This window comes from Marinobacter sp. UBA2688, assembly GCF_002352785.1.
Classification (GTDB): domain Bacteria; phylum Pseudomonadota; class Gammaproteobacteria; order Pseudomonadales; family Oleiphilaceae; genus Marinobacter; species Marinobacter salarius.
Map to the genome: position 1 here is coordinate 244,246 of NZ_DELU01000010.1, position 230,686 is coordinate 474,931.

Annotated in this window: 210 protein-coding genes, 8 tRNA genes and 1 pseudogene (1 of these 219 cut by a window edge); 75 read left to right on the forward strand and 144 right to left on the reverse strand. The window is 56.8% G+C overall.

Annotation, left to right across the window (positions count from 1 at the left end):
• The 7 genes and pseudogenes from lpdA to sdhC form a co-directional block, all read right to left on the reverse strand.
• A pseudogene (gene lpdA / locus B3M52_RS05840) lies at positions 1–1,145 on the reverse strand (dihydrolipoyl dehydrogenase); the annotation flags it as partial.
• Positions 1,146–1,180: 35 nt separating this feature from the next.
• Positions 1,181–2,431, reverse strand: a complete 1,251-nt coding sequence (gene odhB / locus B3M52_RS05845) for a 2-oxoglutarate dehydrogenase complex dihydrolipoyllysine-residue succinyltransferase (RefSeq protein WP_075196837.1) — start codon at positions 2,429–2,431, stop codon at positions 1,181–1,183.
• 25 nt (positions 2,432–2,456) lie between these two features.
• Positions 2,457–5,294: a 2-oxoglutarate dehydrogenase E1 component gene (locus B3M52_RS05850; protein ID WP_075196930.1), complete on the reverse strand. Its 2,838-nt coding sequence runs from the start codon at positions 5,292–5,294 to the stop codon at positions 2,457–2,459.
• A gap of 307 nt (positions 5,295–5,601) precedes the next feature.
• Positions 5,602–6,306 carry a succinate dehydrogenase iron-sulfur subunit gene (locus tag B3M52_RS05855; RefSeq protein WP_036208067.1) on the reverse strand — a complete coding sequence of 235 codons (705 nt, stop codon included), beginning with the start codon at positions 6,304–6,306 and terminating at the stop codon, positions 5,602–5,604.
• 13 nt (positions 6,307–6,319) lie between these two features.
• Positions 6,320–8,092 carry a succinate dehydrogenase flavoprotein subunit gene (sdhA, locus tag B3M52_RS05860; RefSeq protein ID WP_075196838.1) on the reverse strand — a complete coding sequence of 591 codons (1,773 nt, stop codon included), beginning with the start codon at positions 8,090–8,092 and terminating at the stop codon, positions 6,320–6,322.
• A 3-nt stretch (positions 8,093–8,095) separates the two neighbouring features.
• Positions 8,096–8,440 carry a succinate dehydrogenase, hydrophobic membrane anchor protein gene (gene sdhD, locus B3M52_RS05865; protein WP_036208073.1) on the reverse strand — a complete coding sequence of 115 codons (345 nt, stop codon included), beginning with the start codon at positions 8,438–8,440 and terminating at the stop codon, positions 8,096–8,098.
• Positions 8,434–8,808 carry a succinate dehydrogenase, cytochrome b556 subunit gene (sdhC, locus tag B3M52_RS05870; RefSeq protein ID WP_036208076.1) on the reverse strand — a complete coding sequence of 125 codons (375 nt, stop codon included), beginning with the start codon at positions 8,806–8,808 and terminating at the stop codon, positions 8,434–8,436. The genes sdhD and sdhC overlap by 7 nt, the downstream gene beginning before the upstream one ends.
• Positions 8,809–9,266: 458 nt before the next feature.
• Here sdhC and gltA point away from each other — a divergent pair, with 458 nt between their 5' ends.
• Together gltA and B3M52_RS05880 are read left to right on the forward strand one after the other, a co-directional pair.
• On the forward strand, positions 9,267–10,541 hold the full coding sequence (gltA, locus tag B3M52_RS05875) for a citrate synthase (protein WP_036208079.1): 1,275 nt from the start codon (positions 9,267–9,269) through the stop codon (positions 10,539–10,541).
• A gap of 66 nt (positions 10,542–10,607) precedes the next feature.
• A complete protein-coding gene (locus B3M52_RS05880) occupies positions 10,608–11,534 on the forward strand; it encodes an NAD(P)-dependent oxidoreductase (protein ID WP_323808218.1) in 927 nt (308 codons plus the stop codon).
• A 61-nt stretch (positions 11,535–11,595) separates the two neighbouring features.
• Here B3M52_RS05880 and topA read toward each other — a convergent pair whose 3' ends face one another.
• From topA to fadB, 3 genes are all read right to left on the reverse strand, one after another.
• The gene (gene topA, locus B3M52_RS05885) at positions 11,596–14,232 is read right to left on the reverse strand and encodes a type I DNA topoisomerase (protein ID WP_075196840.1); all 2,637 of its coding nucleotides are present in this window, start codon (positions 14,230–14,232) and stop codon (positions 11,596–11,598) included.
• Between the two features lie 247 nt (positions 14,233–14,479).
• Positions 14,480–15,655, reverse strand: a complete 1,176-nt coding sequence (gene fadA, locus B3M52_RS05890; protein ID WP_036208088.1) for an acetyl-CoA C-acyltransferase FadA — start codon at positions 15,653–15,655, stop codon at positions 14,480–14,482.
• A gap of 33 nt (positions 15,656–15,688) precedes the next feature.
• The gene (gene fadB / locus B3M52_RS05895; RefSeq protein WP_075196841.1) at positions 15,689–17,836 is read right to left on the reverse strand and encodes a fatty acid oxidation complex subunit alpha FadB; all 2,148 of its coding nucleotides are present in this window, start codon (positions 17,834–17,836) and stop codon (positions 15,689–15,691) included.
• Positions 17,837–18,283: 447 nt separating this feature from the next.
• Between fadB and B3M52_RS05900 the strand changes: the two genes are divergently transcribed.
• Entirely contained in the window at positions 18,284–19,099 is an 816-nt protein-coding gene (locus B3M52_RS05900; protein ID WP_075196842.1) for a hypothetical protein, read from the forward strand.
• Positions 19,100–19,258: 159 nt separating this feature from the next.
• Positions 19,259–19,690 carry a universal stress protein gene (locus tag B3M52_RS05905; protein ID WP_041333209.1) on the forward strand — a complete coding sequence of 144 codons (432 nt, stop codon included), beginning with the start codon at positions 19,259–19,261 and terminating at the stop codon, positions 19,688–19,690.
• Positions 19,691–19,711: 21 nt separating this feature from the next.
• Here the strand turns inward: B3M52_RS05905 and B3M52_RS05910 are convergent, their stop codons facing one another.
• The 6 genes from B3M52_RS05910 to B3M52_RS05935 all read right to left on the reverse strand — a co-directional run bounded on the left by B3M52_RS05910 (position 19,712) and on the right by B3M52_RS05935 (position 24,920).
• Positions 19,712–20,383 (reverse strand): DUF6901 family protein, encoded by a 672-nt coding sequence (locus tag B3M52_RS05910; RefSeq protein ID WP_075196843.1) that lies wholly within the window; start codon positions 20,381–20,383, stop codon positions 19,712–19,714.
• Positions 20,380–22,308 carry an ATP-binding cassette domain-containing protein gene (locus tag B3M52_RS05915; protein WP_075196844.1) on the reverse strand — a complete coding sequence of 643 codons (1,929 nt, stop codon included), beginning with the start codon at positions 22,306–22,308 and terminating at the stop codon, positions 20,380–20,382. Before B3M52_RS05915 ends, B3M52_RS05910 begins: the two co-directional genes overlap by 4 nt.
• Position 22,309: 1 nt before the next feature.
• Complete coding sequence (locus B3M52_RS05920) at positions 22,310–23,119, reverse strand: MOSC domain-containing protein (RefSeq protein WP_036208108.1); 810 nt, start codon at positions 23,117–23,119, stop codon at positions 22,310–22,312.
• A 140-nt stretch (positions 23,120–23,259) separates the two neighbouring features.
• Positions 23,260–23,335 (reverse strand) — tRNA-Gly (locus tag B3M52_RS05925).
• 77 nt (positions 23,336–23,412) lie between these two features.
• Positions 23,413–24,156, reverse strand: coding sequence for a TetR/AcrR family transcriptional regulator (locus tag B3M52_RS05930; protein WP_083637279.1), 744 nt, complete (start codon positions 24,154–24,156; stop codon positions 23,413–23,415).
• 161 nt (positions 24,157–24,317) lie between these two features.
• Positions 24,318–24,920, reverse strand: coding sequence for a DUF924 family protein (locus B3M52_RS05935; RefSeq protein WP_075196845.1), 603 nt, complete (start codon positions 24,918–24,920; stop codon positions 24,318–24,320).
• Positions 24,921–25,016: 96 nt separating this feature from the next.
• Here B3M52_RS05935 and B3M52_RS05940 point away from each other — a divergent pair, with 96 nt between their 5' ends.
• The 4 genes from B3M52_RS05940 to B3M52_RS05955 all read left to right on the forward strand — a co-directional run bounded on the left by B3M52_RS05940 (position 25,017) and on the right by B3M52_RS05955 (position 29,251).
• Entirely contained in the window at positions 25,017–25,403 is a 387-nt protein-coding gene (locus B3M52_RS05940; protein ID WP_036208116.1) for a sirohydrochlorin chelatase, read from the forward strand.
• Between the two features lie 56 nt (positions 25,404–25,459).
• Positions 25,460–26,365, forward strand: a complete 906-nt coding sequence (locus tag B3M52_RS05945) for a TIGR01777 family oxidoreductase (protein WP_075196846.1) — start codon at positions 25,460–25,462, stop codon at positions 26,363–26,365.
• Between the two features lie 149 nt (positions 26,366–26,514).
• Positions 26,515–26,590 (forward strand) — tRNA-Glu (locus B3M52_RS05950).
• A 246-nt stretch (positions 26,591–26,836) separates the two neighbouring features.
• A complete protein-coding gene (locus B3M52_RS05955; RefSeq protein ID WP_036208121.1) occupies positions 26,837–29,251 on the forward strand; it encodes a bifunctional diguanylate cyclase/phosphodiesterase in 2,415 nt (804 codons plus the stop codon).
• Between the two features lie 43 nt (positions 29,252–29,294).
• Here B3M52_RS05955 and der read toward each other — a convergent pair whose 3' ends face one another.
• The 13 genes from der to trmJ form a co-directional block, all read right to left on the reverse strand.
• On the reverse strand, positions 29,295–30,719 hold the full coding sequence (gene der, locus B3M52_RS05960; RefSeq protein WP_036208124.1) for a ribosome biogenesis GTPase Der: 1,425 nt from the start codon (positions 30,717–30,719) through the stop codon (positions 29,295–29,297).
• Positions 30,720–30,781: 62 nt separating this feature from the next.
• Positions 30,782–31,954, reverse strand: coding sequence for an outer membrane protein assembly factor BamB (bamB, locus tag B3M52_RS05965; protein ID WP_075196847.1), 1,173 nt, complete (start codon positions 31,952–31,954; stop codon positions 30,782–30,784).
• A complete protein-coding gene (locus B3M52_RS05970) occupies positions 31,954–32,610 on the reverse strand; it encodes a YfgM family protein (protein ID WP_036208138.1) in 657 nt (218 codons plus the stop codon). Before B3M52_RS05970 ends, bamB begins: the two co-directional genes overlap by 1 nt.
• A 50-nt stretch (positions 32,611–32,660) precedes the next feature.
• The gene (gene hisS / locus B3M52_RS05975; protein ID WP_075196848.1) at positions 32,661–33,941 is read right to left on the reverse strand and encodes a histidine--tRNA ligase; all 1,281 of its coding nucleotides are present in this window, start codon (positions 33,939–33,941) and stop codon (positions 32,661–32,663) included.
• Positions 33,942–33,981: 40 nt separating this feature from the next.
• Positions 33,982–35,100 (reverse strand): flavodoxin-dependent (E)-4-hydroxy-3-methylbut-2-enyl-diphosphate synthase, encoded by a 1,119-nt coding sequence (gene ispG / locus B3M52_RS05980; RefSeq protein WP_036208144.1) that lies wholly within the window; start codon positions 35,098–35,100, stop codon positions 33,982–33,984.
• Between the two features lie 35 nt (positions 35,101–35,135).
• Positions 35,136–36,194 (reverse strand): RodZ domain-containing protein, encoded by a 1,059-nt coding sequence (locus tag B3M52_RS05985; protein ID WP_075196849.1) that lies wholly within the window; start codon positions 36,192–36,194, stop codon positions 35,136–35,138.
• Positions 36,184–36,966, reverse strand: a complete 783-nt coding sequence (gene pilW, locus B3M52_RS05990) for a type IV pilus biogenesis/stability protein PilW (protein ID WP_036208149.1) — start codon at positions 36,964–36,966, stop codon at positions 36,184–36,186. The genes B3M52_RS05985 and pilW overlap by 11 nt, the downstream gene beginning before the upstream one ends.
• Before the next feature lie 70 nt (positions 36,967–37,036).
• On the reverse strand, positions 37,037–38,149 hold the full coding sequence (gene rlmN / locus B3M52_RS05995) for a 23S rRNA (adenine(2503)-C(2))-methyltransferase RlmN (protein ID WP_036208154.1): 1,113 nt from the start codon (positions 38,147–38,149) through the stop codon (positions 37,037–37,039).
• Positions 38,150–38,211: 62 nt separating this feature from the next.
• The gene (ndk, locus tag B3M52_RS06000) at positions 38,212–38,640 is read right to left on the reverse strand and encodes a nucleoside-diphosphate kinase (RefSeq protein WP_007152369.1); all 429 of its coding nucleotides are present in this window, start codon (positions 38,638–38,640) and stop codon (positions 38,212–38,214) included.
• A 67-nt stretch (positions 38,641–38,707) separates the two neighbouring features.
• On the reverse strand, positions 38,708–39,856 hold the full coding sequence (locus B3M52_RS06005; RefSeq protein WP_075196850.1) for an IscS subfamily cysteine desulfurase: 1,149 nt from the start codon (positions 39,854–39,856) through the stop codon (positions 38,708–38,710).
• Between the two features lie 20 nt (positions 39,857–39,876).
• Positions 39,877–40,374 (reverse strand): Fe-S cluster assembly transcriptional regulator IscR, encoded by a 498-nt coding sequence (gene iscR, locus B3M52_RS06010; RefSeq protein WP_036208160.1) that lies wholly within the window; start codon positions 40,372–40,374, stop codon positions 39,877–39,879.
• 77 nt (positions 40,375–40,451) lie between these two features.
• Positions 40,452–41,225 carry a serine O-acetyltransferase gene (cysE, locus tag B3M52_RS06015; protein ID WP_041333191.1) on the reverse strand — a complete coding sequence of 258 codons (774 nt, stop codon included), beginning with the start codon at positions 41,223–41,225 and terminating at the stop codon, positions 40,452–40,454.
• A gap of 4 nt (positions 41,226–41,229) precedes the next feature.
• Complete coding sequence (gene trmJ / locus B3M52_RS06020) at positions 41,230–42,084, reverse strand: tRNA (cytosine(32)/uridine(32)-2'-O)-methyltransferase TrmJ (RefSeq protein ID WP_075196851.1); 855 nt, start codon at positions 42,082–42,084, stop codon at positions 41,230–41,232.
• Positions 42,085–42,268: 184 nt separating this feature from the next.
• Here trmJ and B3M52_RS06025 point away from each other — a divergent pair, with 184 nt between their 5' ends.
• The gene (locus B3M52_RS06025; RefSeq protein ID WP_075196852.1) at positions 42,269–43,066 is read left to right on the forward strand and encodes an inositol monophosphatase family protein; all 798 of its coding nucleotides are present in this window, start codon (positions 42,269–42,271) and stop codon (positions 43,064–43,066) included.
• 76 nt (positions 43,067–43,142) lie between these two features.
• Here the strand turns inward: B3M52_RS06025 and secF are convergent, their stop codons facing one another.
• The 18 genes from secF to B3M52_RS06115 all read right to left on the reverse strand — a co-directional run bounded on the left by secF (position 43,143) and on the right by B3M52_RS06115 (position 60,993).
• The gene (secF, locus tag B3M52_RS06030) at positions 43,143–44,099 is read right to left on the reverse strand and encodes a protein translocase subunit SecF (RefSeq protein WP_041333189.1); all 957 of its coding nucleotides are present in this window, start codon (positions 44,097–44,099) and stop codon (positions 43,143–43,145) included.
• Complete coding sequence (gene secD, locus B3M52_RS06035) at positions 44,092–45,966, reverse strand: protein translocase subunit SecD (protein WP_075196853.1); 1,875 nt, start codon at positions 45,964–45,966, stop codon at positions 44,092–44,094. Before secD ends, secF begins: the two co-directional genes overlap by 8 nt.
• Before the next feature lie 80 nt (positions 45,967–46,046).
• On the reverse strand, positions 46,047–46,409 hold the full coding sequence (gene yajC, locus B3M52_RS06040; protein WP_036208174.1) for a preprotein translocase subunit YajC: 363 nt from the start codon (positions 46,407–46,409) through the stop codon (positions 46,047–46,049).
• A gap of 60 nt (positions 46,410–46,469) precedes the next feature.
• On the reverse strand, positions 46,470–47,588 hold the full coding sequence (gene tgt, locus B3M52_RS06045; RefSeq protein WP_041336522.1) for a tRNA guanosine(34) transglycosylase Tgt: 1,119 nt from the start codon (positions 47,586–47,588) through the stop codon (positions 46,470–46,472).
• Between the two features lie 10 nt (positions 47,589–47,598).
• Positions 47,599–48,693 carry a tRNA preQ1(34) S-adenosylmethionine ribosyltransferase-isomerase QueA gene (queA, locus tag B3M52_RS06050; RefSeq protein WP_286749125.1) on the reverse strand — a complete coding sequence of 365 codons (1,095 nt, stop codon included), beginning with the start codon at positions 48,691–48,693 and terminating at the stop codon, positions 47,599–47,601.
• Positions 48,694–48,731: 38 nt separating this feature from the next.
• Positions 48,732–48,818: transfer RNA gene (locus tag B3M52_RS06055), tRNA-Leu, on the reverse strand.
• An 81-nt stretch (positions 48,819–48,899) separates the two neighbouring features.
• Positions 48,900–50,111: a flagellar hook-associated protein FlgL gene (gene flgL, locus B3M52_RS06060; protein ID WP_286749126.1), complete on the reverse strand. Its 1,212-nt coding sequence runs from the start codon at positions 50,109–50,111 to the stop codon at positions 48,900–48,902.
• Positions 50,112–50,130: 19 nt separating this feature from the next.
• Complete coding sequence (gene flgK / locus B3M52_RS06065; protein ID WP_286749127.1) at positions 50,131–52,188, reverse strand: flagellar hook-associated protein FlgK; 2,058 nt, start codon at positions 52,186–52,188, stop codon at positions 50,131–50,133.
• Positions 52,189–52,193: 5 nt separating this feature from the next.
• A complete protein-coding gene (flgJ, locus tag B3M52_RS06070) occupies positions 52,194–53,183 on the reverse strand; it encodes a flagellar assembly peptidoglycan hydrolase FlgJ (protein WP_041333184.1) in 990 nt (329 codons plus the stop codon).
• An 8-nt stretch (positions 53,184–53,191) separates the two neighbouring features.
• On the reverse strand, positions 53,192–54,289 hold the full coding sequence (locus tag B3M52_RS06075; protein WP_041333180.1) for a flagellar basal body P-ring protein FlgI: 1,098 nt from the start codon (positions 54,287–54,289) through the stop codon (positions 53,192–53,194).
• Entirely contained in the window at positions 54,286–54,936 is a 651-nt protein-coding gene (gene flgH, locus B3M52_RS06080) for a flagellar basal body L-ring protein FlgH (RefSeq protein ID WP_374700689.1), read from the reverse strand. The genes B3M52_RS06075 and flgH overlap by 4 nt, the downstream gene beginning before the upstream one ends.
• 81 nt (positions 54,937–55,017) lie before the next feature.
• Positions 55,018–55,806 (reverse strand): flagellar basal-body rod protein FlgG, encoded by a 789-nt coding sequence (gene flgG / locus B3M52_RS06085; RefSeq protein WP_091642022.1) that lies wholly within the window; start codon positions 55,804–55,806, stop codon positions 55,018–55,020.
• Between the two features lie 85 nt (positions 55,807–55,891).
• On the reverse strand, positions 55,892–56,644 hold the full coding sequence (locus tag B3M52_RS06090; protein WP_091642020.1) for a flagellar basal body rod protein FlgF: 753 nt from the start codon (positions 56,642–56,644) through the stop codon (positions 55,892–55,894).
• A gap of 82 nt (positions 56,645–56,726) precedes the next feature.
• Entirely contained in the window at positions 56,727–58,625 is a 1,899-nt protein-coding gene (locus B3M52_RS06095; protein WP_075196860.1) for a flagellar hook protein FlgE, read from the reverse strand.
• Between the two features lie 27 nt (positions 58,626–58,652).
• Positions 58,653–59,330: a flagellar hook assembly protein FlgD gene (locus B3M52_RS06100; protein WP_036208198.1), complete on the reverse strand. Its 678-nt coding sequence runs from the start codon at positions 59,328–59,330 to the stop codon at positions 58,653–58,655.
• Positions 59,331–59,348: 18 nt separating this feature from the next.
• Entirely contained in the window at positions 59,349–59,798 is a 450-nt protein-coding gene (gene flgC / locus B3M52_RS06105) for a flagellar basal body rod protein FlgC (protein WP_036208201.1), read from the reverse strand.
• A 34-nt stretch (positions 59,799–59,832) separates the two neighbouring features.
• On the reverse strand, positions 59,833–60,231 hold the full coding sequence (gene flgB, locus B3M52_RS06110; RefSeq protein ID WP_036208203.1) for a flagellar basal body rod protein FlgB: 399 nt from the start codon (positions 60,229–60,231) through the stop codon (positions 59,833–59,835).
• A 204-nt stretch (positions 60,232–60,435) separates the two neighbouring features.
• Positions 60,436–60,993 carry a nitroreductase family protein gene (locus B3M52_RS06115; protein WP_075196861.1) on the reverse strand — a complete coding sequence of 186 codons (558 nt, stop codon included), beginning with the start codon at positions 60,991–60,993 and terminating at the stop codon, positions 60,436–60,438.
• A 158-nt stretch (positions 60,994–61,151) separates the two neighbouring features.
• Here B3M52_RS06115 and B3M52_RS06120 point away from each other — a divergent pair, with 158 nt between their 5' ends.
• Positions 61,152–61,463, forward strand: coding sequence for a DUF962 domain-containing protein (locus B3M52_RS06120; RefSeq protein ID WP_036208209.1), 312 nt, complete (start codon positions 61,152–61,154; stop codon positions 61,461–61,463).
• Entirely contained in the window at positions 61,464–62,900 is a 1,437-nt protein-coding gene (locus B3M52_RS06125; RefSeq protein ID WP_075196862.1) for an adenylate/guanylate cyclase domain-containing protein, read from the forward strand. It abuts the gene before it with no gap.
• A gap of 18 nt (positions 62,901–62,918) precedes the next feature.
• On the opposite strand, the gene queF is transcribed toward B3M52_RS06125, so the two are convergent.
• From queF to B3M52_RS06140, 3 genes are read right to left on the reverse strand one after another with little or no spacing between them, the layout of a single operon-like run.
• The gene (gene queF, locus B3M52_RS06130; protein WP_036208215.1) at positions 62,919–63,737 is read right to left on the reverse strand and encodes an NADPH-dependent 7-cyano-7-deazaguanine reductase QueF; all 819 of its coding nucleotides are present in this window, start codon (positions 63,735–63,737) and stop codon (positions 62,919–62,921) included.
• A 22-nt stretch (positions 63,738–63,759) separates the two neighbouring features.
• Positions 63,760–64,533, reverse strand: a complete 774-nt coding sequence (locus B3M52_RS06135; protein ID WP_036208218.1) for an ABC transporter permease — start codon at positions 64,531–64,533, stop codon at positions 63,760–63,762.
• Positions 64,530–65,477, reverse strand: coding sequence for an ABC transporter ATP-binding protein (locus tag B3M52_RS06140; protein ID WP_036208221.1), 948 nt, complete (start codon positions 65,475–65,477; stop codon positions 64,530–64,532). Before B3M52_RS06140 ends, B3M52_RS06135 begins: the two co-directional genes overlap by 4 nt.
• 257 nt (positions 65,478–65,734) lie before the next feature.
• Between B3M52_RS06140 and B3M52_RS06145 the strand changes: the two genes are divergently transcribed.
• On the forward strand, positions 65,735–66,871 hold the full coding sequence (locus B3M52_RS06145; protein WP_228712235.1) for an organic solvent ABC transporter permease: 1,137 nt from the start codon (positions 65,735–65,737) through the stop codon (positions 66,869–66,871).
• A gap of 22 nt (positions 66,872–66,893) precedes the next feature.
• On the opposite strand, the gene B3M52_RS06150 is transcribed toward B3M52_RS06145, so the two are convergent.
• From B3M52_RS06150 to B3M52_RS06160, 3 genes are all read right to left on the reverse strand, one after another.
• Entirely contained in the window at positions 66,894–68,201 is a 1,308-nt protein-coding gene (locus tag B3M52_RS06150) for an HD-GYP domain-containing protein (protein ID WP_041333177.1), read from the reverse strand.
• Between the two features lie 181 nt (positions 68,202–68,382).
• Complete coding sequence (locus tag B3M52_RS06155) at positions 68,383–68,982, reverse strand: hypothetical protein (RefSeq protein WP_036208231.1); 600 nt, start codon at positions 68,980–68,982, stop codon at positions 68,383–68,385.
• Between the two features lie 15 nt (positions 68,983–68,997).
• Positions 68,998–69,270: a PilZ domain-containing protein gene (locus tag B3M52_RS06160; RefSeq protein WP_036208246.1), complete on the reverse strand. Its 273-nt coding sequence runs from the start codon at positions 69,268–69,270 to the stop codon at positions 68,998–69,000.
• 196 nt (positions 69,271–69,466) lie between these two features.
• On the opposite strand from B3M52_RS06160, the gene B3M52_RS06165 reads away from it, so the two are divergent.
• Positions 69,467–70,480 carry a Fe(3+) ABC transporter substrate-binding protein gene (locus B3M52_RS06165; RefSeq protein WP_036208249.1) on the forward strand — a complete coding sequence of 338 codons (1,014 nt, stop codon included), beginning with the start codon at positions 69,467–69,469 and terminating at the stop codon, positions 70,478–70,480.
• 88 nt (positions 70,481–70,568) lie between these two features.
• Positions 70,569–72,251 (forward strand): ABC transporter permease, encoded by a 1,683-nt coding sequence (locus B3M52_RS06170; protein WP_091642017.1) that lies wholly within the window; start codon positions 70,569–70,571, stop codon positions 72,249–72,251.
• A gap of 36 nt (positions 72,252–72,287) precedes the next feature.
• Here B3M52_RS06170 and B3M52_RS06175 read toward each other — a convergent pair whose 3' ends face one another.
• Complete coding sequence (locus tag B3M52_RS06175; RefSeq protein ID WP_036208256.1) at positions 72,288–72,773, reverse strand: thioesterase domain-containing protein; 486 nt, start codon at positions 72,771–72,773, stop codon at positions 72,288–72,290.
• A 72-nt stretch (positions 72,774–72,845) separates the two neighbouring features.
• Positions 72,846–74,513: an AMP-binding protein gene (locus B3M52_RS06180; protein ID WP_036208260.1), complete on the reverse strand. Its 1,668-nt coding sequence runs from the start codon at positions 74,511–74,513 to the stop codon at positions 72,846–72,848.
• A gap of 300 nt (positions 74,514–74,813) precedes the next feature.
• Here B3M52_RS06180 and B3M52_RS06185 point away from each other — a divergent pair, with 300 nt between their 5' ends.
• The 3 genes from B3M52_RS06185 to B3M52_RS06195 all read left to right on the forward strand — a co-directional run bounded on the left by B3M52_RS06185 (position 74,814) and on the right by B3M52_RS06195 (position 77,568).
• Positions 74,814–75,800, forward strand: a complete 987-nt coding sequence (locus B3M52_RS06185) for an ABC transporter substrate-binding protein (RefSeq protein WP_286749132.1) — start codon at positions 74,814–74,816, stop codon at positions 75,798–75,800.
• Between the two features lie 61 nt (positions 75,801–75,861).
• Complete coding sequence (locus tag B3M52_RS06190; protein ID WP_286749134.1) at positions 75,862–76,764, forward strand: ABC transporter permease; 903 nt, start codon at positions 75,862–75,864, stop codon at positions 76,762–76,764.
• Positions 76,765–76,773: 9 nt separating this feature from the next.
• Positions 76,774–77,568, forward strand: a complete 795-nt coding sequence (locus B3M52_RS06195) for an ABC transporter ATP-binding protein (protein WP_007152408.1) — start codon at positions 76,774–76,776, stop codon at positions 77,566–77,568.
• 61 nt (positions 77,569–77,629) lie between these two features.
• Here B3M52_RS06195 and B3M52_RS06200 read toward each other — a convergent pair whose 3' ends face one another.
• Positions 77,630–78,439 carry a DUF6160 family protein gene (locus B3M52_RS06200; protein ID WP_075196871.1) on the reverse strand — a complete coding sequence of 270 codons (810 nt, stop codon included), beginning with the start codon at positions 78,437–78,439 and terminating at the stop codon, positions 77,630–77,632.
• A 586-nt stretch (positions 78,440–79,025) separates the two neighbouring features.
• Between B3M52_RS06200 and B3M52_RS06205 the strand changes: the two genes are divergently transcribed.
• From B3M52_RS06205 to B3M52_RS06220, 4 genes are all read left to right on the forward strand, one after another.
• Positions 79,026–81,164: an adenosylcobalamin-dependent ribonucleoside-diphosphate reductase gene (locus B3M52_RS06205; protein WP_075196872.1), complete on the forward strand. Its 2,139-nt coding sequence runs from the start codon at positions 79,026–79,028 to the stop codon at positions 81,162–81,164.
• A 28-nt stretch (positions 81,165–81,192) separates the two neighbouring features.
• Positions 81,193–81,882, forward strand: coding sequence for an NrdJb (locus B3M52_RS06210; RefSeq protein WP_075196873.1), 690 nt, complete (start codon positions 81,193–81,195; stop codon positions 81,880–81,882).
• A 316-nt stretch (positions 81,883–82,198) separates the two neighbouring features.
• The gene (locus tag B3M52_RS06215) at positions 82,199–82,591 is read left to right on the forward strand and encodes an HNH endonuclease (protein WP_075196874.1); all 393 of its coding nucleotides are present in this window, start codon (positions 82,199–82,201) and stop codon (positions 82,589–82,591) included.
• 97 nt (positions 82,592–82,688) lie between these two features.
• Positions 82,689–83,171 carry a GNAT family N-acetyltransferase gene (locus B3M52_RS06220; RefSeq protein WP_075196875.1) on the forward strand — a complete coding sequence of 161 codons (483 nt, stop codon included), beginning with the start codon at positions 82,689–82,691 and terminating at the stop codon, positions 83,169–83,171.
• A gap of 322 nt (positions 83,172–83,493) precedes the next feature.
• Here B3M52_RS06220 and B3M52_RS06225 read toward each other — a convergent pair whose 3' ends face one another.
• On the reverse strand, positions 83,494–84,003 hold the full coding sequence (locus tag B3M52_RS06225; protein ID WP_075196876.1) for a hypothetical protein: 510 nt from the start codon (positions 84,001–84,003) through the stop codon (positions 83,494–83,496).
• Between the two features lie 131 nt (positions 84,004–84,134).
• On the opposite strand from B3M52_RS06225, the gene B3M52_RS06230 reads away from it, so the two are divergent.
• The 8 genes from B3M52_RS06230 (at position 84,135) to B3M52_RS06265 (ending at position 88,738) form a co-directional block, all read left to right on the forward strand.
• The gene (locus B3M52_RS06230; RefSeq protein WP_075196877.1) at positions 84,135–84,764 is read left to right on the forward strand and encodes a LysE family translocator; all 630 of its coding nucleotides are present in this window, start codon (positions 84,135–84,137) and stop codon (positions 84,762–84,764) included.
• A 10-nt stretch (positions 84,765–84,774) separates the two neighbouring features.
• A complete protein-coding gene (locus B3M52_RS06235; RefSeq protein ID WP_075196878.1) occupies positions 84,775–85,128 on the forward strand; it encodes a TfoX/Sxy family protein in 354 nt (117 codons plus the stop codon).
• A gap of 80 nt (positions 85,129–85,208) precedes the next feature.
• Positions 85,209–85,949, forward strand: coding sequence for a substrate-binding periplasmic protein (locus B3M52_RS06240; protein WP_075196879.1), 741 nt, complete (start codon positions 85,209–85,211; stop codon positions 85,947–85,949).
• Positions 85,950–85,963: 14 nt separating this feature from the next.
• Complete coding sequence (locus B3M52_RS06245) at positions 85,964–87,067, forward strand: DNA glycosylase AlkZ-like family protein (RefSeq protein ID WP_075196880.1); 1,104 nt, start codon at positions 85,964–85,966, stop codon at positions 87,065–87,067.
• A 70-nt stretch (positions 87,068–87,137) separates the two neighbouring features.
• Positions 87,138–87,680, forward strand: coding sequence for a DinB family protein (locus B3M52_RS06250; protein ID WP_075196881.1), 543 nt, complete (start codon positions 87,138–87,140; stop codon positions 87,678–87,680).
• 78 nt (positions 87,681–87,758) lie between these two features.
• Positions 87,759–88,211, forward strand: a complete 453-nt coding sequence (locus tag B3M52_RS06255; protein ID WP_075196882.1) for a GNAT family N-acetyltransferase — start codon at positions 87,759–87,761, stop codon at positions 88,209–88,211.
• The gene (locus tag B3M52_RS06260) at positions 88,208–88,504 is read left to right on the forward strand and encodes a hypothetical protein (RefSeq protein ID WP_075196883.1); all 297 of its coding nucleotides are present in this window, start codon (positions 88,208–88,210) and stop codon (positions 88,502–88,504) included. Before B3M52_RS06255 ends, B3M52_RS06260 begins: the two co-directional genes overlap by 4 nt.
• Before the next feature lie 3 nt (positions 88,505–88,507).
• On the forward strand, positions 88,508–88,738 hold the full coding sequence (locus B3M52_RS06265; RefSeq protein ID WP_036208309.1) for a DUF2798 domain-containing protein: 231 nt from the start codon (positions 88,508–88,510) through the stop codon (positions 88,736–88,738).
• Positions 88,739–88,753: 15 nt separating this feature from the next.
• On the opposite strand, the gene B3M52_RS06270 is transcribed toward B3M52_RS06265, so the two are convergent.
• Positions 88,754–89,929 carry a DUF418 domain-containing protein gene (locus B3M52_RS06270; RefSeq protein WP_075196884.1) on the reverse strand — a complete coding sequence of 392 codons (1,176 nt, stop codon included), beginning with the start codon at positions 89,927–89,929 and terminating at the stop codon, positions 88,754–88,756.
• 193 nt (positions 89,930–90,122) lie between these two features.
• Here B3M52_RS06270 and B3M52_RS06275 point away from each other — a divergent pair, with 193 nt between their 5' ends.
• Positions 90,123–91,184: a serine hydrolase gene (locus B3M52_RS06275; protein WP_075196885.1), complete on the forward strand. Its 1,062-nt coding sequence runs from the start codon at positions 90,123–90,125 to the stop codon at positions 91,182–91,184.
• A 78-nt stretch (positions 91,185–91,262) separates the two neighbouring features.
• Positions 91,263–92,009 (forward strand): SDR family oxidoreductase, encoded by a 747-nt coding sequence (locus B3M52_RS06280; protein WP_075196886.1) that lies wholly within the window; start codon positions 91,263–91,265, stop codon positions 92,007–92,009.
• A gap of 8 nt (positions 92,010–92,017) precedes the next feature.
• On the opposite strand, the gene B3M52_RS06285 is transcribed toward B3M52_RS06280, so the two are convergent.
• Both B3M52_RS06285 and B3M52_RS06290 read right to left on the reverse strand, forming a co-directional pair.
• A complete protein-coding gene (locus tag B3M52_RS06285) occupies positions 92,018–94,585 on the reverse strand; it encodes an ABC transporter permease (protein ID WP_075196933.1) in 2,568 nt (855 codons plus the stop codon).
• Entirely contained in the window at positions 94,575–95,246 is a 672-nt protein-coding gene (locus tag B3M52_RS06290; RefSeq protein ID WP_256713647.1) for an ABC transporter ATP-binding protein, read from the reverse strand. Before B3M52_RS06290 ends, B3M52_RS06285 begins: the two co-directional genes overlap by 11 nt.
• Positions 95,247–95,444: 198 nt before the next feature.
• On the opposite strand from B3M52_RS06290, the gene B3M52_RS06295 reads away from it, so the two are divergent.
• Positions 95,445–95,711, forward strand: a complete 267-nt coding sequence (locus tag B3M52_RS06295; protein ID WP_075196887.1) for a DksA/TraR family C4-type zinc finger protein — start codon at positions 95,445–95,447, stop codon at positions 95,709–95,711.
• Positions 95,712–95,825: 114 nt separating this feature from the next.
• On the opposite strand, the gene B3M52_RS06300 is transcribed toward B3M52_RS06295, so the two are convergent.
• Together B3M52_RS06300 and B3M52_RS06305 are read right to left on the reverse strand one after the other, a co-directional pair.
• Entirely contained in the window at positions 95,826–97,004 is a 1,179-nt protein-coding gene (locus B3M52_RS06300; protein WP_075196888.1) for a magnesium transporter, read from the reverse strand.
• An 88-nt stretch (positions 97,005–97,092) separates the two neighbouring features.
• Positions 97,093–97,323 (reverse strand): hypothetical protein, encoded by a 231-nt coding sequence (locus tag B3M52_RS06305; RefSeq protein ID WP_007154336.1) that lies wholly within the window; start codon positions 97,321–97,323, stop codon positions 97,093–97,095.
• Between the two features lie 118 nt (positions 97,324–97,441).
• Between B3M52_RS06305 and B3M52_RS06310 the strand changes: the two genes are divergently transcribed.
• The 4 genes from B3M52_RS06310 to B3M52_RS06325 are packed head-to-tail and all read left to right on the forward strand — an operon-like array spanning position 97,442 to position 100,544.
• A complete protein-coding gene (locus tag B3M52_RS06310; RefSeq protein ID WP_075196889.1) occupies positions 97,442–98,398 on the forward strand; it encodes a LysR family transcriptional regulator in 957 nt (318 codons plus the stop codon).
• Positions 98,399–98,444: 46 nt separating this feature from the next.
• Positions 98,445–99,269: a haloacid dehalogenase-like hydrolase gene (locus B3M52_RS06315; RefSeq protein WP_075196890.1), complete on the forward strand. Its 825-nt coding sequence runs from the start codon at positions 98,445–98,447 to the stop codon at positions 99,267–99,269.
• A gap of 51 nt (positions 99,270–99,320) precedes the next feature.
• Positions 99,321–99,653 carry a YnfA family protein gene (locus B3M52_RS06320; RefSeq protein WP_036208334.1) on the forward strand — a complete coding sequence of 111 codons (333 nt, stop codon included), beginning with the start codon at positions 99,321–99,323 and terminating at the stop codon, positions 99,651–99,653.
• A 24-nt stretch (positions 99,654–99,677) separates the two neighbouring features.
• On the forward strand, positions 99,678–100,544 hold the full coding sequence (locus B3M52_RS06325; protein WP_075196934.1) for an AraC family transcriptional regulator: 867 nt from the start codon (positions 99,678–99,680) through the stop codon (positions 100,542–100,544).
• On the opposite strand, the gene B3M52_RS06330 is transcribed toward B3M52_RS06325, so the two are convergent.
• The 4 genes from B3M52_RS06330 to B3M52_RS06345 form a co-directional block, all read right to left on the reverse strand.
• Positions 100,503–101,096 carry a LysE family translocator gene (locus B3M52_RS06330; protein ID WP_075196891.1) on the reverse strand — a complete coding sequence of 198 codons (594 nt, stop codon included), beginning with the start codon at positions 101,094–101,096 and terminating at the stop codon, positions 100,503–100,505. The two genes, B3M52_RS06325 and B3M52_RS06330, sit on opposite strands and share 42 nt — an antisense overlap.
• Before the next feature lie 125 nt (positions 101,097–101,221).
• Positions 101,222–102,295, reverse strand: a complete 1,074-nt coding sequence (locus tag B3M52_RS06335; RefSeq protein WP_041333128.1) for a class I SAM-dependent methyltransferase — start codon at positions 102,293–102,295, stop codon at positions 101,222–101,224.
• 153 nt (positions 102,296–102,448) lie between these two features.
• Complete coding sequence (locus B3M52_RS06340) at positions 102,449–103,480, reverse strand: AraC family transcriptional regulator (protein WP_075196892.1); 1,032 nt, start codon at positions 103,478–103,480, stop codon at positions 102,449–102,451.
• A 92-nt stretch (positions 103,481–103,572) separates the two neighbouring features.
• Positions 103,573–104,487 (reverse strand): pirin family protein, encoded by a 915-nt coding sequence (locus B3M52_RS06345; protein ID WP_075196893.1) that lies wholly within the window; start codon positions 104,485–104,487, stop codon positions 103,573–103,575.
• A gap of 134 nt (positions 104,488–104,621) precedes the next feature.
• Here B3M52_RS06345 and B3M52_RS06350 point away from each other — a divergent pair, with 134 nt between their 5' ends.
• Positions 104,622–105,317 carry an aspartate/glutamate racemase family protein gene (locus B3M52_RS06350; RefSeq protein ID WP_041333123.1) on the forward strand — a complete coding sequence of 232 codons (696 nt, stop codon included), beginning with the start codon at positions 104,622–104,624 and terminating at the stop codon, positions 105,315–105,317.
• Between the two features lie 17 nt (positions 105,318–105,334).
• Here the strand turns inward: B3M52_RS06350 and B3M52_RS06355 are convergent, their stop codons facing one another.
• Positions 105,335–106,480 carry an arylamine N-acetyltransferase family protein gene (locus B3M52_RS06355; RefSeq protein WP_083637282.1) on the reverse strand — a complete coding sequence of 382 codons (1,146 nt, stop codon included), beginning with the start codon at positions 106,478–106,480 and terminating at the stop codon, positions 105,335–105,337.
• 310 nt (positions 106,481–106,790) lie between these two features.
• Between B3M52_RS06355 and B3M52_RS06360 the strand changes: the two genes are divergently transcribed.
• Positions 106,791–108,083 (forward strand): cation:proton antiporter, encoded by a 1,293-nt coding sequence (locus B3M52_RS06360; protein WP_075196894.1) that lies wholly within the window; start codon positions 106,791–106,793, stop codon positions 108,081–108,083.
• 30 nt (positions 108,084–108,113) lie between these two features.
• Here B3M52_RS06360 and B3M52_RS06365 read toward each other — a convergent pair whose 3' ends face one another.
• Together B3M52_RS06365 and B3M52_RS06370 are read right to left on the reverse strand one after the other, a co-directional pair.
• On the reverse strand, positions 108,114–108,992 hold the full coding sequence (locus B3M52_RS06365) for an alpha/beta fold hydrolase (protein ID WP_036208352.1): 879 nt from the start codon (positions 108,990–108,992) through the stop codon (positions 108,114–108,116).
• Positions 108,993–109,032: 40 nt separating this feature from the next.
• Positions 109,033–109,446, reverse strand: coding sequence for a MarR family winged helix-turn-helix transcriptional regulator (locus B3M52_RS06370; RefSeq protein ID WP_036208355.1), 414 nt, complete (start codon positions 109,444–109,446; stop codon positions 109,033–109,035).
• Between the two features lie 137 nt (positions 109,447–109,583).
• Between B3M52_RS06370 and B3M52_RS06375 the strand changes: the two genes are divergently transcribed.
• The gene (locus B3M52_RS06375) at positions 109,584–110,549 is read left to right on the forward strand and encodes a zinc-binding metallopeptidase family protein (RefSeq protein ID WP_075196895.1); all 966 of its coding nucleotides are present in this window, start codon (positions 109,584–109,586) and stop codon (positions 110,547–110,549) included.
• Between the two features lie 92 nt (positions 110,550–110,641).
• Here the strand turns inward: B3M52_RS06375 and katG are convergent, their stop codons facing one another.
• A complete protein-coding gene (gene katG / locus B3M52_RS06380) occupies positions 110,642–112,855 on the reverse strand; it encodes a catalase/peroxidase HPI (RefSeq protein WP_075196896.1) in 2,214 nt (737 codons plus the stop codon).
• Positions 112,856–113,139: 284 nt separating this feature from the next.
• On the opposite strand from katG, the gene B3M52_RS06385 reads away from it, so the two are divergent.
• Entirely contained in the window at positions 113,140–114,156 is a 1,017-nt protein-coding gene (locus tag B3M52_RS06385; RefSeq protein ID WP_075196897.1) for a class I fructose-bisphosphate aldolase, read from the forward strand.
• A gap of 21 nt (positions 114,157–114,177) precedes the next feature.
• On the opposite strand, the gene B3M52_RS06390 is transcribed toward B3M52_RS06385, so the two are convergent.
• The 7 genes from B3M52_RS06390 to B3M52_RS06420 form a co-directional block, all read right to left on the reverse strand.
• Positions 114,178–115,143 carry an MBL fold metallo-hydrolase gene (locus tag B3M52_RS06390; RefSeq protein WP_036208364.1) on the reverse strand — a complete coding sequence of 322 codons (966 nt, stop codon included), beginning with the start codon at positions 115,141–115,143 and terminating at the stop codon, positions 114,178–114,180.
• 109 nt (positions 115,144–115,252) lie between these two features.
• A complete protein-coding gene (locus tag B3M52_RS06395) occupies positions 115,253–116,218 on the reverse strand; it encodes a tRNA dihydrouridine synthase (protein ID WP_036208366.1) in 966 nt (321 codons plus the stop codon).
• A 76-nt stretch (positions 116,219–116,294) separates the two neighbouring features.
• Positions 116,295–116,513: a DUF2835 domain-containing protein gene (locus tag B3M52_RS06400; RefSeq protein ID WP_036208369.1), complete on the reverse strand. Its 219-nt coding sequence runs from the start codon at positions 116,511–116,513 to the stop codon at positions 116,295–116,297.
• Positions 116,514–116,522: 9 nt separating this feature from the next.
• Positions 116,523–118,415 carry a molecular chaperone HtpG gene (htpG, locus tag B3M52_RS06405; RefSeq protein WP_075196898.1) on the reverse strand — a complete coding sequence of 631 codons (1,893 nt, stop codon included), beginning with the start codon at positions 118,413–118,415 and terminating at the stop codon, positions 116,523–116,525.
• A 374-nt stretch (positions 118,416–118,789) separates the two neighbouring features.
• Entirely contained in the window at positions 118,790–119,224 is a 435-nt protein-coding gene (locus tag B3M52_RS06410) for a PaaI family thioesterase (RefSeq protein WP_007154356.1), read from the reverse strand.
• Positions 119,221–119,691 (reverse strand): PaaI family thioesterase, encoded by a 471-nt coding sequence (locus tag B3M52_RS06415; RefSeq protein ID WP_041333114.1) that lies wholly within the window; start codon positions 119,689–119,691, stop codon positions 119,221–119,223. Before B3M52_RS06415 ends, B3M52_RS06410 begins: the two co-directional genes overlap by 4 nt.
• A gap of 24 nt (positions 119,692–119,715) precedes the next feature.
• On the reverse strand, positions 119,716–120,471 hold the full coding sequence (locus B3M52_RS06420) for a DUF599 domain-containing protein (RefSeq protein WP_075196899.1): 756 nt from the start codon (positions 120,469–120,471) through the stop codon (positions 119,716–119,718).
• A 201-nt stretch (positions 120,472–120,672) separates the two neighbouring features.
• Here B3M52_RS06420 and B3M52_RS06425 point away from each other — a divergent pair, with 201 nt between their 5' ends.
• The 4 genes from B3M52_RS06425 to B3M52_RS06440 all read left to right on the forward strand — a co-directional run bounded on the left by B3M52_RS06425 (position 120,673) and on the right by B3M52_RS06440 (position 124,747).
• Complete coding sequence (locus B3M52_RS06425) at positions 120,673–121,953, forward strand: M48 family metalloprotease (protein WP_075196936.1); 1,281 nt, start codon at positions 120,673–120,675, stop codon at positions 121,951–121,953.
• A gap of 75 nt (positions 121,954–122,028) precedes the next feature.
• Positions 122,029–122,574: a hypothetical protein gene (locus B3M52_RS06430; protein ID WP_075196900.1), complete on the forward strand. Its 546-nt coding sequence runs from the start codon at positions 122,029–122,031 to the stop codon at positions 122,572–122,574.
• Positions 122,574–123,761, forward strand: coding sequence for an iron-containing alcohol dehydrogenase (locus B3M52_RS06435; protein WP_041333110.1), 1,188 nt, complete (start codon positions 122,574–122,576; stop codon positions 123,759–123,761). Before B3M52_RS06430 ends, B3M52_RS06435 begins: the two co-directional genes overlap by 1 nt.
• A gap of 191 nt (positions 123,762–123,952) precedes the next feature.
• Positions 123,953–124,747, forward strand: coding sequence for a substrate-binding periplasmic protein (locus B3M52_RS06440; protein ID WP_075196901.1), 795 nt, complete (start codon positions 123,953–123,955; stop codon positions 124,745–124,747).
• Positions 124,748–124,764: 17 nt separating this feature from the next.
• Here B3M52_RS06440 and B3M52_RS06445 read toward each other — a convergent pair whose 3' ends face one another.
• Together B3M52_RS06445 and B3M52_RS06450 are read right to left on the reverse strand one after the other, a co-directional pair.
• The gene (locus B3M52_RS06445) at positions 124,765–127,251 is read right to left on the reverse strand and encodes an ABC transporter permease (RefSeq protein ID WP_075196902.1); all 2,487 of its coding nucleotides are present in this window, start codon (positions 127,249–127,251) and stop codon (positions 124,765–124,767) included.
• The gene (locus B3M52_RS06450) at positions 127,251–127,943 is read right to left on the reverse strand and encodes an ABC transporter ATP-binding protein (protein WP_082040509.1); all 693 of its coding nucleotides are present in this window, start codon (positions 127,941–127,943) and stop codon (positions 127,251–127,253) included. Before B3M52_RS06450 ends, B3M52_RS06445 begins: the two co-directional genes overlap by 1 nt.
• A gap of 80 nt (positions 127,944–128,023) precedes the next feature.
• Here B3M52_RS06450 and B3M52_RS06455 point away from each other — a divergent pair, with 80 nt between their 5' ends.
• Complete coding sequence (locus tag B3M52_RS06455) at positions 128,024–128,656, forward strand: arylesterase (protein WP_041333102.1); 633 nt, start codon at positions 128,024–128,026, stop codon at positions 128,654–128,656.
• Positions 128,657–128,663: 7 nt separating this feature from the next.
• Here B3M52_RS06455 and B3M52_RS06460 read toward each other — a convergent pair whose 3' ends face one another.
• Entirely contained in the window at positions 128,664–129,629 is a 966-nt protein-coding gene (locus B3M52_RS06460) for a YheT family hydrolase (RefSeq protein WP_075196903.1), read from the reverse strand.
• A gap of 73 nt (positions 129,630–129,702) precedes the next feature.
• Here B3M52_RS06460 and B3M52_RS06465 point away from each other — a divergent pair.
• Positions 129,703–129,778: transfer RNA gene (locus tag B3M52_RS06465), tRNA-Asn, on the forward strand.
• Position 129,779: 1 nt separating this feature from the next.
• Here the strand turns inward: B3M52_RS06465 and B3M52_RS06470 are convergent.
• The gene (locus tag B3M52_RS06470) at positions 129,780–131,072 is read right to left on the reverse strand and encodes a M18 family aminopeptidase (RefSeq protein ID WP_075196937.1); all 1,293 of its coding nucleotides are present in this window, start codon (positions 131,070–131,072) and stop codon (positions 129,780–129,782) included.
• Positions 131,073–131,182: 110 nt separating this feature from the next.
• On the opposite strand from B3M52_RS06470, the gene B3M52_RS06475 reads away from it, so the two are divergent.
• Positions 131,183–131,662: a hypothetical protein gene (locus tag B3M52_RS06475; RefSeq protein ID WP_036208396.1), complete on the forward strand. Its 480-nt coding sequence runs from the start codon at positions 131,183–131,185 to the stop codon at positions 131,660–131,662.
• A 113-nt stretch (positions 131,663–131,775) separates the two neighbouring features.
• Positions 131,776–132,402, forward strand: a complete 627-nt coding sequence (locus B3M52_RS06480; RefSeq protein ID WP_075196904.1) for an outer membrane beta-barrel protein — start codon at positions 131,776–131,778, stop codon at positions 132,400–132,402.
• On the opposite strand, the gene rlmKL is transcribed toward B3M52_RS06480, so the two are convergent.
• On the reverse strand, positions 132,386–134,569 hold the full coding sequence (gene rlmKL / locus B3M52_RS06485; protein ID WP_075196905.1) for a bifunctional 23S rRNA (guanine(2069)-N(7))-methyltransferase RlmK/23S rRNA (guanine(2445)-N(2))-methyltransferase RlmL: 2,184 nt from the start codon (positions 134,567–134,569) through the stop codon (positions 132,386–132,388). The genes B3M52_RS06480 and rlmKL overlap by 17 nt on opposite strands.
• A gap of 322 nt (positions 134,570–134,891) precedes the next feature.
• Between rlmKL and rmf the strand changes: the two genes are divergently transcribed.
• Positions 134,892–135,101, forward strand: a complete 210-nt coding sequence (rmf, locus tag B3M52_RS06490; protein WP_040474610.1) for a ribosome modulation factor — start codon at positions 134,892–134,894, stop codon at positions 135,099–135,101.
• Between the two features lie 214 nt (positions 135,102–135,315).
• Here rmf and B3M52_RS06495 read toward each other — a convergent pair whose 3' ends face one another.
• On the reverse strand, positions 135,316–136,335 hold the full coding sequence (locus B3M52_RS06495; protein ID WP_075196906.1) for a quinone-dependent dihydroorotate dehydrogenase: 1,020 nt from the start codon (positions 136,333–136,335) through the stop codon (positions 135,316–135,318).
• Between the two features lie 372 nt (positions 136,336–136,707).
• On the opposite strand from B3M52_RS06495, the gene B3M52_RS06500 reads away from it, so the two are divergent.
• Entirely contained in the window at positions 136,708–137,874 is a 1,167-nt protein-coding gene (locus tag B3M52_RS06500; RefSeq protein ID WP_075196907.1) for a cation diffusion facilitator family transporter, read from the forward strand.
• A gap of 8 nt (positions 137,875–137,882) precedes the next feature.
• Here B3M52_RS06500 and B3M52_RS06505 read toward each other — a convergent pair whose 3' ends face one another.
• Entirely contained in the window at positions 137,883–139,382 is a 1,500-nt protein-coding gene (locus B3M52_RS06505; RefSeq protein ID WP_041333093.1) for a RimK family protein, read from the reverse strand.
• A gap of 241 nt (positions 139,383–139,623) precedes the next feature.
• Between B3M52_RS06505 and B3M52_RS06510 the strand changes: the two genes are divergently transcribed.
• On the forward strand, positions 139,624–140,736 hold the full coding sequence (locus B3M52_RS06510; RefSeq protein WP_075196908.1) for a GNAT family N-acetyltransferase/peptidase C39 family protein: 1,113 nt from the start codon (positions 139,624–139,626) through the stop codon (positions 140,734–140,736).
• Here the strand turns inward: B3M52_RS06510 and uvrB are convergent.
• Positions 140,733–142,769 (reverse strand): excinuclease ABC subunit UvrB, encoded by a 2,037-nt coding sequence (gene uvrB, locus B3M52_RS06515; RefSeq protein ID WP_227517948.1) that lies wholly within the window; start codon positions 142,767–142,769, stop codon positions 140,733–140,735. The two genes, B3M52_RS06510 and uvrB, sit on opposite strands and share 4 nt — an antisense overlap.
• A 233-nt stretch (positions 142,770–143,002) precedes the next feature.
• Between uvrB and B3M52_RS06520 the strand changes: the two genes are divergently transcribed.
• Positions 143,003–144,187 carry a pyridoxal phosphate-dependent aminotransferase gene (locus tag B3M52_RS06520; protein ID WP_075196909.1) on the forward strand — a complete coding sequence of 395 codons (1,185 nt, stop codon included), beginning with the start codon at positions 143,003–143,005 and terminating at the stop codon, positions 144,185–144,187.
• A gap of 69 nt (positions 144,188–144,256) precedes the next feature.
• Positions 144,257–144,332: transfer RNA gene (locus B3M52_RS06525), tRNA-Asn, on the forward strand.
• A 512-nt stretch (positions 144,333–144,844) separates the two neighbouring features.
• On the opposite strand, the gene pyrF is transcribed toward B3M52_RS06525, so the two are convergent.
• The 12 genes from pyrF to purU all read right to left on the reverse strand — a co-directional run bounded on the left by pyrF (position 144,845) and on the right by purU (position 159,182).
• Positions 144,845–145,555 (reverse strand): orotidine-5'-phosphate decarboxylase, encoded by a 711-nt coding sequence (pyrF, locus tag B3M52_RS06530; protein WP_075196910.1) that lies wholly within the window; start codon positions 145,553–145,555, stop codon positions 144,845–144,847.
• Positions 145,556–145,588: 33 nt separating this feature from the next.
• A complete protein-coding gene (gene lapB / locus B3M52_RS06535) occupies positions 145,589–146,758 on the reverse strand; it encodes a lipopolysaccharide assembly protein LapB (RefSeq protein ID WP_036208447.1) in 1,170 nt (389 codons plus the stop codon).
• A complete protein-coding gene (locus B3M52_RS06540; protein WP_007154690.1) occupies positions 146,758–147,060 on the reverse strand; it encodes a LapA family protein in 303 nt (100 codons plus the stop codon). The genes lapB and B3M52_RS06540 overlap by 1 nt, the downstream gene beginning before the upstream one ends.
• A 71-nt stretch (positions 147,061–147,131) precedes the next feature.
• On the reverse strand, positions 147,132–147,428 hold the full coding sequence (locus tag B3M52_RS06545) for an integration host factor subunit beta (RefSeq protein WP_007154691.1): 297 nt from the start codon (positions 147,426–147,428) through the stop codon (positions 147,132–147,134).
• A 132-nt stretch (positions 147,429–147,560) separates the two neighbouring features.
• Positions 147,561–149,255: a 30S ribosomal protein S1 gene (rpsA, locus tag B3M52_RS06550; protein WP_007154692.1), complete on the reverse strand. Its 1,695-nt coding sequence runs from the start codon at positions 149,253–149,255 to the stop codon at positions 147,561–147,563.
• Positions 149,256–149,386: 131 nt separating this feature from the next.
• Positions 149,387–150,067: a (d)CMP kinase gene (gene cmk / locus B3M52_RS06555; RefSeq protein WP_075196911.1), complete on the reverse strand. Its 681-nt coding sequence runs from the start codon at positions 150,065–150,067 to the stop codon at positions 149,387–149,389.
• Positions 150,067–152,295, reverse strand: a complete 2,229-nt coding sequence (locus B3M52_RS06560; RefSeq protein ID WP_075196912.1) for a bifunctional prephenate dehydrogenase/3-phosphoshikimate 1-carboxyvinyltransferase — start codon at positions 152,293–152,295, stop codon at positions 150,067–150,069. The genes cmk and B3M52_RS06560 overlap by 1 nt, the downstream gene beginning before the upstream one ends.
• Before the next feature lies 1 nt (position 152,296).
• Entirely contained in the window at positions 152,297–153,424 is a 1,128-nt protein-coding gene (hisC, locus tag B3M52_RS06565; RefSeq protein WP_075196913.1) for a histidinol-phosphate transaminase, read from the reverse strand.
• A 30-nt stretch (positions 153,425–153,454) separates the two neighbouring features.
• Positions 153,455–154,552 carry a prephenate dehydratase gene (gene pheA / locus B3M52_RS06570; protein ID WP_075196914.1) on the reverse strand — a complete coding sequence of 366 codons (1,098 nt, stop codon included), beginning with the start codon at positions 154,550–154,552 and terminating at the stop codon, positions 153,455–153,457.
• Between the two features lie 2 nt (positions 154,553–154,554).
• A complete protein-coding gene (gene serC, locus B3M52_RS06575; protein ID WP_075196915.1) occupies positions 154,555–155,637 on the reverse strand; it encodes a 3-phosphoserine/phosphohydroxythreonine transaminase in 1,083 nt (360 codons plus the stop codon).
• Complete coding sequence (gyrA, locus tag B3M52_RS06580; protein ID WP_075196916.1) at positions 155,621–158,200, reverse strand: DNA gyrase subunit A; 2,580 nt, start codon at positions 158,198–158,200, stop codon at positions 155,621–155,623. The genes serC and gyrA overlap by 17 nt, the downstream gene beginning before the upstream one ends.
• A gap of 127 nt (positions 158,201–158,327) precedes the next feature.
• Positions 158,328–159,182, reverse strand: a complete 855-nt coding sequence (gene purU, locus B3M52_RS06585) for a formyltetrahydrofolate deformylase (RefSeq protein WP_075196917.1) — start codon at positions 159,180–159,182, stop codon at positions 158,328–158,330.
• A gap of 174 nt (positions 159,183–159,356) precedes the next feature.
• Between purU and ggt the strand changes: the two genes are divergently transcribed.
• The gene (gene ggt, locus B3M52_RS06590; RefSeq protein WP_178380818.1) at positions 159,357–161,054 is read left to right on the forward strand and encodes a gamma-glutamyltransferase; all 1,698 of its coding nucleotides are present in this window, start codon (positions 159,357–159,359) and stop codon (positions 161,052–161,054) included.
• Positions 161,055–161,079: 25 nt separating this feature from the next.
• Complete coding sequence (locus B3M52_RS06595; protein ID WP_036206861.1) at positions 161,080–161,328, forward strand: thiamine-binding protein; 249 nt, start codon at positions 161,080–161,082, stop codon at positions 161,326–161,328.
• Between the two features lie 31 nt (positions 161,329–161,359).
• Here the strand turns inward: B3M52_RS06595 and B3M52_RS06600 are convergent, their stop codons facing one another.
• From B3M52_RS06600 to B3M52_RS06615, 4 genes are all read right to left on the reverse strand, one after another.
• Entirely contained in the window at positions 161,360–162,943 is a 1,584-nt protein-coding gene (locus B3M52_RS06600; protein ID WP_075196918.1) for a PQQ-dependent sugar dehydrogenase, read from the reverse strand.
• Positions 162,943–163,821 (reverse strand): glutathione-dependent disulfide-bond oxidoreductase, encoded by an 879-nt coding sequence (gene yghU / locus B3M52_RS06605; RefSeq protein WP_075196919.1) that lies wholly within the window; start codon positions 163,819–163,821, stop codon positions 162,943–162,945. The genes B3M52_RS06600 and yghU overlap by 1 nt, the downstream gene beginning before the upstream one ends.
• A 41-nt stretch (positions 163,822–163,862) precedes the next feature.
• Positions 163,863–165,824 carry an aconitate hydratase gene (locus B3M52_RS06610; RefSeq protein ID WP_075196920.1) on the reverse strand — a complete coding sequence of 654 codons (1,962 nt, stop codon included), beginning with the start codon at positions 165,822–165,824 and terminating at the stop codon, positions 163,863–163,865.
• A 74-nt stretch (positions 165,825–165,898) separates the two neighbouring features.
• Positions 165,899–166,228: a hypothetical protein gene (locus tag B3M52_RS06615; protein ID WP_075196921.1), complete on the reverse strand. Its 330-nt coding sequence runs from the start codon at positions 166,226–166,228 to the stop codon at positions 165,899–165,901.
• Positions 166,229–166,440: 212 nt separating this feature from the next.
• On the opposite strand from B3M52_RS06615, the gene B3M52_RS06620 reads away from it, so the two are divergent.
• The gene (locus B3M52_RS06620; protein ID WP_075196922.1) at positions 166,441–167,112 is read left to right on the forward strand and encodes a hypothetical protein; all 672 of its coding nucleotides are present in this window, start codon (positions 166,441–166,443) and stop codon (positions 167,110–167,112) included.
• Positions 167,113–167,170: 58 nt separating this feature from the next.
• Here B3M52_RS06620 and B3M52_RS06625 read toward each other — a convergent pair whose 3' ends face one another.
• Positions 167,171–168,574: a pectin acetylesterase-family hydrolase gene (locus B3M52_RS06625; RefSeq protein WP_075196923.1), complete on the reverse strand. Its 1,404-nt coding sequence runs from the start codon at positions 168,572–168,574 to the stop codon at positions 167,171–167,173.
• Positions 168,575–168,951: 377 nt separating this feature from the next.
• Between B3M52_RS06625 and B3M52_RS06630 the strand changes: the two genes are divergently transcribed.
• Positions 168,952–171,033, forward strand: coding sequence for a putative bifunctional diguanylate cyclase/phosphodiesterase (locus tag B3M52_RS06630; protein WP_075196924.1), 2,082 nt, complete (start codon positions 168,952–168,954; stop codon positions 171,031–171,033).
• A gap of 145 nt (positions 171,034–171,178) precedes the next feature.
• Here B3M52_RS06630 and B3M52_RS06635 read toward each other — a convergent pair whose 3' ends face one another.
• The 5 genes from B3M52_RS06635 to B3M52_RS06655 all read right to left on the reverse strand — a co-directional run bounded on the left by B3M52_RS06635 (position 171,179) and on the right by B3M52_RS06655 (position 174,455).
• Positions 171,179–171,505 (reverse strand): DUF2834 domain-containing protein, encoded by a 327-nt coding sequence (locus B3M52_RS06635; protein ID WP_075196925.1) that lies wholly within the window; start codon positions 171,503–171,505, stop codon positions 171,179–171,181.
• 92 nt (positions 171,506–171,597) lie between these two features.
• Entirely contained in the window at positions 171,598–171,891 is a 294-nt protein-coding gene (locus tag B3M52_RS06640) for a HigA family addiction module antitoxin (protein WP_068436756.1), read from the reverse strand.
• On the reverse strand, positions 171,891–172,034 hold the full coding sequence (locus tag B3M52_RS06645) for a type II toxin-antitoxin system RelE/ParE family toxin (RefSeq protein WP_075196939.1): 144 nt from the start codon (positions 172,032–172,034) through the stop codon (positions 171,891–171,893). The genes B3M52_RS06640 and B3M52_RS06645 overlap by 1 nt, the downstream gene beginning before the upstream one ends.
• 288 nt (positions 172,035–172,322) lie before the next feature.
• Positions 172,323–173,930, reverse strand: a complete 1,608-nt coding sequence (locus tag B3M52_RS06650; protein WP_075196926.1) for a hypothetical protein — start codon at positions 173,928–173,930, stop codon at positions 172,323–172,325.
• 321 nt (positions 173,931–174,251) lie between these two features.
• Positions 174,252–174,455, reverse strand: coding sequence for a hypothetical protein (locus tag B3M52_RS06655; protein WP_143743922.1), 204 nt, complete (start codon positions 174,453–174,455; stop codon positions 174,252–174,254).
• Positions 174,456–174,758: 303 nt separating this feature from the next.
• Here B3M52_RS06655 and B3M52_RS06660 point away from each other — a divergent pair, with 303 nt between their 5' ends.
• On the forward strand, positions 174,759–175,802 hold the full coding sequence (locus B3M52_RS06660; RefSeq protein WP_286749153.1) for an IS110 family transposase: 1,044 nt from the start codon (positions 174,759–174,761) through the stop codon (positions 175,800–175,802).
• A gap of 477 nt (positions 175,803–176,279) precedes the next feature.
• Here the strand turns inward: B3M52_RS06660 and B3M52_RS06665 are convergent, their stop codons facing one another.
• From B3M52_RS06665 to B3M52_RS06720, 12 genes are all read right to left on the reverse strand, one after another.
• Positions 176,280–176,492, reverse strand: coding sequence for a hypothetical protein (locus B3M52_RS06665; RefSeq protein WP_143743848.1), 213 nt, complete (start codon positions 176,490–176,492; stop codon positions 176,280–176,282).
• Positions 176,493–176,601: 109 nt separating this feature from the next.
• Complete coding sequence (locus B3M52_RS06670; RefSeq protein WP_075196061.1) at positions 176,602–176,961, reverse strand: helix-turn-helix domain-containing protein; 360 nt, start codon at positions 176,959–176,961, stop codon at positions 176,602–176,604.
• 104 nt (positions 176,962–177,065) lie between these two features.
• On the reverse strand, positions 177,066–177,719 hold the full coding sequence (locus B3M52_RS06675; RefSeq protein ID WP_075196062.1) for a hypothetical protein: 654 nt from the start codon (positions 177,717–177,719) through the stop codon (positions 177,066–177,068).
• 121 nt (positions 177,720–177,840) lie between these two features.
• The gene (locus B3M52_RS06680; RefSeq protein WP_075196063.1) at positions 177,841–178,188 is read right to left on the reverse strand and encodes a DUF3024 domain-containing protein; all 348 of its coding nucleotides are present in this window, start codon (positions 178,186–178,188) and stop codon (positions 177,841–177,843) included.
• 119 nt (positions 178,189–178,307) lie between these two features.
• Positions 178,308–179,024, reverse strand: coding sequence for a hypothetical protein (locus B3M52_RS06685; RefSeq protein ID WP_143743850.1), 717 nt, complete (start codon positions 179,022–179,024; stop codon positions 178,308–178,310).
• Positions 179,025–179,149: 125 nt separating this feature from the next.
• Entirely contained in the window at positions 179,150–179,437 is a 288-nt protein-coding gene (locus B3M52_RS06690; protein ID WP_075196065.1) for a hypothetical protein, read from the reverse strand.
• A gap of 101 nt (positions 179,438–179,538) precedes the next feature.
• The gene (locus tag B3M52_RS06695) at positions 179,539–179,847 is read right to left on the reverse strand and encodes a hypothetical protein (RefSeq protein ID WP_075196066.1); all 309 of its coding nucleotides are present in this window, start codon (positions 179,845–179,847) and stop codon (positions 179,539–179,541) included.
• Positions 179,848–179,913: 66 nt separating this feature from the next.
• Positions 179,914–180,369: a GNAT family N-acetyltransferase gene (locus B3M52_RS06700; RefSeq protein WP_075196067.1), complete on the reverse strand. Its 456-nt coding sequence runs from the start codon at positions 180,367–180,369 to the stop codon at positions 179,914–179,916.
• A gap of 65 nt (positions 180,370–180,434) precedes the next feature.
• A complete protein-coding gene (locus tag B3M52_RS06705) occupies positions 180,435–181,316 on the reverse strand; it encodes a hypothetical protein (RefSeq protein WP_143743852.1) in 882 nt (293 codons plus the stop codon).
• 272 nt (positions 181,317–181,588) lie between these two features.
• Positions 181,589–182,113, reverse strand: a complete 525-nt coding sequence (locus B3M52_RS06710; protein ID WP_075196069.1) for a hypothetical protein — start codon at positions 182,111–182,113, stop codon at positions 181,589–181,591.
• A gap of 513 nt (positions 182,114–182,626) precedes the next feature.
• The gene (locus tag B3M52_RS06715; RefSeq protein WP_075196070.1) at positions 182,627–182,902 is read right to left on the reverse strand and encodes a YrhK family protein; all 276 of its coding nucleotides are present in this window, start codon (positions 182,900–182,902) and stop codon (positions 182,627–182,629) included.
• Positions 182,903–182,933: 31 nt separating this feature from the next.
• Positions 182,934–183,281: a 4a-hydroxytetrahydrobiopterin dehydratase gene (locus B3M52_RS06720; protein ID WP_040474671.1), complete on the reverse strand. Its 348-nt coding sequence runs from the start codon at positions 183,279–183,281 to the stop codon at positions 182,934–182,936.
• 127 nt (positions 183,282–183,408) lie between these two features.
• On the opposite strand from B3M52_RS06720, the gene imuA reads away from it, so the two are divergent.
• From imuA to B3M52_RS06735, 3 genes are read left to right on the forward strand one after another with little or no spacing between them, the layout of a single operon-like run.
• Entirely contained in the window at positions 183,409–184,098 is a 690-nt protein-coding gene (imuA, locus tag B3M52_RS06725) for a translesion DNA synthesis-associated protein ImuA (RefSeq protein WP_075196071.1), read from the forward strand.
• Positions 184,099–184,106: 8 nt separating this feature from the next.
• The gene (locus tag B3M52_RS06730) at positions 184,107–185,525 is read left to right on the forward strand and encodes a Y-family DNA polymerase (protein WP_286749162.1); all 1,419 of its coding nucleotides are present in this window, start codon (positions 184,107–184,109) and stop codon (positions 185,523–185,525) included.
• Positions 185,525–188,644, forward strand: coding sequence for an error-prone DNA polymerase (locus B3M52_RS06735; RefSeq protein ID WP_151981887.1), 3,120 nt, complete (start codon positions 185,525–185,527; stop codon positions 188,642–188,644). The genes B3M52_RS06730 and B3M52_RS06735 overlap by 1 nt, the downstream gene beginning before the upstream one ends.
• Before the next feature lie 80 nt (positions 188,645–188,724).
• Here the strand turns inward: B3M52_RS06735 and B3M52_RS06740 are convergent, their stop codons facing one another.
• The 4 genes from B3M52_RS06740 to dbpA form a co-directional block, all read right to left on the reverse strand.
• Complete coding sequence (locus B3M52_RS06740; RefSeq protein ID WP_369810904.1) at positions 188,725–190,059, reverse strand: sodium ion-translocating decarboxylase subunit beta; 1,335 nt, start codon at positions 190,057–190,059, stop codon at positions 188,725–188,727.
• A 13-nt stretch (positions 190,060–190,072) separates the two neighbouring features.
• Positions 190,073–191,863: a sodium-extruding oxaloacetate decarboxylase subunit alpha gene (gene oadA / locus B3M52_RS06745; RefSeq protein WP_075195257.1), complete on the reverse strand. Its 1,791-nt coding sequence runs from the start codon at positions 191,861–191,863 to the stop codon at positions 190,073–190,075.
• Between the two features lie 42 nt (positions 191,864–191,905).
• Positions 191,906–192,157, reverse strand: coding sequence for an OadG family protein (locus B3M52_RS06750; protein WP_036206745.1), 252 nt, complete (start codon positions 192,155–192,157; stop codon positions 191,906–191,908).
• A gap of 223 nt (positions 192,158–192,380) precedes the next feature.
• Positions 192,381–193,754 carry an ATP-dependent RNA helicase DbpA gene (gene dbpA / locus B3M52_RS06755; protein ID WP_151981885.1) on the reverse strand — a complete coding sequence of 458 codons (1,374 nt, stop codon included), beginning with the start codon at positions 193,752–193,754 and terminating at the stop codon, positions 192,381–192,383.
• Between the two features lie 115 nt (positions 193,755–193,869).
• On the opposite strand from dbpA, the gene B3M52_RS06760 reads away from it, so the two are divergent.
• Positions 193,870–194,406, forward strand: coding sequence for a DUF2058 domain-containing protein (locus B3M52_RS06760; RefSeq protein ID WP_151981883.1), 537 nt, complete (start codon positions 193,870–193,872; stop codon positions 194,404–194,406).
• Positions 194,407–194,449: 43 nt separating this feature from the next.
• Here the strand turns inward: B3M52_RS06760 and B3M52_RS06765 are convergent.
• From B3M52_RS06765 to alaS, 6 genes are all read right to left on the reverse strand, one after another.
• A tRNA-Arg gene (locus B3M52_RS06765) sits at positions 194,450–194,526 on the reverse strand.
• Positions 194,527–194,566: 40 nt separating this feature from the next.
• Positions 194,567–194,643 (reverse strand) — tRNA-Arg (locus B3M52_RS06770).
• A gap of 51 nt (positions 194,644–194,694) precedes the next feature.
• A tRNA-Ser gene (locus tag B3M52_RS06775) sits at positions 194,695–194,785 on the reverse strand.
• 149 nt (positions 194,786–194,934) lie between these two features.
• Positions 194,935–195,132 (reverse strand): carbon storage regulator CsrA, encoded by a 198-nt coding sequence (csrA, locus tag B3M52_RS06780; protein WP_007155535.1) that lies wholly within the window; start codon positions 195,130–195,132, stop codon positions 194,935–194,937.
• Between the two features lie 184 nt (positions 195,133–195,316).
• The gene (locus B3M52_RS06785) at positions 195,317–196,552 is read right to left on the reverse strand and encodes an aspartate kinase (RefSeq protein WP_075195259.1); all 1,236 of its coding nucleotides are present in this window, start codon (positions 196,550–196,552) and stop codon (positions 195,317–195,319) included.
• Between the two features lie 103 nt (positions 196,553–196,655).
• On the reverse strand, positions 196,656–199,286 hold the full coding sequence (alaS, locus tag B3M52_RS06790; protein ID WP_286749174.1) for an alanine--tRNA ligase: 2,631 nt from the start codon (positions 199,284–199,286) through the stop codon (positions 196,656–196,658).
• A 130-nt stretch (positions 199,287–199,416) separates the two neighbouring features.
• Here alaS and B3M52_RS06795 point away from each other — a divergent pair, with 130 nt between their 5' ends.
• Positions 199,417–199,956: an RDD family protein gene (locus tag B3M52_RS06795; RefSeq protein WP_286749176.1), complete on the forward strand. Its 540-nt coding sequence runs from the start codon at positions 199,417–199,419 to the stop codon at positions 199,954–199,956.
• Here B3M52_RS06795 and lptG read toward each other — a convergent pair whose 3' ends face one another.
• Both lptG and lptF read right to left on the reverse strand, forming a co-directional pair.
• Positions 199,957–201,018 carry an LPS export ABC transporter permease LptG gene (gene lptG / locus B3M52_RS06800; RefSeq protein ID WP_286749178.1) on the reverse strand — a complete coding sequence of 354 codons (1,062 nt, stop codon included), beginning with the start codon at positions 201,016–201,018 and terminating at the stop codon, positions 199,957–199,959.
• Positions 201,011–202,114, reverse strand: a complete 1,104-nt coding sequence (gene lptF / locus B3M52_RS06805) for an LPS export ABC transporter permease LptF (RefSeq protein ID WP_286749180.1) — start codon at positions 202,112–202,114, stop codon at positions 201,011–201,013. The genes lptG and lptF overlap by 8 nt, the downstream gene beginning before the upstream one ends.
• 210 nt (positions 202,115–202,324) lie before the next feature.
• Between lptF and B3M52_RS06810 the strand changes: the two genes are divergently transcribed.
• From B3M52_RS06810 to B3M52_RS06825, 4 genes are all read left to right on the forward strand, one after another.
• Entirely contained in the window at positions 202,325–203,818 is a 1,494-nt protein-coding gene (locus B3M52_RS06810; protein ID WP_286749182.1) for a leucyl aminopeptidase, read from the forward strand.
• Positions 203,805–204,278, forward strand: a complete 474-nt coding sequence (locus tag B3M52_RS06815) for a DNA polymerase III subunit chi (RefSeq protein ID WP_286749184.1) — start codon at positions 203,805–203,807, stop codon at positions 204,276–204,278. The genes B3M52_RS06810 and B3M52_RS06815 overlap by 14 nt, the downstream gene beginning before the upstream one ends.
• Before the next feature lie 261 nt (positions 204,279–204,539).
• A complete protein-coding gene (locus tag B3M52_RS06820; RefSeq protein WP_286749185.1) occupies positions 204,540–207,410 on the forward strand; it encodes a valine--tRNA ligase in 2,871 nt (956 codons plus the stop codon).
• A 3-nt stretch (positions 207,411–207,413) separates the two neighbouring features.
• The gene (locus tag B3M52_RS06825; RefSeq protein WP_286749187.1) at positions 207,414–208,358 is read left to right on the forward strand and encodes a ketopantoate reductase family protein; all 945 of its coding nucleotides are present in this window, start codon (positions 207,414–207,416) and stop codon (positions 208,356–208,358) included.
• A gap of 32 nt (positions 208,359–208,390) precedes the next feature.
• On the opposite strand, the gene B3M52_RS06830 is transcribed toward B3M52_RS06825, so the two are convergent.
• From B3M52_RS06830 to B3M52_RS06845, 4 genes are all read right to left on the reverse strand, one after another.
• Positions 208,391–210,442, reverse strand: a complete 2,052-nt coding sequence (locus tag B3M52_RS06830; protein ID WP_414673596.1) for a methyl-accepting chemotaxis protein — start codon at positions 210,440–210,442, stop codon at positions 208,391–208,393.
• Positions 210,443–210,546: 104 nt separating this feature from the next.
• Positions 210,547–211,434 carry a regulatory signaling modulator protein AmpE gene (locus B3M52_RS06835; RefSeq protein ID WP_075195266.1) on the reverse strand — a complete coding sequence of 296 codons (888 nt, stop codon included), beginning with the start codon at positions 211,432–211,434 and terminating at the stop codon, positions 210,547–210,549.
• Positions 211,434–212,060 carry a 1,6-anhydro-N-acetylmuramyl-L-alanine amidase AmpD gene (gene ampD, locus B3M52_RS06840; protein ID WP_083637184.1) on the reverse strand — a complete coding sequence of 209 codons (627 nt, stop codon included), beginning with the start codon at positions 212,058–212,060 and terminating at the stop codon, positions 211,434–211,436. The genes B3M52_RS06835 and ampD overlap by 1 nt, the downstream gene beginning before the upstream one ends.
• Positions 212,061–212,166: 106 nt before the next feature.
• A complete protein-coding gene (locus B3M52_RS06845) occupies positions 212,167–214,533 on the reverse strand; it encodes a DUF1631 domain-containing protein (RefSeq protein ID WP_286749192.1) in 2,367 nt (788 codons plus the stop codon).
• Positions 214,534–214,756: 223 nt separating this feature from the next.
• On the opposite strand from B3M52_RS06845, the gene nadC reads away from it, so the two are divergent.
• Complete coding sequence (nadC, locus tag B3M52_RS06850; RefSeq protein ID WP_286749194.1) at positions 214,757–215,605, forward strand: carboxylating nicotinate-nucleotide diphosphorylase; 849 nt, start codon at positions 214,757–214,759, stop codon at positions 215,603–215,605.
• 26 nt (positions 215,606–215,631) lie between these two features.
• On the opposite strand, the gene B3M52_RS06855 is transcribed toward nadC, so the two are convergent.
• Genes B3M52_RS06855 through B3M52_RS06875 form a run of 5 tightly spaced genes read right to left on the reverse strand, consistent with a single transcriptional unit; the run spans position 215,632 to position 219,405 of the window.
• Positions 215,632–215,970, reverse strand: coding sequence for a YqcC family protein (locus tag B3M52_RS06855; protein ID WP_286749196.1), 339 nt, complete (start codon positions 215,968–215,970; stop codon positions 215,632–215,634).
• Positions 215,971–215,984: 14 nt separating this feature from the next.
• Positions 215,985–216,782, reverse strand: a complete 798-nt coding sequence (locus tag B3M52_RS06860; RefSeq protein WP_286749198.1) for a ParA family protein — start codon at positions 216,780–216,782, stop codon at positions 215,985–215,987.
• 38 nt (positions 216,783–216,820) lie between these two features.
• Positions 216,821–217,537, reverse strand: a complete 717-nt coding sequence (gene hda / locus B3M52_RS06865; RefSeq protein WP_286749200.1) for a DnaA regulatory inactivator Hda — start codon at positions 217,535–217,537, stop codon at positions 216,821–216,823.
• Positions 217,516–218,073 carry a CDP-alcohol phosphatidyltransferase family protein gene (locus B3M52_RS06870; RefSeq protein WP_286749202.1) on the reverse strand — a complete coding sequence of 186 codons (558 nt, stop codon included), beginning with the start codon at positions 218,071–218,073 and terminating at the stop codon, positions 217,516–217,518. Before B3M52_RS06870 ends, hda begins: the two co-directional genes overlap by 22 nt.
• Before the next feature lie 33 nt (positions 218,074–218,106).
• Positions 218,107–219,405, reverse strand: a complete 1,299-nt coding sequence (locus B3M52_RS06875; protein ID WP_286749204.1) for a DUF2066 domain-containing protein — start codon at positions 219,403–219,405, stop codon at positions 218,107–218,109.
• 222 nt (positions 219,406–219,627) lie between these two features.
• Between B3M52_RS06875 and purM the strand changes: the two genes are divergently transcribed.
• The 3 genes from purM to B3M52_RS06890 all read left to right on the forward strand — a co-directional run bounded on the left by purM (position 219,628) and on the right by B3M52_RS06890 (position 222,193).
• Positions 219,628–220,692, forward strand: coding sequence for a phosphoribosylformylglycinamidine cyclo-ligase (purM, locus tag B3M52_RS06880; RefSeq protein ID WP_286749206.1), 1,065 nt, complete (start codon positions 219,628–219,630; stop codon positions 220,690–220,692).
• The gene (purN, locus tag B3M52_RS06885; RefSeq protein WP_036206689.1) at positions 220,689–221,354 is read left to right on the forward strand and encodes a phosphoribosylglycinamide formyltransferase; all 666 of its coding nucleotides are present in this window, start codon (positions 220,689–220,691) and stop codon (positions 221,352–221,354) included. Before purM ends, purN begins: the two co-directional genes overlap by 4 nt.
• 98 nt (positions 221,355–221,452) lie before the next feature.
• The gene (locus B3M52_RS06890) at positions 221,453–222,193 is read left to right on the forward strand and encodes a DUF3108 domain-containing protein (RefSeq protein WP_286749208.1); all 741 of its coding nucleotides are present in this window, start codon (positions 221,453–221,455) and stop codon (positions 222,191–222,193) included.
• A 9-nt stretch (positions 222,194–222,202) separates the two neighbouring features.
• Here the strand turns inward: B3M52_RS06890 and B3M52_RS06895 are convergent, their stop codons facing one another.
• From B3M52_RS06895 to apbC, 4 genes are all read right to left on the reverse strand, one after another.
• Complete coding sequence (locus B3M52_RS06895; protein ID WP_286749210.1) at positions 222,203–223,474, reverse strand: valine--pyruvate transaminase; 1,272 nt, start codon at positions 223,472–223,474, stop codon at positions 222,203–222,205.
• Positions 223,475–223,543: 69 nt separating this feature from the next.
• Positions 223,544–224,143, reverse strand: a complete 600-nt coding sequence (locus B3M52_RS06900; protein ID WP_036206680.1) for a YjaG family protein — start codon at positions 224,141–224,143, stop codon at positions 223,544–223,546.
• Positions 224,144–224,198: 55 nt separating this feature from the next.
• Positions 224,199–224,765: a dCTP deaminase gene (gene dcd, locus B3M52_RS06905; protein ID WP_036206677.1), complete on the reverse strand. Its 567-nt coding sequence runs from the start codon at positions 224,763–224,765 to the stop codon at positions 224,199–224,201.
• A gap of 267 nt (positions 224,766–225,032) precedes the next feature.
• A complete protein-coding gene (apbC, locus tag B3M52_RS06910) occupies positions 225,033–226,133 on the reverse strand; it encodes an iron-sulfur cluster carrier protein ApbC (RefSeq protein WP_075195275.1) in 1,101 nt (366 codons plus the stop codon).
• A gap of 180 nt (positions 226,134–226,313) precedes the next feature.
• Between apbC and metG the strand changes: the two genes are divergently transcribed.
• The 4 genes in view from metG to rsxC are tightly spaced (at most 15 nt apart) and all read left to right on the forward strand, a layout consistent with a single transcriptional unit that may run on beyond the window.
• Positions 226,314–228,347, forward strand: coding sequence for a methionine--tRNA ligase (gene metG, locus B3M52_RS06915; RefSeq protein ID WP_286749213.1), 2,034 nt, complete (start codon positions 226,314–226,316; stop codon positions 228,345–228,347).
• Positions 228,348–228,359: 12 nt separating this feature from the next.
• Positions 228,360–228,941 (forward strand): electron transport complex subunit RsxA, encoded by a 582-nt coding sequence (gene rsxA, locus B3M52_RS06920; RefSeq protein WP_007155451.1) that lies wholly within the window; start codon positions 228,360–228,362, stop codon positions 228,939–228,941.
• A gap of 15 nt (positions 228,942–228,956) precedes the next feature.
• Positions 228,957–229,535, forward strand: a complete 579-nt coding sequence (rsxB, locus tag B3M52_RS06925; protein WP_036206670.1) for an electron transport complex subunit RsxB — start codon at positions 228,957–228,959, stop codon at positions 229,533–229,535.
• Positions 229,535–230,686 carry the 5' portion of an electron transport complex subunit RsxC gene (rsxC, locus tag B3M52_RS06930; protein ID WP_286749216.1) on the forward strand. Its footprint extends 687 nt past the window's final position, so only the first 1,152 of its 1,839 coding nucleotides appear in the window; the start codon lies at positions 229,535–229,537; its stop codon lies off the right edge, out of view. The genes rsxB and rsxC overlap by 1 nt, the downstream gene beginning before the upstream one ends.

The following is a 230,686-nucleotide window of genomic DNA, read 5'->3' on the forward strand; positions in this document are numbered from 1 at the left end:
CTCCTCACCTTCCGCTTTCATCTCCTGCTCGGTCTTCCCGACCCAGGCAACTTCCGGCGACGTGTAGATCACGTTCGGGATGCAGTCGTAGTTAACCTGCGGCTTGTGCCCGGCAATACGCTCAGCAACCATAGNNCCATAACGCCTTCTTCGGACGCCTTGTGGGCCAGCATCGGACCACGAACCACGTCACCAACCGCCCAGACACCGGGCGCTTCGGTTTTACAGTTGTCATCCACGAAGATGAAACCGCGTTCGTCCAACTTAACACCGGAGTCTTCAGACAGCAGGTTATCGGTATATGGGCGACGGCCAACGGCGACGATCAGCTTGTCAAACTTGGCTTCCTGCTTACCCTTCGAATCTTCATAGGTCACATTAACCAGTTTGCGCTTGACTTCCGCACCGGTCATACGTGCGCCCAGCACAACGTTAAGCCCCTGCTTCTGGAACTGTTTCAGTGCATCCTTGGCAACCTGCTGGTCAACGACTGGCAGGAAGGTGTCAACCGCTTCAAGTACTGTTACCTCTGCCCCCAGGCGAGCCCATACGCTGCCCAGTTCGAGACCGATAACACCTGCCCCGATAACGCCGAGACGCTTGGGAACCTCAGTGAATTCCAGAGCGCCCTCAGAGTCCACGATGTGCGTGCCATCGAACGGCGCAGGTGGAATCTGGATGGGACGTGAACCCGTGGCGATAATCACGTTCTCCGCCTCGTAGGTTTTTTTCTTGCCATCCTTGTCGGTCACTTCCACGTTACGGTTGGCCAACAGTTTCCCGTGGCCATAGATCGGTGTAACGCCGTTAGACTTGAACAGGCCGCCGATGCCACCGGTCAACTGGTCCACGATGCCTTCTTTGCGCTTCATCATCTTGGCGATGTCGAAGCCGACTTCCTTGGCGATAATGCCCTGCTCGGCAAAATCGTGGCTGGCTTCCTCATATTTATGGGAAATCTCCAGCAACGCCTTGGATGGAATGCAGCCCACATTCAGGCAGGTACCGCCTAGACGGTTCTTGCCTTCTTTATCGGTCCAGGACTCGATGCACGCGGTTTTCAGGCCCAGCTGAGCCGCTTTGATGGCGGCAACATAGCCGCCCGGGCCAGCGCCAATGACGATTACGTCGTACTTGTCAGACATGTTTTATCCCGTTTTCCAATTCGTTAAGTGTCAGCTCAGACGTCCAGCAGAATGCGCGCTGGGTCTTCAAGCATTTCCTTGATAGCCACCAGGAACTGCACTGCTTCCTTGCCATCGATCATGCGGTGGTCGTAGGAAAGCGCCAGATACATCATCGGCTGAATCTCGACCTTGCCGTTCACTGCCATCGGACGCTCCTGGATCTTGTGCATACCCAGAATGGCCGTCTGTGGCGGGTTGAGGATCGGCGTGGAGATCAGTGAACCGAAGATACCACCGTTGGTGATGGTAAAGGTGCCACCGGTCATATCCTCGATACCGAGCTTGCCGTCTTTGGCCTTGGTTCCGTACTCGACGATCTTCTTCTCAATGTCGGCCAGGCCGAGCGCGTCGGTGTCACGAACCACAGGCACAACGAGGCCGCGATCACTTGACACAGCGATACCGATATCCTGGTAACCATGGTAAACCATGTCGTTACCGTCGATGGAGGCGTTAACCGCAGGGAAGCGTTTCAGCGCTTCGGTCGCTGCCTTGGTAAAGAAGGACATGAAACCGAGCTTGACCCCATGACGCTTCTCGAAGCTTTCCTTGTATTGCTTGCGCAGCTCCATGACCGGCCCCATGTTCACTTCGTTGAACGTGGTGAGCATGGCCGCGGTCTGCTGAGCATTGACCAGTCGTTTCGCGATACTGGCACGCAGACGCGTCATGGGAACCCGCTTCTCCGGACGCTCGCCGGAACCAACATCCACCTGCGGCATATCGCCCGCCGGCTTCGACGCAGGAGTTGAGGAAGACCCTGAAGATTTACCAGCATCTATATGATTCTGAACATCTTCTTTTGTTACGCGACCGTCTTTCCCGGTACCTTCGACGGCGTCTGGATCAACACTATTCTCTTCCGCCAGCTTCCGCGCTGCCGGGCTGAGGATGGCTTCGCCAGATGACTTGGCTGGTGCTTCGGAGGACTTTTCCGAAGTCGCGTCGGGCTTACTTTCTTCTTTCTTGCTGTCATCTTTGGCTGCAGGCTTGGAATCACCAGCCGCGCCTTCCTTGAACTTACCGACGACTTCACCACTTTCTACGGTGTCGCCTTCGCCCTTGAGTACTTCCTCGATAACACCATCCGCCGGAGCTACCACCTCGAGTACGACCTTGTCGGTTTCAATATCGACAATCAGTTCGTCACGTGAACAGGCTTCGCCAGGCTGCTTATGCCAGGTCGCGACTGTCCCTTCTGCGACCGACTCTGGGAATACGGGGGCTTTTATTTCAGTTGACATCTCGGATCCTTAGTTCGGTAGCTCGTCAGATTTCAAACGCGTCGTTAACCAGTTTTTTCTGCTCTTCAATGTGAACCGACATATGGCCACAAGCCGGAGCAGCGGAGGCGTCACGACCGGCATACTGAAGATACAGCTTGGGATTATGACGATGCAGCGCATTACGCATATGATGCTGGCTGCAATACCAGGCCCCCTGGTTCATGGGCTCTTCCTGGCACCAGACCACGTGCTTGAGCTTGCTGTGCTGGCTCAGGAGCTCGTCCAGATCGTCACCCGGGAATGGGTATAGCTGTTCGATACGAACAATAGCAACGTCATCCCGCTCGTCCGCTTTCTTGCGCTCCAACAGGTCGAAGTAGACCTTACCGCTGCACAGAATCAGACGAGTGACCCTTTTCGGGTCGGAGGGTTCTTTCTCCGGCAGTACCGTCTTGAAGGTACCCGATGTCAGGTCGTCCAGTTCCGAGGTAGCTTCCTTATGACGCAACAGGCTCTTTGGCGTAATCGCAACCAAAGGTTTACGCAGCGGACGTTTGACCTGACGACGCAGCATGTGGAACACCTGGGATGGCGTGGTTGGCACGCAAACCTGGATGTTGTGTTCCGCGGACAACTGCAGGAAACGCTCCAGCCTTGCCGAACTGTGCTCCGGACCCTGGCCTTCATAGCCATGTGGCAACAGCAGCGTGAGGCCGCACAGACGCCCCCACTTGTGCTCACCACTGGTCAGGAACTGGTCAATCACCACCTGGGCGCCATTGGCGAAGTCACCAAACTGGGCTTCCCAGACCACAAGACCATTGGGTGCCGTGGTGGAATAACCATACTCGAACGCCATCACCGCCTCTTCTGAGAGCAGTGAGTCGTAGATTTCAAACTTCGGCTGGTTCTCGGCAATGTGCTCCAGCGCAATATGGTGGGCACCGTCCTTCTGGTTGTGCAGTACCGCATGGCGGTGAGAGAAGGTGCCGCGACCAACGTCCTGGCCGGTAATCCGGATGGGATGCCCTTCGTTCAGAAGCGTGGCGTAGGCCATCACTTCACCGTAGCCCCAGTTGATCGGTAGCGCGCCGGCGGTCATTTTTTCCCGGTCGCTGACAATCTTGGACACCTGGCGTTGAACACTGAAGCCTTCCGGCACGTGAGTCAGTTTCTTACCCAGTTTCTGGATCGTCTTGAGGGCGACACTGGATTTGCACTTGGCAGTCCACTCATGCCCCAGGTACGGCGTCCAGTCGACATACAGATCCTTGTTGGGCTCCTTGACCAGGGACTTGACCACGTGGTCGCCCTTATCCAACTCGTCCCGGTAGTCCAGTTCGATCTGTTTGGCTTCGTCCTCAGTGATCACACCGTCAGCAATTAGTTTTTCCGCATAGAGGTTGCGGGTGGTTGTCAGCTTGCGAATCTTTTCGTACATCACCGGCTGTGTTGCGGCCGGCTCATCTGCCTCATTGTGTCCGCGGCGGCGATAGCACACCAGATCGATCACCACATCGTTCTTGAACTCGTGGCGGTAATCCATGGCCATCTGGGTCACGAACATGACCGCCTCGGGATCGTCCGCGTTCACGTGCAGGATCGGGGCTTGAATCATCTTGGCCACATCGGTGCAGTATTCCGTGGAACGGGCATCTTCCTGCTTGCTGGTGGTAAAACCGACCTGGTTGTTGATGACGATATGAATAGTACCGCCAACACCATAGCCCCGGGTCTGGGACATCTGGAAGGTTTCCATAACCACACCCTGCCCGGCGAACGCTGCGTCACCGTGCATGATGATGGGCACACACTGGGTGCCGTTAGGGTCGTTGCGCCGGGTCTGGCGGGCACGGACTGAGCCTTCAACCACCGGAGACACGATCTCAAGGTGCGACGGGTTAAACGCCAGGGCAAGGTGGATTTCGCCACCTTCGGTCATCACGTTGGAAGAGAAACCCTGGTGGTATTTAACGTCACCAGAACCGGAGTCAGCGAGTTTCTTGCCTTCAAACTCGTCAAACAGTTCTTTCGGGTTCTTGCCGAGTGTATTAACCAGAACATTCAACCTGCCCCGGTGGGCCATGCCCAACACGATTTCCTTCGCGCCGTAGCTGCCTGCCCGCTGGATCAGCTCATCCAGACAGGGAATCAGGCTCTCGCCACCTTCAAGCCCAAACCGTTTTACGCCCGGATAGCGGGAACCCAGATACTTTTCGAGGCCTTCCGCTGCGGTTAACCGTTCCAGCAAATGCTTACGGGTTCCAGACTCGTAGTTGGGACGCGAGCGTACCGGCTCCATGCGTTGCTGGAACCAGCGCTTGATACGAGTGTCCACAACGTGCATATATTCCGCACCGATGCTTTCACAGTACGTCTGCCGAAGACCACCAACGATGTCCCGAAGCTTCATTGTCTCGGAGCCAAAGTTCAGCGAGCCGGTCTGAAACTCGAGGTCGTAGTCCGCTTCCGATAGTTCGTGAAAGGATGGATCGAGATCTTCAACCTGTGGACGGTTCCATACACCGAGGGGATCCAGCTTTGCTTCCTGGTGGCCACGAAAACGGAAGGCATTGATCAACTGGAGGACACGGATCTGCTTTTTGTCGGCATCAACCGTTGCACTGGCAGGCACGCCGCTGCTGGCTAGAAAGCGCTGGTTACGGGATATGTGTTCAAACTGCTGGCGGATGGACGAATGATCTATATCACGGCCTTTGTAGCCATCCACACTGGGAAGTTTATCGAAATAGCTGCGCCATTCTTCGGGAACGGCATTGGGGTCTGTCAGGTAGGTTTCGAAAAGCTGTTCAACATAGGCGAGATTCCCTCCTTGTAGGTGGGAAGTCTGCCACAACTGCTCCATTATGCTTTCGTGCATTTTGAATAGCTCACCTTGGGCTGGTGCGGGGAGCTGGCTATGGTCGGCCAGGGGTATATCTGAGTCAATACGGGTTTTTACGGGATCGACTTTGGCCACCACATCCAACAAGGATGTTTTCCGTTCCCCGGTGGTTATTATACTCAGCAATCCGTCAGGAACCTTTTAAGCTCCCGTGACGGCCTGCGTAGTGTGCACCCTGCTAAGACTTTTGACTATAAGCCTTTGGTTGAAGGGCCCGCGTCGTTGCGGGCCCTTCCGGGTGCGAGCCTTGTCAGCACAGTATAGCGTTTGTTTCAGATTCTGCTTACGTCGCCCGCTGAAGCAGAAGGTTCCGAATGTGGCCGATCGCCCGTGTTGGGTTAAGGCCTTTCGGACAAACGCTGACACAGTTCATGATGCCCCGACAGCGGAATACGCTGAACGGATCATCCAGATTGGCAAGACGCTCCTCCTGTGCAGTATCCCGGCTGTCGGCCAGGAACCGGTAGGCTTGCAGCAATCCGGCCGGGCCAACGAACTTGTCCGGATTCCACCAGAATGAGGGGCAAGCCGTGGAACAGCAGGCACAGAGAATACACTCGTACAGGCCGTCCAGCTTTTCCCGGTCTTCCGGTGACTGGTAACGCTCAATGGCGGGCGCCGGATTGTCGTTGACCAGGTACGGCATAACCTTCTCGTACTGCTTGTAGAACAGGCTCATGTCCACAACCAGGTCACGAATCACCGGCAGGCCCGGAAGTGGGCGAACAACCAGCTTGTTGTTCTTGAGCACTTCCGACAGCGGCGTGATGCAGGCAAGACCGTTCTTGCCATTCATGTTCATACCATCGGACCCACAGACGCCTTCCCGACAGGAACGGCGATAGGCCATTGAGGGGTCTTGCTCCTTGACCAGGTTAAGGACATCCAGAACCATCAGGTCCTTTCCTTCCGGTATATCCAGCTCTACGTCCTGCATATAGGGCGCATTGTCGGTTTCCGGGTTGTAGCGGTACAGGCTTACTAACATTGCACAATCCCCCTTAGTAAGTCCGGATCTTCGGCTGGAATGTATCCACCGTTTTCGGAGCGAAGTTTACATCACGCTTTCCAACACGCTTGTCCAGCGGGAAGTACAGCGAATGCTTCAGCCAGTTTTCATCATCACGCTCGGTAAAGTCGTTACGGGCATGAGCACCGCGACTTTCCTTGCGCTCGTAGGCTGAAACAGCCGTTGCAAGTGCAACTTCATAAAGGTTATCAAGCTCAAGGGCTTCGATACGCGCGGTGTTGAAGGCATTGCTGGTATCCGCGAGCCTGGTATTGCGTACGCGCTTACCAATCGCTTCCAGCTTCTCAAGACCTTCTTCCATGCTCTTGCCGTCACGGAACACACCGAAGTAAAGCTGCATGCAGTTCTGCAGATCCTTGCGCACTTCGGCAACGCTCTCGCCTTCCGAGGCGCTGTTCAGGCGATCAAGGCGCGCCATCGCGTTCTTGATGTCTTCCTCACTGGCGCCGTCCACCTCAAAGCCGCCGCGAAGCTGCTCTTCAATGTGCAAGCCAGCGGCACGGCCGAAGACGACCAGATCCAGCAGGGAGTTACCGCCAAGACGGTTGGCACCATGAACGGACACACAAGCTGCTTCACCGCAGGCAAACAACCCGGGAATGGGCGTGTCGTTACCGCTCTCATCCTGAGTCAGGGCCTGACCACCTACGTTGGTGGGAATCCCGCCCATCATGTAGTGACAGGTTGGCACAACCGGCACCGGCTCTTTAACCGGGTCCACGTGCGCAAAGGTGCGTGAAAGCTCACAAATACCCGGCAGGCGCAGGTTCAGTGTTTCTTCACCAAGGTGGTCCAGCTTCAATAGAACGTGATCCTTGTCCGGACCGCATCCACGGCCTTCCAGGATCTCAATCACCATGGAGCGGGCAACCACGTCGCGACCAGCCAGGTCTTTGGCGTTCGGAGCGTAACGCTCCATGAAACGTTCACCCTCGGAATTGATCAGGTAACCGCCCTCACCTCGACAACCTTCTGTTACCAGAGTACCGGCGCCATGAATGCCCGTGGGGTGGAACTGCCACATCTCCATGTCCTGCATCGGGAAACCGGCACGGAGCGCCATACCAATACCGTCGCCGGTATTGATCAGGGCGTTGGTGGTGGAGGCGTAGATACGACCTGCACCGCCAGTGGCAAGAACGGTTGCCTTGGACTTGATGTAAGCCACTTCGCCAGTCTCGATTTCGATGGCGACGACACCAACCACTTCGTTTTTACTGTTCTTCACCAGATCAACGGCGTACCACTCGTTCAGGAAGGTGGTTCCGCCCTTGAGGTTCGCCTGATAGAGCGTGTGCAGGAGCGCGTGACCGGTACGGTCCGCAGCAGCACAGGTACGCGCTGCCTGGGCAGGATTGTCCGGCCCCTTGGACTGACCACCAAACGGACGCTGATAAATACGGCCCTGCTCGGTACGGGAGAACGGCAGCCCCATGTGTTCCAGCTCGAACACAGCCTGCGGGCCCACGGAACACATGTACTCAATCGCGTCCTGGTCACCGATATAGTCGGAACCCTTGACGGTGTCGTACATGTGCCAGCGCCAGTCATCATTGGGGTCGGCACTGGCGATGGCGCAGGTAATACCGCCCTGGGCAGATACAGTGTGGGAACGGGTCGGAAATACCTTGGTGATACATGCGGTATTGACGCCGGATTCTGTCAGCTGAAGGGCGGCACGCATACCGGCACCGCCGCCACCGATAACAATCGCGTCATAAGACATGGTCTTGATATTAGCCATTAATTAAAGCCCCCAAAGAATCTGAATGCCCCAGACCAAATACACGAACATGGCCAGACCGCAAAGTGCCTGTACCAGGAAGCGCGGCAGGGTCGCCTTGATGTAATCCGTTGTCACTGTCCAGAGCCCAACCCAGGCGTGCGCGCCGATTGAGAGCAGTGCAAGCAGGGTGAAGATGCGGAACCAGGTCTGGTCGAAAAGCGCCGACCAGCTGTCGTAATTAACGTCAGTGGTCAGAATGAACCCGAAAAGAAAAACTGTATACAGAGCAAGCACGTAGGCGGTAACTCGCTGGATCATCCAGTCGAAAACACCGCTACGTCCGAGATTCGTGACGCTGTTTACCATACCCAGACTCCTGCCAGAAGGATGAGAATAACGGAGATGACGACTGTGGCTTTCGCCGCGAGCCGGCCACTTTCCAGCTCTTCGCCGATGCCCATATCCATCAGCAGGTGCTTAATACCCGCAACCAGGTGGTACAGCAAGGCAGACAGAATGCCCCAGGTAATCAGCTTCGCAAGGAAGCTGTCCAGCAAGCCACTAACCCGACTGAAGCCTTCTTCCCCGGAAAGGGAAAGCTGAAGCCCGTACAACATGAAAGCAACACCCACAAAAATGATGATGCCACTGACGCGATGCAGTATGGACGTGATGGCTGGCAGCGGAAAATGAAACTTGCCGAGATCGAGATTTACTGGTCGTTTGCTATTCACAGCGCTCTCACACTCTCTCTTGGTTCCGCGGGGCCGGAAAAAACCGGATGCGGATGGTTGGTATGTAAGGATCGGTATGCTGAACGGATCCGGCACACGATATGTTCAGGAGGGAGAAAAACCGGCATGCGCTCTTTTGATATCTGACGCTGCGGCCTGTTATATCCCCGATTCCGGGCTACGGATTATAAGGAGTACCCTTTTCAATTACAAACGCGCAACTCTGTCAGGGCCCGTTAAATCAGGCCCTGGGACTCGCTATAAAGAGGATTGACAAAATCAATTAAACCTCGAAAGCAGCCGTATTCCGGATTTCCCTGATTTACAGCAGGCGTCAAATAATGGGTTTTATTGCCTCTTCCATTGACAAAAAAAGCCAACGCCCTATATTTTGCCGCCAGTTTTGCGATAATACGCGCCTTCTAGCGCTTCCAAATGCTGATAAATAGGAGAGCACCATGACCGACAGGAAAGCCACGCTTTCGGTGGGTGACAAGTCCATTGAGCTACCGGTTTACTCAGGCACCGTCGGCCCTGACGTCATTGACGTGAGAAGCCTCGTCCAGGAAGGCGTCTTTACGTACGACCCTGGATTTGTATCCACCGCAGCCTGCGAATCCCAGATCACCTACATCGACGGAGCCAAGGGCGTTCTCCTGCACCGAGGCTACCCAATCGAGGAATTGGCAGAAAACTCCGACTACTTGGAAGTCTGCTACCTCCTGCTTAACGGCGAGCTTCCGACAGCGGAAGAGAACAAGCGCTTCCATGACACCATCAAAAACCACACGATGTTGCACGACCAGATGCGCAACTTCTTCCAGGGTTTCCGCCGTGATGCGCATCCGATGGCCATTATGTGCGGCGTCGTTGGAGCCCTGTCGGCGTTCTATCACGACCAGATGGATGTCACCAACGTCGAGCAGCGTGAAATCACTGCTCACCGACTGATCGCTAAAATGCCGACCATTGCGGCCTGGTGTTACAAGTACAGCATTGGTCAGCCGTTCATGTATCCCCGCAACGACCTGACCTATTCTGAGAATTTCCTGCAGATGATGTTTGGTGTTCCCTGCGAGGAATACAAGCCAAACCCGATCCTCGCCAAGGCGATGGACAAGATTTTCATCCTGCATGCCGATCACGAACAGAACGCGTCCACCTCAACCGTTCGCCTGGCCGGCTCAACCGGCGCCAACCCCTACGCGTGTATTGCCTCCGGTATTGCAGCGCTGTGGGGCCCTGCACACGGCGGTGCCAACGAAGCAGTTCTGGACATGCTCGCGGAAATCGGGGACGAGTCCAACATCGAGAAATTCATCGCCAAGGCGAAGGACAAGGACGACCCATTCCGCCTGATGGGCTTTGGTCACCGGGTCTACAAGAACTTTGACCCGCGCGCCAAGGTAATGGCCGAAACTGCGCATGAAGTTCTGACTGAGCTCGGCCTGGAAAACGACCCTCTCCTGAAGATCGCACAGCGTCTCGAGAAGATTGCCCTTGAAGACGAGTATTTCGTCCAGCGCAAACTCTACCCGAACGTGGACTTCTACTCCGGCCTGATCCTCAAGGCGATCGGCATTCCGACGTCCATGTTTACGGTTATATTCGCCCTTTCGCGGACCATTGGCTGGTTCTCACACTGGAACGAAATGGTCAGCGGCGACTACCGCATTGGCCGGCCGAGACAGCTCTACACAGGCTCCGAAGCAAGAAGCTACCCCAAGAAGTAGCTCCCGGATAGCCGAAATCGAAAGGCCGCTGCATCAGCGGCCTTTTTTGTGCCCTCACATTCTGCAATGATTGATGCCTACTTCGCGCTAACACCAACCACGTCTGGAGAAACAGTGATGAACGTAACTGCCGCATTTATCGGTCTCGGCGTAATGGGCTATCCAATGGCCGGCCACCTGGCAAACGCCGGCCTTACAGTCCAGGTATGGAACCGCACTCACGCCAAAGCAGAGAGCTGGGCGAGCCAGTATAAAGGCAAGGCCTGCGACTCTATCGCCGCCGCCGTTGCTGACGCAGACTTCGTATTTACCTGTGTGGGTGCCGATGTAGATCTGGAAAAAGTCTATGAAGGCCCTGAGGGCATCATTGCCAACGCCAAGCCCGGCGCCGTGCTGGTCGACCATACAACCGCTTCGGCAGGCATTGCAGAGCAACTGGGCCAGCTTGCCAGCGCCCGCAACCTTGAGTTCATTGACGCCCCGGTATCCGGTGGTCAGCAGGGTGCGGAAAACGGCCAGCTTACCATTATGTGTGGCGGGGAGGCCGACCCTTTTTCGCAAGCGAAACCGCTGATGGAGCATTACGCCAAAGCCCTGAACCACATGGGACCGATCGGCAGCGGCCAGAAGACGAAGATGGTCAACCAGATCGCCATCGCCGGACTGGTTCAGGGCCTCTCGGAAGCCCTTCACTTTGCCGAACAGGCGGAACTGGATGTCCGCAAGGTCGTCGACGTGATCTCAAAAGGAGCAGCTCAATCGTGGCAGATGGAAAATCGCTCAGGCACCATGATTGATGGGGAGTTCGAGCACGGCTTCGCTGTCAACTGGATGCGCAAGGATCTGGCAATCTGCCTCGAAGAGGCACGAAAAAACGGCTCAAGGATTCCGGTCGCCGCACTCGTTGACCAGTTCTATGGAGATGTTCAGCAGATGGGGGGAAGCCGCTGGGATACGTCTTCACTGATACAACGGCTGCGCAAGAAACCCTGAGGTTCGCTTTCAAACAACTGGCAGGATAGGTGTCGAGCCCAACCTGCCAGTCATCTTATAGTCACTTCTCTTTCGGCTGCCATTTGCCGTTCACAAACCACGCAGACCAGCCTGTCGCTTTGCCGTCCTTTTCCGACATCACATACTGCTCCTTGCTCTTCCGGCTGTAACGGATGACCGTCGGATTACCTTCCGGGTCACGCTCCGGAGCATCCATCAAGTAACCGTACTTGGGATCAATTTCCTTGCGGTGAGGTTTGATCTCCATAACCAGTGGCGGACGCGTCTCCCGATTCTTGGGAAACTTGCTGGCAGCCAGGAACAATCCGGAAGCGCCATCACGCAGCACATAGGTGTCTTCAACCTTCTGGCACTGCAACTCAGGCATCGGCACCGGATCCATCTTGGGAGGCGCAGGCTCGCCGCTTTTCAGCAGCTTGCGTGTGTTCTTGCATCCGGTGTTGGTACAGCCGAAGTATTTCCCAAAACGCCCGGTTTTAAGCTGCATTTCGGAGCCGCACTTGTCGCACTCCAGGGTTGGACCTTCATAACCCTTGATTCGGAACGTACCCTTCTCCACTTCGTAGCCGGAACAATCCGGATTGTTACCGCACACATGGAGCTTGCGACCTTCGTCCACCAGGTAACTGTCCATGGCCGTTCCGCATTTCGGGCAACGCCGCTTCTTGCGGAGCAGACGGGTTTCACCTTCGCCATCGACATCTTCGTCCGCGCTGACAACCTCGTCACCGGACACCAGGTTGATGGTCGTTTTGCACCGTTCTTTAGGCGGCAGGGAGTACCCTGAGCATCCCAGGAAAACGCCGGTACTGGCCACGCGAATCTGCATGGGGCGACTGCAGGTTGGGCACGGAATGTCAGTCTCGGTCGGGGTATTCGCCCGCATGCTTCCGTCTTCGCCACTCTCGGCGGTTTCCAGTTGCTGACGGAAACGACCGTAGAAATCATTGAGCACCTTTTTCCAGTCCACCTCGCCACCGGCGATGTCATCCAGCTCACCTTCCATTTTGGCGGTGAAGTCAAAGTCCATCAGGTTCGGAAAGGATTCCGACAACCGTTCGGTGACGATCTCGCCCATTTTTTCAGCGTAGAAACGGCGATTCTGCAAACGGACGTAGCCGCGATCCTGAATGGTGGAGATAATCGATGCGTAGGTGGATGGCCGCCCAATGCCCTGCTTCTCCAGCTCCTTGACCAGGCTTGCCTCGGTATAACGCGGCGACGGCTTGGTGAAATGCTGGCTGGGATCGAGCTTCTTCAGTGTCAGGGTTTCGTCAACCTTGATGTCAGGAAGCGCGATATCTTCATCTTTCTTGGCCGACTGGGGCGCCACTTTGAGGAAACCCTCAAACTTGATGATCCGCCCCCGCGTACGAAGCTCGTAATCACCGTTGGCAACCACAATGGACGTGCTCAGGAATTCAGCATCAGCCATCTGGCAGGCAATAAACTGGCGCCAGATCAAGTCGTAGAGCTTCTCAGCATCTTTCTCCAGGCCGCTTATATCGGCCGGCCTACGACTCACATCGGTCGGACGGATGGCCTCGTGGGCCTCCTGGGCGCCCTCTTTGCTACCGTAAACCCTTGGTTTCTCCGGCAGGAATTTATCACCGAACTGCTTTTTGACAAATTCGCGGCAACCGCTCACGGCGTCCTGGCTCAGGTTGGTCGAGTCGGTACGCATGTAGGTAATGAAGCCGGCTTCATAGAGGCGCTGGGCCAGCATCATGGTTTTCTTGACGCTGAACCCCATCCGGTTGCTGGCCGCCTGCTGCAGCGTGGACGTAATAAAGGGGGCGGAGGGACGTGAGCGTGTCGGCTTGTCCTCTCGTTTGGCCACCTTGAACGTGCCATCTTTCAGGCGGTCAACATGTTCGACACTCTGTTTCTCACTGACTGGACGATAGGCTTTATCGTCGTATCGGGTCACTTCAAAACGAACGGGCTGCTCGGCCTGCTTCGAAGCCAGGTCAGCATGCAACTGCCAAAACTCTTCGGGAATGAACTTGCGGATTTCCCTTTCGCGTTCGACGATAAGCCGGACTGCAACCGACTGAACCCGACCGGCCGAAAGGCCGCGTGCTATCTTGGCCCACAGCAATGGCGATACCATATAGCCGACGACCCGGTCGAGGAATCGACGCGCCTGCTGCGCGTTAACGCGGTTGTTATCGAGATTCCCCGGATCCTTGAAGGCCTCCTGGATGGCACGCTTGGTTATCTCATTGAACACCACGCGGCGATATTTTTCGGGTTCGCCCCCAATGGTCTGCTGGAGGTGCCAGGCGATCGCCTCCCCCTCACGGTCCAAATCCGTCGCGAGATAGATATGATCGGCGGACTTTGCCAACCGCTTGAGTTCGCTGACAACCTTTTCCTTGCCGGGCAGTATCTCGTATCGGGCGCTCCAGTCCTGGTCAGGATCTACCCCCATGCGGGCAACCAGTTGCTCCCTGGACTTCCGTTTCTTGTGAACCACCTTCTCTTCCGGGCTCATCTTGCGGGTCAACGCGGCCTGCCTGGCACGTTCTTTCGGATCTGACGTTGAGCCGCTACCGCTGACCGGAAGGTCGCGAATGTGCCCGACGCTGGACTTCACAATGAAGTCGGACCCCAGGTATTTGTTGATGGTCTTCGCTTTCGCTGGCGACTCGACAATAACGAGGCTTTTACCCATATCGGAGATCTGTGTCCTTGGCGATAATCGGTTAAAAAATCAGCAAACCGGAAACTCGCTGTAAAATCAGTCGGCTAGAAAACAGTCCATAGCCGCCACAAGTGTATAGGTGCATTGTTTTACAGGGTCAAGAAAAGCAAGACAACCCATTCTTTTATTTCCAGGCGCCTTTTTCTCCAGTCAGAGACAGGAAAGCCCGGCGTTTGCCGGGCCTCCTGAGACAGCGTTACTGATTCTGCTCAATGAATCAGAGACGCTCCCATACCGTTGCAATGCCCTGCCCCAGGCCGATACACATGGTGGAAACACCAAGCTTACCGCCTTTGGCCTGCATGACATTCAGCAGGGTTGTAGAGATACGTGCACCGGAACAACCCAGCGGATGCCCAAGGGCAATCGCGCCACCATTCAGGTTTACTTTCTCTTCCATTACACCCAACAGCTTCAGGTCTTTCAGGACCGGCAGGGACTGACCCGCAAAGGCTTCGTTCAGTTCCCAGAAGTCGATATCTTCGACTTTCAGGCCTGCGCGCTTCAACGCCTTCTTGGTGGCCGGAACCGGGCCGTAACCCATGATCGCGGGATCACAACCGGCAACAGCCATGCTGCGAATCCTGGCAACCGGCTTCAGGCCCAGAGCTTCAGCACGCTCTGCGGACATCAGCACCATGGCTGCGGCACCGTCAGTCAGCTGCGAGGACGTACCTGCAGTCACTGTACCGTTTTTCGGATCGAACGCCGGCTTCAGCTGACCCAGCGATTCAGCGGTGGTTTCGGGACGAATGGTCTCGTCTTCCTCGATCAGCACTTTAAAGCCGTTCTCATCATGGCCTTCAATCGGAACGATTTCGTTCTTGAAGCGGCCTTCCTGAGTGGCTTCATGCGCCAGGCGATGTGAACGTGCGCCAAACTCGTCCTGCTGCTCACGGGTGATGCCGTGCATCTTGGCGAGCATTTCTGCGGTCAGGCCCATCATATTGGACGCTTTGGCAGAGTACTTGGACGCAGCCGGGTTGTGGTCAAAACCGTCGGTCATGGGAATGTGACCCATGTGCTCAACACCACCCACGAAGAACACATCGCCGTTGCCAGTCTGGATCGCCTGGGCGGCGGTGTGGATCGCGCTCATGGCAGAACCACACAGACGGTTCACGGTTTGCGCAGCAGACTCATGAGGGATGCGGGTCAGCAATGAAATCTGACGCGCCACGTTGAAGCCCTGCTCTTTGGTCTGATTTACACAGCCCCAGATCACATCTTCAACTTCTTTCGGGTCGAGCTTCGGGTTGCGCTCAAACAGTGCTTCGATAAGCGCAGCCGACAGGGTCTCCGCACGAACATTGCGGAAGCAGCCGTTTTTGGCACGCCCCATCGGAGTCCGCACGCAATCGACGACGACAACGTCTCTCGGATTAAGGCTCATAGATCTTTCTCCGTTCGGAAATCTCGTTCAGGGTTAGCCAAAGAACTTTTCGCCAGTCTTGGCCATTTCACGCAGCTTCTCGGTCGGATGGTACAGGGGACCAAGATCTGCAAACTTGTCTGCCAGTTCGACGAACTTGTCGACACCCATGTCGTCGATATAACGCAGGGCACCACCACGGAACGGCGGGAAGCCGATACCGAAAATCAGGCCCATATCGGCGTCTGCCGGGTCTTCAACAATGCCGTCTTCCAGGCAGCGAACGGTTTCGAGGCACAGAGGCAGCATCATACGTGCGATGATGTCCTCGTCGCTGAAATCGTTCTTACCCTGAACAACCGGCTCAAGCAGCTTGTAGGTTTCTTCGTCGACAACCTTCTTCTGCTTGCCCTTGCGGTCCAGTTCGTACTTATAGAAGCCCTTGTCGTTCTTCTGTCCGTAACGGTTGTTATCGAACATCACGTCAATGGCGGTAGTACCTTCGTGCTTCATGCGGTCCGGGAAGCCGTCAGCCATGACTTCGCCAGCGTGCTTGCCGGTGTCCATGCCAACCACGTCCAGCAGATAGGCAGGGCCCATCGGCCAACCGAACTTCTCCATGACCTTGTCGACGTACTGGAAATCCGCGCCGTCACGTACCAGGTTCACAAAACCACCGAAGTACGGGAACAGCACACGGTTGACCAGGAAGCCTGGGCAATCGTTGACCACAATCGGGGTCTTACCCATGGCCTTGGCGTAGGCCACTGTGGTGGCAATAGCCTTGTCACTGGTCTTCTCACCACGGATAACCTCAACCAGGGGCATCATGTGCACCGGGTTAAAGAAGTGCATGCCGCAGAAGTTTTCCGGACGCTTCAGGTTCTTGGCCAGAAGATCGATGGAAATGGTGGAGGTATTGGACGTCAGGATCGCGTCTTCACGAACATTGTCTTCGGTCTCACGCAGAACAGCGTCTTTAACCTTCGGGTTCTCAACAACGGCCTCAACAACCAGATCGACGTTCTTGAAGTCGCCGTAGTTGAGTGTCGGCGTGATGCTGTTCAGAACGTCAGCCATCTTGCTGGCGTCCATTTTACCCTTGTCAACGCGCTTGGAAAGAAGCTTCTTGGCCTCTTTAAGACCCAGAGCGATACCTTCCTGGGCGATGTCCTTCATGATGATGGGCGTACCCTTCAATGCGGACTGGTAAGCCACACCGCCACCCATGATGCCAGCGCCCAGAACGGCCGCCAGTTTCACGTCATTGGCTTCCTTTTCCCAGGCCTTGGCCTTTTTCTTCAGCTCCTGGTCGTTCAGGAACAGGCCAACCAGGCAGGCTGCCACGTTGGTTTTGGCCATCTTGGCGAAGCCTTTAGCCTCAACCTCGATCGCTTTGTCACGGGTAAGGCCGGCATGCTTCTGCATGACCTTGATCGCCTCGACCGGTGCCGGATAGTTCTTGCCAGCCTGGCCGGCAACGTACGCCTTGGAGATCTCGAAAGCCATCATGCTTTCCATGGCGTTCAGCTTGATCTTGCCCTTCTTCTCTTCACGACGTGCCTGGTAATCCAGCTTGCCGTCGTTGCACTGGTTGATAATGCTGATGGCCGCATCTACCAGCTTCTCACCCTCAAGTACGGCATCAACTGCACCGACTTTAAGGGCTTTGTCGGCACGGTTCTCAGTGCCGCCGCAGATCCATTCAACCGCGTAGTCAACACCGACCAGACGGGACAGACGCACAGTGCCACCGAAACCTGGGAAAATGCCCAGCTTTACTTCCGGAAGACCTACTTTGGCCTTCTTGTCCATCACCCGGTAGTCCGTGGCAAGACACATTTCAAAGCCGCCACCCAACGCCATACCGTTGATCGCCGTTACGGTGGGGAAAGGCAGATCTTCAATCGCGCTGAATACTTCATTGGCCTTGAGGTTGTTGGCAACGAGGTCTTCTTCCGGCCCGGCAAACAGGTCGGTGAATTCCGTAATGTCGGCGCCAACAATAAAGCTGTCCTTGGAACTGGTCACAACCAGGCCTTTCAGGCCCTTCTGCGCTTCCAGTTTGTCAGTCGCGGCGCGGAGCTCTTCAATCGTGAGACGGTTGAACTTGTTCACTGACTCGCCCTGCAAGTCAAAGTTCAACTGAGCGATCCCGCCTTCGATCTCTTTAACCGTGATGGCTTTACCTTCGTAAATCATCAACTGATCTCCAGTCTGTGTTTGGAACTGCTGAAACAGCCGCACAAGCGCTTCGCAAGACGACCGCTGATGCAGCGAGATTTCGGTCACTGTTTTCAATCAATACCCGATCAAGCGATCCAAAAATTCATACAGTCGTTTGAATCGTGGTGTGACACGATGAAAAAAAACGGCTCGTTTGTCAATTTGTTTCTGGAAGAATCAACCCGACCAGCCTCGAAATGGACAGCCGAACGGCATCAGGAGGCGAATGGAATTGTTGTTTATCAAGTATGTAGTTCAAGGTATTGATGCGAAACGGTAGGTTTATCACGTAAATTTTAAATTTGTTTACATTTACTCCCGTAGCGCCCCCCAAAACAACTTGATTGGTCGGCGGAGTTACTTTACCTTCAGCCTAAGACTTTAGTCCACAATAATAAAACAGCCTTAACGGAGACCCATCCGATGAAAGACGCTCGCTTGCGGGTACGTTCCCTGGTAACGGCGCTCGTGCTGTTACTGATCACCTCCTTTACGGTCCGCGCCCAGGAAGGCGACGGCTTTCTTTCGGACCTGCATAACTTCCGGGTCAATAACTACATGGCACTCGACGCCTACTATCGGTTCAGCGCAAGCGGCGATACCGAAACCCTGAACGAGATTGTCGCCAGTATCAATGCCGCCAACGAATCCATGAATTCGGTCGCCGACAGCACCGCCGGCGTACTGTCCGGAGAACAGGTTGAAAGCCTCAACGTGGAGTTCGACAAATTCAAGGATCTGATGCGGAGCAACATCAACGACGTGCGCAACACCGGTTATCCCGACCTGCGCCTGGTGTCCGATATGGCGAACCAGGCGTTATCGATGAACCAGGTGGCTTCAGAGATGTACGCGGTTGCCCGGGAAAGCGCCGAAGTCGCAACTGCCCAGAGAGTTGAAGCCGCACGCTCGGCGGCAGTCACTATGGCACAGATGATGGCCAAGTACTCCGCCCGCACCCATTCCTCGGTATCGCAAACCTTCCAGGGCTCCTCCAACGACATCCCTCTTGACGAGCAGGCAACGCAGTTTGACGCCTTCCTGTCACAGATCACCAAAGGCGGTGCCCAGGGCCCACTAAAAGCCGCTCTGGACGACCTGACCTCCAAGTGGGAGTTCATTCGGGGCTCCTATATTAACTATAACGACAACAACGTTGCGTTTGTGATCGACCGCTATTCCAAAGGCATTCTCCGGGGCCTGGAAACAACCATTGGCCTGTTGCGCGAAAACGCCTGACGTCCACTCCGGCTGGGGCAGATTGTAGCCCCAGCCAACTCTCCTTTTGTCACCTTTCCAGTCAGTCATTGATACCTGTCAGTGTTGGTTTACACTTATGGGACAAGGTACTGCTTTGGCACACCAAGAGTTTGACCCCATCCGCGAAGGAGCGATGCGATGTCGATCTATAAGAAGATACTGGTGGCAATCGATCTGACCGAAGAGGCCCCCCAGGTACTCAATAAGGCCGTCGAAATAAGCAAAGCCCATAGTGCTGAGTTGATGCTTGTGCACGTAGTGGAGCCTGTTGGCTACGCCTATGGGGGCGACATTCCGATGGACCTGACGGAACTTCAGGATCAACTGGACAAGGCGGCAAAGGAACAGCTTGCCGGGTACGGTGAAAAGTACAATGTTGGCAAAGACAATCAGATAGTGACGGTGGGGCGCCCTGAATCCGAAATCCATCGGCTGTCTGAAGAGCAGAGTGTGGACCTGGTCATCGTGGGAAGCCACGGCCGCAAAGGATTCCAGTTGCTTCTAGGATCAACCGCCAACGGTGTGTTGCATGGCACCGTCTGCGATGTCCTTGCGATCCGCATCCAGTAGCCGGACGATGGCCGCGGCGCCCTAGTCGGCGCCGTCGCCCTTCATTTTTGCTTCCAGTTTTCGAAGCTGACTTTCCAGGGAAAAACTCACACTGGAGGCCATTGAGAAGAAGTTCAGCAATGCCTTCAGGTTACTGTCCCCCTCGCACACCGAATGGATCCGCTGCCATAACGCCTGGTTGACCAACTGCAGGCGTTGATTTCTCTCCACCAGCCCTTTCAGTTCCCAGTCTGGCTCCTTGTGGTTACGTTTCGCCAGGTACTGCTGCAAAAGGTAGTGAGACACACTCCTCATGATGAATTCATCGTTGCTGGCAAACGGCAAGTGATGCACGGCCATCGACTTCAGTTCGGACAACACCGGACACCCGCTTGTCGCCATTTTCAGCCCCAGCAATGACCTCAGGGACTCCTCAAGCGTGGTGTCCTTGGAATAACGCCTGCGGTCGTCTGTAACCTCCACAGTCACCTTCTGGTAGGCGTCCTCTGCCTGAAAGGCGTTCACAACCGGAAGCATTTCAACGGCGGCGGGACATCGTGGCGACTCCGATGCTTTCAGCGGGCAGTTGGCGCATTGGCAGTGCTCCAACCTTGTCCAGCTCGGCAGGTTGCCCACCGGCTCAGCTGGCCGGTCCGTTACTTTAAACGTCTCGGAACGCTTGTCTTCAAATTTGAAGTGGTACGTTACATTCATTGATTCGCCTGTTCTTCCAGCTCCATCCAGCGCTCGATGACCTTCTCCAGGTGGGCTTCCTTGTCCCCGAGGTCCGCCAGGGTCGTGGAGACGCTCTCAGCGGGCCCGGAGTAGAATTCCGGATCGGAAATCTGTGCCCGAAGCTTTTCCAGTTCCGCCTCCAGCTCTTCAATCTGGCCCGGAAGTTTTTCCAGTTCAAGCTTCAGTTTGTAGCTGAGTTTTACGGGTTTTGTTTTTTTGGTGTCTGCCACTGCGGGCGCTTCCGGCTTCTTTTCCGGCACTGGGCTCTGGTTCTTTGGCGGCTTGGTGGCCTTTCGGCTTACCCCCTCAGAAGGGAACCGGCCACCCTGCCTCCGCCAATCGGTATACCCACCGACAAACTCCGCGACTCTGCCAGAGCCGTCCAGGAACACCGTATCAGTAGCGACGTTATCGAGGAACTCGCGGTCGTGGCTGATAACGATCACAGTACCGGCAAATTCCACCAGCCGGGATTCAAGTAACTCCAGGGTCTCCACGTCCAGATCATTGGTCGGCTCATCCAGCACCAGGATATTGGCCGGCTTGCTGAAGAGCTTGGCAAGAAGAAGACGCGCACGCTCACCCCCGGAAAAGACACGCACAGGGGACCTCGCCCGTTCCGGGCTGAACAAAAATTCCTGCAGATATCCCAGTACGTGCTTGCTCTGGCCGTTAATTTCGATGAACTCCCGCCCCTCGGACAGGTTATCCAGCGCATTGCGTTCAAGGTCGAGCTCACCCCGGAGCTGGTCGAAGTAAGCGATCTGCAAATTGGTGCCGAGGCGAATTCGGCCATCTGTGGGCTTCAGGTCTCCCAGCATTAGCCGGACCAGGGTGGTCTTACCGGTACCATTTTCACCAACGAGGCCAATCTTATCGCCCCTGAGGACCGTCATGTTCATGTCGCGAATGACCGCGGTACCATCAGGATAGGCAAATCCGGCATCACTGGCTTCCACCACCAGTTTCCCGGAACGGGCGGCGTCTTCCACGGAAAAGCTCGCAGTTCCCCCGCGTTCGCGACGTTGCTGGCGTTCTTCACGCATGGCCTTTAGCGCCCTCACCCGGCCCATATTGCGGGTCCTACGAGCCTTAATCCCCTGGCGTATCCACGCCTCTTCCTGTTTTAGCCGCTTGTCGAACAACGCATTCTGGCGATCTTCCTCCTCCAGAGCCTTTTCCTTTAGGTCCAGATAGCGGTCGTACGTAGCGGCAAAACTCACCAGATGCCCGCGGTCCAGTTCCACGATGCGCGTGGCCATGCGGCGTATAAACGCGCGGTCGTGGCTGACAAACAGAATCGCGCCACGGAATTGACCAAGGGCCTCTTCCAGCCAGGCAATGGCGGGCACATCCAGGTGGTTGGTAGGCTCATCCAGTAACAGGATATCCGGCTCGGTCACCAGGGCACGCGCCAACAGGACGCGTCGCTGCCAACCGCCGGAGAGCGTGTTCAGACGCTGCTCCGGGTCGATGCCGTATTGCTCGAGGATGGCGCCGACTTTCTGGTCCAGACGCCAACCATCCAGCGCCTCAAGGCGCTCCTGTACTTTCATCAGTCGGTCCAGGCTGGCTTCATCCGCAGTCTGGGACAACCGATGAAATTCCGCGAGCAATTCCCCGGTCTCCGGGAAAGCACCGGAAACGGCCTCATACGCGGTTCGAGTATCATTGACGGGGAGATTCTGGGGCAGCACTGACAACACCGCACCGTCGTCCAGCCGGACAACACCGCCGTCCGCCGTTACCTCACCGCTGACGATCTTCAGTAGTGTGGATTTTCCCTCGCCATTCCTGCCAAGAAGACACACACGTTCACCTGCCTCGATGGTCATAGAGGCTTGGTCGAGCAATGGCTGCATGCCAAAAGCAAGGGATACGGCATCCAGCGTTAACAATGGCACGTTACTGATTCTCCGTTGTGGCAGTCGTTTGCAGAGTAATCGGATCACCGACCCGGATGGTCCCGTCCGATTCATGAATGGCGTTCATTCCGAAAATGACGCCGTCAGAGGTTCGCCGATAGGTTCCAAGCATCCTTAAAGGCTGCAGATCTACGGACTTTACGCCTTGGTCCGGATCCACGGTGGTCATAACACAGCGGGAACAGGGCTTTACCAGCGTGAATGCCGTTTCCCCGATGCGTGCAGATGTCCAGTTGTCCTCATCCCAGGCCCCCGCGCCCTCAACAACAATGTTCGGCCGGAACCTTCGCATATCGATGGCCGAATCAAGGCGCGTGTTCAGCTCTTCAAGGGACGCAAGGTTGGTGATCAGGAATGGAAAACCATCGGCAAAGCTGACCCGACGATACTCGGTAACCCGGCTCGCATCAACGCGGCGGAAGGTTTCCTCGGGCATATACACAAAGCGAAATGTCTGGCCACAGTAGCGGGACAGCGCAGCAGATGCCTTGTCCTCTCCGTACACCGCTTTCGCCCAGTCCCGCCAGACCCTGACACGACACTCCTCAGTGTCCGGCAACAATGGAAACTCGCCCTCCCCCGGTATATCGACAAAGACCTGACCTGAGTCCAACCGGGTTTTGATCATGGCGAGTTCCGGATTGCTTCGCTGGGTAACGAACTCGCGCTCGGAATCAACGATCATCCAGCGACGGTCATCGGCCGGACCGAACTCGTCCAGAAGGAATGAAGAAACCTGGATTCCGGCCAGGGATTTGACCGGATAGACATACAACGAATGTACCTGCATGGGCGCTCCCGAAACACTGACGACAAGGCATCCAATATGACCTGGCAGTATAACCGAGAACAGGGTGTGAAGACTGTGGCTTGCAGGCTAAAAATGAAAAACCCGGCCTTTCCTTTCGAAAAGACCGGGTTTTTGGAATCTGGAGCGGGAAACGAGATTCGAACTCGCGACCCCAACCTTGGCAAGGTTGTGCTCTACCAACTGAGCTATTCCCGCTTGATCAACGGACGCGTATTCTACGGATTCATCCTGGTTCGTCAACTCTTTTTTCAGGACCTTTTTCATCCCCATATTCAGACCGGTACGATCTCCTGTTCGCCTAACGCCAACCCGATCACGCGCGCAACGGTCTCAGACAGTGCAGCGTAATCCACACGCTGATCGTTGAGTAAAGAATCGTATCCCATACCCAGAGTGACATTCACCAGCAGCGTTGCGTCTCTCTCCGGTGATGGCGAATCCAGCCGCTTCAGTATCTGCCGCAGGCCTGCGGTCCAGGCTTCACGATAGCTTCTTGCCAGGCCCGCAAGACGGTCATCCCTTAACGCTTCCATAAGGAACACCTGCTCCGCCAGCATCTGCTGCCTTCGCTTTGTAAACTGCTCATGGAGGTAGGCCGTCGATATTACCGACAAACGCGCAGCCAATTCTTTGCGTTGGGGACCATTGCGCCGAAGGGTTTCTGCAGGGGTGGCATCCAGCACCAGATTGATGGTGTCATAAAAGCCATCAAGATTGTCCCGGGCTTTTTCAGCGAAAAGCATGAATGAGTCACTGATCAATTCATGAATATCGCGAAAGTAATAGGTGGTGGCGGCCAGAGGCACTTTCGCTTCCCTCGCAACAGCTCGATGCTTGATGCCTCGCAAACCGTCACGAGCTGCAATACGAAGGGTCGCCTCCAGGATTTTAAGACGCCGTAGCTCGCTTTTTACACGTAAGGTCTTGCGCCCCCTGTAGCGAATCGACTGCCGAAGTAATCGGTTCTCCGGCAGTTCACTGTTCGCCTGGAGTGCGGGGTTCTGTAACTGCCCCATGGCTGGTTTTCCTTGTTTCGATCGCCGGCCGCCTGCAATGGCCCTGAGACCTGTGCAGCGAAGCCTGATTCTTGTTAGTTTTTGTAAATTCTGCCGCATAAGGCGCCATGAAACCTTGATGGGCTTGGCAGTTCCGGCCTGTTGAACGGATTTGAAGGCATTTATTGGCCGAAGCGCTTACCGTTGGTCAGGTAGGCTTGCTCCTCCGGGCTTGAGGAGCGTTTCAATGCCTGGTTGCGGTGTGGAAAACGGCCAAATTGGTGGATGATATCCCGATGGTCACGGGCGGATTGCAGAAAACTCTCCATAAAATCTCCGACAATGCCATCGGTGGCGGCGGCCAATTGCGAGTAACACTCCACAGACAGATCCTGATCCTCACGTTGTTCCGAGTGCTGCAGCGGCATATAGAGGAAGCCCCGCTTTACCGGGGGCAATTCCATGTCCTGTCCATCACGCATCGCTGCCTTACAGAGCTTTACAGACAACCGGTCATTGGAAAACGCCAGCGCTCCGCCCCGATGAATATTCCGTGTGAACTGATCCAGCAGGATGATCTCTGCAAGAGCCCCACCGGCCGTCTTGCGCCAGTGCCGCAGACCGTCCTCTGACGCAAAAAGGACCATCGACAGGAAGCGTCGCCGGATTTCCTGGTCGAAGGCACGCGTGGAACGGAACCAGCGATTCCTGTGAAAGCTGTCCGGCAGGCCGTGCTCATCAAGTTCACCAAACCAGAAATCCAGAATCTCTTTCCAATCGAACATATACCCATCCTATCGTCATCGAGCAGCACAGTGGCAGGCCTGCGGCTGCTACACTTTAGATTACTATCCCAGCTTTTATTCATACCAGGAGATACTATGAACGGAGAAGCTCCCCGAATAATCCTACTTGCCCATGGAAGCAGCGATGAGCGCTGGTGCCGGACGTTCGAAGCATTGGCAACCCCGACACTTGAATCTGTACCCGGGTCCCGCATTGCCTATATGGAACTGGCAGAGCCCTCCCTGGATACGGTTATCAGCGAGGGAGCAAGTGAAGGCGTCCGACAGTATACCGTCGTGCCGCTATTCCTGGCGGCGGGCCGTCATCTCAGAAAAGACGTTCCCGCGATGATCGAGGGGCTACAAAGCCAACACGAGGTCAGCATTACGCTTGCACCACCCATCGGTGAGAATCCCGAACTGGGGAAAGCCATTCGTGACGTTGTGATCCACGAACTCGACAGCCACAAACAGCCGGCATAACCCATCACCGACAACTATCAATAGCCGACCATTAACCGACCCAGGAGCGAGCAGCAATGGATAATCGGATTCTGATCACCGGAGGCACCGGATTCATCGGCCAATCATTGTGCCAACAACTGATCAGCAAAGGCTACGCCCCAACCGTCTTCAGCAGACAGTCCACGGCAAACGTTCAGGCTCTTTGTGGACGTGTAGAGGCGTTGGGAGATCTCGAGCTGCTACGAGGCCACCCGGGGTTCGGTGCGGTTATCAACCTGGCTGGCGAAGGCATCGCCGATAAACGGTGGTCCGATCGCCGCAAACAGGAACTGCGGGACAGCCGTATCGGCCTTACTAGCCTCCTGGCGACCGTGATAAGGAGCTGGGAATCACTCCCGCGCGTGCTGGTGTCCGGTTCTGCGGTGGGTTTCTACGGCGACCAGAGCCGTGAACGCGTGACTGAGCAAACGTTGCCCCATGACGAATTCACTCATCGCATGTGCCGTGACTGGGAACAGGAAGCTCTGAGCCTGGAGGCTGACGGCGTTCGCGTATGCCTGTCGCGGACGGGGATTGTTGCCGGCCCCGGTGGCGGTTTCCTGCAGCGCATGCTTCTACCCTTCCGCCTGGGTCTTGGGGGACGACTTGGCGACGGCGAACAGTTCATGCCATGGGTTCACCGGGACGACGTGGTCGCAGCGCTTGTCTGGATGCTCGAATCCGACAAGGCCAACGGCCCCTACAACGTCGTGAGCCCCAACCCGGTCACCAACCGGCAGTTTACAAAGTGTCTTGCCGGCGTTTTGGGCCGGCCGGCCATTTTCCCGGCACCAAGTCCGGTCCTTAAGTTGGCGCTGGGCGAAATGTCCCGGTTGTTACTGACCGGCCAAATGGCCATACCCGAAAGACTCGAAGCCGAAGGGTTCCATTTCCAGTATCCTGAATTGGGCCCAGCCCTGGCGGATTCGGTAAGGTACTGAGGCGGTCCTCGGAAAGGCTCAGGGCAGCTTCCTCGACCAACCTGCTGTGCTCGCGAAAGCTATTATTTTTTTTAAAAACCGTTTGACAGCTCGTATCGCCTTACTTAATATACGCGCCACCTCGACGAGGCAAGCTTTTGAAGCGATGCGTCCCCTTCGTCTAGTGGCCTAGGACTCCGCCCTTTCACGGCGGCAACAGGGGTTCGAACCCCCTAGGGGACGCCATTTTTTCAGCTTCTTTTTCTTTGCAGGTCCACTCTGCACTCCCAATCGATCAGCCCTGCATGCGCAGGCGTCCAACACCCCCGATCACCGCCCGCTCCCAAGACATTAACAAATCCTGAACAGTGACACATTTCTCCCGATTTTTCCTGTATTTGCGAGGCATTTGCAAGAAACTGCTGCTATAGTCCTGAGAACACCGTCTGACCATGCTCATTGAAACCTGCCAGGGTGGCCGAAGTATAGGACATGCAAAAACTGTTGACTCGCCTGCAACGATTTCGAACCGGGTCTCCCCTGTCCTTCAGGCTGCTCGCATACATCCTGTTGTTCAGCTCGTTGTTCACGCTCATCTCTTCAGCTATCCAGATATACTCGGATTACCGGAAGGACCTGTCGCAGATCGACAGGCGCATGATGGTTGTCGAAACTGGCTATACCTCCAGTCTGGCCCGCAGCCTATGGGCGCTGGATCAGAAACTCCTACAGACCCAGCTCGAAGGCATACTCAGCCTGCCAGACATCGTTCACCTACGCCTCAAAATTGAACCGGATTCCGAACTGGTCATGGGCGAAATCCCTCGCAACGCCCAGACAATCAGCCATACGTTCAAGCTCACCCACCAGGGTGATGAAATGTTCAGTTTGGGTCAGTTGACCATCACCGCCGATCTGAAGCGGGTGTTCTCGGACATGCGCCAAAAAGTCGTAGTGGTGCTGACCACCCAGTTCCTGAAGACCTTTTTCGTTTCGATCCTGATCATCTGGATTTTCCAGCACTTCATTGCGCGGCACCTGACCACCATGGCCAACTACGCCCGCAATTTCTCACTCAACAACCTGTCAGACCCGCTTGAACTGGACCGACCGGACACCCAACTGAATCGAAATGACGAACTGGCCCAGGTCACCGTTGCCATCAACCAGATGCGGGAACGTCTCAACGATGACCTCGAGCGACAGGAGCGCGATGCCCAGGAAATCCGAAAATTCTCCAAGGCGATTGAGCAAAGCCCGTCATCGGTGCTGATTTGTGATCGCCAGTGGCGTATCGAATACGCCAACCAGAAATTCAGCCAGCTCACCGGCTACGACGCTGCCACCATCGCCGGAAAACACCCGGGCGTGCTATCCGAGGATGCACAGGCCCATCGAGAAAACCGCCAACTGTGGCAATCCATCCGACTTCAGGTCCAACGCGTGGGGGTCTGGCAGGGGGAAATCAACAGCGTTCGCAAGAACGGTGAGCGCTTCTGGGAACAACTGATCGTAACCCCCATCAAGAATTCCAAGGGCGAAGCCACCGGCTACCTGATTCTTGGCGAAGATATCAGCATTCGCAAGCGCTACGAGCAACAACTGCTCAGACAGGCTAACTACGACATCCTGACCGGGCTTCCCAACCGGATGCTCGCCCTGGATCGCCTGAAACTGGCCCTGGCCCAGGCAAGACGCGAAAGCTCCCTGGTTGGCGTGATGTTTCTCGACCTGGACAACTTCAAGCACATTAACGATACCCTTGGGCACGACGCCGGTGACAACCTCCTGATAGAGGCCGCACGACGGATTTCCAGCTGCCTTCGGGGTACCAGCACCGTCGCCAGGCTTGGTGGTGATGAGTTTCTGGTAATATTGCCCGGCCTGACGGGCCCCGAGGCGACGTCACAGGTGGCAGAGCGTATCCTCAAGACCTTTGCCCCTCCTTACCTGCTGAATGGCCAGGAAGTGTTCGTAACCACCAGTATCGGTATCTCCGTTTTCCCGAACGACTCCGATAACAGCGGCACCCTGCTTCAACACGCCGATGCCGCCATGTACCAGGCCAAACACAAGGGTAAAAGTGCCTATGCTCTCTTTGCTCCGGAAATGACGGAAGTCTCCCATGAACGGCTGCAGATGGAATCGCTGATGCGCCGGGCCCTGGAGCAAAAAGAGTTTGAGCTCTACTACCAGCCCATTGTTCGCACTGAGTCCGGACAACTGTGCTCTGCCGAAGCCCTGCTGCGCTGGAATAACCCCGGTATGGGTATGGTCATGCCCGACCGGTTTATACCCCTGGCGGAAGAAACCGGCCTGATAACGCCGATTGGTGAATGGGTGTTACGGGAAGCCTGCCTGGCGGCCATACGCTGGAAAGAGTCCACTGGTACGGACATCGGCATTTCAGTCAACGTATCTCCCAGGCAATTCAGGGATCCGGGCTTTGTCGACACGGTCATGAATGCTCTCAAAGCCAGCGGCTTGCCCCCCCAGCAACTGGAACTGGAAATCACTGAGCGACTGATCCTTGATAACACCATAGAAACCGCCGATATCCTGCGGCAACTCGATCAATCCGGCATTCGCCTGTCAGTTGATGACTTCGGTACCGGCTATTCGGCGCTCAGCTACCTCAAGAGCTACCCTTTCGATACCCTGAAAATCGACAAATCCTTTGTCCAGGACGTGATGAAGGAGCGGGAGGACGCCTCGCTGGTGAAGGCCATTATCAACATGGCCCACAGTCTTGGCTTGAGTGTAATTGCAGAAGGCGTGGAAGAAGAAGCCCAGACACACTTCCTGCAACAGGAAGGCTGTGACTATTCACAAGGCTATTTCTACAGCAGGCCGATGCCCGAAAACGAGTTTCAGGAGTGGCTAAAGACCAACCATCGCGCCCTTTGATGCAGCACCGACTGCCTGGCGCTGCCCCGACGGTCGGATCGTTTCAGCGTTTCTTGCTCTTCATTCGCGCTTTCTTCCGCACCGGCCGCCCTTTCTTCAGGTCATTGTCCTGTTTGACCTTCTGACGCGGCGTCAGCCGGCTAACCTTATTAGCGAACGGGTTTTCACTGGAACGGAACTCGAAGCGAATGGGAGAACCATTGACCTTCAGCACTTTACGGAAGGTATTCTCCAGATAGCGTTTGTAAGCCCCTGGCAACGCGTCAGTCTGATTGCCATGCACCACAATCACTGGAGGGTTGGACCCACCCTGGTGGGCGTACCGCAGCTTTATTCGACGCCCCTGCACAAGCGGCGGCTGGTGTTGGGCGGTAGCATCCTGGAGGATGGCCGTCAGGCGATTGGTCGGCCACTTGGCCATCGCTGACTCATAGCAGGCGTGAACCGAATCGTACATGACGCCCACACCGGAGCCGTGAAGGGCAGATATGTAGTGCTTGTCAGCATAATCAAGAAAGTCCAGGCGGCGCTGAACCTGCTCTTTTACCTTGGCCCGGTCGTCCGGGTCCATGCCGTCCCATTTGTTGACCGCAATCACCAGGGAACGGCCGGCATCCAGAACAAAGCCAATCAGATGAAGATCCTGGTCCACCAGACCTTCCCGGGCGTCGATAACCAGGATGACCACATGGGCGTCATCGATAGCCTGGAGGGTCTTGATGATGGAAAACTTCTCCACCACCTCACTGACATTCTTACGCCGGCGCACACCGGCCGTATCGATCAGTGTGTACTGGTTATCCATGCGTTCAAACGGGATGTAAACGCTATCCCGGGTGGTGCCGGGCATGTCATAGACGATCACCCGGTCCTCTCCGAGCATGCGGTTGACCAATGTTGACTTGCCCACGTTCGGCCGCCCGACAATACCAATGCGTATGCCCGGATAACGATCGGCACGGTCCTGTCCTTCGCGCTCTTCCTCGGACGGCAGCAACTCTTCCAGCATGGAGCGAATGCCCCGGTTGTGAGAGGCGGCAATCAGATAGGTGGACTCGAAGCCCAGGCCATAGAAATCGGAAGCGGCGATATCGGGGTCCTGGCCATCAGTCTTGTTGACCACCAGATGCGCCCGCTTGCCGGTTTTCCGAAGATGGGCAGCAATCAGTTCGTCGCCGCCATTGAGGCCGGCCTTGCCATCTACCAGAAACAGGACAATGTCAGCTTCCTCGACAGCCTGCATGGACTGGCGAGCCATTTCAGCGTCCAGGCCTTCCTCACCCCCGGTCAGGCCACCGGTATCAATCACGATAAAGCGCTGCCCTTCGTAATTGCCCTCACCGTATTTACGATCACGGGTTAAGCCGGGGAAATCCGCTACAAGCGCATCCCGGGACCGCGTCATTTGATTAAACAGTGTCGATTTGCCCACGTTGGGGCGCCCGACAAGAGCAATTACAGGGGTCATAGTCTTTCGCTACACATTAAACAGGGCCCGCGCTTCACAGCGATAGGGCCGGAAAGGAGCACTCAGTCGAGCGTCCGGAGTTTCAATACCGACAGTTTACCGCTATTGCCATACACAAGAAGGTTACCGTTCTGCAGGCGCTGGAAAGGCACCCGCAGGCCCTCGTCGTCAAATTCAAGCTGACCCACCAGGCTGCCGTCTTCCAACGACAACATATGAATATACCCCTCGAAATCACCAATCAACAGGTAATCCTCATAGACAACCGGCTGCGTTGGCTGCCGCCAGGATAACCGGTCCTGAACCCACAGCTCGCGACGGTCGGAACCGCGGTAGGCCGTGATATCGCCGTTGGCACCCGCGACAAAAATATTACCGTTGCCGATCATTGGTGACTGCAGGCTGGAGGCGGGACGACTCCAGATTTCCTGTCCGGTTTGCAGGTCAACCAGCGCAAGCTTGCCCTGATAGCCCACAATCATCGCTGCGCTCTCTAGAATCAGCGGCTCACCGGCCACATCAACAAGCCGTTCAAGCTCGGTACGGCCCTGCGGCTGGCCGACTTCATACTGCCAAACGGGCTGGCCGGTCTCAGTGGAGATCGCCATGAGCTTCCCGTTGGCCAGTGAAGCCAGCACAAGGTCTGCCCCGACAAGCGGCGACGCCGCTGCACGTATTGACAGGACCGGGACATCACTGTCGTATTGCCATGCCTGCTCCCCGGAGGCGGTATCAAACGCCAGCACCTTGCCATCAATGGTCTGTGTCACCACCAGGCGTCCGTTGGACTGGGGGGACGCCAACACTTCGTTGGGCAAAGGCTGCCGCCAAAGCTCAGAACCATCTTCGCGCGACAGTGCCATCAGCTCAGCATCACGGGTGACCAGGTACAGGTTTCCCTGATCGCCACCAACGCCGGCACTGATTTCCTCGTCAAGATCCCGGAACCAGAATACCTCGCCGTTTTCGGAGCCGACGGCATAAACCTCGCCATCGGCTGATGCCGCATACAAACGGTCTCCGGTGTTCAGAGGGGCGAGGTACAGGAAGTTGTCATCATGCCCGTCCCCAACACCCATACTCCAGACAGGCTCAAGCCCGACACTGGATGAAATCTCCGGAACCGGTGCAGGTTGCTCAAAGGTGTCACTGGTACTACATCCTGCAAGGACAGCCAGTATCAGCATACCCGCAAGCGAAAGGAGTCTGGTATGCCCGTTAACCAACCAGGGCATCAGGCTCCCTCCTCAACACCAAGGTCGGATAGCTTGAGCTCAAGAATGCCGCTACGACCCTGCTGGTTCATTTCACGGGCCGCCAGATACGCTTCACGAGCCCCCTCACGATTACCCTGGGCTAGCAGGATATCGCCTTTAAGCTCGGTGAAAATAGCGCCGAAACTGCCGGTATTGTCCGTACCCTCAATGGTTGCCAAAGCCTCTTCGTACTGCTCCGCCGCGAACTGGGCGCGGGCCAGGCGGTTGCGAATAACCATTGCCAACGCTCCGCTTTCGCCGGCTTTTTCCTGCGCCCAGGTCAGGGACTCGATCGCCCCTTCCGGATCGCCCTGGTCCATAACCTGCTGGCGAGCAAGCATCAACATGCCATAAACAGCGAAGGCGCTGTCGCTGTATTCTTCTCGCAGGTTCTCGGCCACGTAGGCAACGGTATCTGCGCGATTTTCATCTGTCTCATCGCTATAGGCATTGATCAGCTCGGCAAACTGGGAAGCCGCTTCCGTACGCTGCTGCATTTGATGGTTCTGCCAGGCCTGCCACCCGAAAACAATCGCCAGCGCCGCACCGACGCCAATCAGGAGCGAGCTGCCATTCTTCTTCCACCAGTCCTTGATTGCCTGGACCGTTTCTTCCTCAGTACGCATTTCAGCCATGATGACTCCTGCAATAGATGATTATTATGCTGTAACTCGTCGGCGCGCCATCAGCGGCCAAGCAATTCTTCAAGCGTCGCGGCCAGATCACCCTGAGCAACGTCTAGTTGCCCCTCGTCTGACCGTAACGGCTTAAGGCCGACCGTCCCGTTGGCAACCTCATTCTCACCCAGAATGACCGCGTAACGGGCGCCACTGCGATCAGCCTTTTTCATCTGACTCTTGAAACTGCCGCCGCCACAGTGCCCCATAACCGTTACGCCCGGCAAAGCGTCACGAAGGGATTCACCCAGCGCCAATGCGGGTGCCACGGTGGATTCACCCATAGCCGCAACATACACATCGACATTGCCATTGGCACTGTCTGGCACAAGGTTAAGCGTTTCCAGCAGGAGGATCAGTCGTTCGAGCCCCATGGCGAAACCGACCGCAACCGTGGGCTTGCCTCCCAATTGCTCCACCAGCCCATCATAGCGACCACCGGCGCATATCGTCCCCTGGGCACCCAGGCTGTCGGTAATCCACTCGAATACAGTTTTGCCATAATAGTCGAGCCCGCGAACCAGCTTTGGATTCACCGTATACTCAATGCCAGCCGCGTCCAGCAACGAGCGCAGTTGCCGAAAATGATCCCGAGACTCGTCGTCGAGGTAATCATCCAGACGAGGCGCGTCCACCAGAAGTCTCTGGGTATCCGGGTTCTTGCTGTCCAGAATGCGTAGCGGGTTCGAGCCAAGACGCCGTTGGCTGTCTTCGTCCAACTGCTCCCGGTAATCCGAGAGGTACGCGACCAGCGCCTCGCGGTATTCCCGACGGGCAGCAGACGTACCTATGGAATTGATTTCCAGGCGGGTGTGTTCACTCAGTCCTAGCGCGCGCCAGAGCCTGGCCGTCAACACGAGGAGCTCAGCATCAATATCCGGGCCGGTCATGCCAAAACATTCCACGCCGATCTGGTGGAACTGACGGTAACGGCCTTTTTGGGGGCGCTCATGACGAAACATGGGGCCGGTGTACCAAAGCCGGCGGGTCTGATTAAAAAGCAGACCGTGTTCTTCGGCGGCGCGCACGCAGCCGGCCGTACCTTCGGGGCGCAGGGTCAGGCTGTCACCGTTGCGATCCTCAAAGGTGTACATCTCTTTCTCAACGATATCCGTCACTTCGCCAATAGAGCGCTTGAACAGGTCCGTCTGCTCAACCACCGGCATGCGAATTTCCTGATAACCGTACTGGGAAAGCACTTTCCTGACCGCGTCTTCCACAAACTGCCACACCGGCGTCTGCTCTGGCAGGATATCGTTCATCCCGCGGATTGCCTGGATCTTAGCCAAGTTACTACCTTATCTGTGTCGGTGATTTGACGATCTGCTCTCAGTCGGCCGAGCGGGTAATGATCGCTTCTTCCTTTTCCTTGCGACGCGCCACTTCCTCACGGATCAGCCGTTCCAGGTCGTCGGTCAGGTTGGCATTGTCGAGCTTCTGATTGGGCTTGCCCGACGCGTAGAACAGGTTCTTGGGGCTACCGCCGGTCAAGCCCAGGTCAGCAACCTTGGCCTCGCCCGGCCCGTTTACAATACAGCCAATGATGGCAACATCCAGGGACTCGTTGACGTCTTCCAGACGAGCCTCAAGGTCATTCATGGTCTGGATGACATCGAAATTCTGGCGTGAGCAGCTTGGGCACGCGACGAAGTTGATACCCCGGCTGCGCAGGCGCAAGCTTTTGAGAATATCGTAGCCGACCTTGATTTCCTGCACCGGGTCTGCCGCGAGCGATACTCTGATGGTATCCCCAATGCCGTCCATCAGCAGCATGCCCAGGCCAACAGAGGACTTCACTGTCCCGGAGCGAAAGCCACCAGCCTCGGTAATGCCCAAATGCAGGGGTTGTTCTATCTGTGCAGCAATCTGACGATATGCCGCCACCGTCATGAAGACCTCTGAGGCCTTCAGGCTCACCTTGAAGTCCTGAAAATCATGACGGTCGAGAATGTCGATATGGCGCATGGCCGACTCAACCAGAGCCTCGGGTGTCGGTTCCCCGTACTTACGTTGCAGTGCCTTTTCCAGCGAGCCTGCGTTGACGCCAATACGAATCGGGATATTGCCATCCCGCGCGGCGCTGATCACGGCGCTGACACGGTCATCCCGACCGATATTACCCGGGTTGATACGAAGACAATCAACACCCAGTTCCGCCACCCGCAGAGCAATTCGGTGATCGAAATGGATGTCAGCCACCAATGGTACCGACACCATTGAGCGAATCTTACCGAACGCTTCCGCAGCATCCATTGTAGGCACGGATACCCGCACAATGTCCGCTCCAGCCTCCTGCAGGGCGCGGATCTGGCCAACGGTTGCATCCACGTCGCAGGTGTTGGTGTTGGTCATGCTCTGGACAGCAATAGGCGCATCGCCACCCACGGGAACATCGCCTACCATTATCTGGCGTGATTTGCGTCTTTTGATCGGAGATTCGTGATTCATATAGCCTGCTAACCGCAAAAGAGGGTTCGAAACGTTCAGATATCCAGCGAGAATTCTGCTCGGTTGTTGACGACCCGATAACCGGAAAGGTCAATCGGTTGGCCATCAAATCTTATAGATTCGATGGCATCGACTGCGCCGACAACAACGTCGATGGGCAGCCTGCCTGATACATTAATCCTGTCACCATCCCGTTGCAGGGATCCCACCAGGCGATTGCCCGCCGAATCGGTTACCTGAACCCAGCACTCATCGCTGAATGTCATTTCCAGGCGAGCGCTGCCGACGGCAGCCGTTGGCTGGGCGCTCTCCTGAAACGCTGACTCCGGCTCACTGGTCACCACCGGAACCTGGCTCTCATCAATCTCATCGACAGCAGGTTGCGCAGCCGGAGCGGAATCGTCTTCAACCGTCGGGGCCGGAGAGCCAGAGATCTGTTCATTCACCTGAGGGTCCTCAGGCAGCTCTGCCAACTCGCTATTGTCCTCAACGATCGACGCTTCATCAACCGGCGCGGATAGCCTATCGGCCTCTTCTTCGGTTTCAGGCTCGGCTAACTCGGTATCGACAGTATCGTCCACCGACACCGTCTCTTCGGACGGTTCAGGCTGCGCGGGAGCAGCCGTTTCCGAGGACACAGCCGGTTCCGTCGTGTCGCCTGTTATACCGTCCAACTCGCCCATAAAGCGCAATGCGAGAAAGGCAATTACTGCTATGGCCAGCAGGAGAAGCAGAAACTTTGCAACGCGGCGCTTGCGCCGCCTGCGACGCTCGATATCAATCAGCGGATTCGCTTCTTCTGCCTGCACTTTTTGCTGTCGTAGCGGTTCGAGCTCCTCATCCAGCGTCGCGATCACCGCATCCGGATCAAGGTCAACCTGTCGTGCGTAGGTTCTGACATAGCCTTTAAGGAACAGTTCACTGTCGATCTGTTCATAATGCCCGTCCTCTATCGCCTGTATTATCGCCGGGCGAAGGTGCTGGGCATCGGCCACGGCGGAAACACTGAGCCCCTTCTGCTCACGCGCACGTTTGAGCAACTGGCCCGTAGGCTCACTCAGGCCCGACGGTTGTTGTGCGTCATCACTGTCCATTGGATGTCATCACCCTGTATTGTTGGTATTCGACAGAGTTTGGAAAATTGTTCTTCAGTTGGAGCGCAAGACTCGATTCCCGGTTCCTGTCGCCCTGATGCCGGGCAATGCGGATGCCGGTAAAAAGACTTTCCGGAGAATGGCGGAGATTCTGGTTCCGTTGCATCAACGTCATCAGGCGGCTGTAGTGACGAGAGGCGGCCTGGAGCTCTCCAGATTCGACCAACGTCCGTGACAGCGCAAGCAGTGACTTTGCATCACCACGGGATAATTCAACGGCGCGCCGGTACGCCGTCGTGGCGCCCTCAAGGTTGCCAATTCTCTCTTCCGTCAATCCTAGGTTGAAAAACACGGATGCCCTGTCGTTGTAGGACGTATCCCTGGACGCGGCCAGGAACTGTTCACGGGAGTCCTCGAATCGGCCCGCACCGTACAGGAAGGCACCGTAATAAACCCGCCCGCGGGTATAGCCCTGATCACTATCGAGTGACTCCCGGAACGACCGCTCAGCCAGTTCCGGTTCGCCCTCGGCGTTATAGATCAGCCCCATGGCTGCCAGCGCCCCGGGGTCATCGGGAGACAATTCTAGCGCTCGTTCAAGGTGATGCCGGGCTCTTTCGAGATTGTTCTGGCCGATGTAGGCGGTACCCAACTGGACATAATTCCTGACGGCCTTGTCGCGATCTGCCTCGCGGGCAAACCGGCTATCGGTATTGGTCACACACCCTGCGACAAACATCGCCAGCAATACCACGACAAGCGCGGCTCGCATCCTTTTCACTGGAATAAATGTCACAGTCGGCAATTCCTCTTGAATTGGAAGGTGCATATCGGCACCGGGTTTACGGACTGACCTGCTGCACCTGGATATAACGCTGACTACGCTTGGTGCGGTCTTCCACCATCCCTACCAGCTGACCACAGGCTGCATCGATATCATCACCGCGAGTGGTTCTCACCGTGGCGATAAAGCCGGCCTCGTTCAGGACTGCCTGGAAACGGCGGGTCGCATTGTTACTGGGACGGCGAAAATCGCTCTCGGGAAACGGATTGAACGGGATCAGGTTAATCTTGCACGGCAGGCCGCGAAGAACAACAGCGAGTTCCCTGGCGTGCTCAGGCTGATCATTAACGCCTTCGATGACCGTGTACTCAATGGTTGCCTTCCGCTTGTCAGGCAGACGTGCAAGATAACGACGCGTCGCTGCCAGCAACTCCGCAATAGGGTACTTTTTATTCAACGGCACCAACTGGTTACGCAACTCATCATTGGGCGCATGGAGCGAAATGGCCAGTGAAACATCGGTAACTTCACCCAATTTGTCCAGTGCCGGAACCACCCCAGAGGTGCTGACGGTGACACGTCGCTTGGAAATGCCGTACGCCAGGTCCTCCATCATCAGGTTCATGGCATCGACAACGTTGTCGAAGTTCAGCAACGGTTCACCCATCCCCATCATTACCACATTGGTAATCGGGCGGTCCGGGCCGGGTTCAAATGGCATGAACGCCTTACGCGCAACCCAGACCTGCCCGATGATTTCGGCAGCGGTAAGATTGCGGTTAAATCCACGCTTGCCCGTTGAACAAAACGTGCAATCGAGGCTGCAGCCAATCTGCGACGATACGCACAGCGTGCCGCGCTCGCCGTCAGGTATGAGCACGGTTTCAACACTGTTGCCGTTGTCCATGCGCATGACCCATTTGCGGGTACCGTCTTTGGAGGACTCGTCGTACACCACCTCCGGCCCACGAATTTCCGCAACGGCCTTCAGCTTTTCCCGCAGCACCCGACTCATATTGGTCATTTGATCGAAGTCATCGGCCCCGCGCTGGTGAATCCATTGCAGCACCTGTGTTGCGCGGAAACGTTTCTCCCCCAGGGATTCAAAAAAGGCCTCCATTTTGGCCTTGGGCATTCCCAGAAGGTTGGTTTTCTCAGCAACAGCTGTCATTTCATAACCTCAATCAAATAACCAATACGGGCCGGACGTATGTCCGGCCCGATACAGCCTGATCAGCCGCGCGGGCAGATCTCACTGTCATTAAAGAAATACGCAATTTCGCGCTCAGCTGACGCGGCGGAATCTGAACCATGAACAGCGTTTGCGTCAATTGAAGATGCAAAGTCGGCACGAATGGTGCCTGCTTCCGCTTCCTTGGGGTTGGTTGCTCCCATCAGGTCACGATTCTTCAGGATAGCACCATTGCCTTCCAGAACCTGAACAACCACAGGGCCGGAGGTCATGAACGCAACCAGATCATTGAAAAACGGGCGCTCCTTGTGCTCGGCGTAGAACCCTTCTGCCTGCTCCTGGGTCAGGTGCATCATTTTCGCAGCGACGATGGTCAGGTCCGCTTTTTCGAAGCGTGTGTAGATTTCGCCGATCACATTTTTTGCGACTGCATCGGGCTTGATAATCGAGAGCGTGCGCTCATTTGACATGATCTATCTCCATTCAGGTTCAGAAAAATTTCAGGGTTGGGATTATACGCAGTCCGGAGGCAACTGCCTACCGCACTGAACGGAGACGGGTAACAACGTCAACGATTTGCGCCGCTGCGAAGTCTGCCTCCTCTTCCGTCGAAAAGCGTCCAAAGGAAAACCGGAGAGCTCGATGCGCCTGCTCATCATCCAGCCCAATGCCCTTGAGTACAAACGAAGGCTCAATAGTGGCCGAAGAACAGGCCGAACCAGACGAAACCGCCAATTCACGCAATCCCAGCATCAGGGATTCCGCATCGACACCGGCAAACGAGAGGTTGATGATACCCGGCACCCGATGTTCGGCACTGCCGTTAAGCGTCACGCCCTCAAGACCTTCAAGGCCCGACATGAAACGCTTCCGCAGGGATTCCAGCCGCGCCTTCTCCTGCTCGAGTTTTTCGCCGGCCAGATCAAAGGCTTTGCCCATGCCGACGATTTGGTGCGTAGGTAGTGTGCCAGAACGCATGCCCCGCTCATGACCACCGCCATGAATCTGCGATTCAATTCGCACGTCCGGAGAACGCCGCACATAGAGGGCGCCAATACCCTTGGGCCCGTAAACCTTGTGCCCCGACAAAGACAACAGGTCCACTGGCATGGCTCCCACATCCACCTCGGTCTTGCCAGCCGCCTGCGCCGCGTCCACATGAAACAGCACACCGCGTTCGCGAAGCATGGTACCGATGGTCGCGATATCCGTTTGGCTACCCAGTTCATTGTTGACCATCATCAGGCTGACCAAAGCGGTATTGTCCCGGAGCGCATCTTCAACCTGTTGACAGGACACCCGCCCGTCCGCGCCCGGTTTGAGCCAGGTCACCTCAACACCCTGCCCTTCAAGCCACTTGCAGGTATCAAGCACCGCCTTGTGTTCAATCATCGATGTCACAATGTGCGGATTGTTCTTGCCTGTAACAGCACCCTTGATGGCGAGGTTGTCGGACTCGGTAGCGCCGGACGTCCACACAATCTCACGTGGGTCTGCATGTATCAGGCTTGCCACCTGCCGGCGGGCACCTTCAACGGCGGCTTCGGCCTGCCAGCCAAAGCCATGGGAGCGTGATGCAGGGTTGCCAAACACACCATCAGGTGTCAGGTATTTGACCATTTCTTCGGCAACGACAGGGTCTACGGGCGTGGTGGCCGCATAATCCAGATAGACGGGCTTTTTCATAGAAGTTTCAGGATAGTCGTTCAGGCCGGCGCCTGATCCGTAAGGCGCTCGGTGTTAATCGTCTGTGAGTCGCCGTCTGAATGGCGCCTGTTCTGCCGATCGGCAACCACCTGAATCTCCCGTTTGCGCATCAGGTCCCCAAGACTGATATCACTGAGGAACTGATGAATCTGATCACTGAGATCAGACCACAGGTGGTGGGTCAGGCATTTCTCGCCATTCTGGCAATCACCCTTGTTGCCGCAACGGGTGGTATCCAGGGATTCGCTGACCGCGTCGACAACTTCCGCAATAAAGACGGAGTCTGCCTCACGGCTCAGGCGATAACCACCGCCAGGGCCCCGGATACTCGTCACCAGTTTGTGACGGCGAAGGCGGGAAAATAACTGCTCGAGATACGAGAGGGAAATCTCCTGCCGGGCAGAAATGTCAGCCAGACTCACCGGCCCCTGATCCCCATGAAGGGCGAGATCCAGCATTGCCGTCACCGCATAGCGGCCTTTGGTGGTCAGTCTCATAACGTCAGCCCCGGTCAGGGATTGATTCGGCTTTAACAACGCCGAGTATGAATTGACCTACCAAAACAGTCAAGTATTCACCGTTGCGACGGCTCGTCGTCCCGCACGCAGTCAAAATCCTCCTCCTGCAGCGGCGGCAACTCGCCGTTCTGGTATTCACTGTTCACCTTGCGAAGCGCTTTGCACATATTCTCAATGCGGTCATCCACAGCATGCATATGATCCAGCAGGCTGCGCATGGCCCGGGCTACCGGGTCCGGCATTTCCTCGGTCACACCATAGGCATCGAAGCCCATGCGTTCTTCCATTTCCTTGCGCCGGGCGTCATCTTCCCCTTTGCGCTTCACCACAACCCGACCAGGAATACCGACAACCGTCGCGCCAGGCGGAACCTCTTTGGTCACCACGGAGTTGGAGCCAATCTTGGCGCCCTCGCCCACCGTAAACGGCCCGAGGATCTTGGCACCGGCACCCACCACAACACCGTCACCCAGCGTCGGATGGCGCTTACCCTTGTTCCAACTCGTCCCTCCCAGGGTAACGCCCTGATAAAGCGTGACGTCGTCACCGATTACCGTGGTCTCACCAATGACAACACCCATGCCGTGATCTATAAAGAAACGCCGCCCGATCGTGGCACCTGGATGAATTTCGATGCCGGTCAGCCAACGGGCGATCGAAGAAAACGTTCGTGCGATCCACTTCAGGCCAAGACCCCAAAGCCAATGGGAGAACCGGTGGCACAGGAGCGCGTGCAAACCCGGGTAGTTGGTCAGCACTTCGAAAGTATTGCGAGCGGCGGGATCACGATGAAACACGCTGTTCACATCTTCCCTTAGACGTTCAAACATAACCCTATTCCTGTTCACCGGCCGTTGAATCAGCCTTTGACGTATTTTTTGCGGTATCCGCAGCACCAGCCGATTTCTGTACGGCGGTCAGTATTCCCCGAAGGATATTGATCTCCATCTGATCCAGCCCGGCACGCTGGAACAGCCGCCGCAGCCGCGTCATCAACTGACGGGGATTGTCCCGGCGGTGAAAGTCGACATCCACAAGCACCTGTTCAAGATGACTGAAAAAACCCTCAACATCGCGGACAGGCGCGGGCGGCACATCCCAACCTTCATCGCCGGGCGCCATCATAGGCTTGAGATATGGGCTGCCGTCGCCACCTTCAAGGCCTTTCAGATAATGCATACGCAATTCATAGCACATTACCTGAACCGCCATGGCCAGATTCAGGGAACTGTAATCGGGATTTGACGGGATATGAATGTGGAAATGACAACGCTGCAACTCTTCATTGCTCAGCCCATGGTTCTCACGCCCAAAGACCAGCGCCACCTGCCCCGCTTCTGACTGCTGCGAAGCCTTGGCCGCGGCGTCTGGTGGAGCGATAACCGGCCAGGGGACCTTTCGCCCCCTCGCGCTGGTACCCATAACGCACACACAATCGGCAATAGCTTCGTCCAGAGTCGAAACTACCGTGGCCTTGTCGAGAATATCGGAGGCGCCCGCTGCACGGGCGTAGGAGGCCTCATCAGGAAAGGACGCTGGATTTACCAGCCACAGGTTTCCCAGCCCCATGTTTTTCATGGCCCTGGCGACCGCACCGATGTTACCGGAATGGGACGTCTCAACCAGGACAATCCGGATCTGGTCGTTGTAGGTGTCAGGGCCCTCCAGGGGCTTAGCTGGCTTGTGCATGGCGGTAGAATCTCTGTAAAAACTGGAAAGGTGCGCATGATAGCAGATCTACCCCCTTCCCCGCCTCTCCGGACATGCCCTGATACAGCGCCATCCGTGACATTGCGGAGTGGAAAAACATACAAGGCGGGTCAGTTTTTGATATGCTATGCGGCCTTCACACACCCGGATAATGAACACTCAGATGCAACCAGCAATCAAAATGGCCCTGCGCGTCGCGCGTCAGGGGTCCGACTATCTGAAAGCACACTTCGAACGCCAGGAACCCAACGGCGACAGCGAAGACCGCCGCAGGCAACTGGAGCGGGTCGAACAGTCCATTTACGACAATTTTTCCGAACAGCTCGACAAAGCCTACAAGGACCACGCCATCGCTCCTTTGAATGAGGCGGACGCCGACGGTAACGACAAGAGCTGGCACATTTTCCCGGTACTCGGACGTGAGAATTTTTTGCGCGGCATTCCTGACTTCGCCGTTGCGTTGCTGCAAAAGAAAAACAACCGCACCGAGAACCTGCTGCTGATCAATCCGGTCACCGGTGAGGAATACTCTGCCAGTCGCGGCCACGGTGCTGCACTAAACAGTCGGCGGGTGCGCACCAGCGACGTCAAGCATGCCGACCGTGCAGCCGTGGTCAGCAATCTTCTCGACCAGACCCGCTCTTCTGACGACCCACTGATGTGGGGCGAGATGGCATCCTTGCTGGCCCGTGACAGCAGCATGTTCCGAACCACAGGTTGCGTGGCCCTTGATATCGCCCGGGTTGCTTCCGGCCATCTGGACGCCGCTGTCATTTTCCGTCCTGAGCCGGCTGACCTGGCCATCGGCGTCACGCTGGCACTGGAGTCCGGCGCTCTGACCGGCGATTTCTCCGGCAACCCCTCAACGGAGAAAGCAAAGCAGTTGATCGTCGCAAACCCCAAGCTGTTCCGTGAAGTACTCAAGACACTTCACCCGTTCCGGGGCCGACTGCCTCGCTAGACATAAAGGCCAACGGCCAGGCATAAAAAAAGCCGCAACCCCATTTGGTGTTGCGGCTTTTTTGTGGCTGACCGACTTACATCCGGTTCAACCACTCGGGCGGCTGCTCTTCTTCCTCTTCCTGCCCAGCAAGACCTTCCTTCGGCGGAACGATCAGGTCCTCCCGTGCCACACCCAGGGCAACCAGCAGGTTTGCTGACACATAGATGGATGAGTATGTACCCACCACCACACCGATGATGAGAGCCAGCGCAAAGTTGTTGATCGCTTCACCACCCAGGAAGTACAGGGCGAACAGCACCACCAATGTCGTACCGGACGTGTTGATGGTCCGGCTGATGGTCTGATGAATGGACTCGTTGATGATGTGCTCGGAGCCCCCTTCACGCATCTTGCGGAAATTCTCGCGAATCCGGTCCGCCACCACGATGGTATCGTTAAGGGAATAACCGATAACCGCAAGCAACGCTGCAAGCACACTGAGGTCGAACGTCCACTGGAACAGGGCAAACACACCCAGAACAATGATGACGTCGTGGGCCAGTGGCACAACAGAGGCAATACCGAACTTGAACTGGAACCGCATACCGACGTAAATCAGCACCACTGCCAGCGCAATGAGCATTCCCAGACCACTGTCTTCCTTCAGCTCGTCGCCAACCTGGGAGCCGACAAATTCGGAGCTCACCAGTTCAAGCTCATTACCACCAGCCGACAACGCGGCCGTGACTTCAGCGGCCAACTTGTCGTTCTCGGACTCCGCCATCCGCACCAGCACCGTGGTGTCCGAACCAAAGTTCTGGACCACAAACTGCTCATATCCTGCACCCTCCAACGTCTGGCGAACATTGTCCAGAGCGGGCGCCTGCTGGTATTCCAGCTCAACGGAGGTACCACCGGTAAAGTCCAGCCCGAGGTTCAGGCCGCGCACTGCCAGCAACGCAATGGAAGCAACAATCAGCGCAATGGACACAACGGAAGCAATCTTCCGAAAGCCCATAAAATCGATAGGTTTCTTCTCAACTTCAGACATTGGCCAGTTTCCCCCCAATCGACAGCTTTTCAACCTGTCGACCGCCGTATACAAGATTTACGATGCTGCGACTGACCATCAGCCCGGAGAACATCGACGTAAGAATACCGATCGACAGTGTCACCGCGAACCCTTTCACCGGGCCGGACCCCATGGCGAACAGGATCACCGCCACCAACAGGGTGGTGATATTGGCATCAAAAATCGAAACGAAGGCCCGGGAATAACCGGAGTTTATCGCCGACTGTGGCGGTATGCCCGATTTCAACTCTTCCTTTATACGCTCGAAGATAAGCACGTTGGCGTCAACCGCCATACCCACCGTCAGCACGATACCGGCAATACCCGGCAGCGTCAGGGTTGCTGAGAGAATCGACATGCAGGCGATCAGCAGCATCAGGTTAAGCGTCAATGCAATGTTGGCGATCACACCAAAGCCACGGTAGTACACCACCATGTAGCAGAGAACCAACACAAAGCCGAGCAGGACCGACATCATGCCGGCATCAATGTTCTTCTGCCCAAGGCTGGGACCAATCGTCCGCTCCTGGACAAAGTACATTGGCGCAGCCAACGAACCGGCTCGCAGCAGCAATGCCAACTCCGCTGCTTCCGGGATGGAATCCAGCCCGGTAATCCGGAAACTGCTTCCCAGCGCAGACTGGATCGTCGCCAGGCTGATGATGCCCTTCTCGACAACGCGATTGTCGACCGTGCGGGTTTCACCATCCACAACCACTTCTTCCGTCTCTGTCCGGTATTCGATAAACAGGACCGCCATGCGACGCCCAATGGCGTTGCGGGTTGCACGGTTCATCAGATCGCCACCGACCGAGTCCATGGTGATGTTGACCTGTGGCTGGCCGTTCTCGTCGAAGGCCTGCTGTGCGTTAGAGACATTATCACCGGTGACGATCACTTCCCGCTCAAGACGGGCTTCACGGTTAGGGTTGTCACGGAACGGGAACGTCTCGATATCAGCTGATGACGCATCCTGGCGGGCCTCAAGACGGAACTCCAGGTTGGCCGTAGCACCCAGTACACGCTTTGCCGCAGCGGTATCCTGCACACCGGGCAATTCCACAATGATGCGATCCGCACCCTGGCGCTGCACCAGAGGCTCCGCCACGCCAAGTTCGTTGACCCGGTTACGGATGGTGGTCAGGTTCTGCTCCAGTGCGTAGTCCTGTATGGACTTCACTTCGGCTTCCGACATGGACAGCACCAACAGGTACTCACCGTCCTCTGTCTGCTCATCGAGCAGGAACTGGTTGTACTGGTCACGGATCAGGTCAAACGCTTCGCTGCGGGAACTTTCGTCACGGAAACTCAGAACAATGGAGCGGTTACCTTCCACATCGCCGCCGCGGTAGCGCACACGCTCTTCACGCAATTCGCGCTTGATCTGACCAGACATGGCTTCGAGGCGCTGGTCGACGGCGGTTTCCATATCCACTTCCAACAGGAAGTGAACACCACCCCGCAGGTCGAGACCGAGCTTCATAGGGCCCGCGCCCAGGCTTTCCAGCCATCCCGGTGTTGACGGCGCCATATTCAGGGCTACCAGATAATCCCTTCCAAGCGCCTCCTGCACCACCGGCCGAGCCCTCAGCTGGGATTCAGCGTCGTTCAGGCGAATCAGGGCGTCGCGCTCCTGCAACTCGGATTCCTTGACCTGGATCCCCTTGGCTTCGAGTGCATCAACAGCCCTGTCGAGAATCCGCTGATCGACTTCGGTACTGCTCCGGGCACCGGTGATCTGTACGGCAAAGTCGTCAGGAAAGACGTTAGGCAAGGCATAGACGAACCCGATCACCAGCGCGATCACGATAACCAGGTTTTTCCAGAGCGGATACTTGTTCAGCATGGGGTCCCTTTAAGCCGGCCAGTCGGCCGGCTGTGATGTTTCAGCTTGGCAAATTCAGACCTGAGTCGAAAACCGGTCGATCAGATGTCCTTCAGAGTTCCTTTCGGAAGTGCCGCTGCAACAGCAACTTTCTGAACCTTGATCTCAACGTTGTCAGCGATTTCAACCACGATAAAGTCATCGGAAACCTTGGTGATCTTGCCGGCCACACCGCCGGAGGTAACCACTTCATCGCCTTTGTTCAGGCCGGCCATCAGCGCCTTGTGCTCTTTCGCACGCTTGGACTGGGGGCGCCAGATCAGGAAATAGAAAATCAGGATAAAGCCGGCAAAGAAGATCACCTGCCCCATCACTCCCATACCCTGGGCACCCGCATCCTGTGCCATGGCCAGTGCCGGCATCGCAGCAAAGAGTGCAGCAACAAGTAACTTGATTGATTTCATTGACTATCTCCGTTTTTAAGAAAAGTTCAGGTAGCGGTTCAGAATCGGCTTATCCCGCAGTCACTGCGCCATTGGAGGCACGGTTTCACCGCGGCGGGCATAGAAGTCGCTAATAAAGTCCGACAATGTACCTGCTTCAATTGCGCCACGCAATCCAGCCATCACGTTCTGGTAGTACCGCAGATTGTGGATCGTATTGAGTTGCGAGCCGAGCATTTCTCCACATTTATCGAGGTGATGCAGATAACTTCTCGAAAAGTTCTCGCAGGTGTAGCAGTCGCATTGATCGTCCAGCGGCGCGGTATCGTGCCGGTGCCTGGCGTTGCGGATCTTGATGATGCCGGTGGAGGTAAACAGGTAACCGTTGCGCGCGTTTCTCGTGGGCATTACGCAGTCAAACATGTCTACGCCGCGGCGCACTGCTTCCACAAGATCCTCGGGCCGCCCTACGCCCATCAGGTAACGGGGGCGGTCTTCCGGCATTTTGGGTGGCAGATGATCCAGGATACGGATCATATCCTCTTTGGGCTCGCCCACCGACAATCCGCCAATGGCGTAGCCGTCGAATCCGATCTCCGTCAGCCCTTCCAGTGAGCGGTCCCGCAGCGATTCGTACATCCCTCCCTGAACGATGCCGAACAGCGCGGCCGGATTACCAGCGTGTGCCTGTTTGCTCCGGGCAGCCCAACGCAGGGACAGCTCCATGGACTCACTCGCCTGCTTCTCGGTGGCCGGGTAAGGCGTACACTCGTCAAAAATCATCACGATGTCCGACCCGAGATCGCGCTGCACCTGCATGGCGATTTCCGGTGACAGCTCTACCGGTGAACCATCGATTGGCGAACGGAACGTCACGCCCGCTTCGGTGATTTTGCGCATCTCGCCAAGGCTGAACACCTGGAAGCCGCCGGAATCTGTGAGGATCGGGCCTTGCCACTGGGTAAAGTCATGCAAATCGCCATGGGCCTTCACCACTTCCGTACCCGGCCGCAGCATCAGGTGGAAGGTGTTGCCAAGGATGATCTCGGCCCCGATATCCTTGATGTCCCTCGGCAGCATACCCTTGACGGTGCCGTAGGTGCCCACCGGCATGAAAGCCGGGGTTTCCACCGTACCCCGGGGAAAGGTCAGGCGTCCGCGTCGTGCACGGCCATCTTCCCCGAGTTTTTCAAAGGACATATAACACTGGTCACTCATCATCGTTCTCCGGATTCTGGCTGCCTTTCCCTGAACAGTAAGAGAGGGCGCCCAGGCTTGGCTCCTGCGCTGTGATAAACATCGCATCACCGTAACTGAAAAAGCGGTAACGCTCGGCGACAGCCGCTTGATAGGCCGACATCACGTTCTGATAACCGGCGAATGCGCTAACCAGCATGATCAGCGTTGACTCCGGTAAGTGAAAGTTCGTCACCATGGCGTCCACGGTCTGGAAACGATAGCCGGGGTAAATAAAGATATCGGTTTCGCCCTGAAAAGGTCGAACCACCCCACCACGACTGGCGGATTCCAGGGACCGTACAGAGGTGGTACCAACGGCTACGACACGGCCTCCCCGGGCACGGGCTGCGTTCACCGCGTCTACCGTTTCTTGCGATACATGGGCCACTTCACTGTGCATCACATGATCTTCAATACCCTCCACACGCACCGGCTGGAATGTGCCAGCGCCCACGTGCAAGGTTACAAACGCGGTTTCAATGCCCCGCGATTCAAGCTCGGCCAGAATCCGGTCATCAAAATGCAGGCCTGCGGTCGGAGCCGCCACCGCACCCGCTTCCCGGGCGTACACCGTCTGGTAGCGTTCGCGGTCCGAGGATTCATCCGGGCGATCCACGTAGGGAGGCAGCGGCATATGGCCGATGCGCTCAAGAACCTCAAGAACGGGTTCGTCGCTGTCACAATGCAGGTGAAACAACGCATCATCCCTTCCGCTCATCCGTAGCGCTGTGCCATCTTCAAGCAGCACTTTCTGGCCTTCTTTTAGAGCTTTGGAGGCCCGTACGTGAGCGAGAATGTCGTGCTCTCCAAGTACACGTTCAACCAGCACTTCCACCTGACCGCCGGTTTCCTTGCGGCCAAAAAGGCGCGCGGGAATCACTCGCGTGTCGTTGAAGACCAGTAGGTCGCCCGGCTGAAGCAGGCCTGGAAGATCGGTAAACCGTAAGTGCCTGGTGTCACCGGACAGCCCATCGAGACTGAGCAACCGGGACGCACTGCGCTCTTTGAGGGGATACCGGGCGATAAGCTCATCCGGTAGATCAAAGTGGAAATCGGAGACGTTCATTGGATGGACTGTTTACACCGCACTGTGCGGATCGTAAATGGTAGCGGCGGGCGGACTCGAACCGCCACGGGTTTTACCCCAACGGATTTTGAATCCGTCGTGTCTACCAATTTCACCACGCCGCCATCGGAGAGTGCTGGGGATTATACTGAGGTTGAATCTGAAAGCAATAACAAGTGCCGGACTTCCTTGTTCCGGCAGGCTTTTTACAAGCGATCGAACAACGACAGCTGGGAGACCTGGGCAAACGACTGCTGTGCAGCCTGCAGCACGAAGCTCTGGAAGCTCAGGTTGCTGATAGCTTCGGCGTAGTCCACGTCACGCAGTTGCGAACGGATGTCCTCACTGTACACAGACGAGTCTTCCAGGAACGATTTGGTAGAGTCCACGGCGTTCAGGCGCCCGCCGATTTCCGTTTGCTTCTGTACAATGCTTTCCTGGGCATTGTCCAGATTCTGCAAAGACGCTGCGATCAGGTCGTCATAGGCCGCCTGCCCGGCCGGCGAACCTTTGTCGATGTTATCGAGGCCGTCAATCAGGTTTTCGATGGTGGCAAACACCGACTGCCTCTCCCCCGCGCGAAGGGTGAACTCATCGCCATCGCCCGCATCGGTAATCGTCGCCTGCACACCGGCAACTTCGAAGGACTCACCACTGGTATACGCCGCTGGAGTCACAGTCAGGGGATCGCCGGTGCGGCTATTCACCGCACTGACCGTTCCCGCCAAGGTATCAACGGTAATGATAATATTGTCCGGTGAAACCGCCGATAAGGCGCCATCATTGGCTACCTGAATACCATCGATTCTAGCGGCGGTCGCATTGTTGGGGTCACTCTCGGCAAACACCGCTGCGGGAATCGATGAGTAGATACCTTTGCCATGATCACTGATAGGCACCGTGACGCCATCGTCGATCTCCAGCACGCGCTGGCCCTCATCGCCCTGATACACCCAACTGCCGGACGCATCTTTCCCAAAGGCAGCCGTGGAGCCCTGAAAGCCACTGAAAATGTATTCTCCAGAGGCGTCCCGGGTGTTGGCAATGTTGGCCAACTGCCCAATGCGCTCTTTCAATTCCGAAGAGATGGATTTGCGATCGTTCGGTGACAGCGAGCCGTTACCCGCTTGAACTGTCAGCTCCCTGATTCGCTGGATCACATCCACCGAGCCGGCCAGCGCACTTTCCTCTTGCTGCAACCGATTTTCTGCGAGCCCAGCGTTGAGCTGATAGGTTTCAATCCGGGACAGCTCCTGATCAAGCTTCAGGATACGCGCCGCCGCAACCGGGTCGTCCGACGGCTTATTGACCCGCTTGCCGGTCGAAATCTGCTCCTGGGTCTGGTTCAGGCTGCTATTCAGTTCCTGCAGCCGATTTATGCCGCCAGAGAATATCTGTTGTGATGAAATTCTGATCATGTCACATCACCTCGCACTGTTACCGGAAACTCTGTAACAGGGTATTGAACAAATCCTGAGCCACGCTCACCACCTGGGCGGACGCGTTGTAAGCCGCCTGGTACTGAATCAGCTTGCCGGCCTCTTCGTCCAGGTTGACGCCAGAGACGGATTCCCGCTGGTTGGTGGACTGCTCCAGCAGCGTGCTGCCGGCGTCTTTATCCAGCTGGCTCTGTCGGGTTTTTACCCCAATATCCTCCACCAGCCCTGCGTAGCCTTCGGCAAAACTCTGGCTGCCATTGTTAAGGGTGTTCTCGGTTCCCAACGCCGCCAGTAACTCAGCATTACGGTTGTCCGACACACCGTTGGTGTTGTAATTAATGTTGAACGAATCCCCGGGTCTTGGGTTGCCGGAGATTTCGAACTGGAAGCCGAAATAGTCCGGCGAGCGCGGGTCGTCTGTAAACAACTGCTCAGCCTGGCCAGGCTCGAAAAGGTTTACCGGGGGTACCGCACTGGCGTCACCTTGAATAAGCGGCGGGTCACTAGGCGCTGCGTTCGCATCAAAAACGTCATAAACCAGTTCTCCGCCGTCGTCACGGAAACGGATTTCCAGCGGCGGGTCCAGTTGCCCGTCCTGTCGGAAATTGCTCAGCAACGAATTGGTAAACGGATCCCTGACATCCAGCATCTTGCCCTGGTTGATAGTGGCATCACCGGTATTACCTGCAGAACCCTCCGCCCTTACCGGGCTCGCAAAGGCCAGATCCTCTTCACGATTGACTTCCAGGCCGATATTGGCCGCCGCGTTCCGGGTTGGCTCGATCAGGAAACTGTCACCGGCATTGAAGGTTCCCCCTTCAATACGGATATTGAACCCCGGCATGGATATTTCGGACTGAACAGGGTCCGGCAGGCGGCCTTGGTTGACCACCTCACCCGTGGCCCGATCCACCAATTCGAAGTTCCGACCGTCGCCGCCAAACCGCAAGGACCAGCTGCCGGCGGGAAGCTGGGAGCTGTCGATAATCTCGACCGCAAGCTGAGCGTCCCGCGGGGCTCCGTTATTGGTATTGGCAATCACCCGGCCGCGCTGGGCCGCCTGGGAGTTGATGTCACTGAAAAACAGCCCCCCCAGATCGCCCTCAAGGTCCATGCCAATTTCATGCTGATGATTGAGGGTTTCGGACAAGGCAATCGCAACCCGGCCGAGTTCGGCAAAAGCAGGCTGCAGGGCCTCTGATTCGAACCGCCGCAAACCGCCGAGTTTGCCGCCGTTGACCTGGCTGTCCACGTTCAGGGTCCGGCCACCGGTCGTCAGGGTGAATTCCAATCTGGTCGGGTCTTCCGCGTTATCGCGGGTTCCCAGTTGTGCCGCCCTGTCACCAACCACCAACGCCTGCCCATTGCGCAGCGACACGTTCACCTGGCTACCTTCCGCTTGCACCACGCTGATGTTGACCAGTTCAGACAACTCACGCAGTTTTTCGTCGCGCTTATCCAGCAACTCGTTGGGTTCACGGCCCTGGGCCAAGCCGGGGGATTCGGAGATCGCCAGGTTCAGCTGTGCAATGCTTTTCAACAGTGTATTGGCGTCCTTGACGCCCTGCTCCATCTGGGTCTTGACGGATTCCCGCTGTTGAATAAATTCCTGATTCAGGGCTTCAAAGCGGTTCACCACCTGTTGCGCCTCGCTCAACACCAATTGGCGCTGGGGCAACGATGCCGGATCTTCGGCAGCATTCTGCAGGCTCGCGAAGAAATTGTTCAGGGCATTGCTCAGGCCGGTGGTTTCGCCGCCAAGCAGGTTATCCAGGCGCGACAATTCCGAGTTCAGCGCTTCCTGCTCACCAAACAAAGAGGTGTCTTCACGCACCTGTTGCGTCAGATATTCGTTCGCCAGGCGACGGATGTTGGTGATGCTGACACCGGTACCGATAGAGCCCGCGCCGGTGCGCTGCGCCGACTGGGTTTCAAATTGCACCTCCTGACGGCTGTAACCCGGCGTGTTGGCATTGGTGATGTTGTTACCGGTGGTGTTCAGCGCCGCCTGGTGTCCGAGGATACCGGTCAGACCAATATTGATAAGTCCTGCCATAATGCTTACTCCTCAGCCCTACCCGTACCCATGGACAACGTTGCCATGGAGTCATTGTTCATAATGCGGCGAATCTTGGCACCGTAGTTTGGATCGGTGGCATAGCCCGCTTCCTGAAGCCGGTTTGCAAACAACTCGGGATCGTCCGCGGCCGCCAGCACATCCCGATAACGGGGATTGGATTCGAGGAACGAGACATAATCCCGGAAGCTGGATTCATAGTCCGGGTAGGCCCGGAACGCGGCCCGTTCGTTCATCGGCACGCCTTCGCGGAATTCCGTGGTGGCAATGTTTACGGACTCACCCTGCCAGCGGGTGTCTGCCTTGATACCGAACAGGTTAAAGCTGGGAGAACCACCGTCGCCTTCAATCATGTGCCGGCCCCAACCGGTTTCCAGTGCCGCCTGTGCAATCATCAACCTTGGGTTGATACCGCTTTGCGCCGCTACCTTTTCGGCGACGGGCAGGAGTTCACGGACAAACTGTTCCGGTGACTCAAACCGGCTTGGCATGACGGTGCTGATTTCCTGTGCAGGCTCTCTGCGGGCGGTGTCAGCCACCTGATTCACCTTGTCCATCTGCTCGGGCAGGCGCGGAGACAGCACCGGCATACTACGATCATAGTCCGCCAGCGCGGTCTTATGGGCCGCCATCGGCTCACCCTTCTCATCCATGCCAGGAATCTGCCGGCTTAGCTGGCGCACCAGGGCATCGGATATACCGGTGCCCTGCTTTTGCGATAGCGTCAGGCTCAACTGGCTGTCGAACATCTCTCGATAGAACTCCGACTGCTGACTGTTGAGGTAGTTACCCTCCGCAAACACATCACCGGCCTTGCGCATCGCTTTGACCATTTCCGACAGGAACAGGCCCTCAAACTGCTTCGCCACTTCCTCAAGCGCCGCTTCCTTGTCGGTCCTGGCCTGGGCCTTCAGCGCGTTCAGACCGCCGAAATCGGTGTAAACCTGGGCTTTCTGGAGACTGGAATCCTGCATCACGCCCCCTAAATCACAATCAGCTCAGCGCGCAAGGCGCCGGCCTGTTTGAGGGCTTCGAGCACCGCCATTACGTCACCGGGCGCCGCACCTACCTGGTTCACGGCCTGGACAATCTCGTTCAGGGTGACCGCCGGGCCAAACTGGAACATTCGGGCCGGATCTTCGGTAATGGCGATCTGGGTATTGGGCTCGATCACCGTCTCACCATCGGTGAACGGGTTTGGCTGATTGGCTTCGGGATTCTCTTCAATGGTGACGGTCAGGTTACCGTGGGTCACCGCCGCCGGGCTGACCTTGACGTTCTGCCCTACCACAATGGTGCCGGTGCGGCTGTTGATGACCACCTTGGCAGCGTCTTCCGCCGGATTAACCTCAATGTTTTCCAGAATCGACAGAAAGCTTACGCGCTGGGATGGGTCCCTCGGCGCCTTGACGGAGACCGAGGTCGCATCGTGGGCATACGCCATGTCCGGGCCCAATTGACCATTGATCGCTTCCACCACCCGGCGAGCCGTCGTGAAGTCAGCCCGCAACAGGTTGAAGGTAATGGTATCGCCACGGGTGAACGGAGACATAACCTCCCGCTCAATAGTGGCGCCACTGGGAATCCGGCCAACACTGGGAACGTTCACAGTGATCCGCGAACCGTCGGCACCCTGGGCGCCAAAACCACCGACCACCAGGCTACCCTGGGCCATAGCATAGACCTGATCGTCAGCCCCTTTTAACGGCGACATCAACAGAGTACCGCCACGTAGGCTATCGGCGTTGCCGATGGACGACACCGTAATATCCAGTTCCTGGCCTGGCTTGGCGAAAGGAGGCAGGTTGGCCGTGATGGTAACCGCAGCCACGTTGGCAAGATTGGGGTTTACGCCCGGCGGCAGGGTAATGCCGAACTGGGTCATCATGTTGCGAAAGGTCTGGTTGGTGAACGGCGCTTTGTCACCGGTACCATCCAGGCCAACCACCAGCCCGTAACCCACTAACTGGTTGTTACGCACACCCTTGATGCGCGCCAGATCCTTCAGGCGGTCTGCCAGCACAGGCGCTGCGATCACGGAGAGCGCAATCATCAGTAACCCAAACCTCAGCATCTTCATAGCGGGAACCACTCACTGTTAAAGAACCGCGCCAGCCAACCCATCTGGTTGGCCTGATCAAAGTCACCAGTACCACCGTAGGCAATACGGGCATCAGCAATTCGGTTGGAGGCCACGGTGTTGTCGGGTGAGATGTCCTCCGGACGAACAAGCCCCGTCAGGCGGATATACTCATCACCGTTGGTCAGGGACAGCCACTTCTCGCCTCGTACTCTCAGCACGCCGTTAGGCAGCACCTCAGTCACCGAGACTGTAATGCTGCCAGCAAGACTGTTGCTCTGATCAGCATCGGCTCTGGTTTTAAAATCACGCTCTTTGTTAAGTGAAGTACCGATCCCAAAGTTGTTCCTGCCCAGAATGTTTGGCTCGGGCAATGTGATTTCATTGTCCTTGATAATACGGGTGTCGGCATTCTTGCTAGCGCGGGTAGACTCCTCCAGATTAACTGTGAGCACATCACCAACGTTCAGAGCCACAGTATCTCCGTAAAGACTGTAGTTGCGAGACGACTGGTAGATGGCGCCAGAGTTGGGGTCACGCTGCATCATATTATCCGCTCGAACCGGCGTATAGGCGGGGTCGTCCGGCACAGGACGTTCTCGGCTAAGCGCCGTACATCCCTGAAGTATGACCAGTCCAGCAATCATCAATACCGAACTGATCTGGCTCAATCTGCTGTTTCCATGATACGCACGCGTCATAACTCTTCTCCCTGCGCCCTCTCAGGGTTAGCCTATATTATTCGTAATAAACTGGAGCATCTGGTCGGTTGCGGAGACCACTTTCGAGTTCATCTCATAAGCTCTTTGGGTGGTAATCATGTTGACCAATTCTTCCACAACTTCCACATTGGAGGACTCCACCATGCCCTGTTCCAGAGACCCTAGACCTAAGAGACCTGGCACACCTTCCGCCGGATCTCCACTGGCATTGGTGGCTTTGAACAGGTTGTTGCCGATGGCCTGCAAGCCCTGAGGGTTAATGAAATTAACAAGGGTAATCTGGCCAAGATTCTGTGGCGCCTGTTGATCATCCGTCACAGCTGTAACCGTGCCATCTTTGCCAATAGTGATGTTGGTGGCATTCTCAGGAACATTGATATTGGGCTCAAGAAGGTAGCCGTCCGGGTTAACGATGTCGCCGTTGGAGTTCAACTGGAACTGGCCATCGCGGGTATAGGCGATCTGCCCGTCCGGGAGCAGGATCTGCATGAACCCACGGCCGTTCACAGCCATATCCAGGGGCTGTTCGGTGACTTCCAGATTGCCCTGGGAAAACTGCTTGGCGGTGCCGACAATGCGAACACCGGTACCCAGCTGGAGGCCGGACGGCAGCTCCGAGTTCTGGGTATTCAGACCACCGGGTTGCCGGTCGATCTGGTACAGCAGATCCTGAAACACCGCGCGGTCGCGTTTGAAACCAGTGGTGTTCACGTTAGCCAGGTTGTTGGAGATCGTGGACATATTGGTGTCCTGCGCGCTCAACCCGGTTTTGCTGACCCAAAGTGCTGGATGCATGTCGTCTACTCCTTGCCGGGGGCGTTTTCAATGCGGCCGATTTTTGCCGCTTCTGCGCTCACCCGGGCGATGTTCATAGGGTTTATCAGAGGTTCTGCAACAGTCGTGCCGACGCCTCGGCATTCTCGTTGGCGGTGGTCATTATCTTTACCTGCATTTCATACTGACGGGACAACTGCAGGTTGGAGATCATCTCTTCCACGGCGTTGACGTTAGAGCTTTCCAGAAACCCCGACGCGACGCGCATAGTGGCATCAGGCGGCTCTGGACCATCCAGCGCCTGGTCCGCCTTGCGACGGATAAAGCCATCTGCACCTTTTTCCAGCGCCTCCCGGGGTGGGTTCACCAGCTTCAGTCGATCCACCTCAACCAACTGGTCCGGCGGACCGCCAACGGGAACCACGGAAATGGTTCCGTCCGCGCCAATCTGCACGTTATCGAACGGCGGCAGCGCCACCGGTCCGCCATTACCCATGACCATCTCTCCGCTGGAGAGACGCATCAGGCCATTGACGTCGATCTGCATGCTGCCGGAACGGGTGAATACTTCCTCGCCCTGTTGATTCTGGACGGCCAGCCAGCCATCACCTTCAACGGCGACGTCCAGCTTGCGGCCTGTGTCCATCAATGCACCGGCGGACAGGTCTGTTCCGGGCCTCTCTGCCATGGCATAGGCACGGGTGGGATGATGTTCACCAAAAACCGGCATACTGCGGGCCTGGGCGAAATCCGCCTTGAAACCGGTGGTACTGACGTTTGCCAGGTTATTGGCGTGGGCGCGCTGGGACAGCATGTTCTGCTTGGCGCCGGACATTCCTATATAGAGGGCTTTGTCCATGGGAAAACTCCTGCCGGAATATTGACTGTTTCCAGTCTTTCCTATGTTCAAGCAGGAGTTGTGCCATGTTCACATTTCAGAATTAGCGGAGGTTGATGATGGTCTGGGTAACCGCATCGGAGGTTTCAATCGTCTTGGCGTTAGCCTGGTAATTACGCTGGGCAATGATCAGATTCACCAGTTCCGCCGAAAGATCCACGTTGGACTCCTCGATGGAACTGGCCTTGATCGACCCCAGGGTTCCGGTATCAGGTGCACCGATAATGGGCTGGCCGGACTCGAAGGTTTCAACCCAGGTGGTTTCCCCGACAGGCGAAAGTCCGTTAGTGTTGTTGAACGATGCAAGGGCCACCTGCCCCAGGGACTGCGACTGGCCATTGGTGTAGCGGGCGAACAGCACGCCCTGGTCGGACACATCCAGGCCCGACAGCCTGCCAGTGGCATACCCGTTCTGGCGCTGGTCGTTTACGCCAAAGTTGCTCCCGTACTGGGTGGTATTGCCAAGGTCCAGAACGAAGGCCGAGGTGGTGGGGGGCTCTGGAATCGGCGTGGTGATAACCTCTCCGGGTGCTGGAGGACCGTCAGCGCCGTTCGGCGTGCCATCGGCGTCTTTCGGCGTCCAGTCACTGATCAGAATTTCGCCATTGGGGTCACCATTCACGGACTGCAGCTCCCCATCCTGGTCAAAGCGAGCCTGATAGGGGTTCTGATCGGTGCCCGCAACAAATTCACCGTCTATCTGCAAATACACTGACCACTCGCTGACACCCACACCATTACCCGGTGCTGGCTGCTTGACGTAGAACTGGGTCATCTCGTGAGAGTTACCCAGGCTGTCGTAAACGGTGGTCGATGTTGCGTGATTGTAGGTACGCTGATCCAGCGGATTGAACTGGTTGGTAATCTCAATGTTGCGTGCGTTCCATGAATCCGTGAGGTTCGTGGCGCCGCTGGTTGACGCAATATCGGTAATCTCCCGATCGGCCTGCGGCCTCACCGTGCCAACGGTTGTCTCCGGTGCCGGGTTCGGGCCGTCGCTGGTAAAACCGGCGGTGACGTTGTTGCCACGGTTGTCGATCAGCCTCAGGTTACCGCCTGTGAGCGACGCCGAGATCGTCGGCGCCTGGGCGTTGTTAATTGCAGTGACCAGCGAAGCCGCATCGGTCACACCTGTCGTATCAACGGGCACAGTGACCCCGCCTACCGCAAGGTCAAAGCTGAAGTTGCCAGCCGCAATGGCGGCGTTCAAGTCCGCCTCGGACATCCCCTCATAGGTGGTGGTCGCGGAGGCAGAGAGACCGTCCTGCCCATTGAGCACATCCACAACGTCAGCCGCTGAGAAATCAGTCGATCCCGCCGCGTTGATGGGCACGCTAACCACGCTGCCATCTGCGTAGGTGATTTCGAAGGTTTCAGACGGAAAACCGGTGGAGCCGGCGGGCGCCGTGTAATCACCCATATCGGCAACTCGGCGTTCCAACACGGTTTCCCGGGAATCCAGGTTCAGGTCCGAGCGTAGATTCGTGGTCCGACGAGGCGCCAGATTATCGGTTTCAACCTGCAGGTCACCACGAATACCGGAAAGGTTACCGTCTTCATCGGCAACGAAGCCCTGAACCCGCATGTTCTGGTTATTGGTGACAAACCCGTCTTTGTCGACACCGAACTGGCCGGCACGGGAATACCGCACCTCACCGCCATTATTCAGCACAAAGAAACCGTCACCGTTGATGGCAAGGTCCAGGCCGTTGTCGGTGAAACTGATATTGCCCTGCCCAAAATTCTGCTTCACGTCCTGCACCCGCACACCGTCCCCAATCGGATTGGTGCCGGCACTCAGGAAACCACTAGCGTACAGGTCGCCAAACTGCGCCTGACTGCTCTTGAAACCTACTGTGCTCGCATTGGCAATGTTGTTACCGGTGACATCCAGATCAACCGATGACGCCCTTAAACCGCTAAGACCTGTGTTAAAACCCATACTCCACCTCTTACTGTTTCACCGGTATCAATTAATCTGCTGAACATCTTGCAGCGCGATGGAGCCCATGCCGGCCAGGTTCAGAGTAATGCTGCCACCCTGCCCCAGCGACACACTGTCGACATTGGCGCTGACCATGGTGCCGAGTTGCTCAAGCCCGCCGGGGTACGAGGCTTCTGCGACCACCTTGTAGCGTCCGGGTGGCAAACTGTTGCCGTTGCCATCCTTGCCGTCCCAGCTGAACGCTGTCTGGCCAGGCTGCTGCTCACCCATATCAATCTGCCGGACCTGCTCACCGGACTCATTCTCAATGGTGATTCTCAGCCCGGATGTGGTTGCCGGAACGGAAACGTTGCCGGATATTTCACCGTCCGCGCCAAGCACGCCAATGGATGAAGGTGCCAAGACCGTACGCCCGACCATTGCAGAGGCCTGCAGTGCCTGGGTGGAGCGGAACTGGCTGGCCATATCGTCGACACTGCCGGACAGGCTCTGCATTTCCTCCAGGGAGCTGAACTGCGCCAGCTGAGAGATGAATTCGCCGTTGTCCTGAGGTTCGAGAGGGTTCTGGTTTTTGAGCTGAGCGATCATCAATTCCATGAACTCGTTCTTGCCCAGCTCACTTCCGCTCTTGGCCTGATCCTGCTGCACTCGATACTGGCTCAGCACATCCGAAGCGTCTGTCGTGTTATTCACTACGCTCATGATTCAATCCTCGCTCGGTTACTGCTGACCCAGGGTCAGGATACGCTGCATCATGGATTTGGCGCTGTTCATAATGTCCACATTCATCTGGAAGCTGCGCGACGACGACATCATGTCCGCCATTTCTTCAACCACGTTGACGTTGGGGTAGAACACGTACCCATCCTCGTTCGCGGCGGGATGATCAGGCTCGTAGCGCATCTGCAACTCGGCGTCACTCTCGACGATGCCTTCAACCCGAACGCCTGCCCCCGGGCCGTTGTCGCTGCCAAACGCCATGCTCTGCTGAGACGGATTCAGCATGGACTGCTGTATCGCCGCGAAAACAGGCTTGCGGGCGCGATAGGTCTGATCCGTACTGGAACTGGCCGTCTCGGCATTGGCGATGTTGGACGCAGTGGTGTTCAGCCGCAGCGACTGGGCTGTCATACCGGAACCGGCGATGTCGAAAATGTTACCCAGAGACATGATGGTGCTCCTCAATTAATGGCTGCGCCCAGTTTTACTGGCCAGAGAGTGCCTTTTTGATGCCTGAAACCTTTCCGTCCAGGAACTGGAAACTGGCCTGGTAATCCATGGCATTACGCATGAAACGGGTTTGCTCCTGCTGGGCATCCACCGTGTTGCCGTCCACGGACGGCTGGTGCGGTACCCGATAGAGCAATTCGCTGTCCGCGCCCATGGGCGAGGTGTCCATATGGGACTCGTGGGTACGGGTCATGCCGAAACCACTCATGCTGTCCTGGGCCTTCTGCATCATCGCCTGAAAGTCCACATCCCGCGCCTTGTAGCCCGGGGTATCTGCGTTGGCGAGGTTGTTGGCCAACACCTCCGCACGCTTTACCCTGCCTTCCAGGGCGTGCTGATGAATGCCTAATGCTTTGTCCAGGGAAATTGCCATAGTGCCTCCGATTCCTGCACACGGCGTTGGTCGTTTTGCCGTTTGTGCGTTCTTGCAGAGGTAAAAGCAATCGCGATGCCAGTTTTCAGGAGGTGTTGCGGTGTGCGGGCTGAGGCAGGTATCGGCTTATCCGAATCGTAAATTGAGGGCGGAAAGCGGCAAGGGATTTCCCCCGCGCCGGGGGCGGGGGCAACGGGGCGGCAACTAGTGGGGCCAGCGCCTGACAAACTCTTTGGGTTCAGGCCTGGGTATGCTGGGCTTGTGCGCACTGACACTGCCGGTATACAGGAACCCGGTTATGATCTCATTGTCCTGCAGCCCCAAGCCTCGCTTGATAGCTGGATCGTGCGCCATGGCACCGGTACGCCACATGCCTCCAAACCCGGCGGACTCCAGAGCCAACAACAAATACCCCATCCCCACCGCGGCCGACATGGACTGCTCGATCTCCGGCACTTTGGGATGGGACTGGTAAGACGCAACGCCAACGATCACCATAGGCGCCCGCAGTGCCTTCTTGCAGCGTTTTTCCCGCTCCTTTTCCGAGGCGCCGTCGCCACAGGTGGCGGCAAACAATTCACCCAGGGCGTTCAATGCCTCGTCTCCCTCAATAATCAGGTACCGCCAGGGCCTCAGCAACGCATGGTCCGGCGCCCTCGCGGCGCAGGCAAAGGCATTTTCAAGCGTTGCCGGGTCCGGTGCTGGCGCCTCCAGGCGTGGCTCTGAAGATCGTTTTAACAGGGCTTCCATTACTGCTGTCATATCGCCTCGCTGTGGTTGATTTCAATACGTCAGTTCGGGCCAAACGACCGTATGAATTGTGGGACAGATGGTTTACTGTTAGTCTTTAGTCTAAGTACTTTCCACTATCAGACAGTACTATCTACCTTAAAAACGATAAGCGAGCCGGTAGACGCCCTATGAGCCAACAGCAAACATTCCGCAATTTCGCGGACTTCTATCCGTACTACCTTGAAGAACATAGCGATGTAAACTGCCGCAGGCTTCACTTCGTCGGCAGCCTGCTGGTCATCCTCGTTACACTCTACGCCATTGTAACGGCCAAGTTCCTCTATCTGTTGCTCCTGCCCGTCATCGGCTACGGGTTTGCCTGGGTTGGCCACTATGGCTTCGAGAAAAACCGACCTGCCACCTTCAAACACCCACTGTACAGCCTGATGGGCGATTGGGTGATGTTCAGAGATATGCTCGTCGGGCGGATCCGTTTCTGAATGATGAGCGCACCGATTGACCTGCGTAACGCCAGTACCAGTGCCAGCAAGGCCGCCGTGCTTGACGCGCAGAACCATCCGATTGCCATCCCGCCCATGCCGGATTACAACGGCAGGATACTGGCGTATACGGCGACTGCCGGCATTATTGTGTCAGGCGTACTGCAAGACGTCTTCGGCCTGTGGATGCTGTGGCTGCTTTCAGGCGCCCTGACCTGGCCACACATTGCCCATCAACTTACCCGGCGAACGTTTCTCCGTAACTCATCCCGTATTCGCCAGAAAATGCTGTTAACGGATTGCGCCATCGGGGGTGGATTCGTCGGCTGCATTGGATTGATTGCGATACCCTCGGTCGCCGTGGCACTGATGCTGATGTTTAGTTGCCTGATTGTGGGCGGCATCCGCCAGTGGCTGCTAGGCACCATGATCATGGCCGCCTGCGGCGCCATCGGCGTTGCCATCGTGGGCCCCGCCGAGTCACTGCAGTCGCCGATGATCACCAGCATTATCGCGATCAGTGCCACCGGCCTTTATATCTGTGTGACTGCGTTCTATTCCCACCAGCAGGCCCGCGCGCTGATGATGGCAAAAACCCAGATCCAGAATCAGCGGGAACAATCCATTGCCCTGTCCCACAAACTCTCCAAGTATCTGTCACCGCAGGTGTGGCAGTCCATCTTTACCGGTGAAAGAGACGTGCGGCTGGAAACACAACGCAAGAAATTGGCCGTCTTCTTCTCCGACATCAAGGGTTTTACAGAACTGTCCGAAGAGATGGAGCCGGAAGCACTGACGGAACTGCTGAACCACTACTTCAACGAAATGTCGGAAGTGGCCCTCAAATACGGCGGCACCATCGATAAGTTCGTTGGCGATTCCATCATGATTTTCTTCGGTGACCCCACCAGCCGGGGCCAGAAAGAAGACGCCTTCGCCTGCGTGTCCATGGCGGTGGAAATGCGTAAACACATGAAAATCATGCGGCAGAAATGGCGCAGCCAGGGTATCAAGACACCGCTGGAAATCCGCATGGGCATCAGCACAGGCTACACCACCGTTGGCAACTTCGGCGCCGAGAACCGCATGGACTACACCATCATCGGCAAGGAAGTGAACCTGGCCAGCCGCCTGGAATCCCTGGCTGAACCCGGTGAAATCCTGATCTCCTACGAAACCTTCTCGCTGATCAAGGACCGCATCATGTGCCGCGACAAGGGCGAGATCACGGTTAAAGGCTTCGGCCGCCCGGTCTCCATCTACGAAGTGGTGGATTTCCGCCGCGACATGGGCCCCAACCGCAGTTTCCTTGAGCACGAACGCAGCGGCTTTGCCATGTACCTGGATTCGGAAAAAATCACCGAACGGGAACGGGAGTCCATCCTGTCTGCGCTCGAGGATGCCGCTGAGCGACTGCGCCAGGAAGAGGATTCCTGACCGTTCCCGCCTTTACACCTACTGCCTGATCAACCGTGGCCCTACCGCCTCTTCCGGGTCGGTACTGCGCCAGGGGTTGATATCCAGACCACCCCTTCGCGTATAACGGGCGCACACCGACAGCTTCTGCGGCTGACAACGGGCCATCAGGTCGGTAAACATCGTTTCCACACAATGCTCATGAAAGTCCTGCTTCTGGCGAAAACTCACGATGTATTGCAGCAGCCCTGCCCGGTCCATCGCCGGGCCGGTGTAATCGATCAGCACCGTTGCCCAGTCCGGTTGGCCGGTGACGGGGCAATTGCTTTTCAGCAGGTGCGAACACAGTTTCTCCGACACCACATCACCCGTCGCCTGTAGGCTGTCCGGGTTGTAGTCGTAGCCCACGGATTCCACATCCTCGTCGTCGATCAGCACGAAGCCTTCCGGCCGACCGACCGCTCTCGCTCCCTGATCAACACTGTGCAGGTCTACATTGACCGCCGCACCGCTTGCGCTCGACAGGTCACGAGCAATCACATCCCGAACCTGATCGGCGGAGGAAAACACCGTCTGGTTCAGGGAATTCAGGTACAGCTTGAGAGACTTGGACTCAATAATCGACGGCGACGCCGAAGGCACCCGAATTTCCGCCCAGGCGACTGCGGGCACGCCCCCGGTGCGCAACCAGGAAATTTCCCAGGCCTGCCACAAGTCTTCCCCGAACCAGGGCCAGCGGCCATCCTCCAGGCCGATGCGGCGACGGTTTTCCTCCCGTGCCACGGGAAACAACAATTGCGGATCGTAGGCATCCGGGTAGTCGCTGGATTTGCCCAGCGGGGCATCATTAAGGGCCATGATCAATCCTGGGAAACGTTCATCAGTGACGTATGCCCTTACCGCGCGCCAACATGCGCAGGGAAATGGCAGACAGAATGGCAATAAACAGCAGAATCATACCAAGGGCGACGTAGGGATTAACATCCGACACGCCCAGAATACCGTAGCGGAAGGCATTCACCATGTAGAGTATCGGGTTGATCATCGACACCCCTTGCCAGAACCCCGGCAGCATGTCGATCGAGTAGAACACCCCGCCCAGGTAAGTCAGCGGTGTCAGAACAAAGGTCGGCACAATGGAAATATCATCAAACTTGGTCGCCAGCATGGCATTGATGAAACCACCTAACGAAAACAGCGCCGATGTCAGGAACACCGTCAGGATCACCATCGGCAGATGATGGATCGACAACTGCGTAAAGCCCAGTGACAGCAGCGTTACGATCAACCCAATGCCCAATCCCCGGGACATACCACCTGTTACATAGCCGGCGAGGATCACCCAGTTGGGCACAGGTGACACCAGCAACTCCTCAATGCTGCGCTGGAACTTCATGGAGAAAAACGACGACACCACGTTGGCGTAGGAACTGGTGATCACCGACATCATGATCAGCCCTGGAACAATGAACGCCATATAATCGAAGCCGCCCATCACCCCGATGCGCGAGCCAATGAGGTTGCCGAAAATAATAAAGTACAGCGTCATGGTGACCGCCGGTGGCAACAGGGTTTGTGGCCATATCCGCATGAAGCGACGGATTTCACGGGTGACGATGGTTTTATACGCGGTCAGCATCGCATCCGTTCTCATGCGGTTTCTCCCTGGGTGGCGTTACGGGGGTTGTTGTCCTCAACCATGCGGATAAACAGCTCTTCGAGTCGGTTGGCTTTGGTGCGCATGCTGACCACGCGAACGCCCTGCTCTTCCAGCTGGATGAACATGCCGTTCAGACTCTGGCCCTTTTCCACATCCACCACCAGGGCACCCTCGTCATCCATGTGACTGAAGAAACCGTCGAGCACCGGTGCTTCCGTCAACGGCTCGGCGGTGTCCAGCACAAAGGTTTCAGAGCTCAACTGCTGCAACAACGCTCGCTTGCTGGTGTGACGCAGGATCTTGCCGTGGTCGATGATGGCAATATTGCGGCACAGGGCTTCCGCTTCCTCCAGGTAGTGGGTGGTCAGGATGATGGTGGTGCCCTGTCGGTTCATCTCTTCCAGGAACGTCCACATGGAGCGGCGCAACTCGATATCCACCCCGGCCGTGGGCTCATCCAGAATTAGCAGCTTGGGTTCATGCACCAGCGCCCGGGCAATCATCAGCCGCCGCTTCATGCCCCCCGACAGCATCATGGCCGGCGTATTGCGCTTATCCCAGAGCCCAAGCTGGCGCAGGTACTTTTCTGCGGACTCCGATGCCTTCTTCAGAGGAATACCGTAATAGCCCGCCTGGGTGGTCACAATGTCGAACACCTTCTCAAACTGGTTAAAGTTGAACTCCTGGGGCACAACACCCAGGTTCAGTTTGGCGTCCGATAGATGGGTGTCGATGTCAGATCCGAATACGCGAACCTTGCCCGCGCTTTTATTCACCAGTGAGCAAACAATGCCAAGGGTGGTGGACTTCCCCGCCCCGTTGGGTCCTAGCAAGGCAAAAAAGTCACCTTCGGCGACATGCAGGTCAATCCCTTTCAGGGCCTGGAAGCCGTCGCCATAGGTCTTGACCAGACCTTCGATTTCAAGTGCGTTGGTCATAGTGAATCCAGAGCTGCAGGGGCCACCGACAATGCTGCTGCCGCGCCCAATAGTGGAATAGAAAAAACAAAAGCTATAACTGGAGGCCCGGAAAGTGAAATTCAAGTAGTTCGGCGCAATCCCGCTACACCGACTAAAACCCCAAACTGCGACAGGTTTCCCGATATGGCACCAGTGCCGTCCTTATAATGCCGGTTACAACAACTTACAAAAGGTCTTGCACCACCGACCGAACGCCAGGGAATGTACGCGCCACCATGAGATCCGTTCACTTCACATCTGCATTACCGTCTCTGATTTGCCCGCTCGCATTAACGGTCCTACTGGCCGGGTGCTTCGGTGGCGACGGCAGCGGCGGAGATGACGGTTCACGCACGGGGCAGCTCATGCCGGCGGGTATCACCGGGCTTACCTATTCCACAGCCAGCCGCAACGGCACCACTGACGCCAACGGACGCTTCAACTACTACCCCGGCGAACGGATCAGCCTTCGCGTCGGCAACCTGCAACTGGCGGATGGGATTCCCGCGCGGTCCATTGTCACCCCTCTGGAATTCTTCCCGGACCTGCGAACTGCGCTGGAGATACCAGGCACCACCGACGAAGGACTGCAGAACCACCGACTGACAGAACAGCAACTGATCCAGGATGAAGTTACCCTGATCAACATGACGCGGTTTCTACTGGCGCTCAACTGGAGCCTGAACCTCTCCAATGGCCAGGGCATCGACATACGGGAGCGGGTTATTACGCAACTGAATGCCGCGCTACCCGACCTGGACGCGCCGATCGACTTCAATGTTCCTGAAAGCGACTTCGCCGAAGGCGGCAACTCGCCGTCTCCCGCCAACCAGTTGCTGCAAAGCATCTGCTTCTACCCAGCCGACGATGAGCTTTGTGAAGACCCACCCACCGAAGAGGAAATCGCCAACGCGGACCCTCGCCCGGACGAAGAAGAGGACCGTGACGAAGACGTCGAGTATCGGGAGGACCTGCAAAGCAAGCGCGATCGCATCCTCAACGCCGTTCGCAGCCTGGAGGATGTGGATGTCGAGGACGCCGAGGGTTATCTCACGCGGGAACTGGACACCATCAGCACCCAACTGTCCAACCGTTATTACCTGGACGATTATGTGGCGGAATTCCCCGCTTCGGACACCGCCATCAAAACCGTGCGGGTACGCAAGATAGCCGATCAGCCGCAACTGGATACCATCGAAGCCATCAGCACCCGCGATCAGGATGTGGTGGTGCACTCTTTCGATTGGCAGTCAGCGTCTGTGGAGTATTTTGTTGCGGGTGAATCCGGAGGAGAATCCGAGCTGTTGGTGAACTTCCGCCCCGAAGGTACCTACCGATGGGTGAAGAAACAGCTCAGGGTACTTATTCAATAATTGCTCGATAACCCGAGCCGTATCAGGCGCCGACAATGCGTGACAGGTTCCAGCGGGACTCCGCACCAGTCACGTCGTAGTGCTCCGGGTTCAACCCTTCCGTGCCATGGGGCAGGCACTCGGCCACTGTCAGAGTGTCATGCGCGCCACGCCCTTCATTGTATTTTGCAAGGTCCACGATCCGGGCGGACTTCAACGGCCGGTGATAGCAGTCCGTCATCACCATAACCTTCGGCCACAACCGACGCTCCGGCGCATGGGAAACCACAATACCGCGCTGGCCATCATTAAGCTCAACCAGGCTGCCGGTGGGGTAAATGCCAATGGCCTGGATAAACTGCTCTACCAGGTCCTCCTGGAATTCAATGTTGCGCATTTCATACAACAGCGTCACCGCGCGGGCCGGCGTCATGGGCTCCGCCGAAGTCCGCGGGCCAATCAGTGTCTCGAAATATTCCGACAGCCCCGCCACCTTGGCCAGCAGTGGAATCCGGTCGCCTCGGACACCTTCCGGGAAACCGGATCCGTTATGCCGTTCGCGGTGGCCCTGCACAACACTGAGAACCGCACGAGATAAACCGCTGTCCGCAAGCTTCGCAACACCGCGCTCTACGTAAGTGCGGTACACGGAGAAGTCCTCGGAATCCAGCTTGCCCTCATTGGCAAGAATGCGGGCTGGAAGGTCCAGCTTGCCAACCTGAGACAGCAGGCAGCCCAGCCCAAGGTGATTGAGAAGGCCTTCATTCAGGCCCAACTGACGGCCACAGACCAGTGCCCATACTGCCGTATTCAGGGAGTGCCGATACGTATAGTTGTCATGGTGACGGGTGCGGCTGAGCCACAGCATGGCATCGGGATTGCGAACAACGCTGGAAACCATTTTCTGGGTGACGACAGCCACCCCCCTAAGGTCCGGCGTTTCATGCTGACGAATGGCCTCGAAAACCTGATTCAGCGACGCTTCCGCATCGATCATCAGCTTCTTGGACACCTTCAGTTCTCTGCGCATGGTCGTTACGGAGTCGTACTTGACCGGCTCCTTGATATTGAGAGGCGGCAACTGTACCGAATCTCGCTCATGCCCTGAGCGTTTGCTCGGGCGCCTGAAGATGCGTTTTCCGGGTTTGCTCTGATCGATGGCCTCGCGAACCTCGGCCTCATCGATAATCACCCACTTGCAGTGAGTAACCAGCGAACGCACATCGTTCTGGGAGCGGATGTGAAAGCCCTGGATGGGGAAAGGCGTCTGATGCCACGGGCGATCGAGATCGGACACAAACATGCCAATCTCCAGATCGTGTACAGCAATTTTCTTTTGACGGACTCCCACGGGACACCTCTAACACGTGCACGAATCGATAATCACTATTGTGACGCCCGCTCAGAAAGAGTCCATTACATTTATGTAGTGTGAAGTAACCGGAACGCGACAGGGAGTAACCGAAACTATCATCAGGAAACAAAATGTAGCAACGTGACACCATTCACATTACTGACAGGTCGCTGCCCTTCTATTCGTCGTCACAAACCGAATCATCCAGTTCCGGCGGCCGGGCGTGAAGTGATCCACGGGGGGATTTGCGGCTATAGATAGTGTAAGGCACCGTTGAAGCCCGGATATAGTCGATGTTGTCGGCATCATCGCCACTACCCCGAACGGTCTTGACCGGCTCACAGGACACCAGCAGATCCAGTGACGAACCAATATCGGTGACGCGTGCCGCCGGATCGTCCGCATTTATCGTCATGCAGCGCTTGCCAGCTGCCGACGCGCCCGTGCGGGCAACACGGTCCAGCCCTTCGTTACCGCAGGCCCGGATACCCTCCCCGCAGGATTGGTTGGCGGAGTCTTCATGGCTGTCATCCACCAGACGCCATTCACGGGCGCTGCATTGGGTTTCGACGGTAATGGGTGTGGACCGGTTATCCGCCACCCACCAGCCGGGGTATTCGGCAGTCTGCCACGTCAATTTTACCTGGCGATCTTCGCCAGCCGAATTCTCAGCGGGAAACACCGCGTAGTGGGTGTAATAGGATGCGCACCCACTCAGGACAAATGGCAGAACGGCGACGATAAGCCGCATAGGGAAGAAAGATCTGTTGAATATCATTCAGGTGAGCACCGTCTATTGATCCGCAAACTGTAGACCAAAACCGTCGTTGGTCTTACGTACCACCACCATATCCAGCACGGGAGCAGGCACCGGAAGGCCCTGCACCTGAACCTGAACACTGTCACCGATCGACGGTGCGAAGGGTTCGGTGTCGACAACAATAAAAACGCCGCCATCGGAAATGTCCCTGGTTGAGAACACGAATTCACCAAGTTCTTCATGGGTAACCCGAACCTTCGCACTCATTGCTGTGCGACCGTGCACTCTTCGATCATTCCCAACCATAGTCTGTATGCCCACCACTTTTTACATAGTTTTTATAGTCTTCCGAAGCATAACACCATTTCCGAGATAAGTTGGCAACGGTGTATTGACACTCAGCGCAACACAAATAAGAATAGTTGGCATTGTTAACTACCATTACGTCTCACTACACGTATAAAGATCACCCCTTACCCAAAACCATAAAGGAATACCTACCATGAAAATGAAACTTGCGGCGACTGCCATCGCAGCAGCCTGCGCGCTGCCCCTGCAGGCCAGCGCTGACGGCGAGGTCAACATCTACTCCTACCGCCAGGCTTACCTGCTGGAACCGCTGCTGAATGCATTCCAGGAAGAAACCGGGATCGAAACCAACGTCGTCTTCGCCAAGAAAGGCCTGGCAGAGCGACTGGAGCGTGAAGGACGCAACAGCCCCGCGGACCTGGTGATGACGGTGGATATCTCCCGCATCAACGAGCTGGTTGAGCGCGACCTCGTTGAAGGCATTGAAAACGAAACTCTGCAGAGCAACATCCCGCAGAACCTTCGTCATCCTGACGGCAAGTGGTTCGCCCTCACCACCCGCGGCCGGCTGATCTATGCCTCAAAGGAACGTGTTGAAGAAGGCGAGATCACGACCTACGAGCAACTGGCGGATGAAAAGTGGGATGACCGCATCTGTACCCGCAGCGGCAAGCACCCTTACAACATTGCCCTGTTCTCCTCCATGATCGCCCACCATGGCGAAGAAGCCACTGAAGAGTGGCTGGAAGGCCTGAAAGACAACCTGGCACGCAAGCCCCAGGGCGGTGACCGTGACCAGATCAAGGCCATCCATGCCGGCGAGTGCGACATTGCCATCGGTAACAGTTATTACTACGGCAACATGCTGAACGACGAGAACCAGCGCGAGGCCGCCGAGTCCGTACGTCTGGTATTCCCCAACGCGGCTGGCCGTGGCACTCACATCAACATCAGCGGTATCGCCCTGACCAAAAGTGCGCCCAACCGTGACAACGCCATCCGCCTGATGGAGTTCCTGTCAGAGCCCAAGGCACAGCAGATTTACGCCGAGGCCAACACCGAATACCCGGCCAACCCCGACGTAAAGCCCTCCGGCATGGTGGCCGAATGGGGTGAGATTAACCCGGACGACCTGTCTCTCCAGGAAATCGCGGAAAACCGCAGCGCAGCGGTGAAGATGGTTGATCGCGTCGATTACGACAACTAAACCAGCCATGTATTGAAAAAGCCGGGACTCAGGTCCCGGCTTTTTTGTACAATCCGCACCCTATTCCCAATTCACCCAAAGGAAACCTATGTCCGAGGCCATTGAACAGACCGGGGCGAGATACCCCCTGCTGGCAAAACGGACCTCGAAACGCTGGCTGATCACCGCCGCAGTGACCACCGCCATCGTGGCGCTTCCGGTACTGTCGGTGCTTATCCTGGCGCTGTTTCCGGAAGAGAATATCTGGCCTCACCTGCTGGACACCACGCTTCCCCGCTATCTGGTTACCACACTCCAACTCATGGCCGGCGTGGCTTTCATCACGCTGGTTATCGGCCTCGCCAGCGCCTGGGCGGTCACTATGTGCGACTTTCCCGGTCGCAAGTTTTTTGAATGGGCCATGCTGCTACCCTTTGCGGTGCCTGCCTATGTCATTGCTTATGTCTATACCAGCCTTCTGGATTACGCCGGGCCGGTTCAGACCGCCATGCGGGACTGGTTTGGCTGGCACAACGCCGCCGACTACTGGTTCCCCGAAATCCGCAGCCTGGAAGGCGCCACCCTGATGATCGGCCTGGTGCTCTATCCCTATGTATACCTGCTGGCACGGGCCGCGTTCCTGGAGCAATCCCCTTCCCTGTTTGCGGTCAGCCGTAGCCTGGGGCATTCCGCCATCAGCACCTTCTTCCGGGTGGTGCTGCCGATTGCCCGGCCTGCCGTAGCGGTTGGCCTGTCGCTGGTATTGATGGAAACCCTGAACGACTTCGGTACGGTGGATTTCTTTGCGGTACAAACCCTGACCGCCGGCCTGTTCGACACCTGGATGAACCTGGGGAATCTGGGAGGCGCCGCGCAGATTGCCACCACCATGCTGGCCTTCGTCGTTATCCTGGTGACCCTGGAGCGCTATTCCCGGCGCAAACAGCAACAATTCGCAGCGCGGGACAACCGCGAGCCAATCCGCCGCTTTACCCTGTCACGCCCGCGCCAGTGGGTGTGCGTGGCCGTGTGCGCCGTACCAGTGATCTTCGGTTTCCTGCTGCCAGCCGCCACCCTTGGTCACTATGCCTGGGAGTACTTCGACGAAAGCTGGAACCCGGACTTCGTTCGCAACACGCTCAACAGCCTGTTTCTCTCGGGAACCGCCGCGCTGACCACGCTGATCATTGGCGTCACCCTCGCCTACAGCCGCCGCCTGCACGATACCCGGGGCATGCGCGTGATGATGCGGCTTTCCAGCCTGGGCTACGCCATGCCCGGGGCCGTGCTCGCAGTGGGCGTGATTGTGCCGCTAGCCGGTTTTGACAACTGGGTGGATGGCATCCTGAGGGACAACTTCGGGGTCAGCAGTGGGCTGCTGCTTAGTGGTACCGCCTTTGCGTTGGTGTTCGCCTATACCGTTCGCTTCCTGGCGGTCTCCGCTGGCAGTGTGGAAAGTGCCCTGCAGAAAATTACACCCAGTATGGACATGGCCTCCCGGTCCCTGGGCCATACACCGGGCAATACACTGCTGAAGGTTCACCTGCCGATGTTGCGGGGCACCTTGATTACGGCGGCGTTGGTGGTGTTCGTGGACTGTATGAAGGAGCTGCCGGCGACGTTAATCCTGCGGCCCTTTAATTTTGAAACCCTGGCCACCTACGTGTACCAGTTTGCCTCGGACGAGAAGCTCGCCCACAGCGCCCTGCCGGCATTGATTATCGTGCTGGCCGGCATCATTCCGATCATCCTCATGAGCAAGTCCATTTCCGACACCCGGGCCATTAGCTGACGTTCGCCGCCTTCAAGCGGCAGCCGGGAAGTCCGCTTAGATCACCGAACGGGATTGCGCGCCCTGAACCACAAAACGGCCCTGGAAAACCGCAACGGGTTCTCTGACGGGTTCCGTGGTGGGTTCGCCGCAATACACTTCAGCAATCAGGGAAAGCCTGCCCTTGCCGTGGCGGGCCAGGCTTTTTCGGAATCGGTCAGGGACTTCACCGCCGGGGAGGCGGCACAGGGCGAAGAAGTTCGTGTCTACCGGCTCAATGTGCTCAATTTCACCTACCTGGATCACCACCTTTCCGGCCAATCCCAAGTCGGTCAATACCAGCTCAACCAACCCCCAGGCGGAAATCACTGCAACCGAGTAGACACTCCCCCCGAAGCCAGTCCCCTGGTGGTTGTGGTTGGGGGCCAGCGGAGCACTGACCAACAACGCATGGCCGTCATAGGAAACCAGCTCCACACCCAATGCTTCCGAGAGCGGAATCATGTCATAAATGCGTTTCTGAAACCGGGCTAACTGAGTCATATTCCCTCCTGAATATGTCTTCAGTTTATGCCCGTTTCAGCGCTTTCCCTATGCGACTTACGTCGGTTTTCTCTACTGCCAGATGACCGGCTCACGTTTTGCGTACCAGGAGTCCACATTTTCCTGATACGCATCCTCCACCACATTACGCTTCAGCTTCAGTGTCGGGGTCAGGAAGCTGTTCTCGATGGACCATTCATCGCTGACCACGGTAATGAACGCCAGTTGCTCGTGAGGGTCCACGGTCTTGTTGACGTCCGTAATCAACTGCTTGAAGCTGGCCTCGATGTCCTTGCGGAATGCTTCATCAGCCATCTTCGGACGAATCTCCTCGCCCAGCATCACCAGCGCGTGGGGTTGCGTCTGGTTGGCCCCGGAGACACACACCATTTCGATGGCCTCGTGAGACATCAGGCGGTTCTCGATCGGTGCGGGGGCGATGTACTTACCCTTGCTGGTCTTGAAGATTTCCTTGATGCGGCCGGTCAACTTCAGGCGTCCCATCTCGTCGATTTCGCCTTTGTCGCCGGTTTTCAGGAAACCGTCCTCTGAGAAGGTTTCGCGGGTTTTCTCTTCGTCCTTGTAGTACCCCATCATCGTGGCCGGGCTTTTCACCAGCACTTCGCCCTCGTCGCTGATCTTCATTTCCACGCCGGGCAGTGCTTCACCCACGTAGCCGGTGCGGGAACGGCCAGGCTTGTTCATGTGGGAATAGGCAAAGTTCTCGGACATGCCGTAGCCTTCCAGCAGTTCCAGCCCCAGGTTGCGGTACCAGTCCAGCACATCGTTGGAAAGAGGTGCGGAGCCACTGCCAGCCAGTTTGACCTTGTTCAGGCCCAGCCCTTTGAGCACCTTCTTCTTGATCACCTTGTTCAGTAGCGGAACCTTCAGCAGCTTTTCCAGCTTCTCCTTGGGCAGCTTCTGCAAAACGCCGTGCTGGAATTTCACCCACAGGCGGGGCACTGACAGGAACAGCGTCGGCTGTGCCCGCTGCAGATCCTGGACAAAGGTATCCAGCGACTCGGCAAAGAACAGCTGAAAACCGGAGTACAGCGAGCCCAGCTCCACAAACGTGCGCTCGAAAACGTGCGCCAGCGGCAGGTAAGACAGCATGCGCTCTTCCGCACCCACGCCCAGCACCTGGGTGCCACCGGCAGCCGCAAATGCCATATTACGGAAGCTCAGCATAACGCCCTTCGGCCGGCCGGTGCTGCCAGAGGTGTACACAATGGTGGCCAGTTCATCCGCATCCCGCTGGGTGTTCTCTTCCAGTGGCGGGTACTTGCCCACAAGGTCGTCCCAGGTTTCAAAATCGTTGGGCGGGCTCAGTGGGTAGGAAATACAACGCACGGACTCCGGCACGCCGGACTTCATCTGATCCCAGTCGTCCAGCTTACCGACAAACAGAACGTCGCATTCGCTGTGGTTAAGGATGTAGTTCACCGTATCCGCGTTCAGGGTCGGGTAAAGCGGCACGGAGATGTGGCCGGCCATCCAGATGGCCCAGTCCGACATGATCCACTGCGCGCAGTTCTTGGATATGATCCCGACTCGGCTCTTCTCCGGCAGGTTCAGGGATTTCAGGTACGAGGCCATCCGGCGGGCTTCGTCCACCGCGCGCTTCCAGGTGTATTCAACCACCTTGCCGTCGCCAATGGGCTGAGTCAGGTACAGGGAATCCGCTTTGGCGTGTTCCCAGTGATAAACCATATCCAGGGGGAGTTTGTCAGTAGTGTCCATGGACCTTCCTTGCGTTGTGTTATTTTTGAGTTATCAGTGTTTTTATTATGTAAGGGCTGCACTGCATTAGACTTTAGTAGCCTATTTCACCACAGCCGTCACCATCAAAACGTGACGGAACTAAAACTATTCCGCATCACATGTACTTTTAAGCTGGCATACTGCCGCGCAAATCCCTGTAAAAGGTACCTTCCCTTACCCATCAATCCAATAGCCTGTGATAAACTCCCGCCCCATTATTAAACGCGCGTTCGATCTCCCGGCGCGCCAAACAGTCTGAACAGACCCGGAGACCGGTTTATGGCCAACAAGATTCTGCGCACGCTGATCGGCACCGCCCTGCTGGCAATGGCTGCCATTGCACCCGCCACTGCACAGAGCGACGAACAGCGGGTGGTCGCCATCACCCAGATTGTGGAGCATCCGGCACTGGATGCCGTTCATCAGGGCGTACGGGACGAACTGGAAGCACAGGGATACAAAGACGGCGAACAGGTTCGCATCATGCACGAAAGCGCCCAGGGCAACGCCGCCATCGCGTCACAGATTGCCCGCAAGTTCGTGGGTGAAGGCCCGGACGTGATCGTCGCCATCGCCACGCCGTCGGCACAGACCATGGCCGCCGCCGCTCGCCAGACTCCAGTCGTCTTCTCCGCGGTGACCGACCCGGTCGGCGCCAAGCTGGTGAAAAGCCTGAAGGCTCCGGGAGCCAACATCACCGGCGTGACCGACATGCTGCCCATCGAACGCCACCTCGACCTGCTCGAGCGGGTGGTGCCAGACGCCAAACGCATCGGCACCGTCTACAACCCCGGCGAAGCCAACGCCGTGGCATTGGTGGAGCTGCTTGAAGAGCGCCTGCAGGCCCGTGACATGGAACTGGTCAAAGCCGCCGCCACCAAGACCTCGGAAGTGCTCGGTGCGGCCCGCTCCCTGGTAGGCAAAGCAGACGCCATCTACCTGACCACCGACAACACCGTGATCAGCGCCGTGGAAGCGGTCATCTCCGTGGGCGAGCGTGCCAGCATTCCGGTCTTCGCCGCTGACACCGCCACCGTCGGCCGTGGCGCCGTTGCTGCCCTTGGCTTCGACTACTACGACCACGGCCGCCAGACCGGCGCCATGGTGGCCCGCATCCTGGAAGGTGCCAACCCCGGTGACATGAATGTGGAATCCGTGGACACCCTGGAACTGTTCGTGAACCCCGCTGCCGCAGAGCGCATGGGCATTACCCTGTCCGACGACCTGATCAGCGACGCGAAAAAAGTCGTAAACAGCGACAAGTAACCCACTGTTAGCGGGCGGCCTCACAAGGGCTGCCCGTTTTCATTTACGGTGACCCTATCCCATGCTTAGTAACATTGCCTTTTATGGCGCCATCGAAACCGGCCTGATCTACGGGCTGGTCGCCTTCGGTATCTACCTTTCGTTTCGCGTACTGGACTTCCCGGACCTGACCGTGGACGGCAGTTTTCCCCTGGGCGCCGCCGTGGCAGCCGTCCTTATCATTGAAGGCGTTAACCCCTGGCTGGCCACCGGCGCCGCCGTGATTGCCGGCATGGGTGCCGGTGCGGTAACCGCATTGCTGAACGTCAAACTCAACATTCTCAACCTGCTGGCGTCCATCCTCACGATGATCGCGCTGTATTCCGTGAACCTGCGCATCATGGGCCGGCCCAACATTGCCCTGCTCACCGAGGAAACCGTGCTCACACCCTGGTACGAGCTTGGCCTTGCCTACCATCAGGTGCCGGTACTGTTGTTCATCCTCGTGGTGATGGTAAGCCTGTTGTTGCTGTGGCGTTTCATGAAATCCGAAACCGGGCTGGCCATGCGCGCCACCGGCGCAAACCCGCGAATGGCCCGTGCACAAGGTATCGCCACCGGTGCCATGATTGTGCTGGGGGTTGCCGTCTCTAACGGCTTGGTAGGCCTCGCCGGTGCCCTGTTCGCCCAGAGCCAGGGCGCTGCAGACGTGACCATGGGTGTGGGCGTGATCGTGATCGGCCTGGCCTCACTGATCGGTGGTGAAGCCGTGCTTACGCCGTCTACGGTTCTCCGAGCCCTGATTGCCTGTGTGATCGGCGCCATCGTCTACCGCCTGGCCATTGCCCTGGCGCTGAACGCTGACTTCCTGGGGCTACAGGCCCAGGACCTGAACCTGATCACCGCCGTGCTGGTCACCCTGGCCATTGTGCTGCCCGGTGTTCGCACGTCCGTTGCCGCGCGGTTTACCCGCAAAAAGGCCTGAGGAGGAAGCATGATTACAGCAACCGACCTGACCCTCACCTTCGGCAAGGGCACGCCGCTGGAAAACCCGGCCCTTCGAGGCATGAGCCTGACCGTCAACCAGGGCGAATTCGTCACCGTGATTGGCAGCAACGGCGCCGGCAAATCCACCTTCCTCAACGCCCTCGCCGGTGAGGTCATGGTGGACAGCGGCAACATCATCGTCGACAACCAGGACGTAACAAAGCTGCCCACCCACAAACGCGCCGGCCGGGTAGCCCGCGTATTCCAGGACCCGCTGGCGGGCACCTGTGAAGGCCTGACCATCGAGGAAAACCTGGCCCTGGCCATCAAACGTGGCCAGCGCCGTGGGCTGAGCGCAGCCGTAAAAGCCCGCTACATGGACCAGTTCAAATCCAGCCTGGCCTCCCTCAACCTGGGCCTGGAAAATCGTCTGGGCGACAAGATGGGCCTGCTTTCCGGCGGCCAACGCCAGGCCGTCAGCCTGTTGATGGCCAGCCTGACACCCTCCGCCATCCTGTTGCTGGACGAACACACCGCCGCGCTGGACCCGAAAACCGCCTCCTTCGTGCTGGATCTGACCACACAGATCATTGAAGAACAGAAGCTCACCGCGCTGATGGTCACCCACAGCATGAAACAGGCGCTGGAAGTGGGCGACCGCACAGTGATGCTGCACCAGGGCCAGGTGGTGTTCGATATCGCCGGCCAGGACCGGGAAGGACTGGAAGTGAAAGACCTGCTGGAACTGTTCGAGAAGCAGCGCGGGCTGGAAGTGGACGACGACAGTTTGTTGTTGGGCTGATCACGCTCGCCGGCAAACTCGTCTACGGGGCACCTTGCATGCCCCGTAGACAGTTTGGTCACTAGTGACCGTACACCCGCATCTGGGTATTGGTGATCGCCAGATCATCAATGAAGATCTGGCCGATCGAGGCCTGCCCTACAATCACCTCCTGCATACCGATGTCCGCCGCAAAGCTGGGCATATCGATCGCCAGGGAGGAACCACCGTCTGCACGCTGGCCGTTGTAGATATACAGATCCACTTCCGCGAACAGGTCCAACACGCTCGGGAAGGTCTGATCGTAGTCCGCACCGGTCAGTGAAAGGCCACGAATGCCCACGGCCGCAAACGGCACATCGAAATCCATCACTTCAATAGCGAACGCCGAACGTAGCCGCATGATGTCGGTGTCTGTATCAATGTGGATAGAACCACGCCCCAGCACACCCTCGATGAACAGGTTGTCCATCAGTGCCGTGTTCTGGCCGCCCTGCCCCCACAATTCCCACGCACCGGAGGTCACACGGAAATCTATGGCATTGAAGAATTGCGGGCGGATATTGATGGCCGCATCGCCGTCGGCGAGCACATCAATATCGATACGGATGTTGTCCAGAAGATCATTGGAATCCGGCCCACCCAGGCCATTGAAACCAAAGAAGTCTGTCCGTTCCGCACCGCCAATACTGATATCACTGACCGTTAGCGAGCCTTCATCGGTGTAGATAAAGCGGTCCATATTGATCTTGGTTTCCAGCTCAATGGACACACCGGCCTGGCCGGTAATATTCCCCATTGTGCTGTCCTCCAGCATCACAATGTCTGCCATTGCGGCAGCAGGCAACCCTGCGACGCCCAGCGCAAGCAGTGTTCGTTTCAGGCCTTTCATTATTATGTTCCTTTTATAGTAGTTTTCACTTCCTGTGGGCCACTACCTCTTACGACTCCACATCACTACTTTAGCGACAGGTACAAAACGGGTACGTGCATCGGTCACATTTAACTGACTTTATGAACCTTTTTTCAGATTTTTCGCTGCGCAGTTTTTGACCACAACATCTAGTGGTTTCAAGTAAAATGCCTCAACGCGGCGTTTCTGCGGGCATTTCAGGATATTCAAGCATTCATCCATTGATTTTCTTTCGCTATGAGCCGCAATCTATAGTTGTCTTCTTATTCACAGACCACTATATCCTGTTATACTCACCTCATATTCACCCATATATAGGGTTTGCTCGGCCCGCTCACCACAAACGGCGCGCCAGTAAATCACGCGGGTGACCATCTTTCCTGAAAACCCGCTGTTACGCCCTTTCCAGGGCGGACAGCAGGTTAGAAAAACACCAGATCTAGTGTTTCACCGGATCTGAAGCATAACGGCCTTCCAGGCTGAGACATCTTAACGACACATGGGGTATGGCCGGCTGCGGTTTGCAGCGGTCATCAAAAGACATACCGGACATCCGAGGGTGGCAATGAACGCTAAAGCACAGGCAGTGGTAACAACAATCCCGATGCAGGAAGCTTCGCTGGACATCTGGAACAGCAAGTACCAACTCAAAACCAAGACCGGCGAACCCGTCGATAAGGACATCGAAGCAACCTACGAGCGTGTTGCCACTGCCCTTGCCGAAGTGGAAAACAAAGCCAACCGCGCCAAGCACAAGAAAGAATTCGTCTGGGCCCTGCGCCACGGTGCCATCCCCGCTGGCCGCATTACCTCCAACGCCGGTGCGGAAGCCCACAAACCAGCCACGTCCACCATCAACTGCACCGTGTCTGGCTCCGTTCAGGACTCCATGAACGACATTCTGGAGAAAAACCACGAAGCCGGCCTCACCCTCAAAGCCGGTTGTGGTATTGGTTATGAATTCTCCACCCTGCGCCCCCGCGGTGCCTACGTCGCCGGTGCGGGTGCCACCACCTCCGGCCCGCTGTCGTTCATGGATATATTCGACCGCATGTGCTTCACCGTGTCTTCTGCCGGTGGCCGCCGTGGCGCGCAGATGGCCACCTTCGACGTACACCACCCGGACGTCATCGACTTCATCCAGGCCAAGCGTGAAGACGGCCGCCTGCGCCAGTTCAACCTGTCGCTGCTGATCACTGAAGACTTCATTGAAGCCGTGCGCAATGGCGACGACTGGCACCTGTCGTTCCCCGTCACCGAGAAAGAAGTGGAAGACGAAGGCCTGGACCTGTCCGACACCACCCAGTTCGTGTACCGCGACTTCCCGATCCAAAAAGGTTACGTGGTCAATGACGAAGGCAAGGTTGCGTGCCGCATCTACCGCACCCTGAAAGCCCAGTTCATCTGGGACACCATCATGACCAGCACCTACGACTACGCCGAGCCAGGGTTCATCCTGATCGACAAGGTCAACCAGATGAACAACAACTGGTTCTGCGAAGACATCCGCGCCACCAACCCCTGTGGCGAACAGCCTCTGCCCCCGTACGGCAGCTGCCTGCTGGGCTCTGTGAACCTGACCATGTTCGTGGACTACCCGTTCACCGACAAGGCCAGCTTCAACTATGAGAAGTACCGCAAAGTCGTGGGCATCTTCACCCGCATGCTGGACAACGTAGTGGAAATCAATGGCCTGCCGCTGGAAGAGCAGCGCCACGAAATCACCTACAAGCGCCGCCACGGCATGGGCATCCTCGGCCTGGGCTCCACCCTCGCCATGCTGCGTATGCCTTACGGCTCGTCCGAATCCGTGCAGTTTACCGAAGAAGTCGTACGTGAAATGGCCGTGGAAGGCTGGCGCCAGTCCCTGGCCCTGGCCGACGAAAAAGGCCCGGCGCCGATCATGGATGACGAGTTTGAAGTTACCCCAAAGATGCTGACCAAGTGCCCGCAGCTGTCCCAGGACGGCTACAAACTGGGCGACAAGCTCAAAGGCAAGGTACTGCACGCCAAGTACAGCAAGTACATGCAGCAAATTGGCAGCGTGGAACCAAAGCTGATCGAACAACTGGCAGAGAAAGGTGGCCGCTTCACGCACCACACCTCCATCGCGCCCACCGGCACCATCAGCCTGTCACTGGCCAACAACGCCAGTAACGGTATTGAACCCAGCTTCTCGCACCACTACGCGCGCAACATCATCCGCGAAGGGCGCAAGACCAAGGAAAAAGTCGACGTATTCTCCTTCGAGCTGCTGGCCTACCGCCACCTGGTCAACCCAGGTGCCATGCCCTTCTCCGAAGAAGAAGACAAGCGCCTGCCCCACTACTTCACCACGTCTGAAGACGTGACGCCGGCGCAGCACGTGGACATTCAGGCCGCGGCCCAACTGTGGGTGGACTCGTCCATCTCCAAGACCGCCAACGTGCCCCAGGACTTCGCGTATCCGGACTTCAAAGACATCTACATGTACGCCTACGACAAGGGCCTGAAGGGTTGCACCACCTTCCGCTTTAACCCGGAAGCCTTCCAGGGCGTGCTGGTTCAGGAGAAAGACCTGGAAAACACACTGTACGAATTCACCCTGGACGACGGCAGCAAGGTGACCCTCAAGGGCAACGAACAGGTGGAGTACGACGGCGAGCTCCATAACGCCGCCAACCTGTTTGATGCGCTTAAAGAAGGCACCTACGGCAAATACTGATCCCGGGAACCGACACAGGACAACGAACATGACCGTTAAAATCAGCAACAAAATCGTCGGCTACCGAGTAAAGAAAGCCGATCCCGAAGCAGCACAGCCAGCCGCACAGCCGGAAAGCAAACCGGTTGAGATGAACGAATACATCGAGCGGCCGGACTTCCTGCTTGGCACCACCTACAAGATCAAGCCGCCGGTGGCCGAGCACGCGATGTACATCACCATCAATGACATCCTGCTCAACGAGGGCACCGACCACGAAAGCCGGCAGCCGTACGAAGTGTTCATCAACTCCAAGTCGATGGAACACTTCCAATGGGTCATCGCCCTCACCCGCGTTGTCTCCGCCGTGTTCCGCAAAGGCGGCGACGTAACCTTCCTGGTGGAAGAGCTGCGCAGCGTGTACGACCCCAACGGTGGCTACTTCAAGAAAGGCGGCGTATTCATGCCCTCGCTCGTCGCCGAAATCGGCGCCGTGATCGAGAAGCACCTCAAGGCCATCGGCCTGATTGAAAGCGAGGAAATGAGCGAAGTCACCAAACGCATCCTCGCCGAAAAACGCGCCGAATTCGAAGCCAGCCACACCACGGCCACGAACGACGACAAAGCCGGCGACTACCCGCCCAACGCCACCATGTGCGGCAAGTGCAGCACCAAGGCGGTGATCGTGATGGATGGATGTGCGACTTGCCTGTCTTGTGGCGATAGTAAGTGCGGTTGAGGTGATTGACTGCAATGAGTGATGAGAAGGCCTGGAGTGTAAAAGCTTCGGGCCTTTTTGTTTTTGGGGTCACCGGAATCATTGGACCGCTTTATGATTGCGGAAATGCGACCGTTTCATGATTGCGCAGTATAGAACCTGCGAACTTGGTTGTTTTGCTTTGCAAGTTATTGGATTTACGGCTAGTTTTAGCGAGTATTTAAGGGGTTTCCGAGATCGTGAAACGTAATAACGAAGCGGTCAAATTTTGGCAATCACTGAGACGTCGGTCTAACTGCTGTTATACGTTTAAATCGATTGGACACGGAGAAGTCATATGAGCCGAGATGAAGCACGAACTGCTTTGAATAAGCTAGGTTGGCCCGACTGGATGTTAGATTTGGGCGTCAGGGCAAATTTTCACTGTGAGTACTGCGACAAGGATATGCTGGCTGACGTGGATTCATATGACGGATGGCAAAAGGATCACATCGTTCCCAGTGGTGGTGACGATGTATCGAATCTTGCTATCGCCTGTAAGACATGTAATTTCATAAAGCGTGCTAGTGACCCTCGGACTCTAGCAACTGGTGAAGACCGAGATTCGTTAGTGGCGGCGGCACGACAAATTGTAAGTGAGCGCCGGGCAAAAAAGGAAGAGATACTTCAAGAAACAAAGTCCGCTGTTGCAGCACTTCTAGGTCATAACCATGCATCGGGCAACGTATAACCAGTCGCTTAAGTCTGTTACCGGCCTGACGGCCATCCACCGGACGCCACTGTCGTGGCGCCGCTTAGCTCAGCGTTGGGCGGCAAAGTGAACAGTGATGACTACTGAATTCAAGCGGCTAACTGAAGTCGATAGCTCCGAAATTATCGAACTAATGAATAATCCGTTGGTGCGGCGGCATATGCCTTTGGCAACCAGTTGTTTCGGGGAAAGCGACTGCGAGGAATTTATTGCTGCAAAAGAACGGCTATGGAAAGAAGATGGTTACGGTCCGTGGGCGTTTGTCGTTGATGGTCAGTTTGTCGGCTGGGGTGGATTACAACGCGAGAACGGGGAAGCTGACTTGGGATTAGTACTGCACCCGGATCATTGGGGATTAGGGAAAATCCTCTACAGCGAAATAATTCGTCGAGCTTTTGGAGAAATGGGTTTCGAGGCGGTCACGGTGCTCCTCCCGCCCACGAGGAAGAATATTAAAGGCTTGCTGCGTTTAGGCTTCCGTAAAAATGGGCAATTAGAGGTCGCAGATAAAACCTTCTTGCGTTATCGGCTCGAAAAAAGGCAGAGCTCAATTGGATAATCTCCAGCAACAGTACGAGTCGACGAAATTGCCGCCCAACTCAGGCGTTGGAGCTGTAGAAAAAGCCCCGCGGTTATTTTGTGTTGGCGCTTCAACGAAAACCGGGATAGATCTATTTAACCCAACGCCGCCATATGAAATCGCTGAGCCATACGGTAAGCAGCAGCTATAACACACAGCGTGTAGTGCTCCTTGTTCCCAGCAAGCGTTTTCAGAAATTTGCTTCTGGCCTCCTTCGACAACCATTTCAGAGCATTTTTGCCGGGGCCTAGTGGTTCTGAAACAAACTTCTTCGCTTCGTCGCATTCGCCTTTTTCCGAGATTAGCTCGTAAGCTCCCTGATGTGGTTGATCACCTCTTGATACCGCTCTTCAGTCCCCTGAATCACGATGTGATGAATAGCTGCCCGGTCAAACACATACAGATACCCCGACCTGTGCTGTTTGCTGTAGGTGCCGAGCAACTCGAATTGGCCGACCTTCTGGCTGGTCACTTCCCCTTCCGGCAAACCAAACTCCCTGCCCCGCTCTTCCGCAAGCACTTGCAGCCAGTTCGGTAGTACGGAGCGCTTTTCAGGAATAAATATGGACTGAATAAACTCGACGGTGACACCTGTGAGGTCCACCTGCGAATACATGGATTCCCCATCGACAACCTGGTGAGACAGTACCCAATCATCGTATTTCAGGATGAGCATATTGCTCGAATGGGAGATCAATTCAGGCTCCGGATATTCCAAGGCCAGATCTTGCGAGACTACCAACGTGCCGGAATAGCCCAGGCTGGGGAGAGAAACTAACAACGCATAGGCTAACGCGCGGAATCCTTCCATGTTCGCCTCCATGTGAATTGGTGATAGCCTAGCGAAAGAAAAGCGATATTGAAATATCCATTGAATCCGATAGACGATTCCCATTACGAAGCCAAGCACGACGCAGGCTCTAGCTTTCAGCAGGCGATCTCATGACAATTGAATCCTGGTTTACCTTTGTCGTCGCGTCAGCGGTTCTACTGGTTATTCCCGGCCCTACCATTCTGGCCGTCATCAGTTATTCCGTTGCTCATGGTCGCCGTGCCAATATTCCTCTGGTGGCTGCGGTCGCGCTCGGTGACTCTACGGCATTGTTTGCTTCACTTTTGGGCTTGGGGGCGTTGCTTGCGGTATCTGCGTTTTGGTTCACAGTTGTAAAAATAACGGGTGGTTTGTACCTGCTTTACCTAGGTATCAAGTTGTTTCGGGCAGGTTTCTCTCCCACTGAAATGGCGGAGCCAGCGCCTGACTCCTCCCATTTGAAGTTGTTCACCAACACGTATTTAGTAACGGCGCTCAACCCAAAGGGCATCGTTTTCTTCATGGCTTTTTTACCGCAATTCATCACGCCGGGTGGAAACGGGGTGTTCCAAATGTGGTTGCTTGCAGTCACTTTTGTTGCCTTGGCGACCATCAATGCCACGCTTTACACAGTTTTCGCATCCTCGGCACGTCGGCTGCTTGTCTCGCCCAAAGCACAGCGTAGGTTTAATTTTTCAGGTGGTGCGTTACTTTCAACAGCAGGTGTTTGGGCATTGTGTGCCAAACGTCCGGCGATATAGAAGCGAACGAATGAGCGAATTCGTCGAAAACCTCAACGATGTTTTTTGCCAGTTCGGCCCGGTTTCCGTCCGGCGCATGTTCGGCGGCTATGGTGTGTACCACGATGGCTTGATGTTTGGCCTTGTTGCGGATGACGTTCTGTATTTGAAGGTCGATGGAGAAACGATGGGGCGGTTTACAGAGCTGGATATGGAGCCGTTCGAATACGAGAAAAATGGCGCTAAGATTAAGATGTCTTACTACATGGCACCGGAGAGCATTTTCGAGGATTCTGAAGCGGCAAAAGAATGGGCGGCCCTGGCGTTCAATGCGGCGCTCCGGGCCAGGAAACCAGCAGCAAGAACCAAGGCAAACAAGAAATGACAACCTACGTAATCGACCATGGACTTACCCCGGTATAGTAGGCGCTCCTAGCCTAGGATCGGAGCATAAGAGGAGTTTTCATGAGAGTAGGCTTGCTGATCATCGTGGCATTCTGGTGCCTTCCAGTTTCTTCCCAAACGCTCGAAATTATGGGGTCGGACGAGGGTTTTCTGCCGTTTTATTACGGTGACAACCTTAACAAGGGCATTCTGGTCGAGGTGATCAATGAGTTCAGCCTGGAGGCCGGTATTACAGCCGGTTTTCGCCCGATGCCGCGCAAGCGCCAGGCCTGGGCCCTGGAAAAAGGACAAGCCAACGCGGTTTTTGCCAACCCGTTGTGGATGCCGCTACCAAGCCGGATGCACGCCGTCGGACCGGTGTTAACCTGGCGTGATCGTCTGTTCGCACAACCTGGCCGACAACCGGCTTCCTTCGATGATCTTGATGGCAGCATCTGTCTGCGAAAATGGTTTGTCTACAGTGATCAACTTGAGCGGCGGATTGGTACCAACCTGGCCCGCCATGACTCTTATAATGCCCAACAGATGCTGGGCATGTTTCTGAACAAACGCTGCGATTACGCCGTCATGAACGAAATGGAGTTCCGGTTTCTGGCAAAGTTGGTGGAAGTCGATCCGGATTTTTACAGCACGGAACTGATCGACGCCGAATGGCCGGTCTATCTTGGTATCCTCAAAACCGAGGCGGCTCTGATTGAAGCGGCGGAAGCTTTTTTCGCTACCCGCACGGTTGATGCGGAAGCCATGCTACCCAAACTGCCGCCGCCGGACCGGCACATCTCGATTCAGCCGGACAAGTAAGGCAACTGATTACTATGACCGCTACCCTCACCATGGATCATTTGCGCCGCTACGCCATCTCGCGCAGTCTCTTCAAGCCGACCACTTTGGCACGTGCGATTAATAAACTGGGTTTTGTCCAGCTCGACCCAATACGAGCGCCGGCACGGGCGCAGGATTTGATGCTCCGCCATCGTGTTATCGACTACCAGGCGGGTGACCTGGAGGCTCGCTACCCGCGCCTGGCGATCGAGGAAGATTTCTTTATCAACTACGGGGTTCTGCCCCGCACCACTCAGCGCCTTATGCACCCGCGCACGGCGCGCACCGAGTGGCCACGCTCACGCTGGGAACAGGCGCAGGCGGTGCAGGAATTTGTGCAAAGCCGTGGTGTCGTTCACCCGCGCGAGGTGGACTCAGCCTTCGAGCATGGCACCACCAAGAATTGGTTCGGCGGTAATAGCCGTGCCAGTACGCAGCTCTTGGACGGCATGCATTATCGTGGGCTGCTGCGTGTGGCAAAGCGCGAAGCCGGGGTACGCCTGTATGCGCCGCCGCTCGCTGATGAGCACGACGCGGTGAACCCGGATACCACACTGGACGCATTGGTCGACGTCGCAGTCGCAAAGTATGCCCCGCTGCCTGCGGCTACGCTCAGCCGCCTGGTAACGAGCGTGAGTTCTTCAGCAGTCCCGCAGTGGCGCGAGCGTCGTCGTGAAGCTCTCGCGCGTGCAAAGGCTCGCCTGCCCCAGGCGACAGTGGATGGCTGTCGCTGGTTTTGGCCCATCGGAGAGAATCCTGGCAGCCGCCGCTTTGCGGGTGACGATGTGCTGGATGACCACCTGCGCCTACTGGCACCCTTCGACCCCCTAGTTTGGGACCGCGATCGCTTTGAGCGTTTCTGGGGCTGGGCCTACCGTTTTGAGGCCTACACTCCGGCGCCCAAGCGGGTACGTGGTTACTATGCCCTACCTATGCTGTGGCGCGGTCATGTCATAGGCTGGGCAAATGCTGCCGTACGTGATGGGCAATTGGAGCTGGAGCCAGGGTATGTGCGCGGGCATGCCCCAGACGACACAGCGTTCAAGCCAGCGTTGCAGGACGAGCGGGTACGCCTCGAGCGCTTTCTTTCGTTGTGAGGCTCGGTATGCGGGCATAAAATGAGAGCAGTGTACTTGAAGTGACACCCTCCACCAAAGAGAAGCCCCGATGAGTCTGAAAGAACATTTCCAATTATTGGCCGCTTACAATCAGTGGATGAACGCAAAGGTCTATGAAGCGGCTGGTCGCCTCTCCGCCTCGGAGTTAGCCAAGGACCGTGGGGCCTTCTTCGGCTCCATTCTGGGAACGCTCAATCACATCGTTGTGGCTGACACCCTATGGTTCAAACGTTTCGTGACCCACCCATCCTGCCTGGACTCATTTCAGGCTGTCGTTGATCTTGAAAACCCTAAGAGCCTGGATCAGATTGTCTTTGACGATCTGGACGGCTTGAAGGAACACCGGATCTGGCTGGATCGCCAGATAATCGAATGGACATCCCTGCTTTCAGAAGAGGACCTGGATTTTGTTCTCACCTACCACAACATGAAAGGTGTTTCCGCCAACAAGCGGTATTCGAGCCTGGTTCTCCATTTCTTTAACCATCAAACCCACCACCGCGGGCAAGTTTCAACGTTGCTGTCGCAGGCAGGCGTGGATGTTGGCGTTACCGACCTGTTGGAACGGATTCCGGATGAAACGCAGGTATAGCACCACAAACAACCTCATCCGGTCCTTTTTACCTACGGGTTGGGAGGTAACGATGAACTCTGGTAGCAGGTCTTTTGAATGAATATGGATATCTCGATCCAGCAAGGAACAGCTGAACACCTCTCGGGCATACACCACCTTGTTCTGGAATGGGGGTATTCCTCCAACGAATCTCAGACTGGGGCATGGCTAGAGGCGTTGTTGGAATCTCCGAGCCATCAGATATGGGTGGCCATTTCTGATGCCGCAGTGGTTGGGTGGGCGGTCGCCGAGAGGCGTATTTCTATCCGTGAGCTGTTTACCTCTGAGATCACTGGGCTGGTTGTGAGCGCCAATGTTCGACGGGCGGGTGTTGGGCGCTTGCTCGTTCAGGCTGTTGAAGACTGGTCCCGCGCCAAAGGGCTGTCACGGGTTGTGGTACGATCCAATGTGAGTCGTTCGGAGTCCCATGGGTTTTACCCGTCTATCGGTTTCGAGCATACAAAGACGACTCATGTTTATGTGAAAGATCTGGATGGGTCCACGCTATGAAGTGCATTTTCACCATACTTTTGGTCATAGGCCTTATTGGTTGTGCATCGCAACAATCAGCCGTCGATCTGAAGAACTCGGATTCTGCCATCATTGGTGAAAAGCCCGAAGGTTATCCAAAAACCTTTATCAAACGCCTGCCTGATTTGCCCGGCTTTTGTATTGAGGTGACAGAAGACTGGAGAAAACATCCGTATCAGGGTGAGACGATCTGGCTGAAGGAAAAAACGATAGAGAGTCTGAACTGCCCTGGGGAACCCTTGCCGGGCTCTACCAATGTATTGAAGAGATAAAGAATGATTGACCGCAAATATCACAGAATCGTATTTTCGTTTTTCATGTCACTGTTGATGTCCTGCATCATGTCGCTGGTGATCAGCGTTTTTAACGTGGGGTGGACCAGCAATATCGTTTCAATCTGGCTGAATGCCTGGCTTTTTGCGTTTGTCGTCGCCTTTCCCACCATCATGCTGGTGTCGCCCGTGGTTCACAAGCTGGTCAGCCTGGCGTTGAAGGACGAGGCTTGATTTCTATTTCTATTTCTATGCCTCTGCTCGGAGCAACCTCGGCCGCTTGCGCTTCATCTGCCAGCGCCAGAGCCATTCCAGGGGCCCTTGGGTGAACAGCCGCAGCCAGACGGCGCTGAAGATCATCTGGGCGATGAAAAATACCGTTGAATACAGCATCAGCGCTGCGAGCGAGAGTGAGGCGAAGCGGTCGCCCCACATGCCATAGAACACGCAGATGCAGACGGCGGACTGCAGAATGTAGTTGGTGAGTGCCATACGACCGGTTGGCGCAAGGGCCGAGCGAACCGCCCCGGTCAAGCGTCCCCTGCCCCGCCACCAAAGCAGCAGAACGGCACCATAGCCCATGGCAAGCAACGGTGGAGCGCCTACACCGCCCAGCAAACTTACAACCCTGTGGGCCAGGCTCTCTTCACCCAGTTTGACCTCGGCCATGGCCAGGGCGGTGCCGACCACCAGGCCAACCAGTGCCACCACAATCAATAGCCGGACATGGCCCGAATTGCGCTCCGCCAGGTGCAGGCGGGCAGCAGCGGCGCCAAATAGAAACATCGCCATCACCCGTAGGGGGCGCAGGTGTTCAATCCGATCCAGAAACACGCTGACGCTGAGGTAGGCATTGGCTTCGACCACCTCCAGGTAACTCCCCCCACTCAGGGCTGGCACATTGTCCTGCAGCAGGCGCAGTGAAAGGCCGCTTCCGAGATCCGCCAACCCCAACTGGGGCTCGAACCAGAGTGCTACACCCGTGACTACCAGCAGGGCAACGCCGCAGGCAGCCAGCGTTGGAGCGCGAACGTTCAGGAAGGCCCCCAGGAAAAGCCCCATTACCCCGTACAGCATGAGGATGTCCCACGGGGATAGGAACAGAGAATGGGCGGTGCCAATAACCAGCAGCCCCAGCATTCGCCGCAAGTGATAGCGGACGGGGCTTTGCTGTACCCGCTGGGCCAGCATCATGAAGCTGTAACCAAACAGCAGGGAGAACAGGCTATAGAACTTGGCCCGCACCAGGATGTCCAGCCAGGTGGCGATGGGTTCGTCCCATTCCGACCAGGTTAACGCTTGCCTTGTGTCAGCGGAGACGAACCCCCAGCCCGAGAACACCTGAATATTAATCAGCAGGATACCGAAGATGGCAAAGCCCCGAAGGGCATCCAGACCGTCAATACGTTCGCCTTTGCTCGCCATTTCGGATACTCCCTGCGCCGCAGTTGGGTTCTTTCCCTATAAACGCAACCTTCGCATATCAGGTTTAGCGGTAATAGATGAAGATCGCTTGAAGGCTACCGGATCGTAACTGGCGGTTCGTTGACAGCCGTCGGACAGTGCACGCAGCATTGGAACCCTTAGCATTTGTAACCCGGCGCAAACAGGGAGCCCCATGAATCTGCAACCTATCTTCTCGCAGGCCGGTGCGGCACTGTTGGCCCTCTTCGTTCTCAGCCTGGGTTCTGTGGCCCAGGCCGATGACTGGTCCCCGGCTCTGCAGAAAGAAATCGAACGCATTGACCGAACCTTCTCTGGCGATCTCGGGGTCTACATCCGTCATCTGGGTACGGGTCAGAAGGTTTCTCATAACATCGACCAGGACTGGTATCTGGCCTCTACCGTCAAAATTCCGCTAGCCATCGTATTGATGCAACGTGCCGAGAACGAAGGCCTGGATCTGGAGCAGAAACTCACTCTCCGGGCTGCAGATTATGTGGATGGCACTGGAGATCTGCTCTGGGTGGACCCCGGTGCCCGTTACAGCCTGAAAGAGCTCAACAGACGCTCTATTGTCGACAGTGACAGCACAGCAACCGACATGTTGATACGTTTTCTTGGCGAGAAATCATTCGGAGAGGATGTGGCACGGCTGGTTCCCGAAGGGCTGGGGCCGATTACCACGATCCTTCAGGTGCGCTACGACGCATACAGGGAAGTTCACCCCAGTGTTTCGGTGCTGACCAATCGTGATTTCATCGATCTGAAAACCGCCCGCACCTACCAGGCGCGGTACGATATGTTGCTGGAAAAACTCAACATCACTGCACGAGAGGCGGATGCCAAAGGCGTGCGTGAAGCCTTTGAGCGCTATTACCAGCGGGGAATCAACTCAGGCAGTCTCGAAGCCTTCGGGGCATTGCTGGAGCAACTGGTCAGGGGCGAACTGTTGAATGACGCCCACACGGACCAATTGCTGGGGTATCTATCCGAAATAACCACGGGTGATCACCGGATTGCAGGGGGCTTGCCAGCGGGCACCCATTTCGCCCACAAAACCGGCACCCAGGTGGCCCGCTCCTGCGATATCGGCCTGCTCAACCCCCAGGCACCCGATGAAGCGGTTATCGTCGCGGTTTGCGCACGCGATTATGCAGCCCTGTCGGAAGCGGAAAGAGCCTATCAGGCGATTGGCAAGGCGCTGCATGAGTCGGGGCTAACGGGAACCGTAGATTAAGGCGCGTCACCCAATTCCAAACTCAACCAATCATGCTAGGCTGATCTCAAACAACTTGAACCAGCCAAGGCATAACCAATGAGAAAGAACATTCTGATTACCGGTGCCAGCACCGGCCTCGGTGAAGGCATGGCCCGCGAATGGGCCGCCAAGGGCTGCAATCTTGCGCTCTGTGCGCGGCGGGCGGATAAGCTGGAGGCATTACAGCGGGAATTACAGCAGGCCTACCCCGATATTCGGGTGCTGGTCCGCGGCCTGGACGTGTGCGACTACGAGCAGGTGTTCGAGGTATTCCGGGGCTTTCGGGAAGAGCTGGGCGGCCTTGACCGCGTGGTGGTGAATGCAGGTATTGGCAGCTCCCAGCCGATTGGGCGCGGGCACTTTGCCGCCAACCGACAGACGGCGGAAACCAACTTCATCGCCGCCATTGCCCAGAGCGAGGCGGCGATGGAGATTTTCCGGGAACAGAACAGTGGGCATCTGGTACTGATGTCGTCAGTCAGCGGTGTTCGCGGCTTCCGTGGCCCTATCAACGTCTACGCAGCCACCAAGGCCGCCGTAGCGTCACTGGCTGAAGGCCTGCAACTGGACACCAAGGGCAAGCCCATCAACGTCAGCAACATTATGCCGGGCTACATCCTCACCGACATCAACCGCGATACCAAGAACGCCCCCTTCCGGGTGGACTTGGAAACCGGCGTGAAGGCTCTGGTGAAAGCGATCGATTCCGAGGTACGCCGCGCCTATGTGCCCTGGTGGCCCTGGACACCGCTCAGTTACGTGTTGAAGGCCCTGCCCTTTGGGTTGTTCGCGAGGGCGATGTAACCAGTCAATTACCCATCCCGCAACAGAACCGCCGGATTCAGCCGCATCGCCCTCAACGTAGGCAGCAATCCTCCTAGCAACGCCAGCGCGCTGACGACGCCGGCCACCAATGCGCCGATCCACCACAGATCTCCCGCTGGCAGTTTCAGCGCCAGGTCTGCCACCGGCAGCGCGATCAGCGAACCCAGCCCGGTGGCGAACACCGTCGCCAGCAAGGTCAGCAAGCCGGTTTCCAGCAGCATGGAGTTCCGGATGGCCTGGTGCCTGGCACCGAGACAATGCAGCAGGTTGGCCTCGTAGAGTTGGCGCCTGCGGCTGACGCTGACCACGCTGGACAACACCAACAGGCTCGCCAGCAGGCTGACGGACGCAACCGCCGCAAGGCCAGCGGCTGCCTTGTTGAGCAGGTCTCCCGCCGTTTCAAGCCAGTCCGCCGTGCGCAGTGTGATCACGTTGGGGATGTTGCTGGCCAGCCATTGCTGCGATTCCTTGGCGGCGGGGTCGCTCTGGTAGACCGCGCCGACGTACAGGCTGATCAATCCATCCAGGGCGCCTTGCTGCAGAACACCTTCAAACCAGAACCGGGTCTGTAAGCCTTTCTGGCGGTATATGGCCCGGATTTCGACGGCAATCGGCTGGTCCTGTGCCGTGAACTCAATCCGGTCGCCCACCGTTAGCCCGAGTGCGTTGGCTTCGCGGTCTTCCATCGCCATGTAGGCGGGCTGCCCTTCCGGGGCCGGAGTGCTCCACCAATTGCCTTTTACCAGCTCAAGGCCTTCCGGATTTCCCGCCAGGTAGGTGAGCTTGTATTCGTCACCCATGGCTTCGCGCCTGGCTCGGGGGTCGTCAGCGAGCGCGTCTGCGATGGGCTCTTTATTGATGGCGGCCATTCGGGCGCGAACCAGTGGCAGAAGCTCCGTCCTGCTGGACGGGTCCAGCGATTCAAGGCCTGACGTGAGCGGTTCCATCTGGTCCGGGAACACTTCATAGAGGATCAGCGCGGGGGATTCCGCCGGGATCGTGGTTTCCAGTGCTCTCAGAAGGGTGGTGACCATCAGGGTGCAAGCCACCACCAGGGTCAACGCGGTGCCGAGCGACAACAACGTTGCCCGCAGTGGCGAATCCGGCCGGTGGAGGTTGGCGAGCGCCAGCCGCCGGGCGAACTTGCGGTCAGCAAAGCCACTGTTTTCCAGCGCTTTGGCGCCTCGCCGCAGCCCTTTGATGATGCCCTCCAGCAAGGCCCAGAGTACGACCACCGCCAGCAGAAACAGGAATCCCAGTTGCGGCGACGGCAACCAGAACAGAGTGGCGCTGATATAGATCGCCAGCAGCACATAACTCGCGACCCGCCATGTGCGGGGTTCGTTACGGGCGGCCTGTACCTGCCCCCGGAACAGCCCAGCCGGCGACGCGGCAAGGGCCCTGGCCAGGGCCCGCAGCGCGAAGACGTAGGCCGTAAGTACCGCAAACAGCCAGCTCAGCAGCAAGGGAACAAACCACAGGGATAACCAGCCCCCTGCCCCTTCGGGCCCGGACAGCGCGTAGGCGTCGCCGGCCAGGGATATCGCCACCGCAGAGAACCCCAGTCCGATTCCGCCTCCGATCAGGCCAGCCAGGCTGCCCAGCAATCCGATCTGCAACAGGTAGATGGCCACCAATGGTTTGCGGCGCAGGCCCAGCGTCTGCAGGGTGGCGATGGTGCCCAGTTTTTCATCCAGGTAGGCGTGTATGCTGTTGGCGACACCGAGGCCACCAATAAACAGCGTGGTAAAGGCAATCAGGATGAGCGCTGTGGCAATCTGGTCCAGCCGTTCGGCGATGCGTTGGCTGCGCTCGGCGAAGGTGGTGGTGTCCCAATTTGGTTCCGGGAATGCCTGTTCGAAGTCCGCCAGCCACGTATCCAGATTCTGGTCGGTCTTCACCCGGTATTCGTAGTCCACGCGGCTGCCTGGCCGGATCAGTTCCGTCGCCTCGACCGCCTGTTCGGAAATCATGATGGGCAGGCCACGCCAGTTGGCGTTCAGGCGGCGATCCGGCTGTTTCTGGATCAGGCCGCTGATGCGAAACGTGGCTGCGCCTATCTCAATCTGGTCTCCTATAGTCTGGCCCAGGCGCTCGGCCAGCAAGGGGTCAATTACGGCGCCCCATCGGCCATCCTTGCGTGCGGTTAGCTCGGCACGCGACTGATCCGGCGTTAGCTGCAGCTCACCGTAGAGCGGATAGGCCGCATCCGGAATCAGGATCTCGGCGCGAAAGAAGCCGTCACCGCTTTCGCCACTGACAATCGTGTCGAACTCCCGAACCAGCGAAAGAGTCCCGGTGCGCCCTACCCAATCGATCACGTCACTTGGTAACGGCTCACTGGCATCGAGCTCCACATCGCCACCCAATAACATGCGGGTATCCGCCAGCAGGCTCAGCTCGATCACCCGGTAGAGGCTGGCCGTAGCGGCCACCAGGGTAACGCCGAGGATAAGGCAGGCGAGAAAGACCTTGAGCGCAGAGATGCGCGATCGCAGATCGGTGATCGCGAATTTGAGCATCCACAGCGGCTTTGTCTGAGCATTACGCTTCATAAAGGCGCCCACCATCCATCCGGACCCGGTGCTGACAGCGCTCCGCGACACGTTCGTCGTGGGTTACCAGCACCAGGGTGGATTTGCTTTCCTTGTGGAGGTCGAACAGCAGTGAGAGCACTTTTTCGCCGGTAGCATGGTCCAGGTTGCCGGTGGGCTCATCGCCCAGCAGCAGACTTGGCTGGTGCACCAGTGCCCGTGCGATCGCGACACGCTGTTGCTCACCCCCGGAAAGCTGTCCTGGATAATGCTGCAGCCGGTGGGTAAGGCCGACCGCCTCCAGCATCGAAAGGGCCTGCTCGCGGGCATCCAACTGCCCGGCGATTTCCAGCGGCAGACTAACGTTCCCAAGTGCCGTCAAGCCCGGCAACAAATGAAAGGACTGAAAGATGATGCCCAGGTGTTCGCTGCGCCAGTCGGCCAATGCGTTGGCATCCATCTCGCCCAGGCGCTGGTTGCCTACGAGGATCTCTCCACTGGTCGGGCGCTGGAGCCCGGATAGCAACAGAAGCAGCGAGGTTTTCCCGCTTCCGGACGGGCCGGTAATCGCCAGTGTGTCGCCGGGCGGGATTGTGAGTGAAGCGTTGTTGAGCACCGCGACGGTGCCGGACTCGGTTGGATAGGTAAGGTTAATGTCGCTTATCTGGACGCTGGTGGACACAAAGGCACCTTTCTTTTTTAATAACAGAATGTAGCTTGCACGGCGATTATGACGATAGCGGGCAGCCGCACAGAAGCTGAAAAATGATTGACAGTGATTCAAAGTCATTGAGAGTACGAGCAGTTTTCCAGACTAGCGCACCGTACGAAACGGGTCAGACGCAGTTTTACACGACTTTTGCAAAGATGGGAGAGCGCTATGGCAGGTGGTTGGTCCCGGGATGGCGCCGTTCAGGATCAGATCGACGCGAGCGTAGACGACGAGGTGCAGCGCGCACGCAGCCAACTGGTGAGCGGCGAGAGTGCCACCCATTGCGAGGAGTGTGACAGTGCGATTCCGGAAGCGCGCCGCAAAGCGATTCCCGGGGTTCAACTTTGCGTTGCGTGTCAGTCTAGTCTTGAAAAACACGAAACGTCTCATGGTAGTATCAATCGCCGTGGCAGCAAGGACAGTCAGCTGCGCTAGTTCAAGAAATACGGCATCCGTAAACGTGAAGCTGGCGTGCTTTTCCCGCTTGAAAGGAACTCTTCAAAGTACCCGCATAGTGATGAAAAGTGAGCCTGTCCTCAGACAACGTGGTTACAGCACCAACGAGGTTGCAAGGAACAGCATCAGGCCCATACCGATAATGTCGGTGAACGTTGTCAAAAAGATGCTGCTCGCAGTGGCTGGGTCGGCGCCGAACCGTTTGAGCACCAACGGCACCGCCACCCCGAAGATACCGCTGCCCATGCAGGCGCCGACCATGGCGATGAAGATAACGAGGCCGAGCATGGCCGGGTTAGCGGAATCGGTGGACAAGGCATAAGCAAACATCGCAATACCGGCAATGACGCCAACGGCAGCGCCATTGAGTGCGCCCAGTAGAACTTCCTTGCGCAGCAATCGCCGGATTGGATAGTCATTGATCTGCCCCAGGGTGATGCCCCTCAGGGTAATGGCCAGCGCCTGACAGCCGGTGTTGCCGCTTTGCCCGGCAAGAACCGGCAGGAAGGCCGCTAAGGCAACAATCTGGGCGATGGTGCTCTCGAACATGCCGACTACGAAGGCAGCAGCGAACGCGGTAATCAGATTCACCTGCAGCCAGGGGTGGCGCATGCGAAACGCCGCCAGCACCGGTGTGTTGATCTGTTCTTCCTTTGCCACACCGTATTGGGAACCGGCCTGGGCACTGAGTTCCGATGCGATGCGTTCGTAGAGCTTCCAACCCCGCACCTCGCCCACCACGTGCTGCTGCTCGTCCACCACCGGGTACATGCGGTAGTGTCGGTAGAGCACTTCACTGACTGCATCCTTCACCAGCGTGCCTTCCTGGAACGCAAACGGCTCTCGCACCATGATGGCAGACAGGGCCTCGGAGGGCTTGGCCAGGATCAGGTCTCGCATGCCGACCACACCCACCAGGCAGTCATTATCCGTCACGAAAATGTAGCTGATCTCCGAAACATCGGCGCTTTTCACCATGAAGGTCAGCGCCTCAGCTACGGTGTAGCTGTCCGGTAATGTTGCTGTTACCGGCGTCATCAGTTCGCCGACGGTTTCTTCCATGCCGGAAAGCACTGCGCGGGTCGCCGCTTCTTCCGGTGCGGACAGATCTCCGAGATGTGAAGCGATGACCTGTGCCTGTTCCGCAGGCAATCGCGAAAGGATGAACTGAATATCGTCCACGGGTGACTGCATCAGCTCTTCAGCGGCATCCAGCGGATTGAGATCGCGCATACGCTCAATCCGCTCGATTAGTTCCATATTCTGGGTCATTTCGCGCTCCGACATCAGTGCCTGTTATATGACTATAGCAACACTGAACGATCAGCACCGGTTGGCGTGCCGCAGCCGGAGCGTTCTTCTAGTGCAGACGCAGCAGCCGGTTCAGGCCCCGGATCATCGCCCGCATGAGGTCTCGACGCGCCCTGCGCTGATCCCGCTTCACTTGCTCAAGATTGACGCCTCCCATCCCATCGCGATATCTGAGCGGTATGCTGCTCCGGTGCAACTCTTTTGCATTACCGTCTGCCGGCTCGCGGAAAGCCAGCGAATTGCCACCGCTAAGGTAGGTCTTTTCTGCTGAGATCAACATGTCTCTATCCTCCCTGGCGCCGCACCTTGTGGCGGATCGCACTGGTTGTCGTATGAGTTCAGGTACATGCTAAACTTGTTCTAAACTGCAAACTATTCCCTAGAACCGAGAACAGACTTTGCAAAAACGAACAGATAAACAACCCAAAAAATCGCCCACCGCCTCCGCGAGAACACGGAGCAATCTGGCGTGGAATGACTTTGAACTGGTGCTCGCCATTGCTACTTCTGGCTCGCTCTCTGGCGCGTCTCGGGCACTGGGCGTGAGCCACGCTACGGTGTTCCGGCGGCTGGGCGATGTTGAGCAGCGCCTTGGGGTGATTCTCTTTGAGAGAGGCCGCACAGGTTATCGGCCCACACTGGCAGGGGAAGAACTCGCAGACACGGCAAAGGTCATGGACGAGGCCGCCTTGGCCGCCGAGCGCAAGGTGGCCGGCCGTGACCTGGAGCCCAGTGGCGAGATCTGGACCACCACAACGGACTCTCTTCTGATGGGCGTGCTGGCACCGTTGTTCACGCAGTTCCGGCACAAATACCCAGGCATTGTGTTGGATGTTGCGGTGTCCAATCAGTTGTTCAATCTCACACGTCGGGAGGCGGACGTGGCTATACGCCCCTCCAACCGTCCACCGGAAAACCTGATTGGCCGGCCACTGACCACCCTCGGCCAGGCGGTCTATGCTCACAAAGACCTCGGCCTGACGCCGGGAACCTCCATAGAGGCCCTTGCCAGTGAGCCCTGGATTGGCGCCGGGCCGAGGCTTCAGGATTCCTCCGTGGACCAGTGGATGGATAACCACGCGCTGAAGCAGGCCTGTGTTTACCGTGTAGATACCCTGGTGAGCATCCTCAGCGCCATTCGCTCCCGCATGGGGCTGGCCGTGATGCCCTGCTATCTCGCGGACGAGGACCCGGACATCGTTCAACTCACCGACCCCATTCCAGAGCTGGAATACGGCCTGTGGTTTCTGATGCATCCGGACCTGCGAGGCGTGGTGAGGATTCATGCGCTGATGGATTTTCTGACAGAGGCCGTCCGCGCCCAGAAAAATCGCCTGGCCGGGCGTCGTTTGTAATAACCGGCTACGCTGATGTCATCCATGGAAAGAAGGCACAAAGACAATGCAATGCGCTCTGATCTATGACTTCGACGGCACCCTTGCCAAAGGCAACTGCGCCGAACACGGCCTGATGCCGGCCTTGGGTTTGAACGAGCATTCCGACTTCTGGCCGGAAGTGAATCGCAAGAACCGTGAGCGGGACGGCGATGAGATACTCACCTACCTCGGCGAACTGGCCAAACGCGCCCGCGATGAGGGCAAGCAGGATGAGCTGAAACCGGAGAGACTACAGGCCTACGGAAAGTCCATCCCCCTGTTCCCCGGGGTCGTGGACTGGTTTGACGCCATCAACCGCTTCGCCAGCGACCAGGGTATTGCCCTGAGCCATTACATTGTCTCCAGCGGGCTGGAGGAGATGATTCGCGGCACGCCGGTGGCAAAGCATTTCAAGAAAATTTTCGGGTGCCGTTATCACTATGATGAAGCCACAGGGCATGCCAAGTGGCCCGCCGTGGCCATCGACTACACCACTAAAACCCAGTACCTTTTCCGCATCAACAAGGGCATCGAGAACAGCTGGGACAACGTCACCATTAACGAATACATCGAACCCGGTGAACGCCCCGTGCCCTTCGACCACATGATCTATTTCGGCGACGGTGACACCGATATCCCGGCAATGAAAATGGTGAAGGCGCAGGGCGGGTGCAGTCTTGCGGTGTTCGACGGTGACAAATGGGACGACGGCAAAACCCAGAATAAGATCGAAAAGCTTATCTCCGAAGAGCGGGCCAACTACGTGGTACGGGGTGATTACACATCCGGCAGCCAGCTGGATGTAACGGTTCGAGGTATACTCAGGCTGTATAAGCGGAAGCATGGCTAAATGAACGCGGAGAAAGCCGCCGACTGATACTGAACGGGAAACAGCAGCGTGATGCCAGAATTGAAAACCGTCGGCCTCTTTTTAGTGACCGCCCTGGCCGAGATCGTCGGCTGCTACCTGCCCTATCTGTGGCTGCGGGAAGGCAAGACCATCTGGCTGCTGATCCCCGGCGCCCTGAGCCTGGCCGCGTTCGCCTGGTTGTTATCGCTGCACCCGACGGCCGCTGGCCGGGTGTACGCAGCCTATGGTGGTGTTTATATCTTTATGGCGATACTTTGGTTATGGGCCGTGGATGGCGTTCGGCCAACGGTCTGGGATCTGGTGGGCACGGCTGTGGCTTTAACGGGCATGGCCATCATTATGTTTGCGCCCAGGGGCACGTAACGCACTGAGGATATGATGGCGGGCATGACCAACACCACCGTGAGTAAACCCATTTTCTGGCGCGATGCCCGACTGCCCCATGTGGAATTACGCAAGGTCAGCGACGGACGCCAAGTCTGTTATGCCCCTCACAGCCATACGCAATGGTCCATTGGCGCTATTACCGGCGGCGAAAGCACCTATCAGTATCGGGAGGATCTTTTCCATGTCCGCGCTGGTGATCTGGTACTGATGAACCCGGAGTGGGTTCATTCCTGCAATCCCATCGATAACCAGCCCTGGGCCTACCTGATGCTGTATGTGGATACCGGATGGTTGACAGATCTGCGGTTTCGGGCCGGGCTGCTACCAACCCCACACTGGCAGGACATTGCCACTGCCACCCTGTCAGAGCCCATCTGGTATGAGCGCTACTGCCGCATGGCAGAGTGCCTTCTGGAGGCTCAGCGTGACCTCCTCGACAAGCAGACCGAGGTGGTTGAGTTCCTGTCAGACCTGATGCACGAGTTGGCCCGGCAACCGGTGGTGCAGCAACCAAAGGCGCCGGATACCCTGACTGAGCTGGCACGCTATCTGGACAACCACATGGCAGAAGACGTATCGCTGGATACGCTCTGTGAAATTTCCGGTTACAGCGCCGGCCACCTGATCCGGGCGTTCCGGCAATATTTCGGGCTTACGCCCCATGCCTATCTTCTCAACCGCCGCATCCAGCTAGGGCGCCTTGAGCTCGCCAACGGCACCCCTATCGCCGAGGCCGCACTGAACGCAGGCTTCGCCGACCAGCCTCATTTCCAGCGCACGTTCAAACGGCTGATGGCGGCAACGCCGAATCAGTATCGACAGTCCTCAACCAGTCACCAGATACAGGCAACTGATCGCAAGCAATAAAGCCAAAGTCCGGTTGATGGTCACCAGCACCGCAGGCCGCTGCACGTATCGCCGCAGGAAAGCCCCCGCATACACCCAGCACGCCAGGGACAACCAACAAATCGGCAGGTAGAGCGACGCAAACAGCAGGATCTGGTTCAAGTCGTTGGCGCTGGTATAGGCGCCGATGCCAGACGCCGAGGCCAGCCAGGCTTTGGGGTTCAGCCACTGCATGATTGCCCCGGTACCGAAGCCCGGCGCCTTATCAACACCTTTTTCCGGTAGCTGACCGCTGTCCATGGCCAGCTTTATACTCAGATAAAGCAGGAATGCGACACCGCCCCATCGCAACAACGTCTCCAGCATCGGCACCATGGTCAGCAGCGAATAGAGCCCCAGCCCCACGGCAACGAACAGTGCGATGAAGCCCAGGGTTGCCCCGGTTACGAAGATCAGCGCCCGGGAAACCGGATAGCGGGTGCCACTGCTCAGACAAACAAGGTTGACCGGCCCCGGGGAAATGGACGCCGCCAACGCAAACGCGGACATGGGCAGAATCAGGGAAAGGCTCATGGATGGTATTCTCCGTTCAGGTTATGAGCGGAGTTTGCCCTGAACACTGAAGCGGGTATTGAACAAAATTGCGGTTCGCGAAGAGGTTCCAGGCGATATTTCCCCTGGAACCTCATGCACCGAGTTCAGGCGCGCGCTTCCAGAACAATGTTGAACGGAGTTTCCGCCGCTCTGCGGACCTTGCGGAAACCGCCTTCTTTGATTACTTCTGTCAGCTTTCGCTCTCCCGCCTGAGCGCCGAGCGCGAGACCAGTCTTCTGTGCCAGGGCTGTGGGCACACAGATACTGGTGGATGCTGCGTAGAACAGCCGTCCAACCGGGTTGAAGTTATCACTGAGTTCGTCGGCGGCCATTGGTTCAACCACCATCCAGGTGCCATCCGGTTTGAGTTTTTCGAACACATGGGCGGCCGTACCCGCTGGGTCTCCCATGTCGTGCAGGGCATCAAAACAGGTTACCAGATCGAAATCGCCTTCCTCGAAATCACTCGCCGTCGCCTGCTCAAAGCGCACTCGGCCGGGGTCAAGGCCGTGTTCTTCACGGTGTGCATTGGCAGCGTCAATGGAGCCCCCATGGAAGTCGAACCCCACAAACGTCGAGTTGGGAAACGCCGCTGCCATCAACAGAGTGGAGTGGCCATGGCCGCAGCCAAGATCGGCAACCCGGGCTCCGCGCTGCAATTTCTCTACCACACCATCCAGGGCGGGCAACCAGCTCTGAACCAGGTTGTGCACGTAGCCTGGGCGAAAGAACTTGGCAACGGCACAGAACATACATTGAGCCTGGTCACCCCAGGCAACGCCTTCACCTGTGCGGAACGCAGCGCGCACCTTTGGTTCGTTCTCGAACGTAGTAAAGGCATTTTCGAAGCCCCCAATCATATAAACCGGGCTGTTCTCATCTGCGAATACCATCGCCTGCTCCGGAGGCAATCGGAAACGCCTGGTTGCCTGGTTGTAGTCCAGGTAAGTCGAGGCCGCCTGATGGGCCAGCCATTCCCGTAGATAACGCTCGGAATAGCCGGTTCTCTCGGCGAGCTCAGACGAGGTTGCCGGTCCACCACTTTGTAGCTCCCGATACAGGCCTAGCCGATCACCCATCTTGACCAGGGCGGCGCTGTAGGCGCCACCAAGGTCTCCAAGAACCTGCCCGACGAAGGCATTGAGTTTGTTTTCATCAAAAACTTGAGTTGCTTCCATGATCGTTCTCCCGGATTTCGTGGAGGTATGAGGTTGTCGTGGCGACGAACCTACTCTCTTCCCTGAGGAAAACCGGGCACGCAGCTCACATGACCATAGTGGAGGTATTCCGGTTCGGGCAAAATGATCCTCCGCCCGGCAAGCATGACTGATCTACCGGAGTTCATGGAACGACCTCTCCCGGCGCCAGGTCGCCGGGGCTTGTCCAACGGCACGCTTGAACGAGCGACTGAACGCTTCTTCCGACTCGTAACCCACTTTATGGGCGATGGTGGCCAGCTTGGCGTTACTCTCAACCAATAGGTTGGACGCCACCTGCATCCGCCAGCATCGAAGATACTGCATGGGTGGCCGCCCAATCAGTTCAACGAAACGCTCCTGCAGCGCCGAACGCGAAAGGCCGGCATGACTCGAGAGCTTTTCCAGGGTCCAGGCTTCCGCCGGCTGGCTGTGCATCAGGCTGAGAACCCGGCTCAGGTGCCGATCCTTCAAGGCCGCGAGCCATCCGGTCTGCGTTTTCGGCATCGTGCTCAGGTAAAGCCGGATAAGATCCACAAACATCATTTCACTCATCCGTTCCAGAACGGCTTCACCACCGGGCCGTCTCGCGCCAGATTCGGCTTGCGCAAGCCTGGCCAACTGGCCGGTCCAGCTGTTTTCAGACAACTCGCTGGCCCGAGCATGGATAATCCGTGGTAATGACGTGAGCAAAGGATTGAAGGGGCCGAGATCGCATCCCAGAAAGCCGCACAACAGCGTGGCAACTGGCTGGGACATGTCGGTTTCGTCATGAGGAGTGGCCGGACGCACGCGTTTGTTGTCCTGCTGGTGCACCATAAACGGTAAGCCGGCACGCCGTTTGAGATTTGCAATCAGGAATGGAAGGTCGGGCTCCGCCCTGAGTCCGGGAGCACAGGACATCACATGGGCATCACCATGGGGAAAGAGAATGACATCCCCGGCGTTCATTTCAAACGATGGCTCCCCCGTTATGCCTGCCCAACAGGTCCCATGCAGCACAACATGGTATTCCATCAGGTGCTCAGAGGCCGGCAGGACGGCGCCAGAAATCAAGACCGAGGCGGGCGCCTCGATCACCCAGGTACCTGCACATTCAACATGGAAGAACAGTGCTCCGCGCAGGCGAATACGACGAAGCAATCCGGAAAGCACATCCTCGCTCATGACAGTTGCTCCGACCGCAATCCTGTTTCACAGACACGCGACTGCCTATCTGGTCAAATTTCATTCAACCATAACCCGAACAGGAAAGCGCTTTATTCGTAAGGAATGAACTCCGTCTCGTCCCCAACCACCTTATCAAACCGCCCTGCCCGCCAATCGTCCTTGGCCTGCTCGATTCGTTCTTTCCGGGACGATACAAAGTTCCATTCGATAAACCGGCGGCCTACAGGTTCACCGCCGATCACCGCGATGCGGGTGTCTTCCGTAGCGGTGACGGATACGCCCGGTTCACGAGCAAACACAGTCATACTGTGCGCTGGCAGTTCGGAGCCGTGGGCCGTCAGGGCGCCCTGGGCCACGTAAACAGCACGTTCGGGGGCATCGGGCAGCTCGAGTGTCTGCCCGGCTTTGAGGGAGGCTTCCAGATATAGGGTGTCGCTGAATTGTCGCACCGGGGAAGCCACACCATAGGCGCTACCGATCATAACCCGTACCGGGACATCCTGGATGGTGATCGCTGGGATGTCGTCACTTGGATAATGATGGAAAGCTGGCTCTGTCTCCTCGTGGTCTTCCGGCAGCGCCAGCCAGAGCTGCAGGCCATGCAGCCGGTGATCCTCTACTGTGATGCTGGGGCGTTCACGTTCAGAATGGGTGATGCCACGGCCGGCCACCATCAGGTTAATGTCGCCGGGGCGGATGGGCTGGAGGCTGCCGATGGAATCCCGATGGAGAATCTCGCCCTCGAACAGGTAGGTCACGGTTGCTATGCCAATGTGCGGATGCGGGCGCACATTGATGCCCTGCCCCGCCGGAAAATCCGCCGGCCCCATTTCATCAAAAAAGATCCAGGGGCCAACCATTTTCTGTTTTGCAGTCGGTAGCAGGCGGCGCACGGAAAACCCACCGAGATCCGTGATGCGAGGGCTCAGTATGGTTTGAATTGCACTGCAGGGTGCCTCGATAGCGTCGCAACGTTGTTCGGCAGACTCCAATACATTACTCACGGCACCGCTCCTATGCGTATGTTCGGGAAGTTCCACATTGCCCCGAATACCTGAGATGTTCAACTATCCAATACAGCTACGGACGTATTTGTTAGTCTCATCGTGTCTACCATTGTTAGAACAGGGAGCGTTTTATGAAAACCATTGGCCTTCTTGGCGGCATGAGTTGGGAATCCACTCAAACCTATTACCGGCTGATCAATGAGGGCGTGAAATCACGTCTGGGCGGATTGCATTCCGCAAAGCTGGTGCTCTATAGCGTGGACTTCGCGGAAATTGAAGCGCTTCAACACCAGGGAGACTGGCCGGCAACCGCCAGGATTCTTTCCGGCGCAGCGCTTTCCCTGGAGAACGCGGGAGCGGATTTTCTGATGATCGGCACCAACACCATGCACAAAGTAGCGCCGGAGATTGAAGAGGCTATCAACATCCCCCTGCTTCACATTGCCGATGCCACAGCGAAGGTGCTGACACAGGACAATATCCAGCGCGTGGGGCTCCTGGGCACACGGTTTACCATGGAGCAGGCCTTCTACCGCGAGCGCCTGGAAGCGGCTGGCATTGAGGTGGTCACACCGGATGCTCCCCAGCGGGCGGAGGTTCATCGGGTCATCTACGAAGAACTCTGCCAAGGCGAGATCCAGGCGGCTTCCCGGGAAACGTATCTGGCCGTCATCAACTCACTGGCCGAGCAAGGTGCGCAAGCTGTCATCCTGGGATGCACGGAAATCGGCCTGCTGATCAAGCAGACCGATACCCCCGTCCCGCTGTATGACACAACGGCGATCCATGCGGCGCAGGCGGTGAATCAGGCCCTCTCGGGGGACTGAATTCAGCAGGGGCCATGCTAGCGCTCGGTCAGCAAGGCAGCACGCTCAATCATTGGGCGCCAGTCCGGTTGCACCGGCAGTTGGAATGTATCCGCCAGCACCCGTTCTATACCATCTGCCTCCAGGACCTCCCGGTGAGTACGGCCATCGGAATAACGGACCGTATAGCGGCCGTTCAGCAGTGTGTAGCGGGCCTCCGTGGTGGTGCGAGCCACCATCAGGTTTTTCCGGAAGTGTGAATCCGGGTGCTCAGCGGTGTACCAGTTGGCAACCTCGTAGTCACCTTCCAGACGGGGTTCTCCAGACAACTCGTAGACGGGCTTCCATTGCTCGTCTATCCACATCTGTAGCAGCATTCCCGGCCCGAACGGGATCAGCCGAAAAGTCTCGTGGGAAGTGGCCTGGGGTTCTATCGTGTCCATGCGGAGCGGCGTCGTGAGTACGCAGCCTCCAAAACCCACGTCCACCAGCCACGGCACGTTGTCCACAACAACCCTTAGCGCCATGTGAGAGTATGGCTGCGGGGCCGTGCCGGGTGCTGCATTCCAGCGTACGCGGGCAGAAAGGCCTTCCACGTGGAAACCGATGGCCTCAAGCACTCTCTTGAACAGGCCATTGTGCTCAAAGCAGTAACCACCGCGCCTGCCATGGACCAGCTTGTCTTCTACGGCATCTGGGGCGATATTCACGCCGCGCTCCAGCAGTACATCAATGGCCTCGAACGGGATGGCGTCCGGATGGCGCTCATGGAGTTCTTTGAGAGTCTCCAGGGTCGGTGCCACGGGCCCCTCACTACCGATGCGTGCCAGGTAAGGCTCCAGGTCCACATTCGGTGGGTACGAGCACTCCAGAGCCGTGGCAATCTCATAGACCGCAAAGGGGGCGTAGGTATCCAGGAAGCGCACATCGGCGTTGCGCTCCCGGAACTGTGCTTTGAGGGACTGGCCGGCTTCACCAAGAAGACCTCGCCCAAGAGCAATGAGATCATAATCCCGGGCGTCGTAACGTTCCGTTGCCTTCTCAGGCTCAGCCGTGCCCCTGGCATCGATACCCAGGGCCCGGAGTTCACTCAGCACCGCTTCCAGGACCGCATCGGAACGCCCCAACACCAGAACACGTGCTCCGTTCAGGGAAATAGAGTCTTCCTTAACCGCTGTATTCATGCCGTTACCTCCCCATAAGGATTGTTACGCCGGGCCTCACGGATGCTGCCATAGATAACGCCCACCTCAATGTCCTGGCTCATGATATTGGTCTCCTCGCTGTATTGTGGATGTGGTTATGGACGATAAGACCTAAACCTTAGTTTAGGTCAAGCCCCCGATTCACCGATACCCGCGGCCGCATCGGTAATTACTGAACCGTATAGGAAACTCGGGGCTTTCCGCTGGCAGAATTCCGGATAAGAGCGCATCGTTAGGAATCTCGATTACCGCGAGGCCTTTACTTCACCACTCTCTTACTGAGTTACCTATGACCACTGCTACCTGGTTTCTATTACTGGGCGCCCTTCTTCTGTTAGTGGGCTTTACGGCGTCCTACATCAAAAACGGGCCTGCCACGTCAGCCATTGTGTACCTGCTGGTCGGTTTTGTTGTCGGCCCGATGGGCTTTGGACTGTTCCACTTCAACCCACTTGAAGAATCCGCACTGCTGGAACTACTGACCGAAATAGCCGTGTTGATTTCGCTGTACTGCGCGGGCGTGAAAATGCCTGCACCGGTGACCTTCAGGCGGTGGCGCAACCCCCTGAGACTGGCGGTTGTGTCAATGTCGCTGACCGTGGGTATTGTGGCGCTGTTTGGATACTTCTGGCTGGCCCTGCCCCTAGGCGCAGCCGTACTGCTTGGTGCCGTAGTGGCGCCCACCGATCCGGTGCTTGCCACCGAAGTACAGGTTCGGCATGCCGATGATCCTGACCGGCTGCGGTTTGCGCTAACCAGTGAAGCAGGAATGAACGACGGCAGCGCCTTTCCTTTCGTGATGCTGGGGCTCGGACTGTTAGGTTTGCATGATCTGGGAGACGTCGGGTGGCGATGGTTCGCGGTTGATGTTGTCTGGGCCAGCGGCGCGGGAATCGTCATCGGCATTGTGGCCGGCTGCCTGGTCGGCTGGCTGGTTCAGAAACTGCGCACCACGTTCACCCACTCCGAGTTTCTGGAAAGTTTTCTTGGGCTGGGCCTGATTGCGTTTGCCTATGGCATCAGTCTGCTGGTCAATGCCTGGGGATTTCTGGCGGTATTCAGCGCGGCAGTGGCATTGCGGCATACCGAACTGAAGCTGGCCGGTCTTAAGCAGTCCTATTCAGATGCAACGTCCGGAGAAACCTATCCGGGCGAGGCGCCGCTGGCCATTGCCCATGTGCATCAGAGCTCTCTGATATTCAACGAACATCTGGAGAGGCTGGCAGAAATCGTTCTGGTCCTGCTGATTGGCGGTTCCCTGTTCTGGGATTCATGGAGCTGGCGCGCGGTTGGTTTCGCCGCCTTTCTGTTCTTCGTCGCCCGCCCCATCAGTGTTCACCTTGGCCTGCTCGGCAGCAAGGCGCCGATCCGGTTGCGAAATCTCGCGGGTTGGTTCGGTGTGCGGGGCATTGGCTCCCTCTACTATCTGATGTACGCCATCCAACATGGGCTGCCGGAAAACATTGCCCTGGAGTTGATTCACCTGACCCTGGTGGTGGTCGCCCTGTCGATCCTGGTTCATGGCGTAAGCGTTAAACCGGCCATCGCTCGATTCTGGCGGGCGCGAAAATCGTCGCACTGAAGCGCCCGCCAGAGTGAACATTCTGCCCGATCAACGAAGCAGTGGCAGCAACGTGTTTTGCCAGATCGACGTTTCATATTGCTCGCGGAACCACCCAAGATGGCCAATGCGACTTTCGCCAACCTCCTTCGGATGAACTCGGTGCATCGTGACAGCCGCGTGAGTGTAGAAACTGTGCAGTGAATCAACATTCCGCCGGGACATCATTTCGTCATCAGAGAAGGCAACGGCGGAAATGGGTACCTTTACCGCAGCGAACTGCTCGCGCAGTGCCCGGCCTTCTTTCCCCACCGCGTATTCGGGGTCGAGGCACCATTGCCGCCATTGGCGTATCACATTGGGCGGTAAGTCACCCACGATGTTCAGGCGCTTTCCGGGAAAATAGCCAAACATCCGCACACTGACAGGTGCCATGAAATACCACAAAAACCAGGCAATGCGTTTGGTGGGTGGTGAATTCTCACGCCAATAGCCGCTGCCACAGGCGACGGTAACCGCGTGATCCAGATCGTTTACGTTCGGCGTCATACCCAGCAACTGGCCACCGACGCTGTGCCCAATCCATTGAAGACGCTGCCCTGGGTAATGCTGCCGGGCGAAGTCGATAACCGCCCGGCAGTCTTCACTCCCCCACTCCGTCACCTTGACCGGGCAATCCCGAAGATGGCTGTTCAGGGAGGCGCCCATACCGAAATAATCGAAGGTTATCGCGGTAAAGCCCTGGCTGCTCAGATAGCGTGCGAATTTCTCGTAGCAATGCTGCCCCACACCCATAGCGCCAGCTACGATGACGACCGAACTGGACTGAGCCGCAGGAAATACCCGAAGCTGGATTCGATGACCACCCGGTGTTGTGACGGGCACATCCTTTCTATTGGTTGGGGGTAATGAAGACTCCCTGGCACTCATGATAGTTCTCCTGATACTTGCCGAATACCTTGCCCTGGTGTCAGAAATCGTTGGCGAGATGATTGAGGAACTTAAGGATGACGGTCACTTCTTCGTCACTGAAACCCTCGGTCATACGATTGTTCAATTCCGTGATTAGCGGTTTGGCGCTCTCGATTTTCTCGCGCCCGACATCGGTGAGATACAGGCGGGATGCACGGCCATCCCTGTCACAGGTGCGTCTCTCCAACAGGCCCTTGTTCTCCATCCGCCCGGCCAGCCCCGTCAGCGCGGAACTGTTCAGGTGCAGGCTGTGGGCCAGGTCCTTCAGCAGACACCCCTCGTCACCCGCAACCAGCAACAGAGCCCCCACCTGGGTGACCGAAATACCCAGCGCTTCTTCGCTGCGCTGGTCAGCGTGTTTGTAAACTCGATGGCGGGCCTTGTTCAGGAGATAGAAAAACCGTTTATCCATTAGTCATCCAGTTACTTCACATGTGAATCAAATATACTACACATGTGAAATATCTGACAAGCCCGTCAACGCAGGGTTGGACATCCGGCGCAGTCAATTCCTATACTCGAAGTCCATTCCGCTGGAAGACTTTCTTTATGCGCGTTTTCGCCAATCCCGTCGGTTCCGGCTCTCTCTGGTTTGATAATCTTGCTACGGCTGACGGTACGCCTGTGGCCTACGACCCCCAGGCACGAGCATTTCTACCGATGCCACCCTTCTGCGCCAACCGGGACGTGATTGGCTGCAACTGGATCGCACCGGAGCAAGGCGCTTTCTGTCGCGCCTGTGCAATGACGGCGCTGGCACCAGACCCATCGATTGCCAACGCCATCCCCAACTGGGCCCAAACCGAGGCCTCCAAACGCTGGGTGATCGATAATCTGGGTCGCTGGCACTGGTTTCGCCCGGAAGACCCCGGCGCAAGGCCGGTGTTCCATATGCTCGCCGAGGGCCCTACTCCGGTGCCAATGGGCCACGCCCAGGGCGTCGTCACCATCAGTGTCGCAGAGGCAGACCCGGTGCTGCGCACCACCCGCAGGGAGGCGCTGGAAGAGCCCTACAGAACGATGATTGGCCACATGCGCCATGAGATTGCCCACATGCTCTGGTGGCGTCTGAGCCTGCGTGAGGACTTCCTGGATGCCTTCCGCGCAATGTTTGGTGACGAGCGCATCAGCTACCCGGGTGCACTTCAGCACCACTATGAGAACGGCCCGCCGCAGGACTGGAAAAAGTTCTACCTCACCAGCTATGCCTCGGCCCATCCCCATGAAGACTGGGCGGAAACCACGGCGCATCTGTTACACCTGACGGACCTGACCGACAGCTTTGTGGCCTCCGGTTTAACCTCTCCGGAAGTGCCAGGTCCGAACTGGGATCCCTATTCAGAACCAGACGCCCAGCGTTTGATCCATATCGCCGCGTCCATCGCCATGGGCGTGAACCATGTAAACCGATCAATGGGTCTGTCTGACCTGTACCCCTTTGTTCTGTCGGATTTCGCGCGCCACAAGCTGGCGTTTGTGCATGACTGGCTTCGCAGGGGTGCCCAGGGGCTCTGAATAGCAGAACTTGCATAAAAAAACGGCGTTTCAACTTTCATTGAAACGCCGTTTTACTATCGAAATGCCCGCACTTTGGTGCGGGCATTCAATCACGACAGATCGAAGCGATCCGCGTTCATCACCTTGTTCCAGGCGGTGACGAAGTCCTTGACGAACTTCTCCTTCGCGTCTGCCTGGGCATACACCTCAGACACCGCGCGAAGCTGCGAGTTGGAACCGAAGATCAGGTCCACACGGGTACCGGTCCACTTCACGTCGCCGGTTTTGCGATCGCGCCCTTCAAACACGTCCGCGTCAGCCGATGTTGGCTTCCACTCGGTGTTAAGGTCGGTCAGGTTCACGAAGAAATCGTTCGTGAGTTTGCCCGGCGAGTTGGTCAATACACCGTGCTTCGATTGCTTGTAATTGGCACCCAGTACCCGCAAGCCACCTACCAGCACCGTCATCTGCGGTGCGCTCAGGTTCAGCAACTGCGCCTTGTCGATCAACATTTCCTCGTCGGAAACGGTGAACGCCGCGCGGCGATAGTTGCGGAAGCCGTCCGCTTCGGGCTTGAGCCAGTCAAAGGCTTCAACGTCCGTCTGGTCATCGGTTGCATCGGTGCGTCCTGGTGAGAACGGCACGTCGATGCTGTGGCCTGCATCCTTGGCGGCCTTCTCAACCGCGGCATTACCGCCGAGCACGATCAGGTCAGCCAGGGAAACCTTCTTGTTGCCCGACTGGGCATCGTTAAAGGACTTCTGGATGCCTTCAAGCGCCTGCAGCACCTTCGCCAGTTGCTGTGGCTCGTTTACTTCCCAGTCTTTCTGGGGAGCCAGGCGGATGCGGGCGCCGTTGGCCCCACCGCGCAGATCGGAGCCACGGAACGTCGACGCGGCAGACCATGCGGTGTAAACCAGCTCGGAGACCGACAGACCCGCTCCCAGGATCTTGCTCTTAAGGTCAGCAATGTCCTGGGCATTGATCAGTTCGTGATCGACCGCTGGCACCGGATCCTGCCAGATCAGGTCTTCTGCCGGCACTTCCGGGCCGAGATAGCGGGCTTTCGGGCCCATATCGCGGTGGGTCAGCTTGAACCAGGCGCGAGCAAAGGCGTCCGCAAACTCTTCCGGGTTCTTATGGAAGTGCTCGCAGATCTTGCGGTATTCCGGGTCCTGCTTCATCGCCATATCGGCGGTGGACATCATGATTCCCACGCGCTTGGACGGATCTTCCGCATCAGGCGCCATGTCTTTCTCGGTCAATCCTTTCGGCCGCCACTGCTGGGCGCCGGCCGGGCTCTTGGTCAGTTCCCACTCGTAGCCAAACAGCACGTCAAAATAGCTCATGTCCCACTGGGTGGGGCTGGGCGTCCAGGCGCCCTCGAGACCACTGGTGATAGCATCACGGCCCTTGCCGCTGCCATGGCTGCTCTTCCAGCCCAGGCCCATCTCTTCGATCGGCGCTGCTTCCGGTTCTGGACCAACTTTGTCGGGATCACCGGCCCCGTGGGTCTTACCAAAGGTGTGACCGCCAGCGGTCAGGGCTGCTGTTTCATAGTCATTCATCGCCATGCGAGCAAAGGTCTCGCGAATGTCACGAGCCGATGCCAGCGGGTCCGGATTCCCATCCGGGCCTTCCGGATTCACGTAGATCAAACCCATCTGTACCGCAGCCAGGGGGTTTTCCAGATCGCGATCACCGGAATAACGGCTGTTCGGCTTGTCGCTGGTGGCCAGCCATTCCCTTTCCGCACCCCAGTAAATGTCTTCCTCGGGCTGGAAAATGTCCTCACGACCACCGGCAAAACCAAAGGTCTTGAAGCCCATGGACTCAAGGGACACGTTGCCGGTCAGGATAAACAGGTCGGCCCAGGACAGCTTGTTGCCATACTTCTGTTTGACAGGCCATAGCAGGCGGCGAGCTTTGTCCAGGTTGCCATTGTCAGGCCAGCTGTTGATGGGCGCGAAACGCTGGTTGCCGGTGCCGGCACCACCGCGGCCATCACCGGTTCGATAGGTACCGGCGCTGTGCCATGCCATACGGATCATGAACGGACCGTAATGGCCGTAATCCGCGGGCCACCAGTCCTGTGAATCTTTCAATACGGCTTCGATGTCTTTCTTGACCGCAGGCAGGTCAAGTTTCTTGAATTCTTCGGCGTAGTTGAAGTCTTCCCCCAACGGGTTAGACTTGGGGTTGTGCTGGTGCAAAATACCCAGGTTCAGCTGGTTCGGCCACCAATCGTTGACACCCGGACCCTCGTCCTGCAGCTTTGTGCGGGCCCCGTGCATAACCGGGCATTTACCTTCGTTTCCGCTCATATCACTCTCTCCGTGGGTTGCTACCATCTATTTCACTGTTTCATTGATCGTTGTTGCACTGACAAACTGAACCAATCAGCTACCAATCTAGTCAATGTACTCCCATTTTTCACTATTAGTTCAGGTTGTTTTTTCGTACCAATACCATAGTTTTTGTTTATCACTATATCTCCCGCGAGTTACCGGTTGATAACTGTGATCTGCTTGCTGAAGATCTATACTGAACACTCGGGGTTTGAAACCAGAGTTTTAAACGTTCACTGGCATAGCGACGGGAGTTTTGGATGAACACTCAGGAACAGCTTGAAAGCACCATCCGTGAACTGGTCTGCGAAGGTAAGGGCATTCTGGCGGCGGACGAGAGCAACCCAACCATCGCCAAACGGTTCAAGGCGGTTGGTGTGGAATCCACCGAAGAGAACCGACGACACTACCGCAACCTGATTCTCGCTGCGCCGGGGCTGGGAGAGTACGTCAGTGGTGTGATCCTGTTCGAGGAAACCCTGCGACAGCACGCGGACGATGGCGCCAGCCTACCCTCTGTGGCGGCAAAACAGGGCATTGTGCCCGGCATTAAGGTGGATAAGGGCAAGGGCCCGATGATTAATGCACCCGGTGATGAGATTACCGAGGGCCTGGATGGGCTAGCCCAACGGCTTGAAGACTACAAACAACTCGGTGCGCGGTTTGCCAAGTGGCGGAACGTTTACCACATCACCGATACCAACCCCAGTCGCGCCGCCATCGAGGCAAATGCCGAGGTCTTGGCACGCTATGCCGCCATCTGCCAGTCCTGCGGCGTGGTGCCCATTGTGGAACCCGAAGTGCTGATCGATGGCAACCATAGCATCGAGCGAAGCGCGGAGGTGAACGAGGCCGTTATCAACGAGGTATTTCAGGCCCTGCGACGCCATCGTGTTGAGCTTGAGACCATGATCCTCAAACCCAGCATGGTGACGCCTGGCAACGCCAATGGCCAGAAGGCAAGCCCAGAGGACGTGGCAAAACACACCTTGGGAGTGTTCCGGCGTGTGGTGCCGGCAGCGGTGCCTGGTATCAACTTCCTGTCCGGTGGCCAGACCCCGGCGGAAGCGACCCTGAACCTGAACGCCATGAACAGTGGCCCGCCCCTGCCCTGGACACTCAGCTTTTCCTACGGGCGGGCACTGCAGGAGCCGGCCCAGAAAGCCTGGGCAGGTATTTCCTCCAACCGCGAAGCTGCCCAGGCCGCAATGGTTAAACGTGCCAAGTTGAACAGCCTGGCCACCCTGGGGCAATACTCATCAGAAATGGAAGGCTGACCGCTACGGCCAGCCTTCCTTTCAACAACCGTCGGTGCAGTGGGCAGTACCATCAAAGCTCATGGTTTTGCCACTAAGAGGAACGTGAACGGGCATTGAGGACAGGCTGATGAACTGTTTGGTGCGCGTTCCGTCCCGGACCATGCCATCCTGTGTGGCGGCCTCATTGGCGTGGGACGCGATCACCGCGTTTGGCGTGATCAGGTCATTTACCACGTAGGCCGCCTCTTCCGGGCCCGTGGTGTAGGTGTCACCGATGTTGAGAACCACAAGGCTGGCGCCGTAGTGGTCTTTGACAACCAGTTTCTGCTCAGCGGTGATACCGGTATCGCCGGACAGGTACACCACCAGGCCATTGGTGAACGTGAGCACGTAGCCGGTGGGCGGTCCGACACTGGCGCCGACGCCCGCCGCTTTCAGGTATTCCGCCAGCGGGCCGGTGAGAAAGCTCGGCGACAGGCCGTTACTGTGCACGGCGGGCACGGTCGTGATGGCCACACCGCCCACCACCCGTTCAGCCCCGAACCTCACCAGCAGTGAATCCTCTGGATTACCCTCAACGCTTTTGAGCTTGCTGGCGAAAAACGCCGGCATTTCGCTACCCGTTACGATCTTTGCCTTCTTGGCGGCGGTGATGTTCACGGAATTGGACTCGGGAAGCACCACCACCGGAACCTCCGGCCCACCACAGCTACCCTGATTGACGTCGCGGATATGGCGATCCCCCACATGGTCGCCATGAACGTGGGAGACCAGCACCACATCAATGTTGCCTAATCGGGGATCATCGGCACCCGCAACGGTTCGACCGGCGTCATAGAGAATACGGGTGCCATTGGGGTCTTCAAAGATGAGCGCCCGGTCCATGGCGCAGAATTCGCCATCATGGCTCCCAAGCGGGGTGACCTTGACGGAGTCGGCGGCAGCCGACAGCGATACGGTGCTTGCCAGAAAGGCAGCAACCAGGCTCTTGCAGGCGTTGTTCATTTCTCCCTCTCCACGGTTTTTGGCGGTACCGTAACCAATACGATGGATGCGTCACTTCATAGCAGTGTAGCTGGAGAATGGAATTCCGGAGCAGTAAACGTGAACAGATCTATGCAGCTTCAGTCACCGGGACGGGCTGTCGCAGGCAAGCCAGCATGGGTGCCACGTCACGGATCTTTCTGGCTTCAGGCCACAGCCACTGGGCCTCCGCGTAGCCGCCACGCAGATAGTTCAGCCATTGTTTGATACGGCCGGTCACGAACCTGTCTTCAAGGCGTTCCTGCAGCGCAACGGCGTAGCCCTCTACCAGCCTGACCACCTCGGGCCAGGTCATATCCGCCACCGACTCCTTACGTTGACTGGCACGAATCCGCCGTGCCAGATCCGGTCGGGCGATCAGCCCACGACCAATCATCACATCGTCACAGCCGGAGACCTCCCGGCAGCGCCAGTAATCCGCCACGGTCCAGATCTCGCCATTGGCGATCACATGGGCATTAACCGCTTCCCTGACTCGGGCCACATCTTCCCAGTAAGCCGGCGGCTTGTATCCATCCACCTTACTGCGGGCGTGAACCACGATTTCGGACGCGCCGGCCGCTTCCAGCGCCTGGCCACAGGCAACGCCCATGGAACGGTCATCGTACCCCAGACGCATTTTCGCGGTCACCGGCACATGGGCAGGTACGGCGGCACGAACCGCTTCCGTAATCTGCTGCATCAATTCGGGCTCGCGCATGAGCACACAGCCACCCTTGTGCTTGTTCACAGTCTTGGCGGGGCAACCGAAATTGATATCAACCTGTGTGGCGCCCAGCTCCACCGCCTTGGCGCCATGCCGGCCCATCTGGACGGGGTCCGAGCCCAACAGTTGAACGGCCACCGGCACGCCAACCTGGGTTTCGCAGCCGTTGTGCAGTTCCGGGGCGTACTTGTAGAAAATACGGGGCGGCAGCATGCCCTGAGTCACGCGAATAAATTCCGTTACGCACCGGTCGATGCCACCAACGGCTGTCAGTGTCTCTCGAATGGGTGCATCAACCAGCCCTTCCATTGGGGCAAGGATTATTCGCATTGGGGCTCCACGAATTGATCAAGGAATAAACGGGTGGGAATTGTAGAGAACTTTTAAGGGCGTTGGTAGGCCGGAATTACAAGCGTTCCACGCTGACGAACTTGCCCTGGTCATCAAACAGGATACGGAAACTGCCCTGGACGCCGTCACGAAGGTAAAAGCGGGAGAGAATACGGGCCGGGAAGCGGACGGAACGCCCGTCCCGGGCCCTGGTGTGGACGTCCGTCGCCGAACCCTGATAGAGCTTGATCCACTCATCAGGGCTGATATCGACGTCCACGATAATCTGCTGCATCAGGCGGCCTTAGTTGGCAAGCTCAAGCAGCAGGCGGTTCAGGCGGCTTACATACGCGCCCGGGTCCTGCAGTTGTTCACCACTGGCCAATGTGGCCTGGTCCAGCAATACTGCAGACAGCTCCTTGAAGCGGTCCTCGCCCTGCTCGTTCTCAAGGCGCTGAACCAGCGGATGCTCAACGTTGATCTCGAAAATCGGCTTGCTGTCGGGCACTTTCTGGCCCGCCGCTTCCATGATTTTCTTCATCTGCGCGCCCATATCGAAGTCGCCAACCACCAGGCAGGCCGGTGAATCAGTCAGGCGGTTGGTTACCCGCACTTCCTGCACCCGGTCATCCAGTGCGGTCTTGATGCGCTCCAGCAGGTTCTTGTGTTCCTCGGCAGCCTCTTCCTTGTGCTTCTTGTCTTCCTCAGTTTCCACTTCGCCAAGGTCGAGATCACCACGGGCAACGTCCTGGAACTGTTTGCCGTCGTACTCGTTCAGGTAGCCCATCATCCACTCATCGATGCGGTCAGAGAGGATCAGCACCTCGATGCCTTTCTTGCGGAACACTTCCAGGTGCGGACTGCTCTTGGCGGCCATGAAGTTGTCGGCGGTGATGTAGTAAATCTTGCTCTGGCCTTCCTTCATACGGCCGATGTACTCATCCAGAGACACGGTCTGCGCCTGCTCACCGGTATGGGTGGACGCAAAGCGCAGCAGGCCGCCGATTTTCTCGCGGTTACTGAAGTCTTCCGCCGGGCCTTCCTTCAGCACAGTGCCAAATTCATTCCAGAACTTCTGGTACTGCTCCGGCTCTTTCTTGGACAGCTTGGACAGCATATCCAGAACCCGCTTGGTCACCGCTGTACGGATGCTTTCAACGGTGCTGTCGTTCTGCAGGATCTCACGGGAGACGTTCAGTGACAGGTCGTTGGAATCGATCACACCCTTGGTGAAGCGCAGGTACAACGGCAGGAACTGCTCTGCGTCGTCCATGATGAACACGCGCTGCACGTACAGCTTCAGGCCGCGGGGCGCTTCCCGGTTATACAGGTCAAACGGCGCACGCCCAGGCACATACAGCAGGCTGGTGTAATCGAGCTTGCCTTCCACCTTATTGTGCGACCAGGTCAGCGGGTCTTCGAAATCGTGGGCAATGTGCTTGTAAAACTCCTTGTACTCCTCGTCCTTGATCTCACTGCGAGACAGCGTCCACAGGGCGGTGGCGTCGTTGACCGTCTCATACTCGCCCTTTTCACCCTCTTCTTCAGATTCGGACTTCATCACCACCGGGAAAGAAATGTGGTCGGAGTACTTCTTCACCAGGTTGCGCAGACGGAAACCGTCGGCAAATTCCTTGGCGTCATCCTTCAGGTGCAGGACGATCTGCGTGCCGCGCTCGTTCAGGTCCACATTCTCAATGGTGAACTGGCCATCACCCGCAGACTGCCAATGAACGCCCTCTTCCACCGGTGCACCGGCGCGGCGGGTAAACACTTCCACGGAATCGGCCACGATGAATGAGGAATAGAAGCCGACACCAAACTGACCGATCAGCTTGCTGTCCTTCTTCTCATCACCGGAAAGCTGCTTGAGAAACTCCGCAGTGCCGGACTTGGCGATGGTGCCCAGGTTCTGGATAACATCGTCCCGGTTCATGCCAATACCGTTGTCGCTCAGCGTGACGGTGTTCTTTTCTGCATCGAAGTCGAGGCGGATTTTCAGTTCCGGGTCGCCCTCGAACAGGCTGTCGTCTTTCAATGCAGCGAAACGCAGTTTGTCTTCCGCATCCGACGCGTTGGAAATCAACTCACGAAGGAAAATTTCCTTGTTGGAGTACAGGGAGTGGATCATCAGGTTAAGCAGCTGCTTAACTTCGGTCTGAAAACCCAGGGTCTCTTTTTGCGATTCAACCGTCATGGCTTGTTTTGTCTCCTGCTGTGTTTGCTTCGGTGGAGCGGCGCGGGTTCGAAGCCCTGTCCAAAACACGCTGTGAATACATCCATGTACGCTCGGCTCCGCCATCCATGGCTCCGCACGGTTTTGGACAGGGCTTCAAACCCACGCCACCCGACTATTGAGTAATACTGATTCTGGCACGGAGCCCGGGCGAGCAGTTGAGGATGGGCTTACGAAACCGTGCGGAGCCATGGATGGCGGAGCCCGAGCCGCACAGGGACGTCTCGAGGCGTGTTTCGTAAGCCCATCCTCAACTGCTTGCCTGCACCAGTGCCTGAGTTGTTAGAACCAGAAATGGGGCTAGACCGGGGCATTTCAACCCCGATCCAACGAATTCAGTCTTCCAGAAGGAAGTGCGCCCGTGCGGTCGCGATGGGCTGGGAGCGGGACTTCTGCCAGGCGGTGATCATCACATTGGCTACGCGGTTGCCCTGGCGGGTGAGCTGACATTCCGCAAAGGTCTCGCGGTCGAGGCCGGCACGCAGGTAATCCAGGGAAAAATCCACAATGCGGGGCATGCGCAGGGTTTCCTGGGACATCATCAGGTAAATCAACGCAGAAAGCTCCATGAAGCCACCAATCACCCCGCCATGGATGGCCGGCAGTATCGGATTGCCCAGGTTTTCTTCCTTCTTCGGCAGGCGGAAGATCAGGTCATCGCCATAGCGATCACACTCCAGGCCGATAAACCGGGCGTAAGGGATACTTTCCAGCATGCGGGAGAAGTCACCGGTTTCCTGGGTATAGCGGAGGATTTCCGGGTTGGTCATTCTTCGCCTCCGGTAATCAGATCGCGGAAGGATTTCGGGGTTGCTTCCCTGCCGATCCGCATGAAGGTGCCCACGCAGTTCGCGATGGTCTCACCGGGGTCCTGGAAGGCCTCGCAACGGGTAAAAATAATGTTGCGGGTAACCTTGTAGGCTTCCGCCCGAGCATATACCGGTTTACGGGGCTCGGCCGGGCGCATGTAGTCCACTCGCAGGTCCAGAGTCGGGCATAGCTCGAATTCGTCCAGGGCGCACAGGGTCGCGGAGCCAGACGCCGTATCCATCAACGTCGTGATGGCGCCACCGTGGATCACTCCCGTGTCCGGGTTACCGATGATACGGTCACTGTACGGCAGGCACAGCGTCAACTGCCCATTTTTTACCGCGGTTACCGTCAAGCCCAGTTCTCGCCCCTGGTTCAGGGTGTCGATAAACCGGCGCACCCGATCCATCCCAATGGAATCTTTCATAACGTTCGGCTCATCACGTCAGTGTTAGGTTTCTTTATCCGATTCTTTACCGGAGTCTTTCTCAGTGTCCGACTTTGGCAGCGGCTCCTCGAACACCTTGCCGTCTCGCAGCGCCCTCAGCGCGGTAGAACGGAACTCCCGACGGTACAAAACGATGACGATCAAGGTAGAAGCACCCATGAATACCAACGGGTGGATAAACCAGGAAACCACGGCCAATGCGTAATAGTAAGAGCGCAACCCCAGGTTGAAGGCATCGCCCGCAAGATTGCAAACCCTTCCGGCGCTCTTTGCAAAGGCTTCCCGGGCAGCAGGACTTGCCTTGGTATCGGTTGTGAGCGGTGCACTGCCAATCAGCACGGAGACGAAATTGTACATCCGCATGGACCAGGTGAACTTGAAGAACGCGTAGATGAAAATCACCATCAACACGACCATCCGCATTTCCCAGATTTCCCGGCTGGGCAAGGTGCCGAACGGCATGGTACTGAACACTTCCATGACCTCTTGGGTGTATCCCAGTGCAGTAATGATACCGGCCAGGATCAACAGGCAGCTGGATGCAAAAAAGGCGCCGTTGCGCTCCAGATTGCCAACCACGGACGCGTCGGATATGCGGTTATCCCGGCGGAGCATCACGCGCATCCAGTCTTCACGGTATAGGTCGAGTGTGTTGGACAGGCAGGGTCGATCATTGGCCTTGCGCCTGGAATACTCGGAATAGCCCAGCCAGCAGATCAAAAACCAGACCAGGGCAATGAGTTCCAGATAGTTGCTCATGAAGTCGTTCCGGATGCGGTATAAAACGGGAATTGGAGCCTTTGATCATACCGCAAAGCCAACAAAGCCTCCACACAACAAGCTCTTACGGGTAGTATCACAGGCGCTCACAGGGATATGGTATAAACATCCCAATGCCCAGCAATGGCGACCGCGGATATCTGCCAGGGTCTGCCCAGGTATTCAAACAAGGAGTTTATCGTGAACGTTCACAAAGGCTTTCGACATCTTTCCGTTTTCGTGCTGGTGGCCTTCCTCGCAGGTTGTTCAGTCAACCCGGTAACCGGCGAAAAGCAGCTGTCATTGATTCCCGAGAGCCAGGAACTCTCCATTGGCAGTGAGCAATACAAGCCCACTCAGCAAACCCAGGGCGGCCAGTTCTATCTCGACCCGGAATTGAATCTGTACGTCAGCCAGGTAGGCCAGAAGCTGGCAAAGGTCAGTGATCGGCCCGACCTGCCCTACGAGTTCGTGGTGTTGAACAGCAGTGTGCCCAATGCCTGGGCGCTCCCGGGTGGCAAGATTGCCATCAACCGTGGCTTGCTGATGGAGTTGGAAGATGAAGCCCAGCTGGCATCAGTCCTTGGCCATGAAATTGTTCACGCCGCCGCTCGCCACAGTGTCCAGCGCATGCAGCAAGGCATGCTGATCAGCGCAGGCGTGGCGGGGTTGGGTTTTGCCCTCTCTGATAACGAATGGGCCGGCCTGATCATGGGCGGCGCGGCCATGGGGGCGCAACTCGCACTCGCCCAATACAGCCAGGGTGATGAGCTGGAGTCCGACCACTACGGCATTCGTTACATGAAAGCCGCCGGATACGACCCACAGGCAGCGGTGGAGTTGCAGGAAGTGTTTGTGCGGCTCTCTGAGGACCGTGACACAAGTTTCATTGAAGGCATGTTCGCCACTCACCCGCCGTCACAGAAACGCGTTCGTGAGAACCAGGAACTGGTCAATAAAATTGGCGCGGGCGGCTATCGGGGCGAAGAAACCTACGAGAAGAAGCTGTCGTTCCTGCGCAGCCGCCAGCCTGCTTACGATGCCTATGACGAAGCCATGAAACTGGCCAGCAACGACAAGCTGGACGAAGCACTCGCCAAAGTGAATGAGGCCATCAAGGTAGAACCGGAAGAAGCCGCTTTCTACTCACTTCGTGGGCGCATCTACCGGGCCAAAGAAAACCTTGATAAAGCCGCCGCAGACTTCGACAAGGCCACGTCGTTGTATCCGGAGATGTTCACTTACCAGCTTCACAGCGGCCTGAATGCCCTGGAGCTGAACAATTATGACAAAGCCCGCGAACACCTGAGCCAGGCCAATCAGGTTGTGCCGACATCAATCGCCTACCTGCGGCTGGGTGATGTTGCTGTCAAGCAGGGTAAACGCCAGGAAGCCATCCAGTATTACAGCACCGCAGCAGAGGCCGGCGGTGAGGTGGCCGAGGAAGCAAAACGCAAGCTGGCCCAACTGACGCAGAACTGACGTCATCGTCCGCATTGACTTTTAGAGCAATAACTCTAAAAATCGATGTACTTAAACAACAATCGGACGATTGCCATGCTTGCGAAACGTATCCAGCCGATGGTGTTCCAGGCCCGGCGGCTTTATGTGGAGCTGATGTTCCAGGTGATGGGGCGCGCGCTCCAGGCTGTCAGTGAAATTGATTCCGCGGTGCAAAAGGAAGCCCGGGCCCTGCCCGATGGCTTCCTGTTTGAAATGATGGTGATGCCAGACGGGTCGCGACTCATTGTTGAACACACCGGGAATGGCCGCTTTCATTACCATGGGGACTCCGCACCTCGCCCGGTGGACCTGTCCATTCAGTTCAAGCACATCGCTCACGCCTTCCTGGTGCTCTCGTTCCAGGAGAAAACCTCGGTGGCGTTCGCCAATGACCGCATGCTGGTGGATGGCGATATCAGTTATGCCATTCGCATGACCCGCGTCCTCAATCGGCTTGAAACCTTCATCCTGCCCAAGCTGGTGGCGAAACGTGCGGTAAAGGAATACCCCTCAAACCTTCACCTGCCTGAGAAATTCCTCAGCGCAGCCCGTATCTACCTCAAGGTTGCAACCCATTTTGTCGAGACGGTAAGAGCATAATGACGAACCAATATTACGAGTTTTTCTGCCCGGTCAAAGTCATCGCCGGCAAAGCGGCTCTTGAGCATATTCCTTACGAGCTCACCGGCCTCGCCGCCAAGCGCCCGATGATCGTAACCGACAAGGGTGTCAGGGCCGCCGGCCTTCTGGACCCGGTAGTCGCGGCCTGCGAGGAAAGCGGGCTGGAAATTATCAGCATCTACGACGATGTACCGCCGGATTCGTCCACCGACGTGGTCAGGGACATTGCTGGCATCTATCGTAGCGAGAAATGCGACTCCATCATTGCGGTGGGTGGTGGCTCTGCCATCGATACCGCCAAGGCCGTGAACATTCTGGTGTCAGAAGGCGGAGATGACATCGCCGCCTACAGTGGCGCGGGGGTGATCAAACATCCCCTGAAACCGTTCCTGGTGGTTCCTACCACCGCCGGTACAGGCTCGGAGGTAACGTCGGTAGCCGTCATCACTGACACAACCAAATCAGTGAAACTCCCCTTCACTTCGTCATTCCTGCTGCCCAATGCGGCCGTGATCGACCCCAGGATGACACTGACACTGCCTCCCCACATCACGGCTGCCACCGCCATGGACGCCATGACCCATGCCACGGAAGCCTTTACCTGCATGGCCAAGAACCCGCTTAGTGATGCCTATGCCACAGCGGCGGTTAAAAAGATCAGCACCTCGCTGTTGCAGGTCATGGATAACCCGAAGGACAGCGATGGCCGACTGGAGCTGGCGCAGGCCTCGACCATGGCCGGGATCGCCTTCTCGAACTCCATGGTGGGACTGGTTCACGCCCTCGGGCACGCCACCGGCGCCATCTGCCATCTGCCCCATGGTTTGTGCATGAGCCTGTACCTGCCTTACGTACTGGAGTACAACCTCGAGTCGATCCGGGCACCGCTGGGCGAGTTACTGCTCTACCTCGAGGGGCCTGATGTCTATTCCGCCACACCGGCCAGCCGCCGCGCGGAAGCCAGCATATCAGCCCTGCGCAAGCTGCGAGACGAGCTCCACAAACGCTGCAAACTGCCCCGCACTCTCAAGGAAACAGGCAGCGTTGAGGAACACCAGCTTGATACCATCGCCGAAATGGCCATGGACGACGGCGCCATGATGTTCAATCCGAAAGAGGTTAGCCTCGAAGATGCTCGCGCGGTTCTGAAGCGCGCCTGGGCCTGATCGGGTAACGCCCGGCACCCGGCTCAGGCCGCGTGTTTCAGGCCCTTCAGGGAATACAGGCCGACACTCAACGCTACAAAAACATTCAAATCATGTCATTGAAATTGACAGGATAAACAGTGACAATTCCGCAGTAGCTGGCAGGGATGTAGCCGGATTAGAATATCTCCTTGAAACAGAGCCTCGCATCTATGCGCAAAGACTCATCCAGTCGGCACATCCTGATCTCTTTTGCGTCACTGGCACTCCTGTTTACGTCCCTCTGCGGCGCAACTGCATTCGCTAACGAGGAAGCTCCCTCACAGGACGCAGAGCGCGTATTCCGATTTAACGTCTCGCCGAATGGCTACCCTCCTTACCTGATTACAGAAGGCGACCAACAGTCCGGCATCATGTGGGACGTGGTTGTCCTGGTGGCTGAGCAGTTGGATTATCGCGTTGTCGCCGAAAAAATTCCCCGCAAACGGGTCGATCAGATGCTGATGGACGGCTACATAGACGGCACCACCCGGGCGAAGGAATGGACTGACAACCCCGAGGATTTTGTCTTCACAGACCCCGTGGTGAATATTGAAGAAGTCCTGTTTGTGCCGAAAGACTCAGCGTTTCAGTTTGAAGTGCCTGAGGATCTGCTTTCGAAAACCCTGGTAACCCACCTCGGTTACCATTACCCCGCATTGGAACCGTACTTTGAGTCAGGAGACATCAGGCGCTTTGACGTCTCCAAGGACCGGGACATGTTCCTTTACGTTCTCCATGGCGAAGATCTCGACGCCGCGATCGCAGATCGTCTGGTTGGCAAATGGATCCTGCGGAACGAGGGGCTCCAGAAGGAGTTCACCACTACCTCGACCAAGCTCAGCGAATACGGTTTCCGACTGATGCTCCGGAAGGAGTGGGCACCTTTCGCCAACGCGTTTAACCGGGAACTCCAAGCCCTCCGGGAGAACGGCACACTGGATGAAATTCTCTCCAACTACCGTTAACTCCCGAATCGCCTCTGTTATTCAAGTCGCCTGAGCAGGAGCATCGGCGATACGCTCAATACGGGCTTCAGTTGCCAGCGACCGAACAGCGCCAACACCAGGGCACTGAACAGTGGGATGGGCAGTATGGTCTGCCAGTGCCAACGGAACTCGCCTTCAAACATGCGGAACTGCAACGCCCAGACGGCGCCTTCCGCAGCCGCAACGCCGAGAATACCGGCAAAGAATCCCAGCAACGCGAATTCCAGCATGGTACTCCTTACCAGCAGTGTCTGTCGGCCGCCCAGAGTCCGCAGCAGCGCACCTTCCCGTTGCCGATCCTGCATGGTGGCACTGACTACCGCAGCCATCACAACCAGAGCGGCGGCCAGGATCAACGCCAATATCGCTTCGATAGCCTGGGTAACCTGCCGTACGATTTCCTGAATACGCTCAATCACATGGTCGATTTCAAGTACGGAAACCGTGGGAAACCGGCGTGAAAAATCGTTGAGCTGGGATTTCAGGTCCGCCGGCAGATAGAACGCCGTAATCCACGTGGCGGGCATGTCTTCCAGCCCACCTCCCGGAGGAAACGCCATGTAGAAATTGGGTTTCATGCTGTCCCACTGGACCGTACGAACACTGGTCACGGTTTCCGTGATCTTCTCTGAGCCAATGGTGAAGCCAAGCTCATCCCCCACCTCAACACCGAGCTTTCCAGCCAGCTCCGCTTCAATGGAGACACCGTCGGTCTGCCCGTTCGTGAACCATTGGCCAGCAACAATGCCGTTGTCCTCCGGCAATTCTTCCATCCAGGTCAGGTTTAACTCGCGGTTAAGGGCACCGACCCGCTCATCCTTGGTCACGGCTTCCTTCACCGGCTTCCCATTCAACTCGGTAAGCCGGCCACGGACCATGGGATACAGCTTCTCCAGTGGGTGCCCGCGTTCGGCCCAGAATGCATCCACCTCATCCACCGCCTCCGGGGCGATGTTGATCAGGAAGTGATTGGGCGTGTCTTCAGGCAATTGCGACTGCCAGTCGTCCAGCAGGGACGTTCTGACAAGGATCAGCGTAGCCGCCAGCATCAACGTCATGGCGAAGACCGCAATCTGGGACAGGCTGGCTCGGCGATGCCGGTACAGACCCACAAGTGCCAGCCTCCAGGCGTTCCCACCACCACTGATGCGACGCAGTGTAGTGACCATCAACCACCCAAGCAGGCCCAGAGTACCGAGCAGCAAGGCAAGCCCGCCAAGCAGGGACAACACCAGGGACACTTCCCTGGCGTACATCCATACCAAGCCAAAGATTGCGACGACTGCAATCACCAGGTCGGGAATCGCTTCGCGGCCGGATTCGCCGGGCTGGCTTCGCAATACCCGCATCGCCGGTACATTCCGCAGCCTTCGGATGGGCGGATACGCAAAGGCAAACAGCGACACCAGCGCTGTCAACAACGCCGGCGCCAACGCATTGGGATCAATCTGGTAGTCTATCTGCCGCTCCAGCACATCCCCCAACACGCTGGACAGCAGCCAATACAGGGGTAAGGCCACCAACAGGCCGCCAACAGCACCAACAATACCCCACAGAGCCAATCGACGCAGGTACAGGCGGCCAATTCCCTGGCTGCGAACCCCCAGGGTTTTCAACAGCGCGACGGTATCCCGTTGCGATAACGCGTACTGACGGCTGGCGACCGCCACGGCGACCGCCGCCAACATCACCGCCAGGCTGCCACCCAGCAACAGAAAACGCTCAGCCCGCTCCAGTGAGCGGGAGAAGGTCTCGCCGTCGCGCACACCCTCCCACTCGTGGCTGGGCTCCAGACGTGGCTGCAGCCAACCGTAGTAATCGTCGAGCAGCGCTTCTTCACCGGCAAACAGGTACACGTATTCAACCCGACTGCCCTCCTGAATCACACCGGTGGCGCCAACGTCATCCACGTGCATCATTACCCGCGGCGCCAGAGCGGACATATTGAAGCCGCCGTCCGGCTCACGCACCAGCAGGCCAGAAATGATCAGCCCCTGATTACCAACCTCCAGGGTGTCTCCCAGTTCAAGCTCCAGGAGCCGCAGCAAACGCGGGTTGATCCAGACCTCGCCCGGCGCAGGGCCATGAGCAACCGTTTGCCTCGGTGCCTCCGCACCCTCCTGGTATTCCACTTCGCCCCGCAGCGGGTATTCGTTGTTCACCGCCTTGACCGACACCAGCTGGAAATTCCCGGCACCAAAGACCATCGTGGAGAATTCGACCATACGGGCCGTTTCCAGCCCTCTTTGCTCGGCTTCCTGCATCCACCCCTCAGGAATCGGCCGGCCGTTTTCCGCTTCCAGTTGGCGATCCGCGGCAAGAAAAGAGCTGGCTGACGACACCAGGGTGCGCTGCAACTGGCTGGCGAACAAGGCAATGGTTGCTACCGTGGCAACCGCGATGATCAGCGCCGAGAGCACCACACGAACATCCCGTTCGCGCCAGTCACGTTTGACCGACATGAGTTTCTTGGAAGCCGCCATCAGTTCACCGCTTCTGGCTGAGGGGCCGTCGAGGGCTCGGTCAATACACCGGCCTCAATATTGAATTGTCGGCCACAGCGGGCGGCAAGCCGTTCGTCGTGGGTCACCATGACCAATGTTGTGCCCTGCTCCCGATTCAGGGTCATCAACAGGTCGGATACGTCAGCGCCAGTGCGGTTGTCGAGATTGCCCGTGGGTTCGTCGGCAAACAGGATGGCCGGCTCGGAGGCAAAGGCGCGAGCAATGGCCACCCGCTGCTGTTCGCCACCGGAAAGCTGCCTCGGGGTGTGAGAGAGCCGTTCGCCAAGCCCGACCCGTTCCAGTAACTCCTTTGCTTTGGCTTTCGGAGAATCGAAACCGCCCAGCTCCAGTGGCAGCATAACGTTCTCCAGCGCGGTTAGGGCCGGCAATAACTGGAATGACTGGAACACGAAGCCAACACGGCGGGACCGGAGTTTCGCGCGTTCATCCTCACTGAGCTTGCTGATCACCGAACCATCAAGTTCAACGGTGCCATCAGATGGGGTATCCAATCCGGCCAACAGCCCCAACAACGTGGTTTTCCCGGAGCCGGAGCGCCCGACAATGGCGACGGATTCACCCCGGTTGATTTCCAGGCTGACCCCCTGCAAGATCGTCAACGTATCTGTCTCCAGGCTGACCTTGTGCGTCAGGTTACTGACTTTCAGCATGGGGCTAACATTATCCGGTTTGTGATCACTTAAGTCGCTCACGAGCTCTCCACAACGGTTGTCTTGAACACAGGACCTCTATGCATACGGTATTTTTACGCCTGAGATCAATAGTTTTTCTCGCTTTAATGTGTGTTGGTGCCCAGGCTCAGGCCAGCCAGAGCACACTGATGATCGTTGGCGACAGCCTCAGCGCAGCCTACGGCGTGCAAACCGGGGAATCCTGGGTGGCTCTGCTTCAGGAACGGCTCGAGGGCGAGGGCCTGGACCACTGGCAGGTGGTGAACGCCAGCATCAGCGGCGAAACCACCGACGGCGGTCTGCGCCGCCTGCCGGATCTTCTGGATAAGAACGAACCCGCCGTTGTTGTCATCGAGCTCGGTGGTAACGATGGCTTGCGGGGATTTCCGCCCAACGTTATCCGCCAGAACCTGGCCCGGATGATTGAGCAGGTAAAGGAGGCGGGCGCCGAAACCCTGCTGGTGGGCATGCAGATTCCGCCCAATTACGGTCAGCGATATACCCGCGCCTTCGCGGACATTTACCCCGAACTTGCTGACCAGTACGAGACCGAACTACTCCCCTTTTTCCTGGAAGGTATCTATGACCAGGAAGGCATGATGCAGGGCGATAGCATTCATCCAACGGCAGAAGCGCAGGGTCAGTTGCTCGATAACATCTGGCCAGTACTGGAACCCATGCTCAGGGAATAGCCCTGCTTTAAGCCACCAGCGTGCGGGCATGCGCCACAGCCCGCCGCTCCGACCAGTAATAGCCATCCTGAACGTGCTCAACAAAGCCGACATGGCCGCCCCAGCGGGGCGCTTCCAGCCTCACGTAAGCGCCCAGTTGCGCACGGGATTCCGGAAAACATTGCCGGGACAGGAACGGGTCATCGGCAGCGTTAACCATCAGCGCCGGCACACGGATGTCCTTTAAAGTCCACAAGGCAGAACAGTTTTCCCAATAGTCCCTGGCATCTCGGAAACCGTGTAACGGGGCGGTGTAGCGGTCATCAAACTCATGGAAACTGCGAATCTTTTCGAACCCGGTAATATCGATCAGCCCCGGGAATCGTTTCGACTTCTCTTCCATCTTCGCGTGAAGGTCACGCAGAAAACGTTGCATGTAGATACGCCGGCTGGGCCGGGCCAGCGTATCGGCACTGCCGGCCAGGTCACAGGGTACGGAGTAGGTGATAGCGCCGCAGATACGGCTATCCACCTGCTCTGACTTCTGCCCGAGGTATAGCAGAGTGAGGTTACCGCCCATGCTGAAGCCCGAGAGCATCACTTTTCCATATCCCTGAGCAAGTCCATGCTGCACGACCCTGTCCAGGTCGCCGGTTGCGCCGCTGTGGTAAAAGCGGGGCTGGTGGTTCATCACACCGCCGCACGAACGAAAGTTCCAGGCCAATACATCCCAACCGTCGTTCAACAGCGCGCGCGCCAATCCCTGCATGTAAGGACGCTGACTGTGCCCTTCCAGGCCGTGGGATAACACCGCCAACCGGTCGTTCCCCTGGCGATACCAATCCAGATGTAACTCGTCATCGTCCTCTGTTGGCAGCGATTCCCTGACCGGCTTTGTCAGTGAAACCTTGCGAAACAGAGTCGGCCAGACAGACTGGACGTGGCCATTGCGCAACCACAGGGGTGGCTTGTAATACAGATTGTGGTCGTACAAAATTTAACCTTTCAATTCATGGGGTTGACGCCGCCGGGCAAAGTCCCTATTATGCGCGCCATTCCGACTTTGTTCCCCGATAGCTCAGTTGGTAGAGCAACGGACTGTTAATCCGTTTGTCGCTGGTTCGAGCCCAGCTCGGGGAGCCATTTACAGCACCTCCTCTCGCTGCATGAACTCCCGCAGCACCCGAAACAACGTCACCCCATCTCTGGTTCCTGCCATTTCCCGGATTGAGTGCATGCCAAACTGTGGCACACCGATATCCAGCGTTGTCACCCCAAGATTACCGGCGGTGAGCGGGCCAATCGTGCTTCCACACCCCATGTCACTGCGCACCACAAAAGTTTGATATGGCAGGTCAAGCTCATCACTGATGTGGCGGTACAACGCTGCTGAGCGGCTATTGGTGGCGTAACGCTGGTTATGGTTGACCTTGATCACTGGCCCCTGGTTCAGAAGCGGGCCGTGGTTCTCGTCGTGCCTGTCCATGTAGTTGGGGTGGATACCATGAGCGTTGTCCGCCGAGATCATCATCGAGCGGGCAATCGCGCGCGCCCGACCCTTACCGCACCAACGATCCAGAACCGCTGACAGGAACGGCCCCTGAGCCCCTTCCGCCGACATGCTGCCCACTTCCTCGTGGTCGTTGCATACCAGCAGCGCCGGTTCGTCTCCGGAAGATTCGATCAAAGCCTGCAGCCCTATGTAACAGCTCAGCAGGTTATCCAGCCGTGCCGATGCAATGAAGTCCTCGCGCAGCCCCACCAGCGATGCTGGCTGGGCGTCGTAGAAGCCAAGCTCATAGCCCAGAATTTTACGAACGCGGACACCCGGGGCCTCCGTGGCCAATTGGTCGGTCAGCAGATCGGTGAAGCGGGTGGTGTCGTCCTCCGGCACTTGCATCAATACCGGCGGAAGATCGGTTTGTGGATTAACCGTGCGATTGCTGTTGGCTTCCCGGTCCAGATGAATGGCGAGGCTGGGTATATACGCCACGGCCTTGCGAAAATCGATCAGTGTGTCTTTCACCGACCCGGACTCATCCACGTAAGTGACCCGACCCGCCAGGGACAGGTCACGATCAAACCAGGGATTCAGCAACACGCCGCCGTACACTTCCACACCCAACTGGAAAAACCCCTTGCGGCGCAGTTCCGGGTTGGGTTTCACCTTCAGACAGGGGCTGTCGGTGTGGGCACCCACCATACGAATACCGGCTTCCTCGGGGTCGCGGCGACCAGTGCGGAACGCCACGATGGATGAGCCGTTACGGATGGCGTAATAGCCCTGCCCCGCTTCCAGTTCCCAGTCTTCTTTCTCATCCAGGGCCCTGAAACCCGCCTGATCAAGACGATGCTTCATACTGGCTACAGCGTGCCAGGGGGTCGGTGATGCGTTCAGAAATTCGAGCAGATTGGTGTTAAATTCAGCGTGTTCCATGATGTCCCTGATAAACTGATAATTGCGGCGCCAGTATGGCATGATGGCGCCCGACGTCATATCCGTACAAAACGGCTGCCCGCGCAGCCCGGCTACCCGGAGAGTGTACCTTGCCCGCACCGCGTTTTCTTGATATCGAATACTGCCAGACCGACGACGTTCTGTTCCCCGTGGCCATGGCCTGGTCACTGGAAGACGGTCAGATGAAAACCGTCGTCATCGCCCCGGCCGACGAATGGATACCGGAAGACGCCGACCTGGGCGATATCGACCTGCTCTACCTGGAAGAACAGGGCGTACCCCTGATCGAACTGGCCCAGGAGCTTCATCAGGACCTGCCCGACCAGACGGTTTACGTGGACGGCATGGACCCGGACGAAATCCTGGTGGATCTGATCTTCACCGCCGTCGCCATGGACGCGCCCTTCGAAATCGCGGGCATGGAAGAACTGGTCACGTCCCTGCCCCGGGAAGCGCTGGACGACCGACGCAGGCAACTGCTGTCCGACGAAGGCCTGGAACCTCAACTGCCCGAAAACGGGGTCTATGCACTGTTATTGATTGCACGTGAGGAAGGCTTCTTCGACTGAACCCCATCCTACAACGTCGCTGGCAATGCGAACTGTGACTTGTGTCGACGTAACAAACAGTTACAGAAGGCAGAATCTGTCGGAATCCGACAACGCCAGGAAGCCCAATAACAATGAACACGCTGTTGCGACACCTCTTCACGGCCGCCACGCTTTCCGCAGCATTGCTCACACCGGTCATGGCCAGCGCACAGGATAAAGTTCCCCGCGAAGGCATGACCTACGTCGGCATTCTGGCCACCGGACTCAACCACCGGTCTGTAGGCCAGAACACCCTCGAAACAGCCTGGTCAACCACAGGATCCATGGTGCTTGGAACGCATATTTCCGAGTATTTTCACGTGGAGATCCGCGCAGGTGCGGGTACCACCACCGCCGAAATCGACAACGAACTGGAATTGGACATCGAGTACTTCGCCAGTTGGTACATCGGCGGCCATTACCCGATCACCGATTACGCCAACGCCTATGCCCAGTTCGGGTTTTCCCACGTCCAGGGGGTTGCCACTCTGACTCCGCTGGGCAAGGCCCGGGAAGCCGATCCTGACGATGACTCGCCCTACGCCTCAATCGCGGACGAATATCCGGACAGTTCCTTCAGCGTGAGTTGGCTGCTTGGCCTGGATTTCGAGGTTATCGATAACGGTTTCATCGTCCTGGAAGGTGGCCGGTTATTTGAAGACACCGAAACCGGCGCGAACACCTTCCAGTTCTCAACCGGTTTTAAATACGAGTTCTGACCTGCCAGCACCGGTGAATTCGGGCATTGCGCTGAAAATCCCGGTCCAGGGTATCCCGGGTCACTTCTTCAATGGCGAACTCCTCTTCCAGGCTCTCATCCAGCTTGAAGCGCCGGAAGTTGGTCGAGAAAATCAGCAGGCCCTCTGAGGTCAACCGCTGCATCGCCTGGCGTATCAACCTGCCATGGTCTTTCTGAATATCCAGTACCCCGGCCATGCGGGCGGAATTCGAGAAGGTGGGCGGGTCCATAAAAATCAGGTCAAAACGCTGATCGCTGGTTGGCTTGCCCGCCAGCCACGCCAGGCAATCCGCCTGCTCCACCCGGTGATGGGATGCATCCGCACCGTTAAGCGCGAGATTCTCCTGAGCCCAGTTCACATAGGTTTTCGACATGTCCAGGCTCAGTGAACGGGTCGCGCCGCCGACCGCTGCGTGCACGGTGGCCGCTCCGGTATAACAGAAAAGATTCAGGAACCGCTTGCCCGCAGCATTCTGCTGAATCCAGTTGCGTACTGGTCGATGGTCCAGGAACAGGCCCGTATCCAGATAATCCTTGAGGTTCACCTTCAGAACACAACCATGTTCGTGAACGTTGAAAAACTCTCCGCTGGCTGCCTGCTTTTCGTACTGGCTGGTACCTGTCTGCCGCTGTCGTTGCTTGCAGACCATGTCTTCCCGCTCGACACCGATGGCGTCGGGAATCACCGCCAGAGCCTCGGCCAACCGTTCCCGTGCGGAACGCTCGTCGACTGACTTGGGAGCAGCGTACTCCTGAACGTGGACACGACCCTCGTAGACATCAATAGCGAGTGCAAACTCGGGCATATCGGCGTCATACAGGCGGTAACAGCCGATACCCTGCTTGCGGGCCCACTGGCCGACGGTCTTCATATTTTTCTTCAGGCGATTGCGCAGCATCGCAGCGCGCTCTTCATTGGCGATGCGAGGCGTCACCTCGCCAGGTACATCGGGCTCCCGCGGTGTCATGGCGCTGGCGTCATCCACGTTGAACAACAGCAACTGCGCCGGCAACTTGCCGTTGTAGAGACGGTACTGCTTGTAGCTGCGAAGGCCTATGGATTTGCCGTACTCGGGCGCACCGGTGAATACGCCAAACCGCCAGCCCGGCAACGCTTCCTTAACGGCTTCACCCAGGCTGCGATAAAGACCGCCCAGCTCCTTGCGTTCGCTCAGGCGCTCGCCGTAGGGAGGGTTAACCAACACCAGGCCAGTCTCGGCCCAGGCCTCTTCGCGGCTGAACTGGTCAACTCCTTGCTGCTTGATGGTTACGATGCCTTCCAGGCCAGCCCGTTGCAGGTTGTTCCCTGCGGTTTGTATCACCCCTCGATCCTGGTCAAAGCCCAGGAAGGCAGGAACGCGCCCCTCAATGCCCTGCTTGCCTGTATAGGCGCGCTTCTCGGCTTCCTGGCGCAGTGACAACCACAGGTCCGGCTGGTGGCCCAGCCAACGCTCAAAACCGAAACGTTCGCGCTTGCGGCCGGGCGCCAGATCCAGAGCCATCATGGCAGCCTCAATCACCAGCGTGCCGGAACCACACATAGGGTCGATGAAATCGCCGCCGGCTTTCGCCAGCTCCGGCCAACCGCACCTCGTCAGCAGAGCCGCCGCCAGATTTTCCTTCAGTGGCGCTGCCCCCTTTTCCGTGCGATAGCCCCGCTTATGGAGGCTGTCGCCGCTCAGGTCGATGCCTACCGACAGTTTGCCGCGATTCAGGCGTGCGGATACCGTTACATCCGGGTTTTTGGCGTCCACGGAAGGCCGCTGTCCACTGGCACTGCGCAGACGGTCCACAATGCCATCCTTGACTCGCTGGGCACCATATTGCGTGTTTCGGATGGCTTCGTTCTGACCCACAAAGTTGACGCGGAAACTGCCATTCATCGGAATATGCTGCTGCCACTCCAGATCCGTCACCCCCCCCAGCATCTGGTCACCGGAGGTGGCATCCACGTCCGCCAGATGAAGGATGACCCGGTTTGCGAGCCTCGACCACAGGCAGGCACGATAGCCACTTTCAAGGGTGCCGTTGGCCCAGACACCTGCCGGTGCGTTCCGGACCGGGTCCATGCCGAAGGTACGCAGTTCGTCCTCCAGCAAATACTCCAGGCCCTTGGGGCAGGTTACGAAAAAGTTAAGGTCTGACACGTTCGACTCCTGAGTCGTTTCTACGATGGCTAAGGTCGTGGGATTAGCGCATTTTCCGAGGTTTTCACTGGCTTGTTATGTCACACAACTATAAGAGAAGCTTCATATAGATGAAATAAATAGTGTACAAGGGCGCTGGCTTAGTCTTACCTTGTAGGTGACGCGTCGTTCCGGGGAGCCAACAAAGGGCTCTCTGTTAACAGGATCCTGACTGCTCTGGCCATACCTGACAATAGTGGGTTACCCCGGAAGGGTTGCCCCAAGTCTCGGCCACGGCAGATGTGTACACGCTTGTTCTGTTAATCCATCAGTGAGGAACGGCATGAAAAGACAGAAAAGAGATATGTACGCTCGTGCATTCAAACGGGGTTACCTGGCCGGCGTGTCCGGTAAAGCAAAAGACAGTTGCCCGTTGGAACAGCCGGAAGTTCGCCAGGAATGGCTCAACGGGTGGCGAGAAGGCCGCACAGATCAATGGGAGGGCATGACCGGCGTATCCGGCATCCACAGACTGGCAAACGTAACGGCATAACGTTGTTTGTCAGCACCCCGAATCTTTAATCTGATCTTTCAACAACACACAATTTGGCGCAGTACCCAGAGCAACCCAAACGGGTCCTCCCGACCCGTACCATGCGATGAAACGCCACGGGGTTTATTCCCCGCACGGGCCCGCTAAGCGGGCCCACTTTATTTCTGGCCTCACTTCCTGGCACACCTCATGGCACACCGTTCTCACCACCGCATCAAGTCAGACGCCGAATCGCGTCGACCGACTCCCGGATCAGCGCCGGACCGCGATAGATAAAACCGGTATAAATCTGCACTAACTTTGCGCCGGCACGAATTTTCTCAGCCGCGCTGTCACCGTCGGTAATGCCGCCTACCCCGATAATCGGTAACGACTCTCCCAGTTCCGCATACAGAGCCTGAATCATCCGGGTGGAAGACGCCTTTACCGGCGCCCCGCTGAGCCCCCCAGCTTCTTCCGCGTACCGATGCCCGGCAACGGCCTCGCGGCTGATGGTGGTATTGGTGGCTATGACACCGTCCAGCCCCGACTCTTTCAGAGCGTTGGCCACAAAGCGCACTCCGTCGTCGTCCATATCCGGGGCGATCTTCACCGCCAACGGCACGTAGCGCCCATGTTCCTTCTCACAACGTGCCTGCTCCTCCTTGATGGCGTGCATCAGGCCCTTTAGAGAGTCGCCAAACTGAAGATCCCGCAGACCGGGCGTATTGGGGGATGATACGTTCACCGTGATGTAGTCAGCGCCGGAATACACCGCCGCGATACCTTTGCGATAATCTGACTCGGATTCCTCGTTGGGTGTGGCCTTGTTCTTGCCGACATTGATACCCAGTACGCCGGCGTAACGACGCTTGTCCACCTGATCCAGCAGGTGCTCAAGGCCATGATTGTTAAAACCCATCCGATTGATAATGGCGCTGTGCTCAGGGAGCCGGAACATTCTCGGCTTCGGGTTGCCGGGCTGAGCCAGAGGCGTGACAGTGCCTACTTCGATAAACCCAAATCCCAATGCGCCCAGGGCATCCAGATGATCAGCGTTCTTGTCGAGCCCTGCAGCCAGCCCAACGGGATTGGGAAACTCCAGGCCCATCACCTTGGTTGGCAGCGGCTCCGGCTTGCTGACGAGCGCCTGGAGCAACCCGAGCTTTCCTGCCATATCGAGCCCCGACAACGTCAGGTTATGAGCAGTCTCCGGTGGCAGCCGGAACAGCAGTTCGCGCATAATGCCATACATACACAATCTCCCTGATCGAGAACGATGCGGAGTATACCGGAAGTTTTCCACAGCATCGCCCTACACCTTAAATATGACGGCTAAATGTCTGTAGCGTTAAGCTCTTGTGACCTTTTCCACGGAATCTGTGGATAACCCTGTTGAAAATCGCGGGGCAACGCGGCCGAACCCTTGATATTCGCGCCAGCCTACAGATTGATCATTTTTTGATCAGTTTATTTATTTATAAATATCAGATAGTTACGGAGCCTTTTCTGTCACGGCAGGCAGTTCAGTCACAGAATGTTACGTCATTCAGCGATTCCGCCCATGTGCATAAAACATACAGTGGCAGGTTCGTTATACTGACGATCAGGCCCACGGAGAACCTCAATGACGGACCAGCAGACCTTTTCCTCCCAAGAACACAAGGGACTCCCCCAGGAGCGCAGGGCAGCATCGCGTGTAACCGTTATCGGAATGCTACTGGATGGTGTACTGGGCACTCTCAAGGTCATCGCCGGAACGCTGTTTCATTCCCAGGCGCTGTTGGTGGATGGCATTCATTCCTTTACGGATGTCGCATCGGACCTGGTCGTACTGGGCGTCATGCGGGTGTCCCGTCAAGCGCCAGACCAGGACCATCCTTATGGCCACCAACGCATAGAAACCATGGGCACCATGGTGCTCGGCAGCATCCTCATTGCCGTTGGCGCGGCCCTGGCCTGGGATAACACCCTGCGACTGCTTGATGGCGGCGCTGTGAACATTCCCGAATGGCCGGTGTTGGTGGCAGCCGTCATCTCCATTGCCAGCAAGGAATGGATCTATCGCTACACACGCCGGGTTGGCATAGCGATCCGTTCGGACCTGATCATCGCCAATGCTTGGCACAGCCGCACTGATGCTCTCTCCTCCGTGGTGGTGCTCTTCTCGACCATCGGCGCCATGCTGGGCTATCTGTGGCTGGACATTCTCGCGGCAGTGATTATCTCCGGGATCATCATTCACATCGGTTGGCGCTTCACCCGCGACAGCGTGAAAGAACTCGTCGATACAGGCCTGTCCCCGGAAGATACCGAAGCACTGAAATACATCGCCAGTAAGACCGACGGCGTGCGCAACGTGCATGAACTTCGCAGCCGACGCATGGGGCATGACATCCTGCTGGATGTGCACCTTGTGGTGTCGCCGGAGATCAGTGTCTCCGAAGGGCATCAGATAGGAATGCAGGTGGTAAAAGCCATGCGCAATGCCCTGGACAACATTCTCGACATCAATTTCCACATTGATGCCGAGAACGACGAAATCCATCCCCAGACCTCCGAGCAACTGCCCGCTCGAGCGGAAATCCGCGAGGTACTTCACCAACACATAGAAAACCTGCCGTCCAACAACCGGCTACGGCTGCATTACCTCCGCAACCGGGTCCATATGGAACTGTTTATGGAGATTCCTGAGTCTGAGGCACTTCCCGACGCCCGTCAGATCAGCGAGGACCTGGGCCGCTACGCGTGGTTCGGCAGCCTCAGGATATGGCACGCCCATACCGAGAACTGAAAGGGCGTCTAGCGACGCCGCTTTTCCTCCATGCGGGACAGGAACTCCTGCATGATCAGGGTGTATAACTCCCCTCCCAGGAAGCGATCCTCAACCCCGGCATCAATGCTGGGGTTGTCGTTTACCTCAATGACTGCCACTCGGTTACCAGACTGTTTGATGTCCACACCGTAAAGGCCATTGCCGATCAGACGTGTGGCGTTGAGCGCTGCCTGGATGACGTTCCGGGGCACCTCGTACGTCGGCATGGTATCGAAACCACCGCTGTCCACTTCCGCGCCACCGTGCTGGTAGATCTGCCAGTGTCCCTCCACCATGTAGTATTTACAGGCATAGATGGCCCGGCCGCCAAGCACCCCGATACGCCAGTCATAATCGGTGTAAAGGTACTCCTGGGCCAGTACCAGTGCCGACTGTTTGAACAGCTCTTTCAGGCCCGCCCGCAGCGTTTTTTCATCCTCCGCCTTGGTGACTCCCCGTGAAAAGGCGCCGTCAGGAATCTTGATAACAGCAGGAAAGCCCAGATCACGAATCACCTGTTCAGCACTGTCTTTCTGATCCTTCGACAGAATCAGGGTTTTTGGTGTCGGGATCTTGTTGTTCTTCAACAGATCCGCCAGATAGACCTTGTTGGTACAACGCAGGATCGACACCGGGTCGTCGATCACCACCATGCCCTCGGCCTCGGCCTTGCGGGCGAAACGATAGGTGTGATGATCGATGGCAGTAGTCTCGCGAATAAACAGGCCGTCGTATTCCGGCAGCCGCATATAATCACGGCGGCCGATCTGCTCCACGTTAATCCCCAGCTTACGGCCAGCCTTCTCGAATTTCTCCAGCGCCTCTTTGTCGCTGGGAGGCATTTCCTCGTCCTCGTTGACCAGCATCGCAAGATCAAACCGATAACGACGGCGGGTACGGGGCTTGCGCCAGACCATGCTACTGAAACGGTCAAACGCCGCCGCGAAGGCATCCTGTTCTTTCCCTTTCAGGTCGGCGGGACAGCCTGGCTTCATGGACGCTATCTGCCAGGTTTTGCCACGGCGGAACACCACGTCCAGAACCGGGCACGGGAAACGATCAAACAACGCGCGTGCAACCGGCTTCAAATCCCCATGTTCCGCCTGCCCGAAGTACGTGCGGACACGTACTTCCCGCGTGGCGTGGTTATTGTCACCGGCGGGCTCGATCTCAGCCCCGGCTTCCTCAAGCCAATTGATCACGCTCGCATCCAGTTCATCCAACTGCAGCGAGAACAGCCCTTTGCGGCTGAGGTCGTTGAGCGTCATCACAGACGGCACCACATGATGGCCACGAGCCTCAGCCAGCAGTGAACAGTAATAGCCACGACTGAGGTACCGGGCGCTCTGGCACAGGTTGATCACCCGCACCCGACTGGAAGTGGGCGCGGAAAACTGTAGATACTGATCAAAAGTCAGCACGTCTTCACTGGGGTAATACGGTGCCCAGTCCTTGGCGCGGTCAACAACAATCAACAATCGTGACATCAGTGGCATTCCTCCATGAAGGCAGTGCCGGAAGCTTGGGGAACACAGGCCCACCATGCGTCGACGGTGCCTGTACAATCTCGCAACAATACGCCGGAACGCTTTAGCCTACAATTAGCACGAAATGCGTGCTTTTACGCATGATTGCATGCTATCGGCAACGTCAGCACTCACTCATAATAGCCGTCAAAGCTGAATCCGGCGAAGTCGCCACATTTGAGTTATCCAGAGTTCTTTCCCTATGACATCACTCGCTTTTCGTCACGCCACAAGCGATGACCTGGACGCACTGGTAAAGCTGGAGAACCGCTGCTTCGCTGAAGACCGGATCTCACGGCGCAGCTTCCGGCGCTTCCTGGATATGCCGCGGGATCGCCTGATTATCGCGTTGGCCGGCGACGAACTTGTGGGCTACTGCCTGGTGTTGATGAGCGCGGCCACCCGGCTGGCGCGAATCTATTCCATCGCGGTGTCGCCAGCCGAACGCGGCCGCAATATCGGCGAGCAATTGGTGCGTGAGGCAGAAGCTGCGGCGGTCGACGCCGGCCGCATTGTGATGAGACTCGAAGTGCGGGAAGACAATTCCCCGGCGATACGGCTCTACCAACGCCTGGGCTATCGCCAGTTCGGCACCTATCGGGACTACTACGAAGACCACGGCACCGCGCTGCGCTTCGAGCGTCGCATCCTGTTCTACGAACCTTCGCGGGAATTTCCGGCGGTACCCTATTACCCCCAGACCACAGAATTCTCCTGCGGCCCGGCAGCCCTGATCATGGCCATGGCGACCCTGGATGAACAGCAGCCAATGACCACCCTGGAAGAACTGAAACTCTGGCGTGAGGCCACCACCATCTTTATGCTCGCCGGCCACGGCGGCTGCGGCCCCCACGGCCTGGCACTGGCGGCCTGGCACCGCGGGTTCCACGCCAGCGCCTACATCAGCAAAGAAGGCGCCCTATTCAAGGATACGGTTCGCAACGACGACAAAAAGCGGGTTCTGGAGCTGGTGCACGAAGGCTTTCTCTACGACATCGGCCAGACCGGCATCGAACTCCATCACGACCCGCTCACCCTGGATGGTATGGAGGCTGCACTCCACGATGGCCGCGTGCCGGTGATCCTGATCAGCACCTGGCAACTGAATCGCAGCCGCGTGCCCCACTGGGTGACGGTGTGTGCGATGGATGATCAGTTTGTATACCTGCACGACCCGGAAATTGACACGGACGTTGGTGAGACCGTCGCTGACAAGCAATACCTGCCGGTAGACCGCCGGGTGTTCGACCGCATGTCCCGTTACGGCAAGAACCAACCGTTGCAGGCAGCGGTCATAATAGGACCAAGGCGTTAGCCAGTCCGCAAGGCAGCCTCTTTAAGCTCGGAAATATCATCCCGTAACCTGGCAGCCGTCTCGAAGTCGAGATCCGCAGCGGCCTTGTACATATCGTCCTCCAGTCGGGTGATCTCCTTGAGAACCTCTTCCGGAGAGCGGTTACCCGCCTTGGCACGGTACTTCTCTGCCTCCTCGGCAGCCTTCTCGCCCGGACGCTCGGCCTTACGGCGACCGCGACCACCGCCACCACCGGCGCCTTCCATGATATCCGCGATCTTCTTGTTCAGACCCTGCGGCGTGATGCCATGCTCCTCGTTATGGGCCGCCTGCTTCGTTCGGCGGCGTTCGGTTTCGTCGATCGCCCGCTGCATGGAACCGGTGATCCGATCGCCATAGAGAATCGCCTTGCCATGGAGGTTACGCGCAGCCCGCCCAATGGTCTGGATCAGCGAACGTTCCGAACGCAGGAAACCTTCCTTGTCGGCATCCAGGATAGCCACCAACGATACTTCTGGCATATCCAGACCTTCCCGCAGCAGGTTGATGCCTACCAGTACGTCAAACTCGCCTCGGCGCAGGTCACGGATGATCTCAACACGCTCTACGGTATCGATGTCCGAATGCAGGTAACGCACACGGATATCATGCTCCATCAGGAAGTCTGTCAGATCTTCGGCCATACGCTTGGTGAGCGTGGTCACCAGAACCCGCTCGTTGACGTCAGTGCGCAAGCGGATTTCCGAGAGCAGATCGTCCACCTGGGTAGAGGCCGGGCGAACTTCGATTTCCGGGTCCAGCAGGCCGGTTGGCCGCACCACCTGTTCAACCACCTGCCCTGCATGCTCGGCTTCGTAGTTGCCGGGGGTGGCGGAGACAAACAGCATCTGCGGTGCAATCCGCTCCCATTCATCAAAGCGCATGGGCCGGTTATCCAGCGCAGAAGGCAGTCGGAAGCCGTACTCCACGAGAGTTTCCTTACGGGACCGGTCGCCCTTGTACATGGCGCCGATCTGGGGAATGGTGACGTGGGATTCGTCCACCACCAGCATCGCATTGGCTGGCAGATAATCGAACAGCGTCGGAGGCGCCTCGCCCGGCTGGCGACCAGACAAGTACCGGGAGTAGTTCTCGATGCCGTTGCAGTAGCCCAGCTCCAACATCATTTCGATGTCGTAGCGGGTGCGCTCTTCCAGACGCTGCGCTTCCACCAGGCGGTTGTTGTCCCTTAATTGCTGCAGGCGCTCATCCAGCTCGACCTTAATGCGCTCAACGGCATCCAGCACTTTCTGTCTTGGCGTGACATAGTGGGATTTCGGATAAATGGTGACACGGGGCACCCGCCGGAGAACCTCACCGGTCAAGGGATCAAAGTAACTGAGGTTTTCCACCTCGTCATCGAACAACTCAATGCGGATGGCTTCTTTCTCGGATTCTGCCGGAAACACATCGATCACATCTCCCCGCACCCGATAATTCGCCCGGTGGAATTCGACATCGTTGCGGGTGTACTGCAGCTCGGCGAGGCGCCGGAGGATGTGACGCTGGTCGATCTGGTCACCCCGGTCCAGGTGCAACATCATTTTCAGGTAGGACTGGGGATCACCCAGGCCGTAAATGGAGGATACGGTGGCAACGATGATGGCATCCGGCCGCTCCAGCAGGGCCTTGGTCGCCGACAGACGCATCTGCTCTATATGTTCGTTGATGGAGGCGTCTTTTTCGATGAACGTATCGGACGATGGTACATAGGCTTCGGGCTGGTAGTAGTCGTAATAGGAAACGAAATACTCCACCGCGTTGTCCGGGAAGAACTCACGAAACTCGCCGTACAACTGGGCCGCCAGGGTTTTGTTGTGGGCCATGATGATGGTCGGCCGCTGCACCTGCTGAATGACGTTGGCAATGGTAAAGGTCTTGCCCGAGCCGGTCACACCCAACAGCGTCTGGTGTGCCAGGCCGGAGTGGATACCGTCCACCAGCCCATCAATGGCTTTGGGCTGATCCCCAGCTGGCTGAAACGGGGAATCCACCTTGAAGGCGCCGTCTTTCATGAGCGCGCCGGTTTCTGAAGTGGCCATAGTCTGGAGACATCCTTCGTTCAATCAAAAGTGATCTGGGCAACGCATTGCACCGCGAATATCAAAAGGTGCAATCTGCAGAGAAACTTATCGTCACGCGGGCTTCATGATACCATCTGAATCGTCAAAGGCGGCCTGAACATGGTGGAAACCACTACCCCGACGCCGCCGGAGCCCTATCAGACGCAGCTTTAAGGAGCGCAAGTTTGGACCTTCAACTTTCCAGCCGAGTACAGGCAATCAAGCCCTCTCCCACCCTCGCAGTCACCAACAAGGCAGCGGAGCTACGCGCTGCTGGCCAGGACATTATTGGCCTGGGTGCCGGCGAGCCGGACTTCGATACCCCGGATCACATCAAACAGGCGGCCATCGAAGCCATCAACAACGGCCAGACCAAGTACACGGCCGTGGATGGTACGCCCGCTCTGAAAAAGGCGATCATTGCGAAGTTCAAACGGGACAACGGCCTGGAATACGAAGCCAACCAGATCCTGGTAAGTGGTGGTGGCAAGCAGAGCTTTTTCAACCTCGCGCTGGCCACACTGAACAAGGGCGACGAAGCCATTATTCCAGCGCCGTACTGGGTATCTTACCCGGATATGGTACTGGTGGCTGAAGGCAAACCGGTTATCATCGAAACCAGCGCCGACACCCGATTCAAGATCACCCCGGAGCAGCTGGAAAGCGCCATCACCGAGCGCACCCGCCTGTTCGTGATCAACAGCCCGTCCAACCCGAGTGGCATGGCTTACAGCCTGGACGAGCTGAAGGCCATTGGCGAAGTGCTGAAGAAGCACCCGCAGATCATGATCGCCACAGACGACATGTACGAGCCGATCCTGTGGACCGGTCAGCCGTTCTGCAACATCCTGAACGCCACGCCGGAGCTGTACGATCGCACTTTCGTGCTCAATGGCGTGTCCAAGGCCTACTCGATGACCGGCTGGCGCATCGGCTACGCCGCTGGCCCGGCAAAAATCATCGGCGCGATGAAGAAGATCCAGTCCCAAAGCACGTCCAACCCGGCATCGATTTCCCAGGCGGCCGCAACGGCAGCGCTGGACGGTCCTCAGGCCTGCGTGCAGGAAATGGTCACGGCGTTCAAAGAACGTCACGACTACCTGGTAGAAGCCCTGAATGCCCTGCCGGGCGTTGAATGCCTGCACGGTGACGGGACCTTCTATGTCTTCCCGAGTTTCCAGGCGGCCATTGACGCAGACTCGGGTGTCAGTAACGACGTAGAGTTTGCCGAGAAGCTGTTGAAGGAAGCCGGCGTGGCTCTGGTGCCGGGCTCCGCTTTCGGTGCACCGGGCCATATGCGCCTGAGCTTCGCCACTAGCCTGGATACGCTGAAGCAGGCCATTGAGCGTTTGCAGAAAGCGCTGGGCTAAAAATCCTGGCAAGGGGTTGACGAGGCGTTGGGGTAACCTTAATATACGCGCCTCGTCACACGACGACGTTCCCCGATAGCTCAGTTGGTAGAGCAACGGACTGTTAATCCGTTTGTCGCTGGTTCGAGCCCAGCTCGGGGAGCCACTATTCCGAAAAGCCGCTAGTCCTCTGGATTAGCGGCTTTTTTCGTTTTGGTTCTTTGGGTTTAGGTTTGGCCCTAGCCTGTTGGTATGGTGCACCCTAGCCGGCTAGTAGCGGTGCCACGGCGAGGTAGGACTTCCTTCCCGAAAAACGCTACAAGCACGTCCGTGTGCGCTTGGGCTCCGCCATCCATGGCTCCGCACATTTTCGGGAAGGAAGTCCTACCCCGCCTGATTCAGCCTCTGGAGTTATCGAAACAGATTACGCTGCGCCAGTGCACCCTATGCTTACAACTCCAACATCGATAACCACAGCTATCAATAAAAATCGCCTAACAGCGATATCTGAAAGTTCAAACCGGTGCGGTGGTGGCTCCCTCCCAAAAATGTGCGGAGCCATGGATGGCGGAGCCCAAGCGTACATGGATGTACTAGAAGCGTTTTTTGGGAGGGAGCCACCACCGCACCGAAGCACCATACTATCAGGCTAGAAAAGAATCAGACCAAGAACCAAAGTTAAAGGCCAACCACCTCAGAGTGAATAGCCTCCAACGCAGCCAGAGGATCAGCAGCCTGCGTAATCGGACGGCCGATGACCAGGTAGTCGGAACCGGCTTTGAGGGCATCTGTAGGCGCCATGATGCGTTGCTGGTCGCCCTTGTCGGCAGACAGCGGACGGATGCCCGGGGTGACCAACTTGAAATCCTTGCCTTGCTCCGCTTTCAACGCCGGCGCTTCCTGTGCGGAGCAGACGACGCCGTCCAGGCCGCAGTTGCGGGTCAGAGTTGCCAGGCGGGATACCTGGGCTTCCGGGGAATCCGTGATACCGATACCGGCAAGATCCTCCGGCCCCATGCTGGTCAGCACAGTAACGGCAATCAGCAGTGGCCGATCCTTGCCGAAGCTTTCCAGGCGGTCGCGGCAAGCGGTCATCATTTTCTCACCGCCGGAGGCATGTACGTTCACCATCCAGACACCCAGATCCGCCGCGGCCGCTACGGCTGCGGACGTTGTGTTCGGGATATCGTGAAACTTCAGATCCAGGAAAACGTCGAAGCCGCGGTTCTGCAGGTCACGAACCAGAGCCGGCCCTGAACGGGTAAACAGCTCCTTGCCGACTTTAAGGCGACACTTCGCAGGGTCCAGTTGATCAACCATAGCCAACGCGGGCTGATCGGAGGGGAAATCCAGGGCAACGATGATTCGGGGATTATCGGGGGTTTGCACGGTCAGTTTCCTGCAGAATGTCGTGTTTTCGGGTTACTCAGCTTCCACGCCCTGTATTGGGCGAACGGTTTCCCACTGCTTGCAGCTGGGGCACAGCCAATGCAATTGCTGACCGGAGAAGCCGCAGTTTACACATCGGTATACCGGGCGGTTGGCAAGTATCAAGTGGCCGATGCGGCTGACCAGGCGGCCTTCGTCCGTCGTCATGCCTTTCTCATAGCCCGCCAGTTCCACCAAGCGCAGCAGACCGCGGACGCTGGGGCGAACTTCCAGTTCCCGGCGCAGCAACTCGATTGCAGCCATACGGCCGGACGTGCGCTCTACGGCTTCAACCAGCGCCAGCAGCAAGCTCGTGCTCGGCCAGGCTTCGTAGAACTTGCCAAGTTTTTTGACCAGACGCCCAACATCGCCGTGTTCGCGTTCAAGCTTCATCAGCCTGTCCACCGCTTCTGAGCCGAATTCAGGGTTCTGATCGAAGACTTTCAGGCTCTGGCTGGCCGCGTCCCGGTAGCTGCCCTGGCGAATGAGCAACTTCATCATGATAAACGTGGCCCGGACACAGGAACGATCGTACTCCAGTGCTTCCTTGGACAGCTTCTGAGCCATCCAGCGGTCGTCGTGCTTGAGGGCATCCTCAGCCTGCTCGCAGGTTATATAGGCCAGCATTTTGTACATGCGGGCATCGTGGTCGCCGGTCGTCAGTGTACGGGCGACCTGCCCTGCCTTACCCCATTCCTTTTCCTGCTGGTACAGCTCGATCAATTGCAATGAAGACTTACGGCCGTACTCCCTGTCGCCCATCAGTTGATGAAGCAACGCTTCTGCCCTGTCCAGAAGGCCTGCGTTCAGGTAGTCAATGGCCAGCTCGTAGGTAACTTGTTGAGAATAACGCGGTGGCAGCTCCGGTCGGGCAAGGAGGTTCTGGTGAATCAGAATGGCCCGGTCGGTCTCGCCCTTGTGGCGGAAATGGGCGCCGATAGAGAGGTGCAGGCCCACCGTTTCCTTGTTCACAGCCAGAGACTGAACGAAGTTCTCAACCGCCTGATCGGAATAGTTGGTGAACAGAAATTGCAGCCGATCCTTAACGGATTCCTCATCGGAGATCGGTGTTTTGGAGCGTTCCCTGGTGCTGCCCATTCGCCCCACAAACCAGCCAGCGGCCACCGCAACCGTTAACAGCAGCCATTGAAGCACTATATCCATTAAAGCGTCCGGTCGTTCTGGGCCCTGGATTTCTCCAATGCCTGCTCGGTACGAGCAAGTCGTTTTTCGAGGTTACGGCGGGAAACCGATGTGCGAACGGTTGCAAGCATGGTAATCAGAACTCCGATCAAAGCGCCGATCACAAAAGACAGGATAATCCAGACGGCAACGCCGTGAGGCTGAGTCTCAAAGAGCAGGAAATTAAGGGAGACTGCCATCTGATTATTCAGGGAGAAAACAAGTGCTACCAGAACCAGAAACAATACCAGCAGAATGAGAAGGACCTTCTGAAATCCGGCCATAGTCGCAATGCTCCACACGGACCTGGTTGTTCACCTCAGGACCTGGTTAACGTCTTTCCCCAATAGGGTAATCAGAAGCCTTTTTTAAGGCTATCGTTTACCTGCTCACGCAACTCCTTGCCTGGCTTGAAGTGCGGAACAAATTTGGCCGGTAATTGCACGGCTTCGCCGGTTTTCGGGTTACGCCCGGTTCTGGCTGCGCGATGGTGTAATGAAAAGCTACCAAAACCCCGGATCTCGATTCGCTGGCCATCCGCCAGTGATTGGGACATGTGTTCAATAATCGTTTTCACAGCCAGTTCCACATCCTTCACTGAAAGCTGCGTCTGCTTGGACGCAATCAGCTCTACCAGTTCAGACTTCGTCATTGGGCTCATCCCTCTTCACATTATTATCGGATAGCCGGTTACCAGCTCCTTGCCTCTAGTTTAGCCAAACCAGAAAAAAACACAAAAAAAACGGGCTCTTAGAGCCCGTTTTTTTCATACCAACCGGAAATGTTATTCCTTGTTGGCGTTTTGCTGCTGCATCTGCTCCTTGATGAGATCACCGATGGTGGTCGCACCAGAGGAAGATTCAGCCGCTTTGGCGCGAACACCTTCCAGCGCCTGCTTGTCGTCTTCAACGTCCTTGGACTTCACAGACAGGTTGATAACGCGGTTCTTGCGGTCGATGCTGATGATCTTCGCTTCAACTTCGTCGCCTTCGTTCAGCGCGTTGCGTGCGTCTTCAACACGGTCACGGCTGATTTCAGAGGCTTTCAGTACAGCTTCAACTTCGTCGTTCAGGGTGATGGTAGCGGCTTTTGCGTCAACCGCAGATACCGTGCCCTTCACGATGGAGCCCTTGTCGTTCAGCTGTACAAACTCGGCGAACGGATCGCTTTCCAGCTGCTTGATGCCCAGGGAGATGCGCTCACGCTCGGGATCAACAGACAGGATAACGGTTTCAACTTCGTCGCCCTTCTTGTATTCACGGACGGCTTCTTCGCCAGTCTCGTTCCAGCTGATGTCTGACAGGTGAACCAGACCATCGATGCCGCCGTCCAGGCCGATGAAGATACCAAAGTCAGTGATTGACTTGATCTTGCCGGAGATACGGTCGCCTTTGTTGAACTTGCTGGAGAAATCTTCCCACGGGTTAGCAACACACTGCTTGATACCCAGGGAGATACGACGACGCTCTTCGTCGATGTCCAGAATCATCACGCCCACTTCGTCGCCAACCTGAACGACTTTGGACGGATGGATGTTCTTGTTGGTCCAGTCCATTTCGGACACGTGAACCAGGCCTTCAACGCCTTCTTCCAGCTCAGCGAAGCAGCCGTAGTCGGTCAGGTTGGTTACACGTGCAGTAACCTTGGTACCTTCCGGATAACGACCCTTGATATCGACCCAGGGATCTTCGCCCAGCTGCTTCAGACCCAGTGATACGCGGTTGCGCTCACGGTCAAACTTCAGAACCTTGACGTTGATCTCGTCACCGACATTGACGATTTCGCTCGGATGCTTGATGCGCTTCCAGGCCATATCGGTAATGTGCAGCAGGCCGTCAACACCGCCCAGATCTACGAACGCGCCGTAGTCGGTCAGGTTCTTGACGATACCCTTGATTTCCAGACCTTCGGTCAGGGTTTCGAGCAGAGCTTCACGCTCAGCACTGTTTTCAGCTTCCAGAACGGCGCGGCGGGAAACAACCACGTTGTTACGCTTCTGGTCGAGCTTGATAACCTTGAATTCGAGTTCTTTGTTCTCCAGGTGCGCGGTATCGCGAACCGGGCGAACATCTACCAGCGAACCAGGCAGGAAGGCACGGATGCCGGCCAGATCGACGGTGAAACCACCCTTGACCTTGCCATTGATAACACCCTTAACCACTTCCTCAGCTTCGAAGGACTTCTCAAGTACCTTCCAGGCTTCTGCGCGCTTGGCTTTCTCACGGGACAGACGGGTTTCACCGAAGCCGTCTTCCACAGCGTCGAGAGCTACGTCAACAACGTCGCCGATAGCAACTTCCAACTCGCCTTTTTCATTGAGGAACTGGGAGGCGGGGATAACACCTTCGGACTTCAGTCCGGCGTTAACGGTGACCCAGTCGTTATCGACGTCTACAACGGTTCCCTGGACGATGGAACCTGGTTGCATGTCAATTTCTTTTAGGCTTTCTTCAAAAAGATCCGCAAAGCTCTCGCTCATTATGTGTCCTATGTGATCAACGCAAGTTTACTCCGTGCTACCAGCAACACGGTCTGTTAGTTTCAATCCGGATCCAGCCAGTGGCTGGCCGATAACGCCGAATCCGGAATTTCAACAACAAAAAGGTGTAGTCAGGCCTGACCTGCTGCGGCCATAACCCTGACTAGCACCTCTTCTATACTCAACCCCGTCGAATCAATGACTTGCGCATCGTCTGCAGGCTTGAGCGGGGCGGCGGCGCGGTTCATATCCCGCTCATCGCGCACCCGTATCTCCTTTAAAAGGGCGTCAATATTAACATCGACCCCTGCGTCCTTCAACTGGCTGTAGCGTCTTTGCGCACGCTCTTCGGCACTGGCGGTCAGGAAGATCTTCACTGGCGCATCCGGGAACACCACCGTTCCCATGTCACGACCGTCCGCGACCAGCCCGGGAGGCTTCTGGAAATCGCGCTGGCGCTGCAGCAGCGCGTCGCGCACAGGCTGCATGACAGCCACCTTCGAGGCATTGTCGCCACAGGTTTCTGTACGTATATCTGCGGTGACGTCAACACCGGCCATCAGTACCTTTGCCGGCTCACCTGGTGGGGTTGGCTCAAACGCCACATCGAGGCCGGCGGCGACGTTTACCAGAGACGGCTCATCATCCAGGGACACGCCCTGGCGCTCCGCAGCCAGTGCCGTGAGGCGATACAGCGCGCCACTGTCCAACAGGTGCCACCCCAACCGGCGGGCGAGCATCTGGGTAATGGTGCCTTTACCGGAACCGCCAGGGCCGTCCACGGTAATAACCGGTGCCTTGCTTTCAGCCATTACTCAGCCCCTTCGGCGGCGATATTGATGCCAGTCTGCTTTGCCAACTCCACAAAGCCCGGGAATGAGGTGGACACGTTGGCGCAATCGCTCACCTCGATATCCCCTTCAGCCCGCAGGGAGGCGACGGAGAACGCCATAGCAATGCGGTGATCCCCGTGGCTATTCACGGTTCCAGCGGTCATCGTCTGGCCACCATCAATGACAATACCGTCTGGAGTCACGGTGGTTTCCACTCCAAGCGCGGTCAGGCCGTCTGCCATCACCTGGATGCGATCACTTTCCTTGACGCGAAGCTCTTCGGCGCCGCGCAAAACCGTTCTGCCCTCAGCGCAGACTGCGGCAATAAACAGCACGGGGAATTCGTCGATTGCCAACGGAACCTGATCCTCAGGGATGTCGATACCCTTGAGTTCGGCGGAACGAACGCGAAGATCAGCGACCGGCTCCCCGCCAATCACACGCTCTTCGAGGACTTCTATATTAGCCCCCATCATGCGCAGGATGTTAATCACGCCGACTCTCGTCGGGTTCATGCCAACGTGTCGGATGGTCAAGTCGGAATCCGGGGCAATACTCGCCGCAACGAGGAAAAACGCTGACGAAGAGATATCCGCCGGCACGTCTATGGCGGTAGCGGCCAAGCGACCGCCACCGGTCACGCTGGCCGTCGCGGTATCGCGATGCACGTGATAGCCAAAGCCTTCCAACATGCGCTCAGTATGATCCCGGGTAGGAGCTGGCTCGGTAACGGAGGTTACGCCCTCGGCATAGAGACCGGCGAGTAACAGGCAGGATTTAACCTGAGCACTGGCCACCGGCATCTCATAATGAATGCCGGTTAGCGCGTGCCCACCCCGGATTTTCAAAGGCGGCCGCCCGCCCTCGGCAGTGTCAATCACCGCACCCATTGCTCGCAACGGATCTGCCACACGCCCCATGGGACGCTTGGAGAGGCTTTCGTCGCCGGTGAGCTCGGAGTCAAACGGCTGCGCGGCCAGCAAGCCCGAGAACAGGCGCATGGCAGTACCGGAATTGCCCAGGTACAAAGGGCCGCGCGGCGCCTGGAGACCATTGATACCGACGCCGTGAATGCGGACAAACCCCGCGTCCGGCCCTTCTATGGTCACCCCCATGTCGCGGAACGCCTGCAAGGTTGCCAGGCTATCCTCGCCTTCAAGGAAGCCTTTCACTTCCGTGATACCGTCGGCAAGAGCACCCAGCATGATGGATCGGTGGGAAATGGATTTGTCGCCCGGCACGCGTATCTCGCCGGAAATCCGGCCGCCGGGTTGAAGACGGAACGTTACCTGTTTCTGACTGTTGTTTGTCACGTAAGCCTGTCCTGAAAGCATCTTGGAAAAATGTTCCCGCGCCGCCTTGGCGCGACTGAAAACCCGCAACAGAGTTGCACTGTCCTGATCGGCGATGGCGGTACGGAGCTGATCCAGATCGTGGGTAAAATGATCAATGACCCGCAACACCGCATCCCGGTTGGAAAGAAAGATATCGTGCCACATCACCGGGTCGCTGGCTGCAATTCGGGTGAAGTCCCGGAAACCGCCCGCTGCGTAGCGGAAAATATCCAGATTTTCGTCCTCGCCTGCCAGGGTATCCACCAGTGAGAAAGCGATAAGATGAGGAAGATGACTGGTGGCCGCCAGCACCTCGTCGTGATAGGCCACAGACATGGTCAGAACCGTCGCACCACAGCCTTCCCACAATGCCCTGAGCTTCTCCAGGTCGGGCTGACCAACGTTCTCCGCCGGCGTGAGTATGACCTTGTGATTGGAAAACAACTCAGGGTTGGCCGCGCGGATGCCGCTTTTTTCGGAACCGGCGATGGGGTGGCCGGGTATCACTTTCGCGGGCAGGTCGCCAAACACCTCTCGCACATCGTTGACGAAACTCGACTTGGTGCTGCCGACGTCCGTCAACACGGCGTTTTCGCCAAGATGGGGCCTGATTTCCGCCAGCACTGCCCGCGTTGCCTTAACCGGTACCGCCAGCACCACAAGGTCGCTGCCGGCCACAGCCTCAGCAACCGACCCGGCAGCTTCATCAATAACGCCTAATTCCGTGCCAAGCGCCAATTCGTCCGCGCGCTTGTCAGCGCCCACAACGGTAACCGCGAGGCCATTGTCGCGGATCGCTTTGGCCAGAGAACCACCAATCAGCCCAAGACCAATAACAGCAACACGCTGGAACAGTGGCTGAATCTCGGACACGTTACTCTCCCCGTCCGCTGGACGTATCCAGTGCACGGGCCAAAGCTTCGATAAACCGTACATTTTCTTCGGGCAAGCCAATCGACACCCGCAGATGCCTGGGTAGGCCGTAGCCACCAATCGGCCTGACAATCACACCCTGCTCCAGTAGTGACTGATTGATGTCAGCCGCCTGATCGCCCACATCCACAGCAATAAAGTTGCCGGCGGACGGAATGTATTCCAGACCCATTTCGTTAAAAGCGGACTCGAGCTGTTTCATCCCGGCTGCATTCACTTCGCAGGAGCGCCGCAGGTAATCTTCATCGTCCAGTACAGCCGTCGCCGCTACCAGAGCCAGAGAATCTACATTAAAAGGCTGACGTACACGATTGAGAACATTGGCAATGTCCGGCGAGCTAACACTGTAGCCAGCTCGCAGCGATGCCAACCCCCAAGCCTTGGAGAATGTCCTGGTAACGATCAGGTTCGGATAGCGCTTGAGCAACGACAGGCCATCCACATAGCCCTCCCCCTGAAGGTATTCACAGTAGGCTTCATCCAGAACCACCAGAACCCTGGGGGGAATACGGGCCAGAAACGACTCGATCGCCTCAGCGCCATGAACCGTGCCCGTGGGGTTGTTGGGGTTGGCCACAAACACCAGCGCGGTGCGATCTGTTATCGCCTCCACCATGGCGTCGAGGTCATGGCCATAGTCCCTGGCGGGCACCGACACACCTTTGGCGCCGATCGCCTGGGTAACAAGCGGGTATACCGCAAAAGCATATTGGGAAAACACGACTTCCGAAGAGGCATCTGCAAAGCACCGTGTGATCACCTCCAGGACATCGTTGGAACCGTTGCCAAGGGTAATCTGAGCGGGCGCCACGCCGTATCGGGCCGACAATGCCTGCTTGAGATCAAACCCATTGCCATCGGGATAGCGACAGAGCTCGTCCAGGGCTCCCTTCACCGCCGCCAGCGCCTTTGGGCTGGGCCCAAGAGGGTTTTCGTTGCTGGCCAGCTTGATGATGTTGTCGGGCTTCAGGCCCAACTCCCTGGCCAGCTCATCAATGGGCTTGCCCGGCTGGTAGGGGGATAGCGCCTGCACGCCTTTGACCGCCAGACTTTGGTAATCAATCGACATTTCGACCTTCCTCAGTCATTTGCGTTTCTGTCACAGGACCCCAATAGGATAGGACCCCAGGCGCTTCAACTCGACCGCCTCTTCATCGATCTCTGACAGCACCTTGCTGACCTGCGCATCTTCCACATGGCCCTCAAAATCGATGTAGAACACGTAGGCCCAGGTACCGCTGGGCGATGGGCGGGTTTCGATACGGGTCAGGCTCAGACCATGTTTGTGGAACGGCTCAAGCAATTGATACAACGCGCCAGGCTTGTTGCGCATGGACACCAGAATGGACGACTTATCGTTACCACTGGCCGGCACTTCCTCACGACCGATGATCAGGAAACGGGTGGTGTTGTCCGGACGGTCTTCGATACTGGTCGCCAGCATTTCCAGGCCGTAAAGCTCCGCCGCCATGTCGCCTGCGATCGCGGCCGTGCCCGGCTCTTCCGCTGCCCGCCTCGCGGCTTCGGCATTACTACTGACCGTGACCCGCTCGATACCGTAACGATGGGTATCCAGCCACTGCCGGCACTGGGCGAACGACTGCTGATGGGAATAAATGCGGACAATGTCCTGCCCCTGGTGCTTTGGCGACACCATCAGGTGGTGATGTATCCGCAACTGCACTTCGCCGCAGATCTTCAGCGGAGAGGACATGAACATATCAAGGGTATGGTTGATCATGCCTTCCGTGGAATTTTCCACCGGGACCACACCATAGTGGGCCGCGCCGGATTCCACTTCACGGAACACTGCATCGATGGCGGGCAAAGGCACGCTGACCACGGAGTGCCCAAAATGCTTGAGCGCCGCCGCCTGGGTAAAGGTGCCAATCGGCCCGAGGAAAGCGATGTGCATCGGCTTTTCCAGTGCCAGGCACGCGGACATGATCTCCCGGAACAGTCGGGCCATCTCCTCGCCGGACAGCGGGCCGGGATTGCTCTCCTTTATACGCCTCAAAACCTGGGCTTCACGTTCCGGACGGTAGAAGAATACATCCTCACCCGGGTTGGCTTCCATCTTCACGCGAGCCACTTCCTGGGCGCATTCCGCGCGCTTGCTGATCAGGTCCATGATTTCCTGATCCAGGCGATCAATATCGACCCTCAACTGCCCGAGACGGGCCTGCTCATCACTCATGATCAGCCCCGCTCCTTCGCAAACACGGTCATGTAATCAATCAACGCATCGACACCGGCTTCTGGCATGGCGTTGTAGACGCTAGCCCGCATGCCACCCACGGAGCGATGGCCCTTGAGGTTCAGCAACCCTCTCTCATTCGCACCTTTCAGGAAAGCACTGTTGAGCGCGTCATCTGCAAGGGTGAACGGTATATTCATCCAGGATCGGAAGCGCGGGGATATCGGGTTGGCGTAGAAGTCGTTCTCATCAATAAAACCATACAGTTTGCAGGCTTTACGACGATTGACCTCACCCATAGCCGTAACACCGCCCTGCTCTTTCAGCCATTTGAATACCAGGCCTGCGAGGTACCAGGAGTATGTCGCCGGCGTGTTGTACATGGAGTCATTATCCGCAATGACCTGATAGTTCATCATCGTCGGCGTGATCTTGAGCGCCTTGCCCAACAGATCCTTGCGAATGATCACGACCACCAGGCCGGATGGACCGATGTTCTTCTGGGCCCCGGCGTAGATCAGGCCAAATTTCGAGATGTCCAGCGGGCGTGACAGCATGGTGGATGACATATCCGCCACCAACGGCACGGAACCGCTCTCCGGCACGAAGTCGAACTCCAATCCGCCGATGGTTTCATTAGGCGTGTAATGCAGGTAAGCCGCATCGGTGCTCGTAGTCCAGCTATCCTGATCGGGAATGCTGGCAAAGCCACTCGATTCGCTGCTTGCCACGACATTAACCTGACCATAACGGCTGGCCTCGGCGATGGCTTTCTTCGACCAGATACCCGTGTTCACGTAGTCCGCAGACGTCTTGTCGCCCAACAGGTTCAGTGGAATGGTCGAGAACTGGCTGGACGCACCACCCTGCATGAAGAGTACGGCGTAATCATCTGAAACGCCGGCCAATTCCCGAAGGTCTTTCTCGGCAGTTTCGGCGATTTCCACGAACTCGTCACTGCGATGGCTCATCTCCATCACGGACATGCCGGTGCCGCGCCAATCCAGCATCTCTTCCCGTGCCTGTCGCAAAACAGGCTCCGGCAAGGTTGCCGGGCCTGCACAAAAATTATACGCCCTGCTCATCACTTCCTTCCTCACCGTCGACCTCTTCGGCATCGGTTTCGGCAATACGCTCAACACCCACGAGGCGTTCGTCTTCCTGGCTCAGTTTGATCAGGCGAACACCCTGGGTGTTCCGGCTCAGAACCGATACTTCGTCGGTGCGGGTACGCACAAGCGTGCCTTTGTCCGAGATCAGCATCATTTCGTCGCCTTCAAACAGCTGCAACGCCGTGACCAGGTTGCCGTTACGCTCGGAACACTGCATGGCGATAACGCCCTGGCTGCCCCGGCTGTAGGTCGGGAACTCGTCGAAGGTGGTGCGCTTACCGTAGCCGTTCTCACTGGCCGTCAGCAGAACCGCGTTTTCCTGCGGAATGATCAGTGACACAACATGATGCCCTTCCGGCATTCTAATGCCACGCACACCACGAGCCGTACGACTCATCGGACGTACCGCTTCCTCGTTGAAGCGAACGGCCTTGCCCGCCGAGGAGAACAGCATGACTTCCGCATCACCCTTGGTGATGGCCGTACCAATCAGGGTGTCACCCTCGTCAAGCGACAGAGCAATCAGACCATTGCTGCGCGGACGGGAGAAATTCGGCAACGGCGTTTTCTTGACCACACCCGCCGAAGTGGCCATCAGCACGTACTGGTCTTCCGGATAGTCACGAACCGGCAGGAAGGTGGTAATACGCTCCCCTTCTTCCAACGGCAGGATGTTGACCATCGGACGACCGCGGGACGCGCGGCTGGCCCGGGGAATCTCGAACACCCGCAACCAGTACACCTTGCCCCGGTTGGAGAAGCACAGAATGGTGTCGTGGGAGTTCGCTACCAGCAGTTTCTCGACGAAATCTTCGTCTTTCATGGACGTAGCGGCCTTGCCGCGACCACCACGGCGCTGGGCCTGATAATCTTCGACGGCCTGAGTCTTGGCATAACCACCGTGAGAGATGGTGACCACCAGATCTTCCTCGTCGATCAGATCGGCGATGGTCAGGTCACGCTTGGAGCTGGTGATTTCGGTCAGACGGGTATCGCCAAACTCGGTCACCACCGCTTCCAGTTCTTCACGGATAACCTGCATCAGGCGGTCCGGATCACCCAGAATTTCCAGCAGGTCGGCAATCTTCTCGAGAATGTCCTTGTACTCATTCTGGAGCTTTTCGGTCTCAAGACCGGTCAGGCGGTGCAGGCGCAGGTCCAGGATCGCCTGAGCCTGTTCTGGCGACAGGTGATAAAGGCCGTTGCGCAGGCCAAAGATCTCCGGCAGATCATCGGGGCGGCATGCGTCTTCGCCCGCCCGCTCAAGCATCGCCAGAACGTCACCCGGTGCCCAGCCCTGAGCCATCAGCTTCTCTTTCGCCTCGGCCGCAGCCGGAGACGCCTTGATCAGCGCGATGATTTCATCGATGTTCGCCAGAGCAACCGTGAGGCCTTCCAGGATATGGCCACGTTCGCGGGCCTTACGCAGTTCGTAAATGGTACGGCGGGTAACCACTTCGCGGCGATGCCGGACAAATGCGTCCAGCATTTCCTTGAGGTTGAGGATTTTCGGCTCGCCGTTGATCAGGGCGACCATGTTGATGCCGAAAACCGTCTGCAACTGAGTGTGGGCAAAGAGGTTATTAATAACCACATCCGGGTTTTCACCGCGACGCAGTTCAATCACTACCCGGATACCTTCCTTGTTGGACTCATCCCGCAGCTCGGAGATGCCTTCCAGTCGCTTCTCTTTTACCAGCTCTGCAATTTTCTCGATCAGCCGCGCTTTGTTCAGCTGGTACGGCAGCTCGGTAATAATGATGGCGTCGCGGTTGGTTTTCTTGTCGTGCTCGATTTCATGGCGGGCACGGATGTAGATGCGCCCACGGCCGGTGCGGTAGGCCTCAACAATGCCGGCGCGACCATTAATGATGCCCTGGGTGGGGAAGTCCGGCCCCGGAATATGCTCCATCAGGTCGTCGATAGTCATATCCGGATCATCAATCAATGCCAGGCAGCCGTTCACAATTTCCGTCAGGTTATGGGGCGGAATATTGGTGGCCATACCCACGGCAATGCCTGAGGAACCGTTTACCAGCAGGTTGGGAATCCGGGTGGGCAGTACGTCCGGAATCTGTTCGGTGCCATCATAGTTGGCCACGAAATCCACAGTTTCCTTGTCCAGATCCGCCAGCAGGGAGTGGGCAATCTTCTCCATGCGGATCTCGGTGTAACGCATGGCAGCCGCGTTGTCGCCGTCGATGGAACCAAAGTTACCCTGACCATCCACCAGCGGGTAGCGCAGGGAAAACGGCTGGGCCATACGAACAATGGTGTCGTAAACGGCCGAGTCACCATGGGGGTGATACTTACCGATGACGTCACCCACCACACGGGCGGATTTCTTGTAGGCCTTGTTCCAGTCGTTGTTGAGTTCGGACATGGCGAACAGTACGCGGCGATGCACCGGCTTGAGGCCGTCGCGCACGTCTGGAAGTGCCCGCCCCACGATGACGCTCATGGCGTAATCGAGATAGGACTGTTTGAGCTCGTCTTCAATATTTACCGGCAGGATCTCTTTGGCTAACTCACCCATCGAGAAAGGTTCCTTTGCATTTGCTGGAAGTCGTTTCAGGGCCGTTCAGAGCGCCCCATAGTTATTCTTTAACAAGCGGCCAATACTACCACATTCAACCCCTTAGCGGGGGATATGGCGGTGGCCGTCAGTCAAAAACCACAGTCTTGTTTTCGTAGGTAATCACACGGTCTTCAATGTGTGCCCGCAAGCCCCGTGACAGCACGTTTTTCTCCACATCCTTGCCCAGCCGAACCATGTCTTCAATGGAATCGCTGTGGCTGATGCGGACCACGTCCTGCTCGATGATGGGGCCTTCGTCCAGATCCTGGGTCACGTAGTGGCAGGTGGCGCCAATCAGCTTCACACCCCGGCTGTAGGCCTGATGGTATGGGCGGGCACCCGCAAACGACGGCAGGAAGCTGTGATGAATGTTGATCACCTTGCCCGGGTACTTCTCGCACAGACTGCCGGGCAGGATTTGCATATACCGGGCAAGCACCACTACATCGGCTTCATAGCCTTCTATCAGGCCATCCACTTCACCGAAAGCCTCGTCGCGGTTGTTCTGGTTCACCGGAATATGGTGATAGGGTATCTCATGCCACTCCACCATGCGCCGGAGGTCTTCATGATTGGAAATAACCGCCACGATTTCGGCATTGATCTCGCGGCTGTGCCAGCGATGGAGCAGATCCGCCACGCAATGGGATTCCTTGCTGCACATCAGGATCACTTTCTTGGGCTGGGCCGAATCAGCAATGTGCCAGTTCATATTGAACTCGCGGGCAATCGGCTCAAAGGCCGTGCGGAACTGGTCCAGGCCGAAAGGGATCGAGCTAGCCTTGATCTCATGCCGCATGAAGAACCACCCGGTCTGGGTGTCGGAGTGGTGGCTCGCCTCTGTAATCCAGCCATTGTAGGTCGACAGAAAGTTACTGACCTTGGCAACAATCCCCACCCGATCCGGGCAGGAAATCACAAGACGATAGGTATGCTCCATGGAAGCCTTTCCTTAATCTGATCCGGGATCACGGGCGCGCAATTTCACACCCTTAAAAATGACCGGCTATGATAGCTTATCTGAGCACCAGAAACGAGGCACAGAAACATGGATAGACACCCCCTACAGGTACGTACCCGAAAAGCCGTCGCGAGCCGCTCACTGGCCGCGAGAATGATGATCGCCCTGGCGCTGCTGCTACCTCTACAGCCGGTGACCGCAGAGGCCATTCTGGAAGGAGAGCGCCACCACCCGGTACAGGCCAGGAACGGCATGGTGGCCACCAGCCACACCCTGGCAACGGAAGTCGCATTGAACGTGCTGAAGAATGGCGGCAATGCGATGGATGCTGCCGTTACGGCGGGATTCGCCCTGGCGGTCACCCAGCCGCGCTCGGGCAACATCGGCGGCGGCGGGTTTATGCTCTACGCTCCGGGCAACGGCGAAGCGGTTGAGGCCATCGACTATCGGGAGAAAGCACCGGCCGCTGCCACCGAAACCATGTTCCAGGACGACGATGGTAACGTGGTCGAGAATCGCAGCCGCTTCACCCACAAGGCATCCGGTGTGCCCGGCACCGTCGCCGGCCTTGCGATGGCCCTTGAACGCCACGGCACGCTGTCGCTGGAACAGGCCCTGGCCCCGGCGATCAAGCTCGCGCGGGAAGGCTTTATTGTACCCGCACGCTTCACCGAGGGCCTGGAACAGGCGCGGGAACGACTGCAGCGCTGGCCGGCAACTCTCGCAACCTTCTATAAAGAGGACGGTTCTCCGTGGCAACCAGGCGAGCGATTTCGGCAACCGGAGCTTGCCGACACCCTTCAGCGTATTGCCGATCAAGGCGTCGATGGCTTCTATCAGGGCGAAACCGCGCAACTCATCGTCCAGGAAATGGAACGCCACGACGGCCTGATTACACTTCAGGACCTGAAGAACTACCGCCCCAGAATCCGCCAGCCGGTTCATGGCACCTACCGCGGACATGATATCTATTCCATGTCACCGCCCTCCTCTGGTGGCACTCACATTGTGCAGATTCTGAACATTCTTGAAGGCTACCCGCTGGCCGAGTTCGGTCATAACTCCACCGCCGGTATTCACCACATGGCCGAAGCCATGAAGCTCGCCTATGCCGACCGCGCGGAATACCTCGGAGATACTGACTTTGTGGAGGTGCCGCTAAAGGGCCTGACCAGCAAGGCCTATGCCGAAGCGTTGCGTAAAACCATTGATCCGGCCAAAGCCAGGCCTTCGACCGAGATCAGTGCCGGCAACCCCGGGGCCTATGAAAGCCCGGAAACCACCCACTTCTCCGTTGTCGACCGCTGGGGCAACGCAGTTTCCAATACTTACACCATTAATTTCAGCTACGGGTCCGGCATCACCGTTGACGGGGCGGGGTTCCTTTTGAACAACGAAATGGACGACTTCAGTGCCAAACCCGGCGAACCCAACGCCTATGGACTGATTGGTGGCGAAGCCAATAAGGTGGAACCCGGCAAGCGTATGCTGAGCTCCATGTCGCCGACCATTGTCAGGCGCGATGGTCGCAACTATCTGGTTACGGGAAGCCCCGGCGGGTCCCGAATTATCACGACAACCTTGCAGGTGCTGCTGAATGTGATTGATCATGGCATGAACATTCAGTCTGCGGTGAGTGCCCCAAGGATTCACCACCAATGGTTGCCAGACGAGATCCGCATTGAACAGGGCATCAGCCCGGATACCGTGAGGCTGCTGGAGGAAAAGGGGCACAAGGTGGTGACAAAAAGTGCCATGGGCGCCATCCAGAGCATACTGATCGATACTGAAGGAACCCTCTACGGCGGTGCAGACCCGCGCCGCAGCACATCTTCAGCCATGGGCTATTGAGGGGCACACAGCCCCGGGAGGCATTATGTTTTTATCCGTTCAACTGAGCTGCTACCCACTCACCGATGACTACAAGCCGCCCATTCGTGCCGTTATCGAGCGGCTTGAAAAAACAGGGCTGGAGATCTTTCCGGGCCGCATGAGCACCGAAATGTTCGGTGAGTACGACGAGGTAATGCGCGTGCTCTCAGACACCATGAAATGGTCGTTCGAGGAGTACGGTAAAGCGGTGTTTGTGGCCAAGATCATGGAAGGTGATCGCCGGCCACGCTAGGGCGCTTTTGAGCCAGGCCCAGACACTCGCTCTAGTCTGGTGTAACTTTCAAAACACGTCCGTCAGCATTATCCGTTAACAGATAAACCGAACCGTCAGGGCCCGTTACGACGGCCCTGATGCGTTCGCCCAGCTCACCGAACAGGGTTTCCACTTCCGTTGCTTCGCCGTCCGCCAACCGGACACGATGCACCTGCCGGGTCACCAGCCCGCCAACCAGCAGATCACCCTGCCACTGAGGAAACAGATCGCCGGTGTAAACGGTCATGCCCGAAGGAGCGATGGATGGCGTCCAATGCAGCAGCGGCGCCTCAACGCCCTCACGCTCCTCGAACGGGGTTACCCGCGCGCCGGTATAGTCCAGCCCATGGGTGGTGACCGGCCAACCGTAGTTGGCGCCCGGGCGAATAACGTTGATCTCATCACCACCCCGGGGCCCGTGTTCATGAGCAATCAGCCGGCCCTGTTCGCTGTCGTAGGCCAGCCCCTGCACATTGCGATGACCATAGCTGTAGATTTCACCCTGGTGGGTGTCGTGCCCTGCAAAAGGGTTGTCGTCCGGCACGCTGCCATCCGGGTTAAGGCGCACAATACTGCCAATGTGGTTTTGACGGCGCTGGGCCTGCTCGCGGTAGTCGAAACCGTCTCCGAGGGTTAACACCAGCGTATCATCCGGCAGCCATACCATCCGCCCTCCATAATGAGCGCTGCCCTTCTTGGCCGGTTGTACCCGGAATAGTTCGCTCACATTCTCCAGGCCCTGCTCTCCCAGTTGCCCCCTGGCCAAGCAGGTGTGATTGGCATCCATGGTGCCACAGGCATAACTCAGGTAAATCTGTCGGCTCTCCTCGAAGTCCCTGGCGGGAAGCACATCAAACAGCCCTGCCTGGCCGGATGCGAAAACCTCCGGCACACCATCCAGCGGTTCCGGCATCAGGTCGCCGTTGGCCGTCAGCATTCGCAACCGTCCCGGCCTTTCGGTAACCAGCATTCGCCCATCGGGCAGGAACGCCAGTGACCAGGGGTGCTCGAGGCCACTGGCCACGGCTTCAATCGCATAGCCTGGCGCATCATCCGCTACGGCATCAGATTCAGGCAGCGTCAGCCCGGCAACCATCAGCAACATCGCAACAGGCGCTGCCGAGGCTTTGCCATTTTTGCGGGGCAAACGAGAAACCAGAACGGCAAACAACAAACCAGAGAGAGCAGCCGTTACCAGCATGGCCAACAGTCCACCCATATCCCGTGTGGCAGCGATCAACGTAGGCATGGGCGCCAATGCATCCACAATCCGAAAAGTCGCCCACAGCGCGATCGCCGCGGCAAGCGGGCACAACCACAAACGGCCTGAAGGACCAGCCAGCCGAGCCACAAGAGACGCGGCAACCTGGGAGAACAGAAAACTGAGCCCGAAGAGGATGGCGTACAAAGGAGCAAAGTTCAGCAGATCCTGGGCTGTGGTTTGCAAACGGGTCGCCATACTGATTTCAACCCCCAGGCCTTCCAGCGCCTGGAGATTGAACTGGGTTTGCACAAGGCTGCCCAGCACCGAGCCCACAATCAACGCGACGATGAACGCCAGCACCACCCTGCCCCAGCCAACCGATGCTGCCATTACTTCTCTCCGGAAGGCTCCAGCTTGTCCTGGGTGCGCAACTCGAAGTCACTGGCATCGTGCCGCTCATGCAACTGCCTGCTCTCCTCGCCCCAGGTGCGGTTTACCATCAACCCCCGCTTCACCGCCGGGCGTTCTGCGATGTCATCGGCCCAACGCACCACGTTCTTGTAGGTATGCGCTTCCAGGAATTCCGCCGCTTCGTACACCTTGTTTTTCACCAGTGCGCCATACCAGGGCCAGATCGCCATATCTGCGATGGTGTATTCGTCACCCGCAATGTAGCGATTATCGGCCAGTTGCCGATCCAGCACATCCAGCTGGCGCTTCACTTCCATGGTGTAGCGGTTGATCGGGTACTCGTATTTTTCCGGTGCGTAGGCGTAGAAATGCCCAAACCCACCGCCCAGGAACGGCGCGCTGCCCATTTGCCAGAACAACCAGTTCATGGTTTCCGTGCGCGCCACAATGTCCGTCGGCAGGAACTCGCCAAACTTCTCAGCGAGGTAAAGCAGGATGGAGCCGGACTCAAACACGCGGACGGCCGGCTTGTGGGTGTGGTCCATCATTGCCGGGATCTTGGAGTTCGGGTTCGCGTTCACGAAACCACTGCCAAACTGCTCACCCTCGGTGATGCGGATCAGCCAGGCATCGTATTCCGCTTCCTTGATGCCCTTGGCCAACAGTTCCTCAAACATGATCGTGGCCTTCACGCCATTCGGGGTCGCCAGTGAATAGACCTGAAACGGGTGCTCCCCTACCGGTAACTCTTTCTCATGAGTGGGGCCGGCAATCGGGCGATTGATCTGTGAGAAGGCTCCGCCGCTCTCGGCATCCCATTTCCAGACTCTCGGGGGCGTGTAGGTATCATCGGTCATTCATTCTTCCTCAATTTAGTGGATCTATTGGTAACAAGGCCTCACGCGGCCAGTTCCTGGCGCATCATGTTCAGCAGTCCGCCTTCTATAACCATACGGACCTGACGCTCGCTGAGTTCATGCGTCAGTTCATAACGTTCGCCGTTACGGGTGTTTTTCGCAACAATGCTGTCCCCGGCTTTTAATGCTTCAACCAGCCCCTCAATCGATAATTCATCGCCCTGCTCGATACTATCGAAGTTCTCCGGAGTGACAAAGCTCAAAGGCAACACACCAAAGCTCGACAGGTTCTGCCAGTGTATGCGCGAGTAACTCTTGGCAATCACTGCTCGCACGCCCAGATAACGGGGAGCCAGCGCCGCATGTTCACGGCTTGACCCCTGGCCGTAGTTGTCACCGCCAACGATCAGAGAGCCCGTGTCCTGATGCTGTTTTGCCCGTTCCGGATAGGTCGGGTCCAGCCGGATATAAGTAAACTCACTGATGGCAGGAATGTTACTGCGAAACGGCAGTATCCGGGAGCCGGCAGGCAGGATGTCGTCGGTGGAAACATCGTCACCAACCTTGAGCAGAACCGGCGCCTTCAACGAGTCAGGCAGCGCCTCAAATGTCGGCAGGGTGCTGATGTTTGGCCCCTTCTCCACCACGGTCAGTTCCGGGTGTTTCGCCGGCGGGCGGATATTGCGATCATCGACATAAAAGGTGCTGCGCTCGTCGAACACAGGATAGTTCATGTCGAGATCACGTGGGTCAGTAATCACGCCGGTCAAGGCAGAGGCCGTGGCTGTTTCGGGGCTACACAGACAGACCTTGTCTTCAGAGGTACCCGAACGGCCGGCAAAATTCCGCGGAACAGTGCGCAGGCTGATCTGATCCGTTGCCGGCGCCTGCCCCATGCCAATGCAGCCATTGCAGCCGGTCTGATGCAGGCGCGCCCCAGCGCTGAGCAGATCGGTAAGATGACCCAGTTCAACCAGGTTTTCCAGAACCTGACGCGATGTGGGGTTGATATCGAAAGATACTCCCTCGCGAACCTGGCGGCCTTTGACCATCATCGCAGGAACTGCAAAATCCCTCAGGCCAGGATTCGCAGAGGACCCAATATAGGCCTGGTAGATTGGCTCGCCAGCCACTTCCCTCACCGGAAACACCTTCCCTGGACTGCTGGGGAGTGCAATCAACGGCTCCAGTTTTCCCAGATCAATCTCGTCATGCAGGTCGTAGGTGGCACCGCGGTCGGCTTCCTGCCTCTGGAAATCGTCTGCCCGCTGTTGCTGCCTGAGAAAATCCCGCACCGCATCGTCCGCCGGGAACACCGTAGCGGTGTGTCCCATCTCCTGCCCCATGTTCGCGATCACATGGCGGTCCATCGCGGACAGCCCTTTCAGGCCTGGCCCGTAATACTCGATAATGTTCCCGGCACCGCCCTTCACCCCGTGGCGGCGAAGCATTTCTAGGATGACATCCTTGGCGCTCACCCAATCCGGCAATTTCCCGGTCAGCTTCACGCCCATGACCTTGGGCATGTTGAGATAAAACGGCTCTCCACACATAGCCATGGCGACAGCCAGACCGCCAGCCCCCATTGCCAGCATTCCCAGCGAACCGGCAGCGCAGGTATGGCTGTCGGAGCCAAGAAGGGTCTTGCCAGGTTTCCCAAAGCGTTCCATGTGCACCGGATGGCTGACGCCGGACCCGGCCGGGCTGAACCACAGGCCGAACCGCTCGCAGGCACTGCGCAGAAACAGGTGATCGTCAGGGTTGCGGTTGTCGGTCTGCAGCAGGTTGTGGTCAACGTACTGCGCGGACAATTCAGTTTTGACCTGGCCAAGCCCCATGGCCTCCAGCTCGAGCATAACCAGGGTACCGGTTGCATCCTGGGTCAGCGTTTGATCGATGTTCAGCCCGATTTCCTCGCCGGCCTTCATCGTTCCCGACACCAGGTGTGACTCGATCAGCTTCGTGGCAACATTGCGCGGTTGATTCTTCGTCTGTTTCGTCATCGGATGACCTCCATGCGAGCCAGATTTCAGACATTCATGCCCTTCACTATAGATCCCGTTGGCCAACCCTGTCGTCAGGACTGGGGAAAACACAGCTCCTTGCTTCGAGACGTCAGGCTACTCCACTTGGGTTTGCTGGTGTTGCGTACTTTTTTCAGATAGGTGGTCACGTCGCCGAAGTGCTTTTCCGTGGCACCCATCCCGGTTGCCTCGTCCCGGTGAACACCGGACATAAACATCAGTGCCTTATATTCATCGCCTCCTTCATCAAGTGTGCCGCTGAGCATCTTCAGATGTGAGGCGCAAAAGATGTGCAGGTTGCGCTTATCGTAATCGACCTCCTGGGACCAGCTATTTAGGCTGAATACAGTCAGAACGACGAAAACGCATAGGGTTGGCTTCATGAGGCTTTTCTCCTGGGACCAACAATGGATGTAAGTGCGCTGCCACTGTAGCAGACAGATTAAGGCCCGTATGGGGAGATCAACTCCCCAGTGCTTGGGAACGTTAGCTACGCCTACAGCGGTTTGCGCTAATATAGTGATTACCTGTCGCGTTTACTGGACCAGGCCAAGCCTGAATTGGAATCAGGGTCATAATAACAAGGGGGACTGCCATGAAACGAATTGCTCTCGCATCTGCCATCGGTATCGTTGCCTTCACGGCCAGTGTTTCTTTTTGGCTGAGCCAGAAGGCCCCCTCTGTCGATACCGCAAAATCCATCAGCAACCCGCAAGCTACCCAGGCACTGACTCAAGAGCCGCAATCGACCAGCCAGAATCAGAGCAGCGGGCTCACAGCCGAGCAACAGGCTTTACTGGAAAACCCGGAAACGCTGAAACTGGCCAATCGGCTCGACTTTGAGGAAGAACTGCACACCTTCTTTGCGAAAGCCGATGGCCTGTCTTCGGAAGAGCGCGCGGCGGAGGCAGCGATGCTGGAACAGCGCCTGGCCGACTACCAACGCAAGGGACAGGTCAGCGCAGCAGAGAGCCTGATGGTCCGCATTGCCATGACGAAACTCACGATCGAAGACGAAGCCGCTCAAAAACAGGCCCTGCAAGGCCTGATTGACCGACAGAATGCCGCTGCGCAGGCACGCAAAGAAGAATGGCTGGCCAAACCCAGGCCGGAGTTTGAAGCCTATAAGCAGCAGGAGAAACAAATCGTGAAAGAGGTGATGGCAATGGACAAAGTGCCTGCGGGACTGACCCGCAACGAATACTTACGTCAGCGATTGCTGGAAGCCCGTGTGGCTGCCAACAAGAATGGCGATGCGCCTCAATAGCGCATCACCATCCCTATCGGCAAGTTCCCCGATTCCGAAGAGCCTGATACCCAATGTTCTACAGAAGCTGATCAAGTGCCCAATAGAGCGGATTGAACGGCTTGTTGTAGTCAGCCTGCTGATCGGTTTCAGAGGCCTGCATGACTGCACCGCTTCCGTTCAACACATTGGCCACAAAGTCGTCCAGCTCCAGTCCCGCTTCCTGAATGTCTGAGTTGGCAAACTCAATGATGGTGGTGCAGTGGCTCTCGTTCACATCGCGGAACCATGGCAGGTAGTACCCAAAATTATTCAGGTTGGACAGGGTGCCCTTCAGGCGTTCTGTATCCGTATACCAGCGCTCGTGGATCAACGCCTCCTTGGTAGCCTGATCCGGCGCATTTTCGATTTCCGGATAGAAACGCTCATAGGAATATGAGGAGTAATTCAGATCCTGCCAGAAGTGTGTATGCCCCATCCGATCATTCGGCAGCTCTGCAGAAAGGGCCGTATACAATGAGCCGAGATCATTCAGGTTCATCAGTGGAAGCCCGTCGCTGAGGTATTCCAGCGGACCGTTGGGCTGGTCCAGCCCCCAGGCGTTACGGATAAACGACTGCAGCAACACCGACGGATAAGTGTCCGGGTCCGAACCTGTTGGCGCACTGAAGGCCGGCCCGGAATCGTTGATCATGTACCCCCGGTTCGGCTCCATATCACGGCGGGTCGGATGGTAGTTGGTCAAACTGCCCAGGCCGCCGGCACTGCATCCGGTCGTTAGCAACTGCTTCGGCCGCTGCAGATTATCCTTCACCCACGAAATGGCTGCGCGGGTGTTGCGAAGACCATTGTGATGCCAGATCAATGGCTCAGCTTCACCCTCCGGGTCCTCGTACACGGCCACCCTGTCACCGGAGTAGACATCGCCCGTGCAGTACGGAATATAAACCATGTTCCAGTTCTGGGTCTTGACCGATGTCAGTGGGTTCAAGCGCACCACAAACGGGCTGACCAGGCTGGCGCTCGGGTTCGTCAGGCTCATATAGTCATCCGGGATGCCATCCGGATTGCGAGCTCCCCGGATACCCGTCTGGCCCGAGCAACTTTCATAGTCCCAGCAGGCACCGCCCCCCTCCAGATAGATAATGGTATTACTGGTATTCGGCACGCGGTTCACAAAGAATTTGTACTCAGAGCCGTTACCACAGACAGCACCGGTTTCAGGCGCCAGGAGAATGGTTTGCCAGGCGTAATAGTTGCCCGGCGAAAAGCCATCGTTGAAACCCGCCGGGTTAGCCAGTAGCGGATAGTCACCCTGACGCTGGGCCGCCGTAACGGGGTTGTCAGCTGCTGGTGGACTGACAAGGTTCCCCAGCGTTCGCCAGAAACCGTAATCCCCCAGTTCGGCCATTGCCGGCCCTGTGACACCCAATAGAATAAGAACAGCTAGCAGTTGGTTCATGATGCTGGTTTTCACAGGCATTCCTCCTTGATTGTTGTTATCGGGGCGCAGGCGATAATCAAGCTCAGCCCCTGAATCGAAACTAGACGTGACACACTGTCATTTCAATAAATGCCCGTAGAACCATTTGTCCTAAAAAATGGTCGGTAATAGCGTTATTGAAAAATGTAAAGGAAATGACTGAATTGGAGAGAACTACCCACTCTACTGCCTACTTAATATTGGCCCAATGGGACTAAGAGCACTTTCATCACGACATAAAACATAACAATTTGGCACTATTTAGAAACTAACTTTCTAAATTAAAATAGATATTTAGATCAACACTTGGCAGGCAGGGTTTAACACCAGGCGACTGTGGTTCGCTTTATTCAGCGATTACATTAAGGGAATATTTGATGCTGGAAAGCAGTTACAACGAGGTTTTGGTCGCCTGCTCTATTATCATTGCCGTCCTTGCGTCCTATACGGCCCTGAATATGGCCAGCCGTGTAACCAGCGCATCCGGTCGCCCAGCCGTCCTGTGGCTGATTGGCGGCTCCATCGCGATGGGCTTTGGCATCTGGTCCATGCACTTTATCGGCATGCTCGCCTTTCGCCTTCCCATCGAACTAGGCTACGACGTTCCCCTCACCCTGCTTTCATTAGTCATCGCCATTGCTTGTTCTGCGTTCGCCCTTTACCTGGTCTGTCAGGACACGCTGCCCTGGGGCCGGTTGGTGTCGGGCGGTTTACTGATGGGCCTGGGCGTAGCCAGCATGCACTACATCGGTATGGAAGCATTGCTCATGCATCCGTATATTTTCTATGTACCCTGGCTGGTTGGGCTATCCGTCGTTATCGCCATTGTCGCGTCCACAGCAGCGCTCTGGCTGGCCTTTCGACTGCGGGAAGAAACCAAGCGCGCCACCTTCAGCCGCATTGGCGCGGCCCTGGTTATGGGATGCGCCATTATCGGCATGCACTATACGGGAATGGCTGCCTCCAAATTTCCGATCGACAGCTTCTGTGGCGCGGCCAACAGCGGGATTGATACAAAGTGGCTGGCTGTGCTGGTCATCATTGTCAGCCTGTCGGTGTTCGCCATCGCACTCATCGTGTCAATGCTGGATGTGCGCACAAGCCGCCTATCCAACTCACTCGATGACGCCAATAACGAACTTATCAAGCTCGCCCTGCAAGACAACCTGACCCGCATACCAAATCGTGTTCTGTTGGGTGATCGGCTGGAACAGGCGATACACCGGGCCGAGAGAAACAACAGTGAATTCGCCGTGCTGTTTCTGGACCTGGACGGTTTTAAAGCGATCAACGACATGCACGGGCACCATGTCGGAGATCTGTTACTAAAGGACGTGGCGAACCGCCTGCTCGTCAACAAACGTGAAGGAGATACAGCCGCGAGGCTTGGGGGGGACGAGTTTGTCCTTCTACTGGAGCCAAGCTCACCGGAAAGTTCCGCCGTATTTGCGCAACGATTAATCGATTCCATCGAGCAACCCTACGAGGCCTCGAATACCCCCCTTCACATCTCCACCAGCGTCGGCATCGCAATTTACCCCCAGGATGGTAAAACCGAACATGAGCTGATGGTGAATGCCGACGCAGCGATGTACCACGCCAAAAAGCAGGGTCGCAACGGCTACTGTTTTTTTGAGCACGGCATGAACGCCGATGTGCACCTACAGATGCAGATGCAGCAAAATCTGCGGCATGCCGTCACCCGCAACGAACTGGTTCTGCATTATCAGCCCAAATTTATTGCACCAAATGGCCCCATGACTGGATTCGAAGCGCTGCTGCGGTGGCAAAGCCCGGATCATGGCTTCCTGCCACCGGATCGTTTCTTGCCGTTGGCGGAAAGCTCGGGGCTGATCGTGCCCATTGGTAACTGGGTCATCGATGAGGCCTGCCGGCAAATGAAAGCCTGGCAAGACCAGGGCCATCATGACTGGAGCATGGCGATCAACCTCTCCGCAGTTCAACTGGAACACAGCAGCCTGGTGGACGTAGTTCGCGATACACTGAAGAAACACTCCCTGGCCCCGTCGAACCTGGTGCTAGAAATCACCGAAACGACGGCCATGCGTAATGCTGAGGCAAGCCTCAAAGTGCTGAACAAGCTGTCTGCGCTTGGCGTGTCCATTTCCATTGATGACTTTGGTACGGGCTATTCAAGCCTGCTCTATCTGAAACGTTTGCCTGCCAATGAGCTGAAGATCGACCGCGGCTTTATTACCGAACTGGCCCAGGACAACGATGATGAAGCAATCATTCAGGCAATCATTGCTCTGGGCAAAACACTGGGTATGAGGATTGTCGCAGAAGGTGTTGAAACAGCAGAACAACAAGAGCTATTGACCCAGCTTGGCTGCAATACCCTGCAAGGATACCTGTTAGCGCGGCCTGCCTCGCCAGAAGCGTTGCTTGAGAAGATTGCTCACATGACCAAACATACTGATTCAGCTCTCGCTACTTAGATGAGCGGAGCGGCATGAGAATGCCAATGCTGACTACGATGTCCTGTGGAAACGACGATGCAGCTCATGCACCTGTTCCGCAAGGGGACCTATATCGACGCAGAAATGCAGGTGCCGTCCATCGGCCGCGTACTGATGCGGTTGATTATATTTTGCTGGCTTCGGCTTCAGGCCCGCGCCCACCGCGCAGCACCAAATATAGCAGCGGGCCGGCAGACACAAACACTGCTGTCAGAATAAAAAACGGGATGAGATAGCCCAGCCCTTTGCCACGACTTTTACCATCCTGGTACATCCAGACACAGGCCAAAGCAGCGAGAATGTAGAGATCAATAACAACCTGGGCTGTGTCCGGGCTGGACATGAGCCGAACGCCAAAAGCTAAAAGCGACTGCTCTGCTCCGGCCATTACCCAAAAGGTAAAACCCATGAACAGACAGAGAATGATTAGGGGTAAAGTCGATACTCTCATGATCTTCCTTGATTGAGGTTTAAGAAATATAACGCCCTGGCTTCGCGGCGTGCCGGATCGCCAGCGTAGGCGCGTCCCACAACAGCCATTGGTTAAGCTGCTTCGAAGTCCAGAGGATGGATTCCATCTAGGTTGACCGTGTTTCGGGCTACCCAAAGGTCATACATGTCCTGCATCGCCAACCAGCTCTCAGGAGTGCGCCCGAGAACCTTGGATAGCCGAAGCGACATTTCCGGGCTAATACCACTATCCCCTTTTAGCAGTCGAGACAATGTGGAGGGCGAGACCCCCAGGCTGGACGCAAGCTGACGGGAACTGATACCGAAAGGCTCCAGATACACCTCCCGTATGAATTCACCAGGATGCGGCGGATTATGCATAGTCATCAGTGATAATCCTCATAATCAAGAATGTAGGCGTTGCCGTCCTGAAATTCGAACGTCATGCGCCAATTTCCATTAACCCGAATCGACCACCGCCCTTTGTCTCCACCCTTCAATGGATGAAGCCGAAAACCAGGGATATCCATGTCTTCCACCGAAGTGGCGGTATCCAGAGTGACATGCTCCCATCTAGCTTAACCATTTTCAGCTTAGTAAATTTTGTCGATGATCCCCGGCGGAAACCGCCTGTCGTGGATGGAAAAAACATTTAAACCCAGTGGCTCTCATAGAGCCCTGCATCATTGGATGATTGTGCCTATTCGTGCAGCCAAGTAAGCCACGATATCTGCCAACAAATACCGAAAGCACACTTTGATAGCAGTGGCATTCCCGAGAAAGTTCTTTCGCCTAAAACGCTGTTTCACTGGAGCCGGCTATTCAATCATTCTGAACTGTCCACCGGTTGACAAGCAGGCCTCCTTCACTTGCTCCGGCTCTGAACCATAGAGGTAGTCATGGGTATCCGTTTCCCCTATCGCACTCTGATGACGACAAATAGCCTGGCGGGTCGAACTGTCACAGCTGGCAATCAATTTATTGCCACCTTGGGAGCACTGCGCCTTGAACTGCTCACTTTTACTGCGACTGTTAAGCTTATAGTCGACACAAATGAAATTCCCGGGGGCATAGCAACTTAATCGAAAAACGCCTTCATCATCACTGTTAACAGTCTGATTGACGTTTCCTGCTCCCTGAGCCACCTGCTGCTGCATTGCATTCATGTTTTTGCCATCACCTCCGGCCAACACATCGGCGGCAAACGCACTGCCAATATCGACTTTGGAGGTATCTGAAATTCCCGATGTACCGACCACCGCAGCACCAGCAGCCAATGCTACAAACTTCCCGAAATCATCGCCTCCGCTCGTTTCGATGCCATCATCGATCAATTGGCCATTGGCATAAAATTCCGTGAACTCACCTGTTTTTCCACCCAACATGGCCTGTCTGCGTACCCTGAATGCGCCATCCCGTTTGCCGTCCAAATAAGTTCCTACATAGGCTTCATTGTTATCGTCAGGCGCCGTACTTTCTCCGTATGTCTTGCCGTTGCGCTTGCCATCTTCCCAGTAGCCAACAGTCAAACCTGTCATGCCATTCGTCCATGCCCCCGCGCCATTCAGGTTTCCCTCCACAAAATGGCCGATCCAAACATTCAATACTTCACCTCCCCCCCACGGTCTGGGTCTCTGTATGGCACCAAACCCGTCCAGTCGCCCGCTTTTGAATTCGCCAATGGACTTGACGATCATCGCGTTGCTATGGCCCCAGATATTTATACCAAAACCGTGTCTCTGCGCCCGGTCATTATAGTCACCGTATCGATGCCACTGAAAACCGTTTTCATGGAACTCCGTCGTAAGAAGACGGGCGATACGGGCCTCGCCTGGAGCATCGCCAAGCTGGATAATTGGGCTACCATCCTCCAGTGTCATGGTAAACACCCCCTCAATCATTACGCCCTGCTCGAACCGGCCCACAAATTGCGCGTTAAGTTTTTCATCGACCGCTTTACCAACCCCGTGAGCAAGCCCGTCGACACATCGCCCTTTAATAAAGGTCCAATCGAACTGATCCGGAGCCGCATCCTGGTTGACTATAAAAGCGCCACTATCCACCAGAGTACATTCCGTCTGTGAATCGACATGAGGGTAACGAGCCGCTACTGTCGGACCATAACCGGCACGAACAAGGTTGATAGCCTCCATCATTTCCTGCTTGTTAAAACGAGCCTGGAAGTTACTGATGATGGCGTCATTGCGAGGACCGAAGGTGAGAGCGTAGGACTCGCCAAGTAAGTATTCAGCCATAGCAATGGTCCGAATTCTTCCCTCAAGGTCTTGTAGTTCGGGTTCAGTGATATAGGGGTTGGGGCCCATATCTTGCAGGCCAGAAACAAGATCTTCGTGATAACTCAGCGCGCAGCCAGCCAATACTAACGACACGACTAACAACAGAGTTGCGACAATGGCTTTAGACATCATTTCCCTCGACAGTATTTAGAAGTTAGAAGCCGGTCCATGCAGAAGCACGAAACGCCTATCGGCCAACAGGGCACTGATGAGCGCTCATCCCAGTCATCAATTTCCTTAACCGAATCAACAAGCTGATCAAAGAAACCAAGCGATAGCCTCTCAAACACAGCCTCGGCGGAGGCTAGTCACCGGATGACGCCTTGCTTACCGCCCGGCTTCGATATCACTACTGATTTAACGCTGAAATAAGCGGCCTTTGCGTAGCGAAGCGGAGAAAAGGCCGTCCGGTGGAGGGCCTTCAGGCCCGGAACGTATTTGACGCACTTGTTACATGCTGAATTCTGTCACAAGCTCGGTACACAACCCCTCGCCGTAGTTGGCGGCGACACGCACATTGAGCCAATTGCTAGGCATATGAAAATAACTACCGGTAAGCTCTCCCCGGGTTTTGATCGCAAGCGGCAGAGATATTTCCTTGCCTTCCTCTGTACCTTTCATCGTAGCCGACAAGACCAGCAGTTTTAGCTCCATGCCATCGAATTCCCGGGGCGCCCTAACGTGATACATACCGGAAGCTGGGTCGGAATCTAGAGTAATCGTGACGGCCTCGTGCTTTCGGGAAGACGACTCTAGGCATTCCCCAGCGGAAACGCCGCTGCAAAGTGCTGATAGAAATATACAAGTTAACAGTTTCATAGGCATGTAACGCTCCGCTAATGTGCGCCGCCTGCGGCGTCACCATTGAGCGGCTTGATACTGATTGAGCCTTCTCCCCAGCCCAGCGGTTGCCCGCTAAGCTGGAAGGCGACCAAGCTCTACAAGGGAGAAGACTCAATGAACTTTTACCATAGCACCCACCGCCATTATTGTGGAATCGACCTGCACGCCCGCAGCCTGTATGTCTGCATCATCGACCAACAAGGCGAGGTGTTGCTGCACAAGGAAATCAAAGCCCGCCCGGAACCGCTACTGGCGCTGCTGGAACCCTTTCGCGATGATCTCGTCGTGGGTGTCGAATGCATGCACTGCTGGTACTGGATATCAGACCTGTGCGAAGAACACGGCATCAACTTCATTCTGGGCCATGCGCTTTACATGAAGGCGATCCATGGCGGCAAAACCAAGAACGACCGTATTGATTCCTTCAAGATCGCCATGCTCATGCGCGGTGGTAATTTCCCGCTGGCTTACGTCTATCCCAAGGAGATGCGGGCCACCCGCGATCTGTTGCGCCGCCGGACTCGCATTGTCCGTCATGGGGCCATGCTCAAGGCCCACGCGGTGAATACTCTGGGCCAGTACAATCTGCCACCCAGCAAAGCCAACCTCAACAACCCTGGCGGCCGGTCACAACTCACCGCTGCTTTTAGCGATCCAGACGTTCAACGCAACATCGACCTGGATCTGGCGATCGTCGATTGCTATCAGCACGAACTCAAAAAGCTTGAATGGCATCTGGAGCAGCAGGCCAAACAACACGACCCGGCGTCACTCAACGTGCTGAAGACCATTCCCGGAGTAGGTCGCATTCTGGCGCTGACCATTCTCTACGAAGTTGGCGATATTCAACGCTTCGAATCCGTTCAGAAGTTCGCGTCCTACGCTCGCCTGGTGAAATGCAAAGCCGAATCCGCCGGCAAGATCTACGGCACCCAGGGCAACAAGATCGGCAATGCTCATTTGAAGTGGGCGTTCTCTGAAGCAGCCGTGTTGTTTATTCGCAACAACGACAAGGCCAAACGCTACGTTGAAAAGCTTCAGAAGCGGATGAACAAACCCAAAGCTCTGTCGGCTGTGGCCCACAAACTGGGACGTGCGGTGTACTTCATGCTCAAAGACAAAAGGGTGTTCGATGAACAACGGTTCCTGAAAGGTTAGTCACGCCACGGGCTGAGCAAGACGTCTAACTGGATCAGAAAGGATGACACCGAAGACTGCAAGTCCGCTGACTGGTACCCGATACCCAAGCGGTTTTCTGTCACCGATGTTGAAGCCAGAGCGACTTGATTAGCCAGCCCGTGGGCGTGCCTTAATACCATGAGCCAGTGCGCTTACACCGGTTCTGAGCCTGACACTAACTGGAGCCATGCAGCCCGACGCTTGAATAGCGCCAGTGACCGGTTAACCGATGAATGTCTGGTGCCCCTGACCTACCGATGGAACGACCGGTCAGGCTGTGGCCTAAAGCCACGTAAGAGAGCCCCTATATGTGTTTGCTGTAAGTGCCTGACAGCTCCGCGAGACTGACGAAGCAGGCGTTCTCGCTCATGGGTTTAGGTTGGCCGCTAGCGCGGCCAAAAAAATGACTATTGCCTATTGAATCCGAGAAGGCTCATATGTGTTAGATCTGCAAGCTCAACGAGGTGAAACGGCTCCGCCAGATACAGCCCGGATACTGCTTTTGGATGGTTTGTTTTTTCCCTTTTTCCTGGCACGTTGCCTCTTCTTACACTGCTTTTTAGCTCGGGCAATTTCAAAATGTTTGGTAACAACTTTTATAGCCTCAGCACGAGTGAGATGAGGTTCGTTTGCAAGAACCCTCTCCACATCATCGTCTATTTCTGCCATATCGGAACCTTCAGATAACGCCCGGCTCACGCGCCGTGATCTTGCAATGGAGGCGAAGCCGCAATTAAAGGGCGTCCGGCAGCCATCGGCCGCGTACTATAGCCCCTTGTTAAATTTGCTTTGCATGGATGGCTTCGTTGCGGGCAACCCGCAAAATAGCCTTTCTTCCTTCTGAATCCGCCGCCATAAAGTCACGGATTAAACACGAAAGGTCGCGATATGGATCGTCTTGTGTTGGGGAGACGGCGGTACTTTCGTAATTCAAGAGCTCAACTGGGTTCACCCCAAGACCGCAAGCAATTGACTCCACAGTGGAAACGGCCGGAGATTTCAGAACCCCGTTGTTGGCTACGAGATTGCTAATGGTTTTCTGACTTACGCCCGAGTTGTTAGCCAACGTTTTCTGGCTGAAGCCTTTCAGGGCCATCAGCTTCTTGATGTTTTCTCGCAACGCAAGACTTGAATCCATCCTTAGTTGTCCCAAAAGTTCTTGAATTTAACGCCAGCCATAAACGGCGGCCCGACAGGGGCGTCCGGTGGAGGCCGAAGGCCGGAACGTATTTGATGGCCTCGTTAATCTGGAAAGTTTCGTAGAACTTCGTATGTAATGCTGCTGTTATCAGCCTCCAAGACCTCGATTTGGGCCCCCTTGTAACCTATGCGCTTTGATTCACTCAAATCGTATTCCACTTCATTATTAAAGGCGGGCCGAGCACTGTTGTTGCTAAATTCCCGATATCCAATGTTGATCTTGTCTCCTACGCGACCACTATAGATCAGTGTTTGCTGAAAGCTATTCTTGGTTTCGGCTACTCGACCGCGTCTCTCATAATCGGCGTCGTAACAAGCACTGCCACCCAGAGTCGTAATGACACAGACTTGGCTCCCTTCCGCCTTACCTACCGCTAACGCTTCAATCGGATCAGACAATGCCCCTCTAATCACACCTATGGCTGAGAAAAAGTCTTGTTTGTCATCAAACCCGACCTGAGGATATTCATAACTGGGAATGTCGTATAGCGCTCCATCTACACGTTGCTTAACGTAAAGTACTTGCTCCTCGTAAATCACCCCCTTCTCAACCATATGATCCCCGACATAGGCCGTAACCTCTTTGCCCACCGGAGGATAATCCACATCTTTCATGGCTGAAGGAGAGCCGTTGTACTGAACTGTTGTACAGCCACCCAGAACTGCAAGGAGCGAAATTAGTAATATGCGTGTCAATTGACATCCCCTTTCTGATTAACGCCTGCGTAAACGGCGGTTTTTGCGCAGCGAAGCGGAGCAAAAGCCGCCCGGTGGAGGGCCTTTAGGCCCGGAACGTATTTGACGCACTGGTTATGTGCTACCCGAAGAAACAGCTATTCTCGTCAGCATTCACGATAGCAAAAAATTCCTCGATGGACCGTGACTCAGGTTCTGGCGTGTATGAATGCCACTTCAGATCGCTGCGCATCCAGTAGATTTTCCAGCGTTGAGATTTCTTGATGTAGGTAGCTTTTGCCACCGGCGACTCAATGATCGTGGAAAGCTCGCGGAAATGAGGGCGAATCTCGACAATCTGCACGCTTTGGCCGGAAACTCGAACGTCGAGATCTAACTTGGGTCTGATCTCGACTGGCGGCCTCCGGTCTTCAAGAAATTCAGAAGCGGCCCGCTCAATTTTCTTTGCTTCGAACTCACTGAATGCCATATGGATTCTCTATGGGAACGCCCACATAACGCCAGCCAGCATGCGCGGCTACGGAACTAAGGCGAAGCCGCAATGCAGTGGGCGTCGCGTGCCTGGCCTTGTTATATATGATTCCCACTTCAGTGGTTTCCCAGTAACAATTGAAATGTCTCGGGAAGCTGAGGTAACCCGACGGCAATAGTAATAGAAGAAGCCACTGAAGCCAGGACGTCAACTATGGTCCGGCCAATATCAGTATTAGTAAGCGCACGTCGATACTCGGCATCAAAGAACGCATGGCCAAGCGTAATTTCCATGGCATCCAAGATCGGCGCGGCACCGGAGATTCGGTATTCATCAACCGCGACAATAATTCTTTGAAGTCCCCTAACGAGGTAGTTTTTTATTTCATCAGGAAAATCACTCTCCAAAACGTCTTTAAGAACGCCGTCGATTTTATCTCGTGTGTCTTGCAGAGTAGTTTCGTTTAGGAGTGAAGTGTTTGCTTTACTTTGAAGAAGATCTGCAGAAAGGCTGAGGTACGAAAGTGTGTGTTGATCGATGAACTTGCTAAATGTGTCCCAGCGACCATTGAGGTTTTGCTCCATAAAACCTCTATTAACTTGATTTGACCAATGAGCATGAGCGCCAGACTGGTGAGGAAATTCTTGATCGAGCGTTTGAATGATCTCGGCGGGCAAATTCATGACTTTACCCAGGCGAGACATCAAAAGCGTGTTGTTCCCTCCAGTGTCTAGAAGAGCAGTCCAAACGCCTCGGCAGTTTGCTTCATTTTTATGCTCGCTTCCTTGCTGCAGTATGGCAAGAAGCCGTGCTGCTGGATTGTCTAGTAGCACCTATTCTTCGCTCCTCTGATAACGTGGGTTTCTTTTATATAACGCCAGCCAGCAGCGCGGCTACGGAATGAGGCGAAGCCGCAATGTAGTAGGCGTCGCCGTGCCTGGCCTTGTTATAACCTCTTTCAATTCAGCTCGTAATCGACGAAACGATTCCAGTCATCGATTGCATCGCTCGCAGCTTGTTGGTGATTCCTAGCCGCCTCATTTTGTTCTTCAACGAAGTCAGAGATACACGCTTTGTAGTCCTGAACTTCCTGATTGAAATTGTCCAGTTCCCATTGAGAATTGAACTGGTAAGGTTTGCTCGGTTGATAGCAAGACGGACTCGGCACGAACATATCCGACAGAACCGGGAAGGAGACAAGGATTGTAGCTCCAACCAAAAGCCAACTACTCTTCGTGAACTTCATTGCCTCTCCCCTATAGTTATAACGCCAGCCAGCATGCGCGGCTGCGGAATGGAGGCGAAGCCGCAATGTAGTAGACGTCGCCGTGCCTGGCCTTGTTATGATCATCCTTGGTACTTGACCCCTTTGACGATGGCAACGATCAAAGCAACTATTCCACCAACGGCGAAGAATAAGCCTGGTGCCGCATTGAGCAACTGCCCCTTGATAGTTGTTGCATCTACGACGATGCTCGCTTCTCCAGTGACCCCCAGAAGGAATAGCTTGTAACCAAGATAAATAGGGAGCATGGGAATTACTAAGCCTAAAATCTTGAATGTAAAAAACAATACCGTGGGAACTGGATTTTTACCTTTTGTGCTGTCCACCATCATTTGCATTGGTGGATTCTGCCGACGCTCCCTCACATCCATAGTTATTCTCCAGATTCATAACGCCTATAGCACGCGCGAGTTTACGAGTCGCCGTGCTTATTATTGTTAGTATTCTATTGATTTTACGTAAAGCATAGTCGGTAATCCGTCCCAAAGGTCTTTAGTCTGGAATAATCTTTTAAAACCATAATTTTCGTAAAATGCCCTAGTTTTCTTATATCCTGGGTGCGGCACTTCATCACCCAAAGTTTTGACATGAAGGAAGTCAAAGCCTTTCTCTTTTGCAAGATTTTCAGCAGAAAGCATCAGCTTCCTTCCCAAGCCTTTACGATGATTCTTTAAGCTTATTGCCATTGAATAAATTTCTGCTGTAGATTCGAAGTGCCAATCAATTGAAATAACTCCTTCAATTCGACCATCTACGATTTCGACGAACGCCCCATCTTCACTTAGTTGGTTAGCATAGTCGGAATTAATTTCTTCACTACCAAACCAGCCATCAAGCTCATTAAAAATCTCAAAACAACGTGCTTTATATTCTCTTTTATAAGGATGAATCATACACTTCCTAAAAATACTAACGCCGGCCATGTTGATGCACTGGTTATGTGGTTTAAAAATTCAGCTTAAAAGTCTCCGGATATTGCTTCGGCTGGACCATACCAATACGCATCTGAGTTTCCCATAAAGTGATCCCGAGGCACTTTATCTCCAAACTTTACTTTCAAATTCTTTATGGAACCTTTAGCCAATCGTTCCTTCAGATATTCTAACCTCCCATGAGGATCACCGACCTCTATTTCTTTGTGAATGGTCCAGCCATCGATATCTTCATACTCAACATACTGAACACTCGCTTTCTCTCTAGCCCCTAACTTCTTTAGCTCTTTTGTTCTTTTGTCTTTAGCCCCCTGAGGAACGAAATAACGCTCTAAGTCTTTCTCGTCACTGAGGAAACTCTTTGAAAAACGAAGGATTCCCTCATACAGGTTAAAAGACGTATGGGCTAACGCATGTCGGACAACCTTTCCTTCAGTTAAGGAGCCTTCGTACCAGCCAAATGGCTTTATCGTGTTGCTGTCTGTCCTAGGAAGAATCTGTATATCTACGCCGTTTTTTCTTACGAAGATATAGGAAATGTCGGTTGAGTTTGTATTTGCAAGAACAGCCTTGTACATCCGCTGCCTTGATTTTAATGGCACCCACCCTGCAGCTTTTAATGCTTTAATGAAAACTTCAGGACTAGCTAGCCCATAACTCAGGGGAAAGCCTTTGGGCAAAACAAAATTTCCACTATTATCTAGGCTGCATTCATCTTTTCGGCACTCTATCGTCGCACTACATTCCCAGTTTAAATATTTTAAAAGTGAAACTTTCGCTGCTATCATTTGATTATCTGTTTTGCGCACGAGAACTTCGTCACCAGTCTTCAAGTCAGTGCGAAAACATTGAACTGGATACTCCTTGGCTGAATCTGAAAAAGAGACAAATGCAATTATATAGCTCATAAATAACCTCTGCATGCCTCAGCGCTGCATAGCGCCGAATATTAGTCGCCGCTTTAGCATTCAGCCTCAACATAATCGCCAACATCGAGATCCGATCGATCGCAGCGCATTGCGTCAGACTTGCCTTTATCAGAAAGCTGAACAAATGTAATACGCTGAAATGGCTTCTTACTCATACTTTTCCTTTATTGGAAGCTGCAAACCGTGGCCCACATAACGCTTGCAGCATGCGCGCAGGCGCAATGTAGTGGGCGTCGCCGTGCCTGCGCTTGTTAGGAACTATGGCCAGCAGCAACTTTTCTTACACGGCTAAATAACTCCCCTAGATAGAAAAATGCTTTCCGCCATTCGAGAGTTAGCTGATCCGCGCCTATTTCCTCAACAGAAACCTTCAAGCCCTGCTTCCGTTTTGAGGTTGATTTGTGCCTAGCAGCTCGCTCTTGTAACGACATATCTTCCAGACTATGCGACCAATGAGAATGAGCAACCTTGTTTCTAAATGCCTCAAACTCATCCAACTTGCCAGCGGCAAACGCAAATTCTTTGTAAAGCTGATTCTGAGTACCCAGCTCTTTAATCATCAAAGATGATAGAAGTGACATCAATTGCTTGTATGATTGTTCTGAGGTCAGGATCAGCACAGTATCTTTATCAATCTTCAGGAGGTCAGAGATGCAACCCCTTAGTTCGAACTCGATTGAACCCTGAAAGATTACGATCGAACCAATGAGCGCTCTGACCTCTACCGGCACAGCCGAGTGAATACTTCCCTTTTTCCAGTCAGGCTCTTCAATCATCGTCTATTCCTAACAGCTAATTCAACGACAAATGACATTTACCCAAAACGCGCCTATTTCCATGCACCCTAGGTGTCATTGACCATAATTTTCTTTTAGTTTCAATAAATTAAAACATTCAACAACTGACCAGTCTGAAAATAAGCGTCAATGGCCATATTTCACCCAGTACACCTGTTCGCTTATCTAAAATAGATCCTCAACGACTATTCCATATCTTTCATAGAGTTGTCAGCTCATTGGCGCGAAATATACGAAGTTTTGCGACAATTGTCGTATATCTCCGCTTTTCACCGTGAAATAACCCAAAATCAGGCCTAAGATACTGTACAAATAAACAGCATGGAGGCTGAGCCTATGATTTTGGATGTCCCACCAAAGTTGCCAGACAACCCTACCCGCTTCATGAATCAGCTGCGCACACTGGTTTGGCAAAAGAGGTGGAGCAATTTCTATTACACACATGGTTCGCAAAAGAGGCTTTGGAGTTCGCAGCCCGATAGACGACACCTTCTAACTTTCCCAGCGGCTTTCCGGAATGCGCTGTACGTGGATATGCCCGATCAGGCGAATGGTGGGGCGAATCAGGAATTGGAAACTGCCAATAATGAACAGCCAAATGGCCGCCTTCTCGTGTTCGGGAAACAAAAACAGGATGCTGCCCACCAGAAACCAGATGGCGATCAGGAAATCATTGATGATGCTGAGCACTTCGTAACGGCGCCGTATAACCAGTTCTTCATGGCCTAACCGAAAGGTTAGTGGGTTATCTGTACGGTCTTCAGCCATTACACATCCTGTTTCCGGTGGGTTTGGTGAATTATTGCATGTCTTTGTAGGCTGCGTCGGTGCGCGCCGCCATGATGTAATCGTTTTTGTGCAGGCCGCCTATCTTGTGGGTCCACCAGCGTACGGTGACCTTGCCATATTCCAGAAGGATGGCGGGGTGGTGCCCTTCCTCTTCGGCCAGGTCACCCACCTTGTTGGTAAATGCCTGGGCCTGGGCGAAATTCTTGAGCTTGAACACTCGCTGTAACTGTTCCTCCCCGTCCAGCTCAATCTCCTGCCAGTCGGGTACATCTTTACCCAGGGCTTGCTTCTGATCGGCAGTGACTGTGGGAGCATCTGCGCTGCAGGCTTCACAGCTTTGTTTCGTCAGTTCACTCATTTCAACCTCCATGGTTGATGGCTGTACTACTAAGCGTGGGTTCGTTCCGCCACATTATCAACCCACTGCTTGAAATCCTGTCTTTTTCAGAATACTGTATATTTAAACAGTATATAGAGAACTTTCCATGAGCGAGATTCTGAATACGCTGATGCAGGACGACCGTGTGTGGCAGGGTCAGCACCATACCCGCACTGGTCGGCCAACGGAGCCAACCGGTTACCAGGTGCTGGACAACCAGCTCGGCGGTGTTGGCTGGCCCCGTGGGGCGTTGAGTGAGTGCCTGCTGGATGAGCCCGGCATTGGTGAGCTGCACCTGCTGCTACCCCTGATGCAACGGCTTTCTCAGGCAGGTAAGACCGTCTTCTGGCTGAACCCTCCCCATACACCCTACGCCCCTGCCCTGGCCCGCGAAGGGGTCAATCTGGATCAGGTCATACTGATCAACACCGAAGACGATGGCGACTTCCTGTGGACACTGGAAAACTGCCTGCGTTCACCGGTCACCGGCCTGGTGATGGCCTGGCCCGGAAAACTGGCCGCCCGTGACATACGGCGCTTGCAACTGGCCGCGGAGGCCGGCAGCAATGTGTGCGTGCTGTTCCGCGAACGGCGTCATGCCGAACAAAACTCCCCGGCGGCGCTACGCCTGGATCTGACAGCAGGAAGTCAACAGGCGCTCAAGGTCAATGTTCTGAAACGTCGCGGCAGTTGGCCCGGCCAATGTTGCTCCGTAGCCATGGCTCACCGGGCGGATCTGGCCTTCCGGGAAGCCCCCCGGGTGGTCCAGGGCCCCTGGGCCGGCAAGACCGGGTAAGGCGTATCATGCTCTGGCTGTACCTGCATTTTCCTCACCTGTTGCTAGACCATATTCGCCGCTCCCGCGAAAACCAGGGGGCGCTGGCTGTTGTGGAAGGCTCCGGCCAGAAGATTATCCAGGCCTGCCCGGAAGCTTATGCCCAGGGAGTACGCGCTGGCATGCGCCTGAAAACCGCTATCAGCCTGGTTCCGGAGCTGCGTATGCTCAGGGCGGACCACCAACAGGAAGCCCGGATACTGGAAGACCAGGCGCGCTGGCTATACCGGTACGCGGCTCATATCATATTGGTACCCCCGAATGGCCTGTTGGCGGAAGTGGGCAGCCTGCAGCGGCTTTACGGTGGGCTGGCAGCCGTCTGGCAAACGGTGGAACAGGGGCTGGAGGAACGCCAGCTTAACGCCTGGACAGCCATCGGCCACACACCACTGGCCGCCCGGCTGATTGCCCGGGCCGGCAAGGGCGAGTGCACGGCGGACAAAGGCCATATCCTGCGTACACTGGGGCAGATGCCCCTGCTGACGGCAGAGTTCGATGACAAAACCTGTACCCGTCTGCAACGGCTCGGCCTGAACACCCTGGATGAGGTCTTCGCACTGCCTGCCAGTGAACTGGCCCGCCGTCTGTCGCCGGAAACCCTCGCGTATGTGCAGAAGATCCAGGGTAACCGCGCGGACCCACAAACACCCTGGCAACCGCCCCACACCTTTCGCCAGCAGGCGGATTTTGTGCAGGAGATTGAGCAGTCCCAGGGCCTGCTGTTCCCCCTGCAGCGCATTCTGTCAGAACTCGAGGAAGACCTGTGCTGGCGACAGCAGGATACCGACAGCCTGCTGCTGGTCCTGCAGCACCGGCATGAGGAGCCTACCCGCATTCGGGTTCGCACCTCCGGCCCCGAGCATCGGGCCGAAGCATTTCTGAATCTTATCCGCCTACGGTTTGAGCAGCACCCGTTAAGGGCTCCGGTGATCTCATTAGTGCTGTCCGTTAAACGCTTCCTGGGGCGGGAAGTGGCCCCTGGCCAGGATCTTCTGGGTGAAACGCAGGATCTGAACGAAGCCTGGCACACCCTGATCAGCCGTCTGCAGGCACGGCTTGGCGGACATTCATTACGGCAGTTATCGCCGCAGGCGGATCACCGGCCCGAACGGGCCTGGTCGGCCTCCGAAGTGCAGCGGAAAAATCATAGCCGCCTTCCTTCTCCCGACCAGTTACCCCGTCGTCCTTTATGGTTACTCAAAGGGCCACAACCGCTGGCCGAAGCTCCGACCATGTGGTTTTCGGGCCCGGAACGGATCAGTGGAGGTTGGTGGGATGGCCAGCGGGTTCACCGGGATTATTACATTGCCGAGCTGTCCACCGGCCAGCTTGCCTGGGTGTTCCGGGATGTGCGGGATGGCTGGTTTGTGCATGGCTGGTTTGGCTGATGGACAACTTCAGCTATGCCGAACTCTTCTGCTTCAGCAATTTCACCTTCCTGACCGGGGCCTCACATCCCCATGAACTGGCCGAGCAAGCACTGGAGCTGGGCTACTCTGCACTGGCCATCACAGATGCCTGCTCAGTGGCTGGCATTCCTCGGGCCTGGGCCGCACTGAAAGACAGCCCGGTAAAGCTGATCACCGGCAGCTGGTTTGAACTTGACGATGCCCCACCCGGAGCGGCTACTCCCCGCTTCATCCTGCTGGCCCGCACCCGCAAGGGTTATGGTCAGCTTTGCCAGTTGATCACCACTGGCCGACGGCAAGCGGAGAAAGGCCAGTACCGGTTATTCTTCCGGGATATCGAGACCCATTCCCTGGACGATTGTGTGTGCCTGTGGCTGCCACCCTCACCCACCGTTGCAGATGCAGACCAGGCCCTGGCCTGTGGTGAATGGCTTCAGCGCCTGTTCGAGCCGAATCTCTGGATAGCCGCAGCCCGCACTCTTGAATCCGGAGAGGAGCAGCAACTGGCCCGGGCACGCTGGCTGGCAGACCACCTGCGTTGTCCGATAGCCGCCACCGGAGAGGTGCATATGCACAGCCGCGAGCGGCAACCGTTGCAGGATGTGCTCACAGCCCTGCGCAACCACACCAACCTGGAGAACGCCGGCCATTGCCTGTTCCAGAACGGGGAGCGCTACCTTCGACCATTACCGGTTCTTGATCGCCTGTTTCCGGAAGCCTGGCTCAGGGAAACCCTGGTAATTGCTGAGCAATGTACTTTCGAACCGGGTAGCTTGCGGTACGAATACCCACCGGATCTGGTGCCGGCCGGAACATCGCCAGCGGCCTACCTGAAACAACTGACCCACGACGGTGAACGCCGGCGATACCCAAACGGCACGCCACCAAGCGTTCAGAGGCTGATACGCAAGGAACTAAGCCTGATATCAGAGATGAAGTACGAGCACTACTTCCTCACTATCCAGGATATTGTCGCCTTCGCCCGCAGCAAAGGCATTCTGTGCCAGGGCCGCGGGTCGGCTGCCAACTCTGCCGTGTGCTATTGCCTGGGCATCACCGAGGTCAACCCGGCCCGTGTGGAGTTGCTGTTCGAGCGTTTCATATCAAAGGATCGCGGTGAACCACCCGATATTGATGTGGATTTCGAGCATGAACGGCGGGAAGAAGTTATCCAGTACATCTACCGGCGTTACAGCCGGGAACGCGCAGCCCTGGCCGCCACGGTGATCCGCTACCGGCCGCGCAGCGCCATCCGGGATGTGGGCAAAGCCTTGGGTTTTGATCCCGCCATGGTGGAACAGCTTTTGGAAGGCATCGATTGGCGGGACAAGGCCAGCAACTGGCGCCAGCAGATTCTCGACAAACACCTCACCCGCAACCCGAAAGTGGCCGACCAGTTCTTTACCCTGGTGAATACCCTGTTGGGCTTCCCCCGCCACCTGTCCCAGCATGTCGGTGGTTTTGTCATCAGTGCCGGGCCATTGGCCGAGTTGGTACCGGTGGAGAACGCCGCCATGGCGGACCGTACCGTCATACAGTGGGACAAGGACGATCTGGAAAGCCTGGGCCTGATGAAAGTGGACGTGCTTGCCCTGGGCATGCTCACGGCCATCCGCAAGGCCCTGGACCTGATCAGTGAGGAAAAGGGTGCTCCTTTTTCCATGCAGGATATTCCCCTGGAAGATCCCGCCACCTATGCCATGTTGCAAAAAGGCGACAGCATCGGTGTTTTCCAGGTGGAATCCCGTGCCCAGATCAACATGTTGCCGCGTCTGAAACCGGAAAAGTACTACGATCTGGTGATCGAGGTGGCCATCGTCCGCCCCGGCCCTATCCAGGGTGACATGGTTCACCCCTATCTGCGTCGCAAGCATGGCCTGGAGCCGGTGGACTATCCCAACGACGCTGTACGGAACGTTCTGGAGCGCACCCTGGGTGTGCCTATTTTCCAGGAGCAGGTGATCAAGCTGGCCATGGTGGCCGCTGGCTTCTCTGCCGGTGAAGCCGACCAACTCCGCCGTGCGATGGCTGCCTGGAAGTCTCACGGCGACCTGACGCCATTTCGGGACAAGTTGATCAACGGCATGCTGGAACGGGGCCACGATGCCGATTTCGCCGAACGGTTATACCTGCAGATCTGCGGGTTCGGCGGTTACGGCTTTCCCGAATCCCACGCCGCCAGTTTTGCGCTGCTGGTGTATGTGTCCTCCTGGATTAAACGCCACTATCCAGCTGCCTTTTACTGCGCCCTGCTCAACAGCCAGCCCATGGGGTTCTACTCACCGTCCCAACTGGTCCAGGACGCCCGTCGTCATGACGTCACCGTGCTACCACCGGATGTAAACCACAGCCAATGGAATCACACCCTGGAGTCGCCTAATCGTCATTTACGTCTGGGGCTCAGGCTCATACAGGGCCTCTCTGCCAGCGGCGCCGAGCGCCTTTACAACAATCGCCCGGCTGAAGGTTACCGGTCCACCGCCGAACTACGTCACCTGGCCGGCCTGAACCAACGCGACATGGAACTGCTCGCAGGCGCTAACGCCATGCCAGCGTTTACCACTAATCGCCATCAGGCTTACTGGCAACTGCTTGAGCACGAACAGCCCGCGGAGCTCTTTGCCAAAGAGACAGCGGCTCATTACCAGCCAGAACACTGTTACCAGTTGCCCGAACCCACGGAAGGCCAGAACGTACTGGCCGACTACGCCAGCCAGGGCCTGACCCTGCAGCGCCATCCCCTGGCCCTGCTCCGGGAACAGGGGCACCTGAAGTTCTGTCTCAGCGCGGAACAACTCAAGAATATCCAGCCTGGCCGACCGGTTCAGGTTGCTGGCCTTGTCACAGGCCGCCAACGCCCCGGCTCCGCCTCCGGCGTCACCTTCGTTACCCTGGAAGATGAAACTGGAAACGTAAACGTGGTGGTCTGGCTGGAAACCGCACGGCGGCAGCGCAAGCCGTTGATAACGGCCCGGCTGTTACATGTGAAAGGGATCCTGGAAAGAGAAGGCGATATTGTTCACGTGATGGCAGGAAGGCTGTCGGATTTGAGCCATCTGATTCAGACGTTACCGGTTAATTCCCGGGATTTTCATTGATGAAGCACCATTGCGGAGGCGACTAAAACAAGAAAGCCCCGCAAAAGCGGGGCCTTCTCTCAGGTGCTGAAGTGAAACAATCAGCTAAGCAGCTTGATCATCACACCTGCAGCCACCGCAGAGCCGATAACACCGGCCACGTTTGGCCCCATAGCGTGCATCAGCAGGAAGTTCTGCGGGTTGGCCTCAAGGCCGACCTTGTTGGATACCCTTGCAGCCATCGGCACCGCAGACACACCAGCGGAACCAATCAGCGGGTTGATAGCTTCCTTGGTGAATCGGTTCATCAGCTTCGCCATCAGAACACCACACGCAGTACCCACAGCAAAGGCCACAATACCCAGGCCCAGGATACCCAGCGTCTGCGCATCCAGGAACTTGTCAGCCATCAGCTTGGAGCCAACCGACAGGCCCAGGAAAATCGTTGTGATATTGATCAGTGCGTTCTGGGCAGTATCGCTCAGGCGCTCGACCACGCCACACTCGCGCATCAGGTTACCAAAGCAGAACATACCCAGAAGCGGCGCAGCGTCCGGCAGGAACAGAACCACCGCAATCAGTACCACCAGCGGGAACACGATTTTCTCTTTTTTGCTCACCGGGCGGAGCTGGGACATCTTGATGGCCCGCTCTTTCTGGCTGGTCAGCGCCTTCATGATCGGCGGCTGAATCATCGGCACCATCGCCATATAAGCGTAAGCCGAAACTGCAATCGCCCCGAGCAGGTGCGGTGCCAGAACACTGGACACATAAATGGAGGTAGGACCATCCGCACCACCGATAATACCGACTGCGGCGGCTTCAAGGATGGTGAAGTCCAGGATACCCAGCCAATCGAGCAATGCAGCACCCAAAACGGTTCCGAAGATACCGAACTGGGCTGCAGCGCCAAGCAGCATTGTCTTGGGGTTCGCCAATAGCGGGCCAAAGTCCGTCATTGCGCCGACACCCATGAAAATCACCAGCGGACCAATGGTGCTACCGATAACCACAGAATAGAAGTTATACAGCATGCCATTGCCATAGCCGAAGTCCTGGGCAATGGCATTTGCCATCGCCATGTCGGAGTAGCTGGCCTCTTTGACCGCCACCTTGAAGGCTTCTTTCAGCTCAGGGGTAATAGCCTGGCCGGCCTGATAAGCAACATCCAGCGGCGCAGCCAGTGCGGCCAGCACCTGCGTAGTGTCGCTCTTCAGGGCGAAATGAATCGCGTTCTCCGCCGCAGTCAGGGCAAGTCCTGCCTCCGGAATATTCGCCAGAATACCGCCGAACCCGATGGGTACCAGCAGCAGAGGCTCGAACCCCTTGCGAATCGCAAGGAACAGAAGAAGAAGGCCGATGGCGATCATGATCACCTGGCCAAGTTCCATATTGAACAGGCCACTACCTGTCCAGAGTGTCATTAATTTATCCATGGAATGCTGGCCCTTATGCGATTGTCAGCATTTCATCATCAGGGGAGACGGCATCACCGACCTTGATGAAGACTTCGCCGATGGTACCGGCTTTCGGTGCCCGAACCTCGGTTTCCATTTTCATGGCTTCGAGAATGATCAGCACATCGCCCTCTTCCACGGCGTCGCCGGGAGATACCAGAACCTTGAAGATATTGCCGCCCAGAGGCGCGACCAAGGGCTCGCCTTCACCCGCAGCCGGTGCAGGCGCGGAAGAGGAAGCAGCAGGTGCGGATGCAGCACCGCCTTCACCCTGAATCTGGCTGATTTCACCGCCTTCGGACACCGCAACAACATACTTCTTGCCATTAACATCGACAGTGTAGGTTTCCGGGCCTTCAGCTTTCTTGGCAGGTGCTGCGTCTTCAGCGGTCGGAACCGGCTCAAATGCATCCGGGTTGTTACGGTTTTCCAGGAACTTCAGGCCGATCTGCGGGAACAGTGCGTAGGTCAGCACGTCGTCCTCAACATTGTCGGCCAGCTTGATGCCCTTCTCTTCCGCCAGCTTCTTCAGCTCGTCAGTCAGCTTGTCCATTTCCGGCTCAAGCACATCGGCCGGACGACAGGTCATCACTTCCTTGCCATCCAGAACGCGCTCCTGCAGCTCCTTATTCATGGCCGCCGGCGCAGCGCCGTACTCGCCCTTGAGGATGGCGGAGGTTTCCTTGGAGATGGACTTGTAACGCTCACCGGTCAGAACGTTCAGTACCGCCTGGGTACCCACGATCTGGGAAGTCGGAGTGACCAGCGGAATGAAGCCCAGGTCTTCGCGAACCTTGGGAATTTCATCCAGAACTTCGTCGAACTTGTCGCTCGCGTTCTGCTCTCGCAGCTGGTTTTCCATGTTGGTCAGCATGCCGCCCGGTACCTGAGCAATCAGGATGCGAGAATCGGTGCCACGCAGGCTGCCTTCAAATTTCGCGTACTTCTTACGCACCTGGCGGAAATAGCTGGCGATTTCCTCAAGCAGGGTCAAGTCCAGGCCGGTGTCACGATCTGTGCCTTCCAGGATGGCAACAACCGCCTCGGTGGGCGAGTGGCCGTAGGTCATGCTCATGGAGGAAATGGCGGTGTCCACGTTATCGATACCGGCTTCCGCGGCCTTGATGGCGGTGGCGGTAGACATGCCGGTGGTGGCGTGGCACTGCATATGGATGGGAATATCCAGCTCTTTCTTCAGACGGCTGACCAGATCAAAAGCTACGTAAGGCTTAAGGATACCGGCCATGTCCTTGATGGCGATGGAGTCCGCGCCCATGTCGGCCACTTCTTTCGCCATTTCAACCCACATTTCGATGGTGTGCACGGGGCTGGTGGTGTAGGCGATGGTGCCCTGGGCATGCTTGCCAGTCTTACGAACGGCCTTGATGGCACGGTCCAGGTTACGCGGATCGTTCATGGCGTCGAAAATCCGGAACACGTCTACGCCGTTCTCGGCAGCACGCTCACAGAAACGGTCGACCACATCATCGGCGTAATGACGGTAACCCAGCAGGTTCTGACCACGCAGCAGCATTTGCTGTTGGGTGTTAGGCATGGCCTTTTTCAGTTCACGGATGCGCTCCCAGGGATCTTCGCCCAGGTAACGGATGCAGGAGTCGAAGGTAGCTCCGCCCCAGGATTCCAAAGACCAGAAACCAACCTTGTCGAGTTTCTCGGCAATGGGCAGCATGTCGTCAAGCCGCATGCGGGTGGCAAGCAGGGACTGGTGGGCGTCACGCAGGATAACGTCCGTAATCCCCAGCGGTTTCTTTGTGTCAGTCATCGTGTCAGCCTTCTGTTTAAAGGTTCTAATCTATCTGCCAGGTCACTTCTTGTGGCGTGACCGGTATTGTGCAATCGCTTTTTTAATCGCTTCAGCGGTGTCAGGATCAACCGACGATGGCGCCGAAGGCCTTGCACGTGGAGTACGGGCCGGAGCAACGGGTTCAGGCGGGCCGAACCGATGGACCAGTTTTGACATGAGCAGGGTTGCAAACACCAATATGATCAGGAATACGAAGACAAACCCCATGCCTGCGACCATCAGATCGATGGCTTGTGACATTAGCTCACTCATAACAAATAGCTACCTGTATTGAGTTGTTGATTTTCCCGAGCCCTTGGCCAGGCCTCGCCAGGAGCGTGGTTTTACCAGCCATTCGGACAGTTCGGGGGGCAAAATCCCGCGTAATTTACCGTTTTCCGACTCACTGAGCAACCTAATTGGCGGTTTCAATAGGTGGTTTCCGAGCTCTCTGGCCCGTACTGACGGGCCTGGAGTGGGCAAAAATCATTCTCATTCATGCATACCGCACACGCATTTTCCGGCCCTTTATACGCCCCTGCTCCAACCTTTTCAGGGCCGTGGCGGCTGATGCCTTCTCCACTGCCACAAAACACTGAAAATCGAATAGATCGATCTTGCCTACAACGGCCCCGGGCAGCCCAGCCTCACCGGTCAGCGCACCAAGCACATCTCCTGGCCGGACTTTGTCTTTGCGCCCACCCGCTATACACAGGGTTCTCATCGCCGGCTCCAGCGGCTGCAACGCAGTTTTCAGCAGCTTGCCTGTATCCCCCCAGGTCACGGCTTGCTTACGCCCGGATTCCAGCCGGTTAATCTTATGGGCCTGCGACGGGGTGCAGAAGGTGACCGCCAGCCCCTGCTCCCCGGCCCGGCCGGTTCGACCGACTCGGTGAGTATGTACTTCCGGGTCCCTGGCCGGCTCCACATTAACCACTAACGGCAAAGATTTTATATCCAGACCGCGGGCCGCCACATCGGTCGCCACGAGCACGGAACAGCTCTGGTTGCCGAAACGAACCAGAACACTGTCACGATCCCTCTGCTCCAGATCACCGTGAAGCGGAAGCGCCGCAAACCCGAGGCCGTTCAGCTCATTGGCGACATCATCACATTGCTGTTTCGTGGTGCAGAAGGCAATGCAGGACGCTGGTTGGTGTAACGACAATAGCGCCGCGACGGCCTGGACTTGCTGTCCGGGCGCGATCTCGTAGAATCGCTCGGTAATATCGGATTCAACAGCCTGACTCTCAATCCTGACGTCAGCCGGCGTATGCTGATATTGCTCGCTCAACTTGCGGATATTCTCGGGCCACGTCGCCGAGAACATCAGGGTCTGCCGTTTTGCGGGCGCCTGGCTGATGATGTCTTCCACCGCGTCCTGGAATCCCATATCCAGCATCCGGTCCGCCTCATCCAGGATGAGGGTTGTGAGCTGGTCCAGCTTCAGAGTGCCCTTTCGTAAATGATCCTGAATGCGCCCTGGAGTACCCACCACAATATGAGCGCCGTGGCTGAGGGAGCCAATCTGGGGGCCGATAGCCACGCCACCACACAGTGACAGAATCTTTACGTTGTCACGGGCCCTTGCCAGCTCACGCAGCGACTTCGACACCTGGTCCGCCAGTTCACGTGTGGGACAAAGTACCAGCCCCTGCACCGAAAAGCGTCGCGGATTCAGCCTTTCCACCAGGCCAATGCCAAACGCCGCCGTCTTGCCGCTTCCGGTCTGCGCCATGGCGATCAAGTCCTTACCTGCCATAGCATGAGGCAAGGCGCCGGACTGAATCGGTGTCGGATTTTCAAAGCCAAGCCTCGACAGGTTCGCGAGCATTGGCTCGGAAAGGCCCAACTGACTGAATGACGGCATAAAAGAAATTCCCGGGGGCAAATGGATAAATAAAGGATGGGTTCGACCAGCAGCGCTGCGGGCGTATACTTGGGGCCAAGTTTACCAGAAATTGCAGACACTCACGGAGCCGTTCATGCCATCACTACAGGATCAGTTGTTGAAAGCCGGCCTGGCCGACGAGAAAAAGGCCAAAGCCATTCGCAACGAGAAACATAAAAAACGCAAACAACAGCCCAAGGGAGCGGTTGAGGTCAATGAAGCGGAAATTCGTGCCCGTCAGGCACGGGAAGAGAAAGCAGAACGGGATCGGCAATTAAACCTTGAGCGCCAGAAGCAGGCTGAGAAAAAGGCCATCCAGGCCCAGATCCGGCAACTGGTCGAAACCAATCGTCTTGATCGCTCGCGGGGTGAGACCTCTTATCAGTTTGTCCACGACAAGAAAATCAAGAAGCTCTTTGTGGACGACACCATGGTGGATCAACTGTCACGGGGAAGGCTGGCTATTGTCTTCGTGAACGACGCCTACGAAGTGGTAGCTGAGGGCGTAGCCCGCAAGATCATGGAGCGGAACGAAAGTGCCGTGGTGGTGTTGCATGACCGCAAGAGTGACGATCAGGGGGATGATGACCCTTATGCCGGATATGAGATCCCCGACGATCTAATGTGGTAAGGCAACAAAAAGCCCCGCTCTCGGCGGGGCTTTTTGTTTAATATGGCGCGGCTGGGAGGATTCGAACCTCCGACCGCCTGGTTCGTAGCCAGGTACTCTATCCAGCTGAGCTACAGCCGCTAAAAACAGTGCCTACTGAAAATGGCGAACTTGGTATAAGTGGCGCGGCTGGGAGGATTCGAACCTCCGACCGCCTGGTTCGTAGCCAGGTACTCTATCCAGCTGAGCTACAGCCGCGCATTCATACTTCCAGATTCAGCAATGTTCTCTTTCTTCTCCGAAAAGAAATGGCGGAGAGGGAGGGATTCGAACCCTCGATACGCGCAATGCGTATGGCTCCTTAGCAGGGAGCTGGTTTCAGCCACTCACCCACCTCTCCTTGAGAACGGGGCGTATACTACCATAATTTTTCTGATTTCATAGGGTTGACACGAGTTTTTTCGAACCGCGCTCCCATAGGTTCAGAAAAGCCGTTCGAGAGACACAAAAAAGCCGCTCGGGTTTCCCTCGAACGGCTTTTTGTCACTCTCAGCTGTTGCCGGGCTCCGGCTCTTCAGAGCCTTTCTCGCTCTGAATTCGCTGATAGATTTCTTCGCGGTGAACCGCCACTTCTTTGGGGGCGTTTACACCAATGCGAACCTGGTTCCCCTTCACCCCAAGGACGGTTACGGTGATTTCATCACCGACCATCAGGGTTTCGCCAACACGGCGGGTCAATATCAACATGTCCTTTACTCCCTTATCCAGAGCTACCTGTTCCGACAAATGTATACTGCTTACTTTTATAGTGGGATCACTTGCCAATCAAAAGCCGCACAATCACTTATACGTACTTATAAAAGCAAAAGCCTGCAAATGATGCCCTTTTTTCGGAAAACCAATGCGAACCGGCTTTTATGTTCGCGTATTTTCAGGCTTCCTCTACCCCGGGCTTGTCCAGTTCGAACGCACTATGCAGTGCCCGAACGGCCAGCTCAAGATATTTTTCGTCAATCACCACGGAGATTTTAATCTCAGACGTGGAGATCATCAGGATATTGATTCCTTCATTAGACAGTGCTGCAAACATTTTAGTTGCAACGCCGGCATGAGACCGCATACCCACACCCACAATACTGACCTTCGCAATCTTGCTGTCGCCGCTAACTTCACGGGCACCCAGTTCGTCGGACACCCGCTGCAGAATGGCCTGGCCACGCTTGAAGTCGTTGCGATGCACGGTGAAGGTGAAATCCGTGCGGTTATCCGCACCCACGTTCTGTACGATCATGTCGACTTCAATGTTGGCATCGCTGATCGGCTGAAGTATACGCAGGGCGCTGCCCGGGGTATCCGGCACACCGGCGATCGTCAGTTTGGCTTCATCACGGTTAAAGGCTATGCCGGAGACAACCGGTTGTTCCATGGCGTTTTCATCCTCAAGTGTAATCAGGGTACCCTCGCCTTCCTCAAAGCTGGAGAGCACCCTTAAAGGAACATTGTATTTGCCTGCAAATTCCACCGAGCGAATCTGAAGAATCTTGGAGCCCAGGCTGGCCATCTCAATCATTTCTTCAAACGTAATTCGCTCCAGCCGGCGCGCGCTGTCCACTACCCGTGGGTCAGTGGTATAGACACCGTCTACATCAGTGTAGATCTGACACTCGTCAGCCTTCAATGCCGCAGCGAGAGCAACAGCAGTAGTATCGGACCCGCCACGACCAAGGGTGGTGATGCTGCCGTTCTCGTCAATGCCCTGGAAACCGGCAACCACAACCACACGACCGGCGTTGAGGTCTTCCCGCATGCGCTGCTCGTCAATCTGCTTGATGCGCGCCTTGGTATGGCTGCTGTCGGTCAGAATTCGAACCTGGGCACCGGTATAAGAGCGCGCATCACAGCCGCGCTTTTGCAACGCCATGGACAACAGAGCAATGGTCACCTGCTCCCCGGTCGAGACCAGCACGTCCATTTCCCGGGGCGTGGGTTCTTCCATGATGTCGTTGGCCAGACCAATAAGACGGTTGGTTTCCCCACTCATGGCAGATACCACAACCACCACGTCATGACCTTCCTTGCGGAAGCGGCATACCTTTTCTGCAACCGCTTCAATCCGTTCTGTGGTGCCCACCGAAGTGCCACCGAATTTTTGAACCAAGAGCGCCATTTCTTTCCCGATACCAAACGTGGACAGACAGCGGGGCAGCGCCCCACCTCAGACGACCAAATGGGCGAGATTATATACACCTGCCCATTTTGGATACAGTTATCTATGCAATATTTTTCTCAACCCAGGCAGGAACACCTGCCAGGGCATCCGCCAGTTTTGATGGGTCGTTTCCGCCACCCTGGGCCATATCTGGACGACCGCCACCTTTACCGTCAACCTGAGCCGCCAGATGCTTCATCAAATCTCCGGCCTTGATCCTGCCAGTCGCCGATTTGGTGACACCGGCCACCAGTGTCACTTTGCCGTCTTCAACACTGGCCAGCACCACAACACCCTCGCCCAGCTTGTTCTTGAGTTGGTCGGCGGTTTCCATCAGCGCTTTGCGATCCGCGCCTTCCATTTCAGAGGCCACCACTTTAAGGCCAGCCACATCCACGGCAGAACTGGCCAGATCGCTACCAGCAGAGCTTGCCAGCTTCGCCTGGAGAGCATTGATGTCCTTCTCCAGCTGTCGATTGCGATCCAGCGTCTGCTGAACTTTCTCGACCAGGGACTCACGCGAGCCTTTGACCAGCTTTGCAGCTTCCCGCAGGGTTTGCTCGGTTTCCTCAACCCATTCCAGAGCGCCAAACCCAGTGACGGCTTCGATACGGCGAACGCCCGATGAAATACCGCTCTCCGATGTGATACGGAACAGCCCGATGTCGCCGGTACGCGCCACATGGGTGCCACCGCACAGTTCCACGGAGTATGCGTCAGAGCCCATGCTCAGGACTCGGACGGTATCGCCATACTTTTCACCGAACAGCGCCATGGCACCTTTGGCCTGGGCCTGTTCCATATCGGTGATTTCGGTCTCAACCGGGGTGTTACCCAATATTTGCTCATTAACCTGACGCTCGATTTCCCGCAACTGTTCCGGTGTTACCGCCTCAAAGTGGGAGAAGTCGAACCGCAGTTTGTCAGGATCTACCAGCGAGCCTTTCTGTGTAACGTGCTCGCCCAGCACATTACGGAGCGCGGCATGCATCAGGTGGGTTGCGGAGTGGTTTTTCTTGGTCCGCTCACGACGAGCGTGGTCGATGCGGGCATCCACTTCCAGACCCGGGAACAACTCGCCTTCAATCACGGTACCGATATGCAGGTGATTGCTGCCCTCTTTCTGGGTGTCAGTCACCTTGAAGCGTCCACCGCTCCAGGTCAGCAGACCGGTATCGCCCACCTGACCACCAGACTCCGCGTAGAACGGCGTGCGCTCCAGCACCAGAACCGCTTCGTCCCCTGCCTGAGCGGTCTTCTCTTCATCACCCACGATCACGGTTCGAATGGTTTCATGGCCGTCGATGTGCTCGTAACCGGTAAACTCGGTAGACCCTTCAATGTTCAGGCCGGCTGCGTTGTAATCCATACCGAACTTGCTGGCCGCGCGGGCACGCTCGCGTTGGCGCTCCATGGCTTTCTCGTAGCCGTCGTAGTCCAGCGTCAGGCCACGTTCACGGGCAATGTCGTTGGTCAGATCAACCGGAAACCCGTAGGTGTCGTAAAGGGTAAAAATGGTTTCGCCCGGAATCTCGGAACTCTTCAGCGCGGCAATGTCCTGCTCCAGCAGGCGCAGACCTTTGTCCAGAGTCTTGGCAAACTGCTCTTCTTCCTGCAGCAACACTTTTTCAATCTGCTTGCGGCTACTGACCAGTTGCGGGAAGGCGTCGCCCATCAGCTCAACCAATGCGCCAGTCAGCTTGTGGAAGAAAGGCTGTGTGGCACCCAGTTTGTTGCCGTGGCGCGCAGCCCGGCGGATGATGCGGCGCAGTACAAAGCCACGCCCTTCGTTGGACGGCATCACACCGTCAGAAATCAGGAAGGCACAGGAGCGGATGTGGTCGGCCACCACTCGCAGCGACGCTTCTGTGGTTTCAACACCACCAAGAATGTCGGAGGCTGCGTTGAGCAGGTCCTGCATCAGGTCGATTTCGTAGTTGCTGTGAACACCCTGCAGCACCGCGGTGATGCGTTCCAGGCCCATGCCGGTATCCACCGAGGGCTTGGGCAGGGGCAGCATTTCACCGTCCGCCTGGCGGTTGTACTGCATGAACACCACGTTCCAGATTTCTATGTAGCGGTCACCGTCTTCTTCCGGACTACCAGGAGGACCACCAGCCACATCCGAGCCATGGTCGTAAAAGATTTCGGTACAGGGACCACAGGGACCGGTATCGCCCATCTGCCAGAAGTTGTCGGATGCGTATGGGGCGCCCTTGTTGTCGCCAATCCGCACGATACGATCTGCAGGAACACCAATCTCCTGGTTCCAGATATCAAAGGCTTCGTCGTCGGAGGCGTAAACGGTGACCCAAAGCTTTTCCTTTGGCAGCTTCAGCCAGTCGTCGCCGGTCAGGAAGGTCCAGGCAAAATTGATGGCTTCACGCTTGAAGTAGTCGCCGAAGCTGAAGTTACCCAACATTTCGAAAAAGGTATGGTGGCGCGCGGTATAGCCTACGTTCTCAAGATCATTGTGCTTACCGCCTGCACGCACGCATTTTTGCGTGGTCGTCGCTCGACTGTAATCGCGCTCTTCGCGACCCAGGAACACGTCTTTGAACTGGTTCATTCCCGCGTTGGTAAACAACAGGGTCGGGTCGTCCGCCGGCACCAGTGAACTGCTCGGCACAATGGCATGGCCCTGCTGTTTGAAGTAATCGAGAAACGCCTGTCGCAACTCTGCGGTTTTCATAGCCCTTTGATACCCTTCTATAAACCCGTGCGGGTCCACGTTTAAAGACACATACTTACATGCGCTTGCAAATCCGCTACTCTAGCACACGCCGAGAACAGGAAAAACGTGAAACATCACAGGAGACGCCATGCCCCGCCGCTTTCATACCGCTGAGGAACTCCTTCCTCCCGCTGCATTCATCAAGCGACTGATGGCGGTGATTTACGATTCGTTGATCAGCATAGCGGTGCTACTGGTAACTACCTGGATGTACACCCTCGTGGCGGGCTGGGTGACCGGGTGGGACCAGTATGAAGCGATGGCGGAAGCGGGTACTCTGAAGGCAGACCCACTGCTCACATTTGTGCTGTTCCTGGCGCTGTATCTGTTCTTTGGATACTTCTGGACCAAAAACGGCCAGACACTCGGCATGCAGGTGTGGCGCATTCGCATTGAGAACCTGGACGGCACGTCCGTGTCCTGGACACAGGCCCTGAAACGATACGTGGCCGCGGCGGCCATCCTGTTCGTCGCGCTGCTGGGTGCCTATTACCTGAACGCAGCCACCCTGTTCCTGACCATCCCGGCGATCCTGGCGTTGTTCTACCCGATCAACGGGCTGTCGCTGACCGACCGTGCTTCCGGCAGTATCGTTGCCACAGTCCCCAAAGAACCCAAAAAGAAGTAGCTAACCGGCCCTCTTCATCAGCACCGCACCAACCACCGCATTAATCGCGATTGGCAGGACGATTGCCAATACCGGGTTGAAGCCAAACACCAGGCTCATGGGGCCCAGCAGGTCCTGCATGTACTTGAACAACAGCCCCACAATGAGGCCTGTAAAAACCCGGAACCCCATGGTAACGGATCGGAGCGGGCCGAAAACGAACGAGATGGCGACCAACACCATGACCGCTGTGCCTAGCGGCATCAGCACCTTCTTCCAGAAGGCCAGCCAGTAGTTGGCGGCATTAAGCCCCTGCTCTCCCAGATAGCTCGCGTAGGTATAGAGGCCGGAGATCGCAAGGTCTTCCGGTTTTACAATCAGCACACTGAGAACGCTGGGCGACAGACCGGTTTCCCAGCGCAAGGCCCGGTGCGTCTCCTGGGTGGTTCTTTCATCGCCCAGCCGGGTGGTGGCCACGTTCTCAAGCAGCCAGTGATCGCCCTGATAAATCCCTCTTTCAGCGAAACTGGCGGACACCAGCCAACGTTCTTCATCAAATCGGAACAGCGACACTCCATGCAAGACGCCGTTGGGCTGAACCGCATTCAGGTGCATGAACACATCGCCCTCCCGATGCCAGATACCGGAGGCAGACGCAATGCTTTCACCCGCGCCCTGGGCCACGGTCTTCTGGCTCTGAGCCATCCGTTCAGCCGGTGGCGCGATGTACTCGCCAATCAGCACACCAAGAACCACCACCACCAGGGTTGGCTTCATGGCGGACCAGACAATCCGCTTGAGAGAAACGCCCGCGGCCCGGATAACGGTGAGCTCCGACGAACTTGCCATGGTGCCGAGGCCAACCAGGCATCCCATAAAGGCGCCGAGCGGGAGATAGTCATAGATGCGCCGCGGCAACGTCATAAGCACATACAGCAACGCCTGGAGCGTCTGGTAATCGTTTTCCGCGTCGTCCAACTCGGCGATAAACGCGAAGATCAGGTCCAGGGACAGCACCACCAGCATCACCAGGAACATGGCACCACCCACCGTGCTCATCACATAGCGATCGATCTTACGCATGTTGCCGCGCCTCCTTCAGCAGGCGACGGCGGTAGAGCCAGGCAGGCCCGAACTGCAGCCATAACCCGAGGGCCAGAAACAGGGCGTGTACCCATAGCAACCCGATCCATTCGGGCACCTTGCCACCTTCGAGGGCATCACGGGCCACGATGAGCAAACCAAGGTAAGTGATATAGACCAGCATGGCCGGCAACAAGTGGAAAAACCGCCCCTGCCGGGGATTCACCCGGCTCAGGCGCACAGCCAGCAGGGTGACAATCGGCACGATGAGCGGCAGCGTGAATCGCCAGTGCAGCATGGCGCGGTGCTCCGGATCATCCGACGCCATCAAGGCGGAGGTCGCAAGCCCTTCCTCCAGCTCTTTCTCGCCCGCACTGCCACTGCGGATCTTGAGCCCGTAGGCTTCGAACCCGGTAACGTCGTACGCCAATTGCCCCGGCAACCCCTCAAAACGGGCACCGTCTTCGAGCACCAGGAAGCGGCTGCCGGTTTGCTCATCAATAAACTGGGACCCTTCCCGGGCGGTAATGAGGGTAAGACCCTTACCGTCCTCATTGTGCTCGGCAATGAACACACCCTCGAGCCGACGCTTGTCTTCACTCAGCGCTTCCGTGTAAGTCACACGTTCGCCAGACGACAACGACTGGAAGCGACCCGGCGCCAGCATCTCAAATTCCGTCGCCTGGCGTTGCTCGTTGAAGATTCCCTCGACCTTCTTCATGCCCCAGGGAGACACGTAGAGGCTCATACCCCCCACCACCAACATCACCGGGATACAGCCCAAAAGTGTTTTCATCAGCAGCTGTTTGTCGCTCACACCGCAGGCAAACAGCACCGTCATTTCACTTTCCAGGTACATGCGCCCGTATGCCAGCAGGATGCCGATAAAAAACCCCAGGGGCAGGATCAGTTCAAGGAAGCCGGGAAAGCGATAAGCCATGATCTGGAACAACACGTCGCCCGCCAGCTCCCCGGCAGCAGCGTCCGCCAGGTACTTGATAAACCGGCCGCTCATGAACACCAGCAGCAGAATGCCAGATACGGCAAGCATGCTGATGATCACCTGGCGGGTAAGGTATCGGAAAACGATGTTCAAATCGGTCTCTCAGAGCCGGATGCGACCGGAGTCGATGGAAAACAGGATTCGCCGTATTCTAAGTAACCTTGGTGCCGAATGACAGAGCACAGGCGTTAACAACCTGTCAGCGCTTGATAATTTACCCCCAAACCCCAATGCTATAGGCATTCGGACATTCAAGCCCGAGGCCGGGCCTGTCCTCCATCAGAATAACCAACGGGAGTTGCTATGAATTTTACTCTGAGCAGTAAGCCCATTTCGGATACCAAAGCGGATTGCCTGGTTGTCGCCCTGCCCGAAAAAGGCGACTGGCCCGCCTCAACCACACAAGCAAACGAAGCCCTGGGCGGACTGATCAAGACCCTGCAGAAGAACGGGGATGCTACCGGTAAGAACGCAACGACCCAACTGATTCCTCTCGAAGGCCAGCCGTGGTCCCGGCTTCTGCTGGTTGGCACCGGAATTGACAAGGACCGCACACCAGCCAACTATCGTAAAGCCCTGATTGCCATGGCTGGGCAAATCAAGGACGGTCCCTCCAAACACGTACTGGTCGGCTTGAGCGACACCCTCGTCACTGGCGAAGACGCCACCAGCTCGGAAGCAGCGCGCCTGAACCTGATCGGCCGCACACTGGAAGAGCAGTTCTACCGCTTCAACGAGTTCAAGAGCGAGAAGCCGTCAGACCGCAAGCTTGGGAAAGTCACCGTTGCCGCTTCATCCGCCGGCAAGGCTTTGAAGGACGCCTTCAATCTTGGCCTGGCTACAGGGCGCGGCATGAACTTCACCCGCGACCTGGGCAACACCCCGCCGAACATCTGCCACCCTACCTGGCTGGCTGAGCAGGCTGAGAAACTGGCCAAAGACAACGACGTCATCAAGACCGACGTGCTGGACGAAAAGCAGATGCAAAAGCTGGGCATGCACAGCCTGCTGTCCGTGTCTGCCGGCAGCGCCCAACCCGCCAAACTGATCGTGATGGAATACCGTGGCGGCAAGGCGAAAGACAAGCCTTACGTCCTCGTGGGCAAAGGCATTACCTTTGACACCGGCGGCATCAGCCTCAAGCCCGGCGAAGGCATGGATGAAATGAAGTACGACATGGGTGGCGCCGCCGCCGTGTTCGGCGCCATGAAAACCATTGCCGAGACCAAACCGAAGATCAACGTGGTTGCCGTAATCGCCGCCGCCGAGAACATGCCCAGCGGTACTGCGACACGCCCGGGTGACATTGTTACTTCCATGTCTGGCCAAACCATCGAAATCCTGAACACCGACGCAGAAGGCCGCCTCGTATTGTGCGACGCCCTCACCTACGTCAAGAAATTCGACCCGGAAGTGGTCGTCGACATGGCCACACTGACTGGCGCCTGCATCATCGCCCTGGGCAGCCATGCCACCGGCCTGCTGAGCAACAACGACACCCTGGCCAACGAACTGCTGGCCGCTGGTGAACGCGCTGGTGACCGCGCCTGGCGCCTGCCTCTGTGGGACGAATACCAGAGCCAGCTCGACAGCAACTTTGCTGACATGCAGAACATTGGTGGTCGCCCGGCCGGCACCATCACCGCTGCCTGCTTCCTGTCCCGGTTCACCAAGGACTACCCCTGGGCTCACCTGGACATTGCCGGCACTGCCTGGCTCTCCGGCAAAGCCAAAGGCTCGACTGGCCGCCCGGTACCCATGCTGGTCGACTACCTGATGTCTCATGCAGGAAAGTAATCCGGGCTCACAGGATGAACGGAACCAGTCCTACTGGTTCCACATCCTCGCCCAGAATACCCCTGCTGCCCGCAATCTCCACACCGCCAAGCTGGTGGACAAGGCGCGCCAGCAGGGAGACCGTGTAGGCGTCGTCTGTGACACCATGCAACAGGCTCAGGAACTGGACGACCTGCTCTGGAACTTCAGCCCCGAGGCTTTTATACCCCACAGCATCGTGCCGGACTCCGCCACGACCTGCACTGATCCCGTAGGGATATTGCTTTGCCAACCGGTCGCAGAAGACTGGGACACGGTGATCATCCTCTCATCCGCCCTGCCTGCGGACGCAGACCGGTTTAAACGATTGGCGCTGGTTGCCCATAACGACGAAACGGTGTTGAGTCAGGCACGATCGCATTTCAAGCAGTTACGGGCATTGGGAATTGAGCCTCGAGTGCATGACCAAAGGAAGCGGTGAGACGCAAAACAGGCTCACAATCAAACCCGGGTAAAACCATCGAACACAGTCGAGACAACTCGGACTCCATAAGGGTATGGGGGTAGTTTGAATTTCGGACAGCAAAAGGTGTCTGAGCGCAGCGAGTTCTTTTTCTTTCCGAAATTCAAACTACCCCCATGCCCCTGCACCCCAAGGTTCGCCGCAACCCAAGTGAGCATGTATAATCAGACGCCTTGAATTTCCCTTGTGAATCAACCAAACGGTCACCAGCAGAAACCCATGGAAAAAACCTACCAGCCAGAAAACATCGAGCGCCAGTGGTACGAAAACTGGGAATCCAAAGGGTACTTCCGCCCCCGTTCAGAAAAGGCGGAGGGGGGCGAAGGCGAATCCTTCAGCATCGCCATCCCACCGCCCAACGTCACCGGCAGCCTCCACATGGGCCATGCGTTCCAGCACACCATTATGGACACGCTCACCCGCTTCAAACGTATGCAGGGCCGCAACGCCCTCTGGCAGGTAGGCACCGACCACGCCGGTATCGCCACCCAGATGGTGGTTGAACGTAAGCTCGCGGCGGAAGAAGACAAAACCCGTCACGACCTTGGGCGGGAAGAGTTCATCAAGCGCATCTGGGACTGGAAGACACATTCCGGTGGCACCATCACTGGCCAAATCCGCCGCCTGGGTAACTCAGTGGACTGGGACCACGAACGTTTCACAATGGACGACGGTTTCTACAAAGCCGTGCAGGAAGTGTTTGTCCGTCTGTACGACGAAGGCCTGGTTTACCGTGGCAAGCGCCTGGTCAACTGGGACCCGAAGCTGCATACCGCCATTTCCGACCTTGAGGTCGAGAACAAGGAAGAGAAAGGCTTTTTCTGGCACCTTCGCTATCCGCTGGCCGACGGCGAAAAGACGCAGGATGGCAAAAGCTATCTAGTGGTAGCGACTACTCGCCCGGAAACCATGCTTGGCGATACCGCCGTGGCCGTGCACCCGGACGATGAGCGCTACCAGCACCTGATTGGCAAGTTCGTCGACTTGCCCCTGGTAGGCCGACGCATCCCCATCCTCGCAGACACTCATGCCGACCCTGAAAAAGGCAGCGGTTGCGTCAAGATCACCCCCGCCCACGACTTCAACGACTACGCCGTGGGCAAGCGCAACAACCTGGTGATGATTAACGTCATGACCCAGGACGCCTGCATCCGCGATGTGGCCGAAGTCGTCAACGCCGATGGCACCGAGAATACCGATGTCGACGGCAGCCTGCCGGCTGCGTACGCCGGCCTTACCCGCGAACAGGCCCGTAAGCAGATCGTGGCGGATATGGACGCCGAAGGCCTGGTACAGGAAGTCGAAGACCACGTGCTGAGCGTGCCACGGGGCGACCGCTCTGGCCTGATCATCGAGCCCATGCTCACCGACCAATGGTTTGCCGATGCCAAAACCCTGGCCAAGCCGGCGATCGAAGCGGTGGAAGACGGTCGTATCCAGTTCGTGCCCAAGCAGTACGAAAACATGTACTTCGCCTGGATGCGGGATATCCAGGACTGGTGCATCTCCCGCCAACTGTGGTGGGGCCACCGTATTCCCGCCTGGTACGACGCCGAGGGCAATATCTACGTCGGTCGTAGTGAAGAGGAAGTCCGCCAGAAACACAATCTTGCCGCCGACCTGCAACTGAACCAGGACGACGACGTGCTCGACACCTGGTTCAGCTCCGCCCTGTGGACCTTTGGTACCCTGGGCTGGCCGGAAATCACCGAGCGGTTAAAAACTTTCCACCCCACCAACGTTCTGGTGACCGGTTTTGACATCATTTTCTTCTGGGTGGCCCGGATGATTATGATGACCATGCACTTCATGAAGAATGAGGATGGCACGCCTCAGGTACCGTTCAAGACGGTGTATGTGACCGGCCTGATCCGCGACGAGCACGGCGACAAGATGTCCAAGTCTAAGGGCAACGTGATTGACCCACTGGACATGATCGACGGCATCGAACTCGATGACCTGCTGGAGAAACGCACTGGCAACCTGATGCAGCCCAAACTGGCCGAGAAGATCGGGAAGCGCACCCGGAAGGAATTCCCGGAAGGCATTACCGCTCATGGCACAGATGCCCTGCGCTTCACCCTCTCCGCCATGGCGACCACCGGCCGCGACATCAACTGGGACATGAAACGCCTGGAAGGCTATCGTAACTTCTGCAACAAGCTGTGGAACGCTGCCCGTTACGTGTTGATGAATACAGAGGGCGAGGATTGCGGTGTCAACGGTGAGGCCGTGGATTTGTCGCTGGCAGACCGCTGGATCATCAGCGAGCTCCAAACCTGCGAACAGGACGTGATCCGCCATCTTGACCAATACCGGTTCGACCTGGCCGCCTACGCCCTGTATGAGTTCATCTGGAACGAATACTGCGACTGGTACCTGGAACTCTCCAAGCCGGCGTTGAACGACGACAACGCCAGTGCGGAAGCCAAACGTGGCACCCGCCGCACCCTGGTACGGGTGCTGGAAGCGGTCCTTCGCCTGGCGCACCCGATAATGCCGTTCATTACCGAAGAAATCTGGCAGCGCATCGCACCCCTGGCCGGTAAGAGTGGTGACAGCATTATGCTCCAGCCCTACCCCCAGCCAGATGCCAACAAGCAGGACTCTGCGGTTGCCGCCGATATTGAATGGCTGAAAGGAGTGATTGTTGCCGTTCGGAATATCCGTGGCGAGATGAACATCTCCCCGGCAAAAGCCATCCCGGTGCTTCTGCGTGGTAAAAACCCAGACGACAAACTCCGTTTGGATGAGAACCGGCAATTCCTGTCATCGCTGGCGCGCCTGGACAGCCTGGAGTGGTTCACCGAAGGCGAAGCCCCCATGTCGGCCACCCAATTGGTTGGCGAGATGGAAGTACTGGTACCCATGGCCGGCCTGATCGACAAGGACGCCGAACTCAAGCGACTGGACAAGGAGCTGGAGCGACTGCAAAAAGAAGTAGGCCGGCTGGAAGGAAAGCTTGGCAATGAAAAATTCACTGCCAAGGCGCCGGCCGAGGTGGTAGAAAAAGAGAAGGAAAAGCTCAGCGATGCCCAGGGCAGCATGAGCCGGCTCAGCGAGCAGCGGGCCGCCATCGAGGCCATGTAACCCGTGGCCGAGGCAGGGAAGAATCAGGGTCTGTCCGGGAATGGCCGCATTGCCATTCTCGGAGCAGGCTCCATGGGCCAACTCTGGGCGGGCTACCTGGCCACCGGGACGGTAACGTTTATCCCTCGTCACGAGGTTTCCCCGGAAACAGATCAACCCGCGCTGACTTACACGTTTCAGCCGTTCGAAGGCCGAGAGGAAGTCGTCACAGTTCCCTACCTGCTCGCCACAGCAGCACGCCCTTCACTGTTGATGGTCACCACGAAAGCGGGCGATACGCTCGATGCCGTTGAATCCAACCTCCATTGTATTTCTCCGGACACCCCCATTGTCCTGTTCCAGAACGGTATGGGCTGCCAGCAAGCGGTCGCCGGGCGTTGGCCACAACGACCGATCCTTGCCGCCAGCACCACCGAAGGGGCGAACCGCCCAGCACCAGGCTGCACAGCCCACGCCGGCAAAGGCGAAACCTGGGTTGGCCCATTAACCACCAGTGCGACAACGCATCTGGCGCAGGTAGTAACGGCGCTTGGCACCAGCGGGTTAACGGTTCACGCAGAGCAAGACATTCAGAGGCGGCTGTGGGACAAACTGGTCATCAATGCAGGTATCAACGCCTTTACGGCAATCCTCGACTGCCCGAACGGTGATATCCTCACGGACCCGTTCTACCTGGAACATATCGATGAGTTGTGCGACGAAATTGCAAACGTGATGAAGGGTGATATCGAGAAAGCCCAACCCTCAGTCACGATTCGCGAACGCATTGAAATGATCGCCCGCAAAACGGCGCGGAATACCTCATCCATGCGCAGCGACAGGCGGCTGGGCCGCCGCACCGAGATTGACTTTATCAATGGATATATCGCCAGGCGCGGGCATGAGTTGGGCGTTGACGTTCCGACAAACCAGATGCTGACAAACCGTATTAAACAGCTATCGCCGTAGATCTCAGGAGCACACCCTTCAGATCCCGAATGTCAGACCCTGAACGCTTCCACGAGACGCTGCAGTGACGCAGTCAGTTGTGACATTTCCCGTGACGACGCCAGGGTTTCCTCGGCGTTATCTGCCGTTTTCTCACCCAGAACGCTGATCTGTTCAACGTTGGTATTGACGTTCTTCGCCACGGCAGACTGCTCCTCAGCCGCCTGTGCGATCTGGTGGCTCATATCAACAATGGTCGAAATACCCTGGGCAATCCGGTCCAGCGCTTCCGTCACGTCCGCCGACTTCTTGACCGTGGTTTCAGTCACGTCATGGCTGTTGGTCATGGCCGCAACGGCTTCCTTAACGCCACTTTGCAACCGGGTGATCATACCCTCGATTTCTTCGGTCGATTTGTGGGTACGCTGTGACAGCGAACGTACTTCGTCTGCCACCACGGCGAAGCCACGTCCCTGCTCGCCCGCGCGGGCAGCTTCGATGGCCGCATTCAATGCCAGGAGATTGGTCTGCTCCGCAATCGCCTTGATTTCGACCAGAACCTGACTGATGTTATCGCTATCGGCGTTTACCCGGTTGATAACCTCGACCGCACCGGAAATTTCGGTAGCAAGACGGTTGATGGTGGCAACAGTATCCGCAACCACACCGCGGCCTCTCTCGGTATCCTCTTCAGCCGCGCCGGCGCTGTCAGACACGCGATGGGCACTCTCGGTGACCTCATTGACCGCTTCCACCATCTGGTTCATGGCTTCGTTGATCTGGCCCGACTCTTCCATCTGCCGCGCAACGGCCTCGCTGTTCGCAGCGGCGGTGTCGTTAACACGCGTGGCCTGCTGGTCCACATCCGAAGTGGTGCTACTCACCGAGCGGATCAATTCCGCAATCCGGTCCGTCATATTGTTGAACTCGGTGGTCAGTTCACCCAGTTCATCACGATTATCCAATTGGATGTGAGTCGTCATATCGCCCTCAGCCACGGATCTTGCTGCCGTGCTGAAACGGTTAATAGCCGTGCGTACCGACATGAAGAAGCCGACATAGAGGTAAACCACCACCAACAGAACAATCACCAGTGCGGCAATAATCAACTGCCGTTGCTGCAGCTCGCCCTCCAGTCGTGAGTTCAGGTTTGCGCCGACGACGTCAAAAATTCCGGCCTTGAGCGCATCGTAATGGGCAAGCTGATTCTCGATGGTACGGTTGAAATCCCGCCAGGGTAACTCCAGGCGCATAGGCGTAATGATATTGGTATCCAGCTCGTCACGCACAACTACCAGACTCTCGAGAATACCGTCGACCGCGTCACCTGTCGTTTCCTCGAGGGTCGGCGATGCATCCATCGATACCGTTAATGCAGGCCCGAGCAACGAGGCGCGGTTGGTCAACTCATCATAAATTTCATTGAGGCCGTCACTGAGGTTGTACCCCACCTGCCCGTCGAGGAGCGCAAATATCCCGAAAGTCCTGGCCCGACCAATGATGCTGCGGGCATCCGGCAACGACTCACGCAACAGGCCCAGGAGCAGTAGGTTTTCACGTGAGGCGTCCTGCCCCAGACCGGAAATTTCAATGGTCGCGGACAACAGCGCCCGCACTTTCTGGACGAATTCCTGATAGTACTTGAACTGGGGGTCGATATTGCCCTGATAACTGTCCGTCGATTTGAGCGTTTGCCACTCCTCCACCAGCATCGCTACTTGCTGGGACCAGTTACCGGATTCATCAAAACGAGCCTCTGCGTTAACCAGTTCCTCAAGAATTCTATCAATCGTTTCTGACGACTCTGCGGACTGTGAGAGCAGTTCATTGTCATCCTTGATCTTGCCGGGGGCACGAAAATCCCGGTATGCCATGGACTCTGCCAGCAGCGTATCCACCTTTTCGAGCTGCTCCAATCCCTCCACGCCCCGGGTCATGGTATCAACCGACCGGTTCAGTTCACTGATAACCAACCAGGAAAGGGCAATAATGGGAAGCAGGAACAACACACTGATCAGGCTGAATTTGTAGAACATCGGCAGCCGATTCATCAGCGCTACTGCAGGCTTGATAAGCTGGTTCACGTGTACCCCCACAGAAAGCATCGAAAGGATGGAACTTTATTCTATTTGTTTATATTGTCGACTAAAGTACTACAAACTTGAGTGTTTTTCGGCGTAAAAATGTAATTTTTGTCAAAATGTCGTGATCAGCGCACACCGGCAATAACCAGCAGCGCAAGGATGCAGATCCAGACCAGCATGCTTCGGTTCAGCAAATCCCGGATGGCCTCCAGGCTGCGGCCACCAAAGCCCGCCCATTCGTCCGGATGGATCTTTGAGAACCGTTCCGGGTCCAGTGCATAGCCCGTCAATGCCGCGCTCGCGGCGCCCATCAATAGCTGGTTGGTTCTGAGGCTAAAATCAAACAGTCTTCGTTTTCCTTCTTTCATCCAGCCGGCAAGATCACCTGCGACTCCAAACGTGAAGGACAGTAGTCGTGAGGGAAGCCAATTGAGAATCTCCGCCAGCGCGGCAAACCCTGGTCTCGCTGCCACCTGCGGCCAGTGATCCCTTAACGCGACAACTCCCCTCGCAAAGAAGGCAGCCGCAATACCGCCAACGGCATACCAGAAAGCGACCAGAAAAAAACGCTCGAAGACGCTGACCATCAGCGTTCGTGACAAAGCCAGATGCATCTCATCGGGCGACGTTGCCGCGCCCCGCTCCTCAGCCGGTAAAATATCCATAACGTGATGCCAAGCGGACTGCATGTCGCCCCTGGCCCAGGATTCGCTGTAAACCTCCAGGCGCGCCCGCCAACCCGGCGCACCCATCAACAACACCATCAACAAAAACTCCAATGGATACGCGGCCATGCGCCAGCCAATGGTGTGCAGATAGTACTCCCCGGCGACCAGAATCAGCGAGGGCACAAGAATAATAACCAGCCCCTTCCATAGGCCTGCCTCGTTACCAGACCTTTCAGCGCCTCCCCGGTTAAACGCGGAACGCCACAACGGCTCAGAAGACCAGGCGTTGGCCGCATCCAGCTTGCGTCTCACCAGGTAAGCGAGCAGAAACACCACCAATACCATCAGTTATCCGCTCCGTTGCAATGCCCTGTACCAAGCAGTTGCCGATATCGGGGCCAGTCAAAAGCCGGGCCTGGATCGGTTTTGCGACCGGGTGCGATATCGCTGTGCCCGGTGATCCTCTCTGGCGTGATGGCCGGCCACGATTTCATGATCAATGCTGACACGTCAGCAAGCACCTCATACTGAGCTGCGGTGTATGGAATGTCATCCGCGCCCTCCAGCTCAATGCCGATTGAATAATCGTTGCACTCTTCCAGGCCCTGAAAGCAGGACCGCCCGGCATGCCACGCGCGCTCCAACAAGCTGACGAACTGAAGGCATTCACCATCCCGGCGGATCAGCAGGTGTGACGAAACCTTCATATCGGCGATGGTCTCGAAATAGGGGTGCTCTGAGGGGGACAGTTGGTTGCAGAAAAACCGTTCGATGGCATCGCCTCCGAACTGCCCGGGAGGAAGGCTGATGTTATGAACAACCAACAGGGATATTGCCGCCCCTTCGGGGCGTTTGCCAAAATTTGGAGACGGGCACCAACGGGCGCCGGCTACCCGACCGGTCGTCCGTAATCCGGCGACAGCCGGTGGCGACAGGTCAATGGTGTTGCGCGAAGGGATGGTTTCAGACAATGTGGTTCCAACAGGCCGGGGCGAACAGACCGGACCACCGATGCGTTCGCCGTTGTTGCTTTGATGCTCCTGATTGAAGCACAAAGTCTCCGGTCTTGCTATACGATCAGTCCTTGCGGCTACTGCGAAGGTTGTCGATGATGGATTCCAGCGCCCGGTCGAATATCAGGCCGTCGTCCAACATGGAGATCTCATCCGCAGCGAGCGCCAGTGCGAGGTTTTCACGCTGATATTCCGCCACCTTGGCACCACTGCGATTAACGAAGATGTACTTGCCCGTCGCCTTGATAAACGCGGCCAGCTTGCAGCGTGTTTTGTTGCCATCACGGGTCAGCTCAACCCAGGAGCCAACACGAAGGCCATCAGCCCGCTCCAGCCATTGCAGCTCGACATTTGCCCCGGAGCTCTCGGCCAATTCCTCTGCGGCCGGCTCTTCAGGGCTTGGCACGGGGCTAGCAGATACAGACGTGGTGGCGTCCGAGGGCTCGAAGGCGCCTGCCATTACGCCCTCAGTCGTTCGCTCCACTTTCTCTGGAGCTTTGGGCGCGGTATCCGACATATCCCTGGAGACCACAGACGGTTCCGCCTCCACCTTTTGGGGCGCAGCCTGAGGTTCAGGTTCGGGCGCCACAGCAGGGCGGGTTGTGGTGACAAGGCGCTGGAACACGTCCACGTGGGCCAGTTCAAGGTCTCTTATGGCGGCGTCGGTGGCAAACGGGTCCCACGAAATTTCCTGTAGGGCGTTTCTCAGACCGTCCACGATTCCCGGAATCGACCGCAGCAGCTCGCTGCGAGTGTTGTCGTTGATGGGACTGGGATCAACACTCCATACGAGCTGCCGGGTAAGGTCACATGCCTCATCCCAGCGCTCACTGTCTTCACCCTCACGCAGCACGATCCACTGTAGATACTTTGCCCACGCCTCATTCAACAGTGTGACGACCGGAGGAGACAGATCCCGACCGGTAATCTGTTCGTTCAGCAGGTTCTCAGACGCTTTGGATGCCCGCTCCTGCTTGGCCCTGCCTTCCTCAGCATCACGCAGACGCTGCTCCACGAGCTCCCTGCGACGACGGTCCAAATCCATGAAATGGCCGAAATCGCTGAGCAACTCACTGAAAATATCGACGTTGTCGGTAAACTCGTTAAGCACGCGATCAACCACCGACTCGATCTTGTCTCGTAGCGGATCACGCTGGCCGGCCTTTTTCTCGGTCCAACCGATAGCAGACATGGCCAGCTCATTCAGCAGCTTCCGTACCGGATGTCCGCCCCGGTTAAAGAAATTGTTGTCGCTCAGCGCCACCTTGAGTACGGGAATCTGAAGGCGCCCGATCACGGACTTCATCACCGGATGGAGCTGACGGTCTTCCAGGATAAAATCAAACAACATCGACACGAGATTGATGACGTCGCTGTCCACTTGGCCGACATCATGTTTCTTCCCGGTTTCCGACCGGAACACCTGCTGTAGTTGCTCTGACAGAGGCACAACCTCACCCTGCCCCCAATGGACTGACTGAGACTGGATTTCGTGAAGCCGTGTCATCAGTGTACGGGTGTCGAGCGCGCCGGCGCTGGGCACACCACTGTTTTCTGTGCCGTACTCGCTCGAACTCTGCCCCTGGTGCAACAGAGCGCTCAGTTCAGAAAACGTTGCCCGCACATCGTCGGACGGCGTCGTGAGCGGCCCCGACGCATCTGACTCCGAGCTCGCTGACAGCGTCCCAGCAGTCCGCCCCCCAGCCGGGGCGGATTTGCCAGACGCGCCCTGGCCACCGACCGGCGGGCGACGCATGTCGGGCAGCACCCCTTCGGCGATCAGGGTTTTGTTGGCATCCTTGTAGAAATCACCCAGAACCCCCACCAGTAAGCGGTCGAACAGTTTAAGCACCACCAGCTTGGCACGGATATCGATATCCAGATCGGAACAGGCTTCCGCAACTCCTCCGCAGATCACCTCCGGGCTCAAGGGCATCTGGCTATCTTCCAGACGCACCGAGGGCAGCAGGTGAGCAACCCGCACATTCAGCAGGCGTATAACCTCCGCGTGTTGGTTGCGCAGTTTGTTGATCAGGTTGTCGATGGCGACCTGCTGCTCCAGATCGGAATGGTCCAGCAACGCCAGCGAGTCCTGGTCCACCTCATCCAGGGTGCCACTGCCACCACCCGGCTTGAACGAGCCGATGTCATTGAACGCGCGGCTGACGTACTGCAGCACCGACACGGTCATATTCTTGCGCCGCAGCCTCAACTCACGCATGGCGTCGAAGTAAGCAGTCTGGTCCTGGTTGCTTCCAGCCTTGTCCGCCAGCTCAAAGAGCGCGTCATCCGCCTTGTCGAAAAAACCAGACAGCACAGACTTCAGTGACTGACCCGATACGTCACGCAGGCGTACCAGAGAGCCCGGCAGGGAAAACCTGTCAGGAAGCTTCTGGCTCTTGAGACTTACAACCTTGTTATCCTGCGCCATTCGGCTGCTCCGGGTGGTGTCTGGAGAAATGTGTTATTGCACATCTTAGGCCTTACCCACGTCACCTTGTGTCAGAATTTGTCACCTTTTGTGTTTAAGTGATGGTTGTCACAGTTTAGCACCCCACCCTTCCAGGTTTGGCGAATCTGGCGAAGGCCTATAGAATCACATCCGCACACCCAATGTGCCTCAAAACCGCCACTGAACGACCGGAAACTCTGCCATGATCCCAGCCGAACTGCTTCGTCAGTCCCGCATCGAAACCGTTGCACAAAGCCTGCGTGAAGACATTGGAGATGGCGACATTACTGCCATGCTGATTCCGCAGGCGCGCATCAGTCGCGGACATGTCATTACCCGGGATGCCGCAACCATTGCCGGACGCGCATGGGTTGAGGAGGTGTTCCGGCAGGTGGACCCGGGGGTCACCCTGAGCTGGGAGGTGCAAGACGGAGACGAGGCAAGCCCCGGCCAATCGCTGTTTTCCATGGAAGGCCCAGCCCGCAGCCTGCTCACCGCCGAGCGCTCAGCCCTGAACTGGCTGCAGCTGCTGTCCGGCGTTGCCACCACGTGTGCCGGCCATGCCCGCCGTGTCGCCCATACCGGTGTCCAGCTATTGGATACCCGCAAGACCCTGCCGGGCCTGCGGCTGGCGCAGAAATACGCGGTTACCTGTGGTGGCTGCCATAACCATCGCATTGGTCTGTGGGATGCCTTTCTGATCAAGGAAAACCACATTGCCGCCTGTGGCTCTATTGCCAATGCAGTCAGCGAGGCCCGCCGCATTGCCCCTGGCCGACCGGTAGAAGTGGAAACCGAAAACCTGGACGAACTGGATCAGGCCCTGGCCGCAGGCGCGGATATCATTATGCTGGATGAATTCTCACTGGCGGACATGCGTCAGGCGGTTGTCCGCACGGCGGGCGCCGCAAAGCTGGAAGCATCGGGCGGCATCAGCAGCGAGACGCTGGTACCGATTGCCGAGACAGGGGTTGACTACATTTCTATCGGAGCGCTGACCAAGGATGTCCGGGCGGTGGACCTGTCCATGCGCCTGGACATACACGACTGAATCGGTCGGAGACCCCATTTCTACACTCAGGGCTGACCGGACAGCAGGCGGTCCATTTCTGCCAACTCGCTAATCAGGACGGTCCCTGACTCTTCCCGGCCCCGGAAGTGCTCTTCCGCCATCGGTGCCATACCGGACACCTGAGGCAGGGGGTGGCCGCCTTCAATCAACGCTTTCATGCGGCTGACAAAGACGAACTGCAGCCACTGGGTAAACTCCAGCGTGTCCACGGCAAATGGCTGGGCGCTCTGCAGCGCCTCTGGCGATGGCGGCTCGCTCTCCCACGCATCGAGTCGCCGCAATTCAATCTCTATCTGAAGCAGACTATCCGCGACACGGGCGGTATGGTCGGACGAATTCGCCATAGATATGCTCACTCTTAATCTGCCAGGGGTTCCAGTTCAACGGTTTCGCCATGAAGCACTCGATACAGGTCTTCATACTGCCGTGTCAGCGGATGTTTCGGTGCCATATGAATCAACGGTTGCCGGCTCTGGTGCGACTCCTTCATCTTCACCGAACTGGACAACCTCACCGGCAATACGGGCAGGCCCTCGTCCATCAGCTCGCGCACCAGCTTCTTTGGCAGGCTGGCGCGGGGCTGGAACTGGTTCGCGACAATACCTTCGACCACGAGGTCTTCGTTGTGGTCTTCCTGCAGCTCCTGGATCTCGTGAAGGATGCTGTAGAGGGCCTGACGGGAAAAATCATCGCAATCGAAAGGGATCAGGCAGCGCTGCGCCGCAATCAATGCCGATCGAGTGTAGAAATTGAGCGCCGGCGCCGTATCAATGTAGATTTCGTCAAACGACTCACCAAGCTTCTTCAGCGCTTCCCTCAGCTTGTAGATCTTGTGCTTGGCTTCCAGCTTGCGCTCCAGAAAATCCAGTTCCGGGCTGGAGGGCATAACAAACAGGTTGTCGAAGGGAGAGGCGTGGACAAATTCGTCCGCGCGCCGATTGAACACGGTAAACGCCACCGTCTGCTCAAGATAGTCGGCAACGGTATCCTTGAGCTCGCCCGCAGGCCTACCTAGCAGGTAGTGGGTGGAGTTACCCTGGGGATCAAGATCGACAACCAGTGTTCGTTTGCCCCGGGCAGCGCTGATCGCGGCCAGGTTACAGGTGATACTGGACTTGCCGACGCCACCTTTCTGGTTAAACACTACTCGTCTCATGCTGCTTCCTCTGACAGTTTCCCTGCGAATATAACGCCCTACCAGCCCAACACCGACTTAACGAACGGGATCGTCAGCCGCCGCTGGGCGCGTAATGAATTTTCATCCAGGCGATCCAGAATCGCCAGTAGATCAGCCAGCTTCCGGGGTGCTCGTCTGAGTATGAATACAGCCACATCGTCACTGAGGACAAGGCCGCGCTGTTCCGCCCTCGCCATCAGTATTCTCAGGCGATCATCGTCGCGATGGATCCCCAGCTGAATGGTCAGACCATGACTCAACCGGGACACCAGATCCTGCAACCCGAATGGCAGTGACGCCGGGAGCTCCGACAGGCTGACGACCATCAGGTGGCCATGGTCACTGACCCGATTGTACAGATGGAAGATGGCCTCTTCCCAGTTTTCCTGGCCCGCTATGAGATCCAGGTCATCCAGGCAGATGACCGACTGGCCTTCAAGCCCTGAGAGCGCGTCAGGCCCCAGTGGCAACAACTCTTCCATGCTGACACAAACCGCACTCTGTTGGTTTTGCTCTGCCAGATGACAGGCCGCCTGTAACAGATGGCTTTTACCGGTATCAGCGTCGCCGCAGACGGCGATGACGGGCACAGCACCGGCTTGTTCGCAGGCGGATTTAAGCCTCGCCGCGGCGTCGGCATTCCGGCTGCCATGAAAATTGTCAAAACGGGCATCGTCTCGAAGTTTGACCCCCAACACCAACTGCGACGCACTCACTGTCTTTTTGCCCTCCATGCCCTCAGACCCCAAACGCCGATGTAGTGAGCGCCACTGAAAATGGCTGAAGCCGCCACCAGCAAAATGCCAACGTCCATAACCCACGGTTGCATCGGCAAATCCGCCAGCAGAATGATGATCGCGAGGGCGACCAGAATCTGGATCAGGGTGTTGAGTTTGCCGGGCAGGCTCGGCTGCATCTCAAAGCGACCGACACCATAATGAAACGCCAACCCACCACAGACGATCAGGAGATCCCGGCCCAACACCAACCAGAACAGCCAGGCTGGAAGTACGTCAGTCAGAACCAGCATCAGATAAGCGGTGATCAGCAGTGCTTTGTCGGCCAGTGGGTCGGCAATGGCGCCAAGCCGGGTTCGCCAGTTGTAATGACGCGCAAGGAACCCGTCAAAGGCATCCGTTGCAGATGCCAGAAAAAATATCATCAGGGCGAAACGGTATTCTTTGGCCATCAGCGCTGCGGCAAAAGGAGCGATCAGTAAAATGCGCAAAAACGTCAGCGCATTTGGAATCCAGCGCCAGCGGTGCGTCATGTCATGACTCCCCAAATACCGAACACCGCTATATTATTCCCCGTCTTCCGACTCGACGATGGAAGCAGGCTGCCAGCGGTAATGAAGCACCTGGTAGAGTGACTCGAATGCCTGTTCTGATTCTTCCTCATTTGCCAACAGCGGTTGGTAGACGAACAACGGGTTCGCGGAGGCCGCAGCGCTTTCTGTACTCTGTTCTGCGAGCGCAATGCCGCCTTGCGGAGCCTGCTGCACCGGTTGTACCTGCTCCTGCCCACCGGGTTGACTCTCATCACCGGAGGGCATGCGGGAGATCTCGGCCTCTGAAAGCGGAACCAACCGCGGGTCCAGGGCAATGTACTGCTTCAACTGCTCCATCTCCCCTGAAAACGCAACCCTGAGCGTCAGTTGGTCCTTCCTCGCTCTGGTGGCACCCGCATCGACCACGGGCGACAGGTTCTTGAGAACCCCGTTCACACGGGCGTAATCCTTCAGATTACTGACTCCATGCACAACGATGTCCACCTGTGGAGACTCGCCGACATCACTGCCCGCAACCGCATAACGATCGGCAAACATTTCCGCCCAGCGCCCGACAACGGCAGCGGCCAGAGCTTGAGGAGTGTCAGCGGTCACCGACTGCTCTGTACTATCCAGCCCCATACCGTCGAACACCCATCCGGCGCGCCACTGTGATCCTGAACGGCTGACCCGTACCAATGACATCAGGTCATGCTCCATATCTTCAGACGATCTGCGGACACTGGACGTAAACTGGCCCCATATGTCCGACAACAGTTCACGGTCGTCCCGGTACCCTGCTGGGGGAAGACCCACCGGCAAACCCCGGTCAACCGCCGCGTCTTGAAAAACGCGACGCCACTGTTCATCGGCGCCCGTCCCGGTACTGTCGTTTCCCTGATGGACCAGGGTACGGCGCCCGCCTTCTTCGACCGCGATCCAGGCCAGCGTCAGCGGCCTATTCGCGCCCCACACCGGTGCATCCGCGGACGCCAGCGCACGATTGACGCCGACCGCGCCGAAGCTCATCCGTAGCCTATGATTTCCCGTGTCGGAGCGTAAAAACTGGTAGGACTGAAGCAGCGACTCGGCGTTCGCCAGAAGCTCTTCAACGCCTTCGTTGCGCAGCACGTCGCGGGTACCGGAAACGCGCACAAACACCCGGCTCAGGCCGTCCGCATAGCCCTGTTCAAGTTCCTGCGGCTGGGAGCCAGCGACGGGCACTTCCACCGAGTAAAGGCCGGTGACGGTAACAGCTGCCGCTGGCGCGGCCATCAGCGCCAGTACGCCAAACAACCGGAGTGACTGACGGACTATCCGCGCTGCCTGCATCGAGATTTTTCCTGAGTCTGGCATGAAACACCCTGCGATTCGTCTTAATGGCGCATAGGATACACCAAGCCCCCTGGTGTGAGTAGCTAACCGGGATTGCAGAAAGTCAATCCGGTGTCACACTGCCTTAAGGGTGACAAACGGGGCAATTGCATTTGGAGCGCCGTTCCGCACCTGTTAAAATCCGCCGCCTGTCCCACTGTCCAAACGGTTAAGCACACCATGAGCGAACAGAAGCCCTCCCTCACCTATCGTGATGCCGGCGTTGATATCGATGCCGGTAACGAACTCGTCGACCGCATCAAGAATACCGCGGCGCGCACACGTCGCCCGGAAGTCCTTGGCGGCCTCGGTGGCTTTGGCGCCATGGTGGCTATTCCTCCCGGCTATAATGAGCCCGTGCTGGTGTCGGGTACTGACGGTGTCGGCACCAAACTCCGACTTGCCATGCAACTTCAGAAGCACGACACCATTGGCATTGACCTTGTGGCCATGTGCGTCAACGACCTGGTGGTAGGCGGGGCCGAACCCCTGTTCTTCCTGGACTATTACGCTACCGGCAAGCTGAATGTGGACGTGGCCGCCCAGGTTGTCGACGGCATTGGCGCTGGCTGTGAACAGGCCGGCTGCTCCCTGGTGGGCGGCGAGACCGCGGAAATGCCAGGCATGTACGAAGGGGACGACTACGATCTGGCCGGTTTCTGTGTCGGTGTGGCGGAGCGCAGCGAGATCATTGATGGCAGCCACGTGCAGGCTGGCGACGTTCTGCTCGCCCTGGGTTCTTCCGGCCCGCATTCCAATGGTTACTCCCTGATCCGCAAGATTCTGGAAGTCAGTAACGCTGACCTGAACCAGACGGTTGCCGACGTTACCCTCGCGGATGCCCTGATGGCGCCCACCCGCATTTACGTGAAAAACCTGCTCCAGCTCGTCCGCGAAGTGGACGTTCGTGCGCTCTCCCACATTACCGGCGGCGGCCTTCCGGAGAACATTCCCCGGGTTCTGCCTGACGGCATAGTTGCGGCCATCGATACGGACAGCTGGCAGCTGCCCCCGGTTTTCCAATGGTTGAAAGATGCCGGCGGCGTTGCCAGCGAAGAAATGTACCGCACCTTCAACTGTGGCGTCGGTATGGTTGTATGTATCCCTGCCAACCAGCGCGAACTGGCCCTCGATACGCTGAACGCTCTGGGCGAAAAAGTCTGGCAGGTCGGCATCATTGAAGCCTCTGACGACGCCACGGCCTCTGCATCAGTACGTTATGCACCAGGGCTGTTGTCGGCATGAAGGCAGATTCCGTAACCGCCCCACGCATCCTGGTCCTGGCTTCCGGCAGCGGCACCAACCTCCAGGCCCTCATCAATGCCAGCCGGGAGCGGGACTTTCCCGGCCAGATCGTTGCGGTAGGGTGCAACCGCCCTGGCGCCTTCGCTCTGGAGAGGGCAGCCCAGGCCAACATCGACACCTTCACCGTGGATCATACCCATTACGGTTCCCGCGAGGAGTTCGACGGCGCACTGATGGCGGAGATTCGCCGCCACAACCCGGACCTGATCGTCCTGGCGGGCTTCATGCGCATCCTGACCACGGATTTCGTGCGGGCACTGCGTGGCACCATGCTCAACGTGCACCCTTCCCTGCTGCCCAAGTACACCGGGCTGAAGACCCATCAGCGTGCACTGGACGCTGGCGAAACAACCCACGGCGTGTCCATTCATTTTGTCACCGAAGAACTGGATGGCGGGCCGGTGATTGCCCAGGCAGAAGTGAGCATCTCCCCGGACGACACCCCGGAATCCCTGGCCGAGAAAGTCCAGGAGAAAGAACACGTGCTTTACCCAATCGTCGTGCGCTGGTTCTGTGAGGGACGGATTCAACTGGGCACCGACTACGTCGTGTTCGACGGTCAGCCACTGAATCGACCGGTGGTACTTCCGGACGAGAACTAAGCGGCCTCGGCCTGAGTAAACTTATCGTCATCTCCGGAAGCAACCAGTCACGCTAGACTGTTCAGTGACAGATCTGCCATTGCAACCGGAGGAGTCGCATGCCCCTGAAATTCAGCCTCACAGCGTTGCCCGCCCTGTTAACCGGGGCGCTGCTTCTCGGAGCCACGCTCGCACACGCCTCAGACGAGCCGGAGGACGTCACCCTCCAACCCATGAAGCTCAGCTACAACGCGTCCCTGGACAAGGGCATCTCTCTCAATGGTGATGCCCGCCGCAGTCTGGAGCAACGGGACGATGGCACCTGGCGTTTCCGAACGGACGTGGATTCCTTTGTCGCCGATATCGACGAATCACTGATCTTTCGTTGGGAAGATAATCAGGTGGTTCCACTACGCTACCGCTATAAGCTGTCCGGCCTCTTCATCAGAGACCGTGAGGAAGCGATCGATTTTGACTGGGAAAAAAACGTGGTCAGTGGGCATCACGAGGGTGATAAGTTTTCGATGAAGCTGGAGAAAGGCGCCATGGACCCCATGGGCTACCAACTGCAACTGAGCCAGGACATCAGGGCCGGCAAGCGCGAGATGGAATACCGTGTCATCGACAAGGGCGATTACGACACCGACAGGTTCGCCGTGGTTGACGAGGAGACCGTGCGCATCAACGGCGACGACATCCGCACACTCAAGGCCGAGAAAGTCCGCGACAGCGACAGCAAACGCGAGTCGCTGATGTGGTTCGCACCAGAGCGTGACTATCTGCTGATTCGCTTCCTCCAGGTGGAACCTGACGGCAGCGAGTACGAACTGACAATCAGCGACGCCAAGGTGGGCCGCTAGAGCGTTGAGTTACGGGCTGGCCGTCGCCCAGATAGCCTTTACTTCATCCGCGATGATTCGCAGCCCCTCCGCCACGCGCTCATCGTCCTGTGAGTAGGTCACCCGCAGGCATTCGTGGCGGTGCTTCCAGCCGTCTTCCGGCAAACCAGGGAAGAAGTAGTGCCCCGACACCACCAGTACGCCCCGCGCTTTCAGCCGCTGATACAGCTCCAGACTGCTGATCGGCAGCCCCGGGAACCAGAGCCAGAGAAACATGGCGCCTTCGGGTTTATGGACATACCAGCGACAGCTGTCCTCACCCATGGCATCCCGGAACACCGCCACCGCCCGCTCCATTTTCGCCTTGTAGAACGGGCAGACCACGTCCCGGCTGAGCGACAGGATCTCTCCTGAGCGCACCAGAGGCTCCGCCAGCATGGCGCCAAAGCTACCGGTGGCCAGATTCATGATGGCATTAGTGCCCGACAAGGCCTTGATGACCGGCTCCGCCGCAATAACGATGCCCGTACGCACGGCCGGCAGGCCAAACTTTGACAGACTCAGGCACAGGATCACCTGGTCGTTCCAGTGAGGTGTCGCATCCACAAACAGCAAGCTTGGAAATGGCGTACCGTAGGCTCCATCCACAATCAGCGGGATGTCATGCTGGCGAGCCATGGCTTCCAGCCGTGCCAGCTCTTCGTCGGTGACGACATTTCCGGTGGGGTTCGTGGGGCGGGAAACGCAGATGGCGCCGGTTTCAGCCGTCACCTCGACCGCATCGAAATCCACCCGGTATTTGAACTCATGGGCGTCGGTGAATGAGATATCCGGCTGCACGGCATGGAAAAGCCCGGGCTCAATACCGGCATCGGCATAGCCGATATACTCCGGCGCCAGCGGCAGCAGGACATGCTTGTGCACCCCATCGCCATAATCACCACCGAACATATTGAACAGCATGAAAAACGCGGCCTGACTGCCATTGGTCAGGGCAATATTTTCCGGCTTCAATCCCCAGTCGTATTCCCGATTCAACAGCTCGGCCAACGAGGCAATGAACTGCTTCTCACCCTGGGGCGGGTCATAGATGCCGACCAGCCTGCGCGTATCACCATCACTTTGGGCCATGTCGGCCAGTATCTGCTGTACCCGAGCCTGGATCTCGGGAATATGGCCGGGATTGCCCCCACCCATCATGATCATGTCGTCGCCGGACGCCAGGGCGTTGCCAAGGTCATCCATCAGGGAGGTGATTCCCGCATCCGCGGTAAATTTCCGACCAAAGGAAGAGAGTTTCATGATGCTTTTCTGTACCGGATTAGAACGGATTGTCACCCAAGTGTAGGCCAGAGCCAGCAGCGTTGCCGGTCAGTCGCTCAGCGAGATGCCCAGGTTGCTCACACCGTCGTTGGCGGCATCACCGTGGATGCGTTCAACAAACTGGCTGGTGGGCGTGCGCTGGCGTTTGAGGGCCAGGATCAGGTCGCGCTGGAATACCTTGTCTTCTTTCATCAGCGGATGCTGGTCCAATAGCCTGACCAGCTCATCTTCTTCCAGGTCTTCGCCTTCGGAAAGCTCAACAAAGTTCATGACGGTCGCGGTGGCCATCTGGGAGGCGTCGGTTGCGCGGTGCTTGCCCGGATTGAGTCGGTTCAGCAACGCTTGCTCCAGCAACTGGCAGAAATCAAATGCCGGATAGACCCCGTAAGCGTCATAGGCGTTCACGTCTGGCGACAGCGATTCGAGCTTTGCCAAAAGCTGGGGAATGGCCGCTTCGGAACTGTCCTTTTGCAGCATCTCCCAGCCAAGATCGAGCAACTGGCGCATTTTTGCACCGGTTTTCAGCCCAACGGCGTCCGCAAACAGGGCGTAATTGGGGAAGGAGCGCTCAGCGAGGGCCATCAGGAAAGTAAATTCCCGCCAGCCCTGCAGTTGTGAGACAGCTTTCAGAAACTGATTGGCGTTCACTGTGGCTCTCTCCTGACGATGTCACTTTCCGGAATCGCCCTTGCGGCACTGCCACTCATGTTCGCGGCAGGGTCACGCCTGTTTGCCCCAGGTACTTTCCGCCCCGGTCTTTGTAGCTGGTGTCGCAGATTTCATCAGACTCAAAGAACAGCATCTGGGCGACGCCTTCGTTGGCGTAGATTTTGGCCGGCAGGTTGGTGGTGTTGGAAAATTCCAGGGTGACCTGCCCTTCCCACTCGGGTTCCAGTGGTGTGACGTTGACGATGATGCCACACCGCGCGTAGGTGGATTTGCCCAGGCAGATGGTCAGCACACTGCGGGGGATACGGAAGTATTCCACGGTGCGCGCCAGGGCAAAGGAGTTGGGCGGGATGATGCAGACGTCGCCGGTGTAGTTGACGAAGCTGTTTTCATCGAAGTTCTTCGGGTCCACGGTGGCGGAGTGGACGTTGGTGAAGATTTTGAATTCGTTGCTGCAACGGACATCGTAGCCGTAGCTGGATGTGCCGTAGGAGATTACGCGGCCTTTTTCGGTTTCGCGGACCTGATCGTATTCAAAGGGTTCGATCATGCCGTGATCCCGGGACATCCGGCGAATCCAGTGGTCGGATTTGATGCTCATGGGTGACGTCTCGTATCCATAAAAAAGAGAGGCGGTAGTTTACCTGTTCACTTAATGACTGTCGAAGGCTTGGGCCCTGAATTTGCTTCCTGGCTTCGGGGGCTGCCAGAACAGACGGGACCTTCCGAAACACGCCGTTGATACGTCCATGTAGGCTTGAGAAAAACATCCATGTTTTTCACAGTTTCGGAAGGCCCCGCCTGTTCTGGCGATCCAGCTTTCGTGGTGGTCTATAGCTCAGCCCACCTCTTGGTGTTGCGGGCTTTACTAGTGTTCAGTGACGGACACGCTGGAGATCGAACCGGTAAGATTTCGCTCTCGTGTGGACAACTCCGCACCTACCCGGCGGGCGATATCCTTGTAGCGCCTTGCCACTTCCGAATCGGGTTCTGCCACCACAGACGGGGTGCCGCCGTCGGTCTGTTCGCGGATGGTCAGGTGCAGCGGGAGTTGGCCCAACAGCGTGGTGTCGTACTCTTCGGCGATGCGTTCGCCGCCGCCGTGGCCGAAAAGGGGCTCTTCGTGGCCGCAGTTGCTGCAGATGTGGACGCTCATGTTTTCCACCACGCCCAGCACGGATATGTCCACCTTGCGGAACATTTCGATGCCTTTTTTGCCGTCCAGCAGGGCGATGTCCTGAGGTGTAGTGACGATGACGGCGCCGTTTACCGGGACTTTCTGGGCGATGGTGAGCTGGATGTCACCCGTGCCCGGGGGCATGTCGAGGATGAGGTAGTCCAGTTCGTTCCACAGGGTCTGTTGCAGCAGTTGCATGACGGCGCCACTGACCATGGGGCCGCGCCAGACCATGGGGGTTTTATCGGTGACGACGAAAGCCATGGAGTTGGCCTGCAGGCCGTGAGCTTCCATGGGGACGAAGTACTTGTTTTCCCGGGTGTCGGGGCGTTTGCCTTCGGGGACGCCCAGCATCATACCGATGCTGGGGCCGTAGATGTCCGCGTCGAGAATGCCGACACGGGCGCCTTCGGCTTGTAGCGCCAGGGCAAGGTTGACGGCGGTGGTGGATTTGCCCACGCCGCCCTTGCCGGAGGCCACTGCGATGATGTTCTTGACGCCGGGAACGGACTGGATGTCTTTCTGGCCTTTGTGGGAGTGGATTTTCTGTCCCACGTGGACATCCACGCCTTCAACGCCATCGACGTTATCGAGGGCGTTGGTGAGCAGCTCTTTCAGGGCGCCGGCGATGCCTTTGGACGGGTATGGCAATTCGATCATCACGGTGACCTTGCCGCTGTCGTCCGCGGTCAGGGATTTCACCGCACCCAATTCATACAGGTCCTTGCCCAGGTAGGGGTCGCGGTACTGTTGTACGGCGGTTTCCAGTGCCTGCTGTGAAATCTGTGCCATCGGAATCTCCGGTCTAACGTCACGCGCATTTATTAGCGCGGAAACAGGTGTTTCGGGTGAAAATTATCTGCTCGGAAGGTATCATTTGTGCCCGTTTCTGGCCATAAGGGTTCTTTACCCGGAGCAAGGCCGGCAAACGCGAACGCCCAACTCCTGACGAATGAAGGTTCGGACCACAACATGACGCAAGCGAGTTCAAAGCAACAGCGCGATATTCTGGTAACCAGCGCCCTGCCGTACGCCAATGGCCCCATCCACCTAGGCCATCTGCTGGAATACATTCAGACGGATATCTGGGTGCGCTATCAGAAAATGCGTGGCCAGAACTGCTACTACGTTTGTGCGGACGATGCTCATGGTACTGCTATTATGCTCCGTGCCGAGCGGGAAGGCATCTCCTCCGAGAGCCTGATCGACCGTATCCGGGACGAGCACCAGCAGGATTTCGGCGGCTTCCACATCCGCTTCGACAACTATTACACCACTCATTCCGAGGAGAACCGCCAGTTCTCGGAATACATTTATCGCCAGTTGCAGGAAAACGGCCACATCGCCACCCGCAAGATTACCCAGGCGTTCGATCCTGAAAAGAACATGTTCCTGGCGGACCGGTTCATCAAGGGCACCTGCCCCAAGTGCAAGACCGAAGACCAGTACGGCGACAACTGCGAAGCCTGTGGCGCCACCTATACCCCGGCTGAGCTGATCAATCCCCGCTCGGCGGTTTCCGGTGCCACGCCGGTGGAAAAGGAATCCGAGCACTACTTCTTCCGTCTGCCGGAATTTGCGGACTTCCTCGCGAACTGGACTCGTAGCGGTACGCTGCAGCCCCAGGTGGCCAACAAGTTGGCCGAGTGGCTGGATGCGGGCCTGCAGGAATGGGACATCAGCCGCGATGCCCCCTATTTCGGCTTCGAGATTCCCGATGCACCGGGCAAGTACTTCTACGTCTGGCTCGACGCGCCCATTGGTTACCTCGCCAGTTTCAAGAACCTGTGCAACCGGGAAGGCATTGATTTCGAGCATTTCTGGAAGGCAGATTCCACCGCTGAGGTGTATCACTTTATCGGCAAGGACATTATCAATTTCCACGCCCTGTTCTGGCCGTCCATGCTCCACAGCGCCGGTTTCCGCACTCCCAGTGCCGTCTGGGCCCACGGTTTCGTGACGGTAAATGGCAAGAAAATGTCCAAGTCCCGGGGCACGTTCATCATGGCCCGTACCTATCTGGACCACCTGAATCCGGAATACCTGCGCTACTACTTCGCGGCCAAACTCACCGGCAGCGTCGACGACATGGACCTGAACCTGGAAGACTTCGCCGCGCGGGTGAACTCGGACCTGGTGGGCAAGGTGGTCAACATTGCCAGTCGTAGCGCCGGATTCATCACCAAGCGCTTTGACGGCCAACTCGGTACCGTTACCGAACATGAAAAGCTGAAAGAATTTATCGAGGCTGGCGATGAGATCGCGGACTTCTTCGAAGCCCGGGAATTCGGCCGCGCTATGCGCCGAATCATGGAACTGGCAGACATCGCCAATCAATACGTGAATGACGAGCAGCCCTGGGTCATCGCCAAACAGGACGGCCAGGACGACAACCTGCAGGCCATCTGCACCAACGCCATCAACATGTTCCACCTGCTGATGACTTACCTTGCGCCGGTTCTGCCGAAAACTGCCAAGGCTTCCGAGGCCTTCCTGAATGCGCCGCTGGACTGGAACAAGCGTGATCAGCGGCTGGAAAGCCACGGCATCAACAAGTTCAAACCGCTGATGAACCGCGTGGACATGGCCCAGATCGAGAAAATGCTGGACGCGTCCAAGGAAGAGATGCCCGCAGCGACAGGACAGAAGGCCCCGGAAGCCAATCTCGAGCCGATTGCCGATGAAATAGAATTCGGGGATTTCGCGAAGGTGGATCTTCGGGTCGTCAAGATTGTCAAAGCCGAACACGTGGACGGTGCCGACAAGCTGCTTCGCCTTACCCTTGACGTTGGAGAGGGCGAGCGCAACGTTTTTGCCGGCATCAAGTCGGCGTACAAACCTGAGGAGCTCGAAGGACGCCTGACGGTGATGGTGGCCAACCTCAAGCCCCGAAAGATGAAGTTCGGGATGTCAGAGGGCATGGTGCTGGCGGCCGGCCCCGGCGGAAAAGACATTTTCATCCTGTCACCGGATTCGGGCGCCACGCCCGGCATGCGGATTATGTAATGGCGCGCTCTGATGACTGAGTATCTGCTGATCCTGGTCAGCACCATACTGGTGAACAATTTTGTGCTGGTTCAGTTTCTTGGACTGTGCCCGTTCATGGGCGTATCCGGAAAGCTGGAAACAGCCATGGGCATGTCATTGGCCACCACGTTCGTGCTGACCCTGGCCTCGGTGTGCAGCTACCTGGCGTATACCTACCTGCTGGAGCCGCTGGACCTGGCGTTCCTGAAAACCATCACGTTCATCCTGGTCATCGCCGTTGTGGTGCAGTTCACGGAGATGGTGGTGCGCAAGACCAGCCCCCTGCTCTATCGGGTACTAGGCATTTTCCTGCCGCTGATCACCACCAACTGCGCGGTTCTGGGTGTTGCCCTGCTTAACCTCAACAAGAACAATAACTTCGTGGAATCTGTCCTGTACGGATTCGGAGCCGCTGCCGGCTTTTCGCTGGTGCTGGTGCTGTTTGCTGCCATGCGTGAGCGCATCGCCGTGGCCGATGTTCCGGTTGCCTTCCGGGGCGCCGCCATTGGCATGGTCACCGCCGGGTTGATGTCTCTGGCCTTCCTGGGCTTTACTGGTCTGGTCAGCGTCTGACGGAGCGTTTGTATTATGTGGACGAGCATACTGATTGCCGTAGTGGTCCTGCTCGCGCTGGCGGTTGTGTTCGGCGGTCTTCTGGGCTTTGCCGCAGAGCGCTTTCGGGTGGAAGGCAACCCACTGGTGGACCAGATCGACTCCATGCTTCCCCAAACCCAGTGCGGCCAGTGTGGTTTTCCCGGCTGCCGTCCCTACGCGGAATCCATTGCCAACGGCGATGCCATCAACAAGTGCCCTCCGGGCGGTGAAACCACCATCAAGGCGCTGGCAGACTTGCTGGACGTGGAGCCACAACCGCTGGACGCGGAACACGGGGTGGAGCAGGCCAAGCGTGTTGCGGTGATTCGCGAGGATGAGTGCATCGGCTGCACCAAGTGTATCCAGGCCTGCCCGGTGGACGCTATCCTCGGCGCTGCAAAACACATGCATACGGTGATCGAGAGCGAATGCACCGGCTGTGATCTGTGTGTGGAACCCTGCCCGGTGGACTGTATCGACATGATTACGGTAGAGCCCGACATTCGCTCCTGGACCTGGACACCGCCCAAATCCGGTGTGATCGCCACCGATCGTCAGGGGGCCAACGCCTGATGACACAGCTCTGGGACTTTTCCGGCGGCATCCATCCTGCCGAAAACAAACACCTGTCCACATCACGCCCTATCACTGGCGCCGGCCTGCCAGAGGTTCTGGTATTGCCGTTGCAGCAGCACATAGGCGAACCGGCTGAAGCCTGTGTTGCAGTCGGTGATCGAGTTCTCAAAGGCCAGAAAATAGCCGACGTAACCGGCGGCATGGGCGTACCGGTTCACGCTCCGACGTCCGGCACTATTGAATCCGTCAGCCTTCAGCCCGTTCCCCACCCCTCGGGAATGAGCGACTGGTGCATTACCCTCAAGCCCGACGGAAAAGATGAGTGGGCGCCTCTCAACCCGGTAACGAACTACCGGGATCTGGACCGGGAAACGGTGCTCGAACGCATCCGCGACGCCGGCATTTCCGGCATGGGAGGCGCCGGCTTCCCCACAAACATCAAGCTACGCCCGCCCCGGGACCGCAAGGTAAACACGCTGATCCTGAACGGCGCGGAGTGCGAGCCCTACATCACCGCCGACGATATGTCGATGCGGGAGAACGCGGGCGAGATCATTGCCGGGTTGCGCATCATGGCGTGGATACTGCGCCCGGAGCGAGTTGTGATCGGCATCGAGGACAACAAGCCAGAGGCCATCTCAGCGCTCAGGAAGGCCGCGGACGGCACCCAGACAGAGATCGCGGTCATCCCCACCAAATATCCCTCTGGCGGTGAAAAACAGCTGATACAGGTCCTGACAGGCATGGAAGTGCCCAGTGGCGGGATTCCAGCGGATATTGGAGTGATGTGCCAGAACGTGGGCACAGCCATCGCCGTATCCGCCGCCATTCATCGGGGCGAGCCGCTGATTTCCCGCGTCACAACGATCACTGGGTATGCAGTTACCGATCCCGGTAATTTCGAGGTCCTGATCGGCACGCCTATCGATCACCTGCTCGCGCAGGCCGGGCAGGAAAACAGCAAGCTCCACCGCCTTGTGCTGGGTGGGCCAATGATGGGCTATACCCTGGAAACGCCAGCCGTACCGGTGGTCAAGACCACCAACTGCGTCATTGCCGCCACTGCCACGGAATTACCGGAACCGGCTCCGGAACAGCCCTGTATTCGCTGCGGCATGTGCGCCGAAGCCTGCCCAATGGAGCTGCTG

What these genes read in the sequence shown, in the direction of transcription:
- odhB (WP_075196837.1), bottom strand. Translation starts at nt 2,431, where the DNA reads ATGTCAACTGAAATAAAAGCCCCCGTATTCCCAGAGTCGGTCGCAGAA.
- B3M52_RS05850 (WP_075196930.1), bottom strand. Translation starts at nt 5,294, where the DNA reads ATGCACGAAAGCATAATGGAGCAGTTGTGGCAGACTTCCCACCTACAA.
- B3M52_RS05855 (WP_036208067.1), bottom strand. Translation starts at nt 6,306, where the DNA reads ATGTTAGTAAGCCTGTACCGCTACAACCCGGAAACCGACAATGCGCCC.
- sdhA (WP_075196838.1), bottom strand. Translation starts at nt 8,092, where the DNA reads ATGGCTAATATCAAGACCATGTCTTATGACGCGATTGTTATCGGTGGC.
- sdhD (WP_036208073.1), bottom strand. Translation starts at nt 8,440, where the DNA reads ATGGTAAACAGCGTCACGAATCTCGGACGTAGCGGTGTTTTCGACTGG.
- gltA (WP_036208079.1), top strand. Translation starts at nt 9,267, where the DNA reads ATGACCGACAGGAAAGCCACGCTTTCGGTGGGTGACAAGTCCATTGAG.
- B3M52_RS05880 (WP_323808218.1), top strand. Translation starts at nt 10,608, where the DNA reads ATGATTGATGCCTACTTCGCGCTAACACCAACCACGTCTGGAGAAACA.
- topA (WP_075196840.1), bottom strand. Translation starts at nt 14,232, where the DNA reads ATGGGTAAAAGCCTCGTTATTGTCGAGTCGCCAGCGAAAGCGAAGACC.
- fadA (WP_036208088.1), bottom strand. Translation starts at nt 15,655, where the DNA reads ATGAGCCTTAATCCGAGAGACGTTGTCGTCGTCGATTGCGTGCGGACT.
- fadB (WP_075196841.1), bottom strand. Translation starts at nt 17,836, where the DNA reads ATGATTTACGAAGGTAAAGCCATCACGGTTAAAGAGATCGAAGGCGGG.
- B3M52_RS05900 (WP_075196842.1), top strand. Translation starts at nt 18,284, where the DNA reads ATGAAAGACGCTCGCTTGCGGGTACGTTCCCTGGTAACGGCGCTCGTG.
- B3M52_RS05905 (WP_041333209.1), top strand. Translation starts at nt 19,259, where the DNA reads ATGTCGATCTATAAGAAGATACTGGTGGCAATCGATCTGACCGAAGAG.
- B3M52_RS05910 (WP_075196843.1), bottom strand. Translation starts at nt 20,383, where the DNA reads ATGAATGTAACGTACCACTTCAAATTTGAAGACAAGCGTTCCGAGACG.
- B3M52_RS05920 (WP_036208108.1), bottom strand. Translation starts at nt 23,119, where the DNA reads ATGCAGGTACATTCGTTGTATGTCTATCCGGTCAAATCCCTGGCCGGA.
- B3M52_RS05930 (WP_083637279.1), bottom strand. Translation starts at nt 24,156, where the DNA reads ATGGGGCAGTTACAGAACCCCGCACTCCAGGCGAACAGTGAACTGCCG.
- B3M52_RS05935 (WP_075196845.1), bottom strand. Translation starts at nt 24,920, where the DNA reads ATGTTCGATTGGAAAGAGATTCTGGATTTCTGGTTTGGTGAACTTGAT.
- B3M52_RS05940 (WP_036208116.1), top strand. Translation starts at nt 25,017, where the DNA reads ATGAACGGAGAAGCTCCCCGAATAATCCTACTTGCCCATGGAAGCAGC.
- B3M52_RS05945 (WP_075196846.1), top strand. Translation starts at nt 25,460, where the DNA reads ATGGATAATCGGATTCTGATCACCGGAGGCACCGGATTCATCGGCCAA.
- B3M52_RS05955 (WP_036208121.1), top strand. Translation starts at nt 26,837, where the DNA reads ATGCAAAAACTGTTGACTCGCCTGCAACGATTTCGAACCGGGTCTCCC.
- der (WP_036208124.1), bottom strand. Translation starts at nt 30,719, where the DNA reads ATGACCCCTGTAATTGCTCTTGTCGGGCGCCCCAACGTGGGCAAATCG.
- bamB (WP_075196847.1), bottom strand. Translation starts at nt 31,954, where the DNA reads ATGCCCTGGTTGGTTAACGGGCATACCAGACTCCTTTCGCTTGCGGGT.
- B3M52_RS05970 (WP_036208138.1), bottom strand. Translation starts at nt 32,610, where the DNA reads ATGGCTGAAATGCGTACTGAGGAAGAAACGGTCCAGGCAATCAAGGAC.
- ispG (WP_036208144.1), bottom strand. Translation starts at nt 35,100, where the DNA reads ATGAATCACGAATCTCCGATCAAAAGACGCAAATCACGCCAGATAATG.
- B3M52_RS05985 (WP_075196849.1), bottom strand. Translation starts at nt 36,194, where the DNA reads ATGGACAGTGATGACGCACAACAACCGTCGGGCCTGAGTGAGCCTACG.
- pilW (WP_036208149.1), bottom strand. Translation starts at nt 36,966, where the DNA reads ATGCGAGCCGCGCTTGTCGTGGTATTGCTGGCGATGTTTGTCGCAGGG.
- rlmN (WP_036208154.1), bottom strand. Translation starts at nt 38,149, where the DNA reads ATGACAGCTGTTGCTGAGAAAACCAACCTTCTGGGAATGCCCAAGGCC.
- ndk (WP_007152369.1), bottom strand. Translation starts at nt 38,640, where the DNA reads ATGTCAAATGAGCGCACGCTCTCGATTATCAAGCCCGATGCAGTCGCA.
- B3M52_RS06005 (WP_075196850.1), bottom strand. Translation starts at nt 39,856, where the DNA reads ATGAAAAAGCCCGTCTATCTGGATTATGCGGCCACCACGCCCGTAGAC.
- iscR (WP_036208160.1), bottom strand. Translation starts at nt 40,374, where the DNA reads ATGAGACTGACCACCAAAGGCCGCTATGCGGTGACGGCAATGCTGGAT.
- cysE (WP_041333191.1), bottom strand. Translation starts at nt 41,225, where the DNA reads ATGTTTGAACGTCTAAGGGAAGATGTGAACAGCGTGTTTCATCGTGAT.
- trmJ (WP_075196851.1), bottom strand. Translation starts at nt 42,084, where the DNA reads ATGCACAAGCCAGCTAAGCCCCTGGAGGGCCCTGACACCTACAACGAC.
- B3M52_RS06025 (WP_075196852.1), top strand. Translation starts at nt 42,269, where the DNA reads ATGCAACCAGCAATCAAAATGGCCCTGCGCGTCGCGCGTCAGGGGTCC.
- secF (WP_041333189.1), bottom strand. Translation starts at nt 44,099, where the DNA reads ATGTCTGAAGTTGAGAAGAAACCTATCGATTTTATGGGCTTTCGGAAG.
- secD (WP_075196853.1), bottom strand. Translation starts at nt 45,966, where the DNA reads ATGCTGAACAAGTATCCGCTCTGGAAAAACCTGGTTATCGTGATCGCG.
- yajC (WP_036208174.1), bottom strand. Translation starts at nt 46,409, where the DNA reads ATGAAATCAATCAAGTTACTTGTTGCTGCACTCTTTGCTGCGATGCCG.
- tgt (WP_041336522.1), bottom strand. Translation starts at nt 47,588, where the DNA reads ATGTCCTTTGAAAAACTCGGGGAAGATGGCCGTGCACGACGCGGACGC.
- queA (WP_286749125.1), bottom strand. Translation starts at nt 48,693, where the DNA reads ATGAACGTCTCCGATTTCCACTTTGATCTACCGGATGAGCTTATCGCC.
- flgL (WP_286749126.1), bottom strand. Translation starts at nt 50,111, where the DNA reads ATGATCAGAATTTCATCACAACAGATATTCTCTGGCGGCATAAATCGG.
- flgK (WP_286749127.1), bottom strand. Translation starts at nt 52,188, where the DNA reads ATGGCAGGACTTATCAATATTGGTCTGACCGGTATCCTCGGACACCAG.
- flgJ (WP_041333184.1), bottom strand. Translation starts at nt 53,183, where the DNA reads ATGCAGGATTCCAGTCTCCAGAAAGCCCAGGTTTACACCGATTTCGGC.
- B3M52_RS06075 (WP_041333180.1), bottom strand. Translation starts at nt 54,289, where the DNA reads ATGAAGATGCTGAGGTTTGGGTTACTGATGATTGCGCTCTCCGTGATC.
- flgH (WP_374700689.1), bottom strand. Translation starts at nt 54,936, where the DNA reads ATGATTGCTGGACTGGTCATACTTCAGGGATGTACGGCGCTTAGCCGA.
- flgG (WP_091642022.1), bottom strand. Translation starts at nt 55,806, where the DNA reads ATGCATCCAGCACTTTGGGTCAGCAAAACCGGGTTGAGCGCGCAGGAC.
- B3M52_RS06090 (WP_091642020.1), bottom strand. Translation starts at nt 56,644, where the DNA reads ATGGACAAAGCCCTCTATATAGGAATGTCCGGCGCCAAGCAGAACATG.
- B3M52_RS06095 (WP_075196860.1), bottom strand. Translation starts at nt 58,625, where the DNA reads ATGGGTTTTAACACAGGTCTTAGCGGTTTAAGGGCGTCATCGGTTGAT.
- B3M52_RS06100 (WP_036208198.1), bottom strand. Translation starts at nt 59,330, where the DNA reads ATGAGCGTAGTGAATAACACGACAGACGCTTCGGATGTGCTGAGCCAG.
- flgC (WP_036208201.1), bottom strand. Translation starts at nt 59,798, where the DNA reads ATGTCTCTGGGTAACATTTTCGACATCGCCGGTTCCGGTATGACAGCC.
- flgB (WP_036208203.1), bottom strand. Translation starts at nt 60,231, where the DNA reads ATGGCAATTTCCCTGGACAAAGCATTAGGCATTCATCAGCACGCCCTG.
- B3M52_RS06115 (WP_075196861.1), bottom strand. Translation starts at nt 60,993, where the DNA reads ATGACAGCAGTAATGGAAGCCCTGTTAAAACGATCTTCAGAGCCACGC.
- B3M52_RS06120 (WP_036208209.1), top strand. Translation starts at nt 61,152, where the DNA reads ATGAGCCAACAGCAAACATTCCGCAATTTCGCGGACTTCTATCCGTAC.
- B3M52_RS06125 (WP_075196862.1), top strand. Translation starts at nt 61,464, where the DNA reads ATGATGAGCGCACCGATTGACCTGCGTAACGCCAGTACCAGTGCCAGC.
- queF (WP_036208215.1), bottom strand. Translation starts at nt 63,737, where the DNA reads ATGGCCCTTAATGATGCCCCGCTGGGCAAATCCAGCGACTACCCGGAT.
- B3M52_RS06135 (WP_036208218.1), bottom strand. Translation starts at nt 64,533, where the DNA reads ATGAGAACGGATGCGATGCTGACCGCGTATAAAACCATCGTCACCCGT.
- B3M52_RS06140 (WP_036208221.1), bottom strand. Translation starts at nt 65,477, where the DNA reads ATGACCAACGCACTTGAAATCGAAGGTCTGGTCAAGACCTATGGCGAC.
- B3M52_RS06145 (WP_228712235.1), top strand. Translation starts at nt 65,735, where the DNA reads ATGAGATCCGTTCACTTCACATCTGCATTACCGTCTCTGATTTGCCCG.
- B3M52_RS06155 (WP_036208231.1), bottom strand. Translation starts at nt 68,982, where the DNA reads ATGATATTCAACAGATCTTTCTTCCCTATGCGGCTTATCGTCGCCGTT.
- B3M52_RS06160 (WP_036208246.1), bottom strand. Translation starts at nt 69,270, where the DNA reads ATGGTTGGGAATGATCGAAGAGTGCACGGTCGCACAGCAATGAGTGCG.
- B3M52_RS06165 (WP_036208249.1), top strand. Translation starts at nt 69,467, where the DNA reads ATGAAAATGAAACTTGCGGCGACTGCCATCGCAGCAGCCTGCGCGCTG.
- B3M52_RS06170 (WP_091642017.1), top strand. Translation starts at nt 70,569, where the DNA reads ATGTCCGAGGCCATTGAACAGACCGGGGCGAGATACCCCCTGCTGGCA.
- B3M52_RS06175 (WP_036208256.1), bottom strand. Translation starts at nt 72,773, where the DNA reads ATGACTCAGTTAGCCCGGTTTCAGAAACGCATTTATGACATGATTCCG.
- B3M52_RS06180 (WP_036208260.1), bottom strand. Translation starts at nt 74,513, where the DNA reads ATGGACACTACTGACAAACTCCCCCTGGATATGGTTTATCACTGGGAA.
- B3M52_RS06185 (WP_286749132.1), top strand. Translation starts at nt 74,814, where the DNA reads ATGGCCAACAAGATTCTGCGCACGCTGATCGGCACCGCCCTGCTGGCA.
- B3M52_RS06190 (WP_286749134.1), top strand. Translation starts at nt 75,862, where the DNA reads ATGCTTAGTAACATTGCCTTTTATGGCGCCATCGAAACCGGCCTGATC.
- B3M52_RS06195 (WP_007152408.1), top strand. Translation starts at nt 76,774, where the DNA reads ATGATTACAGCAACCGACCTGACCCTCACCTTCGGCAAGGGCACGCCG.
- B3M52_RS06200 (WP_075196871.1), bottom strand. Translation starts at nt 78,439, where the DNA reads ATGAAAGGCCTGAAACGAACACTGCTTGCGCTGGGCGTCGCAGGGTTG.
- B3M52_RS06205 (WP_075196872.1), top strand. Translation starts at nt 79,026, where the DNA reads ATGAACGCTAAAGCACAGGCAGTGGTAACAACAATCCCGATGCAGGAA.
- B3M52_RS06210 (WP_075196873.1), top strand. Translation starts at nt 81,193, where the DNA reads ATGACCGTTAAAATCAGCAACAAAATCGTCGGCTACCGAGTAAAGAAA.
- B3M52_RS06215 (WP_075196874.1), top strand. Translation starts at nt 82,199, where the DNA reads ATGAGCCGAGATGAAGCACGAACTGCTTTGAATAAGCTAGGTTGGCCC.
- B3M52_RS06220 (WP_075196875.1), top strand. Translation starts at nt 82,689, where the DNA reads ATGACTACTGAATTCAAGCGGCTAACTGAAGTCGATAGCTCCGAAATT.
- B3M52_RS06225 (WP_075196876.1), bottom strand. Translation starts at nt 84,003, where the DNA reads ATGGAAGGATTCCGCGCGTTAGCCTATGCGTTGTTAGTTTCTCTCCCC.
- B3M52_RS06230 (WP_075196877.1), top strand. Translation starts at nt 84,135, where the DNA reads ATGACAATTGAATCCTGGTTTACCTTTGTCGTCGCGTCAGCGGTTCTA.
- B3M52_RS06235 (WP_075196878.1), top strand. Translation starts at nt 84,775, where the DNA reads ATGAGCGAATTCGTCGAAAACCTCAACGATGTTTTTTGCCAGTTCGGC.
- B3M52_RS06240 (WP_075196879.1), top strand. Translation starts at nt 85,209, where the DNA reads ATGAGAGTAGGCTTGCTGATCATCGTGGCATTCTGGTGCCTTCCAGTT.
- B3M52_RS06245 (WP_075196880.1), top strand. Translation starts at nt 85,964, where the DNA reads ATGACCGCTACCCTCACCATGGATCATTTGCGCCGCTACGCCATCTCG.
- B3M52_RS06250 (WP_075196881.1), top strand. Translation starts at nt 87,138, where the DNA reads ATGAGTCTGAAAGAACATTTCCAATTATTGGCCGCTTACAATCAGTGG.
- B3M52_RS06255 (WP_075196882.1), top strand. Translation starts at nt 87,759, where the DNA reads ATGAATATGGATATCTCGATCCAGCAAGGAACAGCTGAACACCTCTCG.
- B3M52_RS06260 (WP_075196883.1), top strand. Translation starts at nt 88,208, where the DNA reads ATGAAGTGCATTTTCACCATACTTTTGGTCATAGGCCTTATTGGTTGT.
- B3M52_RS06265 (WP_036208309.1), top strand. Translation starts at nt 88,508, where the DNA reads ATGATTGACCGCAAATATCACAGAATCGTATTTTCGTTTTTCATGTCA.
- B3M52_RS06270 (WP_075196884.1), bottom strand. Translation starts at nt 89,929, where the DNA reads ATGGCGAGCAAAGGCGAACGTATTGACGGTCTGGATGCCCTTCGGGGC.
- B3M52_RS06275 (WP_075196885.1), top strand. Translation starts at nt 90,123, where the DNA reads ATGAATCTGCAACCTATCTTCTCGCAGGCCGGTGCGGCACTGTTGGCC.
- B3M52_RS06280 (WP_075196886.1), top strand. Translation starts at nt 91,263, where the DNA reads ATGAGAAAGAACATTCTGATTACCGGTGCCAGCACCGGCCTCGGTGAA.
- B3M52_RS06285 (WP_075196933.1), bottom strand. Translation starts at nt 94,585, where the DNA reads ATGAAGCGTAATGCTCAGACAAAGCCGCTGTGGATGCTCAAATTCGCG.
- B3M52_RS06295 (WP_075196887.1), top strand. Translation starts at nt 95,445, where the DNA reads ATGGCAGGTGGTTGGTCCCGGGATGGCGCCGTTCAGGATCAGATCGAC.
- B3M52_RS06300 (WP_075196888.1), bottom strand. Translation starts at nt 97,004, where the DNA reads ATGACCCAGAATATGGAACTAATCGAGCGGATTGAGCGTATGCGCGAT.
- B3M52_RS06305 (WP_007154336.1), bottom strand. Translation starts at nt 97,323, where the DNA reads ATGTTGATCTCAGCAGAAAAGACCTACCTTAGCGGTGGCAATTCGCTG.
- B3M52_RS06315 (WP_075196890.1), top strand. Translation starts at nt 98,445, where the DNA reads ATGCAATGCGCTCTGATCTATGACTTCGACGGCACCCTTGCCAAAGGC.
- B3M52_RS06320 (WP_036208334.1), top strand. Translation starts at nt 99,321, where the DNA reads ATGCCAGAATTGAAAACCGTCGGCCTCTTTTTAGTGACCGCCCTGGCC.
- B3M52_RS06325 (WP_075196934.1), top strand. Translation starts at nt 99,678, where the DNA reads ATGACCAACACCACCGTGAGTAAACCCATTTTCTGGCGCGATGCCCGA.
- B3M52_RS06330 (WP_075196891.1), bottom strand. Translation starts at nt 101,096, where the DNA reads ATGAGCCTTTCCCTGATTCTGCCCATGTCCGCGTTTGCGTTGGCGGCG.
- B3M52_RS06335 (WP_041333128.1), bottom strand. Translation starts at nt 102,295, where the DNA reads ATGGAAGCAACTCAAGTTTTTGATGAAAACAAACTCAATGCCTTCGTC.
- B3M52_RS06340 (WP_075196892.1), bottom strand. Translation starts at nt 103,480, where the DNA reads ATGAGCGAGGATGTGCTTTCCGGATTGCTTCGTCGTATTCGCCTGCGC.
- B3M52_RS06350 (WP_041333123.1), top strand. Translation starts at nt 104,622, where the DNA reads ATGAAAACCATTGGCCTTCTTGGCGGCATGAGTTGGGAATCCACTCAA.
- B3M52_RS06355 (WP_083637282.1), bottom strand. Translation starts at nt 106,480, where the DNA reads ATGAATACAGCGGTTAAGGAAGACTCTATTTCCCTGAACGGAGCACGT.
- B3M52_RS06360 (WP_075196894.1), top strand. Translation starts at nt 106,791, where the DNA reads ATGACCACTGCTACCTGGTTTCTATTACTGGGCGCCCTTCTTCTGTTA.
- B3M52_RS06365 (WP_036208352.1), bottom strand. Translation starts at nt 108,992, where the DNA reads ATGAGTGCCAGGGAGTCTTCATTACCCCCAACCAATAGAAAGGATGTG.
- B3M52_RS06370 (WP_036208355.1), bottom strand. Translation starts at nt 109,446, where the DNA reads ATGGATAAACGGTTTTTCTATCTCCTGAACAAGGCCCGCCATCGAGTT.
- B3M52_RS06375 (WP_075196895.1), top strand. Translation starts at nt 109,584, where the DNA reads ATGCGCGTTTTCGCCAATCCCGTCGGTTCCGGCTCTCTCTGGTTTGAT.
- katG (WP_075196896.1), bottom strand. Translation starts at nt 112,855, where the DNA reads ATGAGCGGAAACGAAGGTAAATGCCCGGTTATGCACGGGGCCCGCACA.
- B3M52_RS06385 (WP_075196897.1), top strand. Translation starts at nt 113,140, where the DNA reads ATGAACACTCAGGAACAGCTTGAAAGCACCATCCGTGAACTGGTCTGC.
- B3M52_RS06390 (WP_036208364.1), bottom strand. Translation starts at nt 115,143, where the DNA reads ATGAACAACGCCTGCAAGAGCCTGGTTGCTGCCTTTCTGGCAAGCACC.
- B3M52_RS06395 (WP_036208366.1), bottom strand. Translation starts at nt 116,218, where the DNA reads ATGCGAATAATCCTTGCCCCAATGGAAGGGCTGGTTGATGCACCCATT.
- B3M52_RS06400 (WP_036208369.1), bottom strand. Translation starts at nt 116,513, where the DNA reads ATGCAGCAGATTATCGTGGACGTCGATATCAGCCCTGATGAGTGGATC.
- htpG (WP_075196898.1), bottom strand. Translation starts at nt 118,415, where the DNA reads ATGACGGTTGAATCGCAAAAAGAGACCCTGGGTTTTCAGACCGAAGTT.
- B3M52_RS06410 (WP_007154356.1), bottom strand. Translation starts at nt 119,224, where the DNA reads ATGACCAACCCGGAAATCCTCCGCTATACCCAGGAAACCGGTGACTTC.
- B3M52_RS06415 (WP_041333114.1), bottom strand. Translation starts at nt 119,691, where the DNA reads ATGAAAGATTCCATTGGGATGGATCGGGTGCGCCGGTTTATCGACACC.
- B3M52_RS06420 (WP_075196899.1), bottom strand. Translation starts at nt 120,471, where the DNA reads ATGAGCAACTATCTGGAACTCATTGCCCTGGTCTGGTTTTTGATCTGC.
- B3M52_RS06430 (WP_075196900.1), top strand. Translation starts at nt 122,029, where the DNA reads ATGCTTGCGAAACGTATCCAGCCGATGGTGTTCCAGGCCCGGCGGCTT.
- B3M52_RS06435 (WP_041333110.1), top strand. Translation starts at nt 122,574, where the DNA reads ATGACGAACCAATATTACGAGTTTTTCTGCCCGGTCAAAGTCATCGCC.
- B3M52_RS06440 (WP_075196901.1), top strand. Translation starts at nt 123,953, where the DNA reads ATGCGCAAAGACTCATCCAGTCGGCACATCCTGATCTCTTTTGCGTCA.
- B3M52_RS06445 (WP_075196902.1), bottom strand. Translation starts at nt 127,251, where the DNA reads ATGGCGGCTTCCAAGAAACTCATGTCGGTCAAACGTGACTGGCGCGAA.
- B3M52_RS06450 (WP_082040509.1), bottom strand. Translation starts at nt 127,943, where the DNA reads ATGCTGAAAGTCAGTAACCTGACGCACAAGGTCAGCCTGGAGACAGAT.
- B3M52_RS06455 (WP_041333102.1), top strand. Translation starts at nt 128,024, where the DNA reads ATGCATACGGTATTTTTACGCCTGAGATCAATAGTTTTTCTCGCTTTA.
- B3M52_RS06470 (WP_075196937.1), bottom strand. Translation starts at nt 131,072, where the DNA reads ATGGAACACGCTGAATTTAACACCAATCTGCTCGAATTTCTGAACGCA.
- B3M52_RS06480 (WP_075196904.1), top strand. Translation starts at nt 131,776, where the DNA reads ATGAACACGCTGTTGCGACACCTCTTCACGGCCGCCACGCTTTCCGCA.
- rmf (WP_040474610.1), top strand. Translation starts at nt 134,892, where the DNA reads ATGAAAAGACAGAAAAGAGATATGTACGCTCGTGCATTCAAACGGGGT.
- B3M52_RS06495 (WP_075196906.1), bottom strand. Translation starts at nt 136,335, where the DNA reads ATGTATGGCATTATGCGCGAACTGCTGTTCCGGCTGCCACCGGAGACT.
- B3M52_RS06500 (WP_075196907.1), top strand. Translation starts at nt 136,708, where the DNA reads ATGACGGACCAGCAGACCTTTTCCTCCCAAGAACACAAGGGACTCCCC.
- B3M52_RS06505 (WP_041333093.1), bottom strand. Translation starts at nt 139,382, where the DNA reads ATGTCACGATTGTTGATTGTTGTTGACCGCGCCAAGGACTGGGCACCG.
- B3M52_RS06510 (WP_075196908.1), top strand. Translation starts at nt 139,624, where the DNA reads ATGACATCACTCGCTTTTCGTCACGCCACAAGCGATGACCTGGACGCA.
- uvrB (WP_227517948.1), bottom strand. Translation starts at nt 142,769, where the DNA reads ATGAAAGACGGCGCCTTCAAGGTGGATTCCCCGTTTCAGCCAGCTGGG.
- lapB (WP_036208447.1), bottom strand. Translation starts at nt 146,758, where the DNA reads ATGGATATAGTGCTTCAATGGCTGCTGTTAACGGTTGCGGTGGCCGCT.
- B3M52_RS06540 (WP_007154690.1), bottom strand. Translation starts at nt 147,060, where the DNA reads ATGGCCGGATTTCAGAAGGTCCTTCTCATTCTGCTGGTATTGTTTCTG.
- B3M52_RS06545 (WP_007154691.1), bottom strand. Translation starts at nt 147,428, where the DNA reads ATGACGAAGTCTGAACTGGTAGAGCTGATTGCGTCCAAGCAGACGCAG.
- rpsA (WP_007154692.1), bottom strand. Translation starts at nt 149,255, where the DNA reads ATGAGCGAGAGCTTTGCGGATCTTTTTGAAGAAAGCCTAAAAGAAATT.
- cmk (WP_075196911.1), bottom strand. Translation starts at nt 150,067, where the DNA reads ATGGCTGAAAGCAAGGCACCGGTTATTACCGTGGACGGCCCTGGCGGT.
- hisC (WP_075196913.1), bottom strand. Translation starts at nt 153,424, where the DNA reads ATGTCGATTGATTACCAAAGTCTGGCGGTCAAAGGCGTGCAGGCGCTA.
- pheA (WP_075196914.1), bottom strand. Translation starts at nt 154,552, where the DNA reads ATGAGTGATGAGCAGGCCCGTCTCGGGCAGTTGAGGGTCGATATTGAT.
- serC (WP_075196915.1), bottom strand. Translation starts at nt 155,637, where the DNA reads ATGAGCAGGGCGTATAATTTTTGTGCAGGCCCGGCAACCTTGCCGGAG.
- gyrA (WP_075196916.1), bottom strand. Translation starts at nt 158,200, where the DNA reads ATGGGTGAGTTAGCCAAAGAGATCCTGCCGGTAAATATTGAAGACGAG.
- purU (WP_075196917.1), bottom strand. Translation starts at nt 159,182, where the DNA reads ATGGAGCATACCTATCGTCTTGTGATTTCCTGCCCGGATCGGGTGGGG.
- ggt (WP_178380818.1), top strand. Translation starts at nt 159,357, where the DNA reads ATGATGATCGCCCTGGCGCTGCTGCTACCTCTACAGCCGGTGACCGCA.
- B3M52_RS06595 (WP_036206861.1), top strand. Translation starts at nt 161,080, where the DNA reads ATGTTTTTATCCGTTCAACTGAGCTGCTACCCACTCACCGATGACTAC.
- B3M52_RS06600 (WP_075196918.1), bottom strand. Translation starts at nt 162,943, where the DNA reads ATGGCAGCATCGGTTGGCTGGGGCAGGGTGGTGCTGGCGTTCATCGTC.
- yghU (WP_075196919.1), bottom strand. Translation starts at nt 163,821, where the DNA reads ATGACCGATGATACCTACACGCCCCCGAGAGTCTGGAAATGGGATGCC.
- B3M52_RS06610 (WP_075196920.1), bottom strand. Translation starts at nt 165,824, where the DNA reads ATGACGAAACAGACGAAGAATCAACCGCGCAATGTTGCCACGAAGCTG.
- B3M52_RS06615 (WP_075196921.1), bottom strand. Translation starts at nt 166,228, where the DNA reads ATGAAGCCAACCCTATGCGTTTTCGTCGTTCTGACTGTATTCAGCCTA.
- B3M52_RS06620 (WP_075196922.1), top strand. Translation starts at nt 166,441, where the DNA reads ATGAAACGAATTGCTCTCGCATCTGCCATCGGTATCGTTGCCTTCACG.
- B3M52_RS06625 (WP_075196923.1), bottom strand. Translation starts at nt 168,574, where the DNA reads ATGCCTGTGAAAACCAGCATCATGAACCAACTGCTAGCTGTTCTTATT.
- B3M52_RS06630 (WP_075196924.1), top strand. Translation starts at nt 168,952, where the DNA reads ATGCTGGAAAGCAGTTACAACGAGGTTTTGGTCGCCTGCTCTATTATC.
- B3M52_RS06635 (WP_075196925.1), bottom strand. Translation starts at nt 171,505, where the DNA reads ATGAGAGTATCGACTTTACCCCTAATCATTCTCTGTCTGTTCATGGGT.
- B3M52_RS06640 (WP_068436756.1), bottom strand. Translation starts at nt 171,891, where the DNA reads ATGACTATGCATAATCCGCCGCATCCTGGTGAATTCATACGGGAGGTG.
- B3M52_RS06645 (WP_075196939.1), bottom strand. Translation starts at nt 172,034, where the DNA reads ATGGATATCCCTGGTTTTCGGCTTCATCCATTGAAGGGTGGAGACAAA.
- B3M52_RS06650 (WP_075196926.1), bottom strand. Translation starts at nt 173,930, where the DNA reads ATGTCTAAAGCCATTGTCGCAACTCTGTTGTTAGTCGTGTCGTTAGTA.
- B3M52_RS06655 (WP_143743922.1), bottom strand. Translation starts at nt 174,455, where the DNA reads ATGGAGCTAAAACTGCTGGTCTTGTCGGCTACGATGAAAGGTACAGAG.
- B3M52_RS06660 (WP_286749153.1), top strand. Translation starts at nt 174,759, where the DNA reads ATGAACTTTTACCATAGCACCCACCGCCATTATTGTGGAATCGACCTG.
- B3M52_RS06665 (WP_143743848.1), bottom strand. Translation starts at nt 176,492, where the DNA reads ATGGCAGAAATAGACGATGATGTGGAGAGGGTTCTTGCAAACGAACCT.
- B3M52_RS06670 (WP_075196061.1), bottom strand. Translation starts at nt 176,961, where the DNA reads ATGGATTCAAGTCTTGCGTTGCGAGAAAACATCAAGAAGCTGATGGCC.
- B3M52_RS06680 (WP_075196063.1), bottom strand. Translation starts at nt 178,188, where the DNA reads ATGGCATTCAGTGAGTTCGAAGCAAAGAAAATTGAGCGGGCCGCTTCT.
- B3M52_RS06690 (WP_075196065.1), bottom strand. Translation starts at nt 179,437, where the DNA reads ATGAAGTTCACGAAGAGTAGTTGGCTTTTGGTTGGAGCTACAATCCTT.
- B3M52_RS06695 (WP_075196066.1), bottom strand. Translation starts at nt 179,847, where the DNA reads ATGGATGTGAGGGAGCGTCGGCAGAATCCACCAATGCAAATGATGGTG.
- B3M52_RS06700 (WP_075196067.1), bottom strand. Translation starts at nt 180,369, where the DNA reads ATGATTCATCCTTATAAAAGAGAATATAAAGCACGTTGTTTTGAGATT.
- B3M52_RS06705 (WP_143743852.1), bottom strand. Translation starts at nt 181,316, where the DNA reads ATGAGCTATATAATTGCATTTGTCTCTTTTTCAGATTCAGCCAAGGAG.
- B3M52_RS06710 (WP_075196069.1), bottom strand. Translation starts at nt 182,113, where the DNA reads ATGATTGAAGAGCCTGACTGGAAAAAGGGAAGTATTCACTCGGCTGTG.
- B3M52_RS06715 (WP_075196070.1), bottom strand. Translation starts at nt 182,902, where the DNA reads ATGGCTGAAGACCGTACAGATAACCCACTAACCTTTCGGTTAGGCCAT.
- B3M52_RS06720 (WP_040474671.1), bottom strand. Translation starts at nt 183,281, where the DNA reads ATGAGTGAACTGACGAAACAAAGCTGTGAAGCCTGCAGCGCAGATGCT.
- imuA (WP_075196071.1), top strand. Translation starts at nt 183,409, where the DNA reads ATGAGCGAGATTCTGAATACGCTGATGCAGGACGACCGTGTGTGGCAG.
- B3M52_RS06730 (WP_286749162.1), top strand. Translation starts at nt 184,107, where the DNA reads ATGCTCTGGCTGTACCTGCATTTTCCTCACCTGTTGCTAGACCATATT.
- B3M52_RS06735 (WP_151981887.1), top strand. Translation starts at nt 185,525, where the DNA reads ATGGACAACTTCAGCTATGCCGAACTCTTCTGCTTCAGCAATTTCACC.
- B3M52_RS06740 (WP_369810904.1), bottom strand. Translation starts at nt 190,059, where the DNA reads ATGGATAAATTAATGACACTCTGGACAGGTAGTGGCCTGTTCAATATG.
- oadA (WP_075195257.1), bottom strand. Translation starts at nt 191,863, where the DNA reads ATGACTGACACAAAGAAACCGCTGGGGATTACGGACGTTATCCTGCGT.
- B3M52_RS06750 (WP_036206745.1), bottom strand. Translation starts at nt 192,157, where the DNA reads ATGAGTGAGCTAATGTCACAAGCCATCGATCTGATGGTCGCAGGCATG.
- dbpA (WP_151981885.1), bottom strand. Translation starts at nt 193,754, where the DNA reads ATGCCGTCATTCAGTCAGTTGGGCCTTTCCGAGCCAATGCTCGCGAAC.
- B3M52_RS06760 (WP_151981883.1), top strand. Translation starts at nt 193,870, where the DNA reads ATGCCATCACTACAGGATCAGTTGTTGAAAGCCGGCCTGGCCGACGAG.
- csrA (WP_007155535.1), bottom strand. Translation starts at nt 195,132, where the DNA reads ATGTTGATATTGACCCGCCGTGTTGGCGAAACCCTGATGGTCGGTGAT.
- B3M52_RS06785 (WP_075195259.1), bottom strand. Translation starts at nt 196,552, where the DNA reads ATGGCGCTCTTGGTTCAAAAATTCGGTGGCACTTCGGTGGGCACCACA.
- alaS (WP_286749174.1), bottom strand. Translation starts at nt 199,286, where the DNA reads ATGAAAACCGCAGAGTTGCGACAGGCGTTTCTCGATTACTTCAAACAG.
- B3M52_RS06795 (WP_286749176.1), top strand. Translation starts at nt 199,417, where the DNA reads ATGCCCCGCCGCTTTCATACCGCTGAGGAACTCCTTCCTCCCGCTGCA.
- lptG (WP_286749178.1), bottom strand. Translation starts at nt 201,018, where the DNA reads ATGCGTAAGATCGATCGCTATGTGATGAGCACGGTGGGTGGTGCCATG.
- B3M52_RS06810 (WP_286749182.1), top strand. Translation starts at nt 202,325, where the DNA reads ATGAATTTTACTCTGAGCAGTAAGCCCATTTCGGATACCAAAGCGGAT.
- B3M52_RS06815 (WP_286749184.1), top strand. Translation starts at nt 203,805, where the DNA reads ATGCAGGAAAGTAATCCGGGCTCACAGGATGAACGGAACCAGTCCTAC.
- B3M52_RS06820 (WP_286749185.1), top strand. Translation starts at nt 204,540, where the DNA reads ATGGAAAAAACCTACCAGCCAGAAAACATCGAGCGCCAGTGGTACGAA.
- B3M52_RS06830 (WP_414673596.1), bottom strand. Translation starts at nt 210,442, where the DNA reads ATGCTTTCTGTGGGGGTACACGTGAACCAGCTTATCAAGCCTGCAGTA.
- B3M52_RS06835 (WP_075195266.1), bottom strand. Translation starts at nt 211,434, where the DNA reads ATGGTATTGGTGGTGTTTCTGCTCGCTTACCTGGTGAGACGCAAGCTG.
- B3M52_RS06845 (WP_286749192.1), bottom strand. Translation starts at nt 214,533, where the DNA reads ATGGCGCAGGATAACAAGGTTGTAAGTCTCAAGAGCCAGAAGCTTCCT.
- nadC (WP_286749194.1), top strand. Translation starts at nt 214,757, where the DNA reads ATGATCCCAGCCGAACTGCTTCGTCAGTCCCGCATCGAAACCGTTGCA.
- B3M52_RS06855 (WP_286749196.1), bottom strand. Translation starts at nt 215,970, where the DNA reads ATGGCGAATTCGTCCGACCATACCGCCCGTGTCGCGGATAGTCTGCTT.
- B3M52_RS06860 (WP_286749198.1), bottom strand. Translation starts at nt 216,782, where the DNA reads ATGAGACGAGTAGTGTTTAACCAGAAAGGTGGCGTCGGCAAGTCCAGT.
- hda (WP_286749200.1), bottom strand. Translation starts at nt 217,537, where the DNA reads ATGGAGGGCAAAAAGACAGTGAGTGCGTCGCAGTTGGTGTTGGGGGTC.
- B3M52_RS06870 (WP_286749202.1), bottom strand. Translation starts at nt 218,073, where the DNA reads ATGACGCACCGCTGGCGCTGGATTCCAAATGCGCTGACGTTTTTGCGC.
- B3M52_RS06875 (WP_286749204.1), bottom strand. Translation starts at nt 219,405, where the DNA reads ATGCAGGCAGCGCGGATAGTCCGTCAGTCACTCCGGTTGTTTGGCGTA.
- purM (WP_286749206.1), top strand. Translation starts at nt 219,628, where the DNA reads ATGAGCGAACAGAAGCCCTCCCTCACCTATCGTGATGCCGGCGTTGAT.
- purN (WP_036206689.1), top strand. Translation starts at nt 220,689, where the DNA reads ATGAAGGCAGATTCCGTAACCGCCCCACGCATCCTGGTCCTGGCTTCC.
- B3M52_RS06890 (WP_286749208.1), top strand. Translation starts at nt 221,453, where the DNA reads ATGCCCCTGAAATTCAGCCTCACAGCGTTGCCCGCCCTGTTAACCGGG.
- B3M52_RS06895 (WP_286749210.1), bottom strand. Translation starts at nt 223,474, where the DNA reads ATGAAACTCTCTTCCTTTGGTCGGAAATTTACCGCGGATGCGGGAATC.
- dcd (WP_036206677.1), bottom strand. Translation starts at nt 224,765, where the DNA reads ATGAGCATCAAATCCGACCACTGGATTCGCCGGATGTCCCGGGATCAC.
- apbC (WP_075195275.1), bottom strand. Translation starts at nt 226,133, where the DNA reads ATGGCACAGATTTCACAGCAGGCACTGGAAACCGCCGTACAACAGTAC.
- metG (WP_286749213.1), top strand. Translation starts at nt 226,314, where the DNA reads ATGACGCAAGCGAGTTCAAAGCAACAGCGCGATATTCTGGTAACCAGC.
- rsxA (WP_007155451.1), top strand. Translation starts at nt 228,360, where the DNA reads ATGACTGAGTATCTGCTGATCCTGGTCAGCACCATACTGGTGAACAAT.
- rsxB (WP_036206670.1), top strand. Translation starts at nt 228,957, where the DNA reads ATGTGGACGAGCATACTGATTGCCGTAGTGGTCCTGCTCGCGCTGGCG.